Source organism: Anaerovorax odorimutans, assembly GCF_024459955.1.
In the GTDB taxonomy this organism is placed as follows: Bacteria; Bacillota; Clostridia; order Peptostreptococcales; family Anaerovoracaceae; genus Hominibacterium; species Hominibacterium odorimutans_A.
Window position 1 is genome coordinate 1 of the sequence record NZ_JANFXK010000008.1, and the last position, 168,420, is coordinate 168,420.

General features: G+C 48.9%; 149 protein-coding genes, 1 tRNA gene and 2 riboswitches. Of the genes, 39 read left to right on the forward strand and 111 right to left on the reverse strand.

The genetic code is table 11. The annotated features are described in order from the left end of the window. Positions 1-212: hypothetical protein (locus NE619_RS08260; RefSeq protein ID WP_256131939.1), on the forward strand; the 212-nt coding region annotated here is incomplete at its 5' end. A 985-nt stretch (positions 213-1,197) separates the two neighbouring features. Here the strand turns inward: NE619_RS08260 and NE619_RS08265 are convergent. From NE619_RS08265 to NE619_RS08280, 4 genes are all read right to left on the reverse strand, one after another. Next, entirely contained in the window at positions 1,198-2,634 is a 1,437-nt protein-coding gene (locus NE619_RS08265) for an ATP-binding cassette domain-containing protein (RefSeq protein ID WP_256131940.1), read from the reverse strand. Beyond that, complete coding sequence (locus NE619_RS08270; protein WP_256131941.1) at positions 2,634-4,178, reverse strand: ABC transporter substrate-binding protein; 1,545 nt, start codon at positions 4,176-4,178, stop codon at positions 2,634-2,636. The genes NE619_RS08265 and NE619_RS08270 overlap by 1 nt, the downstream gene beginning before the upstream one ends. Before the next feature lie 70 nt (positions 4,179-4,248). Further along, entirely contained in the window at positions 4,249-5,061 is an 813-nt protein-coding gene (locus NE619_RS08275) for an ABC transporter permease (protein ID WP_256131942.1), read from the reverse strand. Further along, a complete protein-coding gene (locus tag NE619_RS08280) occupies positions 5,058-6,038 on the reverse strand; it encodes an ABC transporter permease (RefSeq protein WP_256131943.1) in 981 nt (326 codons plus the stop codon). The genes NE619_RS08275 and NE619_RS08280 overlap by 4 nt, the downstream gene beginning before the upstream one ends. Positions 6,039-6,229: 191 nt before the next feature. Between NE619_RS08280 and NE619_RS08285 the strand changes: the two genes are divergently transcribed. Then, positions 6,230-6,496 carry a hypothetical protein gene (locus NE619_RS08285; protein WP_256131944.1) on the forward strand — a complete coding sequence of 89 codons (267 nt, stop codon included), beginning with the start codon at positions 6,230-6,232 and terminating at the stop codon, positions 6,494-6,496. A 152-nt stretch (positions 6,497-6,648) separates the two neighbouring features. On the opposite strand, the gene NE619_RS08290 is transcribed toward NE619_RS08285, so the two are convergent. From NE619_RS08290 to NE619_RS08305, 4 genes are all read right to left on the reverse strand, one after another. Further along, positions 6,649-7,311 (reverse strand): hypothetical protein, encoded by a 663-nt coding sequence (locus NE619_RS08290; protein ID WP_256131945.1) that lies wholly within the window; start codon positions 7,309-7,311, stop codon positions 6,649-6,651. A gap of 566 nt (positions 7,312-7,877) precedes the next feature. Next, positions 7,878-9,032: an NAD(P)-dependent malic enzyme gene (locus NE619_RS08295; protein WP_256131946.1), complete on the reverse strand. Its 1,155-nt coding sequence runs from the start codon at positions 9,030-9,032 to the stop codon at positions 7,878-7,880. 10 nt (positions 9,033-9,042) lie between these two features. Beyond that, positions 9,043-10,707, reverse strand: a complete 1,665-nt coding sequence (locus tag NE619_RS08300; RefSeq protein ID WP_256131947.1) for a glutamine--tRNA ligase/YqeY domain fusion protein — start codon at positions 10,705-10,707, stop codon at positions 9,043-9,045. A 100-nt stretch (positions 10,708-10,807) separates the two neighbouring features. Next, complete coding sequence (locus tag NE619_RS08305) at positions 10,808-11,014, reverse strand: hypothetical protein (RefSeq protein WP_256131948.1); 207 nt, start codon at positions 11,012-11,014, stop codon at positions 10,808-10,810. A 185-nt stretch (positions 11,015-11,199) separates the two neighbouring features. Between NE619_RS08305 and NE619_RS08310 the strand changes: the two genes are divergently transcribed. Both NE619_RS08310 and NE619_RS08315 read left to right on the forward strand, forming a co-directional pair. Continuing rightward, positions 11,200-12,285 carry a YibE/F family protein gene (locus NE619_RS08310; protein WP_256131949.1) on the forward strand — a complete coding sequence of 362 codons (1,086 nt, stop codon included), beginning with the start codon at positions 11,200-11,202 and terminating at the stop codon, positions 12,283-12,285. Next, positions 12,276-13,046, forward strand: a complete 771-nt coding sequence (locus NE619_RS08315) for a YibE/F family protein (RefSeq protein ID WP_256131950.1) — start codon at positions 12,276-12,278, stop codon at positions 13,044-13,046. The genes NE619_RS08310 and NE619_RS08315 overlap by 10 nt, the downstream gene beginning before the upstream one ends. 106 nt (positions 13,047-13,152) lie before the next feature. Here the strand turns inward: NE619_RS08315 and NE619_RS08320 are convergent, their stop codons facing one another. The 4 genes from NE619_RS08320 to surE form a co-directional block, all read right to left on the reverse strand. Continuing rightward, positions 13,153-14,331 (reverse strand): acetyl-CoA C-acetyltransferase, encoded by a 1,179-nt coding sequence (locus NE619_RS08320; protein ID WP_256131951.1) that lies wholly within the window; start codon positions 14,329-14,331, stop codon positions 13,153-13,155. A gap of 174 nt (positions 14,332-14,505) precedes the next feature. Beyond that, complete coding sequence (locus NE619_RS08325) at positions 14,506-15,444, reverse strand: DUF2156 domain-containing protein (protein ID WP_256131952.1); 939 nt, start codon at positions 15,442-15,444, stop codon at positions 14,506-14,508. 2 nt (positions 15,445-15,446) lie between these two features. Next, positions 15,447-15,992 (reverse strand): hydrolase, encoded by a 546-nt coding sequence (locus tag NE619_RS08330; protein ID WP_256131953.1) that lies wholly within the window; start codon positions 15,990-15,992, stop codon positions 15,447-15,449. After that, entirely contained in the window at positions 15,989-16,753 is a 765-nt protein-coding gene (gene surE / locus NE619_RS08335; protein WP_256131954.1) for a 5'/3'-nucleotidase SurE, read from the reverse strand. Before surE ends, NE619_RS08330 begins: the two co-directional genes overlap by 4 nt. A 238-nt stretch (positions 16,754-16,991) precedes the next feature. Here surE and NE619_RS08340 point away from each other — a divergent pair, with 238 nt between their 5' ends. Beyond that, complete coding sequence (locus NE619_RS08340) at positions 16,992-17,306, forward strand: TM2 domain-containing protein (protein WP_256131955.1); 315 nt, start codon at positions 16,992-16,994, stop codon at positions 17,304-17,306. Between the two features lie 87 nt (positions 17,307-17,393). Here the strand turns inward: NE619_RS08340 and NE619_RS08345 are convergent, their stop codons facing one another. The 3 genes from NE619_RS08345 to NE619_RS08355 all read right to left on the reverse strand — a co-directional run bounded on the left by NE619_RS08345 (position 17,394) and on the right by NE619_RS08355 (position 20,066). Further along, the gene (locus NE619_RS08345) at positions 17,394-18,371 is read right to left on the reverse strand and encodes a helix-turn-helix domain-containing protein (RefSeq protein ID WP_256131956.1); all 978 of its coding nucleotides are present in this window, start codon (positions 18,369-18,371) and stop codon (positions 17,394-17,396) included. Positions 18,372-18,582: 211 nt separating this feature from the next. Beyond that, positions 18,583-19,308 (reverse strand): NAD-dependent protein deacylase, encoded by a 726-nt coding sequence (locus NE619_RS08350; protein ID WP_256131957.1) that lies wholly within the window; start codon positions 19,306-19,308, stop codon positions 18,583-18,585. A 2-nt stretch (positions 19,309-19,310) separates the two neighbouring features. Next, on the reverse strand, positions 19,311-20,066 hold the full coding sequence (locus NE619_RS08355) for a hypothetical protein (protein WP_256131958.1): 756 nt from the start codon (positions 20,064-20,066) through the stop codon (positions 19,311-19,313). Between the two features lie 185 nt (positions 20,067-20,251). On the opposite strand from NE619_RS08355, the gene NE619_RS08360 reads away from it, so the two are divergent. After that, positions 20,252-21,496 carry a hypothetical protein gene (locus tag NE619_RS08360; RefSeq protein WP_256131959.1) on the forward strand — a complete coding sequence of 415 codons (1,245 nt, stop codon included), beginning with the start codon at positions 20,252-20,254 and terminating at the stop codon, positions 21,494-21,496. Then, entirely contained in the window at positions 21,466-22,206 is a 741-nt protein-coding gene (locus NE619_RS08365; RefSeq protein WP_256131960.1) for a sensor histidine kinase, read from the forward strand. The genes NE619_RS08360 and NE619_RS08365 overlap by 31 nt, the downstream gene beginning before the upstream one ends. 147 nt (positions 22,207-22,353) lie before the next feature. Here the strand turns inward: NE619_RS08365 and NE619_RS08370 are convergent, their stop codons facing one another. Together NE619_RS08370 and NE619_RS08375 are read right to left on the reverse strand one after the other, a co-directional pair. Next, positions 22,354-23,814, reverse strand: coding sequence for a zinc-ribbon domain-containing protein (locus NE619_RS08370; protein ID WP_256131961.1), 1,461 nt, complete (start codon positions 23,812-23,814; stop codon positions 22,354-22,356). Positions 23,815-23,952: 138 nt separating this feature from the next. Beyond that, positions 23,953-24,672 (reverse strand): LytR/AlgR family response regulator transcription factor, encoded by a 720-nt coding sequence (locus NE619_RS08375; RefSeq protein ID WP_256131962.1) that lies wholly within the window; start codon positions 24,670-24,672, stop codon positions 23,953-23,955. A gap of 181 nt (positions 24,673-24,853) precedes the next feature. Here NE619_RS08375 and NE619_RS08380 point away from each other — a divergent pair, with 181 nt between their 5' ends. After that, a complete protein-coding gene (locus tag NE619_RS08380; RefSeq protein ID WP_256131963.1) occupies positions 24,854-25,330 on the forward strand; it encodes a methylated-DNA--[protein]-cysteine S-methyltransferase in 477 nt (158 codons plus the stop codon). Here NE619_RS08380 and NE619_RS08385 read toward each other — a convergent pair. Next, positions 25,327-26,064, reverse strand: a complete 738-nt coding sequence (locus tag NE619_RS08385; protein ID WP_256131964.1) for a TIGR03915 family putative DNA repair protein — start codon at positions 26,062-26,064, stop codon at positions 25,327-25,329. The two genes, NE619_RS08380 and NE619_RS08385, sit on opposite strands and share 4 nt — an antisense overlap. Then, complete coding sequence (locus NE619_RS08390; protein ID WP_256131965.1) at positions 26,057-27,505, reverse strand: putative DNA modification/repair radical SAM protein; 1,449 nt, start codon at positions 27,503-27,505, stop codon at positions 26,057-26,059. The genes NE619_RS08385 and NE619_RS08390 overlap by 8 nt, the downstream gene beginning before the upstream one ends. A gap of 178 nt (positions 27,506-27,683) precedes the next feature. Here NE619_RS08390 and NE619_RS08395 point away from each other — a divergent pair, with 178 nt between their 5' ends. After that, on the forward strand, positions 27,684-28,859 hold the full coding sequence (locus NE619_RS08395; protein ID WP_256131966.1) for a patatin-like phospholipase family protein: 1,176 nt from the start codon (positions 27,684-27,686) through the stop codon (positions 28,857-28,859). Between the two features lie 237 nt (positions 28,860-29,096). Here NE619_RS08395 and NE619_RS08400 read toward each other — a convergent pair whose 3' ends face one another. From NE619_RS08400 to NE619_RS08410, 3 genes are read right to left on the reverse strand one after another with little or no spacing between them, the layout of a single operon-like run. Beyond that, on the reverse strand, positions 29,097-29,816 hold the full coding sequence (locus NE619_RS08400) for a hypothetical protein (RefSeq protein ID WP_256131967.1): 720 nt from the start codon (positions 29,814-29,816) through the stop codon (positions 29,097-29,099). A 6-nt stretch (positions 29,817-29,822) separates the two neighbouring features. Continuing rightward, positions 29,823-30,353 (reverse strand): RNA polymerase sigma factor, encoded by a 531-nt coding sequence (locus NE619_RS08405; protein ID WP_256131968.1) that lies wholly within the window; start codon positions 30,351-30,353, stop codon positions 29,823-29,825. Positions 30,354-30,383: 30 nt separating this feature from the next. Next, entirely contained in the window at positions 30,384-30,803 is a 420-nt protein-coding gene (locus tag NE619_RS08410) for a hypothetical protein (RefSeq protein ID WP_256131969.1), read from the reverse strand. Between the two features lie 370 nt (positions 30,804-31,173). Here NE619_RS08410 and NE619_RS08415 point away from each other — a divergent pair, with 370 nt between their 5' ends. Next, complete coding sequence (locus tag NE619_RS08415; protein WP_256131970.1) at positions 31,174-31,647, forward strand: hypothetical protein; 474 nt, start codon at positions 31,174-31,176, stop codon at positions 31,645-31,647. 174 nt (positions 31,648-31,821) lie between these two features. Here the strand turns inward: NE619_RS08415 and NE619_RS08420 are convergent, their stop codons facing one another. After that, positions 31,822-32,373, reverse strand: coding sequence for an ECF transporter S component (locus tag NE619_RS08420; protein ID WP_256131971.1), 552 nt, complete (start codon positions 32,371-32,373; stop codon positions 31,822-31,824). A gap of 109 nt (positions 32,374-32,482) precedes the next feature. Between NE619_RS08420 and NE619_RS08425 the strand changes: the two genes are divergently transcribed. After that, complete coding sequence (locus NE619_RS08425; protein ID WP_256131972.1) at positions 32,483-33,880, forward strand: PLP-dependent aminotransferase family protein; 1,398 nt, start codon at positions 32,483-32,485, stop codon at positions 33,878-33,880. A gap of 125 nt (positions 33,881-34,005) precedes the next feature. Here NE619_RS08425 and NE619_RS08430 read toward each other — a convergent pair whose 3' ends face one another. Genes NE619_RS08430 through NE619_RS08440 form a run of 3 tightly spaced genes read right to left on the reverse strand, consistent with a single transcriptional unit; the run spans position 34,006 to position 38,072 of the window. Next, positions 34,006-35,709, reverse strand: a complete 1,704-nt coding sequence (locus NE619_RS08430) for a [FeFe] hydrogenase, group A (RefSeq protein WP_330640679.1) — start codon at positions 35,707-35,709, stop codon at positions 34,006-34,008. A 5-nt stretch (positions 35,710-35,714) separates the two neighbouring features. Continuing rightward, a complete protein-coding gene (nuoF, locus tag NE619_RS08435) occupies positions 35,715-37,592 on the reverse strand; it encodes an NADH-quinone oxidoreductase subunit NuoF (protein ID WP_256131973.1) in 1,878 nt (625 codons plus the stop codon). 15 nt (positions 37,593-37,607) lie between these two features. After that, positions 37,608-38,072 carry a complex I 24 kDa subunit family protein gene (locus tag NE619_RS08440; RefSeq protein ID WP_256131974.1) on the reverse strand — a complete coding sequence of 155 codons (465 nt, stop codon included), beginning with the start codon at positions 38,070-38,072 and terminating at the stop codon, positions 37,608-37,610. Between the two features lie 417 nt (positions 38,073-38,489). Here NE619_RS08440 and NE619_RS08445 point away from each other — a divergent pair, with 417 nt between their 5' ends. Beyond that, on the forward strand, positions 38,490-39,497 hold the full coding sequence (locus NE619_RS08445) for an Rpn family recombination-promoting nuclease/putative transposase (RefSeq protein ID WP_256131975.1): 1,008 nt from the start codon (positions 38,490-38,492) through the stop codon (positions 39,495-39,497). A 502-nt stretch (positions 39,498-39,999) separates the two neighbouring features. Here the strand turns inward: NE619_RS08445 and NE619_RS08450 are convergent. Beyond that, a complete protein-coding gene (locus tag NE619_RS08450; RefSeq protein ID WP_256131976.1) occupies positions 40,000-42,744 on the reverse strand; it encodes a YfhO family protein in 2,745 nt (914 codons plus the stop codon). A gap of 9 nt (positions 42,745-42,753) precedes the next feature. Then, positions 42,754-43,761 (reverse strand): FAD:protein FMN transferase, encoded by a 1,008-nt coding sequence (locus NE619_RS08455; RefSeq protein ID WP_256131977.1) that lies wholly within the window; start codon positions 43,759-43,761, stop codon positions 42,754-42,756. A 27-nt stretch (positions 43,762-43,788) separates the two neighbouring features. Here NE619_RS08455 and NE619_RS08460 point away from each other — a divergent pair, with 27 nt between their 5' ends. Together NE619_RS08460 and NE619_RS08465 are read left to right on the forward strand one after the other, a co-directional pair. After that, complete coding sequence (locus tag NE619_RS08460; RefSeq protein WP_256131978.1) at positions 43,789-44,151, forward strand: NusG domain II-containing protein; 363 nt, start codon at positions 43,789-43,791, stop codon at positions 44,149-44,151. A gap of 16 nt (positions 44,152-44,167) precedes the next feature. Then, a complete protein-coding gene (locus NE619_RS08465; protein ID WP_256131979.1) occupies positions 44,168-44,722 on the forward strand; it encodes a Gx transporter family protein in 555 nt (184 codons plus the stop codon). A gap of 31 nt (positions 44,723-44,753) precedes the next feature. Here the strand turns inward: NE619_RS08465 and NE619_RS08470 are convergent, their stop codons facing one another. The 28 genes from NE619_RS08470 to NE619_RS08605 form a co-directional block, all read right to left on the reverse strand. Further along, entirely contained in the window at positions 44,754-45,602 is an 849-nt protein-coding gene (locus NE619_RS08470) for an RnfABCDGE type electron transport complex subunit B (RefSeq protein ID WP_256131980.1), read from the reverse strand. 13 nt (positions 45,603-45,615) lie between these two features. Further along, on the reverse strand, positions 45,616-46,209 hold the full coding sequence (locus NE619_RS08475) for an electron transport complex protein RnfA (protein WP_256131981.1): 594 nt from the start codon (positions 46,207-46,209) through the stop codon (positions 45,616-45,618). Then, positions 46,209-46,886 (reverse strand): electron transport complex subunit RsxE, encoded by a 678-nt coding sequence (rsxE, locus tag NE619_RS08480; RefSeq protein ID WP_256131982.1) that lies wholly within the window; start codon positions 46,884-46,886, stop codon positions 46,209-46,211. Before rsxE ends, NE619_RS08475 begins: the two co-directional genes overlap by 1 nt. Further along, positions 46,886-47,437, reverse strand: a complete 552-nt coding sequence (locus tag NE619_RS08485) for an FMN-binding protein (RefSeq protein WP_256131983.1) — start codon at positions 47,435-47,437, stop codon at positions 46,886-46,888. Before NE619_RS08485 ends, rsxE begins: the two co-directional genes overlap by 1 nt. A 2-nt stretch (positions 47,438-47,439) precedes the next feature. Beyond that, on the reverse strand, positions 47,440-48,393 hold the full coding sequence (locus NE619_RS08490) for an RnfABCDGE type electron transport complex subunit D (protein WP_256131984.1): 954 nt from the start codon (positions 48,391-48,393) through the stop codon (positions 47,440-47,442). Beyond that, positions 48,393-49,709, reverse strand: coding sequence for an electron transport complex subunit RsxC (rsxC, locus tag NE619_RS08495; RefSeq protein WP_256131985.1), 1,317 nt, complete (start codon positions 49,707-49,709; stop codon positions 48,393-48,395). The genes NE619_RS08490 and rsxC overlap by 1 nt, the downstream gene beginning before the upstream one ends. 216 nt (positions 49,710-49,925) lie before the next feature. Beyond that, positions 49,926-50,702 (reverse strand): tryptophan synthase subunit alpha, encoded by a 777-nt coding sequence (trpA, locus tag NE619_RS08500; protein WP_256131986.1) that lies wholly within the window; start codon positions 50,700-50,702, stop codon positions 49,926-49,928. After that, positions 50,695-51,879 (reverse strand): tryptophan synthase subunit beta, encoded by a 1,185-nt coding sequence (trpB, locus tag NE619_RS08505; RefSeq protein ID WP_256131987.1) that lies wholly within the window; start codon positions 51,877-51,879, stop codon positions 50,695-50,697. Before trpB ends, trpA begins: the two co-directional genes overlap by 8 nt. Beyond that, positions 51,872-52,471 carry a phosphoribosylanthranilate isomerase gene (locus NE619_RS08510; RefSeq protein WP_256131988.1) on the reverse strand — a complete coding sequence of 200 codons (600 nt, stop codon included), beginning with the start codon at positions 52,469-52,471 and terminating at the stop codon, positions 51,872-51,874. The genes trpB and NE619_RS08510 overlap by 8 nt, the downstream gene beginning before the upstream one ends. Then, the gene (gene trpC / locus NE619_RS08515) at positions 52,468-53,253 is read right to left on the reverse strand and encodes an indole-3-glycerol phosphate synthase TrpC (protein WP_256131989.1); all 786 of its coding nucleotides are present in this window, start codon (positions 53,251-53,253) and stop codon (positions 52,468-52,470) included. Before trpC ends, NE619_RS08510 begins: the two co-directional genes overlap by 4 nt. After that, positions 53,250-54,266: an anthranilate phosphoribosyltransferase gene (trpD, locus tag NE619_RS08520; RefSeq protein ID WP_256131990.1), complete on the reverse strand. Its 1,017-nt coding sequence runs from the start codon at positions 54,264-54,266 to the stop codon at positions 53,250-53,252. Before trpD ends, trpC begins: the two co-directional genes overlap by 4 nt. Continuing rightward, entirely contained in the window at positions 54,267-54,839 is a 573-nt protein-coding gene (locus NE619_RS08525; RefSeq protein ID WP_256131991.1) for an anthranilate synthase component II, read from the reverse strand. After that, a complete protein-coding gene (gene trpE / locus NE619_RS08530) occupies positions 54,839-56,305 on the reverse strand; it encodes an anthranilate synthase component I (RefSeq protein WP_256131992.1) in 1,467 nt (488 codons plus the stop codon). Before trpE ends, NE619_RS08525 begins: the two co-directional genes overlap by 1 nt. A gap of 644 nt (positions 56,306-56,949) precedes the next feature. Continuing rightward, the gene (locus NE619_RS08535; RefSeq protein ID WP_256131993.1) at positions 56,950-57,294 is read right to left on the reverse strand and encodes a (2Fe-2S) ferredoxin domain-containing protein; all 345 of its coding nucleotides are present in this window, start codon (positions 57,292-57,294) and stop codon (positions 56,950-56,952) included. Between the two features lie 4 nt (positions 57,295-57,298). Then, complete coding sequence (locus NE619_RS08540) at positions 57,299-58,903, reverse strand: [Fe-Fe] hydrogenase large subunit C-terminal domain-containing protein (protein ID WP_256131994.1); 1,605 nt, start codon at positions 58,901-58,903, stop codon at positions 57,299-57,301. Continuing rightward, positions 58,854-59,474, reverse strand: coding sequence for an ATP-binding protein (locus NE619_RS08545; protein WP_256131995.1), 621 nt, complete (start codon positions 59,472-59,474; stop codon positions 58,854-58,856). Before NE619_RS08545 ends, NE619_RS08540 begins: the two co-directional genes overlap by 50 nt. Before the next feature lie 5 nt (positions 59,475-59,479). Beyond that, positions 59,480-60,196 (reverse strand): PHP domain-containing protein, encoded by a 717-nt coding sequence (locus NE619_RS08550; RefSeq protein ID WP_256131996.1) that lies wholly within the window; start codon positions 60,194-60,196, stop codon positions 59,480-59,482. Between the two features lie 15 nt (positions 60,197-60,211). Continuing rightward, positions 60,212-60,538: an AraC family transcriptional regulator gene (locus tag NE619_RS08555; RefSeq protein ID WP_256131997.1), complete on the reverse strand. Its 327-nt coding sequence runs from the start codon at positions 60,536-60,538 to the stop codon at positions 60,212-60,214. 13 nt (positions 60,539-60,551) lie between these two features. Continuing rightward, positions 60,552-60,965 (reverse strand): ATP-binding protein, encoded by a 414-nt coding sequence (locus NE619_RS08560; RefSeq protein WP_256131998.1) that lies wholly within the window; start codon positions 60,963-60,965, stop codon positions 60,552-60,554. 1 nt (position 60,966) lies between these two features. Further along, complete coding sequence (locus tag NE619_RS08565; RefSeq protein WP_256131999.1) at positions 60,967-61,623, reverse strand: V-type ATP synthase subunit D; 657 nt, start codon at positions 61,621-61,623, stop codon at positions 60,967-60,969. Between the two features lie 12 nt (positions 61,624-61,635). Further along, positions 61,636-63,015, reverse strand: a complete 1,380-nt coding sequence (locus NE619_RS08570; protein WP_256132000.1) for a V-type ATP synthase subunit B — start codon at positions 63,013-63,015, stop codon at positions 61,636-61,638. Further along, the gene (locus NE619_RS08575) at positions 63,015-64,787 is read right to left on the reverse strand and encodes a V-type ATP synthase subunit A (RefSeq protein WP_256132001.1); all 1,773 of its coding nucleotides are present in this window, start codon (positions 64,785-64,787) and stop codon (positions 63,015-63,017) included. The genes NE619_RS08570 and NE619_RS08575 overlap by 1 nt, the downstream gene beginning before the upstream one ends. Before the next feature lie 21 nt (positions 64,788-64,808). Next, complete coding sequence (locus NE619_RS08580; RefSeq protein ID WP_256132002.1) at positions 64,809-65,126, reverse strand: V-type ATP synthase subunit F; 318 nt, start codon at positions 65,124-65,126, stop codon at positions 64,809-64,811. Continuing rightward, positions 65,116-66,114, reverse strand: a complete 999-nt coding sequence (locus NE619_RS08585; protein WP_256132003.1) for a V-type ATPase subunit — start codon at positions 66,112-66,114, stop codon at positions 65,116-65,118. The genes NE619_RS08580 and NE619_RS08585 overlap by 11 nt, the downstream gene beginning before the upstream one ends. Before the next feature lie 21 nt (positions 66,115-66,135). Further along, positions 66,136-66,720, reverse strand: a complete 585-nt coding sequence (locus NE619_RS08590; RefSeq protein WP_256132004.1) for a V-type ATP synthase subunit E — start codon at positions 66,718-66,720, stop codon at positions 66,136-66,138. Positions 66,721-66,738: 18 nt separating this feature from the next. Continuing rightward, positions 66,739-67,230 carry a V-type ATP synthase subunit K gene (locus NE619_RS08595; protein WP_148398526.1) on the reverse strand — a complete coding sequence of 164 codons (492 nt, stop codon included), beginning with the start codon at positions 67,228-67,230 and terminating at the stop codon, positions 66,739-66,741. A gap of 1 nt (position 67,231) precedes the next feature. Further along, positions 67,232-69,181: a V-type ATP synthase subunit I gene (locus tag NE619_RS08600; protein WP_256132005.1), complete on the reverse strand. Its 1,950-nt coding sequence runs from the start codon at positions 69,179-69,181 to the stop codon at positions 67,232-67,234. Continuing rightward, positions 69,178-69,492: a hypothetical protein gene (locus NE619_RS08605; RefSeq protein ID WP_256132006.1), complete on the reverse strand. Its 315-nt coding sequence runs from the start codon at positions 69,490-69,492 to the stop codon at positions 69,178-69,180. The genes NE619_RS08600 and NE619_RS08605 overlap by 4 nt, the downstream gene beginning before the upstream one ends. A gap of 606 nt (positions 69,493-70,098) precedes the next feature. Between NE619_RS08605 and NE619_RS08610 the strand changes: the two genes are divergently transcribed. Together NE619_RS08610 and NE619_RS08615 are read left to right on the forward strand one after the other, a co-directional pair. After that, complete coding sequence (locus tag NE619_RS08610) at positions 70,099-71,769, forward strand: thiamine pyrophosphate-binding protein (RefSeq protein ID WP_256132007.1); 1,671 nt, start codon at positions 70,099-70,101, stop codon at positions 71,767-71,769. A 108-nt stretch (positions 71,770-71,877) separates the two neighbouring features. After that, the gene (locus NE619_RS08615) at positions 71,878-73,938 is read left to right on the forward strand and encodes a sigma-54 interaction domain-containing protein (protein WP_256132008.1); all 2,061 of its coding nucleotides are present in this window, start codon (positions 71,878-71,880) and stop codon (positions 73,936-73,938) included. 89 nt (positions 73,939-74,027) lie between these two features. Here the strand turns inward: NE619_RS08615 and NE619_RS08620 are convergent, their stop codons facing one another. The 10 genes from NE619_RS08620 to NE619_RS08665 all read right to left on the reverse strand — a co-directional run bounded on the left by NE619_RS08620 (position 74,028) and on the right by NE619_RS08665 (position 85,412). Beyond that, entirely contained in the window at positions 74,028-75,197 is a 1,170-nt protein-coding gene (locus NE619_RS08620; RefSeq protein WP_256132009.1) for an amidohydrolase family protein, read from the reverse strand. A gap of 20 nt (positions 75,198-75,217) precedes the next feature. Further along, positions 75,218-76,504, reverse strand: a complete 1,287-nt coding sequence (locus NE619_RS08625; protein ID WP_256132010.1) for a TRAP transporter large permease — start codon at positions 76,502-76,504, stop codon at positions 75,218-75,220. Further along, a complete protein-coding gene (locus NE619_RS08630; RefSeq protein ID WP_256132011.1) occupies positions 76,504-77,010 on the reverse strand; it encodes a TRAP transporter small permease in 507 nt (168 codons plus the stop codon). The genes NE619_RS08625 and NE619_RS08630 overlap by 1 nt, the downstream gene beginning before the upstream one ends. Before the next feature lie 97 nt (positions 77,011-77,107). After that, positions 77,108-78,166: a TRAP transporter substrate-binding protein gene (locus tag NE619_RS08635; protein WP_256132012.1), complete on the reverse strand. Its 1,059-nt coding sequence runs from the start codon at positions 78,164-78,166 to the stop codon at positions 77,108-77,110. Between the two features lie 130 nt (positions 78,167-78,296). Beyond that, on the reverse strand, positions 78,297-79,340 hold the full coding sequence (locus NE619_RS08640; RefSeq protein WP_256132013.1) for a zinc-dependent alcohol dehydrogenase: 1,044 nt from the start codon (positions 79,338-79,340) through the stop codon (positions 78,297-78,299). A 10-nt stretch (positions 79,341-79,350) separates the two neighbouring features. Further along, positions 79,351-80,100 (reverse strand): SDR family NAD(P)-dependent oxidoreductase, encoded by a 750-nt coding sequence (locus tag NE619_RS08645; protein ID WP_256132014.1) that lies wholly within the window; start codon positions 80,098-80,100, stop codon positions 79,351-79,353. An 82-nt stretch (positions 80,101-80,182) separates the two neighbouring features. Beyond that, on the reverse strand, positions 80,183-80,305 hold the full coding sequence (locus NE619_RS08650) for a hypothetical protein (protein WP_256132015.1): 123 nt from the start codon (positions 80,303-80,305) through the stop codon (positions 80,183-80,185). A gap of 759 nt (positions 80,306-81,064) precedes the next feature. Further along, positions 81,065-82,441 (reverse strand): aldehyde dehydrogenase family protein, encoded by a 1,377-nt coding sequence (locus NE619_RS08655; RefSeq protein WP_330640682.1) that lies wholly within the window; start codon positions 82,439-82,441, stop codon positions 81,065-81,067. A gap of 58 nt (positions 82,442-82,499) precedes the next feature. Then, on the reverse strand, positions 82,500-84,017 hold the full coding sequence (locus tag NE619_RS08660) for an acetyl-CoA hydrolase/transferase family protein (RefSeq protein ID WP_256132016.1): 1,518 nt from the start codon (positions 84,015-84,017) through the stop codon (positions 82,500-82,502). A gap of 15 nt (positions 84,018-84,032) precedes the next feature. Further along, a complete protein-coding gene (locus tag NE619_RS08665; RefSeq protein WP_256132017.1) occupies positions 84,033-85,412 on the reverse strand; it encodes a hypothetical protein in 1,380 nt (459 codons plus the stop codon). A gap of 241 nt (positions 85,413-85,653) precedes the next feature. Here NE619_RS08665 and NE619_RS08670 point away from each other — a divergent pair, with 241 nt between their 5' ends. From NE619_RS08670 to NE619_RS08690, 5 genes are all read left to right on the forward strand, one after another. After that, complete coding sequence (locus NE619_RS08670; protein ID WP_256132018.1) at positions 85,654-86,526, forward strand: LysR family transcriptional regulator; 873 nt, start codon at positions 85,654-85,656, stop codon at positions 86,524-86,526. 44 nt (positions 86,527-86,570) lie between these two features. Next, on the forward strand, positions 86,571-87,059 hold the full coding sequence (locus NE619_RS08675; protein WP_256132019.1) for a hypothetical protein: 489 nt from the start codon (positions 86,571-86,573) through the stop codon (positions 87,057-87,059). Between the two features lie 122 nt (positions 87,060-87,181). Further along, positions 87,182-87,541 carry an ArsR/SmtB family transcription factor gene (locus NE619_RS08680; protein WP_256132020.1) on the forward strand — a complete coding sequence of 120 codons (360 nt, stop codon included), beginning with the start codon at positions 87,182-87,184 and terminating at the stop codon, positions 87,539-87,541. A gap of 58 nt (positions 87,542-87,599) precedes the next feature. Beyond that, the gene (locus tag NE619_RS08685; protein ID WP_256132021.1) at positions 87,600-87,818 is read left to right on the forward strand and encodes a cation transporter; all 219 of its coding nucleotides are present in this window, start codon (positions 87,600-87,602) and stop codon (positions 87,816-87,818) included. Between the two features lie 60 nt (positions 87,819-87,878). Then, a complete protein-coding gene (locus NE619_RS08690) occupies positions 87,879-89,732 on the forward strand; it encodes a heavy metal translocating P-type ATPase (protein WP_256132022.1) in 1,854 nt (617 codons plus the stop codon). Between the two features lie 228 nt (positions 89,733-89,960). Here NE619_RS08690 and NE619_RS18870 read toward each other — a convergent pair whose 3' ends face one another. From NE619_RS18870 to NE619_RS08710, 4 genes are all read right to left on the reverse strand, one after another. Then, positions 89,961-91,895, reverse strand: coding sequence for a collagen-like protein (locus NE619_RS18870; protein WP_305146606.1), 1,935 nt, complete (start codon positions 91,893-91,895; stop codon positions 89,961-89,963). Then, a complete protein-coding gene (locus NE619_RS08700) occupies positions 91,885-92,988 on the reverse strand; it encodes a glycosyltransferase (RefSeq protein WP_256132023.1) in 1,104 nt (367 codons plus the stop codon). Before NE619_RS08700 ends, NE619_RS18870 begins: the two co-directional genes overlap by 11 nt. A gap of 393 nt (positions 92,989-93,381) precedes the next feature. Further along, positions 93,382-94,635, reverse strand: coding sequence for an MFS transporter (locus NE619_RS08705; protein WP_256132024.1), 1,254 nt, complete (start codon positions 94,633-94,635; stop codon positions 93,382-93,384). A 12-nt stretch (positions 94,636-94,647) separates the two neighbouring features. Then, on the reverse strand, positions 94,648-96,048 hold the full coding sequence (locus NE619_RS08710; protein ID WP_256132025.1) for an amidohydrolase: 1,401 nt from the start codon (positions 96,046-96,048) through the stop codon (positions 94,648-94,650). A gap of 306 nt (positions 96,049-96,354) precedes the next feature. Here NE619_RS08710 and NE619_RS08715 point away from each other — a divergent pair, with 306 nt between their 5' ends. The 3 genes from NE619_RS08715 (at position 96,355) to NE619_RS08725 (ending at position 98,969) form a co-directional block, all read left to right on the forward strand. Further along, positions 96,355-97,872: a sigma-54 interaction domain-containing protein gene (locus NE619_RS08715; RefSeq protein WP_256132026.1), complete on the forward strand. Its 1,518-nt coding sequence runs from the start codon at positions 96,355-96,357 to the stop codon at positions 97,870-97,872. Between the two features lie 71 nt (positions 97,873-97,943). After that, positions 97,944-98,537, forward strand: a complete 594-nt coding sequence (locus tag NE619_RS08720; protein WP_256132027.1) for an Ig-like domain-containing protein — start codon at positions 97,944-97,946, stop codon at positions 98,535-98,537. Between the two features lie 48 nt (positions 98,538-98,585). Further along, entirely contained in the window at positions 98,586-98,969 is a 384-nt protein-coding gene (locus NE619_RS08725; RefSeq protein ID WP_256132028.1) for a hypothetical protein, read from the forward strand. Between the two features lie 42 nt (positions 98,970-99,011). Here NE619_RS08725 and NE619_RS08730 read toward each other — a convergent pair. Together NE619_RS08730 and NE619_RS08735 are read right to left on the reverse strand one after the other, a co-directional pair. Continuing rightward, a tRNA-Pro gene (locus NE619_RS08730) sits at positions 99,012-99,088 on the reverse strand. Between the two features lie 73 nt (positions 99,089-99,161). Then, positions 99,162-100,133: a D-alanyl-D-alanine carboxypeptidase family protein gene (locus tag NE619_RS08735; RefSeq protein WP_256132029.1), complete on the reverse strand. Its 972-nt coding sequence runs from the start codon at positions 100,131-100,133 to the stop codon at positions 99,162-99,164. Positions 100,134-100,341: 208 nt separating this feature from the next. Between NE619_RS08735 and NE619_RS08740 the strand changes: the two genes are divergently transcribed. Then, entirely contained in the window at positions 100,342-101,070 is a 729-nt protein-coding gene (locus NE619_RS08740; RefSeq protein WP_256132030.1) for a Rossmann-like domain-containing protein, read from the forward strand. Here the strand turns inward: NE619_RS08740 and NE619_RS08745 are convergent. The 8 genes from NE619_RS08745 to NE619_RS08780 all read right to left on the reverse strand — a co-directional run bounded on the left by NE619_RS08745 (position 101,065) and on the right by NE619_RS08780 (position 108,404). Then, complete coding sequence (locus NE619_RS08745; RefSeq protein WP_256132031.1) at positions 101,065-102,258, reverse strand: histidine phosphatase family protein; 1,194 nt, start codon at positions 102,256-102,258, stop codon at positions 101,065-101,067. The two genes, NE619_RS08740 and NE619_RS08745, sit on opposite strands and share 6 nt — an antisense overlap. Then, positions 102,251-103,228: an XdhC family protein gene (locus NE619_RS08750; protein WP_256132032.1), complete on the reverse strand. Its 978-nt coding sequence runs from the start codon at positions 103,226-103,228 to the stop codon at positions 102,251-102,253. Before NE619_RS08750 ends, NE619_RS08745 begins: the two co-directional genes overlap by 8 nt. Before the next feature lie 160 nt (positions 103,229-103,388). Continuing rightward, on the reverse strand, positions 103,389-104,102 hold the full coding sequence (locus tag NE619_RS08755; RefSeq protein ID WP_256132033.1) for a DUF5714 domain-containing protein: 714 nt from the start codon (positions 104,100-104,102) through the stop codon (positions 103,389-103,391). A gap of 36 nt (positions 104,103-104,138) precedes the next feature. Continuing rightward, positions 104,139-104,753 carry a DUF6518 family protein gene (locus NE619_RS08760; protein ID WP_256132034.1) on the reverse strand — a complete coding sequence of 205 codons (615 nt, stop codon included), beginning with the start codon at positions 104,751-104,753 and terminating at the stop codon, positions 104,139-104,141. Next, complete coding sequence (locus NE619_RS08765) at positions 104,750-105,760, reverse strand: DVU_1553 family AMP-dependent CoA ligase (RefSeq protein ID WP_256132035.1); 1,011 nt, start codon at positions 105,758-105,760, stop codon at positions 104,750-104,752. Before NE619_RS08765 ends, NE619_RS08760 begins: the two co-directional genes overlap by 4 nt. Then, a complete protein-coding gene (locus NE619_RS08770; RefSeq protein ID WP_256132036.1) occupies positions 105,760-106,131 on the reverse strand; it encodes a C-GCAxxG-C-C family protein in 372 nt (123 codons plus the stop codon). Before NE619_RS08770 ends, NE619_RS08765 begins: the two co-directional genes overlap by 1 nt. Positions 106,132-106,164: 33 nt before the next feature. Next, positions 106,165-106,872: a DVU_1556 family methyltransferase gene (gene trsM, locus NE619_RS08775; RefSeq protein WP_256132037.1), complete on the reverse strand. Its 708-nt coding sequence runs from the start codon at positions 106,870-106,872 to the stop codon at positions 106,165-106,167. 38 nt (positions 106,873-106,910) lie between these two features. Then, positions 106,911-108,404 carry a radical SAM protein gene (locus tag NE619_RS08780; protein ID WP_256132038.1) on the reverse strand — a complete coding sequence of 498 codons (1,494 nt, stop codon included), beginning with the start codon at positions 108,402-108,404 and terminating at the stop codon, positions 106,911-106,913. Positions 108,405-109,047: 643 nt separating this feature from the next. After that, positions 109,048-109,175: riboswitch (molybdenum cofactor riboswitch) on the forward strand. 153 nt (positions 109,176-109,328) lie between these two features. On the opposite strand from NE619_RS08780, the gene NE619_RS08785 reads away from it, so the two are divergent. From NE619_RS08785 to thiD, 7 genes are all read left to right on the forward strand, one after another. After that, on the forward strand, positions 109,329-112,244 hold the full coding sequence (locus tag NE619_RS08785; protein ID WP_256132039.1) for a molybdopterin-dependent oxidoreductase: 2,916 nt from the start codon (positions 109,329-109,331) through the stop codon (positions 112,242-112,244). 97 nt (positions 112,245-112,341) lie between these two features. Next, positions 112,342-114,645 (forward strand): pyridine nucleotide-disulfide oxidoreductase/dicluster-binding protein, encoded by a 2,304-nt coding sequence (locus NE619_RS08790; protein ID WP_256132040.1) that lies wholly within the window; start codon positions 112,342-112,344, stop codon positions 114,643-114,645. Next, positions 114,614-114,808 (forward strand): DVU_1557 family redox protein, encoded by a 195-nt coding sequence (locus NE619_RS08795; RefSeq protein ID WP_256132041.1) that lies wholly within the window; start codon positions 114,614-114,616, stop codon positions 114,806-114,808. The genes NE619_RS08790 and NE619_RS08795 overlap by 32 nt, the downstream gene beginning before the upstream one ends. 58 nt (positions 114,809-114,866) lie before the next feature. Further along, positions 114,867-114,975: riboswitch (TPP riboswitch) on the forward strand. 69 nt (positions 114,976-115,044) lie between these two features. After that, positions 115,045-116,352, forward strand: coding sequence for a phosphomethylpyrimidine synthase ThiC (gene thiC, locus NE619_RS08800; protein ID WP_256132085.1), 1,308 nt, complete (start codon positions 115,045-115,047; stop codon positions 116,350-116,352). Positions 116,353-116,367: 15 nt separating this feature from the next. Next, entirely contained in the window at positions 116,368-117,189 is an 822-nt protein-coding gene (thiM, locus tag NE619_RS08805; RefSeq protein WP_256132042.1) for a hydroxyethylthiazole kinase, read from the forward strand. Then, on the forward strand, positions 117,176-117,817 hold the full coding sequence (gene thiE / locus NE619_RS08810) for a thiamine phosphate synthase (protein ID WP_256132043.1): 642 nt from the start codon (positions 117,176-117,178) through the stop codon (positions 117,815-117,817). The genes thiM and thiE overlap by 14 nt, the downstream gene beginning before the upstream one ends. Further along, a complete protein-coding gene (gene thiD, locus NE619_RS08815) occupies positions 117,814-118,608 on the forward strand; it encodes a bifunctional hydroxymethylpyrimidine kinase/phosphomethylpyrimidine kinase (protein WP_256132044.1) in 795 nt (264 codons plus the stop codon). The genes thiE and thiD overlap by 4 nt, the downstream gene beginning before the upstream one ends. A gap of 189 nt (positions 118,609-118,797) precedes the next feature. Here the strand turns inward: thiD and NE619_RS08820 are convergent, their stop codons facing one another. From NE619_RS08820 to greA, 14 genes are all read right to left on the reverse strand, one after another. Next, positions 118,798-123,465 carry a SpaA isopeptide-forming pilin-related protein gene (locus NE619_RS08820; protein WP_256132045.1) on the reverse strand — a complete coding sequence of 1,556 codons (4,668 nt, stop codon included), beginning with the start codon at positions 123,463-123,465 and terminating at the stop codon, positions 118,798-118,800. A 165-nt stretch (positions 123,466-123,630) separates the two neighbouring features. Next, a complete protein-coding gene (gene radA, locus NE619_RS08825; RefSeq protein ID WP_256132046.1) occupies positions 123,631-125,040 on the reverse strand; it encodes a DNA repair protein RadA in 1,410 nt (469 codons plus the stop codon). 66 nt (positions 125,041-125,106) lie between these two features. After that, on the reverse strand, positions 125,107-125,439 hold the full coding sequence (locus tag NE619_RS08830; RefSeq protein ID WP_256132047.1) for a hypothetical protein: 333 nt from the start codon (positions 125,437-125,439) through the stop codon (positions 125,107-125,109). Between the two features lie 43 nt (positions 125,440-125,482). Then, positions 125,483-126,319: a TerC/Alx family metal homeostasis membrane protein gene (locus tag NE619_RS08835; protein WP_256132048.1), complete on the reverse strand. Its 837-nt coding sequence runs from the start codon at positions 126,317-126,319 to the stop codon at positions 125,483-125,485. A 58-nt stretch (positions 126,320-126,377) separates the two neighbouring features. Next, on the reverse strand, positions 126,378-128,243 hold the full coding sequence (locus NE619_RS08840; RefSeq protein ID WP_256132049.1) for a subtype A tannase: 1,866 nt from the start codon (positions 128,241-128,243) through the stop codon (positions 126,378-126,380). Positions 128,244-128,381: 138 nt separating this feature from the next. Beyond that, on the reverse strand, positions 128,382-129,008 hold the full coding sequence (locus tag NE619_RS08845) for a CatA-like O-acetyltransferase (RefSeq protein ID WP_256132050.1): 627 nt from the start codon (positions 129,006-129,008) through the stop codon (positions 128,382-128,384). 11 nt (positions 129,009-129,019) lie between these two features. Further along, positions 129,020-129,904 (reverse strand): MBL fold metallo-hydrolase, encoded by an 885-nt coding sequence (locus NE619_RS08850; RefSeq protein ID WP_256132051.1) that lies wholly within the window; start codon positions 129,902-129,904, stop codon positions 129,020-129,022. Beyond that, entirely contained in the window at positions 129,891-130,751 is an 861-nt protein-coding gene (locus NE619_RS08855; RefSeq protein ID WP_256132052.1) for a TerC/Alx family metal homeostasis membrane protein, read from the reverse strand. The genes NE619_RS08850 and NE619_RS08855 overlap by 14 nt, the downstream gene beginning before the upstream one ends. A 231-nt stretch (positions 130,752-130,982) precedes the next feature. After that, positions 130,983-132,938, reverse strand: a complete 1,956-nt coding sequence (locus tag NE619_RS08860) for an elongation factor G (RefSeq protein ID WP_256132053.1) — start codon at positions 132,936-132,938, stop codon at positions 130,983-130,985. A gap of 224 nt (positions 132,939-133,162) precedes the next feature. Beyond that, positions 133,163-134,200, reverse strand: a complete 1,038-nt coding sequence (locus NE619_RS08865) for a hypothetical protein (RefSeq protein ID WP_256132054.1) — start codon at positions 134,198-134,200, stop codon at positions 133,163-133,165. A gap of 468 nt (positions 134,201-134,668) precedes the next feature. Beyond that, positions 134,669-136,768: an EAL domain-containing protein gene (locus NE619_RS08870; protein ID WP_256132055.1), complete on the reverse strand. Its 2,100-nt coding sequence runs from the start codon at positions 136,766-136,768 to the stop codon at positions 134,669-134,671. 24 nt (positions 136,769-136,792) lie between these two features. Further along, positions 136,793-138,187, reverse strand: a complete 1,395-nt coding sequence (gene asnS, locus NE619_RS08875; RefSeq protein ID WP_256132056.1) for an asparagine--tRNA ligase — start codon at positions 138,185-138,187, stop codon at positions 136,793-136,795. Between the two features lie 66 nt (positions 138,188-138,253). Then, positions 138,254-139,795: a lysine--tRNA ligase gene (gene lysS / locus NE619_RS08880; protein ID WP_256132057.1), complete on the reverse strand. Its 1,542-nt coding sequence runs from the start codon at positions 139,793-139,795 to the stop codon at positions 138,254-138,256. A 19-nt stretch (positions 139,796-139,814) separates the two neighbouring features. Beyond that, positions 139,815-140,291: a transcription elongation factor GreA gene (gene greA / locus NE619_RS08885; RefSeq protein ID WP_256132058.1), complete on the reverse strand. Its 477-nt coding sequence runs from the start codon at positions 140,289-140,291 to the stop codon at positions 139,815-139,817. A 357-nt stretch (positions 140,292-140,648) separates the two neighbouring features. On the opposite strand from greA, the gene NE619_RS08890 reads away from it, so the two are divergent. After that, positions 140,649-141,359, forward strand: a complete 711-nt coding sequence (locus NE619_RS08890; RefSeq protein WP_256132059.1) for a response regulator transcription factor — start codon at positions 140,649-140,651, stop codon at positions 141,357-141,359. Positions 141,360-141,435: 76 nt separating this feature from the next. Here the strand turns inward: NE619_RS08890 and NE619_RS08895 are convergent, their stop codons facing one another. From NE619_RS08895 to NE619_RS08920, 6 genes are all read right to left on the reverse strand, one after another. Further along, positions 141,436-142,569, reverse strand: coding sequence for a 2-aminoethylphosphonate aminotransferase (locus tag NE619_RS08895; RefSeq protein ID WP_256132060.1), 1,134 nt, complete (start codon positions 142,567-142,569; stop codon positions 141,436-141,438). A gap of 71 nt (positions 142,570-142,640) precedes the next feature. Further along, positions 142,641-143,975 (reverse strand): MFS transporter, encoded by a 1,335-nt coding sequence (locus NE619_RS08900; RefSeq protein ID WP_256132061.1) that lies wholly within the window; start codon positions 143,973-143,975, stop codon positions 142,641-142,643. Positions 143,976-144,097: 122 nt separating this feature from the next. Then, positions 144,098-144,943 (reverse strand): HAD hydrolase-like protein, encoded by an 846-nt coding sequence (locus NE619_RS08905; protein ID WP_256132062.1) that lies wholly within the window; start codon positions 144,941-144,943, stop codon positions 144,098-144,100. 257 nt (positions 144,944-145,200) lie between these two features. Then, on the reverse strand, positions 145,201-145,845 hold the full coding sequence (locus NE619_RS08910) for an HAD family hydrolase (RefSeq protein WP_256132063.1): 645 nt from the start codon (positions 145,843-145,845) through the stop codon (positions 145,201-145,203). A 431-nt stretch (positions 145,846-146,276) separates the two neighbouring features. Further along, positions 146,277-148,229 carry a hydantoinase/oxoprolinase family protein gene (locus NE619_RS08915; RefSeq protein ID WP_256132064.1) on the reverse strand — a complete coding sequence of 651 codons (1,953 nt, stop codon included), beginning with the start codon at positions 148,227-148,229 and terminating at the stop codon, positions 146,277-146,279. Between the two features lie 120 nt (positions 148,230-148,349). Continuing rightward, a complete protein-coding gene (locus tag NE619_RS08920; RefSeq protein WP_256132065.1) occupies positions 148,350-149,627 on the reverse strand; it encodes an MFS transporter in 1,278 nt (425 codons plus the stop codon). Positions 149,628-149,728: 101 nt separating this feature from the next. On the opposite strand from NE619_RS08920, the gene NE619_RS08925 reads away from it, so the two are divergent. After that, positions 149,729-151,528 (forward strand): sensor histidine kinase, encoded by a 1,800-nt coding sequence (locus NE619_RS08925; RefSeq protein ID WP_256132066.1) that lies wholly within the window; start codon positions 149,729-149,731, stop codon positions 151,526-151,528. A gap of 134 nt (positions 151,529-151,662) precedes the next feature. On the opposite strand, the gene NE619_RS08930 is transcribed toward NE619_RS08925, so the two are convergent. Then, complete coding sequence (locus NE619_RS08930) at positions 151,663-152,823, reverse strand: saccharopine dehydrogenase family protein (RefSeq protein WP_256132067.1); 1,161 nt, start codon at positions 152,821-152,823, stop codon at positions 151,663-151,665. A 650-nt stretch (positions 152,824-153,473) separates the two neighbouring features. On the opposite strand from NE619_RS08930, the gene NE619_RS08935 reads away from it, so the two are divergent. After that, the gene (locus NE619_RS08935) at positions 153,474-154,253 is read left to right on the forward strand and encodes a DeoR/GlpR family DNA-binding transcription regulator (RefSeq protein ID WP_256132068.1); all 780 of its coding nucleotides are present in this window, start codon (positions 153,474-153,476) and stop codon (positions 154,251-154,253) included. A gap of 455 nt (positions 154,254-154,708) precedes the next feature. Here the strand turns inward: NE619_RS08935 and NE619_RS08940 are convergent, their stop codons facing one another. Next, on the reverse strand, positions 154,709-154,891 hold the full coding sequence (locus tag NE619_RS08940; RefSeq protein WP_256132069.1) for a hypothetical protein: 183 nt from the start codon (positions 154,889-154,891) through the stop codon (positions 154,709-154,711). A 388-nt stretch (positions 154,892-155,279) separates the two neighbouring features. On the opposite strand from NE619_RS08940, the gene NE619_RS08945 reads away from it, so the two are divergent. Then, positions 155,280-155,603 (forward strand): ArsR/SmtB family transcription factor, encoded by a 324-nt coding sequence (locus NE619_RS08945; protein ID WP_256132070.1) that lies wholly within the window; start codon positions 155,280-155,282, stop codon positions 155,601-155,603. Positions 155,604-155,767: 164 nt separating this feature from the next. Here NE619_RS08945 and NE619_RS08950 read toward each other — a convergent pair whose 3' ends face one another. From NE619_RS08950 to NE619_RS08975, 6 genes are all read right to left on the reverse strand, one after another. Further along, positions 155,768-156,511 carry a hypothetical protein gene (locus tag NE619_RS08950; protein WP_256132071.1) on the reverse strand — a complete coding sequence of 248 codons (744 nt, stop codon included), beginning with the start codon at positions 156,509-156,511 and terminating at the stop codon, positions 155,768-155,770. Between the two features lie 120 nt (positions 156,512-156,631). After that, a complete protein-coding gene (locus NE619_RS08955) occupies positions 156,632-157,963 on the reverse strand; it encodes a purple acid phosphatase family protein (RefSeq protein ID WP_256132072.1) in 1,332 nt (443 codons plus the stop codon). A 244-nt stretch (positions 157,964-158,207) separates the two neighbouring features. Next, a complete protein-coding gene (locus NE619_RS08960; RefSeq protein ID WP_256132073.1) occupies positions 158,208-158,873 on the reverse strand; it encodes a Crp/Fnr family transcriptional regulator in 666 nt (221 codons plus the stop codon). A gap of 53 nt (positions 158,874-158,926) precedes the next feature. Next, positions 158,927-159,397: an HD domain-containing protein gene (locus NE619_RS08965; RefSeq protein ID WP_256132074.1), complete on the reverse strand. Its 471-nt coding sequence runs from the start codon at positions 159,395-159,397 to the stop codon at positions 158,927-158,929. A 14-nt stretch (positions 159,398-159,411) separates the two neighbouring features. Continuing rightward, entirely contained in the window at positions 159,412-159,891 is a 480-nt protein-coding gene (rlmH, locus tag NE619_RS08970) for a 23S rRNA (pseudouridine(1915)-N(3))-methyltransferase RlmH (protein WP_256132075.1), read from the reverse strand. 2 nt (positions 159,892-159,893) lie between these two features. Further along, the gene (locus tag NE619_RS08975; RefSeq protein ID WP_256132076.1) at positions 159,894-160,688 is read right to left on the reverse strand and encodes an MBL fold metallo-hydrolase; all 795 of its coding nucleotides are present in this window, start codon (positions 160,686-160,688) and stop codon (positions 159,894-159,896) included. 106 nt (positions 160,689-160,794) lie between these two features. Here NE619_RS08975 and NE619_RS08980 point away from each other — a divergent pair, with 106 nt between their 5' ends. Together NE619_RS08980 and NE619_RS08985 are read left to right on the forward strand one after the other, a co-directional pair. Continuing rightward, positions 160,795-161,349, forward strand: a complete 555-nt coding sequence (locus NE619_RS08980) for a ribonuclease H family protein (RefSeq protein WP_256132077.1) — start codon at positions 160,795-160,797, stop codon at positions 161,347-161,349. A gap of 137 nt (positions 161,350-161,486) precedes the next feature. Then, complete coding sequence (locus NE619_RS08985) at positions 161,487-163,307, forward strand: GDSL-type esterase/lipase family protein (RefSeq protein WP_256132078.1); 1,821 nt, start codon at positions 161,487-161,489, stop codon at positions 163,305-163,307. 474 nt (positions 163,308-163,781) lie between these two features. Here NE619_RS08985 and NE619_RS08990 read toward each other — a convergent pair whose 3' ends face one another. Genes NE619_RS08990 through NE619_RS09000 form a run of 3 tightly spaced genes read right to left on the reverse strand, consistent with a single transcriptional unit; the run spans position 163,782 to position 166,908 of the window. Further along, positions 163,782-164,915 (reverse strand): aminotransferase class V-fold PLP-dependent enzyme, encoded by a 1,134-nt coding sequence (locus NE619_RS08990; RefSeq protein ID WP_256132079.1) that lies wholly within the window; start codon positions 164,913-164,915, stop codon positions 163,782-163,784. 56 nt (positions 164,916-164,971) lie between these two features. Further along, a complete protein-coding gene (locus NE619_RS08995) occupies positions 164,972-165,724 on the reverse strand; it encodes a DNA alkylation repair protein (RefSeq protein ID WP_256132080.1) in 753 nt (250 codons plus the stop codon). 11 nt (positions 165,725-165,735) lie between these two features. After that, on the reverse strand, positions 165,736-166,908 hold the full coding sequence (locus NE619_RS09000; protein ID WP_256132081.1) for a DUF362 domain-containing protein: 1,173 nt from the start codon (positions 166,906-166,908) through the stop codon (positions 165,736-165,738). 337 nt (positions 166,909-167,245) lie between these two features. On the opposite strand from NE619_RS09000, the gene NE619_RS09005 reads away from it, so the two are divergent. Next, positions 167,246-168,046, forward strand: coding sequence for a hypothetical protein (locus NE619_RS09005; protein WP_256132082.1), 801 nt, complete (start codon positions 167,246-167,248; stop codon positions 168,044-168,046). Positions 168,047-168,420 lie beyond the last annotated feature (374 nt).

The following is a 168,420-nucleotide window of genomic DNA, read 5'->3' on the forward strand; positions in this document are numbered from 1 at the left end:
GGAGGACTACAATTTGTCGCTTAAATTCCTTTACGAAATTTTCTTTGAAAAACAATCCAAACCAGCTTTGTAAAAGGGCGAAACGCCCTTTTACAAAGGAGACAGTTTCTCAAGTGAATTCCCTTCGCAAAAAGGGACATTTTCTCAAGTTATTGACAACCATAGGGACAGTGGTTGTGGCTGGGGAAATTTGGTATGTATGGGGCGAATAGGTGTTAGTAGAGGCCTGCGATGAAGGCTGCGGCACCGGGCGCAGGAAGTAGCTGCGGGAACGGGTCGCGGCAAGGAAATGCGAGGAGCGGTTGCTGGAATGGCTGCGGCACTGGGCCGCGATACCCGGCGGCGGGAAGGGGTTGTGGGAAGCGGTCGTAGCACTGAGTTGCAGGTTTGACGAGGTATGCGGCTGCTCAAGTTAAATAATTGCGCATTACGATAGTCTCTCCTATTTCCCCAAGAAACATCCGGGAGTCCAAGCCTTTTTAAGTAATATACGCATTTTATTCAACAAGCGACCTATTTCGCCTTAGTTGTTGATGCAATTCCAAGGGTTGCGGCCTCTGCACCGGTTCCGATCTACATATTTGATCGGGTTTCTGCGCCCGTATGCCCCGCAGCCTTGAAAAAAGGTCAACAAGAACACGATTCTTCCCTGCATGTTGATAAAAATAGCAATTTGCCCTTTTGGACGGCTTCTCATATGGCCGATTATGGGTCGATTCCTGTTGCGCCGCCGGGCCGCGTGAAAAGCTTGCGGTAGAAGCCTCTGGGATGAGGGCGGAGGTAACTTTTCCTTCACATCGACGCCTGACAGAAAGATGGCCCGGCGCTTTTTGCTTTGATATTAGGCTGGAGCGGATAAAACGTGTGGGTTTGCGGGCTTTGCGGGTTTATTTTGGGGAAAATTCTACTTAAGATTGGCCACCAAGGACAAGAAACGTTGGAAAAAGATCCGCTTTTACCTCTTTTTTGAGACGAAAGATCCGAAAACAATTTAGTGCGTTACAATGCGAAACCGGGCAGACAGTTCTTCCTGGCAGAACCCGAACCGGATGCGGCAAAAATTGGTTTTGGATTTGCGACCAAATTCCAATTTTTCCGGTAAATCCTGCCACTATTGTCCCTAAAGAAACTCCTTGGTCGCAGATCAGCCAAGGAGGGCTCCCATATACAGGGTTATGAAAATTTTTCGCTGAAGAGTCAGACGCCCATTTCGACAATTCGGTCGCTGATATGATTCACCATCGGCAGGTCGTGGGCGATAAAGAGAATGGTCAGGTTCCGTTCTTCCTGCAATCTGCGGAACAGATGGACGATCTGCGCCTGAGTGGAAATATCCAGCGAGGAAATGGGTTCGTCGGCGACGATAAATTCCGGGTCTACGCTGATGGCTCTGGCAATGGCCGCACGCTGTCTCTGGCCGCCGGAAACGTCATAAGGATGGCGCTCCATCAGCGCAGGGTCCAGTTCGACCTGTTCCATCAGACGTGCTATCCGCTCTGCCTCCGGCTGTTTCCCCTCGGCTATCCGCAGCGGTTCGCCGATAATCTGCCCGATGGTCATACGGGGATTGAAGGCGGAATCCGAGTCCTGAAAGATCATCTGTCTCCAGTTCTTCGATTTTTTTTCGTTGAAAAAACGGATCTCTCCTCCCGTAGGTTCGTAGATTCCCATGAGGCATCTGGCCAGGGTCGATTTGCCGCAGCCCGACGGTCCGACCAATCCCAAAATCTCTCCTTTATAAATATCCAGCGAAAAACCGTCCAGCGCTTTGTGAATGGCATGCCGGCCTAAGGAAAAATATTTTTTCAGATCACGCACTTCCGCCAGCGGGGAATCGAAGCTCTGCCGGCTGTGCTTGTGGCTGTGGCCCCGGCCCTTTCCATAGTCCAGATAGCCCAACAGCTTTTTCGTATATGGGTTCTGAGGCCTGCTGAAAACCTGTTCCACCGGTCCGGTCTCCACAATGTTTCCGTCTTTCATGATCGCTACTCTGTCGGCGATATCCTCCACCAGGCTCAGATCATGGGTAATGAAAATTGTAGCAATGTCGATCTTTTTCAGCAGCTTCAAGATCTGCTCCTGCGTACCTGCGTCCAGGGAAGTGGTTGGCTCGTCGGCCAGGAGGATCTTTGGATCTCCTGCCAGCGCAATGGCGATGGCAATCCGCTGGCGCATACCGCCGGAAAAATGGTGGGGCATCTGGTCATAGCGCTGCTGGGGGTGGTCGATTTCTACAAGGCGCATCAGCTCCAGGGCTCTTGCTTTTGGGTCCTCTGCGCGGCCTTCCGCAGCCTCTGCGATCTGTCGTCCCACTGACATGGTGGGATCCAGCGAACTCATGGGATCCTGGAAAATCATCGCCACGTCCCTCCCCCGATAAGGAACCATTTCCTTTTCTCCAAAAGGAACAAGATCCTGCCCCGAAAGCAGGATCTCCCCCTCTTTTATCCGTCCCCTTTCACAGAGGATTTTCAGCATGCTTTTGCAAAGTACCGTTTTGCCGCAGCCGGACTCGCCCACCAGAGCCAGAGTTTCCCCCTGCGCCAGGGAGAGAGAGACTCCCTTAACCGCAGTCAGCTCTCCCTGTGGGGTTTCAAAAGCTACTATTAAATTGTTGATGGTCAGTATATCCATTACTCAATGTCCCAATCGTAAATATTCCAGAATATCCCTACTCCGTGATGTCCCAAAACCGTATCTTTGGTAATTCCGGTAATATTGGCTTTGCCTGCGTAAATAGCGTCAATATATGCAATAAAGGTATACGCCGGATCTTTAGCCAGTTCGGTCTGGAAATCTTTGTACAGCGGCAGTCTTTCTTTCTGGTCTTCCTTTTCTCTTGCCTGCTGGAGCAGCTTATCGACTTTGGCGTTGGAATAGCCGTTATAGTTGGCGCCTTTATCGGTTCCAAACACTTTGTAGGTGTGGTCATCGGGATCAAAGGGACTGCCCCATCCAATCAGGAAAGCCTCCTGGCCCGCCCAATCCGTCTCGGCCGGTGTTTTCACGTCCACCTTAGCTCCGATATCGTTGAGATTCTGCGCGCAAATGTTGGCCATATCGACACGCACCTGGTCACCCTGGCTGCAATTAATCGTGAATTCCAGCTTCTGTCCCTTCTTGGCGTAGATTCCGTCATCGCCCTTTTTCCAGCCGGCTTTTTCCAGCAGCTTTTTTGTCTTAGCCGGATTGTAAGCATATTTCTCTACGTTCTCATTGTTGTACAGACCCATCTGCAGAGGTGAATAAGCAGTCTGCCCATGTCCCAGCAGCACGCTCTTGATGATGGCGTCTCTGTCAATGGCATAGCTGAGCGCAGTTGGAAGTTCACGGTTGTTCTTAAATAAAGGGTTGTTGAAATTATACATGATTCCGCGGTAATCGGCGGTTTTCATGCTGTACACTTTGAAATCCTCTTTGCCTTCAAACTCTTCCATTGCCTTCGGCGTGATCTGGGCAAAATCCAGTTCTCCGGACTGCAGCTGCAGCGCCTTGGCATCGGAGTCCTCCACGATCTTGAAAATTACTTTGTCAATCTTGGGCGCTCCCAGGTAAAAATCTTCGTTTTTCTCCAGGGTGATTGCCTGCCCTTTGTCCCAGGCTGTCAACTTGTAAGGGCCTGCTCCTACAGGCTTCTGATTGAATTCATCCGCGGCAAGATCCTTTCCTTCCAAAAGATGCTTCGGCAGGATGCCGATGGTCAGATAGTCCAGCATGGCAACATTGGGCGCTTTCATGCTGATCTTTACAGTCTGGTCGTCTGCAGCCTCTACCTTTGTGACGTCTTCAAAGTTGGAAGCGTTTTCCGATCCATTGTCCGGGTTCATGATCGCTTCGATGGTAAATTTCACATCCTCAGCAGTAAGGGGCTCTCCGTCATGGAATTTCAGTCCCTCTCTCAGCTTAAAGGTATAGGTATTGGTCTTTTTATCAAAGGACCATTCCTCAGCAGCTCCGGGAGCCACTTCATCTTTTTCATTATGGGTGGTCAGTCCCAGGAAGATCAGGGAATTGATCTCGCCGTGTTCGTACAGTGCCGGATTGATGGCCGTGTAGTCATTGCTTCCGTATACCAGTGTTTTGCCGTCCTTTGATTCCTCATTGCTGTTGCTGCCGCAGCCTGCCAGAATTCCTACTGTCAGGATCAGCGCCAAAAGCAGACATAATTTTTTCTTCATGTTCTCTCTCCTTGCTCTCAAACGATAACTTGTCTCTACTCTTTCTATTTCAAGACCTGCTTCCTGCAGGTTAAATCAATCGATCTCTGCGTCCCGTCGTTCTCAGGTATTCTCCGATCTCCGTGATGCAGATCAGGGTAATCACCAGGAACGCCCCCGGAATAATCAGAAGCCACCAGGCTCCGGTAAGCATGGCTTTCTGCGACAGGGACATGAGGCTCCCCCAGGAAACCACGCCGGTAGGCAATCCCAACCCCAAAAAGCTGAGGGTGGCCTCCGTTGCTATGGCGCTGCCCAAATTGGTGACAATCATAAACATAATGGCGGACATAAAGTTGGGCATCAGATGATTCCAGAGGATATAGAAGAAGCCCGCGCCCATGGATCTGGCCGCCAGTACATATTCGGCCTCTCGCATCTGCCGCACCTCGCTGCGGACCATCTTGGCAACCGCCATCCAGCTGGTGATTCCCAAGACAATGCCGATGGAGAAAACAGTCGGTTCTCCCCAGATGGCCTGCAGAAAAATCACCAGCAGGATCTGCGGTATGCTCATAAGAATCTCCGTAAAGCGCATCATAAGGTCATCGATCCGCGGGCCCGCCAATCCTGAAAGACAGCCGTAAACAATTGCGATGGCTGTTGATATCAGGGTTGCAGTAAGGCCGATCATCAGGGAAAGCCTGCCGCCATGCCAGATGATGGCAAAAATGTCCCTGCCCAGAGTATCGGTCCCGAAAAGGTGAACCGCTGATGGCGCCTGGCTGACAGCGTCGGTGTTCATATAGTAAGGGTCCTGCCCGGACAAGACTCCGGCCAGAAGGCATCCGCCAGTGATGATCGCCAGAATTGTAATTGAAAGGTATGGGAGTTTCTTATTCATGGCCTTTCCTCCCTGATTTCTTCATATTTTATCCGCGGGTCCAGTTTCTCATTGATGACCTGCGCGATCATATTGGCTAAAACAACTGCCGCGCCTGTAATCAGACTGATCAGCATCAGCATATTGTAGTCGTGATATTGAGCGCTTTCCACCCCCAGCTCTCCCAGCCCGGGGTAGGAAAATACCATTTCCACCACATAAGCCCCTCCCAGCAGATGTGGCAGAAAAATCGCCATAATGCTGATAACCGCAGGCATGATGTTTTTCAAACAGTGGCGGTAGATGATCCTGCGCTGCGTCAGACCTTTTACTCTGCACAGCAGAATGTATTCTTTTCGCACTTCATCGGATAATTTATTCCGCATCAGATAGGCGCAGTACCAGAGATGGGATATCACAATGGCGCCGACCGGCAGCACCAGATGGCGCAGGGTCTCTCCTCCCCCAAGAGAATGGGCACCACTCTGGGGGAGAATTCCCAGTGTAACTGAAAAAAGCAAAATTAAAATCAGGGCTACAAAGAACTCAGGAATACTGTTGGCCGCGACTCCGACCTTGCAGATCAGGCGGTCCACGGCTTTTCCTTCATGGCGCACACAGAAGATGGCCAGCAAGAGCCCCAGGACAAAGATCAGCAGGAAGGAAACTCCTGCCAGACGTACTGTATTCTGATATACATCGGCAACCACCTGTGCTGCCGGCTGTTTGTAAATGTAAGAAATTCCAAAATCCCCGTGGAGCGCGTTGCCGGCCCAGCGAATGTACTGGGTCACCAGGGAATCGTTCAGTCCCAATCTCTCCCTGGCATGATCAAGCTGTTCTACGGACATTTTTTCCACACCTTCGCCGTAATAGGCCCGCAGTGGGTCTCCCGGAGCCAGGCGCGATACCAGAAAGACAAGAATCGAAAGCACAAAAATAGTCAGCGCCAGCTGGCCCGCTTTCTTTAATATGTAGATGCCTGTATGAGTTTTCATAGTCACTGCCTTCCTGTGCGAGACAAAGCCGCTCTCACCGATTCTTTTCAGCGGCAGACTTTGTCAATATTTCCTGTATAATAAAAACCACAAAAATTAACGCCTGCGCGGGCAGGCACTAACCTTCGTGGTTAAGTTTCGCAACACTTCTTGTGTTTTCTTCTTTGTTATTGTAGCAATGCGGCCTCCATATGTCAAGAAAAATCTGGATTTTTGTTTTGGATGCGGCGGATGGCAGTTCCCTGCAGCGGGCCTGGCCGACTGGCGGGCCGGCAGGGTCAGCGGGCAGTACCCGGAACCCATCGGTCCGTCGCTTGCTGGCGACCGCGGTAACTTTTCTCGAAAATGGCCCTGCGTTTACGCAAAGTTGTGGGTTTGGAGGCCCTCTGGCAGACAAAAAAGCGACAATTTCTCTTTTTTCAGGTTTCCAGGCCCGCAAACCGTTGAAAAGTGCGTAACTTTTCCAAAAAATTTCTCAAAGTTACCGCTGGGCCCTCAAGCCAAGGCTAAGCACAGCAGCCAGCTGCGGCACATAACGCCTGGCGGCGGACATCCTCTGATTGACAAAAGCTTTCCGCCCTTGCAGCTTTAGCTGCCGCAGGCACTTCCTCTACGAAAAATAAGTGTCAACCCGCTCTTTAATATGCTTGAAGGTGAGCGGAAACGCTTTCGTTTCCCAAGTCATGATTAAGTTGTCACCCAGCTTATATCCCCACTGTGCATACACTCTCAGCTTTTCCATTGCATCTGCTGCATACTCCGGATCATCCATCTTTCCAAAATGTTCCCAAAAGATCTGTTTTCGATGAACGGGATGGACTGCGCAGAAATCAGGATAGTAGCAATGTTTCCCCAATAGCAGTCTCGGTTCATAGCGGAAAACGATTTGCTCCCTCTCCAGGACGGTGGCAATTTCCGATTCCGCTTTTGAGCGAGTAAGGAGACCGCCTTCCGATTCGTAGATTAGGCTCTCAGGATGAACAGTATTGCGGGCATAGGAACGGGCTGCCCAGTCCGCAGGGTTAATATCGCCATCCAAAAGGAATTCCCAATAATCCAGCCCGCCATAATAAAGAGGCAGCGCCTTTTCCAGCTTCGCCGTATCATAAAGCTCCAGCTGTTCAAGGGCTCTGCTGCAAGCCCGGAGGTTTTTCCTTAAAGCAGGCAGCGCCTTTACGATATATTGCCGCTCCTTCAACTCATGAATCAGCCTCTCTGACCCTGATACACAATCAGGTATTAAAATCTGTCCTTTTCTTCCCTGAATTCTCACAGCCCGATAATACTTCCCCCTTTTTTATACCAGGCTCCCCTCTGGTAACTGCGTTTGCCGAAGCTCCAAATGACGGATCAGTTTTTTATATCGTTTCTGCTCTTCTTCTAGCAAACGCATTAATTCCCATTGTTTATACATCCAATCCCCCTTGATTTTTATTTGTAAATTTATTCCATTATATATAAATTTTACATATTTTGCAAGAGGAATTTTGTAAATAGTTGGGCAGGTCACCGCCTAGTGGTGACTGCGGTAACTTTTCTCGAAAATAGCCCTGCGTTTACGCAAAGTTGTGGGTTTGGAGGTCCTCTGGCAGACAAAAAAGCGACAATTTCTCTTTTTTCAGGTTTCCAGGCCCGCAAACCGTTGAAAAGTGCGTAACTTTTCCAAAAAATTTCTCAAAGTTACCGCTCGAGCCAGATCCAAGGCTAAGCACAGCAGCCAGGAGGGCCTTAACCAGCCCTCTCTGTCAAAAAAACAGAACGCAGCAGCCAAAGCTGCTGCGCACCATACTAAGAAAAAAAGCTGCCGCATCAACGCGGCAGCTTTTCATCATCTCTTCATTATTCCTTCCAGGCTGCGGCCACAGCTTCTGCGATGGCATCAGCAACACCGGGGTGGAAAGCGCTGGGAATTATGTATTCTTCGCACAGTTCCTTCTCATCAATGATATCGGCCAGCGCACGGGCTGCCGCAATTTTCATATCCTCGGTAATCCGCTTCGCACGGGCTGCCAGCGCCCCCTTAAAGATTCCCGGGAAGGCCAGCACATTATTGATCTGGTTGGGGAAATCGGAACGTCCTGTGCCCACCACTCTGGCACCGGCTTTCTTTGCCAGATCCGGCATGATTTCCGGCTCAGGATTGGACATTGGCAGAACGATCGCATTGTCCGCCATCGACGCCACCATCTCCTCCGTCACGATCTTCGGTGCGGAAACGCCGATAAACACATCGGCATCCTTGAGTGCATCCGCCAGAGTACCATTGACCAGGTTATGATTGGTAATGCGGGCGATCTCTTCCTTGGCCGGAGTCAGCCGATCGTCGTTCTTCGCCAAAGGCCCAATGCGGTCGCATACGATCACATCACCGGCACCAACGGACAGCAGCATCTTCGCGATGGCCGCTCCGGCCGCTCCGGCGCCGCTGATGACGATTTTCAGATCCTCCATCTTCTTGCCTACAATTTTCAGGGCGTTGAAGATAGCGGCGGTTACTACTACCGCTGTGCCGTGCTGGTCATCGTGGAATACTGGAATATCCACCTGCTCCTGAAGCTTCCTCTCAATTTCAAAGCAGCGGGGAGCCGCGATGTCTTCCAGATTGATGCCGCCCAGCGTTGGGGCGATATTTTTAGCAATCATCACGATTTCATCCACGTCCTGCGTGTCCAGACAGATGGGAATGGCATCGATCCCTGCGAACTCCTTGAACAGAAGGGATTTTCCGTCCATAACCGGGATAGACGCGGTTCCGCCGATATTACCCAGCCCCAGGACAGCTGAGCCGTCGCTGATAACCGCTACGATATTGCTTTTATTGGTATACTTATACACATCCTCCGGGTTTTCATGTATTTTGCGGCATGGTTCCGCTACCCCCGGCGTATAGGCAGTGGACAGATCATCCTTGGTTTTCACCGGAACCTTGCTGGCCACTTCCATCTTTCCTCTGTGCTCTTCGTGCATTTTCAGGGATTCTTTATAGTAATCCATGTCTACTCCTTTATTTCTTCCAGGAACTCTTCAGCCCCACGATTTTGTTAAACACTTTTTCCTCATCAGTTGTCAGCTTCGCATCGGCGATATAATAGCCGTGTCTGAAAAACTGGAACCGTTCTCCCGGCTGAGCATCCCCTGCTGCGGGCTCTGCGTATCCCCAGGTTTCTTTCAGAGAATCAGGGTTGAGAACATTTTCTCCTTCTTCGTTTTCTATCATCAGATAATCGTAGTTGCGGATCTTCACCTTGACTGCGGTCTTGGCATCCACCCAATGGATGGTCCCTTTTACCTTACGGCCTTCAAATCCGCTGCCGCTCTTGGTCTGCGGATCGTAGGTGCAGTGCAGTTCCCTGATGGTTCCGTCCTCGTTTTTCACCACATCGTTGCAGGTGATGAAGTAAGCCCCTTTAAAACGCACCTCGTTGCCGGGGAACAGGCGGAAATATTTCTTTACCGGCTCCTCCATGAAGTCCGCGCCGTCAACATACAGCTCTCTGCTGAAAGGCACCTTACGGTTGCCCATTTCCGGCACTTCCCTGTTATTCTCGATCTCCATTTCCTCTGTCTGATCTTCCGGATAATTGGTAATGACAATCTTAATGGGATCTTCCACAACATTGCGGCTCTCCACCTTTGTTTTCAGGTCCTCGCGGACGCAGTGCTCCAAAAGCGCCACATCTACTGTGCTGTTGGCCTTGGAAACCCCGATACGTTCACAGAAGTCGCGAATGGCCTCCGGCGTGTAGCCTCTTCTTCTGAGTCCTGCGATCGTCGGCATCCGCGGATCATCCCAGCCGTCTACCACTCCGTCGTCCACCAGCGCTTTCAGATGGCGCTTGCTCATAACGGTATTGGTCAGGTTCAAGCGGGCAAATTCGATCTGCTGCGGCGGCGCCTCCCATTCCAGCTCCTGCAGCACCCAGTCGTAAAGAGGTCTGTGGTCTTCGAACTCCAACGTGCAGATGGAATGGGTAATGCCTTCGATGGCGTCTTCGATCGGGTGGGCATAGTCGTACATCGGATAGATGCAGTATTTGCCGCCCGTATTGTGATGCTCCGTATGGGATATGCGGTAAATGACCGGATCTCTCATGTTGATATTCGGGGAAGCCATGTCGATCTTAGCACGAAGAACCTTTTCTCCGTCAGCGTACTTGCCTTCCTTCATTTCTTCAAAGAGCTTCAGATTTTCCTCTACGCTTCTGTTTCTGTAGGGGCTTTCTTTACCCGGCTCTTTCAAAGTTCCTCTGTATTCACGAATCTGATCTGCATTCAGATCGCATACGAACGCCTTGCCTTTTTTAATCAGACGAATGGCAAATTCGTACATTTTATCAAAATAGTCGGAAGCCCAGAGGCGGTTGTCCCACTCAAACCCCAGCCATCTTACATCTTCTTCAATGGCGTCTACGTATTCCATGTCTTCCTTGACCGGATTGGTATCATCATACCGCAGATTGCATTTTCCGTGGTATTTCTCCGCTGTGGAAAAGTTAAGGCAAATGGATTTTGCGTGTCCGATGTGAAGATACCCGTTGGGTTCCGGGGGAAAACGGGTATGTACCCTGTCTCCATATTTCTGGTTTTCCAGATCCTTATCAATAATATTATGGATAAAATTCGATGCGCTGTCCGGCGCAGCGGCCTGTTTGTTATCTATGTCTGCCATTCCTTGTTCCTCCTCAAAATATATCTTCTTATTATATCCCAATTTTGGTAGTAAATGCAATGAAAAAGGAGCCCCCTAAGCTCCTTTTTCTTTCATCACGTTATTTATCCGTTTCCTGGGCCGGCGCCGCCAGGAGCAAAGTCTCCTCCGTCGGTGCCGAGAGTGCCGGTATCTGCTGAGCCTCCAAGCGAATACTCTGATTGGTATACGCCGGATGCTGATGCAGAGCCTCACTTCCAAGCCCTGTAACTCCCACTGCCAAAAGCATTGTAAACGCTGTTGCCATTGCTACTGCTTTTTGTTTCATAGGTATTCCCCTTTCCCTTTTGCAGCTTGTTTTTTCCCTTTTGTGATTCCCATTATAGGAAATAAATGTGTCGGTTTCTTGACGAAAATCTTAAGAAATTCTGATGATAGTAAAAGGGCCTTGCATTCGCTTCCTCTCTTATTCTATAGTATGTCGTAGAAAATAGCAAGGAAAGGCGGCTCCAAATGTTCAACAAAAAATTCGCATTAAAACTGGTAATTGTACTTCTCAGCTCATTGCTGCTGTTCTTTGCGGTATATAATGATTATGACCGGTACCAATCCCCCATCGTCAAAATTACCGACCTGTCCCAGGAAACGGAAAAAGACGGAAGCATCCGCCAAACTCTCACCGGGACCGTAAAAAACGGCGAATACAAAGGGGAAACGATCACGCTGGAAAACAAATATAATCCATCCCTTGTCTATGATGAACACTACCGGCCAGGGTCCTGCCTGTTTGTCTCCATCGACAACGGCGGCAGTTCTCAGCTGTCCGGCCGAATCACCGGGGTAAAACGGGACCACTATGCGGTACTGGTCCTTCTCGTGCTGCTGGATCTGCTCCTTTTGGTGGGCGGGAAGCAGGGCTTTTATACAATCATTGGCCTTTCCCTCAACATCACTTTGTTTTACGGCATGCTGACCTTATATGAAGCAAGGGTTAACGTTCTGGCTCTCAGCATCGGACTGGTCATCCTCTTTTCCTCCATCGTCCTGCTGCTGATCAATGGCTTTAACAAACGGACACTCATTTCACTGCTGGCCACGCTGGGCGCGGTAGCTGTCATCGGTCTGCTTTCCGCGGCCGTTATCCGCTTTGGGCCTGCCATCAGCTATGAATTCATGGAATACCTGCCGGAGCCTTACAGCCGCAGCGAAGCGGATCTGCTGTTTTTAGCGGAGATCCTCATCGGCGGCCTGGGCGTCATCATGGATATTGCCGTGACCATTACCTCCTGCTCCGCGGAGCTGATCCGCAAGGATCCGCTCATCTCAAAAAAAGCATTGCTGCTCTCCTGCAGGCAGGTGGCCGACGACATAACCGGGACCATGATAAATGTGGTCTTCTTTACAAATATCGCCGCCTGTATCCCTGTTTTCATCCTTTCCATGAAAAACGACATCAGCTTTTTTACGGTGATGAAATATAACTCATTTTTTGAAATCGCCCGTTTTCTCACCGGAAGCATGGGAATCATCCTGACAATTCCCCTCTCCATTTTCGCGGCGTCCTGTTTCCTGAAAGGGGGTAAAAAGAAATGCTGCTGATTTTCGCAGGTATTTTCGTTCTGCTGGTCCTGTTGATCGGCGGTGATCGTTCGGCCAAAGCACTGGTCACGCTGGCGGGAAACGCCATTCTGCTGGCGGCCGATCTGCTGCTCATATACATAGGCCTGAATCCGTTTTTGTGTACGGTTGCCGCCTGTATTCTCATCACATTGCTGACGCTTTTCTACCAGAACGAGGTTAACCATAAAACAAAATCGGCCTTCTGGGCCGTGATGGCAGTCATCGCCCTGCTGCTGGCTTTTTTGTGGCTTCTTGGGACAAAGACCAATACCCAGGGGTTTCCGGTGGGACAGTATGAGATCCGTGAATCCAACGGCTACGCCGGTAATATCGACATCAACATGACCCTGCTGCAGATCGCGGCCCTTTTGATGGTCTTGATCGGGGCAATCATTGATACGGCGCTGGCGGTAACCTCCGCCCTTTACGAGGTCCACCTAAACAACCCCCATCTTTGCCGCCGAGAGCTGTTCGCCTCCGGCATTTCTGTGGGGCGGGATATTCTGGGGTCCACCGTCAATACCCTGTTCTTCATCTTTATAGCCGAATACTTCACCCTCTTCCTGCAATTTATGGAGTATTATTCCTTTGCGCAGATGATTAATTCCAAGGAATTCGTACAGGAGGTCATCTCCATCGCAGTCAGCGGAATCGGGTGCGTTCTCATTATTCCCGCAGCCGCGGGGCTGGGCGCGGTATTCTATACCAGGAAGAAAAGAGAGCGAAAAAGAAAAAATTAAAATCCAATCCGGGCTTCCGGCCCGCAGCCACTCAAAAAGAGGGGGCCGCCTGCATTAGATAGACTAATGCGGGCAGCCCCCTTTTTAACACGACTCACGGATGCAATTATCTTTCTACGATCATTGCGGTTCCCTGTCCGCCTCCGATACAAAGTGTTGCCAGACCCTTCTTGGCATCTCTTCTTGCCATTTCGTGGATCAGTGTGATGAGGATTCTCGTTCCGGATGATCCGATTGGATGTCCCAGAGCGATAGCTCCTCCGTTTACGTTGAGGATTTCCTTGTTGAATCCCAGGTCCTTGCCTACTGCTACGGACTGTGCCGCAAAAGCTTCGTTTGCTTCGATCAGGTCCAGATCTTCAACAGTCATTCCAGCCTTTTCCAGAGCCTTTCTTGTGGATGGAACAGGTCCAATACCCATGATCTGCGGGTCAACGCCTGCGGATGCGTAGGATTTGATTGTTACCATCGGTTTGATTCCCAGCTCGTCTGCCTTTTCCTTGGACATTACGATTACAGCCGCGCCTGCGTCATTGATTCCGGATGCGTTGGCTGCTGTTACGATTCCGTCTTTCTTGAAGGCCGGTCTCAGTTTGCCGATACCTTCTGCTGTTACGCCATCTCTTGGGAATTCGTCGGTGTCAAAGATAATCGGATCGCCTTTTCTCTGCGGAATTTCCACTGGTACGATCTCATCCTTGAATTTTCCAGCCTTGATCGCTGCTACAGCCTTCTGCTGTGATGCTGCTGCGAACTCATCCAGTTCTTCTCTGGTCAGTCCCCACTGCTCTGCGATGTTTTCCGCTGTGATTCCCATATGTACGCCGCTGAACGCGTCGGACAGTCCGTCCTTGATCATCATGTCGATCATCTTCGTTTCGTTCATTCTCGCTCCCCATCTTGCGGACGGCATAGCGTATGAGGACATGGACATGTTCTCTGCTCCGCCTGCCACTACGATGTCAGCGTCGCCTGCTTTGATGATCTGTGCTGCCAGTCCTACAGCTCTCAGTCCGGAACCGCAAACCTTATTGATCGTCATGGAAGGTACTTCCTGTGGAATTCCCGCATCCATTGAAATCTGTCTTGCTACGTTCTGTCCCAGGCCGCCCTGCAGAACGCATCCCATGATTACTTCATCGATGTCTTCCGGCTTGATGCCTGCTCTTTTAATGGCTTCTTTCACTGCGATCGCTCCCAGCTGTCTTGCAGGGATGTTCTTCAGTGATCCGCCAAAACTGCCGATTGGCGTTCTTGCTGCGCTTACGATTACAACCTCTTTCATTTTCATGTCCTCCTTAAAATCCTCGCACTTAAATAGTGCCAAAGTAACTCTCGTTAGATTTTTAACCAGACTAACACTCGCTTTTTCTACAATATTACCACACTATTTCAGAATTGCAAGAGTTTTTGGAAAAAAACCGTTAATATTTTAACAACTTTTAAAAAGCCGTTAAACTCATTTAAATGCCGCGATATATTTTTCGACCATCCTGACCGGTTTGTAAGACAGCTTGGCCTTGCGTAAATTCGCTATTCCCATGTCTTCCTCGCGGTTTACATATTCAACGTGGGACGGCAGACTTTTACAGAATTCATTGTTAATCGCCTGATAAAGTCCCCTGAAATTTGTATTGGCTTTCTCTACGTGAACGGCAACCGTGTCCTTGTTCAGGTTTCCGCCGACCGTAAGGGCTTCGATCTTATCGTCGATCAGGACAGCGCCGGCCAGATAGCCCACCTTTTCCAAATTGCGGAATACGTCCGCCATGGCTTCTTCTTCCATTTTAAGAAGCTGCATCTCGTATTCCGATATTTCCTTGTGCTCATTGGATTCCTCAATAAAGCGCATTGCCGCATCGGCCATATCCGAGGTCAGCGGTACATATTCAAATTGATAGTTTTTGTGGAAATAGTTGAGGTGATTCTTCTTCCCGTGGTAGTCCCTGCCCTTCAGCTCAGCCAGATCCTGTCTCCTGTACACGTAATCATAGTTGGGCCGGTCCTCAATGTATTCCAGTTCTTCCGGGCATGCCTGACGAATGATATCGATCATATGATCCGGAAGCAGGCGGATAACCATTTCGTAGCCGCCCTTTTCAAATATTTTTTTTGCTTCATAGATTGCCTGCCGCAGGCCCTGCGGTTCATAGGACCCCGTCCTTGTCAGCGGCGGGAACAGGAATGGCTCAATCCTGCCGCCATCCTCCATCTCCAGATGGCTCTCGCCCGCAAGAAACATATAATCTCCTATGATCTGCCAGCTGAAACCGTTGATGTTTCTCCACATATACAGTGAGGAAAAGGACAGTCCTGAGGTCTGATAATCATAGCCGTTTAAGTATTCCTCCAAAACCGGTCTGTCCTCGATGGTTATTTGATTTTCAAACATAAACATAGTTATTTCACTATGGCTGAGACAGCTTTAAAGCCATCTGCCTTTGCTCCTCTCAGCAGTTCATAAAGAACCGATTCGTAAGTGGTGATTACAGCGCCGGCCGCAGCCATTCTCTGCTGGCCGCAGAGATTGTCGCTTTCTTTTCTGGAAGCGATGCAGTCCTGAATTACATAAACGCCGTATCCCCTGTCTATAAGGTCGATTGCGGTTTGCTGCACACAGATGTGCGCTTCGATCCCCATGAGGATCACTGTTTTCTTTCCTGTGGCGTCCAGAGCCTCCGCAAAAGCAGGCTCTCCCATCGCACTGAACGAAGTCTTATCAATGGGCTCGAAATCTCCCAGAGCTTCGGCGATCGGCTGGATAGTGGCTCCCAGGCCTTTCGTATATTGCTGAGTTACCAGTATCGGGATGTCCAGCGCCCGTATGCCTTTAGCCAGCTTTACGGCTGTAGCCTCCAGCGTTTTCGGATCCGCCATGGCCGGCATCAGTTTTTCCTGAAAGTCGATCGCAGCCAGCAGGGCATCCTCTCTTTTAATCAGGCTCATCCCTCCAACCTCCATTTTTTTATCTCATCCACCAGGGTATAATTGGTCATGTCGTACTGCAGCGGCGTTATGCTGGCATATCCGTCCTGCATGGAAATTACGTCGATGTCGTCGGGAAGTCCTTCATAGATCACCGGATTTCCTTCATACCAGTATTGGGTTTTCCCGTTCTCGCCTTCTTTAGGGCGGAAAAACTCTTTGTATTCTCTGGCCCCCAGCCGCGTATATTTGATGCCCTTGATCTCCTCTTTCGGCAGATCCGGCGTATTGATGTTGAGCACCGTCTTGGCGTTCATTTTATCAAATCCGTTGCGGCAGGCGTTGAGCGCCAGCTCGCAGGCCAGTTCAAAGTGAGTGGCTTCATGGCTGTTGACTGAAACCGCTACCGACGGTATCCCGCAGAGGGAACCTTCTATGGCAGCGGAAACCGTTCCCGAATACAAAGTATCCGTCCCCAAGTTTCCTCCCAGATTAATGCCCGAAAAGACCATATCTATTTTAATATTCTGTTCGCTGAAAATTTTCGTTCCTATTTTGACACAATCCGCAGGCGTCCCTGTTATGGAATAGGCTTTGACCGCGTCCGGAAACGTCTCTTCCTCAACCTCAATGGGTTTTCCTACCGTAATTCCATGGCCTGTCGCGCTCTTCTGTGTATGAGGCGCACAGACATAAACTTCTGCGGCCTGGGACAGCGCCTTTACCAGGCTGCGGATACCAGCCGCATTGATTCCGTCATCATTGGTAACCAGTATATTCATTTTACCATTCCCCCTTCCGCAAAACAAACAGTATGCTTTGTTATTATACCACATTCTTTCCCATTTAAAAAATCTCTTTTTGGAGGCCCTTAAAATACATAAAATTCAGACTTCACAGCTTTCAGGCCTTTTCATACTAAAGTTGTACGGAAGTCCAGACCCTTTCATACTGTGGGTCTACAGACAGACCGGATGGATTTTGTTAGGATGTAGGCATCAAATAAAGGAGGTCTCTAGCATGCTGGACGTTGAAACATTAAAGAAGTATATTGGCCCGGGACATGAGGCTGAGACAAAAGCCCTGCTGGCCAATTGTGAACAGTCGAAGTTAAACAATCTTACATTTAAAAATCCCAAAATCGCACTTATTCTTTCTATTTTCTTAGGATTCATTGGAATCGACAGGCTTTATCAGGGCGGGCCTAAAATGTTTTTATGTAAATTGGCCATGCTTGTTCTGACTTTTGGAACCTGGTGGCTGGCAGACATATATTTCAGCCGACACACGGTGGAGGAAGCGAACTACAACAAGCTTCTTGCCGCTGCAGCATAGCTCTTCGTAAATTGTTCAAATACAGAAAAACACGGGTAAACGGCGTTCCTGCCGGTTGCCCGTGTTTTTCGTAATCTGCGGCAGCCATCAGTCTGTTCCTTTTGAATCTTTTTTTCTTCCGTCTCGTATAATGCAGGTCACTCCCATGCGGTTTTTGACCTCCATCTTGCGAAAAATGTTATAAACATGGGTTTTTACGGTGCTTTCGGAAATGTAGAGCAGCTTTGCGATCTCGCTGTTGCTCTTACCCTCGTAGATCAGCCGGCTCAGGTCCTTTTCCCTTCCTGTCAGGTCATATTCTTCCGCCACTTCGTCCATTCTCTTGTCAATGTCGAATTCGGCCTGACCGCCGTCCGTTCCCGTCTCGTAAGCCTCCTTGAAATCAGCTCTGTAAATAAACACTACGGTCACAATATTTACGACAAACCAAAACACAATGGTAAGATCCAGCGGTTCGCGGATAAACTTGCTGTTTCCCCAATAAACCGATGCCTCGCCCCAAAAGTAAGAGGCGTAGTTCCATACCAGCATGGCCGTAACGACAATCATATAATGGATCGTACTTTTGGGCTGATGAAGCATCACGCATTTGCTGATATACACCACACTTCCCACCAGCATAATCAAGAGCAGAATGATATCCGTCACCAGCAGCAGCCACCTGAGGGCGTAGAAGTAATTGATCGTAAAAATGATTGTCGAGCAGAACCACAGGACCGCATAGATGAAAATGTAGCTTCTGGCCGACTTCTGAAGTGCGGCGAACTCATCTGTTCCAGTGATCTTCTGCTCTACATGCAGCCAAAGATAGAACAATATGGCGATGATGCAGCTTCCGATTCGCAGCGTCAGCATATCACGAATGTCTCCCAGCACATATCCGGTATAATACAGGAGCATATCGTACAAACTCATGACCAGCATGCATATCAAAAAAAATTTCAGGGCCTTATTCAACTGGCTGGTGCGCTTTTTTCCTGCCAGGAATACCATCGTAATCCCGGCGATACCCAAAAATATAGCCAGAAGATAGCAAAACAGCACGCCCTCTCTTTGAAACGTCATGACTATCTACCTCTCTCTTACAATAATAACTCATTATACTATAGTTCCCGCTGCTTTAAAACTTTTTTCTTCATATATATATGTTTTGTTTTAATCATCCATTTTTTTACATTTTCTGATTGCCCGCAAGCTCTCAACTTTCGCAAGCAAAAGCACCTGACTTGTCTGCGGCAAACCAGGTGCTTATAAGTGATCCTATATGTTCTTTCTATTAATCCCCCAGCACTTTCCCGATGGAGTCGTTGATTACCAGGCTGGCCCGGCTGTCGTACTGAGTCTCCGATTTGTTGATGAGAATAATGTCTTTTCCTCCGAAATAGTTGATCAGACCTGCCGCCGGATATACTACCAGCGAGGTTCCTCCCACTATGAGCGTATCGGCCTTGCGGATGGCGTCTACCGCTCCCGAAATGACCTGTTCGTCCAGCGCCTCTTCATACAGCACCACGTCCGGCTTTACAATTCCTCCGCATTTTTCGCACTTGGGAACGAGGCCGTCACAGTGCTGTTCATCCATGATATAGTCCAGATCGTAGAAGGTTCCGCAGTCCATACAGTAGTTCCGCAGAACTGAGCCGTGAAGTTCAAAGACCTTCTTGCTGCCGGCCAGCTGGTGCAGGCCGTCTATATTCTGAGTCACGACACCCGTCAGCTTTCCGTCTTCCTCCATCTTCGCCAAAGCGATATGGGCTTTATTGGGCTTTGCGTCCCGGTAGATCAAATTGTTTTTATAGTAATCAAAAAACGTCTCCATGTTACTCGTAAAGAAAGAATGGGAAAGCATGGTCTCCGGAGATTTCCCGTATTGGGAAACCGCACTGTACAGACCGCTCTCCGAGCGAAAATCAGGAATATTGCTTTCCGTCGACACTCCGGCGCCTCCGAAAAACACGACCCGTTTACTTTTCTCAACGATTTCTTTCACTCTTGCATCCATGATTATTCCTCCTCTGACAACTCCTCGTCATCTTCTCCCTGGTCCAGGTCCTCTACTTCTTTATAGTCCTTTGGTATTTCAAAGAGTTCTTCCGGAGCGCTGTCCTTCAATTGGGTAATTTTCTCGATTCTCTGGTAAATCGGCGTATTCTCCTGGCCTTCCTCGCCCTTCATTTCCTGACGGTATACCAGCGCCACAAGCTCCCCCTGATCGTCCACGAGGAACCGTTTGATGTACAGATAGGTATCCATCGCTTCCTCGTCCACCTCTTCTCCCTCTTCCGGTTCAGCGGGCATTTCATAGCTATCCTGATATTCATCGTATTTGTAGGTTTTTCCGTCCAGCTCCATTTGATCCGTCTTCACGTAGGCCAGTTTTGTTTCATCCTCCGCTTCCAGCTCTTCCTTCGTGTATTCCTTATCAGCATCGGAGATCATATAGGAAACCTTATCTATGTCAACCTGTCGGTTTTCCAGCTTTTCCTCGCCCTCCATCAGAGCGAACCGGTCCTTTCCGTCACGGCCTTCCGCCATCACGCTCTTGGTGGGTCCTTCTGCGTCCTCATCCTGAACTCCCTCATCTAAAAATTCGTCCTCAACATCAGCCTCGTAATAATACCTGGCGTCATCGCCGTCCAGCATCGCATGATACTTGTCCGCCACATGGCCGTCCTTGTTCTTTTCCTCACTCTTGCTGCCGCAGGCCGCCATTGTTAAAATCAGGGCCAGGGCTAAAATCACTGAAACTGCTTTTTTCATACCTACTCCTTTTATCTCTGCGTCTCTAACTTATTCTGCGGCTGACCCGCAGTGGCCTTTTGAGGCAATTATACCATAACCGCTTTAAAAAGTCGTAGGGATTCCTGTAATTTTCATTGAAATTCAGACTGGCGGTTTTCGGCATATCATGCGATAATAAAGGCAGAGTAAGGAGCTTTACATTTATGTGGAATGTGATTTATATATCTTTGGAATGTCTTGTCGATATCGCTTTTGGCCTTCTTTTGCTGCCGATTCTCTTTTCCTTTAAGAGGAGCCGGCCTCATGTGCTGGTCATTTATGGGCTGTATCTGGCGCTGACCGAGTTCACGTCCCTTTTATCTTCCCTCTATGAGTCTGATCCACAGTTTTTCATGAACCAGCCGCTTTATATTCTGGCGGACATCCTTTTTTATTACGGGTTCCCGGTCTTCTTTTTTTATCGCTATACCCAGGGGCCCGCGCTTCGCAATTGCGGCCTGATTCTGGTGTTCTCCACGGCGGCCCTTCCTTTTATGCTGATTCTGCATCTGATTCGAAAATATTTTATGCTGGGGCCTTCGATCCTCGCCGCCCGCTCCCCGGGAGATTTTGCCGCCCTTCTGGTTAGCGTGCTGGCTTACGGCATCGCGCTTTTGCTGGCGGGATTCATCCGCAGCAGGCTCTGGGATAAGGTGAAGCGGATTCCTTCTGCGGTATTTGGCGGAATTTATGTCATAGATTCCCTGATCGCCCTTGTTTCGGGTCTTTCGCACACGTTCAGCGCTTATGTCGCCGACAGCACCGGTGATATGGCATCCACACTGAATCTGGGTATCTTTTTCTGCATCGGCCTTGGCCTCTGGCTTCTGGCAGCAATCGCGGCCTTTCTCATACACGACCGCATCAATTACCGGAAGAAGCGGCGTCTCCTGCAGGCGGAAATGGATCTTCAGCACGCATATTACCAGTCGATTGTCAGCCTGCAGTTTCGAGTGCGGAGCCTTCGCCATGATCTCATCAATCATCTGAACGTTTTGGAACATCTGGATCTGATTAAGAGCCCCCACAGGGACACATACTGCCAAGCCTTCCTGTCCCACTGCGATAAGATCGAAGATGAGGTTTCCGAGGTCTTTCGCTGGAAAGAAATCCGAACAGACAGCCTGACCGACCGGGAATGCTATATCATTTATTACTATCTGAAAGCAGTTCTGGCGCAGTTCGGCTGCGCCTGGGAGGACTGTCGGATATCCCGGACCCGCAGCCAGTCCGGCAGCCGGTTGATTGTTCGGCTTCCACAGCAGCATCCGACTCCGCTGTGGTGGATCGCCTATCGGCAGGATCCGTATTTTCAGCTTCTTAGTGCCGTGCTGCAGCGCCGGGACGGCAGCGTATGCTGGAGGAAAGGAGAAAGTCAATGGGAATTTATACTGACGCTCTCATCTTAATGATTGTATTGATGGTAATTTTGTCCGTTTTCTTCGTAATTGCCTTTCGTACCCATAAAAAAATCAGCGAGGAAAACAAGTTCCTGCTGGAACGATGGGCCGCGCAGCGTCAGCACCTGAAAGGACTGGAGTCCTTTTCACAGGAGGTGCGGGCTATGACAAAGGACGTCCGCCGCCTGACCCGCTTCTTTGAAGATGGCTCTCCCCACAGCCTGCGCCGACAACTGGACGCGGAACAGTCCTGCCTGGACAGCTGCAATGCGCTTCTGTCTAAGGTGCGGTGCGGCAACCCGGAAGTGGATGCACTGCTGTTCAGCAAAACAGTAATATGTGAAAAATACGGCATTGAGTTTGAAGTCACCATCTGCAGGATACCGGAAGGGAAGCTGACAGAAATCGAACTGACATCACTGCTGGGCAATCTGCTGGACAATGCCATTGAAGCCGCATACGCCTCACCGGCGCCCCGCCCCTTTGTAAAAATGAATTGCCAGTTTCGGAGCGGTGTCTTTCTCATTCGCATTGAAAACTCAAAAGATCCGGCCCGTAATCCCATGGCAAATCATATGAAAACCGACAAGGAAAATCCCCAGTTTCACGGTCTTGGACTGCGTATTTTGGACGGCATCGTAAAAAAATATGACGGGGTGATGAAAATGGAGGATAAGGGAGATACCTTCACATCCTCAGTCTCCCTTATTCTGGGATAGCAAACCATTGAACTTCAACTATCATAAAAAGAGGCTTGTCACATCCGTTTTTTACAGATGCAACAAGCCCTTTTTGCTTTTTTCATTATTTCTTATTCCGAAGATCTTTTTTCCAATCCATAGCCGCAATTCGTTGAATTCTCGCTCCTATGCCAGCAGTCGCAAAGCAACAAAGACAATGATGATGAAGCAGGCAAACGCTGTGGGCACCGCATAAAGGCCGAGGTTTTCATCCGTATGCATTGCCTGCGCTGAAGCTTTAACCATAACCGCAATGGTAGCCGCCAAAGTAATCAGCACGGAACAGAGCGCGGCGACAGGCACAAAGGCCGTCAGCACAATGGTTACAATCAGCAGCGCCGTAGTCAAAAGGCTTGCGGTACCGCAGGCGCCCGTCAGTTCTCTGATGGAACCCTTGCCTTTAAACAGCATTCCCGCACCGTACAGCAGTCCGATCCAAAGCACGTCCAGGACAATGGCTATAAGGAACATTTTCGCGCCAAAGCCAAAGGCGTCTCCCTGGATCAGCCAGGTCCCGAAAATGCCCAGTGTGGCGGACATTTTTCCCATGAATACGGCGGCCAGAACTGCCAGAATCACATCTTTAATCAAAAGAAATACCACGCCCGGAAGGAATGCGTCTTCCGAAGCAGCCTTTTCAATGGCTGCCGCCGGTTTTACAAAGAATTCCTTTGCCAGTTCCGCAAACATTCCCTGTCCAGGCCGTCTTCTATGTATCTCCACCGGCGCCACTTCTCCCGTCGGCGTCCCGCAGGCATCGCAGAATGCCGCTCCCTTGGGAAGTCTCCTGCCGCAGGCCATACAAAACAGCGGCTTTTCACTTTCCGCTTCCTCTGCGGCCCCATCGTCCGCTGTTTCCGAAATCTCCGGTTCCCCTGTCTTTTCCTGAGACAGCAGGGAAGGTTCCTCTGAAACAGGCTCCGGCTCCTCAACCCTCACATCCATTTCTTCCTCCGGCTCCTCTGTCTTCTCTTCGTCTTCATCCTTTCTCCAGATGAAGACTTCCTCCTTCGCCTCCTGACTTTCCGGCTCCTCAGCCGTTTTTTCTTCTTCCGGCTGCCGCGTCTCCTCCGCGAAGAGTTCCGTCGCCGGTTCCGTCTTTACCGGTTCCGCGCCTGCAAAGACCGCCTCTGCCTCCGGAAGCTCCGCTTTCTCTTCCTGGAGCTCCTTCTCCGCTTCCGGACCTTCCGGTCCCTCTTCCTGCTCACAGGAGACATCAGCCACAGGCACTTCCGTTTCTCCTTCGGAAATTTTTTCATCCTCCTTCAGGTCCTTTGACTCTGCGTCCGGTTCCTGAGGCGGGGTTTCTTTAAAAAAGGTTTCCTTGGTAAAGATCTGCGTATGATCGGACAGTCCGTATTCTTTTTTTGGCGTAGGCTCCAAGTCCAAATTCAGCAGCTGGTCCAAATCCGTAACCGCCTGCTCCTTCGTATCGGAAGGTGCGGCTTCCACCTCTCTGACCTCCGGCTCCGCGGACTCCGGTTCCGCAGGTTCCTCCGGCTCTGCGTCCGGGTTTACCAGCACACCGCAGTTCTCACAAAACTTCGAATCATCATCAATTCTTGCACCACAATTCTCACAATACATAAATCCCCCTCCTTACAAAAAAGGACCGGGAAATCACTCCCCCAGCCCTGCAAAATCACACTGCCAACTGCGCGTGCGCAGGCAGTCCTTTCCGTTACATTATCAGTTTTGTCCATCAATGTCAAGGTTTTCAGTCCCCTAGCCGATATTTCCTTCCAGATATTCTAAAAAGATATCTCTCACCTCCGGATAATAGCTTTTGCTGATTGGCACAACCTTGTCATTTTCAAAGTAAAATTTCTTGTTGCCCATTTTCTTTACTTTGCTGATATTGACGATATAGCTGTTGTGGCATCTGAGAAAACGATGATCCAGCTGTGGTTCCATATCGTCAAATTTCCCATAATAAGTAATCACATCCTTTACCGTATGGATGTGTATTTTACGTTTTTCCTTTTCAAAGTAAAGGATTTCATTCAGTCCCAGTTTCTGAACTCCCTTTTTACTGGTCACGGCGAAACTGTCCTTTTTTATGCCTTCCAGCTTTTCCGCCGCCCGATGCAGCGCTTTTTCCAGCTGTTCTTCTTCCAGCGGTTTTTTCAAAAAGAAAACATGATCCACCTCATAAACATCAAGATAATATTTATCATGAGCAGAAATGAAAATGATCTGCGAATTGGGCTGATAGTTCAAAATCTGTTTGGCGCTTTCAACGCCATTGCCATTGCCCTCGCCCAGTTCCACGTCCAGGAACACAATATACGCTTCATTGGGATGCTCCGCAGCGTAGAACTCAATCTTCTCCTTTTCCTCAAATGTTCTAATCTCTTTTATCCGTTCCCCCGCCATTCTTATGACGCTCTTTTTCAAAAGTTCAAGAAAGACTGCGTCATCATCACAAATCAGTATTCTCCACATAACGTCTTCCTCATTTAGCAAAATTACATACACTTATAAATCGTAAATCTTTCTAATTATTATTTTAGCATCTTTTCGCAAAGATTGTTCTTCATGTAACAAACGGCGTGTAAAATGTAACAAAACGCCTTGTCCCTGCATTTCCAGATGCTATAATAAAAGCAGAAAGGATGGAACGGCTATGAAAAACATTGTATTGTATGATTCCCCCGTAGGCATGCTCCGCATCGTTGAGGAGGACGGCGCTCTGACAGAATTGTCCCTGGATTCTTACGAACCTCCGGTATCAGGCGAATATTCCCGTGAGGAGACCCGTCTTACCCGCAGCACAGCCCGCCAGCTGGATGAATATTTTGCCGGAAAAAGAACGGAGTTCGATCTCCCGCTGGCCCCTAAGGGAACGGAGTTTCAGAAAAAGGACTGGGATGCTCTGCAAAAAATCCCCTATGGGCAGACCCGTACTTATAAGGATATCGCCGAAGCAATCGGCTGCCCCAAAGGGTTTCGGGCAGTGGGCCTTGCCAACAACCGCAATCCCATCATGATTATCATTCCCTGTCACCGGGTCATCGGCTCTGACGGCAGTCTGACCGGCTACGCCGGAGGAACACACATAAAAAAATATCTGCTCGAACTGGAAGGGATCACCACCCGTTAGAGCTGGAATTCCGTCAGGTGCTTCCAGTAACGCACTGGCATGAGGTTTTTCTGACAGCGGGGATTGATCCTCTCCCGGATCGCCATATTTTCAAAATAAGATTTCCACAGGCGTCGATATTCTTTCTCCTCTTCCGACAGAGGAGAAAGCTCTTTTTCAGTGAATTCGCTGATATACCAGCTGCCCTGATAAGCGATGAGGGCCTTACTCCGTTTCAGGTCGTGAATGATAAACGGCTCATTCTTAAAGCGGTCGCAGAAGTGGTCGGCCAAAAACTCCACGATATCGTGATCCGGTTCAATGGAGCTGTACAGCACCTTGTTTCCCAGCTCTGAAAAACGAATCAGCCCTTTCATCCGGTGTACCTCTCCGTTGACCTTTCGTTCCGCCTGCTGTACGGCAAAGACAATGGGTTCGCCGTGCAGCATACTGACGCAGGACCCTTTTACAAATCCCAGCCGCACATAGTTGAGGATTTTCGTTTCCTTGCCCTCCACACCGGACATGAATACCTTATAGATCCGCTTAAGATCATCGGAAGAAATTTTCTTTTCGATGGCCTCGTAGACAGTGATCGCCTTTTCCTCTTCCGTCTCTATCTCTTTGTATCCACCCAGCATCGTAGACTGGTATTCTTCTCTGCGAAATATTCCGCTGGCTTTTTCCGTATAGTAGTGATGGTAGATACAGGTCAGCAGCCCTTCGAAGGTTCCGTCGTACAGATAATCAACCATTTGTCAGCACCCTTCCCCCTTTCTCCCCTCCTGTCAGCACAGACTGAGAATTGTCTCCAAACATTGACATTTGAACCCCATCGTTTATCTGCAATATTTGATTTTTTATGACATGGGGCATGAAATTCTTCTCTCCGTAATACTTCCCCGAGCAGGTCAGAAAATGCCTGGCCCGTTTCAGCACCACGCCTATTTTTTTCAGATCTTCGTATTTTACGGCAGAGATCCTTCTCTGGCGCACAATCCTCTGTGCTGACTGCACGCCTACCCCCGGTATGCGCAGCAGCTGATCCATAGATGCTTTATTGACTTCCACCGGGAACTGATCCAAATGCCGCAGCGCCCAGGTCACCTTTGGATCCAGGTCCGGGTCCAGATTGGGGTTTTCCTCATCCAGGATCTCGCCGGCGCTGAACCCGTAAAAACGCAGCAGCCAGTCCGCCTGATACAGGCGGTGTTCCCGGCTGAGGGGCGGAGCTGTCAGGGCATCGGGCAGGATCGGCGAAGGGACCACCGGAATATAGGCGCTGTAGTACACCCTCTTCATCTTGAAGGTATGGTACAGATTCTCCGTGGTCGTCAGGATCTGCTTGTCCGTCTCCTGGCCGGCGCCGATAATCATCTGAGTGGTCTGGCCGGCCGGAGCAAAAACCTCTTTTTTTCTCCCCTGCCGCGCCGGAACTCCCGCTGCTCCTGCGAGAGCCGTCTGCTCGGGACTGTTCTGGTTCTGCCGCAGCTGCTGGGGGTCCACCAGGACGCTGCTCTGACTGGGATTCAGGTAGCTGAGATCGGAATTGAGGTCCTGTCCTTTGAACATGGTTCCCGGCCCTTTCAGCGCTTTTCTTTCGATCAGGGTATTGGTGATCTGACGCATGGGGCTGAATATCTGCTTCGGCTTTTTCTGCGGGGCAAAGAGCTCCAGACTTTTACTGGTAGGCATCTCTATGTTCACGCTGAGACGGTCCGCCACAAGGCCGATGGCATGAATCAGTTCCTGCGACACGCCGGGGATGATTTTGGCGTGGATGTAGCCGGCAAAGCCGTATTGGTTCCGCAAAAGCCGCAGACAATGAAGGATACGCTCCGCGGTATGATCCGGGGACACCTCCACTGCAGAGCTGAGAAACAGCCCTTCGATATAATTCCTGCGGTAAAACTCAATAGTCAGCCTGGCCAGCTCCTCCGGTTCAAAGGAAGCGCGCTCCACGTCCGCGCTGCGCCGATTGACGCAATACTCACAGTCATAGGCGCATTTATTGGTGAACAGCACTTTTAAAAGTGAAATACACCTGCCGTCGGCGGACCAGGTATGACAGATTCCTTCCGCCGCTCCGCTGCCTATGGTACCGTTGTTCTTTCGGCCTACACCGCTGCTGGAACAGGAGACATCGTATTTTGCGCTGTCCGCAAGTATTTTCAGTTTGTCAAACATCAGATCCATGGGCTACCCTCCTTGCTTGCTGAACTTACGTTCTTATTTTACCACATCGAAAACATATGTTCAACTTTTATGTTTTTCCGGTCCTGCATATTTCTTCCTTGTATTTTTTTCTTTTCATTGCTAATATTCTATTAAAGGAATACTTCTTAGGGGATAATTCATTCAGAAAGGGATTTATATGGAAAAAAATGCTTTGGTTCTCAGCGGCGGCGGTTCGCGCGGCGGCTACGAAATTGGCGTATGGCAGGCCCTGCGCGAGCTGGGAGTGCCCATTCACATTGTAACAGGTACGTCGGTAGGCGCGCTCAACGGCGCCATGGTGGCTCAGGATGACTTCGAGCTGGCTGTGGATCTCTGGAAAGAATTGGAGACGCATATGGTTTTTGATCTGGAAAGCGATGGCGGAAAAGACACCGGCCGCTTTGATTTTGAAATTGCCGGTATGACTGCCGGCGAGGCGATTGCCTATGCCAAAGAAATTCTCACCAGGGGCGGGGCCGGTACGTCCGGCCTGGAGAAGATCGTTCAGCGATATGTAAGCGAAGAAAAGATCCGCGGCTCGGACATAAAGCTGGGGGTCGTGACCGTGGAGTTTCCCACCATGAAACCCCATTACCTCTTCGCCGAGGACATTCCTCAGGGGAAGCTGCCGGATTACATTCTCGCCAGCGCATCCTGCTTTCCCGCGGTTCAGGCCCGGGAGATCGATGGAATCCGCTACATCGATGGCGGTTATGTGGATGTGATGCCCGTAGAGCTGGCTTTGAAGCAGGGGGCGGACAACATCATCGCTGTCCATCTGGAGGCTGCTGGTTTTGTTCGCCAGGACACCGTAGAGCTGGCGGAGGAAACCGCTTCGAAGGTGATAATCATCAAGAGCCACTGGGATCTGGGAAACTTTTTAATCTTTGACACGGATAACACCCGCCGTATCATTCGCCTGGGCTATCTGGACACAATGAAGGCCTTTGGCGTTTTCGAGGGGAAAAAGTTCACCTTCTCCAAGGGAGAACTGACGCCTCACCAGCGATCCGGCGCAGAAGCCGCCGCCAGAATACTCAAACTGGACCCGGCTGTTATTTACAAAAAAACACAGCTTCACAGCCATCTGCGCAGTGCGCTCTCTAAAGTGCCGACGCCCGATATTCGTGATATCCGCACGCCGGAGGACGCACGCCGCAAGCTCAACGAGGCTACCCTCATGCTGTACATCGCCGACCGCCTGGCAGAAAAGGGCTCTGACAGCTTTTTCGCAGGGCGCAGCGCCTTTAAGCTGTTTAAGGAAGAAATACTGGCCGCCGACTATCTCCTGGTCAATGAACTGCTGGATAAAAAAGATATCAAAGGGAAATAGCTTTGTTTCCCCGAAATCAGGTGGGAGGCGGGGACTAGCCGCTGTCCTCTCACAGCGCCGGACATACGGTTCTCGTATCCGGCGCTTTCAATCGTTGACACACACAGACTGGTACGCATTGGCTAAATCATAAAAGCCTGTGCGTATCAGTCTTTCTTTTGTCATTGCTCTTTTGACCATTGTCAGATTTGAATTGAACCAGTGCCCTTTTCGGCTGTTTGTAATCTGAAAATAATTTTAATATTTCTCGAGATTTTCCATAATCCTAATGCCTTCCTCTATATCTCCGATACCATTTATTACACACTCAAAACGATCCGCCACTTTGACAACTGTATATTCATCTGTTTCTTCTATCTTTTTAATATACAGTTTTTCCCCCGTTCGTGGAGAAGTATACGGCTCACCGTCAATCATGATATCCTTATCAAAATTGTCAAAATTGTAATCAATATAAAGGGAACCCTGCGTTGAATTTTTATATGTGTATGTATACATCTCCTCATCAGCGTTTTTTGTGACTTTTAACGAAATAAAACTATACCCCTCTGGGATATACTTAGGCACATATAACGTTTCGATTAAATCTTCCGCTTCTTTCATGTTCTCAAAATTGTCAATTTCCATAACTTCTGATCTATTTCCCTCCTCATCGACTTCTTCATGAATCGATGAGGAGGATAGAAGGTGTACATATTTTCCGATCAGCCGTTTGCCGCCATAGGCGCCGTCAGCATTAAACCAGACACTTAATGAAATTCCACCCAGCAAAACGACTGTAAATAGAGCAGCTATTCGCAATACTTTTTTATGGGTATTTCTCTTTTGCCTCTGCTTGATTCGCCCAAATAGTTGTGGATCTATTTCGGGAGCTTCGTAAGTTTGCCGAACATATTGTTCACTTGCTTCCTGCATTTTTTTGCATAATTCTTCGTGCAGTTTTTCGTTTCTCCCCATAGTAAATCATCCTCTTTCAATATTTACAAAAGCTTCTTTTAGTTTCACCAGACCTCTCACATACCTGGTTCGTACCGTATTCACATTGACATTTAGAATATCGGCGATTTCGATCAATTTATATTCGCAGATGATGTTTAATCGAATTACTTCTCGATACTTTTCGTCCAAAGAATCCAGCGCCCGCATCACGTTTAACCCAGCTTCTTTATTGAGCAGGCATTCGAGAATGTCAGCTTCAAGATCCTCGATATTTATTTCTTGTGTTTCACAAAATTCCTCTATATTCTCAACTGAAGCAAACGTTTTATTATAGCGTTTTAAATTTCTGAAATGCATATTAATTTCATTCACGGTAATGCGCATCGCCCATGGCTTAAAAGACTTTTCACTTTTTAGTGTTTCAATGTTAAGGATAATCCGTTCCATAACATTTTGTGTCACGTCTCTTGCTACATCCTCATCATACAATTTAGAAAGCACAAAGTAATATACATCTGTATATAATTCATTTATCTTCCTGTTTAAATCCATCATTTGCTGCCTTTATTCTTTCAACGCGGAATGTTATAGTTTTCTATATTTTGTTCTGTATGCAGATCCATCAAATAGCACGCATTTTATTTGATAACTAGAATCAGAGTTAATGGCATAAACCGGTTTATGCGACAGAGTTCTCCCTGATACCTTCTTTGTACGCACTGATCCGCCAACATTCACATATTTGCCTTTGCTATTCTTTTTTTGCAAATACACTGTAGACTTTAATATATTCGTAGAGGTGGTTGCACTAGCCTTAATGTTTGCCTGTGCCCTAGTTGATGATAACTTATTGAATGTTACGCTAAAATAGTTGATTGCCCTTGGCTGAATACTATTTTCCTCATCGGACGCATCTTCACAGATAACGCCTTCCTCTCCCTCAGGAGGTACTTCACCCTTCTCTTCTATTGACCAATCATAACACTCATCAGGTAAAGTGTCCATCTTATGCCCTCCTTCTTACATCCCGTAATTTCTACTTCTATTGATATAAGATGAACAAGCAATGGGTATAATTTCAAAATATCCAAAATTAATTGGCATTTTGTAAAATATTATGACAGAGACAATTGTCCATTATATAGTCATTGAATATGGTAAGACGTTTAACAGTTATACATTAACAGAAATCAAAATAACTTGACTCTTTTTTTTTAGAAAAATGAAATTCTCTCCAAGTTTCATCATCTTATTATATATAAGGGGAAATATATGAGAAAAAAGAAGTTATATGATTACTGTGAAAAGGGAGATGATGCATTTGGCTGTCTTAAATAAGACAATTGGTCGTTAGATTTATACGTAGAAGAAAAAAGTGTGTAAAGTGAAAAAAAATCTTATTGTCATAGTTTTAGTTGTTCTAGTTATTGGAACAATAGGAACGGCTGCATATCTCCAATTTGTAAAGCCGGATGAAGCTAGCAAAGTAGTCTCCAAGCCATATGAGGGTGAACAAACCGCAGGTTTTGAAACGCTGTTAAATAGTTCAAATAATTTTGATCTTGGTGTAAACAAATATGGGCAACCGATATTTATTGATCGTGATAAAGCATATGAACAAATGTTGATTACCTGTAACGATGGCATAGAAGCAATAAAAAAGACGGGCGATTTGCCAAAGATATCAAAACAGAATATGGATGCATATGGCTCCATAGGAGCAGAGTTAAGTGAGTCAGACTTCAGCCGGGACGTCCTCAAGCAAGCGGCTTTCATAGGTGTTTTTTATGATTTTTATTGCCATAGTGATGATGACTTTTATATTAATCGAGCAGAAGGCGGTGACTAGCCGCTGTCCTCTCACGACTCCATTCTATCGGGCAAACTCCGGACTTGCACCGGTTAGAAACGTACGCCGCCGGGTGCAAATCAAGAAAAAAGTGCTGCCGCCCCGCCCTTTTCCGGGCCTGTGACAGCACTTTCCTTATTTTTCTGTAACCTGTGCGTTCCCTTTTACGATCACTTATTTTTCCAGAACATAGGCAAAGTATTTTCTCGCCGGCGTCTTATACAGCGCTGCCGCCAGTACGCCCGCGATAACCATGCCCACAACAAACTGTCCGATATTCCACGGCACTCCCAGAACTGGCGTTACCCAATTTCCCACAATAACGCCTTCCGCCACATAATAGCCGATCACCATAAAGATGCCTGCCAGAACCATGCCTACCAGTTCTATCACCGGTACGCCGGCAATGGCTGCTGACTTTTTCTTCAGCGTCGCCGCAATGAAAAGGCCCATAATGATGGCCATGATGCCTTTGATGCCAAAGGTCCACGGAGCCCAGATCGGCATGCCTCCCATAACATCCCCCAGTGCTCCGCCTATGGCTGCGGCCGCGGCTCCGTACTTCCATCCCAACACCAGTACAGCCAGGAAAATCATAGCATCCCCGAGATGCACATATCCCTGCGTTCCCGGAATCGGAAACTTGATAAACATGATAGAAACGATAATAATGCCGATCATCAGCGCAGTCATGACGATTTTCGTTGTCTGTCCCGCGTTTCTCATTTTTTCTTCCTCTCTTTACTATTTTTTTACTATACACTATAATACATGGTAGGTGTATATAAGAAAATATACAAATATAATTATTTTTGTAGGTACAGTGAGGTGCGTCATGAAAGCAATTATTCCCAATATCGACGAACGTTCCAAAAGAGCTTATTATTTGCAGCTCTACGATTACATAAAAGAAGCGATTCTCTCAGGAGAAATACGCGCTGGAGAAAAGCTTCCCTCCCTGCGGAGTCTCTCCAGGTCCCTGGGTCTGAGCATGACCACCGTAGAGCTGGCCTACAGTCAGCTGACAGTGGAAGGCTACATATACAGCAAACCTCAGTCCGGCTATTACGCGGGAAACGTGCTGCCCACAGAAACCATCACCCCGCTGAAAAAGCAGGACGTCTCGCCGCTGGACCGCACTATGGAGGCGCAGGAACCGGAGTTCTATTATGATCTGGACTGTTTTGATTTCAACAAGTGGAAGAAATGCGTCAATAAGGTCATTACCGAATACTCTCCCCTTCTCTTTTTCGAAAGTGACCCCCAGGGGGAAATGGCTCTGCGCTATGAAATATCCAAATATCTCTATCAGTCCCGGGGCGTCATCTGCGATCCGACGCAGATCGTAATTGGAGCCGGAACCCAGCAGATCACCAACCATCTGGCCAATATTCTCAAGAAAATGGCTGTGGATCACGTTGCCGTTGAGGATCCCGGTTACATGCCGGTAAACAATATCTTCCGGGACCGCGGATTTTCCATCACGCCGGTAAAGGTGGGAAAGGAAGGCATCACCATTGACCGGCTCCCTTCCAACATCCGTTCGGCGGTCTATGTAAGTCCCTCCAATCAGGTTCCTACAGGGGCGGTCATGCCTATCGGCAAACGCTATGAACTGCTTGAATGGGCCATAAAAAACGATAGCATCATCATGGAGGATGACTACGACAGTGAGCTGCGCTATTTTGGGAAGCCGATCCCCGCCCTTCAGGGCCTTGACACGAAAGAGCGTGTCGTGTATCTGGGGTCTTTTTCCACGACTTTGTTCTCTTCCATTAAGATCAGCTACATGGTCCTTCCCCCCGCCATGGCGGAGATCTTCCGCACAATCCGCGGAGACTATACCCAGACCTGCTCCAAGATGGAACAGCTGACCCTGGCTCTGTTCATGGAGAAAGGCTTTTATCAGACCAATATTAAAAAGCTGCGCAACCTGTATTCGCAAAAGCTCCACGCCGTGGTAAAATGCCTCAGTACAAACTTTACCAAACCCACCAATACTTCCTCGGGGATCAATATCATCGTGCGGGTCAAGGGTACCAAGAGCGCGCAGCAGCTCTGCGCCGATGCCAAAGCTTTGGGAATCGCTGCCATCCCCACGGCCGCCTATACCGGAGAAACAGAAGACAATTCCACTTCGCTGATCCTGTATTACAACCAGATCCCCCTGGCTGACATCCCCGACGCCATGAAAGAGCTGGTCCAAAAGTGGAGATCGGCTGACGCCAAATAGGACGGGCCGCCGCCCTTGCGACAGTATACCCGGGCGAAAAACGCACAGCAAACGGATAAAAGCGCCGCCCATCTGAAATCAGACTTGGCAGCGCTTTTATCATTGTCTCACTGTTTTATTTTGTTTTATTTATAATGAAGAAGGTGATGTGCCTTATCTCCCGCCAGTAAGTTCGCATAGAGCCCGTCTGTTACCGGGTTCTCTGCGGAAAGTTTTACATTGGACATTCTGTCCGCCTGATACATTCCTTCGGAACGCTCCGGCTTCGCTCTTCCAATTACGAATGGCTGTCCCGCGCCGGCGATACATCCGCCTTCACAGGCCATGACTTCTACGAAATCATACTGCACTTCGCCCGCCTGGATGGCCTGGATCAGCTTCTCAGCATTTTTCAGACCGCTGACGATAGCGATGGAAAGCTCTCTGTCTTTATACGGAACCTTCACTTCCTTGAGACCTTCAAAGCCCCTCACTCCGGTAAAGGAGATATCGGCTAAATGATCTCTGGCTTCGTCTCCCATGACATAGCGTATAACAGCTTCTGTTACACCGCCCGTCACGCCGAAGATAACGCCTGCGCCGCTGGCAATACCGAAAGGCATGTCAACCGCTTCCGGCAGAATGTCTTCAAAACGCAGTCCTGCTTCACGGATCATATTGGCCAGCTCGATGGTGGTGATGGAGTGCGCGATTGTAGGCTCTCCGTCATATTGGAATTCTTCTCTATGTATTTCGTATTTCTTTGCTGTACAAGGCATGATCGCCACGACCTTCGTCTTCTTTGGCTTCTTGCCCTTTTCATTGAGCTTTGCTCTTTCTTTCAGTACGGAACCGAACATCTCCATCGGAGATTTACAGCTGGACACGTTATCCATCAGCTCCGGATGATTGATCTCCGCATAGCGGAACCATGCCGGACAGCAGGAAGTGAACAGCGGCAGGTTTTCACCCTTTTCCAGTCTTCCGATCAGTTCGTTGGCCTCTTCGATAACGGTGAGGTCAGCGCCCGTTGCCGTATCATAAACCTCGTCGAATCCCATTCTTCTCAGGGCGCTTACGATCTTGCCCATTACGTTGGTTCCTCTTGGAATACCGAATTCATCGCCCAGCGCTACACGCACGGCCGGGGCAATCTGAGCCACAACGATCGTATCGTTATCGTGGAGATCGTTCCACAGCGGCTGCAGGTCATTCTTGATGGTAATCGCGCCAGTCGGACAGATCGCCGCGCACTGACCGCAGTTTACGCAGTTAGTCTCGGAAATAGGCATGTTGAAAGCTGTGGTAACTTCCATCTTGGAACCTCTGTAAGCAAAATCAATGGCTCCCACGTTCTGGATCTCAGAGCACATCCGCACACAGTCACCGCAAATGATGCACTTGTTGGGATTTCTCATAATCGCAGGGGAAGAATCGTCCCGCGTATCGTCGATGCTGTACTGGTCAAAGCGAACGTCCTTGAGTCCGAAGCGCTGTGCCAGCTCCTGCAGCTTGCAGTCAAAATTCTTTTCACAGGTAGTACACTCTCTGCAGTGGTCGGAAAGCATCAGTTCCAGAATCATTTTTCTGTATTTCTGAAGTCTCGGTGTATTTGTCTTGATTTCCATTCCGGAGCGCGGCGGAGTGGAGCAGGAGGCCATGATGTCACCATTTTTTCCCTCCACAACGCACATTCTGCAAGCTCCGTAAGTGGATAAAGCTGAATAGTAACACAGAGTCGGCAGGTCGATTCCTGCTTTTCTGATTACGTCTAATATATTTTTCTCTCCCTCAATGGCTACCGGAAGACCATCGATTATCATAAACTTCTTATTATTCATCGTATTCATTTTGATTAATCCTCCTTGATCGCCTTGAATTTGCAGGAACTCATGCAGGCACCGCACTTGATGCACTTGCTCTGATCAATTTCAAACGGTTCTTTGAGTTTTCCGGAAATGGCATCCACCGGACAAACTCTTGCGCAAAGGCTGCATCCCTTGCAGTGATATTTTTCAATATAGATCTTTTTGAGAGCCTGGCAGTTCTTTGTTCTGCAGTGTTTATCTACAATATGTTCAACATATTCGTCTCTGAAATATTTCAGCGTGGAAACAACCGGGTTGGCAGCTGTTTTTCCCAGGCCGCACAGAGCCGTGGAGGTGATGGTATCCGCCAGCTCTTCCAGCATATCCAGATCGGACAGTTCGCCTTTTCCCGCAACGATGCGTTCCAGAATTTCCAGCATTCTTCTCGTTCCTTCTCTGCAGGGAACGCACTTGCCGCAGGATTCATTCTGGGTGAAGTTCATGAAGAATCTTGCTACTTCTACCATACAGGTATCTTCATCCATAACAACCAGTCCGCCGGAGCCGATCATAGCGCCCGCTTTTTTCAGGCTGTCGAAGTCGAGCGGAAGATCCAGGTGTTCTTCGGTCAGACAAGCGCCGGAAGGTCCTCCGATCTGAACGGCCTTGAACTTTTTGCCGCCTCTTACGCCGCCGCCTACGTCGAATATGATATGTCTCAAAGTTGTACCCATCGGCACTTCGATGAGACCTGTGTTTACAATGTTTCCTGTGAGAGCAAAAGCTTTGGTTCCCGGACTCTTTACAGGACCGATGGTTTTGTACCAGTCAGCGCCCTTCTGCAGAATGATGGGAACGTTGGCAAATGTTTCTACATTGTTGAGAAGGGTCGGTTTGCCGTAAAGTCCGTGTTCAACCGTTCTCGGCGGTTTTACCCTTGGCATGCCCCGGTCTCCTTCGATGGAAGTAGTCAGTGCGCTGCCCTCTCCGCATACGAACGCGCCGGCGCCCTTGACAATATGTACATCGAATTCAAAGTCGGTTCCTAAAATGTTTTTGCCCAGAATGCCGTATCTCTTACAGTCGGCAATGGCTTTTTCCAGTCTCTGGACAGCCAGCGGATACTCCGCTCTTACATAGATATAGCCTTCTTTTGCTCCGGAAGAATATCCTGCGATCATCATGCCTTCCAGCATCTTGTGCGGGTCTCCTTCCATGATGCTTCTATCCATGAACGCACCCGGGTCTCCTTCGTCACCGTTACATACCACATATTTAATTGGGTCTTTCTGTGCCTTTACCTGCGTCCATTTTCTTCCTGCCGGGAAGCCGCCGCCTCCTCTGCCGCGCAGGTTGGAGTCATAAATCGTCTTAATGATATCGTCCTGTGTCATGTCGAAAAGACATTTTTCCAGGGAACTGTAGCCTCCGTAAGCAATATATTCTTCAATGGATTCCGCGTCGATCTGGCCGCAGTCCTCCAGTACGATTCTTTTCTGATTTTTATAGAAAGGGATCTCTTCCTGTACCGGATATGTGATGCCATCTCTGCTGTAGATCAGTCTTTCGATGACTTCGTCTCCAACAATGGATTTTTCTACGATTTCTTCGCAGTCATCCAGGGAAACCTTTAAGTACAGCAGTTTTGCCGGTTCGATTCTCAGCAGCGGTCCCATTTCGCAGAAACCGTGGCATCCGCTCCTTTTCAGTCCGATGTGATTTCCTTCTTCTTCTTTTTCCAGCTCTACCTGACAAGTCAGCCCTTTGGCTTCAATGAGCTCTTTCAGCTTTGCGTAGATTTCCATAGAGCCGCCGGCTACACAGCCTGTTCCGCCGCAGACATAGATTTTTTTTGTCTGATGATCGATCTGCGCAAGGAACGCTTCTCTGGATTTTTTCAATGCTTCTCTGTTCTCTATAACCATGATTTACGCTCCCTCCTACTTTAATTCCGCAAGAAGGTCAACTGCCTTCTCCGGAGTCATTGCCGGATATACCTTATCGTTTACTGTCAGAACCGGTGCCAGACCGCAGGCGCCAAGACATGAAACAGTCTCTACCGTATACATGAGATCATCGGTAGTTTTCTTATCGCCTGAAAGTCCCAGTTCTTTTCTGAGCGCGTCGAGAATCGGAATTGATTTCCGAACGTGACAGGCCGTGCCGTCACAGATTTTGATTACATATTTCCCTTTCGGTGAAAGTGAGAAGTTTTCATAGAATGTGGCTATGCCATATATCTTTGCGATGCTGACTCCCAGCTTTTCCGCCAGGTAGTCGAAAGCTTCGCGCGGCAGGTATCTGTATTCTTCCTGAATGTCCTGCAATATGGCGACGATCGGCTTTTCACTTGCGTGGGCATTAATGATTTCATCAATTTTTTGATATAATTCTTTATTGTCCATAATTTCCTCCCTAAATAGAGTGTGTTTGAAATGAGTGTGTTTTTTTGTGAGTATTTCTGTGCGTCGTTATTAGTTTAACGCTTTTTCTCTACTCAACTTTATCCATTTTTATAAGTCCTTTTTCTTCTCACGCTTTTCATTTTACCGTCATGTTTGCGGTTTGTCTAGGCTAATTTCGGTATTATCTTGCTTTCTTTTCCTTATTTTGTCTGTATTTTTAGGTCATTTCGGAACACTTTCTTCCCTTAAAAACTAAAATTCAATGAAAAATCTTTCCGTTTGCGCTTTATTGCGAAAAAGCGTAAGATATTTTTTTCACAATGTTATTTCTCTCTTAATGTGCAAAAACTATTTTACATTTTATTCCATATGTGTTACAATTATTTACAGTTAATATTTTCCATTCTTTGAAAGGAGGTGCTTACTATCGCACTCACATTAAAAAACGACCTTATCTTCAAAGCCGTTTACGGACGGGAAGACGAACGGTGCAAGCAAGCCTTGATCGCTGTCCTCAATCTGATTTTGGATCGAAAGGACGATCCGATCCGGCGAATCGATTACAAGAATCCCTTTAATACCCGGGAATTCGAAGCCCAGAAGGAATCCATCCTGGACATTAAGGCGGAAACCGATCGGCACGAGCTGCTGGACCTGGAAATTCACCTGTGCTATGACGATGATTTTATCCCGCACAATCTGTTTTATCTGGGCGGGATGATCCGGGACTCCTTGGAATCCGGACAGAAATATGGTATGATGAAAAAAAGTATTTGCATCTTTATCATTGATTTTGTCCTGCACGAGGAAACCGATCGGTTCGCCACTGATTTTTGGTTCATGGAACGCCGGGATGCCTTTCAATTAACCGATCTGGCGGGGCTGTACTATCTGGAGTTACCCAAGGTGAATCCGGGAAGGGCAAAGCCTGTCAGTCAAATGTGTGAACTGGAACGGTACCTGGAATACCTCCGTTATGTCGGGGAACCGGATCAGGAGGCTTATCTGGAAGAGCTTCGCAGGCAGGGCGGAAAGGAGATCGACATGACCGACGAATTGCTGCGCAAAGCCACGGCCGATGAGATCATCCGGGAGCAGGCCATTGCCAGAGAAAAGTTCATTTTGAAACAGAAGTCCGCGGAACGGCGGGAACGGCAGCTGCACGAATCCATCGAGCGCCTGGAAGCGGAATTGGCACAATTGGCGCAGAAACAACAGGACTATGAAAAGGAACTCGCAGAGCAGAGACAAGCACTCATGCAGCAGAAACAAGAGCTTACACAACGTGACAGAGAGCTCATGCAGCGTGAGCAGGAGCGAAAATGCATGATACGAACGCTGTCTGCCAACGGAATGTCTGCGGATCAGATCGCGCAGGCCATTGGACTTCCGCAGGAAACTGTGGAGACTTATCTCAAAGACTGATGTTCCCTCTGCCGACCGGGTGGGACCGGCATCGCTTCGGCAGAAAAAAGCCCCGGCCTGAGCCGAAGGCTTATATCACCCTATAAAAGGACCCGACTTTTAGGCAACCAGCATGCGAAAGCGCATCTGATTGCTTTTTTTAATGGTAATGCACACGGTCAGGCAGAAAACTCTCAGATCGCGCAGCCTTCTGCGAGAGGCTATAATGCCCTATTTGTTCAACAACGGATCCATTTCGACTTTGTTGTTGATGTATTTTCAAGGTTTGGGGTCACTGAGCCTGCTCAAAACCGTATACTGATCGAATTTCTGCGTTGGCATGCTCTGTATCCTTGAAAAAAGGTCAACAAGAACTTGTTTTTTTGCTGCGTGTTGATAAAAATAGCAATTTGCCTTTTGGGTGACTTTTCATTGTGCAGCTGTCACCCAAAAAGCATCGACAAAGCCAGCTTTGCTCTATTCGTCGATTCCGGCAGGGCGGATCTTCCGCACCTACCCCTGCTCACAGGAACCGCCTTCTTTTCAGCCCTGATAGCCACAGGCCGCGCTCCGCTCCTCGGGATGCTGCTTCACCAAACTCTGCAATCTCCGGCTTGATTTCAGGCTTGTCCGCGTCCGGCGCCAATCCGCCGTCCGCCTCGGAAAGCGGGAACGCCTCGATAGTCTCACCCCTGCGCTTTCTCACAAAGCACAGCGCAATCAGGATGCCGATTCCGCACAGGCTCAGCAAAATCCCCGGAATAAACCCATCCGGCAGATAAGTCATGCGGATTTCATGATGCCCCGCCTCAAGAGGGATGGCTAAGAACGCATTACCCAGAGTCTCAGGGTCCCGCTTCTCGCCGTCCACCTCGATGGTCCAGCCTTTTTCATATGGGATAGAAGTAACAAAATATCCGTCTTCCTCCACGTCGATGGTACCTTCAATTTTCGTGTCGCTGTGGTTTGCAACCTGCAGAGTCTCATCATCCAGAAGGGCATAGGCCTGATCCCAGGCTGCCATATCCATGCCGTAGGCAAAGGCTGTGATGGCCCCGGCCTGACCGTCCTCATACTGAATATTGATATCGATCGTTTCACCGGCCGCACATTTCCCCACGCTTACAACAGCGCCGCAGTCTTCCCGCAGATCCACCTGCTGCCCATTCTCCCTTTTGGCTGAAATGGTTTCAGCGCCGTCGGTTTCCACGTACACGTATACTTGCTGCTCCTGCGGCGAGGTGAAGGTCAGCGTCGCCGTCGGGCTTTCCTCACCGGTCCCGGCCGTACAACTGATCTGTCCGTTTTCATAAGTTCCAAGCGACACACCGCTTCCCATCATCAGGGGCCCGCCGACCGAGTGGAAAATATCCGTATCGGATCCGGTTGCGGTTTTTACAAAATCGTTGAGTACCAGGAAGGGGTTTTCCTGATTGTAGTCCCAGTTTTCGGCCGCCGCCATATCCACCATGTAACCGATGGACAAATCGTACCTGTTTTCGTACAGCGTTGAGGTTTCTTTTCCCCCCACCAAAGCCAGCGCGTCCTCGCCCTCGATGGGAACGCCCCTGCCCATCAGGTATTTGACGTTGAGCATAGCGTTGGCTACCGGAGTGGTCATCACGTAATTGTATCGGTTCTTCACATCCTTGGCCTCCAGGCCAATATGCTCCATAAAGTAGGAAACATCACCATTGACGGTGGAAGAGAACATCGACACTCCGGGATAGTCGTACAGCATTGGCGAATTGAGAATAATCGGGTTGGACACTTCCATCCGGTAAAAGCTCTTGTCTTTTTTTCTCATTTCCGCTGCCAGCTGACGCACATCCTGACTTTCCGCAAAATATTCAGCCCTGTTGGTGTAGCTGACCTTCTCAACGCCGAGGGCCGTATGGTTCATCAGTTCCCCGCCTACGATCACCAGCAGCACAAAGCACATGAGGGTCTGATTGAATTTTCCCGTCCTGTAAACAGCCAGAAAAGCGGCGTAAGCAAAGAGCAGCAGCAGGCATACATAAGCAAATTCCGGTGAAAAATCATCCTTATACAGCTTCTGCGCCAGGATCACATATCCACAGATCCCCGCCGTCACGCCTGCTATCTGTGTAAAGGAGATCTCCCGGAAAAGAGTAAAGGCTTCATACGCCAGGGCGATCAGCAGGAAGGAAACGACAAAGGAGTAGCGGAAAGGCAGTTGATTGGGAAAATGAAACCCGTGCCACATAAAGTCCAGCTTGTTCCAATTGAGGCTGAGAACCAGAAATGCCAGGAATACACAGTTGAGCAGCTTTTTCCGCAGTGGTATGCTCTTTGCCAGCAGGAAAAAGACAAGCATCATCACAGCGATCAGTCCGCAATAGATATTGGGAAGTCCCTCCCGGACCGTCAGCTGGGTTTGCGGAAGCAGGTTGGTGATTATATCCATCAGCGGAGTGTAAAAGGTCGAATCTGTGGGCATCTGAGAATCAATATAATAAGTATTCTGCATATTGAGGAAGGTCGGCAGCAGCGTAACCCCGGAAATTAGGATACCCGTTACCGAACACAGCACCGCCTTGCCTGTTATGCGTGCGCATCCTGCAATCCCCCTCTTCCTGATTCTGGAAAAATACAGAATCGGATAATAAAAGAGGATAAAGATGCAGACCATGCCGCCTATATAATAATTGGTAATCATCATGGCTGCCAGCGAAATGGTGTACAGCTTAAAATCGCCCCGGTCGATAAGCCGGTTGAGTCCCAGCATGCACAGAGGCAGCAGCGCCACCACGTCCAGCCACATGAGGCACCAGTAGTATCCCATTACGTAGGCGCACAGGGCATACAGAGCGGAAAACGCTACAGTGGAAAAATCGCATCTCTTGTGCATACCCCTCAGGTAGACGGCCATAAATGCTCCTGCCAGTCCGATCTTAATGAGAATAATCAGCGTCACCGCTTCCATCAGATAAGCGTTCGGCACCAGTATGGTCAAAAAATACAGGGGGCTTGCCGCATAATAGGAAAGGAGCGTCAGAAAATTGCTCCCCAGCCCTCCGTCCCAGCTGTACAGGAGGCTGCCTCCGCTTTGCAGCTTATCGTGCAGTTCACTGATGAATGGGTAATACTGATGGTACATGTCTATGACAGCCGCCTGATTTTCCCCGAAGGGAAAGAAATCCATGCTGGCAAAGGCCAGCAGCATCAGCAGAAAAGGCACGAAAAATGCCAGAAAGATATAGCGGTTTTTGTATAAAAATCCCTTGCTCCTATGAATCCTTGTCATTCGTCCTCCTTATTTTTCCGGCACGATCTTCATACCGTTCACCTCTGTTATGGCATCGTCCTTATCGACAAAGGCCGCCTGAATGCCATCCATACCCTTTAGAAGCTCCCTGCTCTTTTCTGTTCCCAGCATCAGGCAGACCGTTCCCAGAACATCGCAATCCGCCGACTGACCTTTCTGTCCCTTGATGGATACCGCATCCAGATTGTTTTCAATGGGATAACCGGTCTCAGGGCTTAATACGTGATGATAGAGCTTTCCTCCCGACTCGAAATACCGTTCGTAGACTCCCGAGGTAACGATCGTTCCATCGCTCATCTCCACGGATCCGAGAATCTCGCTGCGGTCGGAATACGGACGCTCCACCCCGATCTTCCAGGGCTGTCCGTCCCCCTTTTCCCCGATGGTCACGATATTCCCCCCGAGATTGATGATTGCTTTTTCCGCGCCGGCTTTTTCCATCACTTCCGTAACTCTGTCGGCGATATATCCCTTAGCGATACCACCCAGATCCAGGCGCGCGGCAGGATTTTTCAGCTGAACCTTATCGCCCTCTATCCTGACTTTTTTATAGTCAACGGTTTTCACCGCTTCTTTCAGCTTGTCGGCATCCGGCACCTGCGGATTATCACCGGTAAAATCCCAGAGATCGGTAACAGCGCCTATGGTTATGTCAAACATACCGTCGGAAAGATTTCCGTATTCAAGCCCCTTTTCGATAACCTCCAGGGTTTGCCTGCTCACCGATACCGGCTTGCCTCCGGCTTCATTAATCCGATATACGTCGCTGCCCTTCACCGTTTTGCTCAGCATATCTTCATATTGTTTGATGCAGTCAAAAGCCTGGGCGATCACATCCTCTGCCTGGGACTTTTTCATATCGTAGACCGTGATCCGGCAGATCGTGTCCAGACAGAACTGGTTTTCTGAAACAGGCTCTTCGCTTCCGCATCCGGTTTGTGGTATAATGATACACATGCAAAGTACAAGCAGTAAAATCGTTTTTTTAAGTTTCATATATAGCAATACCTCCAAGGAGTTAAAATGATTCGCAAAGCAGATATCATCCTGGCAGTCATATTGATTGTGCTCGGTCTTGCGGCTTCTTATGCTCTTTCTGCCGGAGAAGAGAGCGGGCAAATGGTCCGCATCACCGTCGCCGGAGAAGAGTACGCCACCTATAGCCTGGCCGAGGACCGGACTGTGACTGTTGACAAGGATAACCATACTAATAAGATTACCATAAAAGACGGTGCGGTTTCAATGACCTTTTCCGATTGCAAGGGTCAGGACTGCGTTCATCAGGGAAAAATCACCAAAACATCACAAAGCATCGTATGCCTGCCCAATAAAATTGTCATTGAGATTGAGGGCGAAAATCAGGAATACGACGCGATTTCAAGATAGGTAAGGGATTTATATTATGACAGGCAAAAGCGGACAGACAACTGCATATAAAATAGCTCTGGCCTCCATGATGGCGGCTCTGGCGCTGATCTTTTCCTATATTGAAGCTCTCATCCCTTTCAGTATAGGGATTCCGGGCATCAAACTGGGCATCGCCAATCTAGTGATCCTGGTTTCGCTGTACATCCTGGGTTTCGGCTATACGCTGGCCATCAACGTGATCCGAATTCTGGTGGCAGGGCTTCTATTCAACGGGCTTTTCGGCGCCCTCTACTCTCTGGCCGGCGGACTTCTCAGCCTGGCGGTCATGTACCTTCTGAAAAAGACGGGCCTCTTTTCCACAGTCGGCATCAGCATGGCCGGCGGTGTGGCCCATAACCTGGGACAACTGCTTACCGCCGCTTTTCTCGTTTCCACCATTAAGCTTTTCTTTTACTTTCCGGTGCTTTTGTTTTCGGGAATTATCAGCGGCATTCTCATCGGAATCATCACCCATCTCATTTTGAAAAAGCTCCCGGCTTCGCTTTATGCCGCGACCGGACGCGCCAAAAATAGCAAAAAGCCCGACTAAATCGGGCTTTTTAATATTGTCTTTCGATTGATTAAGCGTTAACCGCTTCCGTCTTTTCTTCCGTCTTCTTCGGCACAGCCTTTTTCTTTGGTCTCAGGTTGACGATGGCGCCGGTCGGACATTCTTTTTCGCAGAGACCGCAGTTCTTACATTTGTCAAAGTCTACTCTTGCCAGGTTGTTCTCTACGAATATGGCATCAAACTTACATGCCTTCTGGCACTTCATACAGCCGATGCACCCCACGGCACAGCGTTTTCTGGTCTGCGCGCCCGGACTGTTGGATTGACATGCCACGTATACCAGATTTTTTTTGTCGCGAATCTGGATAATATGTTTCGGACATACCTTTTCGCATTTTCCACAGCCGACACATTTATTTCTGTCAACACGGGCAAGGCCGTCCACTACATGAATGGCGTCAAAGTCGCACACAACTGTGCAGTCGCCCAGTCCCAGGCACCCGGAGGTGCAGGCCCACTGTCCGCCGTACAGCTGGTTGGCGCCTTTGCAGGTATAAATATTTTCCTGCTTCATGATGGTCTTGGCAACTTCCGCGTTTCCGCTGCACATTACTACGGCAACTTGCGGTTCAACCGCTCCTGCCTCTACGCCCAGTACGGTTGACAGCGTCTTCGCCAGATCCGCGCCGCCCACAGGGCATGCCGTTATGCTGATCGATTCGCCTTTATCTTCTGCCAATGCTGCCGCATAGTCGTCACAGCCGTTGAATCCGCAGGCTCCGCAGTTGGCGCCCGGAAGCTGGTCTCTGACCTCGCCTACCAGCTGATCCACCGGTACATACATTAGCTTTGAGGCAATGGTAAGAATGATACCGGCTATAAGGCCAATGACTACTACGATACCTATAGGTATTAACATCTTGTATCCCTCCTTACGCAAATAAGCCTTCTACTACGCCGGAGAATCCCATAAAGGACAGGGACAGAATGGACGCAGTAACCAGTGTGATCGGTACCCCCTGGAATGCCACGGGTACCAGTTTACAATTTTCCAGTTTTCCTCTCAGTCCTGCGAACAGCACCATGGCCAGCAGGAAACCGATTCCGGCGCCCAGCGCGTTGAACAGGGACTGAATATAGCCTAGACTGTCATCAATGTTCATGATCGTTACACCCAGAACCGCGCAGTTCGTCGTAATCAGCGGCAGGAATACGCCCAGTGATTTATAAAGAGGCGGCATATATTTTTTCAGTGTCATCTCCACCAGCTGTACCAGCGCGGCGATAACCAGAATGAACACGACTGTCTGCAGATATCCGATGCCATAGGCGTCCAGAAGAAACTTCTGAATCGGCCAGGTAGCAGCTGTAGCCAGCACCATTACAAAGGTTACGGCAATGCCCATGCCTGTGGCCGAATCCATCTTTTTGGATACGCCCAGGAACGGACAGATACCCAGGAACTGAGACAATACAAAGTTATCTACAAGGATAACCGTCATCATAATTACAATTATCTCTTTCATTATGCGTTAGCCTCCTTTTTCTCACAGCTGCCTCCGCACGAATCGGCCATCGCACAGCCTTCGCAGCTAAATTCCTTCTTCTTGATTGCTCTTCCGTTGCTGGCCCAGTTAATGGCCGCGATCAGGATCGCATATACGAAGAAACCTCCCGGAGCAAGCATAAAGATGCCCATCGGAGTGATATGACCGGCCGTAATGGCAATTCCAAAAACAGTTCCGCTTCCCAGCAGTTCTCTGATGAGTCCCATAACGCCCAGCGCCAGGGTAAAACCGATGCCCATTCCCAGGCCGTCCAGCGCCGAATCCACAATTGTGTTCTTGCTGGCGAACATTTCTGCTCTGCCGAGAATGATACAGTTTACTACGATCAGGGGTATGAACAGCCCCAGCGACTTATCAAGATCCGGAAGGTATGCCTTCAGCATCAGCTGAACCACTGTTACAAATCCCGCGATTACAACTATGTAGCACGGAATACGCACCGTGCTGGGAATTACCTTCTTCAATATGGAAATTACAATATTGGAGCAGATCAGCACGACCATGGCCGAAACGCCCATTCCCAGGCCGTTGATGGCGCTGGTGGTTACCGCCAGCGTCGGGCAGGTTCCCAGGAGCAGTACCAATACCGGGTTTTCTTTTATAATACCTTTTGTTACGATCGCTAATTTATTCATTATTTCACACCTCCGCATTCTTTAAACTGCTGCAGTGCTTCCTGTACAGTATGGTAGATAGCGTTGGAAGAAATCGTAGCGCCTACGATCTGGTCGATATTAGCGTCGTTTTTGATATTCTCTTCCGGCGCCGCGTCAACACCGCCGTACTGTTTCAGATACTCCACATCCATGGCCTTTGTTCCCAGACCCGGAGTATCGGCATGCTCCGTTACCGTCACGCCGGTTACTTTTCCGTCCTGATCCACTCCGACCATGGCGGTCAGCGTGCCGCCAAAGCTTTTATATGTAGCAGTCACAGCCATTCCTGCTTTATTATCAGCGAAATAGCACTCCGTAACGCCTTCCACCAGCTTGCCGTCGTACTGCGTAAAGCTGTCACCGGCAGGGAGCACCTTGGCACGGGCTTCGTCAGCCGTCTTCTGTGCGTTCTTCTCGATGATCGGGCTGGCAACGCTGTAAGTCCCCGCCAAAGCAGCCGTTATTACCAGGCAGATGATTACCAGTACCAAAGCAGGGGCGATTGTCGTCTTAAAAGTTCTATCCTTCATCTTTATTTGCCGCCTCCTTTTTTATACGCTCTGCTGATGCAGAAATTGTCAATATGCGGAGTGAGGATATTCATCAGCAGGATCGCAAATGAAACACCTTCCGGATAAGACCCGTATACACGAATCAGGATCGTAAAGATTCCGCATCCGATACCGAAGATCACCTTTCCCATAGGCATGATCGGAGAAGTAACGTAGTCCGTAGCGCAGAAGAAAGCGCCCAGCATCAGTCCGCCCGCACACAGGTGGAAGATCGGATCCTGTCCCGGAATGATCAGGGCCAGTACGAATACTGTGCCTAAGAAGCATACCGGAATGATCGGGGAAATTACTTTTGTCCAGATCAGGAAGATGCCGCCGATGAGAAGGGCCAGCGCGCTCACTTCACCGATACAGCCGCCGATGTTGCCCAGGAACATATCCAGATTGGACGGCAGTTTGCCGCCGCCTTCCGAAAGGATTCCCAGAGGAGTCGGCCCCGTCGTCGCGTCAACCGCGCCCGCGCCCCTTGGAATGGGCCAGGTGGTCATTTCCGTGGCAAAGGAGATAAAGAGAACAATTCTGGCTGTTACCGCAGGGTTTACCAGATTCTGCCCAATTCCTCCGAATACCTGTTTTACGATTACGATTGCAACGAAGCATCCGATAACAGCCATCCAATAAGGCAGGCTGGACGGAACGTTAAAGGCGATCAGCACGCCGGTAAGAGCCGCACTGAGATCGCTCACAGTCTGTTTTCTCTTTAAAGCAGCGTTAAACAGCCATTCAAACGCAACGCAGGCAATGATGCACACGATGGTCATGACCGCCGCTCTGTATCCGAATTGATAAATTCCCACTAAAAACGCCGGCGCCAAAGCAAGGAGAACGGTCCCCATGACTTTGGTGGTGTCCACCGGTGAGACCATGTGAGGCGCCGAGGATACGATAAGATTATCGTGATATTGTCTTTCCATTATTTGCTCGCCTCCTCTTTTACTAATGCCTTACTCAGCTTATTGATGAATCCCAGCGGTCTTTTGGCCGGGCACACGTAAGCACAGCTTCCGCATTCCATACACTGATTAACCTGCAGCGCGTTCAGTCTTTCTGCGTCTTTGTTATCATACGCTTCTGCGAACGCGGTCGGCAGCAGCTTGAACGGACACGCTTTATGGCAGCGTCCGCAGTTGATGCAGCCTGTTTCCTCAGCGACGATAGACTGTGGTCCCGCAAAAGCGAGAATGGCATTATTGTTCTTTACAAGAGGCACTCTGTCCGAGTAGATGGCTCTGCCCATCATCGGGCCGCCCATCAGGATTTTCTTCGGCTCTGCTTTGTATCCGCCGCAGAAAGCCACGATATCCGCGATTCTGGTACCGATGGGAACGAGAATGTTCTTAGGGTCGGCAACAGCGGATCCATCTACGGTAATCCGCTTTGAAATCAGCGGCATACCGGTCTTAAAATATTGTCCAATAAATGCGATAGTCGTTACGTTTGAGAGTATCACGCCCAGCTGCGCAGGCAGAACGCCCGCATCCATGGTTTTGCCCGTGATCTCATATACCAGTACGCGCTCAGCTCCCTGTGGATAGCGGGCTCTCAGCGTCACTGTCTTGATCTCCGGATGATTCTGCTCCGCCAGCATCTTGTCCAGCAGCGCGATAGCGTCCGGCTTATTTTCTTCAATGCCGATATACCCCTTCGACAGGCCCAGCTGCTCCATTACTAAAACAGCGCCGTCGATGATGTCCTGGGTATTCTCCAGCATCAATCTGTGGTCGGATGTGATAAAAGGTTCGCACTCCGCGCCGTTAACGATCAGTGTATCCACTTCGTCCAAATTTTGCGGATTGTACTTAATATGCGTAGGGAAAGCGGCTCCTCCTAGTCCGACTGCTCCGCTGGCTCTCACGGCTTTAACAAAGTCCTCTCTGTTTTCTACCGTCGGGGGCTTTATTTCTTCCCAAGCCTCCTGTTTTTTGTCTGTCTCGATTACAATTGCTTGATCCTCTCCACCCGCTACGGAACGAATCATTTCGACTCCCGTAACAGTTCCTGAAACACTTGAGTGGATAGGAGCACTCACAAAGGCATCTGTATCACCAATTGGCTGCCCGACTTTTACGTAATCGCCTTTTTTTACTAAAGGCTTACACGGGGCTCCAATATGCTGAGACATGGAAATGCACACAGTATCAGGGATAGGCATTACCTGAGTTTCACACTCTGCGGTGTGTTTCTCATGGCTTACCCTGATACTTTGCAAATGCTTTTTCTGTTGACTCATTTCTGAAACCTTCCTTTCCAAAGTTTTTTCAGTCGCATACACGCATTATATTACCACAAAACAGATGAAGTTGCCATGCTTTTGTGCGGATTTTGTCGCATTATACGCCATTTTGTATACAGCATACTTTTCTCTACATATTATATGGAGCACCCATCAAAATTTTCCTCTATCAGCAGGATACGTTTCAGGAGGACAGCTTATGCCGCATTTTCATTATTTTTCCAAAATTGCCTCTTTCATGGACTTAACGTAGTCATAAATGGGGCCGCCCGCATCGTCCCCATATTGCTGGCACAGCTTGACGATGGCGCTGCCCACGATAACGCCGTCCGCGATCCGGGATATGGTTTTGGCCTGCTTTGGCGTATTGATGCCAAAGCCTACGGCAGCAGGCACCTGGCTGTACTGGCGCACAGTTTTCATGATGGAATCCAGGTCTGTTTTGATCTCGCTGCGGATTCCGGTCACGCCTAAAGAAGATACCACATAGAGAAAACCAGTCGCGTTTTCTGCGATCCGGCGGATTCGTTCCTCAGAGGTAGGGGCGATCAGAGAAATGATATCGACACCGCATGCTCCGGCGTGCTCCGCCACGTCGCTTTTCTCTTCATATGGCAAATCCGGTATGATGATGCCGTCCACCCCGCAGTCCCGGCAGCGTCCGAAAAACCGTTCGTATCCATACTTGAAAACAGGGTTCAGGTAGGTGAGAAATACGATGGGGACCTGGGTCTTTTGGCGCAGGGAGGACACCAGCTCAAAGAGGCGGTCCGTTGTCGTGCCTGCCGCCAGCGCTCTCAAATTGGCTTCCTGGATCACCGGGCCTTCCGCTATGGGATCGGAAAAGGGAATACCGATTTCAATGAGATCGGCCCCCGCTTCGACCATCTTCAGGATAAATTCTTCTGATTTTTCTATGGACGGATCGCCTCCCGTCACAAAGCCGATAAAGGCTTTTCCCGTTTCAAAGGCCGTATGTATTCTATTCATGGATATCCACCCCCCTGTATCTGGCAATTGCCGCCACGTCCTTGTCTCCTCTGCCGGAAAGGCAGATAATGATGCTTTCATCCGGATTCATTTCCGGCGCGAGCTTGCGCACATGGGCTACCGCATGGGCGCTTTCCACCGCGCAGATGATCCCTTCTGTCCTGGCCAGATATTCAAAGGCATCCACCGCCTCCTCATCGGTCACCGGAACATACTGGGCTCTTCCAATATCATGCAGATGCGCGTGCTCCGGCCCGATCCCCGGGTAATCCAGTCCTGCGGAGATGGAATAAACCGGCGCGATCTGTCCATATTCATCCTGGCAGAAATAGGATTTCATGCCATGGAAAATTCCCGGAGCACCGTTAGCGATGGTGGCTGCGTTCATGTCCGTATTGACCCCATGCCCCGCGGCCTCACAGCCAATCAGACGCACATCCTCGTCTTCAATAAAATTGTAGAACATGCCCATGGCGTTGCTGCCGCCTCCCACACAGGCTACGACGGCTGCCGGAAGCTTTCCTTCGGCCTCCAAAATCTGCTCCCTGGCTTCCCGGCTGATGACGCTTTGAAAATCACGGACAATCATCGGAAAAGGATGAGGTCCCATGACCGATCCCAGCACGTACAGCGTATCGTGGACTCTGGAGGTCCACTCCCGCATGGTCTCGTTGACCGCGTCCTTCAGGGTCTGGGTTCCGCTGGTGACCGGATGGACCTTTGCTCCCAGCAGCTCCATTCGGTACACGTTCAGGGCCTGCCGGTCCGTATCCTCTTTTCCCATAAAGATTTCGCATTCCAGATCTAAAAGAGCTGCTGCTGTGGCAGTAGCCACGCCGTGCTGTCCTGCTCCGGTCTCCGCGATGACTCTGGTCTTGCCCATTTTTTTCGCCAGCAGCGCCTGTCCCAGCACATTGTTGATCTTATGGGAACCGGTATGGTTCAAATCCTCTCTTTTAAGATAGATTTTGGCTCCTCCCAGGTCCTTTGTCATCTTCTCCGCGTAATACAGAAGAGAGGGTCTTCCGGCATAATTGTTTAAAAGGTCCTCCAGCTCCCGGTTGAACTGAGGGTCATTTTTATAAAATTCATAGCTTTTTTCCAGGTTTATGATCTCATTCATCAGGGTTTCCGGAATGTACTGCCCTCCATGAACGCCGTATCTGCCTTTATTCATTTCTAACGCTCCTAACTGCCTCTAATATTTTTTCTCTGTCCTTCACCCCATCGGTCTCCACGCCGCTGGACAGATCCACGGCAAAGGGCCGCACCCTGCGGACGGCCTGAGTCAAATTGTCCGGCCCCAGCCCTCCTGCCAGGAAAAAGGGCTTTCCCAGCTGCGGAATGCGACTCCAGTCAAAGGTCCGTCCGCTGCCGCCGCCCCCCTGGTCAAACAGGAAGTAATCAACATCCAGCATCTTCAGCTCTCCGGGGTCAAAGGGTCTGCTCATGCTGACGGCCTTAATCAGCGGTTTGTCGGTATTCCTGCGCAGCTCCGTGATATAGGCGTGATCTTCATTTCCGTGGAGCTGCACCCAGTCGATGATCCCCCTCTGGCAGATATCCAAAATCTGCTCCCCGGGGGCATTGACAAAGACGCCGACCGCCTGAATCCCCCCTGCCAGACGCTTTCGCAGGACCGATGCCTGATCCGCGTCAACCTGGCGTCTGCTCTCTGCGAATACGAATCCCGCGTAATCGGGACCGGCCTCATTGACAAAATCAATATCCTGCTGCCGCGTCAGACCGCATATCTTAATCTTTGTCATCGCTGCCCGCCTCTCAGCTCCGCCAGCGCCGCCTTTTTATCCCCGCTGCGCATCAGAGTCTCTCCGATCAACACCGCGTTCACTCCGTCTTCTCTCAGTCTCCTTATGTCCTCCGACGTTCGGATACCGCTCTCAGAGACAAAGAACAGATCGTCCGGCACCAGCCTGCGCAGTCTGGCGCTGTTGGCGATATCCACCTCAAAGGTTTTCAGGTCGCGGTTGTTTACGCCTATGATCTCCGTCCCTGATTCCAGCGCCATGGCGATTTCTTCTTCCGAATGGGCCTCAACAAGGGGCGACAGCCCCAGACGCTGAGCAATGGCAACGAAGGTTTTCAGCTTGACCTTATCCAGAAGGGAGCAGATCAGCAGCACCGCCGAAGCGCCGATGATCCGCGCCTGGTAGATCTGATAGGCTTCCAGAACAAAATCCTTGCGCAGCACCGGTATGCTGACATGCTCCGCGATTTCTGTCAGATAGGAATCCTTTCCCTGAAAGAAATATGGTTCCGTAAGAACTGAAATGGCCGCAGCCCCGGCATCTTCATACTCCTTCGCGATTTGCAGATATGGAAAATCCTCTGCGATTACGCCCTTTGAAGGAGAGGCTTTCTTTACTTCACAGATAAAGGAAAGGGCCTTCTCGGCAAAGGCCCGTTCCAGCGGCCTGCCCTTGCCCGTATCCATGCCCAACGCCATTTCTCTCATCTGGGTTTCCGAAATCCGTTCTTTTTCTTCTTCGATCCGCAGGCGGGTTCTTTCCGCGATTTTATCCAGAATCATGCTGTCACCTCACGGGAAAGCACAACGAATTCATCCAGCTGCGCCAGGGCTTTGCCGCTGCGGATCACGTTCCTGGCCTTTTCTGCGGCTTGTTTCAGGCTCAGAGAAGCATCCGCCACATACAGGGCGGCCGCCGAGTTGAGAATAACCGCGTCGGATTTCGGTCCGGCCTCTCCGGAAAGAATCTCTCTGGTGATGCGGGCGTTCTCTTCCGGCGTTCCGCCTGTCAGATCTTCCTTGGCGCATCTTTTTAAGCCGAAATCTTCCGGAGTGAGTACATAGGATTTATAGCTGCCGCTGCGGACCTCGCAGACTGTGGTCGGCGCGCTCATGGAAAGCTCATCCAGTCCATCCTGACCGTAAACTACCATTGCGTTTTTTACGCCCAGATTGGCCAGCACCTTCGCCATCGGCTCCACCAGCTCCTCTTCATAGACGCCTAAAAGCTGCATATTCGCCCCCGCCGGATTGGTGAGCGGTCCCAGGATATTGAAAATCGTCCGAATCCCCAGCTCTTTTCTCACCGGCGCCACATACTTCATGGAAAGGTGATAGTTCTGGGCAAAGAGGAAACAGATGCCGATGCTCTCCAGAATTTCTCTGCTGCGTTTTGGGGAAACGGTGATGTCCACGCCCAGAGCCTCCAGCACATCGGCTGCTCCGCATTTGCTGGAAGCCGCTCGGTTGCCATGCTTTGCCACCGGTACGCCCGCTGCGGAAACCACCAGCGCCGAGGTAGTTGAAATGTTAAAGGTACTGGCGTGATCTCCCCCTGTTCCCACGATCTCCAGCACATCCATATCGTGAAGCAGTCGGATGCAATGCTTTCGCATTCCCGCTGCCGACGCAGTGATCTCATCGATGGTTTCTCCCTTCATGGACATGGCTGTGAGAAAAGCCGCCATCTGGATCTGGGACGCCTCTCCGCCCATGATCTGGTCCATGACTGCCTCCGCAGTCTCGTAGGACAGGTTTTTTCCCGCCGCTACGTCTACAATCGCTTCTCTAATCATTTATCGTTTACCTCCTAGAAAATTCTTTAAAATGGTTTTGCCCTCCGGCGTCAATATGGATTCGGGATGAAACTGCAGGCCGTATACCGGGTACTGCCTGTGGCTGACGGCCATAACCTCTCCGTCCGCCGTGACAGCGGTGATGCTCAGCTCCTCGGGAATTGTGTCCGCAGCTGCCGCCAGGGAGTGGTATCTGGCCCCCTGAATCATCGCCGGCATCCCCTGAAACAACAGCGATTTCTGGTTTACTTTGATATTATCCTGCTTACCGTGCATCAGCTCTTTAGCATAAGTAATATCAGCTCCATAGACTTGACAGATGGCCTGATGTCCCAGGCACACTCCCAGAATCGGCACCTGTCCGGCGAAAGCTTTTATCACTTCCATGCAGACGCCGGCGTTTTCCGGTCTTCCCGGCCCCGGCGAAAGGATGATCCTTTCAGGTCCCAGCTGTCGGATCTCCTCTACGGTCATTTCATCGTTGCGGATGACCCGGATGTCCGGATCAATGGAGCCTACCAGCTGATAAAGATTATAGGAAAAACTGTCGTAGTTATCAATAAGCAAAATCATCAATCCAATCCTCCTTCTGCCAGTTCCAGCGCCTTCACAACCGCTTTGGCTTTGTTGATACATTCCTGATATTCCTTTTCCGGTACACTGTCTGCGACGATGCCCGCCCCGGAACGGATGAATACTTTTCCATTCTTCTTGAAAGCAATGCGGATGGCGATGCAGGTGTCCAGGTTCCCGGTAAAATCGATGTACCCGATGGCTCCTCCATAGATGCCCCGCTTATTGTCTTCCAGTTCGTTGATGATCTCACAGGCCCGAATCTTGGGCGCTCCCGAAAGGGTTCCCGCAGGCAGGACTGCCCGCACTGCGTCGATGGCCGCGCAGTCGCTGCGGATCTGCCCCTTTACCGTGGATCCGATGTGCATCACGTGGGAGAAACGTTCTGTGGAAAGGTATTTCTCCACCTCCACGGTGCCGAAGCGGCTGATCTTTCCCAGATCGTTTCGTCCCAGGTCCACCAGCATGTTGTGCTCCGCCAGCTCTTTGGGGTCCGACAGCATCTCTTTTTCCAGGCGAAGATCCTCTTCCGGCGATTCGCCCCTCGGCCTGGTACCTGCCAGCGGGAAGGTATGGAGCACGCCGTCTTCCAGCTTGACCAGAGTCTCAGGCGATGCTCCGGCGATCTCTATATCGTCGCTGCTGAAGTAAAACATGTACGGCGATGGATTCATGGTTCGCAGCACCCGGTAAGTATCCAGCAGGCTGCCCTCTGCTTTCACTTCCAGCCGGTTAGAAAGCACTACCTGGAAGATATCCCCTTCATAGATGTAGTCCCTGGCTTTTTCCACCATTCCGCAGTATTCCTTTTCACTGAACAGAGGCGTGAATTCCCCATCCAGCGTCAGCGGCGGAATATCAGCCGGGGTTCCGGTTTTAATCAGGCGGACCATATCTTCCAGTTCAATCTCCGCTTTGCGGTAATTTTCCTCCAGGGCATCGGTTCTCACGTTTACCATGAGAATAATTTCCTGTTTGAGGTTGTCAAAGGCGATGACCTTATCGAACAGCATCAGGTCCACGTCCTTAAAGTTTTCTTCGTCCTTCGCGTCCAGGTTCAGAGACGGCTCACTGTATTTGATATAATCATAGGAGAAGTAGCCCACCAGACCGCCGGTAAAGGACGGCAGATACTCCAGTCTCGGGCTTTTGTTCTCTTCAATAATCTTTCGAATATAGGTATCCGGGCTGCTGTTTTCCACCGTCACCTCGGTCCCCGAGTTGATGCGTACCGTTCCGTCGGTGCAGGTCAGTTCCAGCTTGGGGTCGTACCCCAGAAAAGTATAGCGGCCCCATTTATCCGCATCCTCCAGGCTTTCCAGCATATAACAGTGCCTGCTGACTGATTTGAGAATCCTCAGCACCTGAATGGGTGTCGCAATGTCGGAAAAAATCTTTCGGCTGACGGGGATGCAGCGGTAGCCGCCCGCCATGTTCCTTGCTTCTTCTAAGGTTGGTTTGTACATTTGTCGTTCTCCTTTATCGCTTAGCGGTAATCTCCGCATGAAAAAATCCGTCCAAGACATATCTGTCAAGGACGGATGTCAATTACGAAATCCGCGGTGCCACCTTGATTCGGGAGTTTTCCCGCACTCGACGAAATACTATCATATTTCCGGCAACTGACGTATGCCCTCACGTCGCAGAATACTCGGTCCGCTTTTCATTTAAAAAGCCCGGCCTTTGACTGCGCCCTCAGTGGTCCATTTAACAAACTGCGTTCTGCCGGTTTCTCACCATCGCCGGCTCTCTGTGAGTGCACGATCTGTTTTTATCTCCACTTCATCGGTTTATGGACGGTATTAAATTTGTGTTTGATTATATCGCTTAAAGGGCTTCCTGTCAAGAGGATACGATCATTTTTTGGTGTATATACATAATTTTACTCGGGCGTTATTGGTAATTCAAACAAACATTCTGCCAATTTTGGTTTCAAACAATGAAAAAGCTGCGTTCCCTCCCGCAGCTTTTAGTGTTCTATTCCCAAATTCCTTTTACAAGCACACATACTCTAATTTAAACAATACACATCTTTGGTCCCCTATTTTGTCCTTCTATAATATAAGATGCAATTGACCTGTATATTGTTACAACTTTTTTAAAAAAATTTTTATTCTGCCGTATATTCTTTGCAGACTTCTCCGCCGATGATATGACGGCGCACTACTTCCGCGGCTTTATCGGCGGTCATCTTGATATAGGTGGTTTTGATTCCGTCTTCATCGTAGACCTCTACGATGGGTTCCAGCTTGCACATGCCGATGCAGCCCATTGTCGTCAGATCGACGTTTTTCAGGCCCCTTGTACGGATCTCATTGGCAAAGGAATTCATCACCGGTCTGGCTCCCGCCGCGATACCGCAAGTAGCCATACCTACGGAAATGATCTTTTTTCCTGTTTTCTTGGCTTCTTCTTCGCCTCTGCTGATCTTTTCCAGTTCTTCTAATGTCTTCATTTTTCTACCTCCCACGCGTGCGGTTGAGAATGATGCACGCTCTCTCCGTAATTAAACCGCGTACAATGTCTTCTGCAAAAGCCTTGCAGGTCGGAGCCCCGCAGACGCCGCAGTCTACACCGGGCAGAGCACTGACGATTCTGCCCATTTCTTCCATCTTTTTCAGCGATACGCTCAAATCCTGATCCAACTGCAGCACCGGACGGTAGTGCAGCTCCCGGTTCCGTTTTAATCCTTCTTCACTTTCCGGCAGGTTCAGTATCTGATCTCCGTATTTCGCTTTTGCTTCATCCAGGATCACCTTCATGTTGGCCTTGGCCGAATAGCTGTTTTCCACCGTGAGCGAGCCCCCGAAGCATCCGCCTATACAGGCCTCCGCCTCGATAAAGTCCACGCCTTCCAGCTTCTCGTCCTCCACCTTTTCAAAGATGTCCATCACTTCGTCAATGCCGTCCACTGCTATGAATTTATCCGTATTGAGCGCCAGGCTCTCTCCGCCCGGATTGGTCCAGCGCAGTCCCATGACGCCGGCCCGCTCCAGATCTTCCACTTCCGAATCCTTTAAAGTCTTCAGCTTGGCCCGCACCTCCTTGTAGACCTCGGAGATGGCGACCATCACGTCCACGTCAGTCTCGATTACCTCATCGCTTTCCTTAATAAAGGAAATTTTAGCCGTACAGGGCGCTATGAAAAAAATGCCGATTTTTTTATCCGGATATTTTTTCTCAGCTTCACGCCGCGCCATGCCGGCGACAACCTCCGCCGGAGGCCGATAGTCCACCACATGATCCAGCAGGTTAGGATAGCAAATCTGGATCATCTTCAGCACCGAAGGGCAGCCCGATGAAATGAGGGGCAGCTCTTTCTTCCCCGATTCCAGCAGCTTCCTGGTGGCGTAGCTGATCATCTCAGCACCGATGGCTTCTTCGTAGACATCGTCAAAGCCGATCTGCTTCAAGGCGGTCAGGACATGGTTCCTGGATTTGATTCCTTTAAACTGTCCGAAAAAGGATGTGGCCGGTATGGCGATCTTATAGTCGTAGTCCTTCATCTTTTCCAGCGTATCCACCACAGGGCGGGTAGCGTGTCTCGGGCAGACCTTAACGCACATGCCGCATTCTATACAGCGTTCCGGAGTAATGGTCGCTTTCCAGCTCCGAACCCGGATCGCCTCTGTTGGGCAGTTGCGGACGCAATGGATGCATCCGATGCACCGCTCCTTATCCAGCTGTATGGAGGTCACCTGGCCGACTTCTAATGTCAGCGGGCCCTCCCGCATGCCGATATTGTGCAGCTTGCCGCATACGGTAAAGGTGGTAAAGTGGGTTTCAACCAGCGCGATATTTCTCGTCTTGGCCAGCTCCATCATGGTATCGGTAACCGTCTTACCGCAGGTGAGGATGATGCAGGTTATGTTCATCATCTCCGAAGCCCGGATCACCTGGGGGTTCACCAGACTGGTGATGAGCAGGCTGTCATCGGCCGTGTCCAGCATCACATTGCTCATCAGGTCGGAAGCTACCGCATAGGAATATTCACGATTGAGAATTTCCTCCGTTTCATAGAGCAGCCTGCCTTTTATCAGCCTTACAACTTCCTTCAATTCCACGGAGGCCACCTCCCATCTCCGGCAGAATATCCTTAAAGATCATTTCCGCCTGTTCATTGATAAATGTTTCCGCGCCGAAAGCCGCGTCCATATGGCTGTCGCCGCGGCGCTCCAAAGCTGCCGCGAATTTTTTGCTTTCAAAGTAAAAGGTCCCTCTGCTGCTGGACAGTACCAGCGAAAGCTCCAAATCCTGATGGGACAGCATGGTAAGGAAAAATACGTTTCCCAGATCGCCCAGAGGCTGCCGGTCGATGGACCCATTGACGAATACTGCCGTCAGCACCGTACCCTTTCCCTTTTCCGACTCCAGAACAAAATCTCCTCCTGTGAGCAGCGCCGCTTCTTTGAACATCGGCAGTCCCAGCCCTACAAGCCGGGTGGTTCTGGAGGTATGGAAGGGATCCGTGGCTCTTTTCAGCGTCTCTTCATCCATTCCGTAGCCATTATCCTCTACCGTGATCGTCAGCAGCCTGTCGTTGTCACAGGTCTTCACACTGATTGCGATTCTGGAGCTTTCCGCTGTTATGGAATTCTGCATAACGTCCATGATATGCAGAGACAGTTCTTTCATTGTATTCACCTCATGTCTTTTATCCAATTGATTACGCTGCGCGTCGTGATTTCAGGCAAGTCGATGCAGTTCTTCTTCTGGCTCATGTCGGCCAGTCTGTGGCAGTCGGAAGAGTAGAGAAACCGCTTTTCAGCCAGATCCTTTCTCTGGCGGGCAAATTGGCGTCCCCAGGGCGTGTCGGACACCTCCACCACTGAAGTCTCAATGGATGGGGGCAGAGTCCCCAGTGCCGACAGAATGCTGTAAGAATCCCGATCCACGTGGGAAAAGTACGCGCACCCCGACAAATCCAGTGCTGCGGAGAATATCGTTTCGACCGTCAGATCCGTGGAAACCAGCAAAAGCTGCTCTTCCTTTCCCACCAGATGGTCTTCCTCGTCAAATATGTATTGGGGGCCGAAAATCTCCTCCTTGTTTTTCATGGCAGGGAGATGCTCTCCTACGAAACGTCCCATTTCTTCTGCCTCCTCCACCCGGGGGAACAGACAGCTGACATGGACTTCTTCCAGCGATTCCACCTCGATCCCCGGCACCAGCAAAAGCGGTTTGTCCGCCGCGCACTGCCACAGGGCCCGCAGGTTTTTAGCAGAATTGTGGTCGGTCACGGCGATCATGTCCAGGCCGTTGACCAGGGCCATGTTCACAATGTTATTGGGCGTCATTTCTTCTTCTGCGCACGGCGAAAGGGCCGAGTGGATATGAAAATCATAATAATAATTCATGACAGCGCTGCCGCCTCAGGCCAGCAGCTGATGGATCTTCCAGCAAAGCTCGTAAGTCGTCATCTCGCTGGAAAGAATGGCGATCCCCTGTTCCTCCGCTTTCTCAGCGGTTCCCGCCTCGACAGTGATTCCCTCGGGAACGATAATGCAGGACGCCTCGTCCAGTTCGGCCACCGCCAGCACGTTCAAATGGGTCTGCACCGTGATCCAGGCGTTTCCCTCTTCACATCCGCTCATGACCCGGCTGAGAAGATCACAGGCGTACACGCCGGTCACTTCCGCGTCTCCGCCGGATGTCAGAAGCTGCGCGCCCAGACTCTGGGCCAATTCTTTTACTTTCATAGGCACCTCCTACTTATTTTATATCTATAATGATTTTTACTTTTGTTCCCTGGCCAGGCGCGGTCTCGATTTCCAGCACGTCGGCGTTTTTTTTAATGTTGGGCAGGCCCATGCCGGCCCCAAAGCCCATTTTGCGCACCTGCTCATTGGCTGTGGACCAGCCTTCCTGCATAGCCAGATCCAGGTCCGGAATACCCGTTCCCGCGTCTTCAATTATAATTTCAATGCGGCTGCTGTCGATATCCACATGGGCGCTGCCGCCGCCACCATGAATAAAGGCATTGATCTCAGCCTCATACATGGAGATAGCTACCCTCTTTATAACAGGCGGAGACACACCCAGCTGCGCCAAGGTTTTCTTGACGCTGCTCGATGCCTCTCCGGCCATGTCAAAGTTATTTCCGTCGATTCTATAGTCCAGTTTCATATTACTCCTGTTGTGCCTGCCGCTGCTGGGCAATCATCATATCTTTGATCTTCATCAGTCTCGCCAGATTACTTCTTTCGTTTTCGTCTAACTTCATTGTAATACTTTTGATGGTTTCCTGCAACGTCGGAATCTGGACATATTCCAAAGCATTTACTCTTCTTCTTGTTTTTTCTATTTCTTCTGCCAAAAGCTGGGTCGTCTTTTCCACCCTGGCCAGGTCCAGCATCAGGGGGAGAACTTCCTGCAGCGCGTCCACAGAAGCGTCCAGCTCGCCGGATGTAAAGGCGAAGCCGTAGGGGTAAATATCCCTGCCTTCATCGCCCGTATCGGTGAACTGAAAGTCCGGCACGTTAACGCTCATGACGTTTTTCGTTTTAACGCTGGCGTATACCTGCCGCTGGGGCAGCATGAGAGCCTCCTGCAAAGAAGCGTCCTCCATGGCGGCACCAGCCACCACGAAGCCTGCGTATACCTGAGCCATTTTTTCTTCCAGCTGAACCCGGAGATCCATGTTTTCACGGATCAGCTCAAGGAATTTTTTCATCAGGTCATCCCGCTTATCCTTGAGGAGCTTGTGGCCCCTCATGGATGTGGTCAGGCGCTTTTTCAGCTTGGAGAGCTCCATACGGGTCGGGTTTACTTGTAAAACTGCCATATCCCCGCCTCCTTACTTATCTTTTTTAACGCCATATTTCTCGATCATTTCCGGCTTAATTCTCTTCAGCTCGCTTTCCGGCAGGATGGAGAGAAGTTCCCAGCCGATGTCTAAAGTTTCTGCGATTTCGCGGTTTGTGGTGAACCCTTGGGAAACGTATTTCTGCTCGAATTCTTCTGCGAATTTGGCGTACAGAAGGTCGGTCTCCGACAGAGCGGCTTCACCGAGGATGGTCATCAGCTCCTTAGCGTCCTTACCTCTGGCATAGGCCGCGAAGAGCTGGTTCATGGTTCCGGAATGGTCCTCTCTTGTTTTTTCCGGTCCGATACCCTTATCTTTCAGTCGCGACAGAGACGGCAGAATATCGATCGGAGGCATTACGTTCTTTCTGTAAAGCTCTCTGGAAAGAATAATCTGTCCCTCTGTGATGTATCCGGTAAGGTCAGGGATCGGATGAGTCTTGTCGTCTTCCGGCATGGTCAGGATCGGAATCATGGTAATCGATCCTTCACTGTCTTCTTTTCTTCCCGCTCTCTCATAAAGAGTAGCAAGGTCCGTATACAAATAGCCCGGATAGCCTCGGCGTCCCGGTACTTCCTTTCTGGCGGAAGATACTTCACGGAGGGCTTCGGCATAGTTGGTGATATCCGTCAGGATAACCAGCACGTGCATATCCTTTTCAAAGGCCAGGTATTCGGCTGCTGTCAGAGCCATACGCGGCGTAGCGATACGCTCGATCGCCGGGTCGTTGGCCAGGTTGATGAACATTACGGTACGGTCAATAGCTCCGGTATCTTTAAAGTCGGAAATGAAGTAGTCCGATTCTTCGAAGGTGATACCGATGGCGCAGAATACTACGGCGAAGTTGGATTCGCCCTTGAGCACCTTGGCCTGTCTTGCGATCTGCGCAGCCAGCTTGGCATGAGGAAGTCCGGAGCCTGAGAAGATCGGCAGCTTCTGTCCTCTTACCAGGGTGTTCAGTCCGTCGATGGCGGAAACACCGGTCTGGATGAATTCATCCGGGTAAACACGGGCTGACGGGTTCATCGGCAGTCCGTTGATATCCACGTTCTTTTCCGGAATCAGGTCCGGGCCGCCGTCGATGGGCTGCCCCATGCCGGAGAATACTCTTCCCAGCATGTCTTCCGATACGGACAGTTCCAGAGAATGTCCCAGAAAGCTTACCTTACTGTCCTGCAGGTTGATTCCGGCGGAGCTTTCAAAGAGCTGTACCAGTACGTCGTCGCCGTTTACTTCCAGTACCTTGCATCTTCTTCTCTCGCCGTTTTGCAGCTGTATCTCACCCAATTCGTCGTAGGCAATGCCCTCAACGCCTTTTACCAGCATCAGAGGACCTGCTACTTCGGAAATCGTTTTATATTCTTTTAACATTAGCCAGCCACCTCCTCTTTCATCAGCCGATCCAGGGTTTTGGTCAGTGCGGCCGCAGTGTCTTCCATGTAGGATTCCATTTCGTCTTCACTGACATATTTTGCTCTGGCGATCTTTTCACGCACATCCATATTGAGAATGCGGTTTATATCCACGCCTTTTTCCAGAGCTACCATTGATTCATTGTAGAAGGTCAGAACCATCTTCAGGATCTTATACTGCTTTTTCAGAGAAGTGTACGCGTCCGCGTCGTCGAAAGCGTTCTGCTGCAGGTAGTCCTCACGGATGGATCTGGAAGCTTCCAGAATCAAACGGTCGGACGGGGACAGGGAATCGTAGCCTACCAGCTTTACGATTTCTTCCAACTCGGATTCTACCTGGAGCAGCTTGTTGGTCTCTGTCACGCACTTGGTCCAGTCGTCGGCAACGTTCTTATTGAGCCAGTTTCCGATGGTCTCGCTGTAAAGGGAATAAGAAGTCAGCCAGTTGATGGACGGGAAATGTCTCTTGTATGCCAAACCGGAATCCAGTCCCCAGAATACCTTTACGATACGCAGGGTGGACTGTACAACCGGGTCGGAGTTGTCGCCGCCGGCCGGAGATACGGCTCCGATGGCGGTCAGTGTACCGGTTCTGTCTTCGCTGCCCAGACACTGAACTTCGCCTGCCCGCTCGTAGAACTGGGCCAGTCTGGATGTCAGGTAAGCAGGATAACCTTCTTCACCCGGCATTTCTTCCAGACGTCCGGACATCTCACGGAGGGCCTCCGCCCATCTGGATGTGGAGTCAGCCATGATGGCTACCGAATATCCCATGTCACGGAAGTATTCCGCAATGGTGATTCCCGTGTAGATGGATGCTTCACGGGCAGCTACCGGCATGTCGGAAGTGTTGGCGATGAGTACGGTACGGTTCATCAGGGATTCGCCGGATCTCGGGTCTTTCAGTTCCGGGAACTCCATCAGTACCTCGGTCATCTCGTTACCACGTTCTCCGCAGCCTACGTATACAACCAGGTCTACGTCCGACCATTTTGCCAGCTGATGCTGTACGACCGTCTTTCCGGATCCGAAAGGTCCCGGAACAGCCGCGGCTCCGCCTCTTACGATTGGGAACAGGGTGTCGATAACACGCTGTCCTGTAATCATAGGAACTTCCGGAGATAATTTATTTTTGAAAGGTCTTTGCTTTCTTACCGGCCACTTCTGCAGCATCGTCACTTCCTTCACAGCGCCGTCGGCCATTTTCACCTTGGCTACCGTGTCTGTGATCTTGTGCATGCCGCCGTTTATTTCTTCGATGGTTCCTTCGATACCCACAGGAATCATAATCTTGTGTACGATCAGCTTGGTCTCGTCCACGGTCCCGATCACATCGCCGGCGATAACTTTATCGCCCTTCTTGACAGTGGGTTTAAAGTCCCATTCTTTATCGTGGTCCAGGGAAGTAACTTCCACGCCTCTTGCGATGTTGCTTCCGGTCTTTGCTTTGATTACTTCCAGCGGTCTTTGGATACCGTCAAAGATCATTTCCAGGATTCCGGGCCCTAATTCCGCGGAAAGCGGTTCGCCCGTGGTAACGACTTTGTCGCCGGTCTTTAAGCCGGCTGTCTCCTCGTATACCTGGATGGAGGCCTTGTCGTCTCTCATTTCTATAATTTCACCGATCAGACCCAGGTCGCCTACGCGGACAACGTCGAACATGTTGGCTTCCTTCATGTTTTCCGCAACGACCAGGGGACCGGAAATCTTTACGATTTGTCCATGATCCATAATTTTTTCACCTACTTTTTATCAGTTATTAAAGATGTCCGCACCTACGGCTCTCTCTACGTTCTTGTGTATGTTTTCCATGCCGATTCCCAGGCTTCCGTTTCTGCTTGGAATGGGGAGAATGGCAGGAAGCATATCGTCCTTATATTTTTCAACCACGTCCAGGTTGGCCGCGATGAGCTCTTCGGTCACGAATACGATTCCGTATTCCTGTTTTGCCAGGTCCGCTACCAGACTGGCGATGGAAGGCTCTCCCGCAACTTCAAAGACGTCGAACCCGACTGCCTTGAAGCCCAGCACGCTGCCGCGGTCACCGATCACTGCGATTTTAGTCTGCATAGATGTACCTCAACCTTTCTACGATCTGCTCTTTGGGCAGTCCGAACACTTTGGACACCAGCACCAGTCTTGCGGCCCGAATCTCCCGCTCTTTCAGGTACAGGAACGCGATCACCGGTTCCAATCCGAAAGGAATTACTTTGGCTTTGTCAAAGAGATCCTTAAAGCAGCCGTCCAGATTCTGTTCAAAGACAGTCAGCGGTTCTCCGTGCCTCAGGGCCGGTACGCTCTTTTCCATTCTGCGCCGCTTGCCCGCTTTGTCCAGAAGACGGCTGATGCCTTCGTATCCTGCCGAATATCCCTCGTCGATATCCCTCGGGTCAATGGTGCCGCCCTCGGCGAAGATTCGTCTTACCTCGTACGCGTCCTTCTTCATGCGGATCAGACGGACTGCGGTCTCAATGTTGATCAGATCGATCTTTGATTCCACATACTCGATGAGCAGCCGGTTATCCAGCTCCTCCGCCTTCTGTTTCATCAGAGTCAGGACCGCTTTGTCGATAATAATGTCTACGATCTGCGAGTCTCTGGTCTTTGCCAGCTGGTCCTCCGCCTCCAGTGCCGCTTCTCCCAGAACAGGGGGAACCTTTTCAAAGCGCTTTGCCGCCAGCTCCGCTTCCATCTGCTCCGGAGTAAAGGTACCGGTCTTTTTATACAGATGGCCGAACTCGCCGTCCGCCAGTTTTGCTTTTACATACACCTTCAGATTGTGGCCGTCCGCCGGATAGCGGAATACATAGGTCACTTCCGACTGCTCGGTTATATTTTCAAGGAGCTGATAGGTTCTCAGCAGGTCCCTTTCAAAGGCGGCCTCATAGTCGCCCGCTGTGACGTCCCGGAACATTTCCTTCCCGGCCAGGGATTTAAAAGCATCCTCGGCATTGGCCGCTTCGATAGCTTTCAAAAGATCCTGCTGTGAGATCAGCTGATTTTCAAGAGAGTGGACTCTTGCCGCAGCGTGCAGGTACTTTGTATCGTCTTTTTCCATAAATACATACCTTCCTTTCCTTTATGCGAAAAGCATTGCCGCAACTTGTGATTCCGTCTCTTTCTTTCTATCGTTTATGAGCACTTCAAAGGTACAGTTTGTTTCGATCTCGCCTTCCTGGATGATCAGACCGCCGATGAAGTCGCCCGGCTGCTGCGCCAGGTTCACTTCCATGCCGTGGGCCTGGCCCGCCTCGGAGGCCAGTTTCTTGCCAAAGGCTTTTTGATCGGCCTCATTGAGTACAACGGTCACCTGTTTACTGCCGCTGTAGGTTCCGATCAGCCCTTTGTATATTTTCAGCTTTTTTTCTTCCGGCAGCTGCGCCAATTTGTCAGCAGCCATTTCAAAGGTCTTTTCCAGCGCCGCGCGTCTTGCCGTCAGCTTGGTGTTGCGGCTTTCAATACCGGCCTGGGAAATCCCTCTCTGTGTGATTTCTTCCGCTTCCTTTTTGGCTTTTTTCAGGATGGCGTCCTTTTCGATCCCTGCTTCCTCGCTGTAGAGCCTGGCGATTTCGTCCACGTTCTTCTGTCCCGCCTCAGCGATTTTGTCCGCCTCTTCCTGTCCTTCCGCCCGGATAGCTTCCAGTATTTTTGAAATATTATCCATAACGAATTCCCTTTCCGATTACATTTCGATGTTGAAAATCAACAGCATTGAAATCAGGAATGCTAAGATAGCATAAGTTTCTACCAGTGCTGCGGAAACCATGGCCTTTGACAGCTGATCCGGCTTTTTAGCAATAATGTTGATACCTGCCGCGGCAACTTTTCCCTGGGCGATACCGGAAAGGAGTCCAACCAGCGCGATGGGAAGGGAAGCAGCCAGGATGTAAGCGCCTGTTCCTACGGAAAGCTGAACGTCGCCGCTCATCATTCCGCTGTTGAGCATGATGATAAATCCGATCAGGAATCCGTAGATACCCTGTGTACCAGGAAGAGCCTGCAGTACCAGACACTGACCAAAACGTTCCGGGTCTTCGCTCAGCACGCCTGAGGACGCCTGACCTACAAGACCTACGCCCTTAGCGGAACCGATACCGCAGAGGCCTACTGCCAGGGCAACGCCTAAATACGCATAAAAGTTACCGTTTGTAAATAAAGTTCCAAAAGTTTCCATTTTATTTTTCCTCCGTTACGTTTACATATTTCGTTCTTGCTTTCAGCGGTTCGAATTTTCTGCCGCCGCTTTCATAATATTTTCCAAAAAATTCAACGTACTGCAGTCTGGCCGAGTGTACGTACGCGCCCAGGGCGTTGATCGCCATGTTCAGCGCGTGGCCGAAGACAAAGATTACGATGAATAAAATTGCTCCTACAATACCGCCGCCTGTCAGAGTACCGATGGTATTGACAACGCTGGCGATTACTCCTGTGGCCAGACCCAGAGCCAGTATTCTGGAATAGGACAGCACGTCGGAGAAATATCCGGTTACGTCATAAAGGCTCATGACCCCGGATGAAATCTTTCCAAAGAGGGTGGGCTTTGCCCGTCCCTGCGTGCAGATAAGACCCAGCGCGCCAACGATGGACATTACAATGCCGATCATTTTCAGCTGGCCCGGCAGCAGCAGCAGAGGCAGTCCGATCAGGAAGATATACCAGAATCCCACATCGAAGAGCGCTCCCCACTTGTCGCCCCGTTTAATCATCAGATAGGCTTTGAAGCCCATTCCCAGGAACAGGTGAATGACACCCAGTCCGCAGGAGATTCCCAAAACGACCATCGGCTGTGTCAGCGGATCGATCAGCTGCGGGATCTCAACGGTTTTTCCAAAGAAGACTTTGGCTACCGACGGGATCACATCGCCGAAAAAGCTTCCGTATATCAGACCAAAGATGATGGTGGATATACCGCTGATGCCCAGCATGGTTAAAAGCCTCTTCATGCCTTCTCCCAGATCGAGAAGCTTGGCGGCTCCCAGACCTCCGATGGTGAGCAGGAGTCCGTATCCGGCATCGGAAAGCATCATCCCGAAGAACAGGAAGAAGAAAAATCCGATGGCCCAGTTGGTATCCATACTGTTGGCGTTGGGCAGAGAATACATTTCGGTCAATGCTCCGAAGGGCGCCACCAGTTTGCTGTTTTTCATCAGCACCGGGAAGTCCTCGTCCTTTTCCGGCTGAACGTATTCGTAGCAGCAGGTGTATTTTTCCAGCTCTCTGCTGACCTTATCCTTTTTCTCCGCTACCACCCATCCGGTTATGATATCGACTTTTCCTGTATGAAGCAGATTATCCCTGCTGGAAAGACAGTCCATACGGACCTTGATGGCGTCGTAGGCCATTTCCAGCTCCGTTCTTTTGTCTGCCAGTTTTTTCAGCTTTTCGTTTTCCCCTTCCATCTGTTTTGTCAGACGGACAATTTTTTCTTCGCAGGCTTTGATGTTGTCTTTGAAGGTTCCGGAAACGCCTTCCAGGGTAAATTCTTTGGCGCCGAAAATGCTGATGGTCTCTCTGACCGCTTTCTCATCCTTCTCATGGAACAGGGCGATGATGTATTTGTTCTCATCGTCTTCAGATATCTTTTTCAAATAGACATCCAGTTCCTTTTCCCTGGCGGATTGCTCCACTTCCTCTATATCGCGGGGAGCCGGTAAGACGTAGCACAACAGCTTGGTGCGCTGTGTCTTAAAATCTAAAATCTCCGCATCCAGGGATTGCCACGGGACAAAGGAAGCCTTTTCAAACTCTGCTTTCGCCAGTTCTTTCTGGTAACGATTTCTTTCTTTTACAATGCCCTCAATGTGATCGCAGGTCTTCATCGTATCGAGAAGGACCTGGTCATTTGTCAGTTCTTTGTAGGTAACCTGAGGCCGCTTGTAAAAAAGACTTCTCTTCTCACCGAATTCTTTCAGGGCCGCGATGCATTCGTCCAGCTTGTCGATCAGATCTTCCTCTCTGGAAAGATCGGCGCTCTCACTTTTCGCAAGGGTCTTTGCAACGTCTTCTTCCAGCATGGACTGGGTCGCAGTCGGTTCTACGACGCCGCATCGCTGTATGTCCTCCAAAATGTCTGTGGATTGCCCTCTGAGACCGTAGATATAGACTTTTTCCATTTTTTCAATCATAAGCTATCCACGATCCCTTCCACAATGTTCAGTGCCGCCTGGTCCATTCTGCTTTCTGCGATCTTCAGAATCTCGTCCGCTTCTTTCTTCGCGGCAGCGATTTTTTCAGCGGCTGAGGCCGCGGCGTTTTCTTCCGCCTGCTTTATGATCCCGGCCGCTTCTTTGTTGGCGCTGGCGATGGTGTTTTCGATATGTTTTTTTCCATCCACCTTTGCCTGGGCCGCTGCGTCGTCCGCATTTTTGTGGGCCGCCGCTTTCAGATCTTCCGCTTCCTGTTCGGCGGATTTGATTCTGTCAATAACGTCCTGCATATGCACTCCCTCCTTTCGTCACCTTTTTAATAAAAAATTACAATTCCTACCTATATATATTAACAGAGTGAATATTAATAAAAAAGCGTTATGAAAAAATAGTTATTTTCAATCAATTCTGACTAATCACAATCTTGCACGCTCCTTTAATTTCAATAGTTTCACGGCTAATCGGAAATTTTTTTCCGATCATTTCAACGTGTCTATCAATTGTTTCACGCCATGTATACCGTATTTTTATTCATACGCAGCAGTTTTGTCATTTTTTTCTCAAAAAATGGTACTAGTTTGCTAAAAAAGTTGACATATTTATACTTTATTTTTGACCGATTTGTAGAAAGCTATACAGCAAAAAACATGTTCCACTATGTAACACCCGCAAAAATCATACTGCACTCTTTTTTAACATTTTATTTTCTCCCGGTCCGATCACCTCCTTTTTTTCACACTATTCGAAAAAATTCAAAGTGCTCCGGTCGCTGTAATTCCAGCGTTTCTCCCTTCATCGTGTCTCTGCCGGAAGCAGAGAGGCCATAGTTTGGTACGCTTTTTGCGTTTTATGTGGGCAAAGATTCAATATTCCATTAATTAAGGAGGAACGAAACAATGAGTGAAAAAATGCCTGGCTATCAATTTATCGCAGGTACACTGAAAGGCTACGGCCTGACCCATATCTTTTACGTGGAGGCTATGCTCCGGATGGTGAACCGTGAGTTCGGAGAAATGGATGTGACACGGATCATGGCCCATTCGGAAAACGCCGCCGCCTACATGGCTGACGGATATGCCCGCATGGCAGGAAAACCGGGGGTCTGCATGTCCCAGTCCATCGGCTCCGCCAATCTGGCCGGAGGCATCCACGAAGCATGGCTGGCCAATTCTCCCGTAATTGCCTTTACAGGGAAAAAGCCGCCCACTTATCAATATAGAGGCTGCTATCAGGAAGCGGACCACTGCCTTCTCTATGAGGGCATCACCAAATTCAATGCCGATGTCTCCGAATCTGAGCAGCTGCCCACAGTTCTCAGGCAATGCTTCCGGGCAGCGGTGACGGGAAAGCCTCGTCCGGTCCACGCCGATCTGAGCAACCACACGGGCAGAGTCATTGAGGTGGGAAGCGTATCACAGCCGATCGCCATCGAGTCCAGATACAGTCAGTACCCGCCGTTTCGTCCGGCAGCAGAGCAGAGCGATGTGGCCCTTGCCGCAGAGGAAATCCATAAGGCAGCAAGACCGGTAATCGTTCTTGGGCGGGGAGCTTCGCTGTCAGGAGCCGGAAAGGAAGCGGTCGCTCTGGCTGAAAAAGCCGATATTCCGGTGGTTACCTCGCCCGATGGAAAGGCGCTGATCGACGAGCAGTCCGAATTGTGGTGCGGCATTGTCGGTGAATACGGCATGGACTGCGCCAACCGTACGGTTATGGACGCGGATCTGGTGATCTTCGTGGGTACTCAGACCGGGGATCAGACAACGCTGTCCTGGAAAGTGCCTGCTCAAAGCACACGGGTCATCCAGATCGATATCGATCCTTTGGAATTGGGGAAAAATTATCCCAACTCCGTAAATCTTTTAGGAGACGCGAAAATCGTTTTAGGCCAGCTTCTTGCGGAAACGCAGGAAAACGGCCGCCCTGCCTGGAGGAAAACCGCCCGGGGCTACGTTGTGGAAACGCTGAAAGAATACGAAGAGAAGCAAAACCGCAGTACCCTGCCCATGCGTCCGGAACGCCTTTGTCTGGAAATCAGCAAAGCTCTGCCTGATGACGCCGTACTGGTGGCGGATACCGGCTACTCCGCCGTATGGTCGTCAACCATGCTGCGCATGAAGCCTTCTCAGAAATACCTTCGGGCCGCTGGCTCCCTGGGCTGGAGCTATCCTGCTTCTCTGGGAGTAAAATGCGCCGCTCCTGACCGTCCGGTCATCTGTTTCACAGGAGACGGAGCCTTTTACTATCATCTCAACGAGATGGAAACAGCTGCCCGCAACGGAATCAATACGGTGACTATCATCAACAACAATATGGCGCTGGTTCAGTGTCGCCCCGACCTTTCCCTGGTCTACAAGGATCAGATGGAACTGATTCATGAACGGTATGAGTATCCGGACATTGATTTTGCCAAAATCGCCGAAACTTACGGCTGCTGGTCCAGAAGGGTGGACAAGCCGGAAGATGTCGGTCCCGCTATCCGTGACGCTCTGGCCGCAGGCAGACCGGCCGTGCTGGACGTGCGCACGGAACGGGCGGCGGAAATACCGCAGGCTCTCATCCCAAGGTAAGGCAGCAAAATAAATTTAATTCCAGGAACTGGCGAAGACTTCGTCAGTTCTTTGATATATAATAAAAGCGCAAACATTTTCTTTTTACAACGACAGGAGGATATCATAATGACGATTTACAATTGGAACGGAGATGTATTGACGGAATGGAAGCTGCTGCAGGATAACATGTCGGCAAAAGAGCAGGCCTGGAAAACTTTTATGAGTACGGGCCGCATACCCTCGTCCATTGATATTTCTCCGGAAGTCCTCAGCTCCTGGCAGCGCTGCAAGGACAGGGGCATGGACCCTTATGACGAACATGTGACCACCGTTCCGCTCCACGTGTTATCGGAAAAGCTGAAAAATAACAACTGGCTCATCGAACTGGTGCGTCCGATCCTGCAGGAAACGGCTGACAATATCCGCGACTCCGGCTACCGAATCGACCTGTACGATAAGGAGCTGTGTCTTTTGATGCGCTTTGGCAAAAAAATCGCCGGCCAGGATTCGGAACGCAGAGAGCTGATTATTGGGGAAAGCCATGCAGAAGCTGATGCCGGTACCACATCGACCAACCTGGCCGCTCTTTTGGAACGCCCGGTGCAGCTGATGGCTTACGAACACTATAAAACCATGTGCCACGGGCTCACCTGCGCCTCCGTTCCCATCTTCGACGCCTCCGGCAATCTGCTGATCGTACTCACTGTGGAGGGAAACTGCTGGCCCATGCACAAGCATACGCTGGGTATGCTTGTCACCTTGAAGTATTATATCGAATATCTGATCTCCAAGGATATCCGCTCCTATTCCGGCATCAACGAAAAGACCATTTCCTCTGTTATTGAAATGATCGAAGAGCCGGCCATTGTGGTGGACAATACCGGCAAAATCCTCTTTTCCAACACTGCCGCCCAGAGTATGCTGGGAGAGGGCTGGAACAGCCTTATCGGGTTCAACTGCGAAACCATATGGGGTAAAAATCCCTTCCGGGAGGTACTCAACTCTCAGCACGCGGTTTCCAACCGCAAGGTCGTACTCAGCATCGGTTCGGCGCAGAGCGCTTTTTTTACTACCATCAAGCCCATCACCAATGACAATGGCAAGCTGATTATGGCCATCGGCGTCTTCAAAAAAGCGCTGACCGGCAAATCATCGGGTGCTGCCTGCGCCCAGAAGTTCAAAGCCGCCTATATCTTCGATAATATCATCGGCAAGAGTCCTGAAATGCAGCAGTGCGTCAAGCTGGCCAGGGAAACGGCAAAGCTGGACAACAACATCCTCATTCTGGGAGAAAGCGGTACGGGGAAGGAATTGTTCGCCCAATCCATCCACAATGAAAGCAATTATTCCAGCGGACCTTTTGTCCCCATCAACTGCTCGGCTATCCCCCATTCACTTTTGGAAAGCGAGCTGTTCGGCTATGTGGGCGGCTCCTTTACCGGGTCCAAACGGGAAGGGCAGGTGGGCAAATTTGAAGCAGCCAACGGCGGCACGCTTTTCCTGGATGAGATCAATTCCATGTCCATGGAAATGCAGTCCAAGCTGCTGCGTACCCTCCAGAGCAAAACCATCGTGCGGGTCGGCGGGACCGAAGAGATCTCCATTGATATCCGCATCATCGCCGCCTCCAATCAGGATCTTTGGCAGCTGGTCAAGGACGGCCAGTTCCGCGATGACCTCTACTATCGGATCAATGTGATTTCCATTTATATTCCGCCTCTGCGGGAACGGACCGGGGATGTGGATCTTCTGATCGACAACTTTATTTACAATTTTTCAAAGCAGTTCAAGCGGGACATCAAGCTCAACGAGGATGCCCGCAGGCTGCTGCAAAGCTATTCCTGGCCGGGAAACGTCAGGGAACTGGAGAATGTGCTGGAGCGCTGTCTGGTTCTTTCCAGGGTCAACAATAACAATGTCATCTCCATTTCCGACATCTGCACTTACAACGGAATCTTTGAGTTTTATCAGAAGCAGGATAATCAGCTGATTCTCAGCGATCCTCCCCAGGATGAGTCCGCAGAAACCTCCGATGCCGGCAGCGTTCTCACGGACTATGAAAAGCTGCTGATTATCGATGCTCTGGAAAAGTATGATTACAATATACAGGCTACCGCGCAGCATCTGGGGATCGCCCGCAATACTTTGTATCGGAAGATTAAGAAGTACGGCATCAAGCAAGGGTGATGCCTATATAGTCAGAAGAAAACAAAATGTATAGGCTCTCCGTAGATAAACCTATACACTATGTTTACTTTTCTAATTTATTACTACCTTTACATAAATATCTGCATAAATGCTATGCGTCCGTTTTTTACTGTTGCCATAGGTACTATCAACTTTTCCCCAACATATGAGTTGCCCCATGCATCATTAAAAATTCGCTTCCTGTCTATAATTTTAAATATAGCGACATCGCCGTTTGCTTGTGGCATAAATGTACCTGCTTCGTTTATTATGCCATAACACTCAGCTGGCGTGAGTGTCATGGCTTTAATAATTTTTTCGATACTCATTCCAAGATTCATATACAAACTTGCATGGTGTAATATGGAAAAATTATTTTTATATGCGGTCGTTCCAACACCATCCGTACTAATAAAATCAGGATAAAACCCCTGCTCAAATGCTTCTTTGAGAATATTCATATTATAATTTCGCGATCCTCCACCACTGTCAAAAATGATCCCCTTTTCCCTTGCTTTGACAATACTATCAATAATTTTTCCATCACTGCCTATAATAGTTTTTGGACCTATCCCCATATAGGTGTGGGTATATACATCTCCCTTTCTCATTACTGAAACAATGTCTTCGATTGTAATATCGTCCGCCAGATCGGTAACATGCACCGCAACGCTCAATTTCTTTCCCAGCGTCTGTTCAACCTCTTCTGCGAATTCAATCGTCTTTTGTAAAGGTTTGATTCCATATTTGCCTGCTGATTTTTTGTGCATTCTCACTTTCAGCCCTACCAGTTCTTTTCCCCCATAAAGCTTAACAAGCCTTTTTGCCTTAGCCAAATCAAAGGCTTCCGGATCTTCATCCTCATCATAACCCAAGGGCAGGACCCCATGAAAGCAAAGATGTAACAAGGCTTTGACGTTTGTCGTTGAATATGTGGCATCACTTCTCAATAATCCTTCAAAATCCAGGGGGCCGGTGCTTCCACCATCAATACAAGTAGTAACTCCGTTGGGAATACAATACAAATCTGCTGAAGTATTTAAGTCAAAACTTCCTCCACCTTTATAGACATGGACATGAGGATCTATCAGTCCTGGAACCACATAGCATCCCGAAGCATCAATTACATTCAGCGCATCTTCGGACTCTTCCGGATAATGCTTTTTAAACACTCCATCTTTTATGTATATTGTTTCTGCGGCGTTGAGCTCACCGTTTGGATCAATTACCATGCCGCCTTTAATAATCATATCGTACATAAAAACCTCCAACAAATATTTTAACCAAAGATAGAAAATAAGCCTAAGCTAATTGCTGGTATATAAGTGATAATCAGAAGCGCAACTATCAACACCGCAATACACGGAAACAGCCATTTAAACATATTCTCCGGCTTGATCCCGCCAACGCCTGCTGCTACAAACATATTAATTCCTACAGGAGGCGTACACATTCCTATTACTAGGTTCACAATCATGATGACGCCAAAGTGAATTGGATCAACGCCAAACGCTGCCGCGATGCTGCTCATGAGTGTACCGAAAATTAATATGCTGGATACAGGTTCCATGAAACATCCAATAATAAGCAATACGATATTCAATAACAGTAATACGACAATTTTACTGTCTGTAAATGACACCAAAAGATCTGTTATGGTAGCCGGTACTTTCATCATAGCCAGCAGTTTCCCCAGTACCTGCGCAGCGCCGACAAAGGCAAGACAGTATCCGGTGGTCGAACCTGTGCTTATAAAAATCTGAGGTAGATCTTTTATTTTTAAATCTTTATATATAAACAACGATACGATCAATGCGTATACGCAGGCCACTATTGCCGCTTCTGTCGGAGTAAAGAATCCTCCATAGATTCCTCCGAGAATGATGACTGGCACGAGAAGCGCCCATATTGCTTTTTTTAATGCCCTAAAAAAGTCTTTAATATCAAATGGCGGTTGATCCAGTTTTCCGTACTTTTTCTTTCTTGCGATAACGTAGCAGAAAACACAAAGACAAGCTGCCATAACGATGCCCGGCAAAACACCTGCTATAAACAAGTCCGTTACAGATATTCCCGTTACTACCGCATACATTATGAACAGAATACTTGGCGGGATAACAGGTCCCATAGAGCCTGCCGCCGCAATCAACGAACATGTAAATCCTTCATCATATCCATCCTCTTTCATGGCCGGAATAAGCAATCCACCTATTGCCGCTACGGTTGCCGGTCCCGAACCTGAAATAGCCGAAAAAATCATACAAGCAATTACCGCAACGATTCCAAGTGAGCCTCTCTTATTTCCTACGCAGACCTGACAAAATTCTATAAGTTTTTCCGACAAGCCACCTTTCAGCATTATCTCTCCTGCCAAAATAAAAAATGGAATAGCTACTAATGTAAAACTATCAATTGCCGCAAATGATGTCTGCATGATCGTCATAAAACTTAAGCCTGGTACAGTAGCTGCTCCGACTACCACTGTGCATCCAAGTGCAAAGGCTATAGGCATTCCCAAGCAAATACATACCGCAAACGTTAATATTAATAATAATCCTGTGGACATTATAATACCTCCTTTCCGCCTTCACTTGGCACATTCTTATGGATTATTTCTTTTATTGAAGGAATCAACTGACACTGAATAACTCTTATAACCATTAACCCATATCCTATAGTTATTCCTACATAAGCGTAAGCCATATTGATTCCTAAGCATATTGAATATGTTCCTCCGACCCAGCTGTTTCTGACCAGAATTAACGATTGCATCAAAAGGAATATACCAAATGCAATCCAAAGTAAATTCCCCAATGTTTTTGCAAACGGTCTGACTTTTTTAGGCCAAACCCGCAAAGCCAAATCGATTCGTATATGAGAATCCTTCTGAGCCGCGAAGCTTCCTCCAACATATACAACCCAAACGAACATATATCTCGCTAATTCCTCAGACCATGTATTTGTTTGTCCTACCCAACGGAGAGCCACTTGCATCACTAGCAAAACCAGCATTATTGCTAATATAAGCCCACAAAACCAGCCCTCAAAATTGTTTAAAAATTTCTTGACCATTATATACTCCTTTTAAATGTTAATTATGACCCCACAACACCTGACCTTTTTCAAGTATTGTGGGGCAAACATATCTTGCGAATATAATAATTACTCTTTATTTATTTTTTCTGTAATCCTCGAGGAACGCCTGTACTTCGTTGATTAAATCCATTCCTCCGCATACATCAGCTGTTTCTTTCCATGTTGAACGTCCGGCTTCACGCATTTCTTCCATAGCCGAATCCGAAAATTTAACAACTTCACAATTTTTAGCTAATGTTTCCATTGATTCTTCTGCAACTCCCGTACAGTAATCCCTTATCCACTGCACATATTCCTCCGCACATTCATTAAAAATCTTCTGCAAATCTTCTGGTAATGATTCAACAAATTCTTTATTGTAGTAAGGCAGCAAATAATGCGGGCAGGTATTTATTTCAGCAACATAATCACAAATCTCATAATATTTTTCACTGCACATCAGGTTTGCCGCAACATATGCGCCGTCAACAGTTCCCTGCTGCATAGCACTGTATACCTCTCCATAATTTACAACAGTCGGGTTAATACCGAACTTTGTGAGATATGCTACGTTAAGAGTTGAATTAGGTGATCTGATTTTCAATCCCTTGAAGTCGGCCATTTTTTCAACTTTATCCTTAGCAAGAATGATCTGATACCATGATGGTGTATATCCTCCAAACGTTATGACACCGTTTGATAATTCGGCAATATCATCATTGACTTTCTGCCCAATCTCACTGTCAGCGACTGCATAAAGCTCCTCCGATGATTCAAACAAATACGGATAATCAAAAATGTATGGTGACTTCAAATTTTCATTTAATCCACAAGAATTATAATTCGTGGTAATACACATCTGAATGCTTCCATTTCTGCACATCTCAATCATCTCAGGATCGGAAGTCGCCATTTGTTTATTCGGATAAATGTCTACGGCTATTCTTCCATCGGATGCCTTTTCTATAGTCTCTTTAAAATGCAATGCACCTACATGCATGGAATCGTCTTCCGTACAAAGATGCGCGCAAGTAATGGTATAGACTTCGTCATCTGATTTTGATGTTGTCTTACTGTCTCCGCCGCAGCCCGTCAGAAAACACACAGTTGCCAAGGCCAGGGTCATCATTAATATTAATAATTTCTTTTTCATTTTCCCCTCCTATTTTCATAATAAGTTAAATAGTTCTAATTTGACGCATTAATCGATGTACTTAATACCCGCAAGATTATAATCAACCTATTCCATAGGTATAATTATTGAAGCCTCTATGTTTTTGGATCTAGTAATCACTGGCATGCATAATAACTTTCAACGCTTCCTTCTTTTCCAACAGCTCAAACCCCTTCCTAAATTCCTCCAAAGGTATCTCATGAGTTATGAGTTCATTTAAATGAAGTTTACCTTGTCCCATCAAATTTAACGCCAACTGCCATGCTTCATAGGTTGCACCAAATGAATAAGTTATGGTACATGACTTAAATACTGCCCCAACCCAGGGGAACTGAAGATCAGGTCTTGCAGTTTCGCCTATTGCTACAATATTTCCTGTTTTTTTAAGAAGCTCGACCATACCATAAATCGCAGGGTCTGCACCTGACGCCTCAACTATAACGTCCACACCCATGCGGTCTGTTTCTTCCATGACAATTTTTTTCAAATTTTCTTTTTCAACATTAACTATTCTGTCGATATTCAGCTTCCTTGCAATCGGAAGTCTCATCTGTTCATCAACATTCGTGCCCGTTAATATGACCTTCTGCGCACCTATCGCCTTTGCTACCATTGCATTTATTAATCCAATGGTTCCACACCCTTGTACAAGCACAACATCTCCGATTTTAACTGTGTTTCTTACAATCTGCGCCTGCGTTGCCACGCTTACCGGTTCGGTCATTGCCGCTTCATTAAACGAAACATTATCAGGTATCTTAATTAGTAAGTGCTCCGGTGTACAAAAGTAGCTTGTCCAACCGCCGTTCACCTTATATCCAACTGGTTTTCTTTCCGGACATAAGATCGGCCTGCCTGTTCTGCAAAATTCACATACACCACAAACGCTCTTATTATTTTCACTTACTACGCGATCCCCTATCTTCCACTTAGTTACATCTTTCCCTACCCTGACTATTTCTCCGCAGAATTCATGCCCCACAACAACCGGAGGAGCGTAAGTATGATTATCATGGTATAAGTGCAATTCGCTACCACAAATACCTGTAGCCATTACTTTTATCTCTACTTCGTTATCTTTTGGGGTGATTCTTTCAATATCTCTAATTTCCCAACCATCTTTACCATCTTTAAATTTTACAACTGCTCTCATTTCAATTCTCCTAACCTGTATATCCTCCTAATATTTCTACGCAGGCCCCCGTTATATATGACCCACCTTCGGAAGCAAGAAATACAACGGTATTTGCTACCTCTTCTACGCTTCCAAATCTCTTTAGCGGAATCCTACTTAAAGCCTCATCACGTTTTTCCTGAGATAACATTCTGGTCATTTCAGTATCAATTCTCCCAGGCGCAACACAATTTACAGTTATGTTATATTTACCTACTTGTTTTGCCAAAGTTTTAGTCAATCCAATGACTCCTGCCTTAGCAGCTGAATAATGTGCTGCCGAATTAATCCCTCCATAAACACCTGCCAGCGATGAAAGACTTACGATCCTGCCCCAACCGTTATCTTTCATATATGCAAAGGCTTCCTTTGAACACATGAAGTTGCTTTTTAAATCAACATCTAATACCTGGCCAAATTGCTCCGCAGTAATCTCATAAAACGGCAGCTTAGGAGAAATTCCTGCATTATTGATGAGTATATCAATGTGTCCATACTTTTCATAAGTCTTGGCAAACAATTCTTTAACATCGCATTCTTTTGATACATCGCCTTTAACAAAAATAGCATCAACACCCATAGCTTTAACGTCTTTTGCAACTGCATTACCCGCCTCTTCATCAAGATCATTTAAACTTACATTTGCTCCTTCCGCTGCCAACGCTAATGCGCAGGCTCTTCCAATTCCCTTCCCCGCACCCGTTACAATCGCAATCTTTCCATTAATTCCAAGATCCATCGATCTCCTCCTCTCCAAGTGTTTTGGTTTTGTCCATATATAACGCAACAACTGTGCCAATTTACTGAATTTTTAAAAGCTTTTATTTTTCCATTGAAATATCAACCTTTCTAAAAAGCGGGCGTCCTTGCCGCTGGAAACAGGAGCCACGGCCAATTGCTCCATTTTGTAACAGCAGGGGTAATTTTTCTTTTATTTTTTTCATTTTGTAACACTTTTTTCATAGGGTGAACATTCCCGACAGACGTCTCTGCCCGGGAATCGCTGAGCCTTTTTATTTCAGCATAACAAAGTTTTGCAGAAAAATGTCCGTCCAAAATTTGGTAATTTTGTGGTAGCAGTGAGGGGGGCGGACAGTAAGCGGAGATCGGTAATAAGGCGGTAAAGCGAAGGAAATGCGGTAACCTTTTTCTAAAATAGGCCCCCGGTTACGCAAAGTTGTGGGTTTGGCGGGTTCCAAAGCAGTTAAAAATAGAAAATTGCGCCTCTGGGCGGTTTTGAGACCGCCAAACCGTTGAAAAGTGTGTAACTTTTAGTAAAAATGGACCTCCGGTTACCGCTGCCTGCTCTGAACCGCCTGTCTGGAGGCAAAAGAAATGGAAGGCCGTCTGAACTCGTGCGAGTTCAGTCGGCCTTCCATTCAAAAGCTTTATGTGATTAAGAGGTCGGAAATTACCTAAATTAATGGTGAATACAGGAATGCACGGCTCTTTTCCGCGGCCGCCAAAGCAGGATATGTGTACGCGACTGATTTTCTGCGGCTATGGATTGAGCTTGCTTTTCCTGATAATTATCATACCACGCCCGGGAGCATCTGAAAAATTCATTGTTCCGATACTGCCATATGAAATTCCTATGGTGCTCCCAAGCAAAAAGGGAACGTCTGAACTCACGATTTCAGATGTTCCCTTTTAAGGCTTTATTTATTAAGAGTTTGGCACTTACCTAACAATGGATGGATCCGCTATCCCCACAGCTCTTCCTCGGAAGGCACATGGTTATTCGGCATATAGCGGGCGATTCTGGATACGTTCATCAGATGCTTGTAGTCCAGGTTTTCGGAAATACTGTTGTGTCCCCAGCTTCCGCAGCCCAGCGTATTGGTTGGAGCCAGGCCGTTAAAGTAGCTGCCGCCGGCACTGCTGGCCGAGATCTGGTTGATTACAAATCTGGAAACGCACAGTTCCTTTCCTACATATTCAATATGTTCCTCTGAATCGGAATGGAATGCCACGCTGTGGCCCTTTCCGTCTTTTTCCAGGTTTTCTCTGGCAATATTAACGCCTTCTGCCAGATCCTTATACTTATAAGCAGCGATGACTGGACCCATCTTTTCGCCGCCCAAAAGGTCGGTCTGACCGGTTCCGTCAGCTACCGCTACAATAATTCTTGTTCCCTCCGGAATCTTGATTCCGGCCAGCTCGGCAATCTTTTCAGGAGACTGTCCAACTGAGTGTCTGTTTGGCTTGCCATCGGTAAACAGCGCGTCGCGGACGCCCTGCAGTTCTTTGGGATCTCTTACGATATAGCCGCCATTGGCTTCAAATTCATCCATGATGGCGTCAAAATCTTTTTCCGGACAGATAACGGACTGTTCACCGGAGCAGATGATTCCGTAGTCATAGGTTCTTCCGGTAATGATCTTTGGAACCGCTTCCTTATAGTCATAGCCTTCGTCAATAATGCACTGCACGTTTCCTGCGCCTACACCGAGGGCCGGTTTTCCGGAGCTGTACGCTGCGGTTACCATGCCTGCGCCGCCTGTGGCGATTACAATGTCAGCGGATGAAATCAGGTTTCTTGTGTTTTCTCTGGAATGCTGATCCAGAATCTGAATCAGATGCTCCGGATAACCCTGCTTGGCCAGCTGCTCATTGATCATGTCAACCGTCTTTGTGCTGCACTTTACAGCTTTGTGATGCGGCGTAATGATGATGGCATTTCCGCATTTCAGAGCGAACATAGCGTTGCTCATCGGTGTTACAATCGGGTTCGTGCAAGGCGTAATGGCCGCCACAACGCCGATCGGCTTGGCGATTCTGGTGATCCCGGTGGTTTCATCGGTATCCAGAATTCCTCTGGATTTTTTGCCTCTCAGATTGTTCCAGACGATTCCCGCCTTCTGCTTATTCTTTGCGATTTTATCGGGAACGTTTCCCATCCCGGTTTCTTCTACAGCGATTTCTGCCAGGAATTCGGCGTTGTCGTAAACCACTTTGCCTATGGTTTTTACCGCCTGATCGACCTGCTCCTGGCTCATCTTTTCAAATTCAGCCTGAGCCTTTCTGGCTCTTTCGATATATCCGTTGATATATTCCTGGCTCATTGCTTTTTCATCCATTTTTGTTACCTCCATCGTTTTATATGTTTGAATTGTTTTGGCTTATGTATTCCGCAGTCTATTCCTCCAGCATGCTCCCGGTATCCAGAAATCTGGAATGCCAGGACAGCGCTTCCGTAAGAATATGCGGTGTATGGAGCGCCGACGAATCGCACGCCCGTTTGAAGTAGGACATCAGTTCCTCTTTAAAGTCCGGATGGGCGCAGTTTTCAATGATCTTTACGGCCCGCTCCTTAGGACTCAGTCCTCTCAGGTCCGCAAATCCCTGCTCTGTCACCAGCACCATCACTTCATGCTCCGTATGATCCACGTGGGATACCATCGGTACGATCGAAGAAATCTTGCCGCCCTTGGCCGTGGAAGGGGTACTGAATATTGTGATCGCTCCGTTTCTGGAAAAATCGCCGGACCCGCCAATGCCGTTCATCATCTTAGACCCCATGATATGGGTGGAATTCACGTTTCCATAGATATCGGCTTCGATGGCAGTGTTCATGGCGATGACGCCCAGCCTTCTTACGACTTCCGGATTGTTGCTGATCTCCTGCGGTCTTAAAATGATTTTGTCTCTGAAAAACTCGACTTCATCAAGAAATTTTTCCAAAGCTGCCGGAGATGGACTGAGCGCCGTAGTGGATGCCATGACGGCTTTCCCTGAGCGGAGCAGGTCCAGCATGGAGTCCTGCACCACTTCTGTATAGCAGGTCAGATTTTCATATTCGGAATCGCACAGTCCATAAAGAACCGCATTGGCTACACTCCCTACTCCCGATTGTAACGGAAGCAGAGAATTTGTCAATCTTCCTGCCGAAACTTCTTGATCAAAAAATTTGATGATATTATCAGAAATCCTTTTGGAAGCATCGTCAACCTCGCCCAGAGGTCTGGTTTTGTCCTGCATATCCGTGATTACGACAGCTGCGATTTTATCGAACCCGCACTCCATACACGGTGCTCCGATCCGGTCTGCGGGAGCGCAGATGTTGATCGGTTTGCGGTTAGGTGGATTATCCAGCAGAACAATATCCGCCATTCCCTCCAGGGACATGGGCTTTTTCAAATTGATCTCCACGATCACCTTATCTGCGTTTTTGATGAAGGAAGGCGCGTTTCCCACGGCTGTCGTCGGTATGATATCGCCGTTTTCTGTGATCGCCAGTCCTTCAATAATCGCCACATCGATTTTATTGAGCATCCCGTAATTCACATATTGTGTGCTCTGGGACAGGTGCATATCTATGTATTCCACTTCACCTTCATTGATTTTTCCGCGGATGGTTGCGTTGGTATGATAGGGAAGCCGTTTTCTGATTACGCCCGCTTCGGTGAGCGCTGCGTCAATTTCCGGCCCAACGGATGCTCCCGTGTAAAGGTCGATCTTGATCTTTTCCCCGTTCTTCGCCCGTTCCGCCAGAGCCAGAGGCACTGCCTTCGGGTAACCCGACGGTGTAAAGCCGCTGACTCCGACGGTCATCCCGTCTTTTATCAGTTCTGCGGCTTCCTCCGCCGATCTTACCAGGGACAACGCTCTTGAATCTCTCAATCTGGCTTCCAGGCCCATCTTCTTTTCGCTCATGTTCTGATACCTCCACTATACAATTGGCAATTGATTTAATATGATTGTAAATATGATCATGCATAACAATGCGAACGGATACGTCGCGCCATACCCTGCCGCGGGATCATCGCTTTCCAGCGCATCGACTGCCGCGCCCAGGCCGGGTGTCGAGGTCATGCCTCCGCAGATAGCGCCCGACAGCACTACCCAGTTCAGTTTGAATACATATCGTCCGACAATAAAGCCCACCAGCATGGCCGCTATGCCCACTCCTAAGGCTGAAACTGCCAGAAGTACCCCGGATCCTGTCAGGGCGTTGATGGCTACATATCCGTACTTAAGTCCCACAATACACAGGAAGAATACCAGTGCGATGTCCCGGACGATGCCCATCACTTTATGATCCATGCGAAACGACAGAGGCCCGATTTTTCCAATTGAACCCAGCACCAGGGACATAATGAGAATTCCTCCGGTGGCTCCCAGGCTGAAATATCCCAGCGGTCCCAGATAAATCTGAATGCTCCCGACAAGATATCCCACAACGCAGGTTACTGCGAAAGCGATCATGTTGAAGGGACTGACCGGGATGTTTCGTTCCTTGACCATTCCTCTGGCCTCGTTCATCTCCAGCTTATACCGTTCCTTTTCTTTTTTCAGATCCATCCGGAAGATGATCGCAAAGAAGCTGACTGCGAAAATTACGATGATAACGCCGAAGGGGTAGGCGATGGCATATCCTGTAGCAACTCCGCCGGTGGCGTTGGTCACATATTTTTGCTGCTGCTCCGGGGTCAGGGACTTGGTGTTTTCTGCGGTCAAAGTATCATCGCCGATGGTTTTCAGAACATGCTCCTTTTCCGCTTCCGTCGATGTTTCATAATCCGCCGCCACTGCTTTGGCATGATCCTCGGCAGTCTCCAGCGCCGCGCCCAGGCCCGGCGAGCTGGTCAGTGCGCCCACGTAAACGCCGGAAAACTCATAGGCACTGGCGCTTTTCACCAGTTTCATGCAGCCAAAGCTTCCCAAGGCTCCTACGAAGGTAATGATTACGGCCAGAGCCACAAACTTGGGACCATATTTGCGTATTACAACGCCCATATCCTTCGCAGCCAAAAGCCCGATGGCAGCCACAAAGAAGATCAGGGACAGCTCTAAAAAATTTCCGTCAATAATTCCATTGTCCATCATTGTTTTCGCGGCTTCATATCCCGCCGCGTTTTCTCCCTGTGCGAGAATATGGCCTCCATACTTGTAGATTGCCCATCCGATCACCAGCCCCGTAAAAAGAGCTCCTGAAGAACCAAAGCTGAATTTCCCGAATTTAAGTTTTCCGAAAATCAGTCCTGTCCCGATAGCAAAGAACATTAGCATGAAGGGATTCATAAGCAGATTGATAAAATCAAACTTCATAAAGACCTCCTCATTTTTTCAGTTTACAGCGCTGCTTTGTTTTGTTAACAATATCACAATCCGCGCGGTAGTAAAAATTGATTATTCTGATAATACCCTCAGTTTTTTTTAGGCTTCAACTTTGCATATTAGTTGTTTTCCCAATTGAACTTCTGCTATACTGTTCACATCACAAATGATAGAGATAAGAATTGCGATTAATTGTCTTAATATTTTGACTTTTTATAGGAGGACTGTTCCCATGATGAATATAAACCATTTACGCTATTTTGAAGAGGTTTGCCGGCAGGGCAGCATTACTAAGGCTTCTGAGGCCTGCCATATCTCGCAGCCTTCTATCACTGCCGCCATCAATGGGCTGGAAAGCGAATTGGGTTACAAGCTTTTTTCCCGTGTCAGCAACAGGCTCCGCCTGACCAGTGAAGGGGAAGCTTTTCAACAGCTTACCGATCAGTTTTTAAAGGAATTCGCCACCTATTATGAAAAAGCCTGCGATCTGGCGGAAGGGAGAAAGGTTATCCTTCGTCTCGGTGTTCCCGCTGTAATGGGCACGTTCTTTTTTAAAAGAATCATTCCCGATTTCAGCGAAAAACATCCCAACATAGAGCTGGAGATCTTTGAAATCGCCACCATCGACGGAATCCGTATGCTGGCAAACGCAGAGCTGGATCTTTTGCTGGGAATCAAAAACGAGAGCTGCTATACCAATTGCGATTCCAAGGAAATTTTTGCTACGGAGCTGCAGCTGGCGGTAAGCAAGAACCACCCTCTGGGCAAAAAGAAAAAAATCACGGCAGAAATGCTGGCAGAGCTTCCTTTGGTCATCATTTCAAAGGGGTCATATCATTACAAATCTATCCTGACCACTTTCAGCGATATTGATCTGAATATCATCATGCATTCCAGTCAGCTGTCCACGATTCGCTATATGATTCGTGACAATGACTCAGCGACGATCATCTACAAAGACATATTCGCAGATGACCCGGACATCCGCTGTATTCCGCTGGAGCGCCCCATGCCGGCTCATGTTCACGTGTTCTGGCAGAAGAACACTTACCTATCTTCTGCTATGCGCTCTTTTATTTCCTATATCACGCAGCTGGAATTTTAGCCGCAGGGCAAAACGGCCTTTGTTAAAAAAGGAGGAACGATTCGTTGCAGAAAATAAGCAAACCAGATCAGGTGATCTTCCATATTTATGACAATTATCATAAGCATAAAAAACCAATCAGCATCCTAATGGGTGTTGTCAATGCGGTGCTGTTTGCTTACTATTTTCTATTGGCTCCCTTTATTCTCACACCTATATTCACATGGGTAACGATACACGAGGAGATATGGTACGAAATATACGAGGTTATAAATCCCTTTACAATCGGTTCCTATACTCTGGGAGCAATCGTCTTGCTTCAATACATTATGTATGACGGCTGGGTCATTAAGTGCCTGCTCAGTATTTTTTATGGTTGGATCCTCCTCATGTCCCTCGTTTTATTGATGGGGATGACAAGTGCCTGGGATTTGTGTGTTTATATCCCGCACCTGGTGGTAATCATTCTCTGTGGAATCGTTACCTATCGAAAGTGGAAACGCAACTCCCCTGAGGAGCCCCCTCTTTGGAAACCCAATGAGAATGAGCGCTGAGCCCGCAATGCAGTAAATCTTTTTAGCAAAATCTCTTGACATTCATCCGTCCGCAGGATATATTATAGAAAACAGTTAAACATCTATTTAATTGTTTAATGAAGAAAGAAGGAGGACCCGATATGGCAACACCAATTCTGCCTCATGATCACGGCAGTCATACACTGGAGCTGTTGGAACACAAGCCTACTCTGGACGCTTTCGAAAAAGCTTCCAATACCTTTCAGCTGATCAGCGACACGACGCGCCTAAAAATTCTCTGGCTTTTATGTCACAGCGAAGAATGTGTCATCAATATTGCCGCTGCCATAGACATGAGTTCCCCTGCCGTTTCCCATCATCTGCGGGTTTTAAAGCAGGCCGGTCTTTTGACGATGCGCCGTGAGGGAAAAGAAGCCTATTATACCCTGGCGGATACGGAGGAAGCGGATCTTGTCCATAAAATCGTTGACAGCGTGTTTGACATGAACTGCAAACGATAAAAATTTTATTACTTAGTTAAACGATTGCTTAATTATTTATCATTAGGAGGAAACGATTATGAAAAAATCTTTTAAATTATCTGAGCTGGACTGCGCAAACTGTGCCGCAAAGATGGAAACCGCCATTAACAAGCTGGATGCGGTAGACAGCGCCACCATCAATTTTATGTCCCAGCGGCTGACACTGGAAGCTTCCGACGATCAGTTCGACGAAGCTGTAGACCTGGCCCAGAAGGCCATCAGCAAGGTGGAGCGCGGCTGCAAAATCGTCCGCTAAACCGCATTCAAGAAAGGAAAGGCCCGGGAAAAGCACTTTTTGCAGAAAGAGGAATTGTACATGAAAAGAAAGCAGAAGATAAAATTGGCCCGCGTAATCGTTTCAGGAGTCCTGCTGGTCCTGGGGGCTTTGGCCCCATTGCCCGCGCTGGCAAGCTTCATCATTTTGATGGTCTCCTATCTGGTTGCCGGCTATGACACTTTATTTACAGCCATCCGCAACATATGCCACGGCCAGGTCTTTGATGAAAACTTTCTGATGGCGATTGCCACTGTAGGCGCCATTGGTCTCAAAGACTATAAGGAAGCGGTCTTCGTTATGCTCTTCTATCTGGTCGGCACCATCTTTGAGGAGTACGCGGTGAACAAATCCAGGGGTTCCATCAGCGAACTGATGGATATTCGCCCTGATTACGCCAATCTGATCCGTGACGGCAGAGAAGAAAAGGTTGATCCTTATGAAGTTTCCATCGGGGATACCATTCTGGTCAAACCGGGAGAACGAGTACCGCTGGACGGACGCATTCTCGAAGGCCATTCTGCTCTGGACACTTCTGCTCTCACCGGCGAATCGCTTCCGCGGGATGTGTCTGCCGGTGAGGATATCACTAGCGGATGCATCAATATGACCGGCGTCTTAAAGATCAAAGTATCCAGTGAATTCGATGATTCAACTGTGGCGAAAATTCTGGATATGGTTGAAAACGCCGGGAGCAAAAAAGCAAAGGTTGAAAAGTTTATAACAAAATTCGCGCGGTATTACACGCCCATTGTGGTTATTGCCGCTGCTCTCATGGCTGTTGTACCGCCGCTGGCTATTCCAGGCCAAAGTTTCGGCGATTGGATCTCCCGGGCATTGATTTTCCTTGTAATTTCCTGCCCCTGCGCTCTGGTTATCTCCGTGCCCCTGGCATTTTTCGGAGGCGTGGGCGGAGCCTCCCGCTGCGGTGTTTTGGTCAAAGGCAGCAACTACTTGGAAGCTTTAGCAAAGGTCGATACGGTTATCTTTGACAAAACCGGCACTCTAACAACCGGAACCTTTACCGTAACGGATATTTACAGTGCCGATCTGGACGACCAACAGCTTTTGGAGCTGGCTGCTTATGCGGAAAGCTATTCCGATCACCCAATTTCACTTTCTATAAAGGAGGCCTTTGGCAAAGAGATTGATAAAACGCGTGTCTCCGAAACCGAGGAGCTTTCCGGAAAGGGAATCAAGGCGGTCATTGATGGAAAACTCATTTATGCCGGAAACAAGAAGTTGATGGCGGACCTGGGGATCGAAAAACTTCCTGTCAATGAAAGCGCTACCCTGGTCCATTTGGCGGAAGGCGAAAAATATTTAGGCTATGTGGCTATCGCCGATACGGTCAAAGAGGATTCTGCCAGCGCAATCCGCGGTTTAAAAGCCGCCGGAGTTCACTCGTCTGTTATGCTGACCGGTGACCGGGACGCTGTGGCCGGAAAGGTTGCCAGTACAATCGGTTTGGATGCGTATTACGCCGAATTGCTGCCCGGAGATAAGGTGGAGCTGGCTGAGAAAATCATTGCGGAAAAACAAGCAAAAGGAAATGTCGTTTTTGTGGGAGACGGAATCAATGACGCGCCTGTTCTTGCGCGGGCCGATATCGGTGTCGCAATGGGCGGCCTGGGTTCCGAAGCGGCCATTGAGGCAGCGGATATCGTTATTATGGATGACCAGCCATCCAAGCTTTCTACGGTTATAAAAATTGCCCGAAAGACTCTGTCTATTGCCAGGCAGAATGTGGTTTTTGCTCTGACAGTAAAAGCTGTTGTCCTTGTGCTGGGAGCCCTGGGAATGGCTTCCATGTGGGCGGCCGTATTCGCTGACGTAGGCGTCGCAGTCATTGCCATACTCAATTCCATGCGGGCCCTGGGTGTAAAAAAACTGTAACCCTTTTGCCTCTATAGTCAGGAGCTATTGTTGTTCAATAGCTCCTTTTTAATACAGTGCGCAAACAGTCATTCTCGTACACAACACGCAAATTTTTAGTTTTTTCATCTCTAAACAAATCTTATCAAAATTACAGAAATAATTAAATTAGTTAAAAAGCAGGCTGCCTTATTAACATGGCAGCCCGCTTTTGCCTGATCGACAGCTGTTTTCCGCTGTCCTCTTATTCTATCTCACGTTGGTTCTGGCGTTGGCAGTATTGCCCAGACGAAGAACCGTCAAGGCCAGATCGCGGAACGAAAATCCTGCCTGATCCACTACGATCTGCAAGGTAGCCGGCGTGGTATTCACCAGGAACGGTACATCGAAGGATACCGTCGCCGCTTCATTGGTAGCCGCAAACGTATGATGGGCTACCGCTCCTGCAACAGGCGTTCCGTTCAGATAAAGCCGTGCTGAAACCGAGGCCGGAATATCCACTCCTGTATCGATGCCTACAGTGCTGTGGAACGAGGCCTGATAAACACCGGCACGATTGATCTCTACATCTGCGGTTCCCGCCTGATGGGTAATTGCTGTACCGGAAACCAGAGGCGTGTCAATGAAAATCAAACTTCCTCCTGTGCTTGTGGTCTGACCGGTTGTGTCGGTTATAGAAAGCACCTCCAGTGCGCCGGCTGTTCCCGGTTCACCCTGCGGAATTGTAAAGTCTAAGACTGCGTGGTTTTCATCGCCGGAATTTGTTACGGTTACGTCAGTTCCCGGATCGCCGGTGGTCACAGTTCCTACCTGAACCGTCGCAGCTGCTCCTGTTGGACCGGTCGGACCTGTTGGGCCCATCTGGCCCGGCTGTCCCTGAGGACCCTGCGGACCGGTCGGACCTTCCGGACCCTGTTCGCCTCTGGGCCCCTGGTCGCCGCGTTCTCCCTGGTCGCCCTGCGGGCCTGCGGGACCTTCCGGTCCCGTTGAACCAACAGCACCTGTCGCTCCACGCGGAATGACAAATCTCAGAACGTGGTTAGGCGAGGCCCCCGCATCAATTACCTGAGCGTCCTCCTCCGGTTCTCCGGTTCTTGTATCCTGCACCTGAATGGTTGCTGCCGTACCTGGAGTACCATCGCCTCCCCTCGGGCCTGTTGCTCCGGTTGCTCCTCTTGCGCCTGTCGGGCCTGCCGCGCCCGTGGCTCCGGTCGGACCGGTTGGGCCGGTCGGACCTGTGGGTCCGGTTGCTCCGCTTGGGCCTGTTGGACCTATTGGGCCAGTTACTCCACTTGGACCTGTTGGACCTGTTGGCCCCGTTACTCCGCTTGCACCTGTCGGACCTGCCGCACCCGTTGCTCCACTTGGACCCGTCGGACCTGTCGGACCGGTAGCTCCACTTGGGCCTGTCGGACCTGCCTCTCCAGTTGCCCCACTTGGACCTGTCGGCCCTGCCGCACCCGTGGCTCCGCTTGGGCCTGTCGGACCTGCCTCTCCAGTTGCTCCGATTGCGCCTGTCGGACCTGCCGGGCCGGTTGCACCCCTTGCGCCTGTCGGACCTGCCTCTCCAGTTGCTCCCCTTGGGCCGGTTGGGCCTGTCGGACCTATCGCTCCGGTCGGACCTGTTGCTCCGGTTGCCCCATTATTTCCGGTCGCACCCGTTGGACCCGGCCTTCCTTCAGGACCCTGCGGTCCCATTGGGCCTTGAGGACCCGTTGGACCCTGCAAAACGCCTGTATTTCTCCAGCTGTTTGTGGCAGCGTCCCAGACATACAGCTGGTCATTTACAAGATAAGCATCTCCTGTCCCCCCTGTAGGATGGGCAGCAACCAGTTCCTCATACGAATCGTACCGTCCCAGAACCGTAATACCTGTTCCAACAGGCCCGGTCGCTCCGGTTGGGCCTGTGGCTCCAGTCGGGCCGGTTGGTCCGGTTGGACCTGTGGGACCGGTTCCTCCAGTTGGACCCGTTGGACCTGTACAGCAAACCGGAGGTGCAGGTGGTGCAGGCGGACATCCGCATCCGCAGTCTCCGCTCTGGCCGCAGCCGCATCCGCAGCTTCCGCCGGGCTGACCGCCGCAGCCGCACGAATTCTCAACAGAATTATCGCAGCCGCAGCTGTTTCCCGTATTTGTTCCATGAGCCCGGTTTACGAGCCCTGTAAAGTTTGTTTTATAACTCATTAAAAGTCTCCCCTTTAATTTCATTCGATTTGTTTTCAAAGTAAATCCGGTTGTAGCTCACTGCTTCCGAATCAGGTTTGAAAACAGCCGCGCGTTCATTGCAGTCTTTTGCCTTTTCCCACTGCCCCAGCCGGTCGTAGCAGACAGCCAATTGCAGATTGGGGACATACCCATAACAGTCCTCCTGAACAAAGCCTCCCGACTTGAGATCCGGCTTTCTGCTCCTTGCCGTCTCATACCAGAAGACTGCTTCTTTCAGCCTGTTTCTGTCCATAAAGTATTCTCCCAGCCGGCAGCAAATCTCCGCACGGGGTTCATCAAGCTCCAGGCTCTTAATTAGGGCACGCAGAGCAAGGGTCTCTTCTCCCTTTTGCAGATAGCAAACCGACAGCAATTTGCACGCTTCCAATTTATTTTCAATCCACCCATCGTCTTGGTCCATAAAATCCTCCAGGGCTCCAATCGCATCATCATATCGCTCATGAAAATACAATTCCTGCCCGTAATAGAACATCTGACGGGGCGGCAGTATTATCCCTGACTGTTTTTTTCTTTCAAGGATTCGAAGATTGCGGTTCGGATCGCCCGCCCGCATCTTCCTGTGAGTCACAGAAGCATCCTTATACAAAATTTTACCGGACGGGGTAATCGCCTCATGCACTTCGCCTTCCCAGCGAAAGCCGCTATGATTTCTGATGATCCGTTCTCTATTATAGCTGAACACCGGGTTTCCGCTTTCGTCAAAGGCCGTATGATAGGGCAGCATGATAATGTCCTCGCTGCCGTCCATCTCCGCCTTTATATTCAAGAACTTTTCCCGGTCTTCTTCCAAAATCACATCGTCCGCGTCCAGCCACATGCAATAGTCCATGCCTGCTTTGGAAAAAGAATAGTTTCTGGCTGCCGCAAAATCATCCCGCCAGGTAAACGAATAAACATTATCCGTAAACCTACGGGCAATTGCTGCGGTTTCGTCAGCAGATCCGGTGTCAACAATGATAATTTCATCTACCAGGTCCTTTGCTGATAATAAACATCTTTCCAGAACGTCTTCCTCATCCTTTACAATCATACACAGACTAATGGTAACCATGCTTATCCCTCCCGTTTACTTCTCTGACTTCTTAATATCCTATGCAGCAGGAGGAAAAAAGGTCCTGCTACAAAGCAGCCAAAGGGAAACGACTACGACTTCACCACCCTGTTATAAAAATGAAAGGTTTTAGCCTTTTTTATATCAAAACTAGCAGGTTCAGGCGATGATGGGATGAGGAAATGCGGCTTCAGGCGCTTTTCGCCCGTTATGCACGCCGCAAAGCCCATAAAAAAATATAAAAACAGGGATAAAATGCAAATTTTATATCAGATCGTTATGGAACGAAAAAGTGTAGCGCCTTGAGCAATCCCCTGCACAATGAAAAGGACCGCTGAATATTTTCAACGGTCCAAGGCAGCGGAAGCGCTTTACCTTCTGTAGGATTAAGTATTAATAGTTATATTTTTTTCTCATCTGGAAGCAAGCCAGTCGGATAATCATTACCAGAACCATTGCGGCAGCAGCCATCCACCAGAATGCTACATAGCTTCCTGTAATATCATACACAGCCGCAGCGATCATTCCGCCGAATGCCCCTCCCAGGTTAGTAGCCATATTCATAGCCGCTACGATATTGCCATAGTCTTTTTCTCCGAATAATGCATTAACCAGCAACGGCGGGCAAACCGTAATGCCGCCTCCGCCAATTCCATAGCAGATTACGGCTCCCCAAACGAATACATGTGGGTTTAACGGCGTCAAGGCCAGGAATACAAATTGTAGACCGAAGATCAGAGCTGCGAACACTGAACCAAATTTTGTTCCCAATTTATCGCTGAGAAATCCGATCACGACTTTGCCTACTGCCAGCATCCCCAGGTTAAAGGATGCGATCATTGCTGCCGTTTGCGTCGAAAATCCTACTTGTATGAAAAACGGCGCTGAGTTAAATAAGATTGCGCTGGAACCAAATACCGTAAGTGTCGCAGTGGCGGCAATCAGCCAAAACATAGGGGTTCTCATCGCTTCTTTGATCATCATTCCCTTTTTCTCTGTTTCCACAGAAGTTTCGCCTTCGGTTTCGCCCATCCTCACAAATCCCTTTTCTTCAGGGGTTTTTACAATGGCCAGTACGGAAACCACAGCTACCAGAGCAAAGATTCCAGCCAGGGTATAATAGCCCATACGCCAGCCTGAGGCCTGAATGACACTGTTGAGAATCGGCAGAAGCAGCAGACCGCCCAAACCGCTCCCGATAAAGGTCGCACCCATCACCGTGCCTCTTATCTTGCCGCCGAACCAGTTGTTAATAATAATTGAGATCGGCAGAACAGTACAGTTGGAAAATCCAATGCCCAGGAGAATAGCGCCAATATAGAACCAATAGATGGAACCTGCGTTGGCAAGGAGCAAATAACCTCCAACCGAACATAGAGCCGATATAAAGACGATTAATCGAATATTTCCTTTAGCCATTCTTTTTCCAAAATACGCCGTTACCAATACACTGAAAATAGTCAGAATCGTTGTATAGAGTGTAAACTGTGTACGGCCAACGCCCAGATCCTCCGTAACAGGAATGACAAAGACGCTTGTTATGGATACCGAGCCGACATACGCCAGCAGCATCATTAGAAATCCTACTACTACCATGATCCAGCCGTAATAAAAACGGCCATTCTGTTTTAACCCAACATTATTCATTGCTTTCCTCCATTATCTGTACGGTTTCATTGCTTCGTGGTTAATATCGCAGGCTGGTTTTGTCTCTTCTGAGAAGAGCGGAACGTAAGTCCTGCCTGCCAGTCTTTCTTTTAATTCTGCTTTTGCCTGTTCGATCAGCTCTGGGCTTTCCAGCATATCAGCAGCTGTGCAGGCCAGCAGCTTGGCAGCAGCGGTCATAGCCTTTTTACCCATAGAGCCGCCGGCGCACTTGGCCACTACCCAGTTATGCCAGCCTACACCTACTGGCGCCAGCTCTACTAATGCCAGCTCCATTGGCGCGAACCAACTGTATTCGGAAGAGTCCGTAACCGACATGCTTCTGAATTCCACTGGTTCCAGATCCATCTTCATTCCGGTTTCTGGGGCTCCGCAGGCCTTTTGCAGCGCTTTTGCCGCCTCGATTTCATCCTCACTGTACTGCGGTGGACCTACAAGCTTAAAATTGTCATACATAACATGAGAGATAACCTCATTTGGAATCTTTTCGTGTGTTACAGTGATTACTTCTTTCTCTACCGTCGTCCCTGTAGCTGTAGCAGCTCCCTCAGCACAGGCGTCTACTCTCGGAAGAAGCGCCTCGACCTGATCGGCGTTAATCAATCTTCCAATGACCCATATGGTTGATTTGTCCGGTACTACGTTCGGGAAACCTGTACCCACATCCGGGAAGGAGTAGTTAAGGGTTGATTCGGCATCCACCTTGCCCGGAGGCATATGTTCTCTCAGCATCTCCAAAGCGCTCCCCATCAGCAAAGCGCCATCCAGTGCACTGCGGCCGTGCCACGGGGCGTTTCCATGGGCGGTGTTTCCTTTGAAATGGTACTTAATATTGAAGTAGGCGCTGCATTCAGCAAAGCCTGAACGATTCATCGTCATCGGGTGCCAATCCAGGAAGAAGTCAACACCTTTAAAACATCCTGCCTTTGCCATGAAAGGTTTACCGATGCACAGTTCCTCAGCCGGGGTACCGAATACTTTAATGGTTCCTGTGATACCCTTTTCGATCATTGCTTCTTTCAGCGCTGAGGCGGCCATAATGCCTCCGGTCCCCAGCAGATTGTGCCCGCATCCATGTCCCGGCCCGCCTTCTACCAGCGGTTTTTTCTCCACAGCATCCTTATCCTGTGAAAGTCCCGGCAGACAATCGAACTCTGCGCTAAAACCAACTACCGGGCTTCCCTGTCCCCAGGTCGCAATGAATGCGGTAGGCATTTCGGCCACTCCTGCTTCTACTTCAAATCCGTTGCGCTTTGCCAATTCCTGCAGCGCCTGGCTGGATGCGTATTCTTCCATCCCCAGCTCCGGGTTTTCCCATAGCTGGTCCGCGATCTGATAAAACTGATCCTTATTTTTTTCTACCCAATCCAAAATAAATGTTTTTTCCTTTTCCATAATTCTGTCCTTTCGTCCTTAATCGGATATTTTTTATTGATGCCCTTATTAAGAGCAAATCCCATGCCATGTTAGAATTGTTTGAAATTTCAACGTTTTCAAAGGGCAGCGTCCTTCTTTCTCAACCCAAAGTTGGGTTTTTCTGGTTTTTAAATGCATACATCCCCTTTATTTTCTAAGGATTTTTTGCCATAAACCCGGAATTGGGTTGTAAGTCGTTTTTGGGTTTTCCTTTAATTGTATATCCTCCCTACCGGAAGCCGTGATATAATATAGCCAGTAATTAAATGACAGTGAGGTGGCTTTATGGAAAAGCAGACAGAAGAAAAAATAGTTCTGGACGAGATACGAAAAATACTGGAATGGGAAGATCCTTTTCACATGCCGGCAACCTGTGATATTCCCTGCCCGGAAGAATTTCGCAGTCTTCTTGATGAGGTCAAACGTCTTAAAATGGAAAATTACGATTTGAACTGCGCACTGGAGTCATCGGCAGACAGTATCCACATTACTGACGGAGAAGGCAATGTACTGCGGGTAAATGCAGTATTTGAAAAATCCACTGGTGAAAAAAGGGAAAACATTATCGGCAGAAACGTACGTTATGCGGAAGCGGAGCAAATCTACGTTCCCTCTGTCGTGCGCCTGTGCATCAACGAGCGGAGAAAGCTGACTATGATCCAGAGAACCCCGAAAGCAGGCCCCAAGAGCGATGCCATTACTACCTCTACTCCAATTTTTGACGACAATGGAAATATATTCCGTGTAATCAGCAACGCTCGGCCTCTGAATTATTTTTCACTTATTTATGATTATTTTCACGATGTCAGAGACAACAATCTGGACAGCCCGTCCGGTATCGAGCTTTCATCTAAGGACCCTGAAATGCAAAGCCTCATCACTACGGCCCATCATATCGCACAGGTGTCATCAGGAGTGCTGATCACCGGAGAATCCGGTACCGGCAAAAGCCTTCTTGCCCGCTATATTCGCGAACACAGCAGCCGCAGCGAGCATCGCTTCGTTGAACTTAACTGTGCGGCGATTCCTGAATCGCTGATGGAATCGGAGCTCTTTGGATATGAAGCCGGTGCTTTTACCGGCGCCAGCGCTGGCGGAAAGCAGGGCCTCATTGAATTGGCCCACCATGGTACGCTCTTTCTTGACGAAATTGGCGATATGCCTCTGTCTCTGCAGGCAAAGCTGCTGCAGGTGCTTCAAAACAAACGTATCACCCGCGTCGGCGGCTCTAAAGAAATTGATGTAGATATCCGTATCATCAGTGCCACGCATCAGGATTTAGAGGCAATGATTAAAAACGATCAGTTCCGGCAGGATCTTTATTACCGACTCAATATTATACCTCTGGAGCTTCCGCCTCTGCGTCAGAGAACAGCTGATATTGTTCCTCTGACCGAGCAGTTTGTAGCTCAGTTTAACTCCAACAACCATAAGGAGGTTGTGGTCTCTAAGGCAGCCTACGCCCGCCTTTTGCGCTACAACTGGCCCGGCAACATACGTGAGCTGGAAAATCTCATGGAACGGCTGGTCGCGACAAACCGCGATGGCTTTATTAAAGAAGAAGATCTTCCGGAAAACATTCGCTATGGAGATCTGTCCGAGGGGCTTGCTAAAATCAGAGAAAGAAGAGCGACGCTCCCGGATATTATGGAAGACCTGGAACGGCAGATTATCAAAGATGCTTATCAGAAATACAAAAACAGTTACAAGGTGGCGGAGGTTCTGGGCATCAGCCAGTCCGGGGCCAACCGGAAGATTATGAAATATGTGACGAAAAGCAATGGAGCTCTGAAAAAGGAATAGGAGCTACAATTGATTTTAACAATTAAGGGGGACAGGGATTTCTGTTATTACTATAATTTTAGGAGGAAGTTATGAAACGAATCGCAAAAATTACGGCTTTGTGCTTGGTGCTCTTTGTCGGATGCGCCTTTACCATTCCTGCGATGGCGGGGACGCTGGAATCCCATGCCGCTTCAAAAATCAAGCTCAGCAAAACTAAAGCGACGGTTACAAAGGGAAAGACCCTGCAGCTCAAAGTCAAGGGCACAAAAAAGAAAGTAAAGTGGACCAGCAGTAAAAAATCGGTTGCAACTGTCAGCAAAAAAGGCAAAGTCATTGCCAAGAAAACAGGAAAAACCATCATTACCGCCAAGGTTGGGAAAAAGAAGCTGAAATGCAAAATTACTGTATATCCGAATTACAAAAAGCAACTTGTGGGCGGTATATGGCAGGGCCCCTGGGGTTCCAATTCTTATGTACAATTTGAATTTACAAAATCCGGGCATTTCTATTTTTCCTTATATGATGATTACGATGGCAACTACACAGAGGGACGCTACTGGGTAAAAGGAAACAAACTCAAGCTCGATACAGATGAGACATATACGATAAAGTCAATTAAGAATAATATATTAACCTTAAAAACGTATTGGGGTACTTTTAAATTAGAACGGGGCTCTGTATAACCAATACTAATGTTACCGTTATATTTATTATATTTTTAGGAGGAAGTTATGAAAAAAATTACTGCGTTAGTCTTATCGTTACTGCTATGCTTTGCTATGGCCGGCTGCGGCGGCTCTGGCTCGGACCAGGCGAAACCAACGATTGAAAAGAGCGTTGATGCATTGGCCGAATACTTAGAGCTTACAGATCCGACAGACTCCTTTTTCGCAATGATCGGGGCTGAGGATGGCAAGAAATATGAGGATGGTAAAATTGAGATTTACAAGTTTGACACCGCCTCAGACGCTTATAAAGACATGGAGAAAAATAAGACGATCATGAATATGCCGGTGGCCGGAATCAAAGACGGCATGGTCCTCTTTATTCAGGATGATTATCCCGGAGATACTGAAGGTTTGACGAAAAAATTTAATGAGGTGGAATTTAAATAAGCCACATAAGAAAGGACCGTTGAATCATTCAACGGTCCAAAGTGGTCGAGGCAGCAGGATTCGAACCTGTGGCCTTTGCGTCCCGAACGCAACGCTCTACCAAGCTGAGCTATGCCTCGCCCTGACTTAATATATTATACACGTTTGAGAAAAAATTGAAAGCCTTTTTTTCAAACATCTTAAACTTTTTTTCTATTTTTGTTCCTTCATCTGTTTTTCGATTTCTTTATATACGGTCCTGGCATCATCCACGTGCGGATTATACCGATCTTCAGTCCTATGGGCGTGGGTAGATATGCAGACATACTCGCACCCCTCAATCTTTGCGATTGATGCCAGGCAAAGCTCCGCCCGGGTGGTATTGCCCAATTTTCCGCCGAACACGCCTGCCCGATCCGCGCCGAAACGCCGAACAGCCGCGTTTCGGATCGTGCGCGTCTCATCGCATTTATTGGTCGGCTCTATCTTATAAGTATAGCTGGCGAATATACTACGAAAATGTTTATTTTTCAGTGCGTATTTCGTCAGCTTCATCCAATCGCTCACCGTCGTAAAGCAGGCCGGGTTGTCCAATCCGATGCAGTTTCCGAAGGTCGTGTCCTCCATGCCCAGTTCTTTCGCCTTTTCATTCATCAGCTTTACAAATTTATCCTCAGAACCGGACACCTTCCGGGCCAGGGTGAGGCAGCATTCCGCCCCGGATTTGTACAACATGCCGTACAGCAAATCTTCCACAGTAAGGCGCTCTCCGTCCTCGAATCCCGCCACTGCGATTCCTGATCCGTGGAGATAAGTGTAAATATCATGGGGGATCTTTATGCGCTCATTAAAATCCTCCGTATTCTCGATAACCACCAGGGCTGTCATCATTTTCGCCAAAGAAGCCGGACGGGTTTTCTCGCCTGCGGCCTTTTTGAACAGCACTTTATCGTGTGTCAGGTCCATGACGATCATATGATCGCTGAAAACCTCCGCATCGATGGATTCCAGAGGTTTCTTTTCCACATTCCGAGAGCTTGCCGCATCCTCAGCGCCGCCGCTGCCTACCAGACTGCGGACGATGAACCAGCCGTTGGCAACCAACACCACAGCCAGCAGACATGCAATGACTGCTAAAAGTTTTTTTCTTCGTGCACGCTTCTTTTCACTTCTGTCCTGCCGCATCCTTCTGCCCTTTCCTATCCGGTTCTTTTTACCTTCCGATATCCCGCCGAGGGGACACACTTTTATTTATCTTACCACGTTCTTCACCCGGCGTCCATATCCGGGCCGCTGCTTTTCTCTCCTCATTTGCCCCGAACCTTCCCTTCCTTCTTTTACTGTGATAAAATACGAATACTTACTTAATGCGGAAAGGAAAGGATTTTTGATAATGTGGCAGTTATATGACCGGCTGATCGAAGCCGTACCGGAAAATATTCACGTAGACCATATTCACGCAGGGCCGACCTGGACCATTGTCCACGCGGGGCCATACTGCGGCTTCGCAGTCACCGTCAATGAACAGGAAGCGGAAATTCCATGTTTTTCCCATCTGATCGGAAAGGATTTGCGGTCAGCTGCGGCCCTTTGCAAGTCCTGGGACTTCCTTGAGGCCAGCGTCGGCACAGCCGCATTGAACGCTTATCACAACAGTCCTGCCGTAGCCCTTTCCGTGCCCGGTATGACCTGTACGAGAAACGCCTTCACCGATTATGCCGCTGCCGTAAAAGACAAAAAAGCAGCTGTTATCGGCCATTTCTTTCATCTTGAAAAGTTTCTCACCGAAGCCGCCTGTGTTTCCGTTTTGGAACGCAGACCCTGGCCGGGCGATTATCCGGACTCTGCCTGTGAATATATCCTGCCCGGGCAGGATTACGTTTTTATTACCGGGTCGGCCTTCATCAATAAGACACTGCCCCGGCTGCTGCAGCTTTGTCAGGACGCCCGTGCGGTCGTTCTGGGGCCCAGCACTCCCATGTCGCCCCTGCTCTTTGACTATGGCGCGGACGAGCTCTCCGGTCTGCTGCCCGACTACCTTCCTTTGGACAAAGTCCCTGGGGTAGGTGCCGGAAACGTCAAAATATCCCAACATGGGCAGCGGGTGCGGCTCTGCCTATAATTCTACAATCTCCATCTCACCGTTGGCGAGCTTTTTCCAGTCTGCGGAAATATCCTTCCCTTTGAGATTATTGCTGATCGCTCTCAGAACACCGCTGTGGGCAACAATGATGATGTCCCGGTTATCATCCGCTTTCAGCAATTTTACCAGTGTCCGGAATACCCGATACTGAAGGTCAAAGAAGTTTTCACTGCCATGGCCCATTTTGTAGGTCATGATGTTTCTGCCCCGTTTCTCATACTCTTCGGGAAATTCTCTTTTTATCTGACTGATAAATTTTCCGTCCCAGGGTCCCAGATTCATTTCCCGCAGACCGGGTTCCAGACACAGGCGCATGAGCCCTGTTTGCTCCTTGACAGTATCCGCGGTCTGGGAGGCTCTCAGCAGATCGCTGGTATAGAGACGGTCCGTTTGAAGCTGATAGTTTGCCAGTTTCCTGCCGGCATCCAGCGCCTGCTTCTGTCCTTCTGCGCTTAAAGGGACATCGGTCTGCCCTAAAAAAATCTTTTCCTGGTGCTGCCTGATCTGCCCATGGCGAATCAGGAAAAAACGTCTGCCGGAAGCCAGTCTTTGCAGGTTTTCGGATTGACAGCCGTTTGCCAGATATTCTTTAATTTCTCCGTATGCCTCCGGCGTGTCCATATCCATGACCACCCCTTCGTAATCCACTTCTATGCGCTTCATCTTCTCCGGGTCCCGATCGGTAATGGCCTTTAATCCGTTTTTTCCATCGTGTTCGATGATTGCTTTTCGGTACAGGGCAGGCACCAGGAGGGGATGCCCTTTTTTTCCGCGATAACAGGGAACCGTAAATTTATCCGCTTCAAACTGCTCCATCAGGCGGGTCAGAACTTCCCCGGTCACCAGCGGGCAGTCTACGGGCATGATGAAAAAACCATCCAAATCCGAAAGCAGCGCAGCCGCTCCTGCCTGAATGGAAGTAAACATACCTTTTTCGAAATCAGGGTTAAAGGTTTCCCTTGCTCCCGCCCTGTCTATAATGGGGGCAAGGGCCTGCCTGTTATACCCGGTCACCACCCGAATCTCCTCAATTCCGACAGCCTTTGACACCTCCAAAACCCTTTCAATTACTGATTTATCGCCTAATGGCAATAAAGGTTTGAAATTGCCCATTCTTGACGAAAATCCTGCGGCCAGAATAATAGTTCCAAACTTTTTATCAGTCATGATTCGCCCTTACCTGAATCATTTCCGCAGTAATGCTGATGGCGATTTCTTCCGGAGTCTCCGCCTGAATCGAAAGGCCGATCGGCGCATGGACTCTGGCAATGTCTTCCTCCGCATAGCCTTCTTCCCGCAGCATGTCAAACAGCATCTTGTTTTTCTTCCGGCTGCCGATCATGCCCACATAAGCGCTCTTTTGCTTTAGCGCATCCCTGAGCACATCGTAATCTCCCATGTGACCCCGGGTAACGATAACGATATAGCTGTCCTCATCCGTCTTGATATCTTCGAAGGAATGTTTAAAATCTTTTATCACTTTCACTTCCGCGGCTTCCGGGAACCGCTCTCTGTTGGCGTATTCTTCCCGATCGTCGATGGCCACCGTCCTGAAATTGACATAACGCAGTACCGGCTCCAGAGCCAGACCCACATGACCGGCGCCGAAGATATAAGCGGTAGTCTGCAAATTAAACTCTTCCACAAAATCCTCCGGATGCGCGGCATCAATGTACTCGATCAGCACATCGGCATTGCCGCCGCAGCCCATATCCAGCGCATCCTGCTCTTCCGTGTTCAGCTTGAAATGATGCAGCTTGCTCTTTTCCTTTGTCTTAAAGGTCTCTCTGCAAAGCTTCTCCGTCTCTGCTTCCAGCCTGCCTCCGCCCACTGTGCCGGAGGTTGTCCCATCCTGCTGCATCAGCAGCCAGGCTCCCTTTTTCCTCGGCGTTGAGCCTGTCGTATCCACAACTTTCGCGATGACGAAATCTTCGCCTTTTTCCAGCAAATCTCTTGCAAAATATATGATTTTATCTGACATAATGCCCTCCTTGTCCGTTCCTGCAAATTCTGCCACCAGTTTACCATAGGGATTTTCTTTTTTCAACGCTCCGCTTCCCGCCCTCTGAATATGGGGACGCCGCTCCGGGCGTCTGCATCCCAGAGCGGCGGCTCCGCTTTTTTCTCTATAGGTCAATGAAAGAAATCATAATTTGAACGTTTTCCTTTATATTATAACCGATTTTCTCGAATTAGTATGTTGTCACAGCAACGTTATATATATATTCTCTAAAAATAAATTTATGTGCTTTTTTAAAAATCTTTTTTGGAAGTTCGGTCCGCAGCCGGCAGCCGCTTTACACCTCACGCTCTCTGTCCTTATGGAATGGACATTTTTTACCAAGGCACTCCGCATTATACGCTGAAAATTCGCAGTGAATCGGGCGGCTCCCGCCTTCCATCTCCACGCCCAGATGTTCGCGGACAAATTTAACCGCAGAAAGGATGCTGGTAAAGGAATCCCGTTTGCAGCATCTCGGGCCTCCGTAAGAAGCGATTTCTCCCAGCGCCGCAGCGGTGCCTTGCTGAGCCAGACCCCATTCTCTCCCGCTCAGCGGCGTAGCCTCTATGGCTATGCTCAAAAAAATTCCGGTACTGACCGCAGCTCCGCAGCAGCCCCAAAGGCCGCAGAATCCGCCCGGTATCTGCCCGCCTCTCTTTATCATCTCGTCCAGGCATTTTTCCAATTGGATGTTTCCTCCGGCATTCCGGTAGGCGGTCAAAAGCGAGGCTCCGACCATGATATGATGTTCCGGCCCATGCATGTATATGTAGGGATCCCGCATAATCTCCCGTATGATGGCAATGGGATTTTTCGATTTTGTTTCCAGGCACGTTCTGCGGATCGCATCTATGCCCTTTTGTCCGTGACAGCTGTCACAGATAAAATGTCCGTCTTCACACTGAGCATTGCTGAAAAACCTGTTGCCGCAGATGCTGCACGTCATTTCTTTCTGCTCTTTAAAATAGCGAATTGGTTTTCCGCATATCAGACAATTTTCTTTACTCATATTCTTCTCCCTGTTTTTTCCCGCCTGTCGCAGCGCTTAAAGTCCTCCAAACAGCCATGCCACCAGATCGAACCTAAGGATTATGAAAACCACCAGCGCGGTCAGCGGCAGAACCCGCAGCTTTTGCGCCTTCGATCTCGGCATCATCACATACAGTCCGACGGCCATAACCAGCGCCGCCATATTTGTTATTTCATGTGTATAGAAAACCGGGTAGCCCTCCGTAATCAGATAGCCGATGGGCACCGCCGCACAGAGGGCCGGAGACCAGCCTTTTTTTCCCGCATACCAGACTGCGTACCCGGCCAGAGCCGAGCAGCACCCAAAGACGGCCCAGCGCAAAACCTGCTCCACCGGAAGGAACCCAAAAAGAAATCCTGTATAAATATAGTAGCTGAGAAGCAGTCCGGCGAAGAACAACAGCACATGCAGCGCAGCGGCTTTTGAGGTGCGGCTGTAGTAAGCGATCACACATCCGGCAAAGACCCAGAAGGGCAACTGCGATAAAAGCTGTCCGATAATCTGCATCAGATCATGAACAGGAGTCCCATCAGCAGCAACCGTATCCAGGTATTTGGAAAGCACTCCCGCTCCGCAGCCTGCCGCAAAGACAAAGATGCAAAACAGAGTTCGTTTCATCTTAGTGCTCATTCTACTTCCCGGCCTCCTTTCTTCATGCCCCGGTCTCCCACACGGCTGATTCTCTTTAAGATGCTGCCGCACTTACAGGGCTCTGTAAGGAAGCTGCTCCAGTCGCCGGTACGGTAGCGGATAAACGGCATTCCCTTTCTGGTCAGGGTCGTAAAAACGATCTCGCCTTCCTCTCCGTCCGGCAGGACTTGTCCCGTTACCGGGTCAATGATCTCCAGATACAGATCCAGTTCCCTGATGTGGTATCCGCAAAGCTGCGGACAGCTGACCGCACAGCCCAGTCCCATTTCCGTCATACCGTAATGCTCAAAGATCCGGCAGCCCCATGCCTCCTCAATAACCTTCTTGTTTTCCTCCGATACGTATTCCGCGGAAAGCAGCACGGTGCGCATGGGAATTCTGCGGGTGTCGGCCTTTTTGGCCAGCGCCGCCAATTGGGTCGCCAGGGCAACGGTGCAGGTTACCCGTTCCTTCTCCATAATCTCCAGAATTTTTTCATCGTCCGTTCCATCGGGAAGCCCGTAAGCAATTGTCCTGACGTTAAAACGTTCCAGCCCTTTTCGCAGCAGATCTCCGATGGATCCGGGACGGCGGCACGGCATCAGGATCATAACCGTATCGGAAGCGTCCGTCAGCAGCTGCATTCCGTTATGAAAAAAATCAATCGTCAGTTCCTGGTCTTCTTCTGTAAAAAAGATTCGTTTCGGCAGACCCGTGGTTCCGCTGGTCTCCATGGTGACGATGCGGCTGATCTGGCTCTGGCCTACGCATACCATATCCATACCGCGTTCGCACACGTCCGCGGGCGAAGTAAAGGCAAGCCTGCGAAAATCCTCCCAGCTCCTTACATCAGCATCCTGATACAGTTCCTTATAAAAAGGGCTGTGATTTACAGCCCAATTCACTGTTTCTTTTATTTTTTCCAGCTGATAGTTCTCTATTGTTTCCCGGCTCAGGGCTTCCACTCCCAGTTTGCTGGCAGTCCAGATATCCAGATATTTTTCCACTAGTCCCACTCCAGCAATTCTTCTACCTTTTGGAAGGTCGCTTCCAGCATCATCGGGCATTTTTCCACTTTATTCAGCGGGTTTCCTTCCATTAGATCCTGGCAGTCTGTATATTGGAAAGCGTCTTCAAACCACTCCGTCAGCTCGTCTACAAGGCCCTGGCTTGCCTCTTTGGGATCTGCCAGGTACAGCAGGCAGATGGCCGCCGACAAAATACCGCAGACCCTGCCGGACCACATTCCATCGCACAGGCCCGCCATGGCCGCGACCAGATCCTCATTTCCCTTATCCAGTCTGCGAAGCCCCATCTCCATAATCATCTGGCTGCAGCAATAGCCCTTCAACTTCAGATCTAAAATCTCCTGGTTCATAATCATTTCTCCTTCTTCCCCAATTTGTTTTTCTTATTTCGCCGGTTTTTCCGCCACCAGCATAAAGTATCCCACGCCTTTCTTCCCTTTTGCGCAGGTAATGCAATTGTCCAAAGAACCCTCCTGCAGGATTGTCTCCGCTACATAAGTATCCAGATCAGCGGAACGGTCTTCAAAAGCCTTCACTTCATAGCCCACTTCCTCCAGATAGCGGATCATCGGGTCCTTGATGAAAGCGCCTTCAAAGCGGAAGTCAACAAAACGCATCTGCCCTTCGCCGCAGTTTTCTTCTTTGTGCGGGATCTTGGCCTGGCGTTCAGCCTCGATTTTGATGGCCTGAACCTGCCTGGGGTCCGGATTCTTCATGTAGAGGTCGCTGATAAACAGCTTGCCGCCTTTTTTCAGAACGCAGTACGCTTCGTGAAGCGCTTCGTCCGGCAGGTTGATCAGAGAAAGGGTGCATTCCATCATCACACAGTCAAAGGAAAAGGACGGAAAATCATCGAGAAACTCCCCATCGCCCATGCGCAGATCCAACTTGCCGTTTCGCTCTTTTCCTTCATTGATTTTCGCCAGATTCATGTCGATGCCTGTTACTTCATACCCATATTTGTCCTGCAGGTATTCGGCAGCTGTACCATCCCCGCAGCCCACATCCAGAACCTTCGCGCCCTCTTTCAGTCCGCATAATTCCATCGCTTTGTCCGTAATCTCAAATTTCCCCGGTCTTATTAAACTCATTTTCTTCTCCTTAAAACGTTTTTCTTTATCAATGGTACCTATTCTTTTCGGTAAATGCTGTTGTATCCGCAAAACGGAATTAATCGATTATCCTCCGAAAGCACCTGCACCCGACAGCGTTTCAGGCGTTCCGCGTCCAGATTGCTGCTGTCCTGGAAAGCCATGCCTGTCACAGTAAAGGTATTTTGTTTATAATAAGTAAGGAACTGATCCAGGTCCATGATCTCCTCGCTGTCCTGCCCGCAGCAGCATGAGTCCTCTGCAGTCTCACAACAGCAGGTTTCTGTTTGCGGCTGCCCGCAGCAATTGCCTTCCTGCTCCGTCTCCGATGCTCCGCATGAACAGCAGCTTTCAGCTTCGTGCTCCGGTTCCGATTCCTCCGGCAGGTCCCACTTATTGAGGACAAAGTCCCGGTCCTTTTTGATGATCTCAAGGGGGTCGGTTTCCCCGCAGCAGCAGGACGCCTGCTGTGTATCACAGCAGCTGATGCCCGCTTCCCGTTCCGCTTTGCTGACCATGCACTTGATTCCGTCTTTTTCTTTCAGATAAGTGCTGTAAAAGCAGCACAGCGTATGCCCCGTGGCGATGGGGGAGAAGTCTTCATATTTAAAGCCCTGACACTGGTTTTCGATCTCATGGAGCACATCGAACATGGTCACCCGGTTTTCATGCTCCGGGTCCGGATGTCTGCCAAAAAAACTCACCGGCTGGAAATGTATCCCTTTTACTACGGCTATGTTTTCCAAAAGGAATTCCATCATGGAGCCGATGTTGTCCAGGTTTACGTTCCTTGCTACCGTGGGCACCAAAGTCACCGGCAGCCCTGCTTTTCGGCAGTTATCAATGGCCTTTTTCTTTTCCGCAAACAGCGGCTCTCCCCGCATCTGCATGTAAATTTCATCTGTGGTTCCGTCAAACTGCATGAAGATGACCGATGCTCCCGCGTCCTTCAAAGCTTTGGCATACCCATGCTCCTGTGCGATTCGCCTGCCGTTGCTGTTGATCTGAATATACGTAAAGCCTTTATCCTTTGCCAGCCGTATGATCTGCGGCAGGTCATCTCGGACTGTAGGTTCTCCTCCCGACAGTTGAATATTAAAGGGCCTCTCTTCCCCCAATTCCGTCAAAAGATCGAATTTCGCTTCCATGTCTTTCAGTGTCGGCTCACCGGAATCAGCTGCGTCCATCTCCGCTCTGGCAAAGCAGAACGGGCAGTGCTGGTTACACCGCTTTGTAATGTCGATCAGTACGCAGCAGGCTGTCTGCAGGTGATTTTCGCATGTTCCGCAGTGGAGCGGACATTCGTCCTGTCCGCTTCCTTTTGTTATTGCTTTTTTAGGCGGAATGTTGATGACCGGGTTTTTCACCCATGTCAGATAATCCTCCGCGCTGGCGGAAATCAACGCACGGAATTCCCCATGCTCTTCGCATTTTTTTTCAAAGAACACCTTGCCGTCCCGCTCTGTGTAATAAGCCTTGATTGGCTTTTCACATTCAGGGCATATGCTCTGAACTTCCGATAGTCGTTTCATTATATCGTCGCCTCTTTTTCTTTTATTTTCAGATCTGTCTCTTTCCCCGCAATCCTTTTTTCACAAGATGCTTATTTGTCATTCTATTATAATTTTGAAAAATGGGCAAGGGGGGCTTAAAAGGTTTTGCTCCGGAAAGGTTTTCGGCTGCGCCTGCGGGAGCATTCCGGTAACTTTTCTTGTTTTTTTCGAAAAGTTACCGCAGTTCGCAGGGCTGCCGGGTCCGGCGTTGCCGTAAGGTTCAGAATCGTACAACTTGGAAAATCAAGGCTTTTTTAAGCAATGTACATATTTGTTCAACAACGGATTCATTTCGGCTTTGTTGTTGATGTGTTTCCAACGTTTGCGGGCTATACTCCTGTTCAAAACTGCATATTGCTCGGAATTTTCTACTGGCACGCTCCATCGTCCTTGAAAAAAGTTCAACAACCACCCAATTTCCCGCCGCATGTTGATAAAAATAGCAATCACAGTCACCCCCGACCAACCCGCTTACAAAATTGTAGCAAATTTTATACAAATTTAAGATAATTCAAATAACAGCCACTTAATACCAGCAAAGACCGCAAAATTGTACCAAAACAAAACTTTCCGCAGTTGACAGGCCCCGGGGCAAGCTGTTAGAATGGGAACCGTAGTAACAATTCAATACACAATCCGATTTCCGATCTCCTACGGCCGCCGAAGAAAGGCTATGGAGCCGGAAACGTTGGGTTTATGTGGAAACATGTGAGCCTCCCGCGTTTGGAAAGGTTAGTGTACATATTGATTGAGAGCTGAGGCACCGGAGGAGACCCCTTCGCAGTCTATTTTCTCAGCATATCGTAGATTCAGGCCTTTTCGACACGCGCGAAAAGGCCTTTGTTATTGGATGTGAAACGTTAAAGTAAGTTCAATTGAAAAATTAATTGGAGGCAAATTATTATGAAATTGAGAAAAATGACGTTAAACATCAATGGTGCCGATCGAATGTTCATCTGTGACCCTGAAAAGGACACTTTGGCTGATGTTGTCAGACGTTTGGGTCTTACAGGTACAAAAGTTGGCTGTGGATCCGGCGTATGCGGTTCCTGTACCGTAATGCTGGACGGCAAACTAGTTCGTTCCTGTACCAAGAAGATCGCTAAGATCGACGAATACAGTGAAGTAGTAACCATCGAAGGAATCGGAGCTCCCAGATATCTCCATCCAATCCAGGTAGCGTTCATGCATGCCGGAGCCGTACAGTGCGGTTTCTGCACACCGGGATTCATCGTATCGACTTACGCGCTGCTTCAGGAAAATCCTGATCCAACAAGAGAAGAAGTCAGAGACTGGTTCCAGAAAAACAGAAACATCTGCCGCTGCACAGGCTATAAGCAGATCGTGGACGCTGTAATGAACGCGGCAAAGGTTATGAGAGGCGAATGCGCTCTGGAAGATATTATGGTAAAACTTCCGGAAAACAAGGAATACTATGGTCAGCCGCTGGTTCGTCCCGCTGCCCTGGCAAAGGTCTGCGGACTTGCTGACTACGGCGATGACATTGAACTGAAGATGCCGGAAAACACCCTGCACGCAGTACTGGTACAGCCGAAAGTCGCTTTCCACGCAAAACTCAAATCCATCAATAAAGAAGAAGCAGAAAAGATGCCCGGCGTTTACAAGGTTGTTACGGCCGCCGATATTAAGGGACCAAACAGACTTGGATTCATGCCGTTTACACCGAGAACTCTGGCAACCGGCCAGTCCCATCCGATCTTAGTTGAAGACAAAATCTTTAACTACGGAGACGTTGTCGCTCTGGTTGTAGCCGACACAAAGGCTCACGCACAGGAAGCGGCAAAGAAAGTCACCATCGACTGGGAACAGCTGCCTGAATACAAGACTTATCTGGAAGCAGCTATGCCTGACGCCATGAGAATACACGACGATCATCCCAACGTATGGTCCGAACAGCCCAACGTTAAGGGCGCAGGACACGATACTCCGGAATTGATCGATGAAGCTCCTTATGTAGTAGAAGGTTCCTTCTATTCATCCAGAGAGCCGCACATGCCGATCGAAGGCGACACGGTTCAGGCTTACTGGGGCGATGACGGCCTGCTAACCGTTCATTGCAAAGCAATGCAGATTTACGCCAACATCGGCGATATCGCAGAAGCAACCGGACTTCCTGCTGAAAAGATCAGAGTCGTTGAAAACCCGACAGGCGCAACCTTTGGCTGGGGTATCGCAGCTGCGACTTACGCAATGGCAGCGATCGCCTGCATGGCATGCGACGATATGCCGGTAGCTCTTTCCATCACCTATCCGCAGTTCATGGCTCTGTCCGGAAAGCGTGCGCCAGCGTACACCAACGGCAGACTGGCCTGTGACAAGGACGGAAAGATCATCGGAGCGGAATGGGATTGCGGTATGGACCACGGTTCTTACAACGAACTGGGCGACGACCTGATTACAAGACCTGCCAAGTTCATGTTCTTCCCGTACAACGTTTCCAACTGTCTGGGACTGACCAGAGTTGCCTGCACCAACCACAACTACGGTACAGCATACAGAGGCTACGGATCCCCGCAGGCCTACACTGCGTCCGAAGCGCTCATGGATATGATGGCCAAAAAGATCGGTATGGACCCATTCGAACTGAGATACAAGAATATCGCAAGACCTGGCGATACCAACATCAACCAGTATCCTTTCCGCGAATATCCGATGGAAAAGATGATGGACATTTTAAGACCGATTTACGAAGAAGTAAAGGAACGAGTTGCCAAAGAGTCTACTCCTGAAAAGAAGAGAGGCGTAGGTATCGCCTGGGGCGGATACAACGTAACAGAAGGTATCTTCGACCAGTGTACCGTTGCTCTGGAACTTCTTCCAAACGGCAAATTCGCCAAATACGATACTTGGCAGGATCAGGGACAGGGCGGCGATGTCGGCGCGCTGGTTACTACGCTGGAAGCTCTCAAGCCTCTGGGTGTAACTCCTGACGATATCGTGCTGATTCAGAACGACTCCAAGTTCTGTCCTGACTCCGGCGCTACCGCATCTTCAAGACAGCACTACATGAACAGCAAGGCAGTCGTTATGGCAGCTGAAGAGCTGATGAACGCCATGAGAAAGCCGGATGGCACTTACAGAACTTATGACGAAATGGTTGCGGAAGGAATTCCGACCAAATACGAAACCCAGTACCAGAATCCGGAAGATATGACGCTGAAATATCTGGATCCCAACACTGGCGTAGGCAACCCGACTCCTGCCTTTACCTATGCTCTGTCCATGGCGGAAGTGGAAGTTGACACTAAGACCGGCAAAGCGACTTGCCTCGGTTTCTGGTCAGTTGACGATGTAGGCGTGATTGGAAACATCGCAGCTGTTGACGGTCAGGCATATGGCGGATTATCCCATTCCATCGGCTTCGCGCTGACGGAAAACTACGAGGATGTCAAGAAGCACAGCAATATCGCTGGCGCAGGTATCCCGACCATTAAGGATATTCCTGACAACTTCAACCTGATCCACCACTGCACGCCGAGAAACACCAACCCGTTTGGTTCCTCTGGCGCGTCCGAAGCATTCCAGTCCGGCGGACATATGGCTGTTATCAACGCCATCGAGAATGCCTGCGGCGTAAGAGTTTACGAAATCCCGGCTTATCCGGAAAAGATCAAAGAAGGTCTTGAGAAGCTGGAACGGGGAGAAGAAATTCTGCCGCCTAAGAAGTACTTCCTGGGTTCGGATTTCTACGAAGAGATGGAATACATCAAGAACAATCCGATGGTTGACCTGTTCGAAGACATGTTCCCAGAGGATAAGAAGGAAACTTACGAATCCATCACCAACATTCCGGACTAAACACTTTGTGTGGAATTGTGTGTGGTAATAGTATAATACGATTGTATCGGCTTAAGGGTCACCTTAAGCCGATACTTGTATGGAGAGATGATTGCTTATGAAAAGATATCTGAAAAGCTTTGACAGCTGTATGGAAAAGGAAATCCCCTATTGCGTGGGCGACTGTCCTTTTAACATGGAGATTCTGAATTTTATAGAAAAGGCTCGCAGGGGCGCTTTCAAAGCAGCCTTCAAGGTTTACCGCAATGCGGTCGGTTTTCCCCGCATCGCCAATTTCCTCTGCGACGGCCCCTGTAAAAGGGCCTGCCCGCGCAGGGAATCCGGCGGTGCGATCGAGATGCCGCTGCTGGAAAAGGCTGCCGTGGAATTTGCAACAGATACTTCGGCTACCGACTATAACATCCCCCTGAAAAAAGAGCGGATCGCCATTATCGGGGCCGGTCTCTCAGGCATGGCTGCTCTTTTGAGGCTTTCTACGAAAAAATACACCATCGAAGTCTTTGAAAAAAGCGACCGCATCGGCGGTCACCTCTACGATACGATGGATCCTGAGATCTTTATGAAGGATTTCGAGGAACAATTGGCCCATCAGGAATATGAGATACATTTTAATAGGGAAATCTGTGAGCTTTCCGATCTGAAAGACGGAAACTTCGATGCGGTCTTTATTGCCACCGGAAAGGACGGCCCGGACTTTGGGCTGCTGTCGGCCCAAGGCCCTACCGGCGACCGCTTTTGCATGGAACAGGAGGGCACCGGCTATTTTGCCGGCGGCGAACTGATCGGCGATTCTCCCCTCTATGCCCTGGCCGGTGGACTGGCGGTGGGTACGGTCATTGACAATTATTTGAAGACCCGCAGTCTATATTATCCCAGAGAGTCCAGAAGAACACGCATGTGCCAGGGACTGGTCAAAATTGATGAGGCCGCGGCAGCAGTCGTTCCTTCCGGCAAAGGTTATACGAAGGAAGAAGCTATGGCCGAGGCCGCCCGCTGCGTGGAATGTCAGTGCCGGGCCTGCAAGGACCACTGCGATCTATTGGCGTTTTCCAGCAAGGGACCGATCCGGGTCAAGGACGAGATCATCGCCACCACGCTGGAAGGAAAAAGCGAACTGAAAGCCACTCCCGCCAAACGCCTTATGTCCATGTGCAATCAATGCGGCATCTGCAAAGAGGTCTGCCCCGAGGAGATCGACCTGGACGGTTTATTTCTGGCCGGCAGGCAGAAGATGCACAATCAGGGTAAGATGCCCTGGCCGTATCACGATTTTTGGCTGCGGGACATGGCCCAGGCCAACAGCCATGAGGCCAGTTTGATCCGCGCTCCCAAAGGCATGAATACCTGCGGCTACGCCCTCTTTCCCGGCTGCCAGCTGGGAGCATCGGAACCAGAGCTGATCGTAAAGATCTACGACTCTCTGCTCAACCAGCACCCGGATACGGCTATGTTTCTCCGCTGCTGCGGAGTCCCTGAGCTTTGGGCCGGCGACAAGGCCAAGTTCGATATGGGCCTGGAAGAGATTCGCGAAAATTGGCGTCAGCTGGGTGAGCCGACTATGATCATGGGCTGCATGACTTGCATGAAGCATTTTAAGGAATACCTGCCGGAAATACCGGTCATTTCCCTCTTTGAAATTTTACAGGAATGGGAAATCAGCGGCGGCTGCTGCGAAGAAACCTACTGTGTATTCGATCCATGCTCCGCCCGCGGCGAAGAAGATGCCCGTCAGGCTGTGCGAAATCTGGCTGAGGATATCGGCGTGACGCTGGAGCCTTTGCCGGATAACAACGAGTATTATACCTGCTGCGGCTACGGCGGTCACGGTGCTATTGCCAACCCGGAATACGCAGACTTTGTTGCAAAAAAGCGCATTGCGGAAAGTGAAACGCCCTATATCACATACTGCATCAACTGCCGCGACATTTTCCTCAAGCAGGGCAAGAAGGCACACCATATCCTGGAGCTGCTCTTTGGCGAAGGAGAGGGCCAGCAGCACCTGCCGACGGTGACGGAGCGCCAGGAAAACAGGCGGGTGCTCAAGCAGACGCTTTTGGAATTTTTCTGGGAGGAAGAGATGGAGATCAAACGAAAGGAATATCCCATCACAGTGGAAATGTCCGATGAGGTGAAGGCAAAGCTGGATAAGGAACGCATCCTGGAAGAGCAGATCCTCCATACGGTGGATTTCTGCCAGCGCCACGGACGGACGATCCTCAACGAAGAAACAGGCACTCTGTCCGGTTACTGCGTTATCGGCTATATGACCTACTGGGCGGAATACAAGGTACTGGATGAAGCGGCCGGCAGATTCGAGCTGGTCAACGTTTACGCGCACAGAACAAAGATAGAATTGGAGGCGGTCTGGAATGGCATCAAACAAGACATTGATCTGCAGTAAATGCAAATGCGGCCTGGCGGAAATCGACACCCAGTTCACCTATCTGGATAAGAAGTTCCGCCACAAGGTGCTGCGCTGCCCCCAGTGCGGCCAGGTTTTCATTCCCGAGGAGCTGGCAAAGGGCAAAATGGCCCAGCTGGAAAAGGCGTTGGAGGAAAAGTAAAAGGAACAGATTGGACAAATCGTTTGACACGGCCCGTCCATCTGTAATATAATCAAGACAAATATTTCAGGGGAGCTTGTTTAGCAGGCTGAGAGGAAGTAATCGAACTTCGACCCTTCAAACCTGATGTGGGTAATGCCAACGTAGGAAGAAGCAAGATTATGTTTTCATTACGGAGAATACCTATATCGGTGTTCTCCGTTTTTTCTTGCCCTGAAAGGAAAGGAAGCAATATGATGAATTACACAACACAGATGGATGCCGCTCGCAAAGGCATCCTCACGAAAGAAATGGAAATTGTCGCGGAAAAGGAGGGTATCCCCGCCCAGCAGCTGATGAAGCTGATGGCTGAGGGCAAAGCGATCATCCCCTGCAACAAAAAGCACACGGCTATCTCCCCCAGCGGTCTGGGTTCTTCGCTGAAAACCAAAATCAATGTCAATCTGGGAACATCCCGGGATATGACGGATATGGACATGGAATTCGCCAAGGTCCAAAGCGCAGTGGACATGGGCGCAGAGGCGATCATGGATCTGAGCTCCTACGGCGATACCCGCAAGTTCCGCAAACATCTGACGGAAAACTGCCCGGCCATGATCGGCACGGTGCCCATCTACGACGCTGTGGTCTATTACCACAAGCCTTTGATCGAAATCACGACCGAGGAATGGCTGGATATTGCACGCATGCACGCAGAGGACGGGGTGGACTTTCTGACCATCCACTGCGGGATCAATAAAGAAACCGCACACAAGTTTAAGCGCAACAAGCGGATGACCAATATCGTATCCCGAGGCGGCTCCATTATCTTTGCCTGGATGGAAATGACGGGAAAGGAAAATCCTTTTTACGAACGTTTTGATGAGCTTTTGGATATTTGCCAGGAGTACGACGTTACCCTCAGTTTGGGAGATGCCTGCCGGCCCGGCTGTCTGGCGGATGGCACCGATGCCTGCCAGATCGAAGAGCTGATCGCTCTGGGCGAGCTGACAAAGCGGGCCTGGGAGAAAAATGTGCAAATCATGATCGAAGGCCCCGGCCACATGCCGCTCAACCAAATCGCCGCCAATATGGAGATTCAAAAGACCCTGTGCCACGGAGCGCCCTTCTATGTTCTCGGGCCTATTGTCACTGATGTGGCTCCGGGCTACGATCATATTACCTCCGCCATCGGCGGGGCCATCGCAGCAGCCAGCGGAGCAGCCTTCCTCTGCTACGTTACGCCGGCGGAGCACCTGCGGCTGCCGACCCTTGAGGATGTGAAGGAAGGAATCATCGCCGCCAGAATCGCCGCTCACTCCGCTGATATCGCCAAAGGAATCCCGGGCGCTATGGATTGGGACAACCAGATGAGCCTGGCGAGAAAAGAGCTGGACTGGGACAAGATGTTCGGCCTGGCTATGGATCCGGTTAAAGCCCGCAAGTATCGCGACTCCTCTTCTCCTGAGAAGGAAGACACCTGTACCATGTGCGGCAATTTCTGCGCGGTGAAAAACATGAACCGTATTCTCGACGGCGAAATCGTTTCTATCTTTGACGAATAATAAGGAAGTGAAAACATGTTTAAAGAAAAACTGGAGAATGTCCGTAGCAAATCTCCGCTGATACATAGCATCACCAACTATGTGACCGTAGGCGACTGCGCCAATATCCTTCTGGCCTGCGGCGGTTCGCCGATTATGGCCGATGAACCGGAGGAAGCGGAAGAAATCACCTCCATTTGCGGCGGTCTAAACATTAACATCGGTACCCTGAACCGGCATACGATCCCGGCTATGCTCACAGCTGGGAAAAAGGCCAATCAATGCGGGCATCCTGTCCTTTTGGATCCTGTGGGTGCCGGTGCTTCTTCTCTGAGAACGGATACGGCCCGCGGGCTGCTGGAAGCCATTGATTTCACAGTAATACGCGGCAACATTTCGGAAATCAAATCCCTTGCTGCGGGTTCGGGGACGACAAAGGGAGTGGATGCGGATGTGGCGGATGCGGTTAGAGAACAAACCCTGGAACAGGCAGTTGCCTTTGCCAAGGAGTTTTCTTCCCAGTCCCATTCCATCATCGCCATTACCGGTGCCATTGATATTGTGGCGGGCCCGGAAAAAGCTTATGTGATCCGTAATGGGCATCCCATGATGAGCCGCATCACTGGCAGCGGTTGTATGCTGTCTGCGATGATGACCGCTTATCTGGCAGCAAACCCCGACGATCCTTTAGGCGCTGCGGCGGCCGCTGTCTGTGCCATGGGGCTTTGCGGTGAAACGGCTTATTCCCGTCTGGCTGAAGGAGAGGGAAATGCCTCTTATCGAAACAGGCTGATCGATGCTGTCTATCATTTGGACGGCGATACTTTGGAAGAAGGTGCAAACTATGAAATGCGATAAAAAAACGATGCTGCTCTATGCGGTGACGGACCGGTCATGGACCCGGGAGCAAACACTGATGCAGCAGGTGGAGGCGGCTTTGAAGGGCGGTGCCACCTGTATTCAGCTGCGGGAAAAGGAAATGTCCGATGCGGATTTTCTGGCGGAAGCCATTGAAATGAAAGAGCTTTGCAGCAGATACGGAGTACCTCTCATCATCAATGACAATGTGGAGGTGGCTGTAAAAAGCGGAGCTGACGGCGTCCATGTGGGACAGCGCGATATGGAAGCGTCCCAGGTTCGGAAGCGCATTGGGAATGCTATGATTCTGGGGGTATCGGCTCAAACCGTAAGCCAGGCCCTGCTGGCGGAGGAAAACGGCGCCGACTATCTGGGCGTAGGGGCTGTTTTCAGCACTTCTACAAAAACCGATGCCCGGGAAGTATCTCATCAAACGCTGAAAGAAATCTGTCAGGCTGTTTCCATCCCCGTCTGCGCCATCGGCGGCATTTCCCGTGATAACCTTCTGCAGCTGAAGGGTTCGGGAGCAGATGGCGTGGCACTGGTGTCAGCCATTTTTTCCAGCAGTGACATTGAGGCGGAATGCAAGGCTTTGCGCGCCCTTTCTCAGGAGATGATAAGCAAATGAAAAAAGTACTGACCATCGCCGGATCCGACTGCAGCGGCGGAGCCGGAATCCAGGCCGATATCAAAACCATCACCGCCCACAAAATGTACGCCATGAGCGTTATCACTTCCCTCACCGCCCAGAATACCACCGGTGTATACGGCATTGCCGATACTGCGCCGGAATTCGTCGGCCAGCAGCTGGACTGTATTTTCACCGATATTGTCCCCGATGCGGTGAAGATCGGCATGGTTTCCAACAGTGCCATCATCCGGGTGATCGCAGAAAAGCTGCGGCAGTATGATGCAAAAAACGTAGTTGTGGATCCGGTGATGATCTCAACCAGCGGCAGCCGGCTGCTGTCTGAAGACGCCTGCGATGCGCTGGTTTCGCAGCTGTTCCCTGCGGCCTCCCTCATCACGCCCAATATTCCGGAAGCAGAGGTTTTGAGCGGTCTTGATATCTCCGATAAATCCGCTATGCTGCAGGCAGCGGAAAAAATCGCTTTCTCTCAGCAATGCGGCGTGCTGATTAAAGGCGGCCATCTGCCGGGAGACGCATGCGATTTACTCTTCTATCATGGAGAAACTTTCTGGTACGACACGGACCGTATTACAAATCCCAATACTCACGGTACCGGCTGCACCCTTTCCTCTGCCATTGCCTGCGGGCTGGCGAGCGGAAAGGATCTGGCAGACAGCATCCGCTCAGCCAAGGAATACCTGACCGGAGCCCTGAAAGCGGGCCTGGATCTGGGGAAAGGCTCCGGACCTTTAGACCATACCTATTGCCTTTCATCTGCCTGTGAGTAATAAGGAAACCGCTGTAAAAATTGCTGAGAAACAAGTGGGCATCGCCCCCAAACCCATTGTTTTCGTCCGCTTTGCCCTTGCTTAAATCCAAAAAGCGCCGCCGGTACCTAGCGGTTACAAGCCCATTATACATAAAAAAGGAGCAGCCTTTTCACCAATCGGTGCAGACTGCTCCTTATTACTTTTCCTTTATAAAATTTTACGTCTTCTTCCGTTGATTACCAGAATTCCCATGGTTGTCAATGCTGCCAGCATGCCCAGGATCAGAAGCGCCATATCGCTGTCATCACCCGTCTGGGTGGCTGTTCCTTTTGGATTTTCCGGATCATCGCCGTTTTCCGTTACAAATTCTTCTGTCATCTGGTTTTCCAGACCTATTTCAGCGAGGTCCCCATCCAGCTTGATCTCTTCATCCATCAGATTGGTGAAACCCAGATCCGCGGCCTCTAGCTCTGTCAGCGCTTTGCCGTTTTTATCGGTTTCCGCCAGGTAATAGGTTCCATAAGAAAGATTTTCAAAGGTAACCTTGGCTGCGCTTCCGCCATTCATCTTTAATGCTTTTGCGTCTGTGATCCGCTCTTTGTGAGCCTTATCTGCGAAAAGCGCCACATAGAACACTTCATTGGTCTTATATGGTTTTCCATTAAAGGTCGTGGTCTTGTTTACTGTGATCTGGCCTCCATAGTAGAACTGCTCTTCATCGTGGAAATCATTGGTGATTACCGCGCTGCCCGTCTGGTTTTCTTCCGTCAGGGTGAATCCATTCTTGTCAATGGTCATTTCACAATTCAGCTGCTTCTGTGAATCCGTGATGACTTTGCCCTCTGCGTCTGTCTCTGCCACGTAGTACGTCTGATTGATCGGCAGATCGGCAAAAGTCACGGTCGTGCTTGCTTTTCCATCCATAACCAGCGGCTTGATGTCTCCCACCTGCTGCGTGCAATCTTTGTCGGTATAGAGGCCAACGTAGAAAATGCTGTTGGACTCAAAGTCCTTACCATCCATAGTCACGCGCTTTGTAACATCGATGGAACCCGCCCAGTAATACTGGTCGAAATAGCTGTTGGTGATCTTGCTTTCTGCTGTCAGATTATTCGGATCCAGCGTAACGACCTGGTTGTCATAAGCAATTGCCCATGTATCGTCGTCCGCTGTGTTTGTCAGCGCGTTTCCGTCCTCATCGGTCTCTACCACATAATAGGTTTCGTTTACCTTTACATTGTCAAAGGTCACAGTCGTAGATTCATTGTTGTTCATCTTCAGCGCCTTAACCTCGCTGACAAGGTGCTCTTTCGTAAACTCGCTGTCGTCGAACAATGCCGCATAGAAGGTCCTTTCCGTAGGCACACCGACTCCATTCTGTTTTACTTCCTTGGTTACACGGATTTTTCCGGCCAGGGTGTTGGTGATGGTGTAGGTCCTATTCTCGCTGTCTACTTTTTCGCCGTCTATAGTTGCATCGCCGTTGTTGTCGATTACTACGGTGTATACCTTATTGGAGTCGTAGTAGTAGCCCTCAGGGACTTTGGTTTCCTTCAGGTAGTAGGTGCCTGCAGCAAGGCCTTTAAAGGTAAAGTAACCGTCTTTTTCCTCTATGCCGGATACCGGATCGTTTTTACACTCTTCATCCGTATACAAGGTAAACCCTGCGTCTTTCAGCGTTTCGCCTGTATGCTCGGAAGTCTTGTGAATATAAAAATTATATTTTTCGTTAGCCACGCTGAAGATATGGCCGATCTGATAGGCAGGAACATTTTCAAGAGAGGCTCCGCCGTTTTCATCGCGCAACTGGAATTCATATTTTTTTGAGGCTTTTTCATATCCGTTCGGAGCTTGAGCTTCCACCAAAATATACTTGATTCCAGCCTCTAAATAGTAGTCCTTGCCTTTCCATGTCAAGTTGTTGCCATTTTCACTCTGACCGAAAACAGCGATTCCATCCTTGCCTGCGGTTGTTTCTGTTCCTAAAAGATTTTCTTTGGACACAGAGTCCCGATAAAGCTTAAATACTGCACCCTCCAGCTTTGTATTTGTATTAGCGCTGTCATATTTCTGAGCGAAAATAGACAGCTCACTTGCACTTGATCCCGCCTCGGAGCTTAATTTCTCGATGATAACGGACTCTTCTACTTTATCCCCATTGGACTTATTGCCTACTTTAAGGACTGCTTCATTCTCGTAATCAATATGATCTCCAACAGCACCCAGGACCAAGGCTTTATATTTAATCGTATATTTATGTCCGTCTGCGTTTTTAATTTCAATCCTCAGTACATTCTTTTTGTCGCCTTCGGCATGACTAATTCCATAGTCGTTTTTTTCAGCGCTCAGCTCCTCCCCGTCATCACGTGTTATTACAAAGGAATTCAGGTCCAGCTCCATTGTCTTGCTGTAAGTGTCTGTCAGCACATAAGCATTTGCCTTGTCTGCTGATTCAGAATTCAACAGCATTTTATTCGGATTCAGGACGATTGTAAATTCAGCTTCGTAGTTATTATGCTGTGTGGGCTTCTGTGTAATTTCTTTTTTGACAATTTTGTTGTTGATGCTTACTTCTGCCGGTAAGGAAAGACTGATATTTTTATCCGTTACGTTGGCCACATTTGAAAATATTTTTTGTCCGGCCTCTGATAAAACACCTTTTTTTATCTTTGTCTTATAGACCAAGGTATAGGTTTTATTTTTTTCCAAATTACCCAGATGGAATTGATATTCCTTTTCATCCTTTGTAATCTGACTTTCCGTCAATTTTTTTCCATTTAAGAAAACGCCATAACTGCTGTCAAATTCCTGGTTATCTGAAAACATATCCTTGACGATAACATCGGAGTTTTCTCCCTGTCGGTTAGTCTCAAGCCCTACAGTCCAGATAATCTCTCCAGCGGAGGAATTAATTTCCCCGCTTTTTTCACCCTCCATAAAAAGCTTATCGCTGTAATCTTCGTAATCCGAATACTCCTTGCTGCCTACGGAGAATTTACCTACATTACGCCAGGTTCCATTAGTGTTGCTACTATTGGCAATAGCTACTTTTGTATAATAGCTAATTTTAACTGTATATCTGGAGTTGCTGGCCGGAAGTGAAGATTTCGCCACATCAGCCCCATCCGCAAAATACAGATCAAAACCTTTTTTGCCGTTTTGTACCAGTGTTATCTTTCCGGAATACTTGCCGTCGCAGTCAACCTTTACCTCATTAAATCTGTCGTCTTTGGACGGAACGCCAAGCGAGGCCTCCAGCGGTGATAAAAACTCATGCTTTTTATAGTTGCTGCTATCTGTTATCGAATCGCTGAATTTAACCTTCTTCAGGCCTGACGCCGGAACCGTAATTTCGCTGGTCCATCTCAAATAAAGATTTCCGTCCGTATCTCTTACAATGCTGTTTCCCTTTTGGTTCGTATTATAGGAATCTCTGAATTTTTTCTTCAGAAAGCCTGCGCCAGGTTCCGTATAAGTCGCCTCTTTTTTATACTTCAGGGATTCCTTGCTCAGTACGGCCTCATTTTTAAAATTGTCTCCCTGACCCGTTTCTGCCGTGGCAGAGGAGTTGCTTTCCGGAATATTAGTCCAATACACAAATGTGTATGTGTTCTTACCTGCGCCCGGTGGGAAAGTATAGCTCCATGTTTTATCAGAATCTCCAGCAAGTGTCTCCCAGGAAGGGACATCTGTCTTATCAACTTCAACCTCGTTCCTGCTTATTACCATCGGAGTCTTCTTATCCAGCTTTAACTCCTTATCTTGCAAGGTATCCGTAAGGGTATATCCGTCCAACTCCATATGCTTGCTGCTGTTAACAGTAACCGTCCATTTTAATTTCCCATTGTCTGTAACGACTTTTTTGGTGATTCTTGAAAATGTCAGTTTTTCTGTTACAGCCGCTGAGTAAACCTCCTCAGCGTTATCACCTTTCGCATAGGCCCTGTTGGAGATTGTAGCATCAAATACTCCCACCTGACTGGTCTCTATGGTCTGCTCCGCTTTTTCGCTTACTTTTCCCTGGTAGGTAACCGTATAGGTCTCGCCCTTTTTCATTGTCCCTACATTAATCGCCCAGGTTGCCGCTTCTGTCTTTTTTTCGGGCGTAACATTGGTGATATTGTTTACCCTTTCAAACTTTACATCTTTCCCGTCTTTGTCGGTCACTTTAATTGTGCCTTCTATCAGGGATAAATTACCGTTCATATGGTCGGATACGATTACATTCTCCGCACTGTAATCCGTCTTCACTTTGATTGTATAGTCAACGGTTCCTTCCCCGTAATTATACTTTGCGGCTGTCTTGCTGATTTCCAGATTTGCCTTTTTTTCTAATTTTACATCAAATTTTATGCCATCTGTGAATTCAACTGTAATTTCATCCTTTCCCTCTGTCGCTTCCTTAGTAAAGCTTCCTTCAAAAGTAAGGAAAGTTTTGATATTCTTATATCTTTCTACATAATCGCTGTCCAGGTCTACAGTTATGCGTCCGCTTGTTTCAATCGTATATGTGCCAATCTTTTCTTTTTTATTTGTATCGTTAATCGGCTGATCTTTTAAATTTGAAAGCACCTTTATGCTGGATGGTATCTGATATGTCATCCTTCCATCATTGGGAAATTGCCTTCCGTTGCTGATTTCAGAAAAAAACAGTTTCACAGAAAACGAGCCTTCCGGATTTACACTGTCTGCCGGATTGTACTCCCCTCCATCTGCCCAAATCTGTGCATCGTCCAGATAGTTCTCGATATTTGCCGGATCAGCATCCCCCTCAACACTGCTCGCCGCAAAAACTGCCGCACTGCTGAATAACGTAGAACTAATCATCGCAACGCATAATAATACAGCTATTGTAATTTTGCTTTTCCCTCTCATAATGTCCTCTCTCCCTCCAATTATCTACAGCGCCTTTGCGCTTAATTTCCATACGACTGTTTTATTATATGTATTGGTAGTTACCTTTCGGTTACATTTAAGAGGTTTTACAAAAAAAATCAGGTTTTTACAAAACCTGATTTTCTAGTATATTTATTCTTCATTCTAAAACGCCTTTATCGCATCTATAATATGTTTTGCGCTGACCAGTGTCAGCCCTTTGAGGTTCAACTCCTTTAACTTCTCCGCATTTTTTCTTGGCAGAATTATGCGTTCAAACCCCATCCTTGCGGCCTCACGGACGATTTTTTCGCTGTTCTGCACCGATCTGAGATCTCCGGTCAGTCCAATTTCCCCCAGTGCAATGGTCCTGCCGGAGCAGGGCCTGCCTTTTACTGTGGAATAGATGGCCAAGGCCACCGCCAGGTCGATGGACGTTCCCTCCGGTTTCAGCCCGCCCACCACATTGACGTATATATCCTGATTAATCAGATTCAAGCCCGCTTTCCGTTCCAGCACGGCCAGAATCATATTGAGGCGGGAAAGCTCCACGCCAATGGCAGAACGCCTGGCAAAGCCCACATTTGTCGGCGCTGCCAACGCTTGAACTTCCAGCAGCAGGGGCCTGGTACCTTCATAAACCGCAGCCGCCATAGAACCTTCCGCACCATCTTCCATGCCTTCAAGAAAACTCTTGGACAGATTTTCGATCTCAATCAATCCCTCTTCCGCCATCTCAAAAGCGCCGATCTCGCTGGTGGTTCCATACCTATTTTTGAAGGCCCGAAGAATTCTCAGTTCCTGGTTGCGTTCACCGGTGAAATGCAGCACACAGTCTACCAGATGCTCCACGATCTTGGGCCCTGCCAGTTCTCCGCTCTTTGTTACATGGGCCACAATAAAGATCGGAATATTGTAAGTCTTGCCTACCCGCATCAGCTCGTTACCGCAGGCCCTCACCTGGGATACGCTGCCGGGGGCCGAATCCAAATCGCTGCTGTACATGGTCTGGATCGAGTCGATGATGACAAACTCCGGTTTTAGTTCGTCCGCTATGACGGAAACGTTTTCCATGTTGGTCTCGGCCAGAATAAAGAGGTTATCTGTCAGTTCCCCGCATACCCGGTCAGCCCGCATTTTGATCTGCTCCTCCGATTCCTCGCCGGAAACATAGAGAACTCTGCCGTATTTCTTGGCGATGTTTGCCGCCGCCTGTATGATGATGGTGGACTTTCCGATTCCCGGCTCACCGGAAATCAGCGTGAGGGAACCCTTTACCATGCCTCCCCCCAGCACTCGGTTCAATTCCCCGATTCCGGTATCCATGCGGGTATAATCACTGGATTTCACCTGTGACAATTTTGAGGGACGATTCCTGGCCTGTCCTGCCGGCCCGGTTCCCTCCGCTGCCTTTATATTGCCCGTCCGACGCCGCTTGTCCTGGACATCGGCAGCTGGCAGAACCTTTTCTTCCACCATGGAATTCCAAGCCCCGCAGATACACTGCCCCTGCCACTTGGCGCTCTCATAGCCGCACTCCTGGCAGACGAATACGGTTTTCACCTTCTTTGCCATAACCACCATTACCTTTCCCTTTTTCCAGCCTGTTTTCGGCCGTTCGCAAACATACGTTTGCAACCATTATATCGCTGCACTGATGCCAGTGTCAATAACTTCCTGTGCAAAGGCGGATCTTTCATATCGCCCCATTCCCGAAAGTAAACCATACGCGAAACTTGCTCGCCACAGCTCGCAGGTTATGGAAAACGGACCAAAAGGCAAATTGCGATTTTTATCAACATCCAGCGAAAAACCAAGATCTTGTTGAGCTTTTTTCAAGGATACAGAGCCTCCAGGCACAAAAACCTGATCAATCCGCAGCTTCCAACAGGGGCAGAGACCGCAAACCCTTGGAAATACATCAACAACAAAGCCAAAACAAATCCGTTGTTGAACAAAATACAAAAATAGCATTTACACAATCCCTACCATGGCGCCCGCAAAAACCCGCGTGGCTTCACAGCCGGGCGGTACGGCGGCCGGAAAGCAGCACCGATACGAGAATACTGAGCGCCAGGACGATGCCAATAACGGCAATGGATTCCGGAATCGGGATATACCAGCCTACGGCCAGCCCCGCCAGCTTCATTCCAGTAAATACCAGGATAACAGAAATCCCGTATTTCACATAGGCAAACCGTTCATGCAAATGTTCCAGCACGAAATAAAATTGCCGCAGACCGAGGATGGCAAAGATGTTGGAAGTATAGACGATAAACAGATCGGTGGATACGGAAAAAACAGCCGGCACGGAATCCATGGCAAAAAGAATATCCGAGCATTCAATCAGACAGACCACGGCGAATAGCGGCGTAAACAACCGCTTTCCATTCCGGCCCCGAACTACAAAGCGGTCCCCGGACAGGCTGCGGGTCATAGGCAGAATCCGGGATACGGCCTTTATAATCAGGCTATCGTGGGGATCTTTCCCTGTATCGTCTTTCAGCATTTTCAGACCATTGATAATCAGGATTCCCCCGAACAGATAGAGAATCCACTCAAAGCGGCTGACCAGATGGACGCCAAAAAAGATAAAGAAAAACCGCAGGATAATCGCTCCGGCGATGCCATATCCCAGGACTCGATGCTGAGCATGTTCGCAAATACGAAAGCTGGCGAAAATCGTTACAAAAACAAAGAGGTTATCCATGCTGAGACTCAGCTCGATCAGATAACCTCCCATAAATTCCAGCGCCTTCTGCTGTCCAAGAAAGTAATAGATGCCGCCGCAGAAAGTCGTCGCCAGCAGCATCCAGAAAAGCAGCCATTTTATTGATTTGAATATATTTTTCATTTCATCACCCCTGCATAAACACTTTATGCGGGAGTTTTGCCATTATACTTAAAACTCTTTATTTCAAGCAGCTATTTACCCATTGAATAAAGTTATCCGTGCTGTCTCCGCTGCGTTCCGCAGTCGTATGGCCCTGCTTCCAAACTGTCTCAAAATCCACCGCCTTAACAGCATCGTTTTGTCTCAGTGCCAGCGCCAAATTCGTTTCTACCGTAAGCGCCGTGTCGCTCTGCTCAATACCGGTACGAATCCTCCAGTAAGGCGCAACGATTGAAGAGCCGTTTCCTTCGTAATAATCGCTGAGGAAATACATTGGATTGTACATATTCTGGCGAGTCTGTGAATCATTCCCCAGTTTATCCGTTTTCGTAAGGTCGTTCGCATACTCCTTAATCAGTGAAGAATCCCAATCATCAAGGGCCGCATACCGACTTTGGTTCTTCTCCAGCAGCTTTGCCATCACAGAATCAAAATGCAGTGCATCGCTGTCATCGTTCCCAAAAAGCTTGTTCTCTGCCTGACTGCGCTTCGTATCGTCGAACGCACCCACCGATTTGGCAGCCTGCTTGCAATGCTTTACAAAATCACCCAGGCTGGTGATTGTCGCCTTTCCGGTTTTTTCGTCATATTTAACCCATTCTCCGTCGCCATTGAGGTCAGCAATATATGCCTGCACCGTTTTATAAGTTTTCCCGCTGCTACCTTCGCTTTTGATTTTTCCATCCGGTGGGTTGCCGTCCGGTTTCTGTCCGCTTGCCGCACCCTTTGGCAAATCAGGAGGATTGCCCTTTTTCTCCTCTCCCTTTGGAGGCTGCTGATTCCCGCCACCGAACCCGCTGTCCGCCTGCTCTTTCATGGAAGTCTCTGTATAAGGAAACTCTGTATCACTGAGGAAATTATTGAGGGATTTCTCCACAAGGCCCAGCAGATAATCGTAATAGGAGCCGGACGTATAAATGTCCTCTGCGGATTTTTCCAGAGTCAAAGAATTTCCCTCTTCATCCACAAGGCGCAAGTCATTGATATAGTCTGCATAGCTGGCCGCCAGGTCATCGGAAAGCGCCGAGGTCCAGGTACTGTCTTTGCGGGTATCTTCGGAAGAATACTGTCCCATATTCCACTCATACGCCGCATCGGCATAATCCAGGCTGGTGATCGGACACCAGCACATGGCTCCGCAGATTGCATCACTGAGGTAGTTGCCTTCACTATCGAACATGGCTGCGCCTATCGAAGTCAGATAATCGTAATACAGCTCACTGTCTCCCGTGGCCCCCATCAAAGAGCTCTGAGCGCCGCCTCCGCTATGGCCAAAGGTGAAAATCCGCTCCGTATCGCCGGGCAGATTGGCCGCATTATAGCGATAATACCGGACCGCCGCTTTCAGATCCGTAACGCCCCAGGGCGCGCCTCCGCTGTATGTCAGTTTTCCGCTATCATCGTAACCGTTATCTCTTCCCCGCATTCCCGAATATACATAAACAAATCCTGCTTTCAGATAATCAGAAACCGCATCGTAGCTATACTCCCCGGGCGCTGCCTGAGCAGAATACCCCGCTGTATTGACCGGAAAGACAATCGGCGCTGTCTCCCCGGTGTATCCCTTTACCGTCTCTTCGTTATTAACCGTACAGGTATAGGTACCATCCCCATTCTTCTTACCGTTCATATACGCTCCCGGTACGTAAATACCCATTGTCTCATACTCCTCTGTTTCAGGATCAGAGCAGTACGAAACTTTTACCTGCCAATAGACATCGTTGCCCACATCATAATTCCATTTTCCATTGTCAAAGGTCAGCGCTGCGTTGTCCTGCCCATAGTCCTTCAGTCCCTGTGTTTTTCCCTTTGAACCGCAGGCACACACCGCAACAGTGGCTGCAATTAGTAGCAGCGCTAAGATAATTTTTATTGGCCCTTTCATTTTTTCCTCCTTTTCGCTCTCGTCTGGTGCAGGCTAATCTTACCCTCGGTCTATGAATGAAAAATGGAAAAAATGTGAATCATTTGTGTCACATAAATGGGATTATGCACAAGTTATCCTGCTTGCCTCCGTCACCCTCTATTCAAAATCATCCAGATAGCACTGCAGTGATTCGGCCAGCTTGCCCACATGGATTCCGTCCACAAAGGAATGGTGTACTTGTACGAAAAATGGCAGTAGCACCCTGCCGCGCCGCTCAAAATATTTTCCCCAGTCAAAGAGAGGTGTGGCATTGTCCTTTTTTCCTGAAATCGTGTGAGAAATATGCGTGTAAGAGATCCATGGAAGCGGTGAAAACTGGAAGATATCATTACCCAGAGGCCCTGTAAAATACGCTTCCTGCGCCTCGGCCTTCTTCAATGCCGCTGTCGCGTATTGGGCCATGGAGCCTTCTAATTTTGCATTGACTACTTTAAACAGCTCCGTCTCCTCGTCCAGATATGTGAATGCCGTGTCGATTTTGTCGTAAAGAACGACTTTTCCGTCCATAAAACGGTAACGGAATTCCTCGATCTCATTGGCGCATTCCGCCGCGGCGTACATAAGACCAAAGGTAAATGGGATTTCTTTCTCTCTTATCCGTTGCAGAAAGCTGGTGATATCCAGCTCAAAGGTTACGCAGTAGGATGGTTCTACTCCGTCTCTGAACACCTGGCAGTGTACGGCCCGCTTCCAATTGTTCATATCAATTTCTTTATAGCTCATTTTTTCCTCCTTTACCCTCTGGCCATCTGCGGCTCACGGTTCCCAAGTCCATCGCCTTTCCACTCTTCTATGTTGGCATAGATCGACGTGCGGAACAGCGGATTGGCTTTCAGGCCGTCAATACCCATTTTTTCGCACACCCGTTTGAACACCTGCGCATTTTCCAGATCTTCGTTTTTCGCCAGCACCCGGCCGACGATTTCATGGATTCCCTTGAGAAATTCCCTTGCCTCCGCAATTCGCTTCCGCCCCTCCGCAAGGGCCCAAGTGTCTGCCCAGGCCGAGCAGTACAGGTGCACCTGCTGCAAGCGGTCAATGCGGTCCAGGCTCTCCATGCTCTGACGGTAACTGGTATAGATGGGGATATCTCCTGGTATGGGAACTGCATCGCCGGTAAACAGAATCTGCTCTTCCTCAAAAAAGTAGGACATGGACCCTGCCGAATGGCCCGGGGTGGCGATAGGCCGGATCGTAACGCCCTCTTCAAGGCGGATCACCTCTCCTCCCTCCAGCTTTTCATCCAAATGAACGCTGTCGTTTACCAGTTTGTAAAAGTTGGGAATCGGCCGGGCGGCAAACTGTCTGTCGATATCTTCGATCCAGCCCTGTTCCCGGCTGCTTCCAAACAGCTGGGCTCCCGTTCTTTTTTTGATATATGCCGCAGCGCCCATATGATCCGGATGGGAATGGGTAAGAAAAATAGCTTTTAAATCACAATTCTGTTTACCGAACCGATTCATGGACTTCTTTATAAGCTTTTCCGCGCCTGCGACTCCGGTGTCGATCAGGTAGCAGCCTTTCTTCCCTTCAATCACATAGACGTTTACAAACCGCTCTATTTCTTCCGTAACATGAAAGTAAACCTTAATTTGATAAACCTGCTTAGAAATTTTCATTTTTCTTTCCTTTCCCTTTATCCCGTTCTTTCCTTTTTGAAACGATTACCGATACGATTACACTGCTTATCAGTACCACCAGAATCACTCCGATGGAAATGGGAATGGAGATGTGCAGTCCAAACATCAACCCTCCCAGTTTTACCCCCGTAAACATGAGAATCACCGCCACCCCATACTTTACATAAGCAAAGCGTTCATGCAGATGCTCCAGTACAAAATACAGCTGACGCAGCCCCAGGATAGCAAAAATGTTGGATGTATAAACGATCAGCAGGTCGGTGGAAACAGAAAATACCGCCGGTACTGAATCGATGGCAAAGAGGATATCCGAAAATTCAATGAGACAAAGCACGGCAAACAGGGGCGTAAAAAGTCTTTTGCCGTCTTTCCTGATTGTAAACCGGTCCCCTTCAAACTCTTTGGTCATGGGCAGCACCTTGGCAATCCCTCTCACCACCGGACTCTCATGAGGGTCCCTCTCCTTGTCTTTTTTGAACATCTTTATGCCGTTGATAATCAGAATCGCTCCAAACACATAGAGAACCCATTCGAACATGGTGACGATTTTGACGCCAAAAAAGATAAAGATAAATCGCAGCACAACAGCTCCGGCAATGCCGTAGCCCAGCACCCTGTGCTGGGCTCGCTCCCGAATGCCATAGCTCATAAAAATGGTAATAAAGACGAAAAGATTATCCACGCTAAGACTCAGCTCGATCAAATATCCTCCCAGAAATTCCAAAGCCTTCTGCTGGCCCAGGAAATACCAGATTCCTAGGTTGAATAAAATCGCCAGTCCCATCCAGAATATTACCCATTTCAAAGATTTTAATAATTGTTTCAATCCTTCCACCCTTCCTATCGGTCCGCGCTACCGGCCATCTGATGAAAAAAGACCTTAATGCCACCTCTTCCAAAGTGTACATTAAGGTCTTGCTATCCTTTCGGAGAATAGGACTAGGCTGTGGTTCAGCCGGCTGTTGATCCTATTGCTTAGAAGCTACTCCCCATTAATGGTTGGTTCTATTTCGCCGTATTTCATTCTGCGGCACCACCGCCTGGATCGGTGAATATTTTATTTATCATCCGCATTGTATGCGTCGATAATCTTCTGCGCGATCTGAGCCGGAACTTCTTCATATCTCTCAAACTTCATGGCGAAGGTTCCTCTTGCCTGTGTCATGGCTCTCAGGGTAATGGCATAATCAAAGAGTTCCGCCTGCGGGGCTTCGGCCATCAGCTTCTGACTGCCGTCTGCCTGCGGCTCCATACCGAGGATCTTTCCTCTTCTCTTATTCATATCGCCCATAACATCGCCCATATATTCGTCCGGAACCATGATATCCAGATGCATAACCGGCTCCAGCAGAACAGGTTTGGCTTCTTTGATACCCTTCTTGAATGCCAGGGAGGCCGCGATCTTGAACGCCATTTCATTAGAGTCAACATCATGATAGGAACCGTCATAGAGGTCGGCCTTAACGTTTACAACCTTGCATCCGGCGAGAGGTCCTTTTTCCATGGATTCGATCAGGCCCTTTTCAACTGCCGGCACGTAGTTCTTCGGAATCGCTCCACCAAACAGGGATTCGGTAAATTCGAACTCTTCCTGTGAAGGGGAGAATTTAATGTGTACGTCTCCGTACTGCCCTGCTCCGCCGGACTGTTTCTTATGTTTACCTTGAACATCGGATGTTCCCTTGATCGTTTCTCTGTAAGCGATCTTCTGTGGAATCGTCTTGACTTCAACGCCGAATCTATCTTTCAGCTTGGCCATAATGATGTTCAGCTGCATTTCACCCTGGCCGCCCAGCAGCGTCTGATGCGTCTCGTTGTTTCTTTCAACTACGAAGGACGGATCTTCTTCCTTCAGTCTGGACAGACCGGAGAATACCTTATCTTCGTCTTTTTTGTCCGCAGCTTCAATTGCTACATACAGAGACGGCACCGGGAAGTCCAGAGGCAGATAACGGATGATGTCATTCTTATCGCAGAGTGTATCACCGGAAAGCGTATTCTGCAGCTTTGTCACAGCCACGATATCGCCTGCTTCCGCATAGTCCAGCTCCTGCTGCTCTTTACCGCGGAGGAAGAACAGCTTGCCCAGCTTTTCTGTCTTGCCGGCTCTTTCATTTAAAATTTCCATACCGGAAGTAAGCTTGCCGGTAACGACTTTCATTACGGAAATCTTTCCTACGAACGGGTCAACAATCGTCTTAAATACAAAGGCAGAAGGCGATGAATCCACTACACACAGTTTTTCAACCGGCTCGTTGTTATCGTTAAAGCCTTTGTAAGGTCCGTGCTGCAGCGGAGTCGGAACATATGTAACCAAGAGGTCCAACAGTCCTTCGATTCCGTGTCCCAGCGAGAAAGCGGAGGAACATACCGGAACGATTCCACCATCGGCGATTCCCTTTACCAGACCCTTTTTAATTTCTTCGTCAGTGAAAGCATCCCCGTTAAAATATTTTTCCATCAGCTCATCATCCGTCATGGCGATGGCTTCCTTTAAATCCTCGTCAATTTCTGCGGACAGAGGCCAGCTGAACGGAATCAGCGTTTCGCCGAATTTTGCTTTCAGTTCTTCAAAGGTCTTGTAAAAGTCAAATTCGTCCTTGTCCCTTTTATTTATAACAATGAATCTAGGCATCTTGTAGCGTTCGCAGGCTTTCCACGCATGTTCGGTTCCCACCTGAATACCGGACCCGGCATCCACCAGGATTACAGCAGCTTCGGAAGCTCTCAGTGCTGCATTTACCTCTCCGATAAAGTCAAAGTATCCCGGAGTGTCGATAAAATTGATCTTGCTGTCTTTCCATTCTATTGGAACAACAGAAGTGTTGATGGAAAATCCCTTTTCGATCTCCATTTTATCGTAGTCGGAAACTGTATTTCCTTCTTCTACCTTACCCAGTCTGCTGATTACGCCTGTTTCGAGAAGTGCAGATTCCAGAAAAGTAGTTTTACCACATCCGCCATGCCCGACAAGTGCAACATTTCTGATCGTTTCGCTCGTATAGCCCTTCATATTAAGACCTCCTAAATCTCTTTTTTTCAGTAATGTCCATATTATATCATTGATGCAGTTTGATAGCAATATAACAGGCCTATGTTTTCTGAATTTTAAGTTAAGTGAATGTGAAAAAGAGGAAAACCTCTTGCATAGATACGCTCATCCGTTTTCCTCTTACAATTCAATCGTTCCTTTTGTGCCCGCCTCTGTTTACTAACCGCAGGCGCTTCTGATCCCAATCAATGGGCTGCATAGATATTATAATATTTTTGCGCCTCAGCTTCACTTAAACGAAAATGATCCTTTAGTTTTTTGACAATCTTCTGTTGGGAGAATCCTTCCTCGCTGAATCCCAGAATAAAACTGGCGATGCCTTGTTCGATACCCTGTTCTATACCTTGCTCCCTTCCCCTCTCGATGCCTTGTTCTATGCCTTGTTCGATACCTAAAGTCAGACCCCGTTCCCGGGCCTCCTCTTCCGCTTCTTCCACTCGGATTCGAAGTATATCATCATAGGTAATTTCATCAAACATCATATTGTACACCTCCTTGCCGTGCCGCTGTAAAAACTCCCGCAGTATGTTCTCTTCCATACACTCCCGAATCGCTTCTTTCACCGCCGCATCCTGATTCTTTCCTTCCTGCCTCTTGGACCGGATTCGCCCGATAAACAGGCTGTACTCCTTCAGCACCGGGCATCGCTCCAGAATCGGGTGTTTCTTTTCAATGTTAATATTGATGGCCAGCACTTCCAGCTCCACCACAGTATTTTCCTGCGGTACCCGAAAGGCCCTGGAAAGCCGGTACCGCTTTTCCTGCGGAAAATCCTCCACTCCATTATACAAAAGATGCAGCCGTGGTACCGGGACCCGATACAACCCCCGCCGGTAGGCTTTACTGATATCCAGAATCTGCTCGTAGACCCGCCCCAAATACACAAACATCCGCAGCGGTGAATTCTCGGTCATGGTCGATTGATGTTCAATAATGCTGAGATAGCAGTCCTCTACAGAAAATGACAGATCATTGCGCACATTGTTGAAAATAGCCCCTTTCAGGGTGTTGATTCGGATGTCTTCTTTCTTCATATAGTGAGTGTCTTCCAGGGCGTTGAACAGGCTCAGCAAATTTTCCTCATCATCAAAGAGCAGCCGGAACACACTGTCCTTAATGTTGCGGTTTGAACTAAAAGTTTTATATTCTTCTCTTAATAGTTCTCCCTTTATTATAAAATCTTCCTGATCTGAATGCAAGAAATATTGTGCGAAATGATCCATGACTCCCACATCTCCTTTAATTTTTTCCATTTTTATCCATTATATGAAAAAGTGCTTTCTTTGTCAATATTTTACATAAAATTTCTTAATGGACGACGGCGACTCAATTGGTGAAAATCGTATAATAAAAGTTATCCATATTCGCTTCTTTTAAGAATAATACGGATAACTTTGCAACGGTCTAATCGATTCTTTTTTTAATCAGGCTATTTAACAGGAAATGATCAAAACAGGCCTTCCCAAGCCACAACTTTTATCCATAAAGGCGTTTTTTCTGCTCAAAATGGATAAGAAGCCCAAAATATGGAGAACTGCCCCCCAGACCGGAACTTCTGACTTGCATCCAAACAAATGGCAGCATTTAGGTTTTATCAACTAATGCGACAGCCCCTTCTCCAAGTGCTAAATTCGAAATTTTATCATTGTTGCAGTTTGACAGCAGCATAGCAGACCTGTGTTCTCTAAATTTTAAGGAATCAGATACTTCTCCTCAAAGACCGGCAGCGGCTCCGCCTTGCCGTAGAAATACCCCTGATAGATGTCACATCCCAGCTCCTGCAGCATATCCCGCTGCTGTTGGGTTTCCACATATTCGGCCACCACCTGAAAATCCAGGTCGTCAGCCAGCTTTACGATCCCTGAGATGATATCCTTGGACCGCTTATTGTCCAGCATCTGCTTTACCAGCTTTCCATCCAGCTTCACCTCATCGAAGGTCATGTTCTGGAGATAGAGCATGGAACCGTGGCCCATTCCAAAATCGTCAATGCTCACCTTATATCCCTTTTCCCGCAGGCGGTTGATCCTCCGCTGCATCTGCGGCGAATTGTTCAGCAGCACCCGTTCCGTGATCTCAAAGACCAGCTGCGTGCCATCCAGATCATAACGGTCAATGGCCTCCAATGCTTCTTCCAGAAACACCTCATCCTCCATCTGATAGGGGGAAAGATTGATCGATATATGCAGATCTTTTGAATATATCCGTTTCATCTCCCGCACATCCCGGCAGACGCTTTCAACGATGTAAAGGCCCAATTTGCGCAGAAAGCCGCCTTCATAGGCAATATCAATGAGCAGCGGAGGCGAAATGTTTCCTGCCACCGGATGTTCCCAGCGCAAAAGCGCCTCTGCTCCGTGGATCTTTCCTTCTCCCGTAATCTGTATCTGGTAATGGAGCTGTACCTGACCCCTGTCAATAGCATTTTCCATATCCAGAGCCAGCGCCTTGGCCGCATATTCAAAAGGACTGGTCCCGGTCATCAGCTCCGGCGCTTTACCTGCTGTTTCGCACTGAAACATCGCTTTTTCCATATCCTTAACAGAACTGCGGAAATCGCGCGTCTGCTTTTTCTCACTGCGTTTTATAAAGGGGATATAGATACAGGTGCCCACAGCCACATTGAACAGCTGCAGGAGGCTGCCGGCCAGAGAGCCGGTAGCCTGATATCCGCTGAACAGCACCGGAACCGTCCATTCCACCGAATTGCTCACCATTGGAACCAGCCCCAGCGCCATTGCGCCGCTGCTGGTCAGTGCTAGAACGAGAGGTGTCAGGAGGAAAGGAATGAACATCGCCGAATTAAAGATAACCGGGAATCCAAAAATAACGATTTCGCTGATATTGAACAATACAAAGGGGCTGGCTACCTGCGCCAGCTTTCTGTTGTTGCTCTTTTTTGCCGCTATGAAAAGCGCCAGCACCAGACAGAGCGCCGCCCCGCACCCGCCGACAAAGACAAAGGTGTCCAGAAATGTCTTGGAAAAAATTTCAGTCGGCGCCAGACCTGCCTCGATGAGCGCCTGATTGACATCCACACCTTCTTCAAAGAATTGCTTGGCTACCGCATCCAGCGTATTGGTCCCGTGGATACCGAAAAACCATAGCAGATGGGAAAAGAACACATACAGAAGGATGCCGAACAGGTTTTTTCCGATGCCGCTGAAAAGTTTCAGAAACAGATAGGAACCGAAATTTGTAATGTTCCCTGTATCAATTACCGACCTCAGTGCCAGACCCACAATGCCGAAAAGAATGCAGATAAGCGCAATAGGCAGAAGTCCTTTAATGGTCAGGTTAAATATGTAGTCCGCGCCGATGGTATGAAGTTTTTTGATGCGGTGAACCATCTGCATCAGCTTTCGCAGCAGGCCGCCCGATATCAAGGCAATGCACATTGCGGAAAATACCCAGTCAGAGGCAAATACATACGCGCTTTGCTCCTGCAGGCCTCCACAAAAGGAAAGGTAGGCGCAGACGGCGGTCACCGGATAGAGGGCCGCCTCATCCTTTTGTACCATTTGCCCAAAGGATATGCTGATGGTAATCAGCAGGATCAGCGCCAGCGATCCCAGGGTAACATTGTAGAGATATTCCAGCAGAACGCTGAGCCGTCCGCCCGCAGCCCCTTCCAGCGCAGCCTGATAGCCTTCATGGGGAAAGCTGTTTAATAACAGCGCAAACGACCCCAGTATCAAAAAAGGGGTCGCCAGTGTCAAGCCTCGTTTTATAGACAGCCCGTAAGGCGTTTTATAAAGATCTAAAATTCGTTTCATGGCTGTGCCGCGCATAAAGCCCTCCAATCCCAAAGGCTCTTAAAATTCCGCCGTTTTCGGAGTTCTTGGGAACGGCAGAACGTCACGAATATTGCTCATTCCCGTCAGGTACATAATGATCCGTTCAAAACCCAATCCGTAGCCGGCATGTTTAACCCCACCGTACTTGCGGAGATCCATGTACCACCAGTAGTCCTTTTCATCCAGACCCATTTCGTCCATTCTGGATTTCAGCACATCGTAGCGCTCTTCCCTCTGACTGCCTCCAATAATCTCGCCCACACCCGGAACCAGAAGATCGCAGGCCGCAACAGTCTTGCCGTCATCGTTGAGACGCATGTAAAACGCTTTAATCTCCTTCGGATAATCGGTTACGAATACCGGTTTTTTATAGATTTCCTCTGTGAGGTAACGTTCGTGCTCAGTCTGCAGGTCAATCCCCCATTCTACCGGGTACTCGAATTTCTTCTTGGATTTTTTCAGCAGATCCACCGCTTCCGTATAGGTCACACGGGCGAATTCAGCGTTTACCAGAGCCGACAGCCTGTCCAGCAGCCCCTTGTCTATAAATTTATTGAAGAATTCCATTTCCTCCGGCGCGTTTTCCAGAACATATTTAATAATATATTTAATCATCGCTTCCGCCAGATCCATGTTGTCGGAAAGGTCGGCAAAAGCCACTTCCGGCTCGATCATCCAGAACTCAGAGGCATGTCTTGCGGTATTGGAATTTTCCGCCCGGAAAGTGGGGCCGAAGGTATATACATTGCGGAAAGCCAGTGCGAAAGTCTCCGCTTCCAGCTGTCCGCTTACCGTCAGGCTGGTCTCTTTTCCGAAGAAATCCTGGCTGTAATCGATGGAGCCGTCCTCCGTTTTCGGCGGATTGTCCATATCCAGGGTAGTGATGCGGAACATTTCTCCTGCGCCTTCGCAGTCGCTGCCAGTTACGATTGGCGTATGCACATACACAAAATCGTTTTCCTGGAAAAACTTATGAATGGCATATGCGACCAGAGATCTGATGCGGAACACTGCGGAAAAGGTATTGCTCCTCGGTCTCAGGTGAGCGATCTCCCTTAAAAATTCCATGCTGTGGCGTTTTTTCTGTAGCGGATAGTCCGATGCGGAATCCGCCTCGATCACGATTTCTCTGGCTTTGATCTCAAAGGGCTGCTTGGCATCCGGTGTCAGCACAAAATTGCCTCTTACCATCAGCGCCGCGGAAATGGGAGCTTTGGAGATTTCCTCAAAGTTATCCAGATACTCCGCTTCATAAACCACCTGTACCGATTTGAAGAACGTTCCGTCGTTCAGCTCGATAAATCCGAATTTGTTGGAGCCTCTGTTGGTTCTCACCCAACCGTGGACCACAATCTCCTGATCCGCGTATTTCTCTGTCTCCCTGAAAAGGGCTCTCAGTTGTACATCCTTCATTATTTATCTCCTTTATCTTATACGATTAAAAAGCCGGAAACCAAAGGATTTCCGGCTCTGTGTTCCTTATTTATCCAGAGGTTTCATGGTTGGGAAAAGAATGATATCCCGGATGCTCGGCGCATCGGTAATCAGCATAATCACCCGATCGATGCCGATGCCCAGACCTCCTGTCGGTGGAAGCCCGACTTCCAGAGCGTTTACGAAATCTTCATCCATTGGATGCGCTTCATCATCCGTACCATCGTCCAGCTGCGCCTGCTGTTCCTTAAAGCGCTCGTACTGATCGATCGGGTCGTTGAGCTCGGAGAAGGCGTTGGCGATCTCCCATCCGTTGACATAAGCCTCGAATCTCCTGGTGATTCTCGGGTCCTCGGGGTCTCTCTTAGCCAGCGGTGAAATTTCTACCGGATGTCCAACGACAAATACCGGTCCGTCCAGATATCCCGGAACGTCCTCACAGTATTCCTCGAACAATTCCGCCAGAATCTTTCCTCTGGTCATTTCTGCGACTTCATCCTTGTCCATACCCTGACCGATGGCTGCCTTTCTGGCCTCCTCATCGGTCGTTATCTGTTCAAAGTCAATGCCTGTAATCTCTTTTACGGCATCAGCCATATTGAGTCTTCTCCACGGAGGAGTCAAATCAAAAGTCTTGCCCTGATAATTGATAACCATACTGCCGGTGGCTTTAAGAGCGGCTTTGGAAACAACCTGCTCCGTTACCTCCATAGTGGTTTCCATGTTACCGTAGGCCATGTAACATTCCATAGAAGTGAACTCCGGGTTGTGGTTTCTGTCCATACCTTCGTTTCTGAACATCTTGCCCATTTCATAAACCCGGTCCAGTCCGCCGACTACCAGTCTCTTGAGGTAGAGCTCATTGGAGATACGCATTTTCATATCCAGATCCAGCGTGTTATGGTGCGTCTCAAAAGGCCGGGCGTTGGCTCCGCCTGCGATGGTAGTGAGAATCGGCGTATCCACTTCCAGATATCCGTAATCTTCTTCCAGTACTCGCTTGATCTCCTTAACAATTGCCGCACGCTTGATAAAGATGTCCTTTACGTCCTGATTCATAATCAGATCTACGTAACGCTGTCTGTAGCGGATATCCGTATCTTTCAGACCGTGCCATTTATTGGGCAGAACCTGCAGGGATTTGGAAAGCAGCACCAGTTTGGAAACCTCGATGGTGATCTCCCCTCTCTGCGTCTTGAAAACTTTTCCCACAACTCCATAAATATCGCCGATATCGGAAGTTTTGAACCATTTATATTCGTCATCACCCAGGATATCTTTTTTCACGTGGCACTGAATACGGCCTTTGCAGTCCTGAATATCAATAAAGGAAGCTTTTCCCATGCCTCTTTTGGCCATCATTCTTCCGGCAATGGAAACTTCTTTGCCGTCCATCTGCTCAAAATCATCCTTAATATCCTGGCTGTATGCGTCAACATCCCATTTTTCCACCAGAAAAGGATTTCTTCCTGCTTCCTGCAGTTTTTTCAGCTTATCCCTTCGAATCTTTCGCTGTTCATTCAATCCTTCTTCAGTCAGCTCTTCTGTCTCCGGATTTACGGTCTGGTTTTTCTTTTGTTCGCTCATTTTGTTCTTACCTCTAACTTTATTTTTTAATTATGTCTAATATTTTATACGTAATTACGCCATCCGGAACTTCGGCCGTTACTTCATCTCCAACTTTACTGCCCAGCAGCGCCTGGCCTACCAGGGATTCATTGGAAATCTTTCCTTCAAACGGGTCCGCCTCAGTTGAGCCTACGATGGTAAACGATTCTTCCTCTTTTGTCCCTAAATCCTGAACCTTTACGGTCAGCCCCACGGTTACCTGGTCTCCAGCGAGTTCACTTTCATCGATGATCTTAGCTTTACGGATCATATTTTCCAGCTTGTTGATCCTCTCTTCCAGCTCTGCCTGTTCATTTTTGGCAGCATCATAGTCCGCATTTTCAGATATGTCGCCCTGTGCGATGGCATCTTTCAGTTTTTCCGCCACTTCCGCTCTTCTTACGGCAACAAGTTCCTCATGCTCCTCTACGATTTTATCGTATCCTTCTTTGGTTAACAGTATTTCTTCTGTCATTTAGTTAATCTCCTTTCGACCCTTGTCATATCGTAACATTATAATGCGCAAAGCCTAAAATGTCAATGGTTTGCGGGCATTTTACAGTTGATAGCGCCCGGCTCCGCAGGAAAGGCTGCCGGTCCTGTAAATCTTGTATAAAACGGCACCCTCCGACAAAATATCCGGCGGCGCCGCACTGGTTTCCCGGGCCACAGCACAGAAACCGAAATTCATTAGCAGGATGTTTTCTTTTTAATTGTGACGGTATTTTTACGGTTTTGCATTGATTCCCGGCAATTTAGGTCCTTGTAACCTGTTAATTTTTGGAGTAAAATAAAAATTGTAAGAGCATAAAGTGCTAAAGGGAGGTCTGCAATGGCACAGGACAAAATTATGGTCGTAGATAACGAAATGGAAATCATTCAGCTGATGAAGCTGTATCTTTCCAGGGAGGGATACGACGTTGTCTGGACAACAGACAGCACGAAAGCTGCTGCGATGGCACAGGACGAGAGCCCCGATCTGATCCTCCTCGATGTGGTAATGCCGGGGCTTTCGGGAATCGAGTTGTGCGGAAAGATCCGCGAACAAAGCGATGTACCAATACTGTTTGTCAGCTGCAAAGGACAGGATATGGATAAGGTTCTGGGCTTGTCCATAGGCGGAGATGATTATATTACCAAGCCTTTCAGTCCTACAGAACTGGTAGCGCGGGTTAAGGCGCATCTCAGAAGAAAGCATTTAAGCAATTCCTCCGGCGCGTTTTCCTCTACGGAGCAAAACGCACTGTCTGTAGGGGATCTTGAAATTGATCTGTCCGCCCACACGGTTACAGCGAGTGGTGCTCCGGTCCACTTGACGGCTAAAGAATTTGAGCTTCTGGTGCTCCTGGCCAAATATCCCAATCGGGTGTTCACCGGAAGGCAGATATTCGATAATCTCTGGGATTCCTATGGGATTGACGATGATGTGCGCACCGTTATGGTTCACATCAGCAATCTGCGGAAAAAAATCGAACCAAACCCGGAAAAACCGCAGTATATCTTAACGGTGCGGGGAGTCGGCTATAAGTTAGTCGCGCAATAATTTTTATCTTATTATTTTTTATGCGAAAAAGGCTGCCTGACGGCAGCCTTTTTCGTGAGTGTTTTAAAAATGTCGTTTAATATTTCACAGGAACCTGAACGCCCATGGATTTGAGACCTTCCTCGAAGCAATCGAAGAAGTCGTCAACATCCTTTGGTACGATGGTGCCCAGTGCACACAGTCTGAATGTCGGAAGGTCTGAAACCTTTCCTGGATAAATCGTGAACCCTCTCTCGTATACGTAGTCGTGGATCGTTGTAAAGTCAAAGTTCGGGTCGTTCGGATACAGAACGGAAACAACCAGTTTGGACTGCATTTCTTTAGGAATGATGGTCTGGAATCCCAGTCTGTCAAGTCCTTTGTAGATAGCTTCCCACAGTGACTGATGTCTTTCCCATTTAGCCTGTTCGCCAACTTCCCAGTATTCCTTGATTGCCTGACGAGTCGCGTAGATGGTCTGTACCGGCGGTGTGAAGTGCATTTCACCCTTATTCTTGATGAAGTCATACTGCATATACAGGTTGGTGTAGTAGGATCTGGTCGGATACTCTTTCGATGCTTCCAGTTTAGCAGTGTTGCCGATTACATAGGATAAGCCTGTCATGGACATGAGACCCTTCTGAGCGGATGCCATAATGAAGTCCAGATTGTCTTTATCCATGTCGATCGGAATCATTGCGTATGTAGAAGTCGTGTCAACTACCATCGTTTTGTCATATTTATGAGCAACAGCGCCGATTTCTCTGATTGGATTCAGGATACCTGTGCCGGTCTCATGGTGACAGCAGTATACAACAGCGATATCAGGGTCAGCCTTGATTGCTTCTTCTGCTTTTGCTACATCGATCGGTTCGGTGATCGGAAGTTTCAGATTAATGTGATCCATGTGATAATATTCCGCAACTTCCGCGCCTCTTGCCGAATATGCGCCGTTGTTGAGAATGAGGATCTTCTTTCCTGCCGGAACCAGGGAGCTGACGCATGCGTCGATGTTGATGGTACCGGAACCGGTGAACAGTACAGCCGTATATTTGTTCAGGTCACCGTGAACGATTTTAACCAGATCTTCACCCATCTGCTTCATGATTGCGCCAAATTCTTTTTCTCTTGGGCAGATATCCGGAACTACCTGTGCGTACTTAACCGTATCAGTTGTAGTAGCAGGACCAGGGTTCAGCAGTACATTTCTTTTTACTTTAGGATAATCCATTTTTTCTTCCTCCTTTATACATAAAGTTCTAACAAACCAGTTAACGTTTTTCTATATTTAAACACAATTGATTATGCTTCTGTTGCCGTTTTCTTTTTATTCAAGCCCCATCCGGCAATGATCGCCATTACGATGATAACAATACATACACCGGCAATTGCTGTGAATACCAGAGTCCAGTTTCCACTGTTGGTAAGCACGCTTCCAAAGTAGATCGCCTGTACCGATGCTCCCAGATACGCGCAGCAGTCCAGAATACCGGCTGCGGTTCCGGCGAAGGCTCTTCCTCCTACGTCTGTCGCATAGGCCCAAACAAGCCCGTTAATCGCATAAATGAAGAATCCTGCGATAAATAGCAGTGCTCCTGCCAGTGCTCCCGGTCCAACTTTCATAAAGCAGAATACGGTAGCTCCGGAAACAGCCGCGCAGATGATTACCATCGGCAGTCTGTTTTCTGAGAAGAATTTATCCGATATCCACGGAATTACGAAAGTTCCGAACGCCATGCCCAATGGCAGCAATACGGTTCCCAGTGCACCATCCTCAATATCAACGCCAAATTCTTCTACATAATAGGTAGGTACCCAATTCAGAAGGCCATATCTTGCAATGCTGGCACCTGCGATAATCAGCAGCCAACAGTCAAATCTCCACATTTTAAACAGATGGACATATGGATAAAGCTTGCCTTTTTGTTGCACCAGCTGCATCAGTTCAGCATCCTTCTGGTTTCTGGCTTCATTTTTATCTACATATTCTTTCAGTCCGATCTTAGATGGACTGTCTTTGACAATAAACTTATAGATTACTGCCATAACAACCATCAATGCTACCGGAAAGACGAAAGCTGCTTTCCATCCCATACCCGGAGCAATGATAAACGACAGTGACACGGTCAACGCCGCCAATACCTGCCCAAAACCGGAAAACGCATTGGCAAATCCTGTCGCAAATCCCCGTTTGTCACCCGGCCACCATTTTGACAGAAGCGCCATTCCCGGCGACCACAGCATAGCCTGCGCATAACCGTTAATGCCCCATAAAATCGCAATTATGATAATGCTGGACTGGAATCCAATCAGTACATTGGAGATAGCGGATAAAAATACACCCGCAACAATAAAACGATTTACACCGAAGATCTCACCGAGTCTTCCGTTGAACAGATGCCCTATGCCGTATGTCCAGAACAGTACCGAAGACAGAATCCCCAGATCCAGCTTCGTCCACCCTTCTTCGGCCATCATGGCAGGCATCGCGAATTGCAAGTTTAAACGCCCGCAATACAGGAAACAATATAGGATGGAAAACGCCAGCAGAACAATCCATGAGTTTTTAGAAAACTTTTTGTACTCTTCCGGCGTATAGCCTAACATGTCAACGCTGTTTTTTCTACCGTCACTCATTCGCGTCCCTCCTTACTTTCTACCTTAAAAAATAAATTCAAATAAATAATTGCAGTTATTGAAAACAAGGCACCCCCTCATGCGACTGGAGTGCGGGAGCGCCTTGTTTATATAAGCTTAACTTAAATTGTCTCGATGATGCCCTGTCCCGGTCTTTCGCCTCTTCTGAGTCTCGGTTCGATCTGTCCGAAGATGATGTCTGGAACATATCCTACGTGCGGTACGAGGAAGTCAGGCTTGGAAGCTGCTAACTCGTCATATGTATTGGAACCGGATGCATACAGACCGATGGTCCATGCGCCTGCGTTGTTACCGCATTTCATGCCGGCTGCTGTATCGTCGATTTTAACAACTGCTTCGCAAGGAATCGCTTTCTTTGTGATTTCATATGCCTGGAGCATGCAGTCATATACCATGAACGGTGCCGGTCTGCCAGGAACCTTCTCAGCGTTGGTTACTACGTCGAAGTGCATTCCGAATTTTTCTTCCAGCATCTTGTTCAGTGCGATGGAGTCTTCCTGATAGTAACCTGTGTCACAACCAATCAGGATTCCTGCTTCACGCAGCTTGTCGATACATTCAACAGCGCCTGGGATTGGTTTTGCTAAATCTTCGTCTACGATATATTTTGACATCAGAGGACGGAATGCTGCCAGTACGTTATCAAAGTCATCTTCGTTCCAAGGACGTCCGTATTTTTCTTCCCACTGTGCTGAAACTTCCGGCAGGCTCAGGAGCATTCTCAGGTGAGTCGGTTTGAAGTTACCCATTGGCTTTCTGATCGTAGCCCAGTCACATTCGATTCCGAACTGCTTCAGTGCTTCGTAGAAAGGTACTACAGGAGCTTTACAACCTCTCAGGTCGTCCAGTGCCCATCTGTTTCTCAGATCTCCAGGGCCATCGCAGAATGTACCTGCTGTGTCCAGTACGGCTAACTCGATCTTTCCTGTGTAATGTCTGTTATACATGTTTGTTCCTCCTTTAAAATAATGGTGATTTCCATTTCATTAACTTTGTTTTTGTTTATGTCTATACTATAACGGACCCGTTTAAAGTCCCGGTCAAGATAACCTTTAGCTTTGTATAAGGAATTCTAAAGATTCGCTAAAGATAGAAAAATCAGAAAATATAAAAAAGTATAAAAATCGCCCGGGACGGCAATATTGCTTGCTTTCCGGGCGTTTAAAGGTCTGTCCGGGAATATCGTAGACCGATGTTCCCCGTATTATAAAGAAAATCCTTTTAAACTTTTAACATACCTGCTGCACAGGACCTCAATCTGATCTTCATTGACGCCTTCGCTCTCATCATAGACGCCCACCACATAATACCCTGCGGCCGCGGCCGTCTTTACTGCGTGCAGCGCGTCTTCAAAGACAAGCGTCTCTGCTCTTTGAGTCCCCATCAGCTCCGCAGCCCGGTCGTAAACATCCGGCTGATCCTTTCCCCGTCCCACGTCGCCGCAGGTAACGATATGGGAAAAGTAGGCGGCAATGCCCAGCCGTTCCAAAACCATAACCACGATCTCCCGCGGGGACGAGCTGGCTACAGTCATGGCAATGCCATGCTCTTTAAGAAGCTTTAATACCTCTTCCGCGCCTGGCTTCAGCTTTACATTGGTCCGGTATTCTTCTTCCACGATATCGTTAAACGCCTCCAAGATCTCATCGACTGTCTGGCCGATGCCGTATTCTTTCTGAAAAAGCTCCGCGGCCTGCACCAGACTCAGCGGCCTCAGCCGATCCCTCAGCCCTGGCTCCGGTTCCTTTCCCTGCTGCCTCAGATAGGTAATTCCTGTAGTATCCCAGATATACATGGAATCCGTCAGCGTCCCATCCATGTCAAAAATAGCGCCTTTAAAGTGAATCATTGATGTTTCCCTCCTATATATGCGGTAACTTTTGTCTGCGGATCCCTTCTCCGCTTTGCTGCCCCTTTGTCTTGCCTGCCTTCGGCCGGGGCAAAACGGCATCTTCCCCGCAATACCGAGTTTACTCTAACTTACGAGCGATGTCGAGCAAAAGACAAATTGCGATTTTCATCAACATGCGGCAAAAAATCAGTTTCTTGTTGACCTTTTATCAAGGATACGGAGCTATGCAAGTACAAAATCTCGATCAATATGCGCCTTTGGACAGGAGCAGAGGCCGCAAGGCCGGACCACACTGCTCCTGAAAAGCAAAAGCCGCCGAAAACACGGCGGCTTTTGCTCTGATAAAAGGGTGTCCTCGGAAAAGGTTCCGATGACCAGTTCTGTGAAAAGGGCAAATTATAGAAATTTTTTAAATTATAGTGGGCTTTTTAAAATGCGGAGCCTACGCCGGTAATGGTCATTTGGGTCCCCATATACACCTTCGGCTCGTTTTCTTTGGTTTCAACCATGATATCAGAAGGCTGTTCTTCAATCGCCCAATTGCGGCATCCTGCGTCCATCAGCTGGTGCTCAATATATTTGCGGCCTTCATGTATGGCATAGAACATCGCTTCATCTTTACTGCCGTACACGAAACGCTCCCATGGTGTATTTAATATGTACTGATCGCCGTCCAGACTAATCAGCAGCTCTACGGTTTCCGTCACCTTTCCGACAGCGGCGCCGTAAGCATTGGCCACATCCGCGTTATCGGGAACAACGACTTCCGCATTGAGCAGTTTTCCGGCATCGCAGGTCCATGCTCCGGCCGGAGCCCCGATGGCTACGATGGATTTTCTGAGATAAATTTCCGGATTCAGCAGGGAAGTCTGCCGTTCTTTGAGCGCGGCTTGGATAAGATACATCGCTTCCGGGCTTTCCGCAAAGGAAAACTCCTCTGACTCAAAGTCAGCTGCGCTCTGGATACAGGTCATCGCCATCTTTACATGTATGGCTTTTTCCACCATGTTCACGAACTTATTGACCGGCATTTCCTTTCTCCTGGCCAGGATTTCCACTCCCGCCCGGGACAGCTCCCTGTTCCACTGATTGTACCTGCCCTGGACATGGAGAATATCCGTCGGTGTAACAGATATTCTCGCCAGGATCCCGGATTCAACAAGTGGAGTCAAATCTATCGTTTCAGGGTCCTCCCCAATGGCCCTCGCCAAATACGTCAGGCTATGAGGCCCGCCCTGAAGCTTTTCTAAAATCTTTCTTTCCTGCGGTGAGGCAGTCTCCGGCAACTCGCCGTTTACATACATAAAGCAGTCGGCTTCCTGCTGAGAGTAGGTTTTCAATTCTCCTACCCACTTAAAGCTTTGTAGCTCGTGTACCAGCTGCGGGTAGTCTTTTCCTATTACACACAGCGGCCATACTTTCTGCGGGCCGATCTGCACATTTCCTTTACGGTCCAGACAGATCCTGCTGTCGCCGCCCAAACCAAAGGTGGAAATTTCCACGGCTCTGACTCTTGTACGCCAGCCGCCTACCTTTGCGCCTTCTTTCTTTATCTTTACGGAGCCCTCCGATACATTGGCAATGTCCGTAGTGGTTCCGCCCATATCCAGCACGATTCCATCTTTTCTGCCTGTAAGGGCAAGCCCGCCGATTACACTGGCCGCCGGGCCCGAAAGGATCGTATCAATAGGTCTTTCTTTCGCCATGGCTTCGGTCATCAGCGTACCATCGCCTTTAACAATCATGACCGTTCCGTATATATTCTTTTCATGCAGTACCTTTTTTGTTGATTTGAGAAGTTCGTCGATTATTGGTATCAGTCTTCCGTTAAGAACTGCCGTTACTGTTCTGTGGTGAAATCCCAGAGCTGATGTCAGCTGATGGGCGCAGACAACCGGAACATCCAGGATCTCATCGGCCAGACGCCGAATCTCCTTTTCATGCTTGGGATTGCGCACGCTGGCGTATCCCGAGACAGCCAGGGCTTCAACCTTGCCTTTCATGCCGGACAATACTTGCCGAATCTCCGCCGGATCCAAGTCCTCCTGCATGTGTCCCATAATGTCAAACCGGCCTTTTACTTTTACCGATATCTCCGCAGGAACCTCTTCATCCAGCTCCGTGCCCATGTAGATCAGCCCTACGGAAGCGCCCCGCCCTTCGACGATGGCATTAGTAGCCAGAGTGGTGGACAAAGATGCCAGGCTTATCTCTTCCATTCTGTCAAAGTTGAGATTTTCTATGCAGTTCTTTATTCCAATCGTCAGATCTTCTTTTGTCGTCAGTGCTTTCGCCTTGCAGATAATGCTGCGCTTTGAAGAATCTACAATGACTCCGTCGGTGTAAGTTCCGCCGGTATCCATTCCCAAAATAAAAGACATAATTGGCTCCTCCATTATTATTTAATGGGTTTATGTTAATCCAATCATGTCCCTTTTTCAATATTTTTAGACAATTCTTTAAGTAAACTTATACTACGACGCCTTCACGACTGTGATTTATCACTCCCGAAGCTCCGGCATAATAACAGTATTCTTCTTACTCACCACCATTCCGCAGATGACCATGCCAATGCACAGTCCCTCCATCACAACGAATACGGACATTTTATCGCCAAAGAAGTTTATGACTGCCGGAAAGAGCACACCCTCGGCACATGCTCCCAGGTAGGCAAATCCATTGAATATGCCGGCCGCGCTTCCGGGAAAAACCCGGCACCCCTGGTCGATGGCGTGGAGCCAGAGAATTCCGTTGATGCCGTAAAGGGCAAAGCCTGTGAAAAAGATACCTACCAGCACAGCCCTCGTATCCTCGATCATAGGGAAAATCACAATCAGTGTACCGCAGAGGGCCGCCATTGCCGTGACAATAATGCCCTTGTTGTCAAAGAGCTTGGTTCCTGCGATCCAGGTAATAATCAGTGTTCCGCAGGCCATACCGATGGGCAGGGTCAGGTTTGAAAAGGTGCTGCTGAGGATCTTTCCCCCGTGAACCTCTTCATAATAGAGCGGAATCCAGTTCAAAAGCCCGTACCTGCACACGCTGGACAGCATGGCGATGCCGCACCACCACCAAAATTTTTTCTGAGAAAAGAAATACCGCCAGGGCCCTTCCTTCCTCCCGGCTATCTTCAGCAGAGACTTTTCCCTGACCGAATGCCTGTGGTTCTTTATCTCGTAGCCGCTGAGTCCCCGGTCCTCCGGTTTTTCCACGGCCGCAGCGCCAAAGATGTAGGTGAAGGCTAAAAGAATAATCATCGGCAGCACAAAATTAACCCGCCAATCCATATCCGGCCATGCAGCCATCATCCCCGCAGGGATCAGGTAGGCTGTGGCATGAGACATACCCGAAGAGAAATTAGCGATACCAATTCCCTTGCCCCGTTCGCCCTCCTGCCACCAGTTGGCCAGCAAAGCCACTCCGCCGACCCAGATCATGCTCTGAAAATATCCGTTGGTCAGCCAGAGAAGCAGCACGGCAACCCATTTTGTCTGAAAGGCCACTGCCATATTGAGAAAAGCGGATACAGTCCCTCCTAAGATAACTACCTTTTTGGCGCCGATCCTGTCCGCCAGGTATCCGTTTATAAAGCTTCCCAGCGCATAGCTGATGAACACGCTCATGGCCACCATCTCCTGACGGGCTGCCGTCAGATTCATGTCCTGAGCCAAAAGAGTCATCATATTGTTAACATTGAACCGGCCCAGGTACACCAAATTGTACATCAGGGCGAAGGTAATCAGGCCGACCCATTTGTACTCGCTAAACTTTCTATCCATTACGGTACTCCTTAAACCTGCTATTTACAATTCACTTTCTTTAATTTATCATAAAAGTATAAAGGTTTCAAACTCATTCCCCGGATAAGGAGTACGTTGTTATGTATCTTATTCCCAGTTATTCCATGCTTTCCGCCACTGCGACAACGCTGGTGCTGAGCATTATATTTTTGATTTTATCCCACCAGAGCGGCAAAACCTATATGCGCCTTTGGGGAATAGCCTGGCTGATTTATTCGGCTATGTTTCTGTTGGATTTTGTCAACCTGCAGATGAAAGTATTCGCAATCTACTATATCATGCTCCGTCAGCTGACGGCCATGGCCGGTGCTTACGTGTTCCTGCTGGGCACCCACCACTTTTTCCAGCGCAAACCCTGGCGGGGCCTGACCTGGACGACGCTGCTGTCCGCAGTTCTGATCCTGATGTACCCTTTTTCCAATTTCCTCTATACCCTGACGATGATTCCCAATATCATTTATTGTTCCGGTATGCTGATTATCTCCGGCTGCATGTTTATCGCCTATTCCTGGACACAGAACCTGCCGGAAAAAATACTGGCCAGCTTTTTCATCATAGTCTGGGGAATCTTTATCAATCACTTTGGCTTCACCTTAAAACATATGGTGCTGGCGGTCCCTACTTACTTTATAGGATTGTTCACGGTCAATGTGCTGATTCTGTTTTTGATTATTATTTATTTTAAAAAAACGCGGTTTCTCGATACCCGCCAAGCCTCCCGTTTTCGGCTGCTGGTGGAAAACTCTTCGGACTCTATGTTTCTGTACGATTATAAAAAGCAGGAATTCGAGTATGTCAGCCCCGGGATCTCCGATCTTATCGGTATCACCGACAAACAGCTGTATGAAATGCCGGATCGTTTTTTTGACTATGTAAATACCGTAAAAAAATCCAAAGACGTGGTGGGCATTTTCTCCCGCCCCATCGCCAGGCCCGGCAAAGGAATTCTGTGCCTCTACAAGAACGGCTCCATTGAAAAATGGTCCGAAATCCACTATCTTCCCATCCGCGACAATACCGGCACCGTATCGGCCATCGAAGGAATCCTCCGCGACATTACGGAACGGAAAAACATGGAAGAAAATCTCAGGGCAGCGGAAAAGGCAAAGAAGGAATTCCTGGAAGATATCTCCCATGAGATCAAAACTCCTGTCACCTTAATTCAGGGCTATGCGGAAAGCCTTCTGGATAAAGTGGTGCCTGTGGAATCCACGGATACTTATTTGAAGATGATTAACGCCAAGGCTATGATGCTTACGACTTTGGTAGACGATCTGGCCCAGAGCTCCAACTTCACTTCTCAGAGCCTGGAATACCGGTTCTATGAGAAGTCGGCTAAGGAAACTTTTGAGGAATTGCTCAATCAATGCGAGTTTCAGATATCGCAGGCAGGCCGCAAACCGATCATAGAAGCCGCCATTGCTTCCGATGCGGTTCTCATTTTGGACCCTTACCGCATCCAGCAGGTGGTGTCCAACCTAATCAACAACTCCATCCGCCATACACCGATGGGTAAGGAGATTGAGGTTTCCTGCCGTACCTACCTCAATGAAGAATTGCTCCACAGCGTTCCCGAAAACGACGACTATACGATTCCTGAAGGCGAGCTGTTCTTTACGGTAAGCGACCGGGGCGATGGGATCCCGGAGAAGGATCTGTCCAGCATTTTCGAACGTAATTTCAGCGGTGGCCGCAAGATCGATCCGGGAGCAAGCCGCCATCCCGAAAAATCGCAGGGTCTTTCCTCGGCGCCGTCGCGCTCCGGCCTGGGACTGTTTATTTCCAAAGAGATCATAAAGCAGCATTCCGGCCGTATGAGGGCTAAAAACAATCAGTACGGCGGTGCGGAGATTTCTTTTGTTATCCCATACTATATATAGCAAAGGCAAAGTCGGCTTTGCTGGTTTCGTTAAATGTGAACTCTGTTGATTCTGCATTTAAAAACGGCCGCTCGGGCAGCGTATCTGCTGTTGCCGGGCGGCCGTTTTTTGGATTATCTCTAAAGCGTGATTTCCTATAGTTCGTTGATTTCTTCGTGTATGTAGATTTCCCGTTTTTCCAGTTCGTCGAATACATCCTGAGGATCAAACGCGAATTCGGGAATCAGAATTCCGGTGTCTTTAACTTTGCCTTTGGCAATCAGCTGTACGGCTACGGACATCGGAATGCCGACGTTTCTCGTATAAGCTCTCAGCTTCTCCCATCCCGGCACGGAACCATCGGAGCTCGGGTGGGTGTGGGTCAGGATGTGCTGCACTTTTTTCCCATCCTTTGTTCCTACGACTTCGATGTGCAGTGCATAGCCGTAGAGTTCTGTTTCCGTACCTTCCTTACTGTTAAGCAGGTATTCGGCCACGCAATCCATAACACCAATTTCCTTGCCATTGACAGTGATGGGGTCGTTTCTCAGGATACCCCAGTCATAGAGGGCGCGAACCAACTGCATATTCTTCTGCGGCCAGGTTCCCCTGGTTTCGATCAGTCTCACACCTTTATCTTTCAAAGCTTCCGCCAGAGTCACGGTCTCTGAGTGGGGAATAATATACTGCGGGTTGGTTCCGTAAGGTTCCGGAAGGGCAATGTCCCTCGGCCTTGCAAACGGCGGAACCTGGATAAACTTTCCATCCTCAAATACGGTCCTGGTCGGCAGATTCGGATCGTATTCATAAGTGGTGGTCGCAGTGATGGCTTTTGAAAAAGCAAACGGCCGATACGCACCGTGGCTGACACGGACAATTTCCACTGTATCCAGCTGGTTAGCCCCATACATGGCCATCATCTGCGTAGTTCCCGGGGTCATCCCAAATCCCGGCACGCAGGTTTTTCCATTCTTTTTAAAAATCTCTGCGTACTGATTCTCCTCTCCGAATCCGTTAAGGTTTACACCGTGGCAGCCTGCTTCCGCAATGCATGCCGTCGTCTTTCCGTTGAGGGCAATGGTGGTTCCGTCCATTACGATGTCATAGCCTTTCATCTGTTTTACTGTGGCATCATGATCGTTGACATCCACCTTTACGAAGTCTACTCTGGGATCATCCAGCCACTTCACCACTTCTTTTCCTGCCTTTTCATCATAGTCCGCAATCGTAATCTGATCGAAATCAGAAAACTGTACCAGGTCCAGCGTGGACTCTCTGCAAATTCTGCCCGCTCCGCCTAAACAAAATACTTTCATACCTGTACCTCCTTACAACCGTTTGAATTTGACTACCTTGTTACTATCTTGTACGCTTACATTACCATATTATTACCTCATTGTAAATACTTTTTTACTATTTCTTGTGTTTTTTTGTGCATTTGTATCTAAGTTGGTAAGAATATTGTCAATTTGGTGGTGCCTGTGTTATACTATATTGACCGGATTAGTACGGCGTTGCCAGACGGCTATTGATATTCGGGGACTTCGGACCGCTGCTGCCGCGCTTGCTGCCCGCTGCAACTGCAATTTCGACTCGTTGGCAAATGTTCCTTGCGATTCCGGCCTAATTGGTAGGATGCCCAGCTGGATGAATTCAGCCCAAACCTGCGAATTGCGGTAACTTTTTCGAAAAATTGATGCAAAGTTACGCAAAGTTGTGGGTTTACGGGTGCCCCTAGTCTCAGAAAATTAAAATTTGTGCTGCACGCCGTCTTATAGGCCGCAGAATCGTTGAAAAGTGCGTAACTTTCCGAAAAAATTGGGAATAGTTACCGGAGCCGCTTTTCCATTCCTTTGCACAAAAGGAATGCGGTGCGTATGTTTCATACATATCCGGTCTTACAGCGAAGCCGGCTCAATTGACGAATATCATATACAATATTAACAATTTAAAAGGAGGACGCTATATGCTGCCACAGGAACGCTACACCCGACTGATTACTTATTTACAGGAACATGAAATCATAAAGATTGATCAGCTGATGAAACTTTTCGATATTTCCATTGAGACCGCCAGGCGGGATCTGAATCATTTGGAAAAAGAGGGAGTCATTAAAAAGATTTACGGAGGCGCCACACTGGTAAAAAAAGAAGCCAAGGAGCCGGCCACCTCGGACCGGATGACGCGGAACCTTTCCGAAAAGACTGCCATTGGTAAGAAATGCGCTGAGTTCATCAGCGATGGAGACTCCGTTCTGATTGAGGTCGGTACCACGACTTTACAGGTGGCAAAAGCGCTCAAAGAGAAAAAAAATCTTATGGTTATCACAAACTCAATCCATGTGGTCAATGAGTTGATGGATACAGATTTTGATCTCTATGTAATCGGAGGTAAGGTGCGCCACGGAGAAGGCTCCGTATCGGGTGCAGTATCCATGTTTGAACTGGAAAATTTTCATATAGGAAAGGCGATTATCAGTGCAGGAGGCGTGACCCTGGAAAGAGGGCTTTCAGATTACAATATTGAAGAAGCGCTGATTAGAAAAAAGGTGGTCGAGCAATCCCGCGAAACAATTTTAGTAGCTGATAACAGCAAATTCGGGCGCGATGTGCTGGCCCACGTATGCCCCATCAGCGCTATGGATTTAGTCATAACCGGCGAAGGGCTCAGCCCTGAAATGATTACCCGTTTTGAAGATGCCAATGTCAATCTGGTGTTGGCCGATGGGTCAGCAGGACACCAATAATTTTTCTTGTATCCGTCCTGCCCAGGGTTGAATATCGTACAACAGTTCTTCAGATGAGCAACAGAACCAATTGGCGTTTTGGTAACTGCCGCCCGATTTTTTCAAAAAGTTACGCATTTTTCAACAATCCTACGGCCTTCCAAAGCACCGGCAACACAAATTTTCACTTTTTACGGTTTCGATCCGCCGCAGGACCCACAACTTTGCGTAACCCGATGCCGATTTGAAGAAACAGTTACCGCAGCTCGCAGGACTGTTCCGGCCTATTCAGGCTTGTACCGTATAAATTCAACTAACTCCATATGGGATACTCGCCGATCTGCTGCGATCGCGGTTGCAGCGGACCGGAACCCCCGAATATCAATGGACGTCCGACAGCAGCACAATTCTGATATTTCCACAGCAATTCGGGGCACGAAAAGCGGCTAAATATCAATGAGCTGCTTTCTATTGCGCTATTTTGATAATTTTGCCCGGATTTTACCGTGCTCTTTCCGGAAAGTATCATTCCTTCTTGATATAATCTTGTATTTTGATAATTCTTCCAATTTTCCAAAGATGAAACCCTGCCCAAAAGGCAAATCGCTATTTTTATCAACATCCAGCGAAAAACCAAGTTCTTGTTGATCTTTTTCCAAGGATACAGAGTCCTCCAGCACAAAAACTCAACCAATACTACCTCTTTGAACAGACGCTGGACCCGCAAACCTTGAAAAATCATCAACAATAAAGCCAAAATTAGCCGGCTGTTGAACAAATATGTACATCGCTCAAAAAAGGCTTCGCATCCCCATTCGCGGACTAAGCAGGCTTCGCCGCAAGGTGCAGAATAAGTGAAAGATGCTCGACTCCGCTCGCATGTTATACTATTCTGACCGAATTGAACCGGCTTCGCCGCAAGGTGCGGAATAAGTGAAAGATGCTCGACTCCGCTCGCATCTTATGAAAATCTTGCCATATTTCTTGACAAAATCCTACAAGAAAGTGTATTGTTAATGAGCAGTGTACTTTAGTAGGAGGAGCAACATGAGACTTAGAAAAGAATCCGACACCATTCAGGACGAAGAGGTGCTGCTGATCGCAAAGATATCCGACGCACTGGCCCATCCGGCCCGAATCAATATTTACCGGTTCATCATGCAGTGCAACCGGCAGAGGGAAAACGTCTGCAACAAGGATGTGGTCGCCGCATTTGACTATTCGCAGGCTACCGTTTCGCAGCATATTAAAAAGCTGGTGAATTCCGGCCTGATCGAAGTGAAAAAAGTAGATAAATATTCGTATTATTACGCCAATATGGGCTCACTTGCCCGCTATCTGGCAGCAACAAAGAAATTTGGACAGATCTGACGGACAAAGCCGGCAGAAAAAGCTGACGTCAAGCCCGGCAGGCAGAGCCGGCTGGCAGCAGAACTGACTGGCAGCAAAGCCGGCGACAAAAAACAGAAACCGGCCATGCGCCCAAACGGCGTTATGGCCGGTTTTTTTAAACCCCTTTATCTTTTGTCAGAATTTTAATGATCCTCCGGCGGCACGGGCACCTCCATTGTATCGGAAAGCTCAGATAAAATCTGCCCGTTTTTTTTCTTTCCGGCAGCCCCAATCTCCGCCCCATCATACTTTTTATAAGTTATATATGCAACCTGCAGGATCTTTACCAGCATAACGATGCCGCATACGACCGCGACGGCTACCAGGACCATCGATACCGTTGAAAACTGATTATCCATAAAAATGTATATTCCTGCGGCGACCAGGGAAAGCACAAAGAGAATATAGCACACGATGTAGATTTTCCATCCGCGGCGACAGCGGCTGCTGAATTTTTCATCCTCTTCCCTTTCCCCAATCTCACCGCAGCCATAAAAAAGGTGGTAAATGAACAATAGTCCCAGAATCCAAGCTATAAACCCAACCACTGCCGGCAGAAAAAGCGCTGCTGCGGTCAGGAGATCCGGCTGACGATGGTTTATCAGAATGAGAAAGAGCACAACCATCGCGAAAATCATGATAAACATTGCCACAACGATTCTTCTGCATTTCTTAAAATGCGTGCCGTAACGCCCGAGCTTGAAAACTCCTACGACTGAAACAGCTGCCGCAGCCAGAGCCAGCACAGAAATGATAATTGATATCATCAAATGTTCCTGCGTGCACGCCCCGATTATGGCCAGGATCATACTAGCTATCTGCGAATAAAAAATGAGTTTCAATCCTGCTAAATCATAGTGCTTTATTTTGTGTCCCGTACCGCTCATCCGCTGGCGCTCCTTCCTCTGCGATCATTGCTTTTTAACAAGTTTACTACGGAACAGCGTTTTTTTCCATATACTTTACCAATCAAGCAATTTTTTTACAGTTTTTGGAGAATTTTTTTCTCAGCGCCTTTTGCGAAGCCGCAAGCGAATGGCTACAGCGGCGGCAGCCACCAGAATAATGATACCGGCAGCGGCGGCAGCTTTCCAAATCGGAGAAACCGCTTTGCTCTTTGTCCATTTGTCGATGATCTGCCCTTCCTCGTCATAGGATTCCAGCGTCAGCTTATCTTCAGTCACCTTTATGATCTGGTAATTGCTGTCGGTCGCATTGAGCGATTCTGTATATTCCGGCACGTTTTCGCCGTTAAAATAGGTACTTCTGCGTTTTCCCGAGTTTCCCATCACATAGGTAATATCGCCGATTTCCTTTGTCCGCATATAGAGATGCTGGTGCCCGCAGAGAACCAGATCCACACCGCCCCGCTCAAAAACCGGTTCCCATTCTTCCCGGATGGCATCGTAGATGGGGTCGCCGTCGGAAATTCCGTAAGCCGGATGGTGCATGACCACCAGTTTCCATCTGGAGCTGCTTCGGGTCAGGTCCTCCTCCAGCCACCCATTGATGGAATCCAGCTCCCGGTCCCATTCCTCCTCCATGGCCGCCTTTCGATTGTCCAGAAAAAAGCTGGTATTTACAACCGCTATATGACAATTTCCATAATCAAAGGAATAAAATTCCTCTTCTTCCCCTTTGGGGCCGTTTTGAGGCAGCGCCAGCATCTTTAGGTAAAGATCCGCCCTGACGGTGGTTTCATGATTCCCGATGGTTGTCATCATGGGAATACCCGCAAACACGGATGTTGCCTGAGATAAAAACAGATTCCAGTCATTCATGTTCCGGGGGGAATTGACCATATCTCCGCCCATGAGAGAAAAGGCGATACCGGGGTTTCTCTGCCGAATATCCTGGATCATCTTTCCCCACGCTTTATAATCTTCGCTGCGTTTTTTATACTGGACATCCCCTAAATATAGAAATTCGAAGGATTCAGCATCATCCGAGGCTGTGACCCGCGAATGCTCCGCAACCGGCGCCGTAGTGAAGGTTCGGATCTTGCTCCAGCGGTCTCCGTCACCCACCCTGTACTCGTAGGTCGTCTTTTGACTCAGTCCCTTTATCGAGGCCTCATAACGATAGTAGTCCTTCCTGACTTCTATGATTTTCGCCTTCACCTGATGCTGCGGAGAAAGCTGGGCCCCTTCCCGGTTATATTGAACATACCCGTCCTCCCGGGATTTGCTGTGCCACGTAATCGTCTGCGTGTGGGCGCTGTCATCCGTCCACGATAAAATGATCTGATCGCCGTCGTACCCATCATCTGCGTGGGATGCGGCGGGAATTAAAAGAAGAACGGCAGCAATCAAAATGACTGTAATGCGGAAACGTTTCATAATACATCCTCCTGGAAGTATTATTATATGTCGGAAAGCCGATCTGTATGCGGCGCGCCGTCAGTGTCCGGTCCCACACAAGCCATGAAAAAAGGGACCGTGAAGGCAATCCTGCAGCAGTCCCGTTTCTCCGGGCAAATTATTATTAATGTTTTGAAGAAAAGTCATGGTTTGTACCACAGTTCATACTATAGCACAACTTTCCCCGCAATGTCGTTGGCACGCCAACATTTTATAAATTTTTTTATAAAAGCTTAAATTTGTCCTTTTTAAAATCGATCAGGCCATCCCGTTTCATCTGGTTCAGCTCATAGGAAAGGGCGCTGCGGTTGACGCACAGGTATTGGGCAAACTGCTCCCGGTCCATATGTATGGAAAAAGTATCCCTGCCGGTCTTTCGGCCCATGATACGCAGATAAGTCATGATCCGGTCCCGCAGACCTCGCTTTGACAGCGTTTCGATCTTGTAAAGCTTTTTGATGTTATCGTCGGCCAGAATATGGAGCAGCGCCAGCAGCAGCTGTCGGGAATAATCGCTTCGCTGTATACTGGAAAAATCAGCAAGCAGAACCACCGCTTCTTCATTGGCCACATAGGTAAGCGGCGAAGTCTTCCGCCTGGAAACCGCGGCCTCAGCCCCGAAAATCTCGCCTCGCTGGTACATATACATCAGGTCCACGCTACCCTCCAGATAAAACTTTTCTCCCCTTACCGTTCCCGAATGAAGGATCGCGATGCTGTCGATCACCTCTTCCTCAGAAAAGATGATTTCCTCTTCCGCGTATTGCCGGACCTTGATCTTCATTCCGCTTACTGCCTTAGAGTGGAGCTTTTTGGGGACCTCTTTCAAGATGCCGCAGGCCTCGATTGTCGCCAGCTGTTCTTCGCCTGCCGGCTTTGATATTCTCATATTGGACGTCACCTTTCTTTCCATTGGCATATTCCGCCGGCTGAAAGGAGAGCCTACACTTCTCTTCCCAGCAGCTTTTCCAGACGCACTTTTTGCTCTTCCCTGGCAAATCCGTATCCGTACTGATAAAAGTCCAGTACGTCCGCATCCTTGACGATCTCTTCCAGCGGGCTGCCGATCTCAGCCTTTTTGCTGTGATTCTTTACGGCAATACCAATCTGCTGAATTTCATCCTCTTCAAAGAGCCCGGTTCCCCTGAGAAATTCCATGGAAGGCTCATATCCCACTTCCGCATGGTTTTCCTGCTTTCCGGTAATAATCCTGCCATAGTCGTGCACTGCGCAGGCGGCTGCGGCCAGGATCGGGTCCACGCCCCGTTCTTCCGCAAAAAGATAGCCCAGCTTGGCGCAGCTGACAATGTGAACTCTCTCCCAGTCGATGAAATGGGAACGTTCCGGCACCAGTTTTTCATATTTATCAATTTCTTTCAGCAAAGCGCTCTGCAGTCTTAATATTTTTTTCATGATATCCTCCCTGTTTATTTATGATAAGGTTCATTTTTTAAAATTTTAAAGCTCCTGTACACCTGCTCCAGCAGGATCACCCGCATCATTTGATGGGGAAAGGTCATCTGTGAGAAAGACAGCTTGTAATCAGCTCGCCGGGAAACTTCCCCGGAAAGTCCCAGAGAACCGCCAATGATAAAGACGACGCGCCCCCAGCCCCCGCCGGAAACCTGCCCGATCTGTTCAGCCAGTTCTTCCGAGGTGAGAGTCTTGCCCCGGATTTCCAAAGTAATCACGTAATCGTTCTTTTTTATCCGGCCCAGAATGGCCTCGCCTTCTTCCTTTTTCACTGCGTTTTCTTCTGCTTCAGAGGCTCGGTCAGGCAGCCTCGCTTCCTTTAATTCCTCAATGGTCAGCCGGCAGTATTTTCCCAGCCGCTTGGAATATTCGGCCACGGCCTCGGTCCAGTACCTCTCCTTCAGTTTTCCGATACAGATCACACTTATGTTCAACGCTACACCTCGTACACCGCACTGACACAGTCCCGCAGCATGACTTCCATCTGCAGCCTGTCTCCTATGTAAATATCTTCTTCCTGCAAAATATTGGTGATGGTCATTTTCGCCAGCTCCGGTTCATTGTTCTGATGGCTCAGGTGGCCCAGCAGAACCCGCCGCGCCTTATCCTTGACTTCCATCAGCTTGCAGATGCATTTGCCCGCCGTCACGTTGGAAAGGTGCCCGTGGTCCCCCAGGATTCTCCGTTTGGTCTGATAGGGATAGCCGCACATTTTCAGCACTTCCACTTCGTGATTGGCCTCCAGCACCAATAGATCGGCATCTACGATTTCGTCAAAGATCTCCTCTGTGATACATCCCGCATCAGTCAGAATGCTGATCTGCCTCCCTTCCGCATAAAGGGAAAAGCCCACCGGTTCCGCTGCGTCATGAGGAATGGAGAAGGGCCTTATTAAAATATCTTCAATATAAAAGTCTTCGCCAGTGGTGAAAAAAGCTTTCTTGTCCTCTGCTACTTTTCGCTCGATGTTGGACCAGGTTGCTTCGTTGGCGTAAGCTTTGGCGTTGCACGCTTTCTTTGTGACTATGGGAAGGCTCTTGACGTGGTCGATATGCTCATGGGTAATCAAAACCGCCCTGACCTGTTCCGGTTCCGCGCCGGCCTGTTCAAGCCCTTCGAAAATCCGTTTGCCGCTAATGCCCACATCCACTAAAATCACGGTATCGTCATGCCTCACCATGTAGCAGTTGCCGCTGCTGCCGCTGGCAAAAGAGCAAAAATTCAATGCCATATTTTATCCTCACTTCTTGTCATTTTCTATTTTTATAGGATACTCCACTTGTGCGAACCTGTCAATCTATCGTATAATACGAAAGATGAAAGATAGAGGTATGATTATGAGAAATGACAATGTATTAAGAATCTATACGGACGGCGGCTGTTCGGGGAACCAAAGCGCTGAGAATTTCGGGGGCTGGGGCGCTGTTCTGGAATTTGCCGGGCATAAAAAAGAGCTCTTCGGGGGAGAAGCGAATACCACCAACAACCGTATGGAAATGACGGCTCTTCTGGAAGCGTTCCGGGCTATAAAAAAAGAGGATCAGGTCATTGAAGTCTATTCGGACAGTTCTTACCTGATGGATTGTTTTCGAAAAAAGTGGTATAAAAACTGGCTGAAAAACGGGTGGAAAACTGCTGCCAAAAAGCCGGTGGAAAACCAGGATCTCTGGGAGGCTCTGCTGCCTTATCTGGAACAGCACCGCATCGATTTTTACCGGGTAAAGGGGCATGTGAATCTGGACAGCCCTTCCACCAATTTTGATAAGCTCTATCAAAAGTTTGTGGAGTGGAACGGCAGCCGGTTTTCCTTTGAGGACTTTCAGTATGTCACGGAAAAAAACAACCGGGCTGACGAGCTGGCAAATATGGGGATCGATCAGGTAAGGGGCTGACAGGCCCCTTTTTTCCTGCAAACTATGCTTAAAATTGTGTAAATCCGGCAGGTCTTCCCAAGGAAGCTTTCCTCCATGATAAAATATAAGGCAGACAGCCGCACAGCGGCACTACTACAAATACCAAGGAGGCAGCGATGAAAATGACAGGAAAAGGAAGGCGGCCGGGCCGCACAATACTGGTTTTCTCAATTACCATTCTCACCGCCCTGACACTGACGCTCGCGCCCTGTGCATACGGGGCTTCCGGCGTCAGCGCAGGCACGACGTTCACCAATGAAAAGACAGGTTCTGCAGTGGACTATCAGATTTTGAAGGACTGCAAGACGGTCCGGATGGGTGATGGCAGCAAAGCCGCCGTTTCATCCAGCGATCAGGGCACGGTTTTCATTCCCAAGGATGTCACCTATTACAAAGGCTGGGAAGATCCTTACACCTTTTGCGTTACGCAAATTGCGCCCAATGCGTTCAAGGGCCGCAGCGATATAAAGAAAGTAAAAATTGAGGCGGACGTAACCTTTGAGCCGCATGCTCTCGACGGTCTGGCCAAAACCACAATCTTTGAAACCAGCAGTCTTTCGACTAAGAAAGCACTGCTTGCCTATGGGATACCCCTCGAAAGAGTCATCTACAAAGGTCTTCGGACAAAATATGTGGCTTTCGGGGACAGCATTGCCGCCGGCTATGCCCTTCCCGAATATGTGAGCGATCCCCTGGGCCGGGGAGATGCTCTTCCAACTCCCAAGGATGCTTTTGTTTCCCTGGTTGGAGCCGGCCTGGAAAAGAGCGACGGCCCCTCTCTCACCGATAATCAGGCGGCATCGGGCTGGACCAGCCAGCAGCTTTTAGACTGCCTCAAACGGGGCGATTACGATTCTTCCCTTGCTGATGCGGATGTGATAACGGTCACCATTGGCTCCAACGATCTGCTGGGGCCCTTTATCGAAATCATAGAGCAGGCTTTCAAGGATAAGCTCAATGATATCGAGGTTCTGGACAGGAATGTCGCAAAAATTATAAAGATTAAGGCCATCACCAAGGCAATTCCTGCTGTTATTGACGAAATCAACAGTCAGCTCCACGACAACCAAACGCTTTTGCAGGCCTGCAAGGAGTTCCGGGATACCATCCAGCCTGCTATTCTGGCAGAACTCAAGAAAAAGGCACCCAGCGCGGAGCTGTACTGGACAACGCTGTACAATCCCTTTGCTAAACAGACCTTTGATCTGAAAGCATTAATGCCGGGACTCGAAACTGTAAGCCCCAACATCTGGAACAGCCTGAACCCGATTGACCTGGACAGTTATGGCGCCAAATATATTAAAGAAATGAACAAAGCCTTCAACAACAGCTCCGGCTATCACGTCATTGATCTTTACGATGACTTTGATCAGGCTGGCCTTACCAACGTCCAAATCAGCCACGACAGCAATGGTATCAGTCTCAACTTTGATCCCCACCCCAATACAAAGGGGCATAAAGTTATCGCGGATTTGGCGCTGCCCGTTATCCAAAGCACGTATGCTTCAAAGGCTCCCGCGGCGGATCTTTCAAATTTGAAAAATATTACCGCCTATTCGCTGTCCGGAAATAAAGGCAAAATCGATCAGGCCTCCGGCAGCATAGCGGTCACCGTGCCTTACGGCACCGATATCAAGGCTTTGACCGCTTCTTTCCAGGCCAGCAAAGGTGCCCTGGTGACTGTCGGCGGCAAAAAGCAGGTCAGCGGCAAAACGGTTCATAATTTTACCAAGCCGGTAACTTATGATGTGACGGCCGAGGACGGGACGATGCGAAGCTATAAAGTCAAGGTTGCGATCGCTCCTGCCGGAGATGCGAAGGCCGCAGGGTCCACGGTAAATACCGGGGATGAGTTTCCGGCGGTTCCGCTCTTTGCCCTCGCATTGGGCGCAGCCATGATCTGCGGTCTGCTGGTCATTGGGAGGCGAAGGAACTAGATTTTTCTGTTATAGCAGCTTGCCGCACTTTTTCGTGCGGCAAGCGCAGTTGCAGCGGGCTGAAACCCCGAATATCAACGGCCACGAATAACGATACACTCCATTCACCGCCTCTGGGAGCGGGTTGAGGCCCCGAATATCAATGAACGCCTGAAAGCAGCGCAATTATTGATAGTTTCACAGCAATTTGGGGAAATAGAAGCGGCAAAATATCAATGGAGCGTATTCTAATATGCCAGTTTGATAATTTTGTCCGGATTTTACCGGTTTCTTCCCTGAAAATATCACCGAGCCTTGATACAATTGCATATTTTGATATTCGGGCTTTGAGCTCTTTTTTTGGCTTGAAGATCCTTTTTCAGCCCCTGCCCGGACCGCAATCATATCAGGCGGCAGGATTCTATGGCATTTACTCCACAGAATCCTGCCGCCTTACTGTTTTCATCAAAAAACGCCATGGGAATGACCGCGCTATCAGCTTTTGGAAATGGCGTATATTGCGTCGGCCGCCGCCTTCATCTCTCTGGCATTGTTGTAGATTCCCATGCTCATGCGCACGGCCCCACAGTCCCAGGTGCCGATGGTCTTGTGGGCCAGACCGGCGCAATGATAGCCGCCTCGCACTGCAATTCCATATTCATCGTTTAACAGCGATGCAACTTCTTCACAATTATACCCGTTGATATTAAATGTGACAATGCCCACCTTTTTTCTACAGTCCGATGGGCCATAAACCGTCACGTTTTTCATGTTGCGCAGGCTCTGGTCGAGAATTTTGGTCAGTTCTTTCTGATGCTGCCGAATCACTTCCACCCCGATCTTATTGACAAATCCCGCCGAATATCCCAGGCCAATGATTCCGGGCGCATTGATGGTTCCTGTCTCAAATCCTTCCGGAAGTTCGGTGGGCTGAATAATCTCCCGTGAAACAGTCCCCGTCCCCCCTTCCATGAGAGACTGCAGTTCGATGCCTTCCCGCACGTACAGCATTCCTGTGCCCAGCGGCCCCAGCAATCCCTTGTGCCCCGGAACCGCCAAAAGATCCATATTCCTCACGTCCATGGGCACATGCCCCGCGCCCTGAGCGCCGTCCACCATAAAGAGAATTCCTCTATTCCTGCACAGCAATCCCAGCTCGTCAACCGGCATAATGGTTCCTGTTACATTGGACGCCTGGGTACAGACAATCAGCCGGGTGTTTTCCCGAATCGCATCCTCCACTTTTGATACATCCAAGCTGCCGTCACTGGCGCAGGGAATCAGGGTGTATTCCACGCCCCGGTCGGCCAGAGCCCGCAGCGGCCGCAGTACGGAATTGTGCTCCATCACAGTTGTGATTACATGGTCTCCCGATTTTAGCACGCCTTTGATTCCTATATTCAGCGCTTCCGTCGTATTACTGGTAAAAATAATGCGGTCCGGTTTTTCAATCTTAAAAAAACGGGCCAGCGTTTTTCTTGCCTGATAGACCTCTTCCCCGGTCCTGCGGGACAGATCGTGCCCCGAGCGGCCGGGATTGCCGCAATAGGACGACATGCACAGATCCATTGCCTCGATCATACCCTTAGGCTTAGGGAAGGACGTTGCTCCGTTATCTAAATAAATCATTGATTTTCCCTCCTAAAGTATCAGGATATGCGGGAAAATATCAGAAAGTGTTTTCTTCACCTGCGCTTTAGCAGGTTGAGTCTGGCTTTGTCCTCTTTGGAAACCCGATAGGATTCTCTGATTTTCTGAATCGCCTTGTTATGGGTAAAATCGTCCATTTCGTTGTTCTCTATCAAAGCCTCCGTTTTCTGCGGAAAGGCTATGTAGCACATGGACAGCGCCCAGGCAGCCGCCATCTTGACATAATATCCGTCGTGGCGGATGGAGCTGACGGTCGCAAGAATGGCGTCAATGTGGTCCTCATCAATATAATGGTTCATGAGCATCACAATGCCGAAACGAATGAAGTATTCCCGATCATCTTCAAGGTAGTCCTGTAAAAAATCCCATACTGGCTGCCGGTTTTCCTCTATATCGACAAACTTCAAATCTCCGCAGAAGGTATCGCATACTGCCCAATTGTCGATTCGCGGAACAAAGCGATCTATATATGTCAACCGCTTTTCCCTTTCCATCCGGGCCGCGGCTATAACCATTCCCTGCAGCATCACCTCTTCATAGAAGAGTTCCGTGCCCCCGATGCCCTGAGGGTTCGGCCTGCAGTTTTCCAGTTCCGTCAGATATTTCTCCCAGTCATCCTTTTCCCGGCCGCCCTTTACGATCTCTTTCGCCACCTTTCTTATGGCCGGCACGCGCACGCCCAGCACCCGCTCTTTATTTATGCCCGGGATCAGTTTACAATTGAAGTCTCTGTAATCGCTTTCCGCCAGGCCGCGCAGCTGCTCCAGCCGATCTGTTCTCATGGTCATTTTCTTTATCCTCACAGCTTCCAGTTCCGATCAGCAATTTTCGCCAATCTGGTGGTTTTCACATCAATGGCCTTTTCCGGACACATTTCCTGGCAGCAATAGCATTTAATACATTTCCGGTATCGATACGCGGGTTTTCCTTTTTTCATGTAAATCGCTTTTTCATCCAGCGGACAGGCCTGAATGCAGACTCCGCACCCAATGCAATTCTCTCTTTTCACATACGGTTTCCGGTCCAGCAGCGGCTGCAGGAATCGAATGCTTTTAAATTGACCCCGGAATCCCGGGTCCCGTTCCACGTTGAAATCGGGATTGCCCCAGCGGGAAACAGCTTCTTCCATAGAAATGTCGCCCTCTTCTGTCATCAGCACAATGTCCTCTGTCTTACAGGTGCCGATTCCGTATTTCTGTCCATACAAATTGGTAGCTACCAGCTCCGGGTCCAGATTTACAAGGCGACAGAACACTGTATCCAAAGCCACTGGATCAGCGGAAGCCAGGATCACGTACATGGGAGTGGGGTCGCCCGACTGAGGGCCGTTTCCTTCCATTGCCATAATGCCATCCATGATATGCAATCTGGGGCGTACCAGCCGGTTCAGGTCTGCGATCATCCGCCCAAAAACGTCCGCATTGGGAAAACGCGCATGGCTGGCCCCTTTATTAAAGCCGTATACGCAACCGAAGGTATTCTTCATGGCGCCGGTAATCCGTTCCAGCTGGTGGGTCTTCATTTTACATAGATTGATAATGGCATCCATTTCCAGAACTCCTTTGCATAAAACAAAGTGATCCGCCGCATGGCCATCGGGAAAGGGGACCTGCTCCCCCTCTTCAAAATCGGCGATTTCGATTCCCAGGTCCTCCGCCACCTGTCGGAGCCCGCAGCCGTCAGCAGTCTGTGCGACTCCAATCAAATGGTTGCCCGGGGAATCTCCATAATACAGCTCTTCAAATCCATTCTGCCGCAAAAGGCGGCCCACTGCCCCGAACACCTCCGGATGGGTGGTACAGGCGTTTTCCGGGTCTGTTCTGGCTAAAAGATTGGGCTTGAGAATGATGCTTTCCTCCGAGCTGACAAACTGCTTCCACCCTCCCAAAAGCTCTACGGCTGTGGAAACCGCATGCTCCACCAGTTCCGGTTTATATTTTCTGCAATCCACGATTGCTACTTTGCTTTTCATGGTACACCTCCTTTGAGTCCTTCTATTATACTCCTTTTTCTTTTTACAGAGTATATCGGAAGCACAATTTTGCATTTTTATCAACATAGGCGCGGTTTTTTTGGGGAATGTTGAAGTTTTTTCAATGTTTGCAGCCTCTCCGGCCGGAGACCTGGCTGCCTTGGCACCTTGCAGCCTGCCAAGCACCCTGCAATCCCGCAACTTTCTTCAACAAGCAGCACAAATTGCATCCAATGTTGAGAGAAAAAATCTTTTTCCTTTATTTTACATTTTATGGTTGCATTTTGTTCGTTTCAATTGTATAATTACATTATTTTCCAGTTAAGAGGAGGTTTTTATGTATACTCAGTTAAGATTGATACAGGCAGTAAAGGCGGAGCGAACCAGACAGCAGGCTTTAGTAACCAATCTGGAAACCGTGCTACCTGAACTGCCGGCCGGTCATCTCTTCTACCGCGATGGCAACTACTATCGAATTGTCTTCACAGGGGGTAAGCGGATGCAAATTCGTATACCACAGTATTCTCCATCAGGGGAAGCTTTGATTCATGAACTGCGCGCCAAACGTTACGCAACCAAGGCGCTGCCTGTTTTAAAGAAGAATTTAAAATGCTGCGACCAATTTCTGCAGAAGTTCCAGATCTACGACCCGGCTAAAATTGCCGAAACTTTACCGTCCTATTATGCTCCGGAGTTCACCGGTATTCTGCTGAATGGGGATCTTGATCCGAAGCTCTGGGCCAAAACGCCCTATGCCCACAACGCTGCCTTTCCTGAAAACCTCATTTACAAGTCGGAAGGCGGCCTGAGCACCCGTTCTAAGGCAGAGGCCGACATCGCCACTCGGCTGGAGCAGATGGGTTTCATCTTTCGTTATGAACCTCTGCTGCAATTGGGAAACAGATTTTTTTATCCTGATTTCTGCATCGTTCATCCTATCCACAGGCGGCTCGTTTATTGGGAACATTTTGGGAAAATGGATGAACCGGACTATTCAAATAAAACCATGGAGAAGCTAAGCGTGTACGCGGAGCACGGCTACCATTTGGGCGATAACCTCATCATGACCTGGGAGACCAAAGCAAAGCCTTTAACCTTTGCCCATATTAACGACCGGATTGAAACGTATTTTTGCTGATGCAAGGCTGGCTGGCGCAGCAATGTAAAGCTGATGCAAAAAGGTTCAACAGCTCAGGATCTGGAGCTTTCGCTGGTACTGTCCAGCAGATGTAAAGTTGATACAAAAAGGTTCAACAGCCTGCTGTTTTTTCATCGGCTGTTGAACCTTTTCCAACGTTTGCAGCCACCATACCCCGCTTCCGGGCTGTTTTAGCGCCCCGCAGCCTGCCGGACACCCTGCAACCCCACAACTTTCCTCAACAGATAGCACAAATTGCAGCCTTTGTTGTAGGAAAAAATCAAATCCCTTTATTTTACATTTCTCCCGCCGGCTTTTCGCTCTCGTAAGCTGCTCAGTTACACTATTTCCGAGCCAGCAAGGGTTCTATCTAC

Excerpts from the sequence above, each read along its gene's own strand:
- NE619_RS08790 (WP_256132040.1), top strand. The coding sequence starts at position 112,342 with ATGAAAAGATATCTGAAAAGCTTTGACAGCTGTATGGAAAAGGAAATC.
- thiC (WP_256132085.1), top strand. The coding sequence starts at position 115,045 with ATGAATTACACAACACAGATGGATGCCGCTCGCAAAGGCATCCTCACG.
- greA (WP_256132058.1), bottom strand. The coding sequence starts at position 140,291 with ATGACAGAAGAAATACTGTTAACCAAAGAAGGATACGATAAAATCGTA.
- NE619_RS08510 (WP_256131988.1), bottom strand. The coding sequence starts at position 52,471 with ATGACAAAGATTAAGATATGCGGTCTGACGCGGCAGCAGGATATTGAT.
- NE619_RS08350 (WP_256131957.1), bottom strand. The coding sequence starts at position 19,308 with ATGGATGCAAGAGTGAAAGAAATCGTTGAGAAAAGTAAACGGGTCGTG.
- NE619_RS08840 (WP_256132049.1), bottom strand. The coding sequence starts at position 128,243 with ATGAAAGGGCCAATAAAAATTATCTTAGCGCTGCTACTAATTGCAGCC.
- NE619_RS08560 (WP_256131998.1), bottom strand. The coding sequence starts at position 60,965 with ATGAAACTGGACTATAGAATCGACGGAAATAACTTTGACATGGCCGGA.
- NE619_RS08665 (WP_256132017.1), bottom strand. The coding sequence starts at position 85,412 with ATGAAGTTTGATTTTATCAATCTGCTTATGAATCCCTTCATGCTAATG.
- NE619_RS08390 (WP_256131965.1), bottom strand. The coding sequence starts at position 27,505 with ATGGATCTGATGTTTGACAAACTGAAAATACTTGCGGACAGCGCAAAA.
- NE619_RS08655 (WP_330640682.1), bottom strand. The coding sequence starts at position 82,441 with ATGGATGAAAAAGCAATGAGCCAGGAATATATCAACGGATATATCGAA.
- NE619_RS08640 (WP_256132013.1), bottom strand. The coding sequence starts at position 79,340 with ATGAGAGCAGTTGTAAAATTTAAAGATGGTAAAGATGGTTGGGAAATT.
- NE619_RS08720 (WP_256132027.1), top strand. The coding sequence starts at position 97,944 with ATGAAACGAATCGCAAAAATTACGGCTTTGTGCTTGGTGCTCTTTGTC.
- NE619_RS08700 (WP_256132023.1), bottom strand. The coding sequence starts at position 92,988 with ATGGTTACCATTAGTCTGTGTATGATTGTAAAGGATGAGGAAGACGTT.
- NE619_RS08380 (WP_256131963.1), top strand. The coding sequence starts at position 24,854 with ATGAAAAACATTGTATTGTATGATTCCCCCGTAGGCATGCTCCGCATC.
- NE619_RS08590 (WP_256132004.1), bottom strand. The coding sequence starts at position 66,720 with ATGGATAATATTTCAAAAATACTGGAAGCTATCCGGGCGGAAGGACAG.
- NE619_RS08605 (WP_256132006.1), bottom strand. The coding sequence starts at position 69,492 with ATGCAGGACGTTATTGACAGAATCAAATCCGCCGAACAGGAAGCGGAA.
- NE619_RS08375 (WP_256131962.1), bottom strand. The coding sequence starts at position 24,672 with ATGTGGAGAATACTGATTTGTGATGATGACGCAGTCTTTCTTGAACTT.
- NE619_RS08295 (WP_256131946.1), bottom strand. The coding sequence starts at position 9,032 with ATGGATTACTATAAAGAATCCCTGAAAATGCACGAAGAGCACAGAGGA.
- NE619_RS08565 (WP_256131999.1), bottom strand. The coding sequence starts at position 61,623 with ATGGCAGTTTTACAAGTAAACCCGACCCGTATGGAGCTCTCCAAGCTG.
- NE619_RS08925 (WP_256132066.1), top strand. The coding sequence starts at position 149,729 with ATGTATCTTATTCCCAGTTATTCCATGCTTTCCGCCACTGCGACAACG.
- trpA (WP_256131986.1), bottom strand. The coding sequence starts at position 50,702 with ATGAATAGAATACATACGGCCTTTGAAACGGGAAAAGCCTTTATCGGC.
- NE619_RS08420 (WP_256131971.1), bottom strand. The coding sequence starts at position 32,373 with ATGAGAAACGCGGGACAGACAACGAAAATCGTCATGACTGCGCTGATG.
- NE619_RS08405 (WP_256131968.1), bottom strand. The coding sequence starts at position 30,353 with ATGATGGATTTAAACAGGAAGATAAATGAATTATATACAGATGTATAT.
- NE619_RS08625 (WP_256132010.1), bottom strand. The coding sequence starts at position 76,504 with ATGTCCACAGGATTATTATTAATATTAACGTTTGCGGTATGTATTTGC.
- NE619_RS08425 (WP_256131972.1), top strand. The coding sequence starts at position 32,483 with ATGAAAGCAATTATTCCCAATATCGACGAACGTTCCAAAAGAGCTTAT.
- NE619_RS08340 (WP_256131955.1), top strand. The coding sequence starts at position 16,992 with ATGCTGGACGTTGAAACATTAAAGAAGTATATTGGCCCGGGACATGAG.
- NE619_RS08265 (WP_256131940.1), bottom strand. The coding sequence starts at position 2,634 with ATGGATATACTGACCATCAACAATTTAATAGTAGCTTTTGAAACCCCA.
- NE619_RS08830 (WP_256132047.1), bottom strand. The coding sequence starts at position 125,439 with ATGCTATTTTTGTATTTTGTTCAACAACGGATTTGTTTTGGCTTTGTT.
- NE619_RS08865 (WP_256132054.1), bottom strand. The coding sequence starts at position 134,200 with ATGGATCATTTCGCACAATATTTCTTGCATTCAGATCAGGAAGATTTT.
- asnS (WP_256132056.1), bottom strand. The coding sequence starts at position 138,187 with ATGAAGGATGTACAACTGAGAGCCCTTTTCAGGGAGACAGAGAAATAC.
- NE619_RS08645 (WP_256132014.1), bottom strand. The coding sequence starts at position 80,100 with ATGGATCTTGGAATTAATGGAAAGATTGCGATTGTAACGGGTGCGGGG.
- thiE (WP_256132043.1), top strand. The coding sequence starts at position 117,176 with ATGAAATGCGATAAAAAAACGATGCTGCTCTATGCGGTGACGGACCGG.
- NE619_RS18870 (WP_305146606.1), bottom strand. The coding sequence starts at position 91,895 with ATGAGTTATAAAACAAACTTTACAGGGCTCGTAAACCGGGCTCATGGA.
- trsM (WP_256132037.1), bottom strand. The coding sequence starts at position 106,872 with ATGAGTTTAATAAGACCGGGGAAATTTGAGATTACGGACAAAGCGATG.
- rsxC (WP_256131985.1), bottom strand. The coding sequence starts at position 49,709 with ATGAGTCAACAGAAAAAGCATTTGCAAAGTATCAGGGTAAGCCATGAG.
- NE619_RS08715 (WP_256132026.1), top strand. The coding sequence starts at position 96,355 with ATGGAAAAGCAGACAGAAGAAAAAATAGTTCTGGACGAGATACGAAAA.
- NE619_RS08580 (WP_256132002.1), bottom strand. The coding sequence starts at position 65,126 with ATGCAGACTAAAATCGCAGTGATCGGTGACCGCGGCAGCGTGCTGGGC.
- NE619_RS08735 (WP_256132029.1), bottom strand. The coding sequence starts at position 100,133 with ATGCGGCAGGACAGAAGTGAAAAGAAGCGTGCACGAAGAAAAAAACTT.
- NE619_RS08430 (WP_330640679.1), bottom strand. The coding sequence starts at position 35,709 with ATGAATACGATGAATAATAAGAAGTTTATGATAATCGATGGTCTTCCG.
- NE619_RS08385 (WP_256131964.1), bottom strand. The coding sequence starts at position 26,064 with ATGGTTGATTATCTGTACGACGGAACCTTCGAAGGGCTGCTGACCTGT.
- radA (WP_256132046.1), bottom strand. The coding sequence starts at position 125,040 with ATGGCAAAGAAGGTGAAAACCGTATTCGTCTGCCAGGAGTGCGGCTAT.
- NE619_RS08545 (WP_256131995.1), bottom strand. The coding sequence starts at position 59,474 with ATGAAAGAACTGTCTCTGCATATCATGGACGTTATGCAGAATTCCATA.
- NE619_RS08555 (WP_256131997.1), bottom strand. The coding sequence starts at position 60,538 with ATGAAAGTAAAAGAATTGGCCCAGAGTCTGGGCGCGCAGCTTCTGACA.
- trpB (WP_256131987.1), bottom strand. The coding sequence starts at position 51,879 with ATGAATAAAGGCAGATACGGCGTTCATGGAGGGCAGTACATTCCGGAA.
- NE619_RS08345 (WP_256131956.1), bottom strand. The coding sequence starts at position 18,371 with ATGACGTTTCAAAGAGAGGGCGTGCTGTTTTGCTATCTTCTGGCTATA.
- NE619_RS08485 (WP_256131983.1), bottom strand. The coding sequence starts at position 47,437 with ATGAAGGATAGAACTTTTAAGACGACAATCGCCCCTGCTTTGGTACTG.
- NE619_RS08890 (WP_256132059.1), top strand. The coding sequence starts at position 140,649 with ATGGCACAGGACAAAATTATGGTCGTAGATAACGAAATGGAAATCATT.
- NE619_RS08400 (WP_256131967.1), bottom strand. The coding sequence starts at position 29,816 with ATGGGGAGAAACGAAAAACTGCACGAAGAATTATGCAAAAAAATGCAG.
- NE619_RS08280 (WP_256131943.1), bottom strand. The coding sequence starts at position 6,038 with ATGAAAACTCATACAGGCATCTACATATTAAAGAAAGCGGGCCAGCTG.
- NE619_RS08745 (WP_256132031.1), bottom strand. The coding sequence starts at position 102,258 with ATGACTGATAAAAAGTTTGGAACTATTATTCTGGCCGCAGGATTTTCG.
- NE619_RS08470 (WP_256131980.1), bottom strand. The coding sequence starts at position 45,602 with ATGTTAATACCTATAGGTATCGTAGTAGTCATTGGCCTTATAGCCGGT.
- NE619_RS08370 (WP_256131961.1), bottom strand. The coding sequence starts at position 23,814 with ATGTATTGTGAGAATTGTGGTGCAAGAATTGATGATGATTCGAAGTTT.
- NE619_RS08460 (WP_256131978.1), top strand. The coding sequence starts at position 43,789 with ATGATTCGCAAAGCAGATATCATCCTGGCAGTCATATTGATTGTGCTC.
- NE619_RS08685 (WP_256132021.1), top strand. The coding sequence starts at position 87,600 with ATGAAAAAATCTTTTAAATTATCTGAGCTGGACTGCGCAAACTGTGCC.
- NE619_RS08910 (WP_256132063.1), bottom strand. The coding sequence starts at position 145,845 with ATGATTCACTTTAAAGGCGCTATTTTTGACATGGATGGGACGCTGACG.
- NE619_RS08355 (WP_256131958.1), bottom strand. The coding sequence starts at position 20,066 with ATGAAAAAAGCAGTTTCAGTGATTTTAGCCCTGGCCCTGATTTTAACA.
- NE619_RS08610 (WP_256132007.1), top strand. The coding sequence starts at position 70,099 with ATGAGTGAAAAAATGCCTGGCTATCAATTTATCGCAGGTACACTGAAA.
- NE619_RS08820 (WP_256132045.1), bottom strand. The coding sequence starts at position 123,465 with ATGAGAGGGAAAAGCAAAATTACAATAGCTGTATTATTATGCGTTGCG.
- NE619_RS08300 (WP_256131947.1), bottom strand. The coding sequence starts at position 10,707 with ATGGCAGACATAGATAACAAACAGGCCGCTGCGCCGGACAGCGCATCG.
- trpE (WP_256131992.1), bottom strand. The coding sequence starts at position 56,305 with ATGTACAAACCAACCTTAGAAGAAGCAAGGAACATGGCGGGCGGCTAC.
- NE619_RS08630 (WP_256132011.1), bottom strand. The coding sequence starts at position 77,010 with ATGGTCAAGAAATTTTTAAACAATTTTGAGGGCTGGTTTTGTGGGCTT.
- NE619_RS08490 (WP_256131984.1), bottom strand. The coding sequence starts at position 48,393 with ATGGAAAGACAATATCACGATAATCTTATCGTATCCTCGGCGCCTCAC.
- NE619_RS08635 (WP_256132012.1), bottom strand. The coding sequence starts at position 78,166 with ATGAAAAAGAAATTATTAATATTAATGATGACCCTGGCCTTGGCAACT.
- NE619_RS08845 (WP_256132050.1), bottom strand. The coding sequence starts at position 129,008 with ATGAGCTATAAAGAAATTGATATGAACAATTGGAAGCGGGCCGTACAC.
- NE619_RS08595 (WP_148398526.1), bottom strand. The coding sequence starts at position 67,230 with ATGGAAACTTTTGGAACTTTATTTACAAACGGTAACTTTTATGCGTAT.
- NE619_RS08935 (WP_256132068.1), top strand. The coding sequence starts at position 153,474 with ATGCTGCCACAGGAACGCTACACCCGACTGATTACTTATTTACAGGAA.
- NE619_RS08895 (WP_256132060.1), bottom strand. The coding sequence starts at position 142,569 with ATGGATTATCCTAAAGTAAAAAGAAATGTACTGCTGAACCCTGGTCCT.
- NE619_RS08615 (WP_256132008.1), top strand. The coding sequence starts at position 71,878 with ATGACGATTTACAATTGGAACGGAGATGTATTGACGGAATGGAAGCTG.
- NE619_RS08740 (WP_256132030.1), top strand. The coding sequence starts at position 100,342 with ATGTGGCAGTTATATGACCGGCTGATCGAAGCCGTACCGGAAAATATT.
- NE619_RS08690 (WP_256132022.1), top strand. The coding sequence starts at position 87,879 with ATGAAAAGAAAGCAGAAGATAAAATTGGCCCGCGTAATCGTTTCAGGA.
- thiM (WP_256132042.1), top strand. The coding sequence starts at position 116,368 with ATGTTTAAAGAAAAACTGGAGAATGTCCGTAGCAAATCTCCGCTGATA.
- NE619_RS08450 (WP_256131976.1), bottom strand. The coding sequence starts at position 42,744 with ATGACAAGGATTCATAGGAGCAAGGGATTTTTATACAAAAACCGCTAT.
- NE619_RS08550 (WP_256131996.1), bottom strand. The coding sequence starts at position 60,196 with ATGAATTATTATTATGATTTTCATATCCACTCGGCCCTTTCGCCGTGC.
- NE619_RS08995 (WP_256132080.1), bottom strand. The coding sequence starts at position 165,724 with ATGACCATGAGAACAGATCGGCTGGAGCAGCTGCGCGGCCTGGCGGAA.
- NE619_RS08360 (WP_256131959.1), top strand. The coding sequence starts at position 20,252 with ATGTGGAATGTGATTTATATATCTTTGGAATGTCTTGTCGATATCGCT.
- NE619_RS08365 (WP_256131960.1), top strand. The coding sequence starts at position 21,466 with ATGGGAATTTATACTGACGCTCTCATCTTAATGATTGTATTGATGGTA.
- NE619_RS08600 (WP_256132005.1), bottom strand. The coding sequence starts at position 69,181 with ATGATTGAAAAAATGGAAAAAGTCTATATCTACGGTCTCAGAGGGCAA.
- NE619_RS08320 (WP_256131951.1), bottom strand. The coding sequence starts at position 14,331 with ATGAAAGAGGTTGTAATCGTAAGCGCAGCAAGAACGCCAATCGGCAGT.
- NE619_RS08760 (WP_256132034.1), bottom strand. The coding sequence starts at position 104,753 with ATGAGCACTAAGATGAAACGAACTCTGTTTTGCATCTTTGTCTTTGCG.
- nuoF (WP_256131973.1), bottom strand. The coding sequence starts at position 37,592 with ATGGTTATAGAGAACAGAGAAGCATTGAAAAAATCCAGAGAAGCGTTC.
- NE619_RS08270 (WP_256131941.1), bottom strand. The coding sequence starts at position 4,178 with ATGAAGAAAAAATTATGTCTGCTTTTGGCGCTGATCCTGACAGTAGGA.
- NE619_RS08955 (WP_256132072.1), bottom strand. The coding sequence starts at position 157,963 with ATGAAACGTTTCCGCATTACAGTCATTTTGATTGCTGCCGTTCTTCTT.
- NE619_RS08465 (WP_256131979.1), top strand. The coding sequence starts at position 44,168 with ATGACAGGCAAAAGCGGACAGACAACTGCATATAAAATAGCTCTGGCC.
- NE619_RS08305 (WP_256131948.1), bottom strand. The coding sequence starts at position 11,014 with ATGAAACAAAAAGCAGTAGCAATGGCAACAGCGTTTACAATGCTTTTG.
- NE619_RS08455 (WP_256131977.1), bottom strand. The coding sequence starts at position 43,761 with ATGAAACTTAAAAAAACGATTTTACTGCTTGTACTTTGCATGTGTATC.
- NE619_RS08770 (WP_256132036.1), bottom strand. The coding sequence starts at position 106,131 with ATGAACCAGGAGATTTTAGATCTGAAGTTGAAGGGCTATTGCTGCAGC.
- NE619_RS08785 (WP_256132039.1), top strand. The coding sequence starts at position 109,329 with ATGAAATTGAGAAAAATGACGTTAAACATCAATGGTGCCGATCGAATG.
- NE619_RS08650 (WP_256132015.1), bottom strand. The coding sequence starts at position 80,305 with ATGAAAAAAATAAAAGAAAAATTACCCCTGCTGTTACAAAATGGAGCA.
- NE619_RS08780 (WP_256132038.1), bottom strand. The coding sequence starts at position 108,404 with ATGAAACGACTATCGGAAGTTCAGAGCATATGCCCTGAATGTGAAAAG.
- NE619_RS08710 (WP_256132025.1), bottom strand. The coding sequence starts at position 96,048 with ATGGAAAAGGAAAAAACATTTATTTTGGATTGGGTAGAAAAAAATAAG.
- NE619_RS08585 (WP_256132003.1), bottom strand. The coding sequence starts at position 66,114 with ATGGAAAAAGACGATACAAAGTACCTGCACGCTGCGGCAAGAGTCCAC.
- NE619_RS08930 (WP_256132067.1), bottom strand. The coding sequence starts at position 152,823 with ATGAAAGTATTTTGTTTAGGCGGAGCGGGCAGAATTTGCAGAGAGTCC.
- NE619_RS08860 (WP_256132053.1), bottom strand. The coding sequence starts at position 132,938 with ATGAAGGGCTATACGAGCGAAACGATCAGAAATGTTGCACTTGTCGGG.
- NE619_RS09005 (WP_256132082.1), top strand. The coding sequence starts at position 167,246 with ATGTATACTCAGTTAAGATTGATACAGGCAGTAAAGGCGGAGCGAACC.
- NE619_RS08725 (WP_256132028.1), top strand. The coding sequence starts at position 98,586 with ATGAAAAAAATTACTGCGTTAGTCTTATCGTTACTGCTATGCTTTGCT.
- NE619_RS08315 (WP_256131950.1), top strand. The coding sequence starts at position 12,276 with ATGCTGCTGATTTTCGCAGGTATTTTCGTTCTGCTGGTCCTGTTGATC.
- NE619_RS08535 (WP_256131993.1), bottom strand. The coding sequence starts at position 57,294 with ATGAAGACATTAGAAGAACTGGAAAAGATCAGCAGAGGCGAAGAAGAA.
- NE619_RS08945 (WP_256132070.1), top strand. The coding sequence starts at position 155,280 with ATGAGACTTAGAAAAGAATCCGACACCATTCAGGACGAAGAGGTGCTG.
- trpC (WP_256131989.1), bottom strand. The coding sequence starts at position 53,253 with ATGATTCTGGATAAAATCGCGGAAAGAACCCGCCTGCGGATCGAAGAA.
- NE619_RS08310 (WP_256131949.1), top strand. The coding sequence starts at position 11,200 with ATGTTCAACAAAAAATTCGCATTAAAACTGGTAATTGTACTTCTCAGC.
- NE619_RS08950 (WP_256132071.1), bottom strand. The coding sequence starts at position 156,511 with ATGAGCGGTACGGGACACAAAATAAAGCACTATGATTTAGCAGGATTG.
- NE619_RS08325 (WP_256131952.1), bottom strand. The coding sequence starts at position 15,444 with ATGTTTATGTTTGAAAATCAAATAACCATCGAGGACAGACCGGTTTTG.
- NE619_RS09000 (WP_256132081.1), bottom strand. The coding sequence starts at position 166,908 with ATGAAAAGCAAAGTAGCAATCGTGGATTGCAGAAAATATAAACCGGAA.
- NE619_RS08670 (WP_256132018.1), top strand. The coding sequence starts at position 85,654 with ATGATGAATATAAACCATTTACGCTATTTTGAAGAGGTTTGCCGGCAG.
- NE619_RS08960 (WP_256132073.1), bottom strand. The coding sequence starts at position 158,873 with ATGAGAATATCAAAGCCGGCAGGCGAAGAACAGCTGGCGACAATCGAG.
- NE619_RS08680 (WP_256132020.1), top strand. The coding sequence starts at position 87,182 with ATGGCAACACCAATTCTGCCTCATGATCACGGCAGTCATACACTGGAG.
- NE619_RS08795 (WP_256132041.1), top strand. The coding sequence starts at position 114,614 with ATGGCATCAAACAAGACATTGATCTGCAGTAAATGCAAATGCGGCCTG.
- NE619_RS08285 (WP_256131944.1), top strand. The coding sequence starts at position 6,230 with ATGTCAAGAAAAATCTGGATTTTTGTTTTGGATGCGGCGGATGGCAGT.
- NE619_RS08410 (WP_256131969.1), bottom strand. The coding sequence starts at position 30,803 with ATGGACACTTTACCTGATGAGTGTTATGATTGGTCAATAGAAGAGAAG.
- trpD (WP_256131990.1), bottom strand. The coding sequence starts at position 54,266 with ATGATTAGAGAAGCGATTGTAGACGTAGCGGCGGGAAAAAACCTGTCC.
- NE619_RS08440 (WP_256131974.1), bottom strand. The coding sequence starts at position 38,072 with ATGGACAATAAAGAATTATATCAAAAAATTGATGAAATCATTAATGCC.
- NE619_RS08475 (WP_256131981.1), bottom strand. The coding sequence starts at position 46,209 with ATGAAAGAGATAATTGTAATTATGATGACGGTTATCCTTGTAGATAAC.
- NE619_RS08905 (WP_256132062.1), bottom strand. The coding sequence starts at position 144,943 with ATGTATAACAGACATTACACAGGAAAGATCGAGTTAGCCGTACTGGAC.
- rsxE (WP_256131982.1), bottom strand. The coding sequence starts at position 46,886 with ATGAATAAATTAGCGATCGTAACAAAAGGTATTATAAAAGAAAACCCG.
- NE619_RS08965 (WP_256132074.1), bottom strand. The coding sequence starts at position 159,397 with ATGAAAAAAATATTAAGACTGCAGAGCGCTTTGCTGAAAGAAATTGAT.
- NE619_RS08570 (WP_256132000.1), bottom strand. The coding sequence starts at position 63,015 with ATGTTAAAAGAATATAAAACGATTTCCGAAGTAGCAGGTCCTCTGATG.
- NE619_RS08835 (WP_256132048.1), bottom strand. The coding sequence starts at position 126,319 with ATGAAAAATATATTCAAATCAATAAAATGGCTGCTTTTCTGGATGCTG.
- NE619_RS08915 (WP_256132064.1), bottom strand. The coding sequence starts at position 148,229 with ATGTCTTTTATTTTGGGAATGGATACCGGCGGAACTTACACCGACGGA.
- NE619_RS08755 (WP_256132033.1), bottom strand. The coding sequence starts at position 104,102 with ATGAGTAAAGAAAATTGTCTGATATGCGGAAAACCAATTCGCTATTTT.
- NE619_RS08660 (WP_256132016.1), bottom strand. The coding sequence starts at position 84,017 with ATGAGCGAAAAGAAGATGGGCCTGGAAGCCAGATTGAGAGATTCAAGA.
- thiD (WP_256132044.1), top strand. The coding sequence starts at position 117,814 with ATGAAAAAAGTACTGACCATCGCCGGATCCGACTGCAGCGGCGGAGCC.
- surE (WP_256131954.1), bottom strand. The coding sequence starts at position 16,753 with ATGAATATACTGGTTACCAATGATGACGGAATCAATGCGGCTGGTATC.
- NE619_RS08985 (WP_256132078.1), top strand. The coding sequence starts at position 161,487 with ATGAAAATGACAGGAAAAGGAAGGCGGCCGGGCCGCACAATACTGGTT.
- lysS (WP_256132057.1), bottom strand. The coding sequence starts at position 139,795 with ATGAGCGAACAAAAGAAAAACCAGACCGTAAATCCGGAGACAGAAGAG.
- NE619_RS08275 (WP_256131942.1), bottom strand. The coding sequence starts at position 5,061 with ATGAATAAGAAACTCCCATACCTTTCAATTACAATTCTGGCGATCATC.
- NE619_RS08705 (WP_256132024.1), bottom strand. The coding sequence starts at position 94,635 with ATGAATAATGTTGGGTTAAAACAGAATGGCCGTTTTTATTACGGCTGG.
- NE619_RS08990 (WP_256132079.1), bottom strand. The coding sequence starts at position 164,915 with ATGATTTATTTAGATAACGGAGCAACGTCCTTCCCTAAGCCTAAGGGT.
- NE619_RS08870 (WP_256132055.1), bottom strand. The coding sequence starts at position 136,768 with ATGCGCGGCACAGCCATGAAACGAATTTTAGATCTTTATAAAACGCCT.
- NE619_RS08575 (WP_256132001.1), bottom strand. The coding sequence starts at position 64,787 with ATGGATCATGGACAAATCGTAAAGATTTCCGGTCCCCTGGTCGTTGCG.
- NE619_RS08900 (WP_256132061.1), bottom strand. The coding sequence starts at position 143,975 with ATGAGTGACGGTAGAAAAAACAGCGTTGACATGTTAGGCTATACGCCG.
- NE619_RS08330 (WP_256131953.1), bottom strand. The coding sequence starts at position 15,992 with ATGAGCCTGATTAAAAGAGAGGATGCCCTGCTGGCTGCGATCGACTTT.
- NE619_RS08980 (WP_256132077.1), top strand. The coding sequence starts at position 160,795 with ATGAGAAATGACAATGTATTAAGAATCTATACGGACGGCGGCTGTTCG.
- NE619_RS08395 (WP_256131966.1), top strand. The coding sequence starts at position 27,684 with ATGGAAAAAAATGCTTTGGTTCTCAGCGGCGGCGGTTCGCGCGGCGGC.
- NE619_RS08525 (WP_256131991.1), bottom strand. The coding sequence starts at position 54,839 with ATGATTTTGCTTATTGATAACTACGACAGTTTTTCCTATAATCTTTAT.
- NE619_RS08920 (WP_256132065.1), bottom strand. The coding sequence starts at position 149,627 with ATGGATAGAAAGTTTAGCGAGTACAAATGGGTCGGCCTGATTACCTTC.
- NE619_RS08620 (WP_256132009.1), bottom strand. The coding sequence starts at position 75,197 with ATGTACGATATGATTATTAAAGGCGGCATGGTAATTGATCCAAACGGT.
- NE619_RS08975 (WP_256132076.1), bottom strand. The coding sequence starts at position 160,688 with ATGGCATTGAATTTTTGCTCTTTTGCCAGCGGCAGCAGCGGCAACTGC.
- NE619_RS08850 (WP_256132051.1), bottom strand. The coding sequence starts at position 129,904 with ATGAAAATTTCTAAGCAGGTTTATCAAATTAAGGTTTACTTTCATGTT.